The 177,554-nt window shown below is 68.9% G+C and carries 138 protein-coding genes and 17 pseudogenes; 76 read left to right on the plus strand and 79 right to left on the minus strand.

Annotation, left to right across the window (positions count from 1 at the left end; translation table 11 throughout):
• From FHX82_RS31740 to FHX82_RS31760, 5 genes are all read right to left on the minus strand, one after another.
• A partial coding sequence (locus tag FHX82_RS31740; protein ID WP_183176950.1) for a helix-turn-helix domain-containing protein occupies positions 1-452 on the minus strand: 452 nt, incomplete at its 3' end.
• 86 nt (positions 453-538) lie between these two features.
• On the minus strand, positions 539-1,585 hold the full coding sequence (locus FHX82_RS31745; protein WP_183176951.1) for an NAD(P)-dependent alcohol dehydrogenase: 1,047 nt from the start codon (positions 1,583-1,585) through the stop codon (positions 539-541).
• A 468-nt stretch (positions 1,586-2,053) separates the two neighbouring features.
• Positions 2,054-4,804, minus strand: coding sequence for a family 78 glycoside hydrolase catalytic domain (locus FHX82_RS31750; RefSeq protein WP_145936025.1), 2,751 nt, complete (start codon positions 4,802-4,804; stop codon positions 2,054-2,056).
• Positions 4,804-6,102, minus strand: coding sequence for an MFS transporter (locus FHX82_RS31755; protein ID WP_145936024.1), 1,299 nt, complete (start codon positions 6,100-6,102; stop codon positions 4,804-4,806). The genes FHX82_RS31750 and FHX82_RS31755 overlap by 1 nt, the downstream gene beginning before the upstream one ends.
• A gap of 132 nt (positions 6,103-6,234) precedes the next feature.
• Entirely contained in the window at positions 6,235-7,284 is a 1,050-nt protein-coding gene (locus tag FHX82_RS31760) for a LacI family DNA-binding transcriptional regulator (RefSeq protein ID WP_221216830.1), read from the minus strand.
• Positions 7,285-7,529: 245 nt separating this feature from the next.
• Between FHX82_RS31760 and FHX82_RS31765 the strand changes: the two genes are divergently transcribed.
• Positions 7,530-9,704, plus strand: a complete 2,175-nt coding sequence (locus FHX82_RS31765) for an alpha-L-rhamnosidase C-terminal domain-containing protein (protein ID WP_145936023.1) — start codon at positions 7,530-7,532, stop codon at positions 9,702-9,704.
• Between the two features lie 58 nt (positions 9,705-9,762).
• On the opposite strand, the gene FHX82_RS31770 is transcribed toward FHX82_RS31765, so the two are convergent.
• The 4 genes from FHX82_RS31770 to FHX82_RS31785 form a co-directional block, all read right to left on the minus strand.
• On the minus strand, positions 9,763-12,315 hold the full coding sequence (locus FHX82_RS31770; RefSeq protein ID WP_145936022.1) for a beta-glucosidase family protein: 2,553 nt from the start codon (positions 12,313-12,315) through the stop codon (positions 9,763-9,765).
• 24 nt (positions 12,316-12,339) lie between these two features.
• Complete coding sequence (locus FHX82_RS31775; protein ID WP_145936021.1) at positions 12,340-13,944, minus strand: carboxylesterase/lipase family protein; 1,605 nt, start codon at positions 13,942-13,944, stop codon at positions 12,340-12,342.
• A gap of 27 nt (positions 13,945-13,971) precedes the next feature.
• A complete protein-coding gene (locus FHX82_RS31780) occupies positions 13,972-16,662 on the minus strand; it encodes an alpha-L-rhamnosidase (protein WP_145936020.1) in 2,691 nt (896 codons plus the stop codon).
• A gap of 411 nt (positions 16,663-17,073) precedes the next feature.
• On the minus strand, positions 17,074-17,994 hold the full coding sequence (locus FHX82_RS31785) for a MurR/RpiR family transcriptional regulator (RefSeq protein WP_145936019.1): 921 nt from the start codon (positions 17,992-17,994) through the stop codon (positions 17,074-17,076).
• A gap of 79 nt (positions 17,995-18,073) precedes the next feature.
• On the opposite strand from FHX82_RS31785, the gene FHX82_RS31790 reads away from it, so the two are divergent.
• Genes FHX82_RS31790 through FHX82_RS31800 form a run of 3 tightly spaced genes read left to right on the plus strand, consistent with a single transcriptional unit; the run spans position 18,074 to position 21,086 of the window.
• Positions 18,074-19,465: an MFS transporter gene (locus tag FHX82_RS31790; RefSeq protein ID WP_145936018.1), complete on the plus strand. Its 1,392-nt coding sequence runs from the start codon at positions 18,074-18,076 to the stop codon at positions 19,463-19,465.
• Complete coding sequence (locus tag FHX82_RS31795) at positions 19,462-19,887, plus strand: GAF domain-containing protein (protein ID WP_145936017.1); 426 nt, start codon at positions 19,462-19,464, stop codon at positions 19,885-19,887. Before FHX82_RS31790 ends, FHX82_RS31795 begins: the two co-directional genes overlap by 4 nt.
• Positions 19,884-21,086, plus strand: coding sequence for a metal-dependent hydrolase family protein (locus tag FHX82_RS31800; RefSeq protein ID WP_145936016.1), 1,203 nt, complete (start codon positions 19,884-19,886; stop codon positions 21,084-21,086). The genes FHX82_RS31795 and FHX82_RS31800 overlap by 4 nt, the downstream gene beginning before the upstream one ends.
• Positions 21,087-21,318: 232 nt before the next feature.
• Here the strand turns inward: FHX82_RS31800 and FHX82_RS31805 are convergent, their stop codons facing one another.
• From FHX82_RS31805 to FHX82_RS31815, 3 genes are read right to left on the minus strand one after another with little or no spacing between them, the layout of a single operon-like run.
• Positions 21,319-22,857: a glycerol-3-phosphate dehydrogenase/oxidase gene (locus FHX82_RS31805; RefSeq protein ID WP_145936015.1), complete on the minus strand. Its 1,539-nt coding sequence runs from the start codon at positions 22,855-22,857 to the stop codon at positions 21,319-21,321.
• A gap of 23 nt (positions 22,858-22,880) precedes the next feature.
• On the minus strand, positions 22,881-24,398 hold the full coding sequence (glpK, locus tag FHX82_RS31810; RefSeq protein WP_145936014.1) for a glycerol kinase GlpK: 1,518 nt from the start codon (positions 24,396-24,398) through the stop codon (positions 22,881-22,883).
• A gap of 29 nt (positions 24,399-24,427) precedes the next feature.
• Positions 24,428-25,243, minus strand: coding sequence for an MIP/aquaporin family protein (locus tag FHX82_RS31815; protein WP_145936013.1), 816 nt, complete (start codon positions 25,241-25,243; stop codon positions 24,428-24,430).
• A gap of 203 nt (positions 25,244-25,446) precedes the next feature.
• Here FHX82_RS31815 and FHX82_RS31820 point away from each other — a divergent pair, with 203 nt between their 5' ends.
• On the plus strand, positions 25,447-26,211 hold the full coding sequence (locus FHX82_RS31820) for an IclR family transcriptional regulator (protein ID WP_145936012.1): 765 nt from the start codon (positions 25,447-25,449) through the stop codon (positions 26,209-26,211).
• Positions 26,212-26,296: 85 nt separating this feature from the next.
• On the plus strand, positions 26,297-27,811 hold the full coding sequence (gene glpK, locus FHX82_RS31825) for a glycerol kinase GlpK (RefSeq protein WP_145936011.1): 1,515 nt from the start codon (positions 26,297-26,299) through the stop codon (positions 27,809-27,811).
• Between the two features lie 208 nt (positions 27,812-28,019).
• Here glpK (FHX82_RS31825) and FHX82_RS31830 read toward each other — a convergent pair whose 3' ends face one another.
• Positions 28,020-28,904, minus strand: a complete 885-nt coding sequence (locus FHX82_RS31830) for an NADP-dependent oxidoreductase (protein WP_145936010.1) — start codon at positions 28,902-28,904, stop codon at positions 28,020-28,022.
• Between the two features lie 70 nt (positions 28,905-28,974).
• Between FHX82_RS31830 and FHX82_RS31835 the strand changes: the two genes are divergently transcribed.
• Positions 28,975-29,559 (plus strand): TetR/AcrR family transcriptional regulator, encoded by a 585-nt coding sequence (locus tag FHX82_RS31835; RefSeq protein WP_145936009.1) that lies wholly within the window; start codon positions 28,975-28,977, stop codon positions 29,557-29,559.
• A gap of 427 nt (positions 29,560-29,986) precedes the next feature.
• Here FHX82_RS31835 and ribA read toward each other — a convergent pair whose 3' ends face one another.
• Positions 29,987-30,997 (minus strand): GTP cyclohydrolase II, encoded by a 1,011-nt coding sequence (gene ribA, locus FHX82_RS31840; protein ID WP_308431621.1) that lies wholly within the window; start codon positions 30,995-30,997, stop codon positions 29,987-29,989.
• 262 nt (positions 30,998-31,259) lie between these two features.
• A complete protein-coding gene (locus FHX82_RS31845) occupies positions 31,260-31,493 on the minus strand; it encodes a hypothetical protein (RefSeq protein WP_145936007.1) in 234 nt (77 codons plus the stop codon).
• Between the two features lie 161 nt (positions 31,494-31,654).
• On the opposite strand from FHX82_RS31845, the gene FHX82_RS31850 reads away from it, so the two are divergent.
• The 4 genes from FHX82_RS31850 (at position 31,655) to FHX82_RS31865 (ending at position 35,913) form a co-directional block, all read left to right on the plus strand.
• Positions 31,655-32,554, plus strand: coding sequence for an NAD-dependent epimerase/dehydratase family protein (locus FHX82_RS31850; protein ID WP_145936006.1), 900 nt, complete (start codon positions 31,655-31,657; stop codon positions 32,552-32,554).
• Positions 32,551-33,420: an alpha/beta hydrolase fold domain-containing protein gene (locus FHX82_RS31855; RefSeq protein WP_145936005.1), complete on the plus strand. Its 870-nt coding sequence runs from the start codon at positions 32,551-32,553 to the stop codon at positions 33,418-33,420. Before FHX82_RS31850 ends, FHX82_RS31855 begins: the two co-directional genes overlap by 4 nt.
• 207 nt (positions 33,421-33,627) lie before the next feature.
• On the plus strand, positions 33,628-34,482 hold the full coding sequence (locus FHX82_RS31860) for an LLM class flavin-dependent oxidoreductase (RefSeq protein WP_145936004.1): 855 nt from the start codon (positions 33,628-33,630) through the stop codon (positions 34,480-34,482).
• A gap of 450 nt (positions 34,483-34,932) precedes the next feature.
• The gene (locus FHX82_RS31865; protein ID WP_145936003.1) at positions 34,933-35,913 is read left to right on the plus strand and encodes a helix-turn-helix transcriptional regulator; all 981 of its coding nucleotides are present in this window, start codon (positions 34,933-34,935) and stop codon (positions 35,911-35,913) included.
• A gap of 118 nt (positions 35,914-36,031) precedes the next feature.
• Here FHX82_RS31865 and FHX82_RS31870 read toward each other — a convergent pair whose 3' ends face one another.
• Positions 36,032-37,384, minus strand: a complete 1,353-nt coding sequence (locus tag FHX82_RS31870; protein WP_145936002.1) for an amidase — start codon at positions 37,382-37,384, stop codon at positions 36,032-36,034.
• A 170-nt stretch (positions 37,385-37,554) separates the two neighbouring features.
• Here FHX82_RS31870 and FHX82_RS31875 point away from each other — a divergent pair, with 170 nt between their 5' ends.
• Genes FHX82_RS31875 through FHX82_RS31895 form a run of 5 tightly spaced genes read left to right on the plus strand, consistent with a single transcriptional unit; the run spans position 37,555 to position 42,090 of the window.
• Entirely contained in the window at positions 37,555-37,791 is a 237-nt protein-coding gene (locus tag FHX82_RS31875; RefSeq protein ID WP_145936001.1) for a hypothetical protein, read from the plus strand.
• Entirely contained in the window at positions 37,791-39,323 is a 1,533-nt protein-coding gene (locus FHX82_RS31880; protein ID WP_145936000.1) for a sodium:solute symporter family protein, read from the plus strand. The genes FHX82_RS31875 and FHX82_RS31880 overlap by 1 nt, the downstream gene beginning before the upstream one ends.
• 32 nt (positions 39,324-39,355) lie before the next feature.
• Positions 39,356-40,243, plus strand: coding sequence for an alpha/beta fold hydrolase (locus FHX82_RS31885; protein ID WP_145935999.1), 888 nt, complete (start codon positions 39,356-39,358; stop codon positions 40,241-40,243).
• On the plus strand, positions 40,240-41,523 hold the full coding sequence (locus FHX82_RS31890) for a YlbE family protein (protein WP_145935998.1): 1,284 nt from the start codon (positions 40,240-40,242) through the stop codon (positions 41,521-41,523). Before FHX82_RS31885 ends, FHX82_RS31890 begins: the two co-directional genes overlap by 4 nt.
• Positions 41,524-41,565: 42 nt before the next feature.
• Positions 41,566-42,090, plus strand: coding sequence for a hypothetical protein (locus tag FHX82_RS31895; RefSeq protein WP_145935997.1), 525 nt, complete (start codon positions 41,566-41,568; stop codon positions 42,088-42,090).
• Here FHX82_RS31895 and FHX82_RS31900 read toward each other — a convergent pair.
• The 8 genes and pseudogenes from FHX82_RS31900 to FHX82_RS38195 form a co-directional block, all read right to left on the minus strand.
• Positions 42,042-42,662, minus strand: a complete 621-nt coding sequence (locus FHX82_RS31900) for a TetR/AcrR family transcriptional regulator (RefSeq protein ID WP_229881462.1) — start codon at positions 42,660-42,662, stop codon at positions 42,042-42,044. The genes FHX82_RS31895 and FHX82_RS31900 overlap by 49 nt on opposite strands.
• 59 nt (positions 42,663-42,721) lie before the next feature.
• Positions 42,722-43,687, minus strand: a complete 966-nt coding sequence (locus FHX82_RS31905; RefSeq protein ID WP_145935995.1) for an NADPH:quinone oxidoreductase family protein — start codon at positions 43,685-43,687, stop codon at positions 42,722-42,724.
• A gap of 27 nt (positions 43,688-43,714) precedes the next feature.
• Complete coding sequence (locus tag FHX82_RS31910; RefSeq protein WP_145935994.1) at positions 43,715-44,647, minus strand: MBL fold metallo-hydrolase; 933 nt, start codon at positions 44,645-44,647, stop codon at positions 43,715-43,717.
• Entirely contained in the window at positions 44,644-46,641 is a 1,998-nt protein-coding gene (locus tag FHX82_RS31915) for an acetoacetate--CoA ligase (RefSeq protein WP_145935993.1), read from the minus strand. The genes FHX82_RS31910 and FHX82_RS31915 overlap by 4 nt, the downstream gene beginning before the upstream one ends.
• 27 nt (positions 46,642-46,668) lie before the next feature.
• Positions 46,669-47,652, minus strand: a complete 984-nt coding sequence (locus tag FHX82_RS31920; RefSeq protein ID WP_145935992.1) for a cyclase family protein — start codon at positions 47,650-47,652, stop codon at positions 46,669-46,671.
• 5 nt (positions 47,653-47,657) lie between these two features.
• Positions 47,658-49,073, minus strand: coding sequence for an amidohydrolase family protein (locus FHX82_RS31925; protein ID WP_145935991.1), 1,416 nt, complete (start codon positions 49,071-49,073; stop codon positions 47,658-47,660).
• Positions 49,074-49,129: 56 nt separating this feature from the next.
• Positions 49,130-49,927, minus strand: a complete 798-nt coding sequence (locus tag FHX82_RS31930) for an SDR family NAD(P)-dependent oxidoreductase (RefSeq protein WP_145935990.1) — start codon at positions 49,925-49,927, stop codon at positions 49,130-49,132.
• Between the two features lie 75 nt (positions 49,928-50,002).
• A pseudogene (locus tag FHX82_RS38195) lies at positions 50,003-50,307 on the minus strand (transposase); the annotation flags it as partial.
• 99 nt (positions 50,308-50,406) lie between these two features.
• Here FHX82_RS38195 and FHX82_RS31940 point away from each other — a divergent pair.
• The gene (locus tag FHX82_RS31940; RefSeq protein ID WP_229881459.1) at positions 50,407-50,772 is read left to right on the plus strand and encodes a hypothetical protein; all 366 of its coding nucleotides are present in this window, start codon (positions 50,407-50,409) and stop codon (positions 50,770-50,772) included.
• 330 nt (positions 50,773-51,102) lie between these two features.
• Positions 51,103-51,208, plus strand: a pseudogene (locus FHX82_RS36665) (IS481 family transposase); the annotation flags it as partial.
• Here FHX82_RS36665 and FHX82_RS31945 read toward each other — a convergent pair.
• From FHX82_RS31945 to FHX82_RS31970, 6 genes are all read right to left on the minus strand, one after another.
• On the minus strand, positions 51,189-51,458 hold the full coding sequence (locus tag FHX82_RS31945; protein ID WP_145935989.1) for a hypothetical protein: 270 nt from the start codon (positions 51,456-51,458) through the stop codon (positions 51,189-51,191). The pseudogene FHX82_RS36665 and the gene FHX82_RS31945 sit on opposite strands and share 20 nt — an antisense overlap.
• Positions 51,459-52,008: 550 nt before the next feature.
• Positions 52,009-52,758: an HpcH/HpaI aldolase family protein gene (locus tag FHX82_RS31950; protein WP_145935988.1), complete on the minus strand. Its 750-nt coding sequence runs from the start codon at positions 52,756-52,758 to the stop codon at positions 52,009-52,011.
• Entirely contained in the window at positions 52,755-53,507 is a 753-nt protein-coding gene (locus tag FHX82_RS31955) for an SDR family NAD(P)-dependent oxidoreductase (RefSeq protein ID WP_183176952.1), read from the minus strand. The genes FHX82_RS31950 and FHX82_RS31955 overlap by 4 nt, the downstream gene beginning before the upstream one ends.
• Positions 53,504-54,799, minus strand: coding sequence for a histidinol dehydrogenase (hisD, locus tag FHX82_RS31960; RefSeq protein ID WP_145935986.1), 1,296 nt, complete (start codon positions 54,797-54,799; stop codon positions 53,504-53,506). Before hisD (FHX82_RS31960) ends, FHX82_RS31955 begins: the two co-directional genes overlap by 4 nt.
• A 10-nt stretch (positions 54,800-54,809) precedes the next feature.
• Positions 54,810-55,490: an alpha/beta fold hydrolase gene (locus FHX82_RS31965; protein WP_145935985.1), complete on the minus strand. Its 681-nt coding sequence runs from the start codon at positions 55,488-55,490 to the stop codon at positions 54,810-54,812.
• A complete protein-coding gene (locus tag FHX82_RS31970) occupies positions 55,487-56,605 on the minus strand; it encodes a cupin domain-containing protein (protein ID WP_145935984.1) in 1,119 nt (372 codons plus the stop codon). Before FHX82_RS31970 ends, FHX82_RS31965 begins: the two co-directional genes overlap by 4 nt.
• Before the next feature lie 132 nt (positions 56,606-56,737).
• Between FHX82_RS31970 and FHX82_RS31975 the strand changes: the two genes are divergently transcribed.
• Positions 56,738-57,739 carry a LacI family DNA-binding transcriptional regulator gene (locus FHX82_RS31975; RefSeq protein WP_145935983.1) on the plus strand — a complete coding sequence of 334 codons (1,002 nt, stop codon included), beginning with the start codon at positions 56,738-56,740 and terminating at the stop codon, positions 57,737-57,739.
• Here FHX82_RS31975 and FHX82_RS31980 read toward each other — a convergent pair.
• Positions 57,684-58,544, minus strand: coding sequence for a carbon-nitrogen hydrolase family protein (locus FHX82_RS31980; RefSeq protein ID WP_145935982.1), 861 nt, complete (start codon positions 58,542-58,544; stop codon positions 57,684-57,686). The two genes, FHX82_RS31975 and FHX82_RS31980, sit on opposite strands and share 56 nt — an antisense overlap.
• Positions 58,544-59,872 (minus strand): histidinol dehydrogenase, encoded by a 1,329-nt coding sequence (gene hisD / locus FHX82_RS31985; RefSeq protein ID WP_145935981.1) that lies wholly within the window; start codon positions 59,870-59,872, stop codon positions 58,544-58,546. The genes FHX82_RS31980 and hisD (FHX82_RS31985) overlap by 1 nt, the downstream gene beginning before the upstream one ends.
• Positions 59,873-59,944: 72 nt before the next feature.
• Between hisD (FHX82_RS31985) and FHX82_RS31990 the strand changes: the two genes are divergently transcribed.
• Entirely contained in the window at positions 59,945-60,895 is a 951-nt protein-coding gene (locus FHX82_RS31990; protein WP_145935980.1) for a LysR family transcriptional regulator, read from the plus strand.
• 5 nt (positions 60,896-60,900) lie between these two features.
• Here FHX82_RS31990 and FHX82_RS31995 read toward each other — a convergent pair whose 3' ends face one another.
• Positions 60,901-62,238, minus strand: coding sequence for an MFS transporter (locus tag FHX82_RS31995; RefSeq protein WP_145935979.1), 1,338 nt, complete (start codon positions 62,236-62,238; stop codon positions 60,901-60,903).
• A 176-nt stretch (positions 62,239-62,414) separates the two neighbouring features.
• Between FHX82_RS31995 and FHX82_RS32000 the strand changes: the two genes are divergently transcribed.
• From FHX82_RS32000 to FHX82_RS32015, 4 genes and pseudogenes are all read left to right on the plus strand, one after another.
• Positions 62,415-63,407, plus strand: coding sequence for a nuclear transport factor 2 family protein (locus FHX82_RS32000; RefSeq protein WP_145935978.1), 993 nt, complete (start codon positions 62,415-62,417; stop codon positions 63,405-63,407).
• A 20-nt stretch (positions 63,408-63,427) separates the two neighbouring features.
• A complete protein-coding gene (locus tag FHX82_RS32005; RefSeq protein WP_145935977.1) occupies positions 63,428-65,074 on the plus strand; it encodes an alpha-amylase family glycosyl hydrolase in 1,647 nt (548 codons plus the stop codon).
• The gene (locus FHX82_RS32010; protein WP_183176972.1) at positions 65,071-65,598 is read left to right on the plus strand and encodes a DDE-type integrase/transposase/recombinase; all 528 of its coding nucleotides are present in this window, start codon (positions 65,071-65,073) and stop codon (positions 65,596-65,598) included. Before FHX82_RS32005 ends, FHX82_RS32010 begins: the two co-directional genes overlap by 4 nt.
• A gap of 17 nt (positions 65,599-65,615) precedes the next feature.
• Positions 65,616-66,076, plus strand: a pseudogene (locus FHX82_RS32015) (DDE-type integrase/transposase/recombinase); the annotation flags it as partial.
• Between the two features lie 53 nt (positions 66,077-66,129).
• Here FHX82_RS32015 and FHX82_RS32025 read toward each other — a convergent pair.
• The 3 genes and pseudogenes from FHX82_RS32025 to FHX82_RS32035 all read right to left on the minus strand — a co-directional run.
• Positions 66,130-66,228 (minus strand): annotated as a pseudogene (locus FHX82_RS32025) (IS5/IS1182 family transposase); the annotation flags it as partial.
• Positions 66,229-66,478: 250 nt separating this feature from the next.
• Positions 66,479-66,889: a hypothetical protein gene (locus tag FHX82_RS32030; RefSeq protein ID WP_145935975.1), complete on the minus strand. Its 411-nt coding sequence runs from the start codon at positions 66,887-66,889 to the stop codon at positions 66,479-66,481.
• A gap of 15 nt (positions 66,890-66,904) precedes the next feature.
• The gene (locus FHX82_RS32035; protein WP_145935974.1) at positions 66,905-73,267 is read right to left on the minus strand and encodes an RHS repeat-associated core domain-containing protein; all 6,363 of its coding nucleotides are present in this window, start codon (positions 73,265-73,267) and stop codon (positions 66,905-66,907) included.
• Between the two features lie 621 nt (positions 73,268-73,888).
• On the opposite strand from FHX82_RS32035, the gene FHX82_RS32040 reads away from it, so the two are divergent.
• The 3 genes from FHX82_RS32040 (at position 73,889) to FHX82_RS32050 (ending at position 83,048) form a co-directional block, all read left to right on the plus strand.
• The gene (locus FHX82_RS32040) at positions 73,889-75,172 is read left to right on the plus strand and encodes a hypothetical protein (RefSeq protein WP_145935973.1); all 1,284 of its coding nucleotides are present in this window, start codon (positions 73,889-73,891) and stop codon (positions 75,170-75,172) included.
• Positions 75,173-75,654: 482 nt separating this feature from the next.
• On the plus strand, positions 75,655-81,780 hold the full coding sequence (locus FHX82_RS32045; RefSeq protein WP_183176953.1) for a LamG-like jellyroll fold domain-containing protein: 6,126 nt from the start codon (positions 75,655-75,657) through the stop codon (positions 81,778-81,780).
• Between the two features lie 443 nt (positions 81,781-82,223).
• On the plus strand, positions 82,224-83,048 hold the full coding sequence (locus FHX82_RS32050; protein WP_145938179.1) for an IS256 family transposase: 825 nt from the start codon (positions 82,224-82,226) through the stop codon (positions 83,046-83,048).
• Positions 83,049-83,191: 143 nt separating this feature from the next.
• Here FHX82_RS32050 and FHX82_RS32055 read toward each other — a convergent pair whose 3' ends face one another.
• A complete protein-coding gene (locus FHX82_RS32055) occupies positions 83,192-83,563 on the minus strand; it encodes a type 2 periplasmic-binding domain-containing protein (protein WP_229881456.1) in 372 nt (123 codons plus the stop codon).
• Between the two features lie 12 nt (positions 83,564-83,575).
• A pseudogene (locus FHX82_RS32060) lies at positions 83,576-84,542 on the minus strand (IS481 family transposase).
• 57 nt (positions 84,543-84,599) lie between these two features.
• Here FHX82_RS32060 and FHX82_RS32065 point away from each other — a divergent pair.
• Positions 84,600-84,704 (plus strand): annotated as a pseudogene (locus tag FHX82_RS32065) (IS5/IS1182 family transposase); the annotation flags it as partial.
• 332 nt (positions 84,705-85,036) lie between these two features.
• Here the strand turns inward: FHX82_RS32065 and FHX82_RS32070 are convergent.
• The gene (locus FHX82_RS32070) at positions 85,037-85,423 is read right to left on the minus strand and encodes a DUF6086 family protein (RefSeq protein ID WP_311733431.1); all 387 of its coding nucleotides are present in this window, start codon (positions 85,421-85,423) and stop codon (positions 85,037-85,039) included.
• Positions 85,423-86,067, minus strand: coding sequence for a hypothetical protein (locus FHX82_RS32075; RefSeq protein ID WP_145938181.1), 645 nt, complete (start codon positions 86,065-86,067; stop codon positions 85,423-85,425). Before FHX82_RS32075 ends, FHX82_RS32070 begins: the two co-directional genes overlap by 1 nt.
• Here FHX82_RS32075 and FHX82_RS32080 point away from each other — a divergent pair.
• The 3 genes and pseudogenes from FHX82_RS32080 to FHX82_RS32085 all read left to right on the plus strand — a co-directional run bounded on the left by FHX82_RS32080 (position 86,045) and on the right by FHX82_RS32085 (position 86,835).
• Entirely contained in the window at positions 86,045-86,302 is a 258-nt protein-coding gene (locus FHX82_RS32080; RefSeq protein ID WP_145938182.1) for a TetR-type transcription factor C-terminal domain-containing protein, read from the plus strand. The genes FHX82_RS32075 and FHX82_RS32080 overlap by 23 nt on opposite strands.
• Before the next feature lie 123 nt (positions 86,303-86,425).
• Positions 86,426-86,506: pseudogene (locus FHX82_RS37900) on the plus strand (hypothetical protein); the annotation flags it as partial.
• Between the two features lie 20 nt (positions 86,507-86,526).
• Complete coding sequence (locus FHX82_RS32085) at positions 86,527-86,835, plus strand: hypothetical protein (RefSeq protein WP_183176954.1); 309 nt, start codon at positions 86,527-86,529, stop codon at positions 86,833-86,835.
• Between the two features lie 21 nt (positions 86,836-86,856).
• On the opposite strand, the gene FHX82_RS32090 is transcribed toward FHX82_RS32085, so the two are convergent.
• Complete coding sequence (locus FHX82_RS32090) at positions 86,857-88,020, minus strand: NADH:flavin oxidoreductase/NADH oxidase (RefSeq protein ID WP_145938183.1); 1,164 nt, start codon at positions 88,018-88,020, stop codon at positions 86,857-86,859.
• Positions 88,021-88,121: 101 nt separating this feature from the next.
• Here FHX82_RS32090 and FHX82_RS32095 point away from each other — a divergent pair, with 101 nt between their 5' ends.
• Positions 88,122-88,922 carry an alpha/beta fold hydrolase gene (locus FHX82_RS32095; protein WP_145938184.1) on the plus strand — a complete coding sequence of 267 codons (801 nt, stop codon included), beginning with the start codon at positions 88,122-88,124 and terminating at the stop codon, positions 88,920-88,922.
• A gap of 4 nt (positions 88,923-88,926) precedes the next feature.
• Here the strand turns inward: FHX82_RS32095 and FHX82_RS32100 are convergent, their stop codons facing one another.
• Entirely contained in the window at positions 88,927-89,739 is an 813-nt protein-coding gene (locus FHX82_RS32100) for an IclR family transcriptional regulator (protein WP_145938185.1), read from the minus strand.
• Between the two features lie 122 nt (positions 89,740-89,861).
• On the opposite strand from FHX82_RS32100, the gene FHX82_RS32105 reads away from it, so the two are divergent.
• The 4 genes from FHX82_RS32105 to FHX82_RS32120 are packed head-to-tail and all read left to right on the plus strand — an operon-like array spanning position 89,862 to position 94,655.
• Positions 89,862-90,983, plus strand: coding sequence for a CapA family protein (locus tag FHX82_RS32105; protein ID WP_145938186.1), 1,122 nt, complete (start codon positions 89,862-89,864; stop codon positions 90,981-90,983).
• Between the two features lie 19 nt (positions 90,984-91,002).
• The gene (locus FHX82_RS32110) at positions 91,003-92,205 is read left to right on the plus strand and encodes a dipeptidase (protein ID WP_145938187.1); all 1,203 of its coding nucleotides are present in this window, start codon (positions 91,003-91,005) and stop codon (positions 92,203-92,205) included.
• On the plus strand, positions 92,202-93,356 hold the full coding sequence (locus tag FHX82_RS32115; RefSeq protein WP_145938188.1) for a M20 family metallopeptidase: 1,155 nt from the start codon (positions 92,202-92,204) through the stop codon (positions 93,354-93,356). Before FHX82_RS32110 ends, FHX82_RS32115 begins: the two co-directional genes overlap by 4 nt.
• A 12-nt stretch (positions 93,357-93,368) precedes the next feature.
• Positions 93,369-94,655: an MFS transporter gene (locus tag FHX82_RS32120; RefSeq protein ID WP_145938189.1), complete on the plus strand. Its 1,287-nt coding sequence runs from the start codon at positions 93,369-93,371 to the stop codon at positions 94,653-94,655.
• A gap of 4 nt (positions 94,656-94,659) precedes the next feature.
• Here FHX82_RS32120 and FHX82_RS32125 read toward each other — a convergent pair whose 3' ends face one another.
• Positions 94,660-95,031, minus strand: coding sequence for a zinc-binding dehydrogenase (locus FHX82_RS32125; protein WP_145938190.1), 372 nt, complete (start codon positions 95,029-95,031; stop codon positions 94,660-94,662).
• Between the two features lie 51 nt (positions 95,032-95,082).
• On the opposite strand from FHX82_RS32125, the gene FHX82_RS32130 reads away from it, so the two are divergent.
• On the plus strand, positions 95,083-95,436 hold the full coding sequence (locus tag FHX82_RS32130) for an alpha/beta hydrolase fold domain-containing protein (RefSeq protein WP_183176955.1): 354 nt from the start codon (positions 95,083-95,085) through the stop codon (positions 95,434-95,436).
• The gene (locus FHX82_RS32135; protein ID WP_183176956.1) at positions 95,346-95,918 is read left to right on the plus strand and encodes an alpha/beta hydrolase fold domain-containing protein; all 573 of its coding nucleotides are present in this window, start codon (positions 95,346-95,348) and stop codon (positions 95,916-95,918) included. Before FHX82_RS32130 ends, FHX82_RS32135 begins: the two co-directional genes overlap by 91 nt.
• Positions 95,919-96,308: 390 nt before the next feature.
• On the opposite strand, the gene FHX82_RS32140 is transcribed toward FHX82_RS32135, so the two are convergent.
• From FHX82_RS32140 to FHX82_RS32150, 3 genes are read right to left on the minus strand one after another with little or no spacing between them, the layout of a single operon-like run.
• Positions 96,309-97,526, minus strand: coding sequence for an NAD(P)/FAD-dependent oxidoreductase (locus tag FHX82_RS32140; protein WP_145938192.1), 1,218 nt, complete (start codon positions 97,524-97,526; stop codon positions 96,309-96,311).
• Positions 97,527-97,573: 47 nt separating this feature from the next.
• The gene (locus tag FHX82_RS32145; protein WP_145938193.1) at positions 97,574-97,993 is read right to left on the minus strand and encodes a hypothetical protein; all 420 of its coding nucleotides are present in this window, start codon (positions 97,991-97,993) and stop codon (positions 97,574-97,576) included.
• 38 nt (positions 97,994-98,031) lie between these two features.
• Positions 98,032-98,556: a DUF2231 domain-containing protein gene (locus FHX82_RS32150; protein WP_145938194.1), complete on the minus strand. Its 525-nt coding sequence runs from the start codon at positions 98,554-98,556 to the stop codon at positions 98,032-98,034.
• A 119-nt stretch (positions 98,557-98,675) separates the two neighbouring features.
• Between FHX82_RS32150 and FHX82_RS32155 the strand changes: the two genes are divergently transcribed.
• Complete coding sequence (locus FHX82_RS32155; protein ID WP_145938195.1) at positions 98,676-99,389, plus strand: helix-turn-helix transcriptional regulator; 714 nt, start codon at positions 98,676-98,678, stop codon at positions 99,387-99,389.
• A 226-nt stretch (positions 99,390-99,615) separates the two neighbouring features.
• Here FHX82_RS32155 and FHX82_RS37435 read toward each other — a convergent pair.
• Positions 99,616-100,036: pseudogene (locus FHX82_RS37435) on the minus strand (transposase family protein); the annotation flags it as partial.
• Positions 100,037-101,077: 1,041 nt separating this feature from the next.
• Here FHX82_RS37435 and FHX82_RS32165 point away from each other — a divergent pair.
• Positions 101,078-101,467 (plus strand): annotated as a pseudogene (locus tag FHX82_RS32165) (IS110 family transposase); the annotation flags it as partial.
• A 41-nt stretch (positions 101,468-101,508) separates the two neighbouring features.
• On the opposite strand, the gene FHX82_RS32170 reads toward FHX82_RS32165, so the two are convergent.
• The gene (locus FHX82_RS32170; protein WP_183176958.1) at positions 101,509-102,498 is read right to left on the minus strand and encodes an aldo/keto reductase; all 990 of its coding nucleotides are present in this window, start codon (positions 102,496-102,498) and stop codon (positions 101,509-101,511) included.
• A 261-nt stretch (positions 102,499-102,759) separates the two neighbouring features.
• On the opposite strand from FHX82_RS32170, the gene FHX82_RS32175 reads away from it, so the two are divergent.
• From FHX82_RS32175 to FHX82_RS32195, 5 genes and pseudogenes are all read left to right on the plus strand, one after another.
• Complete coding sequence (locus FHX82_RS32175) at positions 102,760-103,632, plus strand: sugar phosphate isomerase/epimerase family protein (RefSeq protein ID WP_145938197.1); 873 nt, start codon at positions 102,760-102,762, stop codon at positions 103,630-103,632.
• 30 nt (positions 103,633-103,662) lie between these two features.
• Positions 103,663-104,466: an alpha/beta fold hydrolase gene (locus tag FHX82_RS32180; RefSeq protein ID WP_183176959.1), complete on the plus strand. Its 804-nt coding sequence runs from the start codon at positions 103,663-103,665 to the stop codon at positions 104,464-104,466.
• A gap of 156 nt (positions 104,467-104,622) precedes the next feature.
• Positions 104,623-105,927, plus strand: a complete 1,305-nt coding sequence (locus tag FHX82_RS32185) for an MFS transporter (protein ID WP_145938199.1) — start codon at positions 104,623-104,625, stop codon at positions 105,925-105,927.
• Positions 105,928-105,953: 26 nt separating this feature from the next.
• Positions 105,954-106,922 carry a LysR family transcriptional regulator gene (locus FHX82_RS32190; RefSeq protein ID WP_145938200.1) on the plus strand — a complete coding sequence of 323 codons (969 nt, stop codon included), beginning with the start codon at positions 105,954-105,956 and terminating at the stop codon, positions 106,920-106,922.
• Between the two features lie 1,135 nt (positions 106,923-108,057).
• Positions 108,058-108,578 (plus strand): annotated as a pseudogene (locus FHX82_RS32195) (transposase family protein); the annotation flags it as partial.
• 262 nt (positions 108,579-108,840) lie between these two features.
• Here FHX82_RS32195 and FHX82_RS32200 read toward each other — a convergent pair.
• Positions 108,841-110,277, minus strand: coding sequence for an alpha/beta hydrolase (locus FHX82_RS32200; protein ID WP_145938201.1), 1,437 nt, complete (start codon positions 110,275-110,277; stop codon positions 108,841-108,843).
• A gap of 423 nt (positions 110,278-110,700) precedes the next feature.
• Between FHX82_RS32200 and FHX82_RS32205 the strand changes: the two genes are divergently transcribed.
• Positions 110,701-111,843: a sensor histidine kinase gene (locus FHX82_RS32205; protein ID WP_145938202.1), complete on the plus strand. Its 1,143-nt coding sequence runs from the start codon at positions 110,701-110,703 to the stop codon at positions 111,841-111,843.
• Positions 111,840-112,442, plus strand: a complete 603-nt coding sequence (locus tag FHX82_RS32210; protein ID WP_145938203.1) for a response regulator transcription factor — start codon at positions 111,840-111,842, stop codon at positions 112,440-112,442. The genes FHX82_RS32205 and FHX82_RS32210 overlap by 4 nt, the downstream gene beginning before the upstream one ends.
• Positions 112,443-113,217: 775 nt before the next feature.
• Here FHX82_RS32210 and FHX82_RS32215 read toward each other — a convergent pair.
• The 4 genes and pseudogenes from FHX82_RS32215 to FHX82_RS38200 form a co-directional block, all read right to left on the minus strand.
• On the minus strand, positions 113,218-115,086 hold the full coding sequence (locus FHX82_RS32215) for an ATP-dependent nuclease (protein WP_145938204.1): 1,869 nt from the start codon (positions 115,084-115,086) through the stop codon (positions 113,218-113,220).
• Positions 115,087-115,171: 85 nt separating this feature from the next.
• Positions 115,172-115,572 (minus strand): annotated as a pseudogene (locus FHX82_RS32220) (helix-turn-helix domain-containing protein); the annotation flags it as partial.
• 101 nt (positions 115,573-115,673) lie between these two features.
• A pseudogene (locus tag FHX82_RS32225) lies at positions 115,674-116,419 on the minus strand (IS256 family transposase); the annotation flags it as partial.
• Positions 116,358-116,612 carry a hypothetical protein gene (locus FHX82_RS38200; protein ID WP_446323456.1) on the minus strand — a complete coding sequence of 85 codons (255 nt, stop codon included), beginning with the start codon at positions 116,610-116,612 and terminating at the stop codon, positions 116,358-116,360. The pseudogene FHX82_RS32225 and the gene FHX82_RS38200, both read right to left, overlap by 62 nt.
• A 242-nt stretch (positions 116,613-116,854) precedes the next feature.
• Here FHX82_RS38200 and FHX82_RS32230 point away from each other — a divergent pair, with 242 nt between their 5' ends.
• Positions 116,855-118,057: an IS110 family RNA-guided transposase gene (locus FHX82_RS32230; protein WP_183176973.1), complete on the plus strand. Its 1,203-nt coding sequence runs from the start codon at positions 116,855-116,857 to the stop codon at positions 118,055-118,057.
• Between the two features lie 140 nt (positions 118,058-118,197).
• Here the strand turns inward: FHX82_RS32230 and FHX82_RS32235 are convergent, their stop codons facing one another.
• Together FHX82_RS32235 and FHX82_RS37905 are read right to left on the minus strand one after the other, a co-directional pair.
• Complete coding sequence (locus FHX82_RS32235; protein ID WP_145932853.1) at positions 118,198-118,383, minus strand: hypothetical protein; 186 nt, start codon at positions 118,381-118,383, stop codon at positions 118,198-118,200.
• 217 nt (positions 118,384-118,600) lie between these two features.
• Positions 118,601-119,776: a PucR family transcriptional regulator gene (locus FHX82_RS37905; protein WP_183176960.1), complete on the minus strand. Its 1,176-nt coding sequence runs from the start codon at positions 119,774-119,776 to the stop codon at positions 118,601-118,603.
• Positions 119,777-120,135: 359 nt separating this feature from the next.
• Between FHX82_RS37905 and FHX82_RS32250 the strand changes: the two genes are divergently transcribed.
• The 12 genes and pseudogenes from FHX82_RS32250 (at position 120,136) to FHX82_RS32300 (ending at position 131,647) form a co-directional block, all read left to right on the plus strand.
• Positions 120,136-121,398, plus strand: coding sequence for an MFS transporter (locus FHX82_RS32250; protein ID WP_183176961.1), 1,263 nt, complete (start codon positions 120,136-120,138; stop codon positions 121,396-121,398).
• Positions 121,399-121,435: 37 nt separating this feature from the next.
• Positions 121,436-121,690, plus strand: coding sequence for a nuclear transport factor 2 family protein (locus FHX82_RS32255; protein ID WP_145932850.1), 255 nt, complete (start codon positions 121,436-121,438; stop codon positions 121,688-121,690).
• Between the two features lie 9 nt (positions 121,691-121,699).
• Positions 121,700-123,229 carry a class I adenylate-forming enzyme family protein gene (locus tag FHX82_RS32260; RefSeq protein ID WP_145932849.1) on the plus strand — a complete coding sequence of 510 codons (1,530 nt, stop codon included), beginning with the start codon at positions 121,700-121,702 and terminating at the stop codon, positions 123,227-123,229.
• The gene (locus FHX82_RS32265; RefSeq protein WP_145932848.1) at positions 123,226-124,758 is read left to right on the plus strand and encodes a carboxylesterase/lipase family protein; all 1,533 of its coding nucleotides are present in this window, start codon (positions 123,226-123,228) and stop codon (positions 124,756-124,758) included. Before FHX82_RS32260 ends, FHX82_RS32265 begins: the two co-directional genes overlap by 4 nt.
• A 35-nt stretch (positions 124,759-124,793) precedes the next feature.
• Positions 124,794-124,976, plus strand: a pseudogene (locus FHX82_RS37445) (fumarylacetoacetate hydrolase family protein); the annotation flags it as partial.
• 30 nt (positions 124,977-125,006) lie between these two features.
• On the plus strand, positions 125,007-125,744 hold the full coding sequence (locus FHX82_RS32270; protein ID WP_229881051.1) for a fumarylacetoacetate hydrolase family protein: 738 nt from the start codon (positions 125,007-125,009) through the stop codon (positions 125,742-125,744).
• 25 nt (positions 125,745-125,769) lie between these two features.
• Positions 125,770-126,387, plus strand: coding sequence for a nuclear transport factor 2 family protein (locus FHX82_RS32275; protein WP_145932846.1), 618 nt, complete (start codon positions 125,770-125,772; stop codon positions 126,385-126,387).
• Between the two features lie 321 nt (positions 126,388-126,708).
• Positions 126,709-127,860 carry a serine hydrolase domain-containing protein gene (locus FHX82_RS32280; protein ID WP_145932845.1) on the plus strand — a complete coding sequence of 384 codons (1,152 nt, stop codon included), beginning with the start codon at positions 126,709-126,711 and terminating at the stop codon, positions 127,858-127,860.
• A gap of 188 nt (positions 127,861-128,048) precedes the next feature.
• A complete protein-coding gene (locus FHX82_RS32285) occupies positions 128,049-129,275 on the plus strand; it encodes a thiolase family protein (RefSeq protein WP_145932844.1) in 1,227 nt (408 codons plus the stop codon).
• Between the two features lie 8 nt (positions 129,276-129,283).
• Positions 129,284-130,840: a class I adenylate-forming enzyme family protein gene (locus tag FHX82_RS32290; protein ID WP_145932843.1), complete on the plus strand. Its 1,557-nt coding sequence runs from the start codon at positions 129,284-129,286 to the stop codon at positions 130,838-130,840.
• A gap of 4 nt (positions 130,841-130,844) precedes the next feature.
• Complete coding sequence (locus FHX82_RS32295) at positions 130,845-131,360, plus strand: MDR/zinc-dependent alcohol dehydrogenase-like family protein (protein WP_183176962.1); 516 nt, start codon at positions 130,845-130,847, stop codon at positions 131,358-131,360.
• Between the two features lie 50 nt (positions 131,361-131,410).
• Positions 131,411-131,647, plus strand: coding sequence for an antibiotic biosynthesis monooxygenase family protein (locus FHX82_RS32300; protein WP_183176963.1), 237 nt, complete (start codon positions 131,411-131,413; stop codon positions 131,645-131,647).
• Between the two features lie 16 nt (positions 131,648-131,663).
• Here FHX82_RS32300 and FHX82_RS38205 read toward each other — a convergent pair.
• The 3 genes and pseudogenes from FHX82_RS38205 to FHX82_RS32315 all read right to left on the minus strand — a co-directional run.
• Positions 131,664-131,808, minus strand: a pseudogene (locus tag FHX82_RS38205) (IS256 family transposase); the annotation flags it as partial.
• Between the two features lie 12 nt (positions 131,809-131,820).
• Positions 131,821-132,629, minus strand: a pseudogene (locus FHX82_RS32310) (IS5 family transposase).
• A 414-nt stretch (positions 132,630-133,043) separates the two neighbouring features.
• The gene (locus FHX82_RS32315) at positions 133,044-133,415 is read right to left on the minus strand and encodes a hypothetical protein (RefSeq protein WP_183176974.1); all 372 of its coding nucleotides are present in this window, start codon (positions 133,413-133,415) and stop codon (positions 133,044-133,046) included.
• A gap of 82 nt (positions 133,416-133,497) precedes the next feature.
• Here FHX82_RS32315 and FHX82_RS32320 point away from each other — a divergent pair, with 82 nt between their 5' ends.
• From FHX82_RS32320 to FHX82_RS32340, 5 genes are all read left to right on the plus strand, one after another.
• Positions 133,498-134,343 (plus strand): substrate-binding domain-containing protein, encoded by an 846-nt coding sequence (locus tag FHX82_RS32320; RefSeq protein WP_512698871.1) that lies wholly within the window; start codon positions 133,498-133,500, stop codon positions 134,341-134,343.
• A 170-nt stretch (positions 134,344-134,513) separates the two neighbouring features.
• Complete coding sequence (locus FHX82_RS32325; protein WP_229881037.1) at positions 134,514-138,281, plus strand: GH92 family glycosyl hydrolase; 3,768 nt, start codon at positions 134,514-134,516, stop codon at positions 138,279-138,281.
• 19 nt (positions 138,282-138,300) lie between these two features.
• Positions 138,301-139,404: a DUF5005 domain-containing protein gene (locus tag FHX82_RS32330; protein ID WP_145932840.1), complete on the plus strand. Its 1,104-nt coding sequence runs from the start codon at positions 138,301-138,303 to the stop codon at positions 139,402-139,404.
• Between the two features lie 13 nt (positions 139,405-139,417).
• On the plus strand, positions 139,418-143,011 hold the full coding sequence (locus tag FHX82_RS32335) for a discoidin domain-containing protein (RefSeq protein ID WP_145932839.1): 3,594 nt from the start codon (positions 139,418-139,420) through the stop codon (positions 143,009-143,011).
• Positions 143,012-143,845: 834 nt separating this feature from the next.
• The gene (locus FHX82_RS32340) at positions 143,846-144,106 is read left to right on the plus strand and encodes a hypothetical protein (RefSeq protein ID WP_145932838.1); all 261 of its coding nucleotides are present in this window, start codon (positions 143,846-143,848) and stop codon (positions 144,104-144,106) included.
• Between the two features lie 301 nt (positions 144,107-144,407).
• Here the strand turns inward: FHX82_RS32340 and FHX82_RS32345 are convergent, their stop codons facing one another.
• The 6 genes and pseudogenes from FHX82_RS32345 to FHX82_RS32370 all read right to left on the minus strand — a co-directional run.
• A complete protein-coding gene (locus tag FHX82_RS32345; RefSeq protein WP_145932837.1) occupies positions 144,408-145,712 on the minus strand; it encodes an FAD-dependent oxidoreductase in 1,305 nt (434 codons plus the stop codon).
• A gap of 284 nt (positions 145,713-145,996) precedes the next feature.
• A complete protein-coding gene (locus FHX82_RS32350; RefSeq protein WP_229881034.1) occupies positions 145,997-147,157 on the minus strand; it encodes a YncE family protein in 1,161 nt (386 codons plus the stop codon).
• Positions 147,158-147,168: 11 nt separating this feature from the next.
• Positions 147,169-147,936, minus strand: coding sequence for a polysaccharide deacetylase family protein (locus FHX82_RS32355; RefSeq protein WP_145932836.1), 768 nt, complete (start codon positions 147,934-147,936; stop codon positions 147,169-147,171).
• A 288-nt stretch (positions 147,937-148,224) separates the two neighbouring features.
• Complete coding sequence (locus FHX82_RS32360) at positions 148,225-148,395, minus strand: hypothetical protein (RefSeq protein ID WP_183176964.1); 171 nt, start codon at positions 148,393-148,395, stop codon at positions 148,225-148,227.
• A gap of 317 nt (positions 148,396-148,712) precedes the next feature.
• Positions 148,713-149,099 carry a hypothetical protein gene (locus tag FHX82_RS32365; RefSeq protein WP_183176965.1) on the minus strand — a complete coding sequence of 129 codons (387 nt, stop codon included), beginning with the start codon at positions 149,097-149,099 and terminating at the stop codon, positions 148,713-148,715.
• A gap of 168 nt (positions 149,100-149,267) precedes the next feature.
• Positions 149,268-149,412 (minus strand): annotated as a pseudogene (locus tag FHX82_RS32370) (IS256 family transposase); the annotation flags it as partial.
• Positions 149,413-149,637: 225 nt separating this feature from the next.
• On the opposite strand from FHX82_RS32370, the gene FHX82_RS32375 reads away from it, so the two are divergent.
• The 4 genes from FHX82_RS32375 (at position 149,638) to FHX82_RS32390 (ending at position 154,460) form a co-directional block, all read left to right on the plus strand.
• Positions 149,638-150,453, plus strand: a complete 816-nt coding sequence (locus FHX82_RS32375; RefSeq protein WP_145932834.1) for a DUF1345 domain-containing protein — start codon at positions 149,638-149,640, stop codon at positions 150,451-150,453.
• 52 nt (positions 150,454-150,505) lie between these two features.
• Positions 150,506-151,384, plus strand: a complete 879-nt coding sequence (locus FHX82_RS32380) for an alpha/beta hydrolase (protein WP_183176967.1) — start codon at positions 150,506-150,508, stop codon at positions 151,382-151,384.
• A complete protein-coding gene (locus tag FHX82_RS32385) occupies positions 151,381-152,748 on the plus strand; it encodes an alpha/beta hydrolase (protein WP_145932832.1) in 1,368 nt (455 codons plus the stop codon). Before FHX82_RS32380 ends, FHX82_RS32385 begins: the two co-directional genes overlap by 4 nt.
• Before the next feature lie 149 nt (positions 152,749-152,897).
• Positions 152,898-154,460 carry a N,N-dimethylformamidase beta subunit family domain-containing protein gene (locus FHX82_RS32390; protein WP_145932831.1) on the plus strand — a complete coding sequence of 521 codons (1,563 nt, stop codon included), beginning with the start codon at positions 152,898-152,900 and terminating at the stop codon, positions 154,458-154,460.
• A 7-nt stretch (positions 154,461-154,467) separates the two neighbouring features.
• Here FHX82_RS32390 and FHX82_RS32395 read toward each other — a convergent pair whose 3' ends face one another.
• Complete coding sequence (locus FHX82_RS32395) at positions 154,468-154,629, minus strand: hypothetical protein (RefSeq protein WP_183176968.1); 162 nt, start codon at positions 154,627-154,629, stop codon at positions 154,468-154,470.
• A gap of 81 nt (positions 154,630-154,710) precedes the next feature.
• Positions 154,711-154,881 carry a CRISPR-associated endonuclease Cas1 gene (locus tag FHX82_RS32400; RefSeq protein ID WP_145932830.1) on the minus strand — a complete coding sequence of 57 codons (171 nt, stop codon included), beginning with the start codon at positions 154,879-154,881 and terminating at the stop codon, positions 154,711-154,713.
• Positions 154,882-155,459: 578 nt separating this feature from the next.
• On the opposite strand from FHX82_RS32400, the gene FHX82_RS32405 reads away from it, so the two are divergent.
• Positions 155,460-157,232 carry a hypothetical protein gene (locus FHX82_RS32405; protein WP_145932829.1) on the plus strand — a complete coding sequence of 591 codons (1,773 nt, stop codon included), beginning with the start codon at positions 155,460-155,462 and terminating at the stop codon, positions 157,230-157,232.
• A gap of 344 nt (positions 157,233-157,576) precedes the next feature.
• Here FHX82_RS32405 and FHX82_RS32410 read toward each other — a convergent pair whose 3' ends face one another.
• The 5 genes from FHX82_RS32410 to FHX82_RS32430 all read right to left on the minus strand — a co-directional run bounded on the left by FHX82_RS32410 (position 157,577) and on the right by FHX82_RS32430 (position 161,417).
• Positions 157,577-158,215, minus strand: a complete 639-nt coding sequence (locus tag FHX82_RS32410) for a cupredoxin domain-containing protein (protein WP_145932828.1) — start codon at positions 158,213-158,215, stop codon at positions 157,577-157,579.
• A complete protein-coding gene (locus FHX82_RS32415) occupies positions 158,212-158,751 on the minus strand; it encodes a YceI family protein (RefSeq protein ID WP_145932827.1) in 540 nt (179 codons plus the stop codon). Before FHX82_RS32415 ends, FHX82_RS32410 begins: the two co-directional genes overlap by 4 nt.
• 81 nt (positions 158,752-158,832) lie before the next feature.
• Positions 158,833-159,798 (minus strand): cupredoxin domain-containing protein, encoded by a 966-nt coding sequence (locus FHX82_RS32420; protein WP_229881028.1) that lies wholly within the window; start codon positions 159,796-159,798, stop codon positions 158,833-158,835.
• A gap of 30 nt (positions 159,799-159,828) precedes the next feature.
• On the minus strand, positions 159,829-160,743 hold the full coding sequence (locus FHX82_RS32425) for a CopD family protein (protein WP_145932826.1): 915 nt from the start codon (positions 160,741-160,743) through the stop codon (positions 159,829-159,831).
• Complete coding sequence (locus tag FHX82_RS32430) at positions 160,743-161,417, minus strand: hypothetical protein (RefSeq protein WP_145932825.1); 675 nt, start codon at positions 161,415-161,417, stop codon at positions 160,743-160,745. The genes FHX82_RS32425 and FHX82_RS32430 overlap by 1 nt, the downstream gene beginning before the upstream one ends.
• A 412-nt stretch (positions 161,418-161,829) precedes the next feature.
• Between FHX82_RS32430 and FHX82_RS32435 the strand changes: the two genes are divergently transcribed.
• Together FHX82_RS32435 and FHX82_RS32440 are read left to right on the plus strand one after the other, a co-directional pair.
• Positions 161,830-162,366 carry a copper resistance CopC family protein gene (locus tag FHX82_RS32435; protein WP_145932824.1) on the plus strand — a complete coding sequence of 179 codons (537 nt, stop codon included), beginning with the start codon at positions 161,830-161,832 and terminating at the stop codon, positions 162,364-162,366.
• Positions 162,367-162,555: 189 nt separating this feature from the next.
• Positions 162,556-162,990 (plus strand): YceI family protein, encoded by a 435-nt coding sequence (locus FHX82_RS32440; protein WP_183176969.1) that lies wholly within the window; start codon positions 162,556-162,558, stop codon positions 162,988-162,990.
• Between the two features lie 639 nt (positions 162,991-163,629).
• On the opposite strand, the gene FHX82_RS32445 is transcribed toward FHX82_RS32440, so the two are convergent.
• A complete protein-coding gene (locus FHX82_RS32445; RefSeq protein WP_183176975.1) occupies positions 163,630-164,349 on the minus strand; it encodes a hypothetical protein in 720 nt (239 codons plus the stop codon).
• A 135-nt stretch (positions 164,350-164,484) separates the two neighbouring features.
• Between FHX82_RS32445 and FHX82_RS37450 the strand changes: the two genes are divergently transcribed.
• From FHX82_RS37450 to FHX82_RS32460, 4 genes and pseudogenes are all read left to right on the plus strand, one after another.
• On the plus strand, positions 164,485-164,880 hold the full coding sequence (locus tag FHX82_RS37450) for a site-specific integrase (RefSeq protein ID WP_229881026.1): 396 nt from the start codon (positions 164,485-164,487) through the stop codon (positions 164,878-164,880).
• A gap of 54 nt (positions 164,881-164,934) precedes the next feature.
• Positions 164,935-165,465, plus strand: a complete 531-nt coding sequence (locus tag FHX82_RS37455) for a tyrosine-type recombinase/integrase (protein ID WP_229881025.1) — start codon at positions 164,935-164,937, stop codon at positions 165,463-165,465.
• Between the two features lie 573 nt (positions 165,466-166,038).
• Positions 166,039-166,354 (plus strand): annotated as a pseudogene (locus FHX82_RS32455) (transposase); the annotation flags it as partial.
• Between the two features lie 43 nt (positions 166,355-166,397).
• Positions 166,398-167,237: a S41 family peptidase gene (locus FHX82_RS32460; RefSeq protein ID WP_145932822.1), complete on the plus strand. Its 840-nt coding sequence runs from the start codon at positions 166,398-166,400 to the stop codon at positions 167,235-167,237.
• Here FHX82_RS32460 and FHX82_RS32465 read toward each other — a convergent pair.
• The 7 genes from FHX82_RS32465 to FHX82_RS32495 form a co-directional block, all read right to left on the minus strand.
• On the minus strand, positions 167,173-168,762 hold the full coding sequence (locus FHX82_RS32465; protein WP_145932821.1) for an AMP-binding protein: 1,590 nt from the start codon (positions 168,760-168,762) through the stop codon (positions 167,173-167,175). The genes FHX82_RS32460 and FHX82_RS32465 overlap by 65 nt on opposite strands.
• Positions 168,747-169,991 carry a cytochrome P450 gene (locus tag FHX82_RS32470; protein ID WP_145932820.1) on the minus strand — a complete coding sequence of 415 codons (1,245 nt, stop codon included), beginning with the start codon at positions 169,989-169,991 and terminating at the stop codon, positions 168,747-168,749. Before FHX82_RS32470 ends, FHX82_RS32465 begins: the two co-directional genes overlap by 16 nt.
• On the minus strand, positions 169,988-170,584 hold the full coding sequence (locus FHX82_RS32475; protein WP_145932819.1) for a GNAT family N-acetyltransferase: 597 nt from the start codon (positions 170,582-170,584) through the stop codon (positions 169,988-169,990). The genes FHX82_RS32470 and FHX82_RS32475 overlap by 4 nt, the downstream gene beginning before the upstream one ends.
• Positions 170,581-172,443 carry an ABC transporter ATP-binding protein gene (locus tag FHX82_RS32480; RefSeq protein WP_145932818.1) on the minus strand — a complete coding sequence of 621 codons (1,863 nt, stop codon included), beginning with the start codon at positions 172,441-172,443 and terminating at the stop codon, positions 170,581-170,583. The genes FHX82_RS32475 and FHX82_RS32480 overlap by 4 nt, the downstream gene beginning before the upstream one ends.
• Complete coding sequence (locus FHX82_RS32485; protein ID WP_183176970.1) at positions 172,440-175,508, minus strand: lantibiotic dehydratase; 3,069 nt, start codon at positions 175,506-175,508, stop codon at positions 172,440-172,442. The genes FHX82_RS32480 and FHX82_RS32485 overlap by 4 nt, the downstream gene beginning before the upstream one ends.
• A complete protein-coding gene (locus tag FHX82_RS32490; RefSeq protein WP_145932816.1) occupies positions 175,496-176,695 on the minus strand; it encodes a lanthionine synthetase LanC family protein in 1,200 nt (399 codons plus the stop codon). The genes FHX82_RS32485 and FHX82_RS32490 overlap by 13 nt, the downstream gene beginning before the upstream one ends.
• A partial coding sequence (locus tag FHX82_RS32495) for a protein-L-isoaspartate O-methyltransferase family protein (RefSeq protein ID WP_183176971.1) occupies positions 176,692-177,554 on the minus strand: 863 nt, incomplete at its 5' end. The genes FHX82_RS32495 and FHX82_RS32490, both read right to left, overlap by 4 nt.

The raw sequence follows: 177,554 nt of genomic DNA on the forward strand, positions 1-177,554 counted from the left end.
TCGGTGTCGAAGTGCGGCGCGTACAGGGCCCGGCCGAGGAGGTTGGCCGCCACCAGATCCTGGTTGGCGTTGTGCACGATCGCCGGCACCGCCATGTTGTCCAGCACCCGCTGCACCGAGGTGCGCACCCGCTGGGGCACCGGCTCCCTCCGGGGCGCGCGGGAGGCGGCGGGCGCGGTGCGCGCCAGGTCGAACAGGTACTCGCGCTCGACGTCGTTGAGCAACAGCGCCCGGGCGATGGCGTTGAGCACGCTCTCCGACGCGCCACGGATGTTGCCGCGCTCCAGCCGCGTGTAGTAATCGAGGCTGACCCCGGCCAGCAGAGCCACCTCTTCACGGCGCAAACCCGGGACGCGCCGCTCCTCGCCGAGATCGGGAAGACCCACCTGCCGCGGGGTGACGTTCGCGCGGCGGGAGACCAGGAACTCCCGCACCTCGTCCTTCGTGCTCATGAACCCACGTTAAGTCCCGTCCGGCACCGGGTGGGGGGTTGGGTCAGAACCCCCCCCACCCGGTGGCAGGACACGCCCGGCTAGCGTCAGGCGGCGAGTGTGGTGGTGTCGATCACGAACCGGTACCGCACGTCCGAAGCCAGAACCCGGTCCCACGCCTGGTTGATCTGGTCCGCGGCGATGATCTCGACCTCGGGGGCGATGCCGTGCCCGGCGCAGTAGTCGAGCATCTCCTGCGTCTCGGCGATACCCCCGATCATCGAACCGGCGTAGGAGCGCCGTCCGCCGATCAACGACATCACGTGCAGGTCCAGCGGCTCGCCCGGGGCACCGACATTGACCAGGGCACCGTCCACGGCCAGCAGCCCGAGGAACGCGTCCACGTCGATCGGCGCGCTGACGGTGTTGAGGATCAGGTCGAACCGCCCGGCCAGGGCCTGGAACGTCTCGGGGTCGCTGGTCGCGTGGTAGTGGTCGGCGCCGAGCCGCAGCCCGTCCTCGCGCTTGCCCAGCGTCCGGGACAGCACGGTCACCTCGGCTCCCATGGCGTGGGCGAACTTCACGGCCAGATGGCCCAGCCCGCCCATCCCCACGATCGCGACCTTCCGCCCCGGGCCGGCACCCCAGCGCTTGAGCGGCGAATAGGTGGTGATGCCCGCACACAGCAGCGGGGCGGCCTTCTCGAACGGGATCGCGTCGGGAATGCGCAGCACGAAGTCCTCGTCGACGACGACCCCGGTGGAGTAGCCGCCCTGGGTGACCGTGCCGTCCCGGTCGGTCCCCGCGTAGGTGGCGATCATGCCCTCGACGCAGTACTGCTCGTCCCCGGCCTGGCAGTGGGCACACTTACCGCAGGAGCCGACCATGCAGCCCACGCCCACCCGGTCGCCCGCCCGGTAACGGGTCACCTCCGAGCCGACCTCGGCGACCACACCGGCGATCTCGTGCCCCACCGTCAGCGGATACGGCTGCGGCCCCCAGTCGCCACGGACGGTGTGGATATCGGAATGGCAGACACCGGCCCACCGGATGTCGATGCGCACATCCTTCGGGCCGACCTCACGCCGCTCGACCGTCCCCGGCACCAGCGGCTCGGTGGCGGAACGCGCGACATAGGCGTGCACAGAAGTCATGGGATTTCGGATTCCTTCACAGATGGGATGATCTTTCAGCGCGACGCGGGCACAACCCAGCCCCGGCAACACCCAGTCAACCCGTCCTCCCATCCGCGCGGGAGGTTCTCCCAAGCCCCCTCACGTGCACGGAAGCGCCGGTAACGTCGCCACCGGTATCGGCACAGTCAGAAATTCCCGGGGGCAGGTGGCCGAGTCGCAGGTCGATCCCCGGTGACGAGGATGCGCGCCATGTCCCGCTCCCGCCGTCCACAACGGACACTTTCAGGGCGCCTTCCTGCACGCACTGGCGGAATGATCCGGGGTGCAGCTCCATCAAGGTGCTGCTGACGGCGTAGCCGGGACGTCGTGCCGACCGCGGCGGGCACCGGGACCGTCCACGGGCATTCGTGGCGTTCGGGAGGAGCACTGAACACCACATCGGGTGCGTTTCCTCGCCACGGCGAAGGAGCCCGCGGCGCCCGGCCCCTACCCGGGGAGCGCGGCCAGCGCCTTTTCGATGGCCTCCACGATCTCGAGCGGCGTGTGGCTCAACGGATCCCGCAGCCGGCGGCCGGGCGTCCACCGGGTGGAGCGGCGGAAGGCGGCGGCCCGGCCGGGATCGATCGAGCTGATCGCTCCCAGGACGGCCCGGTACGCCTCGACGTCGTCGACGATCGTGGCGAGGTCGCTGTCGAGCCCCAGCCCGGTCCGCGTGCGACGCGGGCGCGGGTGGCTCTCGGTCCAGGTGTGGGTTCCGCTGCCCACTTCGTGTTCGGCGCCGGACGGCAGACGGACGCACGCCCTGGTGTTGGGTGGGACCTCGATCTCGAAGCGAACCAGGTCGTTCGAGCGGCACCACCCGGCCGACGCCCGCCCGTACGGGGTGTCGTGCCACGCGAAAGCGTCGTCGAGCGTGTCGAGCAGGGTGGGGGCGACCCGAATGCGCCGGTAGCCGGGTTCCGCGGGTGCGAGACCGGCCACGCACCGGTGCAGCCAGTCCGCGACCGCACCGAGCGCGTAGTGGTTGAACGACGTCATCTGACCGGGGTTGATCGTGCCGTCTTCCAGCATCGAGTCCCAGCGCTCCCAGATGGTGGTGGCGCCCATCCTCACCGGATACAGCCACGACGGGCACTCGGTCTGGAGCAACAGCCGCGACGCCGCGTCCACGTGCCCGGTCGCCGTGAGCGCGTCACAGATGATCGGCGTGCCGACGAAGCCAGTGGCGATGTGGTACCCGTAGGCCCGGACGAGGTGCCGCAGCCGCTCCCCCATCGCGGCTTTCCGTTCGCCGTCGACGAGGCCGAAGACGATCGCGAGGGCGTAGGCCGTCGGTGCGTCCGACATCATCCGGCCCGAGGGCGTGACGTAGGTCCGGCGGAACTCCTCGGCGATCCTCGCCGCGAGGTCGCCGTACCGGCGGGCATCTTCGTCGCGACCCAGTATCCGGGCGGCCTGCGCGGTGAGGTCGGCCGAGCGGTGGAAGTAGGCCGTCGCCACCAGTCCGGCGTCGGTCTTGGCCTGGCCGGGCTGGTCCGGCGGGGCGTCCGGGTCGAGCCAGTCGCCGAACTGGACACCGCTCTCCCACAGCAACTTGCCGTCCGTGCGGTCCGTGACGGTGTCCACCCAGGCCGCCATGGCTTCGAAACAGGTCGCGATGGCGTCGTGATCGCCGAAGCGCTCCCGAAGGACGGTGGGCACGACGGTGATCACGTCACCCCAGGCCGCGACCGGCTCCAGTTGCCCGGGCACCTGCGGGATGACGGCGGGCACCGTCATCGGGACGACGCCCTTCGCCGCTCGCTGCTCGAGCATGACGTCCTCAAGCCACGAGCGCAGGAACGCGTCGCAGTCGTAGAGGAACGACGCGGTCGGGGCGAAGACCTGGAGGTCGCCGGTCCAGCCGAGACGCTCGTCGCGCTGAGGACAGTCGGTCGGGATCGACAGGAAGTTCCCGCGCATCCCCCACACCACGTTGTCGTGGAACTGCTGCAGCAGCGGGTGCGAGGTGGTGAACCCGCCGGTGCGCCGCATGTCCGTGTGGACGACCGCGGCCGAGACCGCGGCGGGCGAGAGCTCGCCTGGCCAGTTCTCGACTTCGACGTACCGGAAGCCGTGGAACGTCCAGCGGGGCTCCCAGGTCTCCTCGCCCTCGCCGCGGAGGGTGTACCGGTCGGTGGCCGCGGCGTTGCGCAGTGGCCGGGTGCCGAGCTCCCCGCGCTCCAGCACTTCGGCGTGCCGCAGGGTGACGGTGTGCCCGCGCGGCCCCGAGACGGTGAGCCTCACCCACCCGACGAGGTTCTGCCCGAAGTCGAGCACCGTCTTGCCCGACGGCGTGGTGAGCACCTCGGCCACTTCGCGGCGCTCGATCACGCGCACCGGCGGGCCTGACCGGGGTTCCGGCCGCACGTCCGGGACCTCCACCAGCACGACCGGGCGCCAGTCGTCGCCGCTCCGCCGCGCGTCGTAGGTCTCGCCCTGATAGATGCTTGCCGCGACGACCGGGCCCGGGGACCACTGCCAATCCTCGCCGGTGACGACCGTGGTGCTGGTGCCGTCCTCGTATTCGATCACCAGCTGCGCCGCCGCGGCGGGATTGCCTTCGTAGAAGCGTCGTGCCGCGTCGCGGAACCCGAAGTCCTCGGTGTACCAACCACCGGCGAGCTCGATCCCGATCGTGTTGGTTCCCTGACGCAGGTGCGCGGTCACGTCGTTGACGTCGTACAGCAGCCGCCACTGGTAGCTCGTCCACCCCGGCTTCAGTACCGCGTCGTCGACCGCCGAGCCGTTGAGGCGGACGTCGTAGGCGCCGAACGCCGTCGCGTAGAGGAAGGCCCGCCGGACACCGCCGTGCACGTCGAAGGTGGCGCGCAGCAGATGCGGTTCGTCCGAACCGGACCCGACGAACCGCGCGCGCCACTCGCCCGATTCGAGGAACCCCGCCGTCACCTCGGCCGGTTCACTCCACGGCGAAACCGACCCGTCGACGCCCTCGACCCGCACCCGGACCGCGACGGTTTCCCGTGGCCGCAACGGAGCGAACGGCCACTCGACGAAGACCGACTCGTCCCCGTCGAGCGACGCGGTCACCCTCGCCTCCGCGGTGACGAGCTCGATCTCCGCCCTCGCCTGAAGCCAGTTCTCCGTCCGCGACAACGTTTTCCACGTCAGCCGCGGAGCCGGGGTGGCGGTGAAGGGCTCGCCGGAGCCGATGCGGACGACGGGGCCGGTCGTCATCACAGAGCCTCCTTGGTGGTGAGGTCGGTGGTCCGGTCAGCCGACTGCGGTGCGGTGCTGCGCCGGCGGCGGAGGATCACCGCGCCCACGCCGCCCGACAGCACGGCGAACGCGGCCAGCAGGAAGTACAGACCACTCGGGCTCCACCCGATCAGCGCGGGCGTGACGAGCGCGAAGCCGGCCGCGATGAAGCGGGCGATGGCGATGGTGAAGCCCTGCACCGTCGCGCGGGCGTTGACCGGGAACGACTCCTGCGTCCAGATCTTGTACAGCGCCTCACCGATGAACGGGAAAGCGACGTTGTAGAGGACCAGGGCGGCGATCATCGCCGGCAGCACGACGCCGCCGGTGACGGCGATGAGCAGCTGACAGGCGACGAAGACGACCACGCCGAAGGCGAAGAACCGGCTGCGCCACTTCGTGTCCGCGATGCGGGTGAACACGATCGTGCCGACCAGCCCGATCAGGGTGGTCCCGAACGACAGGCCGGTGGCCACCGTCTGCGTCGTACCACCGACCGTGACGAGGAAGTAGGTCTTGAAGGACCCGAAGGTGTTCGCCACGAGGGTGAAGAACAGGTAGAACAGCGCCGTCAGGGCGATCAGGACCAGCGACGTCCGGTCGCGGAGCAGGCCGGCCAGCGGTACGGCCTTGGCGGGGTCGACGCCCGCCGTCGCGTGCCGGGCCCGCGCCTCCTCCTCGAGCCGCTGGAAGGGCGGGTAGAAGGCGCGGAACACGAAGGTCGCGACCGCCAGCACCGCGAGCAGGCCGAAGATCAAGCTGATGCCGGGACCGCCCAGCCCGGAGACCGCGAACCCCAGCAGGGTCGCCACCACCACCCCGATCGTCCACATCACGTGGGTGAAGGCGACGAGCCGTCCCTGAGTGCCCTCTGGCGCACGCTCGGAGAGCACCGCCAGCGAGGTCGGCAGGTCGGCACCGGCGGCGATGCCCAGCACGATCACCCCGGCCACCAGCACGGACGCGTTCGGAGCCAGCGCGATGGCCGCCGCCGCGGCCGCGTAGAGCAGGATCGTCAGCGAGAACATGCGGCCCCGGCCGACCAGGTCGGCCAGCCGTCCACCGGCCAGCGAGCCAACGGCGATGAACAGCGTCAAGGCCGAGCCCAGCACCCCCACGGTCCAGACGTCCAGGTCGAACGCCTTCTTCCACAGGGCCAGGCCCAGCCCGACGGAGATGATCGCGCCCGAGTCGAGGAACGAGGCCATGCCCGCGGCGACCGCGAGCGTCCAATGCCGGGCGTCCAGCCCGGTAGGCGGCTTGGCGGTGTCGGCCATGAGGTCTCCTTCTTCGTCGAAGCAGTGTGCCGCTCAGTGGTAATACGTTTTACCTCTGGGCGTAGGCATCACATCACATGGCCTCCCGCCACTGTCAAGACCGAGGAGGCGCGAGAGGTAAAACGATTTAAGTCAGGGTTGAACCGTCGAGGCCCGCACGACCAGCTCGGGGGAGAACTCCAGCTGCGGCCGGGGCAGGTCAACCCCGTCGGCCGAGCCGAGGGCGTCGATTTCGGCGAAGAGCAGGTCGGCCACCGCGGTCCCCAGCTCCGCGTGAGGCGTCCGGATGGTCGTGAGCGGCACGATCGTGGACCGGGCGAACTCGATGTCGTCGTAGCCGACCACCGCGATGTCGGCCGGCACGCTGACGACCTCCGAGGACACGAAAGCCTGGACGACGCCGATGGCCAGCAGGTCGTTGGCGCAGAACAACGCGTCGGGGCGCTCGGCTGCCGGCCGTCGCGCGATCGCGTCCGCGCAGGCCATGCCGGCCTCCACCGAACGCTCCGGCACGGGGATGATTTCCAGGGTGACGCCGGGCGCCGAGCGCACCGCCGACAGCGCACCGTTCAGCCGGTCGGCCACCTGCTTCAGCTCCAGCGAGGAGGAGACGAACCCGATGCGCTTGCGTCCCTGCTCGATCAGATGGGTCGCCGCGAGCTTCCCGCCGGCCACGTGGTCGATCGACACCGACGCCTGCTCGGGCGATTCGGCGCGGCGGGCGCTGAGCACGCTCGCGATGCCGAAGGACCGCATCCGGGCCAGCTCGGCCTCCACGTTGCCGACCGGCGCGATGATGACCCCGCTGACCAGCTGCTTGGCGAACAGTTGCAGGTAGCTGCGCTCACGCTGCTCGGAGCCGGTGTCGTTGGCCATCAGCATGTACATGCCCTCCGCCGACACCCGCTGTTCGATCGCCGCGGCGATCTCGGGCGTGGTCGCTCCGGCGAGTTCGAAGGCGATGTAGCCGATCACCGGGCTGACGCCGGTCCGGAGGGTGCGGGCGGCGTCGTTCGGCATGAACCCGAGTGCGTCGACCGCCTGCTGGATTCGTTGCCTCGTCGCATCGGAGAGCTTGCGCGGCTTGTGGAAGTAGTTGGACACCGAAGCGGGCGAGACCCTGGCCAGCTCGGCGACGTCGCGAATCGTGACCCTGTTCAGCCGACCGTTCCTCTCCCGCACGCCGTACCCCGCCGCCCATGTTAGTGCAGACGCGGGAACCGCGATTCCGCCGCTGACCAGGGCTGACTCCGGGGCTCGCGGCCGGTATCGGACAAATGCTTGCCCAGCTCGCCATCGCGTCCGCAAGATGCCCTTCTGGCCGGGTCCCCCAGCCGCCCCACAGACCCTCCACTCGAAGAGGAGAGGAAGGCACTTGAATTGAAACGTTTACCTTCAGGAGAGCGAGCCGTCTGGCGACCGTCGGAGTGCTCGCTGTCCTCACTCCCGTTCTCGCCACCACCCCGGTTCAGGCAGCTCAAGGGCTGAACACCGCGGCCTGGAAGTCCTATGTGCTCGGGCCGTCGACCTCCGACGTCCACGCGGTACGAGCCAAGGGACGGGGCGACGTCAAGCATCCCCAGACCCTGGTGAGTTCCCACGGGCCGGCGACGACGCTCACGACCGTGGCGGGCGGGACGCCCGCTTCGGCGTTGCTGGACTTCGGCAAGGAGGTCGGTGGCACGCCCTACCTCGACCTCACCCGGATCAGCGGCGCGCCCACACTCACCCTGGTCACCGCCGAAGCCCGCCAGTACATCCGCACCCCGGCCGCGACGACCGTCCCGTCCGCGGTGCCCGCCGGTACGACACAGATCCCGCTGGCCTCCACGGCAAACCTCGAAACCGGCAACACGATCACCTTCACCCCTACCGGGGGAACTCCGGTCACGAGCACCATCACGGGTTTCGACACCACTGCCCGGACCGTGACGGTCAAGCCCGCGCTGACCGCGAACCTCCCGGCGGGCACGGCCGTCACGACGTCACCGGGCGCGCCGAGCTCGGACGAGTCCCGCGGTCTCGCCGGTGTCGGCGGCCCGGACACCTTCCAGCCCACCGCGCCCGGCCGGCTGACCGGCGGTTTCCACGGCGGCTTCCGGTTCGCGCTGCTCACCCTCTCCACCCCCGGCAGCGTCAGCCTCACCTCGCTGGGCGTGGACTTCCAGGCGTTCCGCGCGACGCCGGCCGACTACCGAGGCTGGTTCCTCTCCAGCGACGACCAGCTCAACCGGATGTGGTACTCCGGCGCCTACACACTGCAGATGGACCTCAAGGCACCCGGGCTCAACGGCCTGCCCGACGCGCGGATCTACGACGGCGCCAAACGCGACCGCAGCATCTGGACCGGTGACCTGCTCGTCCAGATCCCCACCCTGCTCACCAGCCTCGGCGACGCCGGTGCGCCCTACGTGAAATCGTCGCTCGACACGCTGCTGGCGACCCAGCGGGCCGACGGCGCCTTCCCCGGCTCCCCGGACTTCGCCAAACGCACCAACCCAGCGGGCTCGCCGCTCTTCTACTCCGACAACTACTCCGGCTACGGGCTGCGCGCCTTCGTCGACTACTACCGCTACACCGGCGACAAGGCCTACATCACGGCAGCGCTTCCCGCACTGCGCAAGGAACTCGCCTACAACGACAGCTTCCTCAACGCCGACCATCTGGTCGTGTCGAACGACCGCGACTACTGGCAGGCGACCCAGACCGGCGAAGTCACCAAGTACAGCATCGACTACTACCTCGTCCTGCGGGAGATGTCCTGGCTGGAGCGCACGGCCGGTTCCCCGGCGCTGGCCGATGGCAACGACGCCAAGGCCGACGCCATCAAGACCGCGGTGATGAGCAAGCTGTGGAACCCGACGCTCGGCGCGTACGGGCAAAGCAGCGCCAAGCCCGATGTCGTCGTCGAGGACGCCAACGCCCTGGCGCTCCAGTACGGGTTCGTCCCCGCCGGGCAGGAAGCGAGGGTCCTCGCCGCGCTGAAGACGCTCTGGACCCCGTACGGCGCCATCATGGGCCCTGGCCTGCAGGACCCGACCGGGCACACGATCGAACCGTTCGGCAACGGCATGGAGACGGCCGGCCGGTTCGCGACCGGCGACACCGCCGGGGCGCTGGATCTCCTGCGGCGCACCTGGGGTCCCATGGTGGACAAGCAGAACCCGCTCTACACGGGCGCGTTCTGGGAGTTCAAGAACAGCACCGGCGGCGTCAACCGCGCCACGGCCAGCCTCGCGCACGGCTGGGCCGCGTCACCATCCGTCCAGCTGACCGAACAGCTGCTCGGGGTCAAGCCGGTCGGTGCCGGCTACCAGACCTGGAGCATCGCGCCGAACCCCGGCACGGTGCGCTCGGCCGCCGGAGCCGTCCCGACCGCCTACGGGACCATCAGGACACAGTGGACCAACGATCGCGGGCGTTTCACACTCACCGTGCAGGCGCCCGCGAACACCTCGGGCACCATCACGGTCCCCGTCGGCCGCGGCTCGGTGGTCATGATCAACGGCCGTGACGCCGGTCCCGGGGCGAAGTCGGCCGGCAGTTCCGTGACGCTGAACGTCTCGGGCGGCACCTACGAGATCACCGTTTCCCAGCACTGACCGGTCCCCTGCGAGAAAGCGGCGCCGAGGGAACTCCTCGGCGCCGCTCTCGTCCGGGTCACGACAACGTGATACGACCCCGCAGCGGAAGGTCGGCCGACGAAGTCCCCACACCGACGGTGTAGTCCCCCGGCACGACCGTCCACCCGGTACTCGAGTTCAGCCAGACCGCGAGCTCGTCCCGGGGCACGTCGAGAGTCACCGTCGTACGCTGCCCGGGGTTGAGGGTCACCTTCGAGAAGGCCTTCAGCTGCTGAGCCGGTTCCTGCGCCGCGTCCGGCGCGGCGACGTAGAGCTGGACGACCTCCGAACCGGCCCGGCGTCCGGTGTTCGTGACCGACACCGAAGCCCGCAGCCCGCCTGGTGCCGGGGACACGCGCAGGTCGTCGAGCCGGAAGGTCGTGTACGACAACCCGAACCCGAACGGGAACAGCGGCTTCTCCCCCGACTGCTGGTACCAGCGGTAGCCCACCGCCAAGCCCTCGTCATAGAAGACATGGACCCCGTCACCCGGGAACTCGACACCCGTCTTGGCCGGACCTTGTTGGTCGGTCGCCGGGAACGTCTCGGGCAGCCGGCCGCCCGGCTCCGCGTCCCCGAACAGCATCGCCGCCACCGCGTTTCCCTGCTCCTGCCCCGCATACCAGTTCGCGATGACGCCCTTCACACTCCCCAGCCACGGCATCAGCACCGCACCCGAGGTGTTCAGCACGACCACCGTCCGAGGGCTCGCCGCGGCGACCGCAGCGACGAGTTCGTTCTGGTCGGCCGGCAGCGCGAGCGTCGAGCGGTCCATACCCTCGCTGGTGACGTCGGAAAGAACCACCACGGCCACCTCCGCCGCACGGGCGGCGGCCGCCGCCTCCTGGTGCAGCTGGTCGTACCCGGCCTGGGATCCGAGCACCAGGGAGGTGCGCGGGGCACGCCCGCCGACCGGCGCGGCCGCGACGTACGTCAGCTCGATGGCGTGGTCGCCCGCGGTCAGGGTCACGAACGCGTTCTGGACGGACTCGCGGCCCGGCAGGTAGGTCAGCACGACCTTGCCGTCGATGCTCAACGTCGTCAGCCCGCCGGCGGTGAGGCTGAACCGGTAGCGCCCGGCGGTGTCAGCGTGGAACGTTCCGGTGTACCGCGCCGACCACCCGTCCGTCTGGCTCGTCACGGGCGCCGGTGCCGCCGTGACGTTCAGGTTCGGGACCGTCTCGGTGCCCAGCGGGTCACCGGTCAGGTCCGTCGACGCGTAGTACGTGGCGGTCAGCCCGGGGCCGAACGCCGAGGCGGGGACAACCGGCAACGCGCCGATCCCGAGCGTCCCGCGCGCGTACGTCACCGGGATCGCCCCGGCCCGGGCCCGGATCCCGGCCAGCGGGGTCACGACCGGGCCGTTCGAGGTGACGCTGCCGGAGCCGCCGCCGTGGGTTTGGGCGCCCGCGTCGGCGGCGCCGCCGATGACCGCGATGCCGCGCGGCCGCGCGAACGGCAGGACACCGTCGTTCTTGAGCAGCACGCTGCCCTCGACGCCGATCCGGCGCGCCAGGTCGAGATGCGCCGGCGTGGAGACCACGGTGTCGACGACGGTTTCCGGATCGGGCAGCGGGTGGTCGAACAACCCGACGCGGATCATCGGCGTGAGCACCTGGGTGACCATGGTGTCGAGCTGGGCCTGGCTGACGCTGCCGTTCCCCACCGCCGCCTTGGGCGCGTCGCCGAGGTACGTGCCGCCGGGCATCTCGGTGTCCGAACCCGCCTTGGCGGTCTGGACGGTGCTGTGGGTCCCGCCCCAGTCCGACATGACCCAGCCGTCGTAGCCCCACGCGTCGCGCAGCGTGTCCTGCACGTTGACCCGGTTCTCCTGCGCCCAGGTCCCGTTGACCTTGTTGTAGGAGGTCATGACGGCCCCGGTCTGGCCCTGCTGGACCGCGGCGCGGAAGCCCGGGAAGTAGATCTCCTGCAAGGCGCGCTCGGACACGACGACATCGATCGAGTTGCGCAGGGTCTCCTGGTTGTTGGCCGCGAAGTGCTTCACCGTCGAGATCACGTGGTTGGACTGGATGCCGCGGATCGTCGCGGCCGCGAGCCGGCCGTTCAGGAACGGGTCTTCCGTGTAGGTCTCGAACGAGCGGCCCCAGTGCGGCACCCGGAGGATGTTGATGCACGGCGCCAGGGCGACGTTGTGCCCTTTGGCGGCCTGCTCGGCGCCGTAGGCCTTGCCGTAGTCCTCCGCCGTGCCCGGGTTCCACGTCGCGGCCAGCGCTTTGGAGTCCGGCCATTGGGTGACTCCCGTGGACCCGTTTCCGACCCCGCTGGGTCCGTCGGCCAGCCGGAGCGCCGGAATACCGAGGCGGGTGTTGGCGGGGATGTGGCCGGTGAAGCCTCTGGTGGCGGGAATGCCGTGGCAGTAGGCGATCTTTTCGTCGAGCGTCATCCGGGACACCAGCTGCCGGGCCCGCTTGACGGCGGCCTGCGCTTCAGCGGACGCCACGGGCACCGCGCGAAGCGAGCCACCAGGCGGCGCGGCCTCCGCCAGGCCGGTGGGCGTCACGGCCACGACGCCCGCCGCGGCCACGCCCGCTCCTGTGAACTGCAACATCGACCGACGGGTGACATCCATCTGCACACTCCTTCGTGTGTGGGATCAGGCGTGGGTCTTCCAGAACAGCCGTTCGGCCCGGTCCGGATCGTCGACGATCTTGCAGTCGGCGTCGAGCCACATCGTGGACCGGTTCTTTGGCGTATAAGCAGGCCAGGCTGGTGCGTCCGTCGCAATCGGACGGTCATGGTGAGCGAAGCCCGCCCACAGCGCGCTCATGTGCCGTGCGGTCGCCGCCTGTCCTGGCGGGCCCTCGGTGATGTTGGCGAATTTCAGGGGGATGTCCGACGCGTGCGGTGAGCCGATGGGGAAATCGGTGCCGGGCACCAGGGTCGGGTTCTTGTAGGCGAGCTGGTACATGAACACCGGGGCCGCGTGCTGTGCCGCTTTGGCCTCCGCGATCTTGATCGAGTCACGCCAGATGGGCGAGGTGGTGATCGCGAAGTAGAGCTGCGCCGGCGTGGCGTCGGGCCGCGACTTGTGGAAGGTGTCGATGATCTCGTCCAGCTCGGCGCCCTGGTACGTTGTGCTCAGCTCCCGGCGCAGGCCGGCCTCGTCGATGCGGAAGATGTCCGGCGGCCCGGAAAGACTGAAGAACACCATCTCGTCGCGGCAGGTGCCACACATCAGCGGTTTGGCCGCCGAGAAGGGCGCGGCGCCGTGGGCGAACGGGTGCCGCGGGATGACGTGGCCGTCGACGAAAGCACCGAAACCGGGAAGCGGGCCGGGATCGCCCCAGGGTGCGACGCCGTTCGCGGCCTCGGACTGCTGGATTTCGAGCAGTCTTGTAGCCGGAATCTCGTGCAGCCGGGGAATGTCCGATGTGGTCATTCCCAGCAGCTCCAGCGTGCGCCTCGCCCGGGCGGTGGCGCCTTCGCGGGTGGGGAAGCGCAGCGGCGCGGCGCTCTCGATCGAAGCCTTGCGGAACAGCGGCACGGCGGCCGGCATGGTGTAGACGGCCGCGGTCTTGGCGCCGCCACCGCTCTCACCCCAGACCATGATGTTGTCGGGGTCTCCCCCGAAGTTCTCGATGTTCTCCCTGGTCCAGCGCAGCGCCGCGAGGATGTCCAGCATCCCCTGGTTGGCGGCGTAATCCCGGCCGGCGAGGTCGCCGAGGAACAGGTAGCCGAGCAGGCCGAGCCGATGGTTGGACTCGACCACCACCACGTCGTAGAGCTGCGCCAGATGGGTGCCGTCCTGCCCGGTGGCGGAGCCGGAGCCGATCATGTAACCACCGCCGTGGTTGTAGAACATCACCGGCCGCCGCCCGCGGTCGGCGGCCGGGGTCCAGATGTTGAGGTAGAGGCAGTCTTCGGAGGGGGCCGGCATCCGGCCGTTGCCGTTCGGGCCCATCTCGTTGCCCGCCACCTGGAACGCCGGGTTCGGAAAGCTCACCGCGTCGCGCACGCCGTGCCAGCTTCGGGGCGGCTTCGGGGCCTTGAACCGTAGTTCGCCGAGCGGCGGCGTGGCGTAGGGCACGCCGAGGAACTTCACGATGCCGTCCTCCCGCCTCCCCCGCACCCTGCCGTAGCGGGTCGCCGCCTCGGTTGTCCTCGTCGAGGCGAGTGCCGGGACGGGCATGCTCATCCCGGCGATCACGGACAACGATCCGCCGATCATCGTTCTGCGGGTAATCCTCGAACTCTCCATTCGGACCTCCTCTTTGAGGCGTGGCGATCAGATCGAGGTCGTGAAGGTGTACTGGCCGGCGCCGACGGTGTGCGCGGCCGAGCTGCCGGGGAGGTGCACGGTCGCGGTCGCGCCGGGCGGCACGGTGACCTCCAACTGGAACCGGTGCGCGGACTTCGTCCAGCTGCTGCTGACCGTCCCGAACGGAGTGCGGTAGCTGCCTGCCGCGTGGGTCAGGTCGCCGACGAGCGCCGGAGCGATCTCCAGAGCGCGGTAGCCGACCGAGCCCGGAGCCTGCCGGATTCCGGCGACGCCGCCGACGAACCACGCGTCGACCTCACCGAGGAAGTGGTGGTTCTGTGAGCCGCCGCCGTCGAGGCTTTCCGACAACGTGGTGTGACCGCTGGCGATCAGGTAGCCGTAGCCCGGTGAGGTCGGGTTGACGACCATGTCGTAGAGGACGTCGTTGCGGTTCCCCGCTTGCAGGGCCCGGAAGAGCGGGCCGAGCGCGACCGAGCCGGTGGTGATGTGGTTGCCCGCCTTGCGCACCGACGCGACGAGCCGGTCGAGCACCGCGGCGCGGTCGGCGGGCGCGACCAGACCCGCGTCCAGAGCCATCGCGTTGGATGCTTCGCTGTCGCTGCCGTAGAAGACACCGGTCGCGTCGACGTGCCGGAAGCGGGCGGTGAACTCGGCGGCGAGCTGTCCGGCCAGAGCCGTGTACTTGGTCTGGTCGGCGGTCTTGCGCAGAACCTGAGCGATGCTCGCCATGTCGTGGGCGGCGGTGTAGTAGCCGGCGGTGATGGCCAGCTGCATCGGCGTGGTGTTGTCGGTCGCGGACCAGTCGCCCAGGCCGGGGATGTCGCCGTTGTTGGCGGCCTTGTTCGCGGCCTCGTAGTCCAGCCAGGCCACCATGTTGTCGTAGTACGTCGCCATGGTGCGGGTGTCGCCGTAGGTCTGGTAGAGCTGCCACGGGATGCGGACGATCGCGCCGCCCCAGTTGACCTCGTCGAGGAACTCGATGGTGCCCTGCGGGTACTGCAGCTTGGTGGGAAGGACGCGGTGGAACTCCGGGGCGATGTTGGCGATCAGTCCCGGTGATTCGTCGCCCGGCTGCCGTTGCGCGGTGGCCATGTTGCGCACGAGCTGCGGCTGGAAGGCCGACATGTCGTAGTCGGTGAGCAGCGCGTCGATGTTGTGCAGGTTGTCGCCGGTGTACGGGCCTTTTTCCCGGTCCGGGCAGTCGGTCAGGACCGACATCATGTTGCTCTGGATCGACCGCTCGGTGATGGCGTGGATCTGGTTGAGCAGGTCGCTGGACGAGGTGAACTCACTCGCGCTCGGGTTCGCCGCGTGGATGACGTCCATGGTCACCGTGTCCTTGGCCGGCGCGGTACGCAGACCACTCACCTGCAGATACCGGTAGCCGCTGTAGGTGAACTGCGGATGCCACTTCTCGACGCCGTGCCCGGAAAGGGTGTAGCGGTAGGCGATCTGGCTGCCGGGTTTCGCACCTGTGCTGCTGATGTCCAGCGTGCCGTCGGCGGCGAGCTTCTCGGCGGGGATCATGGTGACGGTGTCGCCGGCCTGCCCGGCGACCGACAGGCTGGGCCAGCCGGAGCGGTTCGCACCGAAGTCGAGGATGTAGGAGCCGTCGGCGAGCTTGCGGATGTCCGTGGGCCGCACGGTTTCCGCGACAGTGACCGGCGGGCGCGGGTTCGCGCGCAGCGGCGTCGTGTCCCGTGGCGTGGTGGTCTGGGACAGCTTGACGACGCTTGCCTGCTGCCAGTCCGTACCGTTTCCGCGGCGGGCGTCGTATTCCTCACCACTCCACCACGACGAGAACGTCGTCGGCCCCAGCGCGGTGCGCCACGTGCCATCACTCGAAACGACGTCGCGGCGCCCATCCTGGTAGGTGACTTCGAGCTGGGCGATGACCTTGGGCTCGCCGTACACCGTGTACTGCTCCAGGGTGTTGCCGAAGAAGTACCGGCCCGGCGTCTTCACCCGCTGGTAGGTGCCGCTGCCCGTCTCCAGGCCGATCGTGTTCGTCCCCGGCCGCAGCGCCCGAGTCAGGTCGTAGGTGCGGTAGTCGACCTCGGCGGAGTACGTGGTCTGCCCCGGTTCGAGGACCGCGTCCCCCACGGGACGTCCGTTCAGCGTAGCGGCGTACATCCCGAGCCCGGTCGTATAGAGGCGCGCCTGCTTGACCGGCCCGCGCACGGAGAACGCCTTGCCGAACACCGGCAGCGGCGTCTCCTTGCCGTCCGGCTGCGTGTAGTCGTACGACGGGTTCTCGATCCAGCGGGCCGACCAGTCGGCCGCGGACAGCAGCCCCATCTCCCAGCTCGACTGCGCGCTCCACGGCGAGACGCGCCCGGCGGCGTCCCAGATCCGGACCTGCCACCGGACGTGGTCGCGGGCGTGCAGGGCGGGGCCGCCGTAGGCGATGTTCGAGGTGTCGGCCGAGCGGACCTTCCCACTGTCCCAGAGCTCACGCGGCCGGGACGGGGTGTCGAGGGTCGCGCGGACCTCATAGGCGGCTTGCCCCGGCGCCGGCGGAAGCCAGCTCAGCAGCGGCTTGGCCGCGTCGATCCCGATCGGCTCGACGAGGTTCTCCGTCCGCAGCGCGGTCGGCTGCCCGAGGTGGCCGCCGCCCGGTGCGGCGGTGGCCGCCGGCCCGGACACGGCCAGCAGCACCGCGGTCAAGAGGGTGAGCAGGGGGCGCCGGTGGTTCATCGGCTGTCCTTTCGGCACGACAAGGGGTCACGCGTTCGAGCTCGGAGCCGACGCTGATGTTCCACAGCGACGGTTGGCAGGAGGGGCGATTGAAACGATTTATAAGTGCCAGATCTCAACGCGCACAGCAGCTCCTGAAAAGGTCTGCGGGGAAGCAGCCCCGATTCGGTAATGAATCGTTTTACCTCGCGTTGAGGCTACGAGGGTTCTCCCTGACGAACAAGAGGTTGTCCGACTCCGGACACGCCGGCTCCGCCACTCGGGCCGCCCCCGCCGTACCACCCACGCCGAGCCACCGTCGGGACGACAGGATGGGAACCTGTGCCCCCTTGCTCCCCACATCGGACTGAATGATTTTCGCCAGCAAGGCCGGGACGGCAGGCTGCTGCCCGAGATCGCGGAGGCGTTCCGTCATTGAGGGGACGGCTTGCCGCCCGGCCGCCGGTGCAGCAGGTCGAACCGGGACCACATGGCCTCCGCGGCTTCGATCGACCTGCCGGTCCTGGCGGGGTCCACCGCCGCCAGCTGTGCCACGATCGCCTGGGCCAGCGCGATCCCACCGGTCAGCGACGGGAAGAACGTCACGCCCTCGGCGGGCACGATCAGCACCCGCTCCGCCGCCTCCGCCAGCGCTGGGCTCGCCGCGTCCGTGATCGCGAAGACCCGGGCGCCCCGGTCGTGTGCCTCGTTCGCCGCCAGCACCGTGCTCTCGTACAACCGCCAGAAGCTGATCGCCACGAAGGCGTCGTCGGCGGTCAGCTTCGCCGTGGCGTTCGCCAGTTCGGCGTCGCCCGCCGTGATCGCGTGCACGTCGTACCCGGCGAGCCGCGCGTTGTGGGCGAAGGCGATGCCCACCGCGGCGTAACTGCCGTCCGCGATCACCACCGTGCGCCTCGCGGCGGCGATCGCCTCCGCGACCTCGCGGATCTCCGCCTCGTCGAACCGACGGTTCAGCAGCGCGAGCCCGTCGAGGTCCCGGCGCAGCGCGGCCGACGCGGGTGAGCCGACGCCGTGGTGCTCCTCGGCGACCTCGGGCGCACTCAGCGACGACAGGTACCGCGCACGCAGTTCCTGTTGCAGCGCGGGCCATCCCGCGAACCCGAGTGCCTGCGCGGTCCTGGTCACCGTCGCGACGTTGACCCCCGCGAGCCGGGCCAGGTCCGCCGTGGAGCCGAACGACGCCTCACGCGGACGCGAGACCAGCACCTCCACCACCGCGGCCGACTTCGGGCGCAGCCCGCGCCCGGGCACGCGCGCGCGTAGCCACTCCTCGAACCCGTCGAGGTTCCTCCTGTCCGCCACCCGCGCACCGTATCCCACTGTTACAAGCATGCAAAGCGTATTGCAGTTTCGCGAATCTGCAGGATACGTTGTCGGAACTCCTGGTGGTCCCCTTCCGGAAGGCGTTGGGATGACGCTCCTGGCACGACTCGACCGGCTGCCGCTGGCCCGGCCGCACTACCTCCTGCTGCTCGTCGGCGGGCTCGGGTACACGTTCGACGGCATGGACTCCGCCGTCGTCGCGTTCCTGCTGCCCGGCGTGAAGTCGGTGTGGCAGCTCAGCAACGGCGAGCTGGGGTTGATCGGCTCCGCGACCCCGTTCGGCTTCCTCTTCGGCGCGATCGCGGCCGGCCTGCTCGGCGACCGCGTCGGCCGCAAGAAGGTCATGATGTACGCGCTGGCGTTCTACGCGGTGTTCTCCGTGATCGCCGCGTTCTCCCCGAACTACGAGATCTTCCTGGTCTCCCGCGTGCTCGCCGGTGCGGGTGCCGGCGCGGAGAGCGCGATCATCGCCCCGTTCCTGTCGGAGTTCGTGCCCGCGAAACGCCGTGGCTGGTTCGTCGGCGCGCTCGCGGGGTTCTTCTCGTTCGGGTTCGTCGCCGCCGCGGTCATCGGCCGGTTCGTCGTGTCGGCCGTGCCCGAGGGCTGGCGCGTGGCACAGGTGATCACCGCGCTGCCGATCGTGCTCCTGCTGTGGTGGCGCCGTTCCCTGCCGGAATCGCCGCGGTTCCTGCTCGCGCAGGGCCGTACCGCCGAGGCAGAACAGGTGGTCGCGCGGTTGGAGCGGGCCGTCGAAAAAGCCACGAAGGCACCGTTACCGCCCGTGCCGGAGGCCGCGGTCCAGCCGATGACCGAGACCCCGAAGGTCAACCTGCTCACCGCGCTGAAGTTCCTCTGGAGCCCGGCGATGGCCCGGCGCACGGCGGTGATCTGGGCCGTCTGGTTCGTCATCACCTTTTCGTACTACGGCTTCTTCTCGTGGATTCCGACCCTGCTCGTGGAACGCGGGATCACGGTGACGAAGAGCTTCGAGTTCTCGATCATCATTTACGTCGCACAGGTGCCGGGCTACTTCTCCGCCGCATGGCTGTCCGAGCGCCTCGACCGCAAGCACACGATCGCGCTGTATCTCACCGGCTCGGCGGTAAGCGCTTTCTGGCTGAGCCAGATGAACGCGCCGTGGTCGATCACGCTCGCCGGTGCGGTGCTGTCGTTCTTCCTCAACGGCACCTACGCCGGGGTGTACTCGTACACCCCGGAGGTGTTCCCGACGTGGATCCGCGCCACCGGGACCGGGTTGTCGAGTGCGTTCGGCCGAGTCGGCAGCATCCTCGCGCCGACGATCATCGGCGTGTTCGCCGCGAGCCTCGGGTTCGGCGGCGTGTTCGGCCTCACCACCGCGGTACTGGTGCTGGGCGTGTTGTGCGTGGTGGTCTTCGGGTTGTCCACCGCGGGCCGCTCGCTGGAGGAACTGACCGAGTCCGGCGCACCCGTCGCCGTCACGAAGGAGCTGAACAAGTGACCGAACTGTCCACTGTGGAGGAAAAGGTGCGGGCCGAGATCGGTGCGCGGCTGTTCACCGTGCTGGCCTGGGTTCCCGAGCGGCGCACCATGCGCCGGGTTCACACGAGCCACCCCGAGCAGTACCCGGTCGGCGGGGAGAAAAGCGTCGAGATCACCGGTGGCTGGCTGGAGCGGTGCATCGTCCGGCAGGAGCCGTTCTTCGGGCCGGACCTGGCGTCGGTGCGCGAGGTGTTCGCCGACCACGAGCTGATCGACTCGCTCGGCTGCGGCGCGGTGATCAACGTGCCGGTGGTCGACGGGGGCGAGACGTTGGGCGCGCTCGCCATCCTCGACGCGGAGGGCGCCTACGACGAGGCGTCCGTCGAAGCAGCGGTGAAACTCGCGCCGTTGGCTGTGGCCGCCCTGCGGGAGCTGCGATGAACCTGCTGCTGCGCAACGCATTGTTGCTCGACCCGGAGACCGGCGAGTACACCGAGGGCGACCTGCGGTGCGCCGACGGCCGGATCGTCGAGACCGGCCGGGGGCTCACCGCGGACGTCCGCACCGAGGACCTGCGTGGCGCCGTCGTGCTGCCCGGCCTGATCGACGCACACGTGCACGTCACGGCGTCCACCGCGGATCTCGGCTCGCTGCCGTCGACCGCACCGTCCTATGTGGCCCTGCAGAGCGCGCGGACGATGAACGGGATGCTGTCCCGCGGGTTCACCACGGTGCGGGACGCGTCGGGCGCGGACTACGGTCTCGCCGACGCACAGGCCGAAGGGCTGTTCCGCGGGCCGCGGCTGTTGTTCTGCGGGCGGGCGCTGAGCCAGACCGGCGGGCACGGCGACAACCGGAGCCGCGGCACCCACCGGCACGACGACCACCCGTGCTGCGCCGGCCTCGGCCGCATCGCCGACGGGGTGGACGCCGTGCGGGCCGCCGCGCGGGACGAGCTGCGCAAGGGCGCGCACCACATCAAGGTCATGGCTTCGGGTGGCGTCGCGTCGCCGACCGACCGCATCGACTCCACGCAGTACTCGGCGGAGGAGATGCGTGCGGTGGTGGAGGAGGCGGAGGCGGCGAACCGGTACGTCGCCGCGCACGCCTACACCGCACGGGCCGTGAACCGCGCGCTGGAGCTGGGTGTCCGTTCGATCGAGCACGGGAACCTGCTGGACGACCGCAGCGTGGAGCTGTTCCGCGAGCACGACGCGTTCCTCGTGCCCACGCTCGTGACCTATTGGGCGCTCAAGGAGGAGGGGCGCGAGTTCGGGCTGCCGGAGGCGAGCTGGCGGAAGGTGGACGAGGTGCTCGGCGCCGGGCTGGCGGCGCTGGAGCGAGCCGCGCGTGGCGGCGTGAAACTGGTGTACGGCACGGATCTGCTCGGCGGGATGCACCGGCACCAGAACACGGAGTTCCGTCTGCGTGCGGAGGTCCAGACCCCGCTGGAGGTGCTCCGCTCCGCGACGACGGTGGCGGCGGAGCTGGTGAACCTGAGCGGCGAGATCGGCACCCTGCGCCCCGGCGCACACGCCGACCTGCTCGTCGTCGAGGGCGATCCGCTGGCGGACATCGGCGTCCTCGCCGACCCACAGCACATCCGGCATGTCGTGCAGGGCGGGGAAGTCGTGGGGTGACCCGCCACGGCGGGATGCTCGTGCTCGCCGGCTGGTGCCTGACACAGGCCGGGTTCGCCGCGACGACGATGGGGTTGCGGGCACTGCTCGCCGAAGCGATCTCGACCAGGGTCGGCGTGCCGGCGGTGGTCGCACTCGGCACCGACACCGCGGTGGTCCTGGTACTGCGCGACCAGGTACGCACCGAACGGATCCGGATCGTGCGACGCGAGGCCGAACTACTACCCGGGCTTCAGACCAGCGCGCCCTGGAGGAGTTCCGCGACCCGTCGTCGGATCTCGGGGGTGTCCAGGCCCCGCACGGTCAGCGTGGTGCGGCGGCGCAGGACGTCGTCGGGCTCGCACGCCCATTCCCGCTCGATCGCGTACACCACCTGGGCCCAGATGTCGGGTCCGCCGGGGTGCACTCGTTCGAGCAGGGCGGGGTTTTCGAGCCCGAGCGCCAGCAGTTCGTGGCTCACCGAGCCGTAGTGCCGCGCCAGGTGGGCGGCCACGTCCCCCGGCAGCTCCGGTGCGGCACGCAGCAGCACGTGTTCCACCGCCTCGGGGCTCGCCGCACCGGGCAGCGGCGCGTTGACCGGGCCGGGCGCGGCCTGGGGCAGCCGTGTGCGCAGGTGCGCGAGCACCTTCCGGCCGATGTCGCGGAACGTGGTCCACTTGCCGCCCGCGATGCTGATCATGCCGCCGCGCCCGACGCTGACCACGGTCTCGCGCTTGGCGTGCTGGGTGTCGCCCTCGCCGCCGGGCAGCACGCGCAGTCCCGCGAAGGAGTACACGATGTCGGACCGGCGCAGGTGCTCCTCCCCGATCGACAGCCCGGCCTCGCCGAGGATCTGGTCCACGTCGGCGTCCGTCGGACGGACATCGGCCGGGTCGCCCCGGTACTCCTCGTCCGTGGTGCCCAGCAGCAGCTGCCCCTCCCACGGGATCGCGAAGGACACCCGGCCCCCGTCGAGCGGGGTCGTGACCGCGGCGTCCCACGTGCCGTGCCGCCGCAGCACCAGGTGCGTGCCCTTGGACAGCCGCATGCTCGGCCGTGCCGCCGGGTCCTCCAGCCGCCGCAGGTGGTCGACCCACGGCCCGGCGGCGTTGACGACCACCTCGGCGTCGATTCCGAACTCGTTGCCGGACAACGTGTTCCGAACGTCCACACCGGACACCCGGCCCCCCGTGGTGCGCAGGCCGAGCACCTCGGCGTGGTTGAGCAGCACGGCACCGGACTCCGCGGCGGCCCGCGCCGTGGTGACCGCGAGCCGGGCGTCGTTCATCTGGTGGTCGTGGTAGATCCCGCACGCCGTCAGCGCGCCGGCACGCAGGCCCGACACGTACTGCTGCGCCCGCCCGGGAGAGATGACGTGCCCGATGCCGTCGGCGAACCCGGACAACGCCGTGTAGGCGAGCATCCCGGCGCCGATCGTCACCGGCCCGTGCGGGCCACCGCGGCGCAGTGCCACGAGGAACGGCAACGGGCGCACGTGGTGCGGGGCCACCGTGGTGCCGAGCGCACGGCGTTCACGGTGGTTCTCCCGCACCAGCTTGACGTTGCCCATCGCCAGGTACCGCAGGCCGCCGTGCACGAGCTTCGACGACGCGCTGGAGGTGGCCGAGGCGAAGTCGCCCTTCTCGACCACCGCCACGCGCAGCCCGGCCCTGGCGGCTTCCCAGGCGGTGGCCAGTCCGACGATGCCGCCACCGATCACCAGCACGTCGAACCGGCCGGTGGTCAGCAGCTCCGTGGTCCGGGCCCGGTGCCCGGCAAGGGATTCGTGCACGTGTCCTACTTCCTTCGCTTCCGTCAGTCCGCGTCGATCCAGCCGACCGTGCGGGAAACCGCCTTCTTCCAGCCCGCGTAGCCCTCAGCCCGCTGCTCGTCGCTCCACGTGGGCTCCCAGCGGCGGTCCTCCTGCCAGTTCTGCTCCAGCTCGTCCGTGGAGCCCCAGAAACCGACCGACAAACCGGCGGCGTAGGCGGCGCCGAGCGCGGTGGTCTCGGCGACCACCGGCCGCGACACCGGCACGCCCAGGATGTCCGCCTGCAGCTGCATGCACAGCTGGTTCGCGGTCACCCCACCGTCCACCCGCAGCACCTCCAGCTCGACGCCGGAGTCCGCGGTCATCGCCTCGACCACGTCGCGGCTCTGGTAGCAGATCGCCTCCAGCGTCGCGCGGGCCACATGGGCGTTGGTGCTGTAACGGGACAGGCCCAGCAGCGCGCCGCGAGCGTCGGAACGCCAGTACGGCGCGAACAGGCCCGAGAACGCCGGGACGAAGTAGACGCCACCGTTGTCGCCGACCTGGCTCGCCAGCGCTTCGCTCTGCGCGGCACCGCTGATGATGCCCAGCTGGTCGCGCAGCCACTGCACGGCCGAGCCGGTGACGGCGATCGAGCCTTCCAGCGCGTAGACCGGCTTCTCCTCACCGAACTGGTAGGCCACCGTGGTGAGCAGCCCGTGCTGCGAGCGCACCAGCTCGTGGCCGGTGTTGAGCAGCAGGAAGTTGCCGGTGCCGTAGGTGTTCTTGGCCTCGCCGGGCCGGAAGCACAGCTGGCCGACGGTCGCCGCCTGCTGGTCGCCGAGCACCCCCGCCAGCTTCACCTCGCCGCCGAACGGCCCGTTCGCGCGGGTCACGCCGTGCAGCTCGGGGTTACCGGACGGAAGGATGAACGGCAGCATCTGGCGCGGGATGCCGAAGAAGGACAGCAGCTCGTCGTCCCAGTCCCACGTCTCCAGGTTCATCAGCATCGTGCGGCTGGCGTTGGTGGGATCGGTGATGTGCACCCCGCCGTCGACGCCGCCGGTGAGGTGCCACAGCAGCCAGGTGTCCATCGTGCCGAAGATCGCGTCGCCCGCCTCGGCCGCGGCCCGCACGCCGTCGACGTTCTCCAGGATCCACTGCAGCTTGCCCGCCGAGAAGTACGTCGCGGGCGGCAGGCCCGCCTTCTGCCGGATCACGTCCCCGCGGCCGTCCGCGTCGAGCGCGGCGGCGATGCGGTCGGTGCGCGTGTCCTGCCAGACGATCGCGTTGGTGTAGGGCCGGCCGGTGTGCCGGTTCCACACCACGGTCGTCTCGCGCTGGTTGGTGATGCCGACCGCCGCGAGGTCGCTCGCCCGCAGGTTCCCCTTGGTGAGCGCGCTTTCGACGACCGCGCGGGTGCGTTCCCAGATCTCGGTCGGGTTGTGCTCGACCCAGCCGGGCCGCGGCAGGATCTGGTCGTGCTCCAGCTGGTGCCGCACGATCTCATTGCCCCCGTGGTCGAAGACCATGAACCGGGTGCTGGTCGTGCCCTGGTCGATCGCGCCGACGAACTCGCCCATTGTCGTCACCTTCCTGTTCAGGCCGTGTTTCAGGCGTTGGCCTCGACGGGGATCCGCCCGGGCTCGCCCGCCCCGGCGGTGGGGAGGAACCGGCCGACGAGCAGCCGGTAGAGACCGACGCCGACGACGCCGCCGATCAGGGGGCCGACGATCGGCACCCAGAAGTAGAGATCGCCGTACTGGTCGTGCCACGCGCCGTGGTAACCGGTGAGGAAGGACGCGAGGCGAGGGCCGAAGTCACGGGCGGGGTTGATCGCGTACCCGGCGTCGGTGCCCCACGCCATGCCGATGCCCACGACGACGGCGCCGACGACGATCGGCGAGGCCCACTGCGGCGGCACGAGGTTGCGCACGTCGGTGATCGCGGCGATGAGGAACAGCAGGATCGCGGTGCCGATGATCTGGTCGCGCAGCGCGCCGAGGTCGCTCACGGGCAGTGTGCCGTTGCCCGGCAGGGTCGAGAACACGCCCTGGGTCTTGATGGTGTGCCCCGGGTCGGCGGCCGACAGGACCTCGCCGTAGTTCCACCGCACCAACAGGGCCGCGACGAACGCGCCCGCGGTCTGGGCGAGCACGTACGGGGCCACCTTGCGCCAGGAGAAGTCGCGGAACACCGCCAGCGCCACCGTCACCGCGGGGTTGAGATGCCCGCCGCTGATGCGGGCCGAGACGAACACGCCGAGCACCACGCCGAGGCCCCAGGCCCACGCGATGCTGTCGTGACCGCCGATGCCCGCGGCCGCGACCTGCGCGACCACGCCGACACCGAACAGGATCAGGATCATGGTGCCGGCGAACTCCGCCAGCACCTCGCCGGCGAGCCCGCCGGCCTTGAGACGCTCCATTGCCACCTCCGAACCCAGTCCCGCCACGCCACCGGGGCGGGTGCCGGGGACGTTAAGAAGCGATCGGGAGGGCGACAACGGGCGTCGTTCGACATCGTCGAACGCTCGGTCCCGCTCGCGCAAGCCACGCCGGGCCGGACGGCTGCTCGGGGCTCGGAAGAGACGGTCGGCATTGTCGAACGGCAAGGGCTAAGGTTCGCCTCGTGCCGGGCCCCATCCAGTCCATCGAACGCGCCGCCGCGATCCTGCGGCTGCTCGCGCGCGGGTCCGGGCGGCTCGGGCTCGCCGACATCGCCGCCGGCCTCGGGCTCGCGAAGGGCACGGCACACGGGCTGCTGCGCACCCTGCAGGGCGTGGGCTTCGTGCACCAGGATCCCGTGTCCGGCAAGTATTCGCTCGGCGACGCGTTGTCGCACCTCGGTCCCGGCTACCTCGACGCCAACGACCTCCGCTCGCGCGCGAGCAACTGGGCCGACGCGCTGGCCGCCCGCAGCGGGGAAGCCGTGCGGCTCGGCGTGCCGGGCGAGGGCAGCGTGCTGGTGGTGCACCACGTGTTCCGGCCGGACGACACGCAGCAGTCGCTCGACGTCGGCAGTTCCCAGCCGCTGCACGCGACCGCGCTCGGCAAGGTCCTGCTCGCCTTCGACGCCGACCTCGCCCGGACCGTGCTGTCCGGTGCGCCCGAGCCCTACACCCGCCGCACCCTCACGGCCGGCCCGGCACTGGCGGCCGCGCTGGCGCGGATCCGCGAGGCGGACTGGGCGGCGGAGGTGGAGGAGTTCGTGCCCGGTGAAGCCGGCGTCGCCGCGCCGGTCCGCTCGTTCGGCGGGCTCGTCGTCGGCGCCATCGGCATCACCGGCGCGGTCGACCGGCTCTGCGACACCCGCGGCCGCCCGCGCCCCGTGCTCGTGCGTAGCGTCCTGGACGCGGCACTCGCGGTGAGCCGCGATCTGGAGACAGAGCGTTAGCGGAAGCCGGTGACCGGTGTCCACCACGCCGGGAACGGTGTCCCCACCGTTAACCTCTGGTCATGAACCGGCCGGAGGTCCGCTGATGCCCGCGCACCACGTGATGGCGATCGACCAGGGCACGACGTCCACCCGCTGCCTGGTGTTCGACCAGCGGGCCCGGCTCGTCGCCGTCGTGCAGCGCGAGCACCGGCAGCACTTCCCGCGGCCCGGCTGGGTCGAGCACGACGCCACCGAGATCTGGCGCAACGTCGACCGGATCGTGCCGCAGGCGTTGCGGGAGGCCGGGATCGACGCGGGCCAGGTGGCGGGGCTCGGCATCGCCAACCAGCGGGAAACCACCGTGTTGTGGGACCGGCACACGGGTGTTCCCGTCGGCCACGCCGTGGTGTGGCAGGACACCCGCACCGAGGACCTCGTCCGCGCGCTGTCGGCGCTGCCCGGTGCCGAGCGGGTCCGGGAACGCAGCGGGCTGCCGCTCGCGACGTACTTCTCCGCACCCAAGGTCCGCTGGCTGCTCGATCACACCCCGGGCCTGCGCGAGCGCGCCGAACGCGGCGACGTGCTGTTCGGCACCATGGAGAGCTGGCTGATCTGGAACCTGACCGGCGGTGCCGACGGCGGCAGCCACGTCACCGACGTCACCAACGCCAGCCGCACCCTGCTGATGAACCTGTCCACATTGGACTGGGATGACGACCTGCTGGCGTTCTTCGGCGTCCCGCGCGCGATGCTGCCGGAGATCCAGCCATCGGCGCGGGAGCACGGCGTCACCCGCCGGGTCGTGCCCGGGCTGCGGATCGCCGCGGCGCTCGGCGACCAGCAGGCGGCGTTGTTCGGCCAGACGTGCTTCGACGCGGGCGAGGCCAAGTGCACCTACGGCACGGGCAGCTTCCTGCTCATGAACACCGGCACGGAACCGGTGTCCTCGCGGCACGGACTGCTGACCACGGTCGCGTTCCAGCTCGACGCCGAGCCCGCGCACTACGCGCTGGAAGGCTCGATCGCGGTCACCGGCTCGCTCGTGCAGTGGTTCCGCGACGCGCTGGGGCTCATCCGCACGGCGCCGGAGATCGAAACCCTCGCCAGGACGGTGGACGACAACGGCGGCTGCTACATCGTGCCCGCCTTCGCGGGGTTGTTCGCCCCGCACTGGCGCAGCGAGGCACGGGGCATCGTCGTCGGGCTGACCTCCTACGTGACGAAGGGCCATCTCGCCCGCGCGGTGCTGGAGGCGACGGCGTGGCAGACCCGTGAGGTCGTCGAGGCCATGAACGCCGATTCCGGGCTGACGGCGAAGGCGCTCAAAGTGGACGGTGGGATGACGCCGGACCACCTGCTGATGCAGCTCATCGCGGACGTGCTGGACGTGCCGGTGATGCGCCCGATGCTCGCCGAGACGGTGTCCGTCGGCGCCGCCTACGCCGCGGGGCTGGCCGTCGGGCTGTGGCCGGACCTGCGGGGGCTGCGCCGCAACTGGCACCGCGCGGCGCAGTGGCTGCCGCAGATGCCCGCCGCCCGCCGCGACGCGGAGTACGCGAACTGGCGGCACGCCGTGCGGCTGAGCATCGACTGGGGCAACCGGGCCACGCGCGGCTGAAGCCCGCGCACCGCTCACCCACCCGCTCGGCGAGCTGGGTCGCTGACGGGCCGGCCGTTGATGTTCGGCCCGCGAGCGGCCGGTCGCACGGCCAGGCGGGCGCGCCGGTGTTCAGCGATCGGCGGGTGCCGTACCTGCACGCGGTACGCGCGCCCCTGCCGGAGATCCCGCTCGTGCCCGGCGGCGGCGTCACGCTGTTCGTCTGAGCTCAGACGATGATCACCCGGCGACCGCGCGTGTGACCGGCCTGGCTGTCGACGTGCGCGGCCGCGGCGTCGGCGAGCGCGTACGACTTCTCGACGGGGATGTGCAGCTTTCCCTGTGAGATGAGACGGGCCGCGTCGGCGAGCGCGTCCGGCACGCTCCCGGCGACGCCGGAAAACCGGACCCCGGCGTCCTCGGCACCGCGGTCGGCGGTGGTGAGCACCTTCCCCGCGTCCCCGGTCAGCTCGACGAGCTCGCGCAGCACGCCCGAACCGGCCAGGTCGAGCGCCGCGTCGACGTGGCCGAGCTGCCGCACGCGCTCGACCCAGCCCTCGCCGTAGGTCGTGGCGAGGGCACCCAGGCCACGCAGGTAGTCCTGGTTCGCGGCACCGGCCGTGCCGATCACGGTGATCCCGCGCTCGCGGGCGATCTGCAGCACCGCCGATCCGACACCGCCGGACGCGCCGTTGACCAGCAGCGTCTGCCCGCTCTCCACGCCAACCTCACGCAGGATGCGCAGCGCGGTCTCCACCACCGAGGGGTATCCGGCGGCCTCTTCGAACGTCAGCCCCCCGGGCATGCGGGCCCACGCCGTCAGCACGGCGAACTCCGCGTACGTGCTCGAACCTTCACCGAACACGGCGTCGCCGACCGCGATCCCGTCGACGCCGTCGCCGACCTCGTCCACGACTCCGGCGGCGTCCAGCCCGATCCCGGCGGGCAGCTCCATCGGCTGGAACTGGCCCTCACGGATCCTCCAGTCGACGGGGTTCACACCGGCCGCCCGCACGGCGATGCGTACCTGACCGGGACCCGCGTGGGGCTCCTCCACCTCCACCAGCCGCAGCACCTCGGGACCGCCGAACTCGGCGAAGCTCACTCTCTTCATGCCCTCGACCATAGCACTAACAGTTAGTGTTTTAAAACGATTAGGGTTTCGTAGTTGGTAGCATCAACTCATGACCGCCCCGCCCGGACGCCGCGAGCGCAAGAAGGCCGCGACCCGCCAGAAGATCGCCGACACCGCACTGCGGCTCTTCCTGGAACGCGGGTACGACGAGGTGGGCATCCGCGAGGTGGCCGCCGAAGCCGACGTGGCCGTCACCACGGTCTTCTCGCACTTCGCCTCGAAAGAGGCCCTGGTGTTCGAGCGGAACGAGGACTTCGAGCAACGCCTCGCGCGGGCGGTCACGGACCGGGCCCCACACGAACCACTCATCCCGGCACTGCGCCGCGAGATCCTGGTGATGGTGCGGCACTGCGCGACGGGCGACGCCGCCCCGATCTGGCGCATGGTGGACGAATCCCCCACGCTGCGGCAGTACGAGGAGTCGATGCGGTTGCGGCACGCGAACTCGCTGGCCGCGGCCATCGCCACCGAGCTGGAGCTGGCACAGCCCACGACGTTCTGCCGGACGATCGCGAGGTTCGTGGTCGATTCCCACTCGCTCGCCCGCGAGGCGCCGGATCCGGAGGCCGCGGTGGACGAGATCTTCCGGATGATCGAGGCGGCCTGGAAGGCGGGCGGGCCCGCACACACGTGAAGGATCCGCCCTCCGCTGTCAGGCGCCGTACGGGTCCGCAGGCGGCGCTGATCTCCGCGTGCGAGGACTGCCCGGAGCGGGCCAGCTGGCCGAGCACCTGCCTCGCCCAGATGACCGGCAGGTGCGCGGCGGCCAGCCACAGAACCTCCTCCTGCGACTCGGCTGGCCGCTTATTCCACCGAATCACCGCACCCATAACTCACACCCTGCACTGGTCAACTCGGCGACGAGCCAGGGACTGTCAGCGATCGCCGTAGTGCATGGCGAGCGTGTTCAACGCGTGCGAAATGACCCTGTCGAGGTACCGCGCGGGCGATCCGGGCGACGAGTTCCGGTGGCCGGCTGGGTGACGCACGCGAGGATTCACGGATCACGCTCGGCCGCCACCAGACGGTCGCATTTCACCTCCAGTTCGCGGCTCCCTCCGTCACATCGCGCGCTGCTGAGAGGGACGCAGGTGCCCCATCCGCTCCTGCTTGGTCCGCAAGTAGCGCAGATTGCACGGGTTCTCGGCGAAAGGCACCGCGACCCGCTCGACTACCTCGAGGCCGTGATCGTGGAGCCCGCGGAACTTGGCGGGGTTGTTCGTGATCAGCCGAAGCCGGCGGATGCCGAGGTCGGCCAGGATCTGCGCGCCGGTGTCGTAGCCGCGCGAGTCGACGGGCAGGCCTTGCACGAGGTTCGCCTCGACCGTGTCGAGCCCCTTCTCCTGCAACGCATAGGCACGGATCTTGTGCGCCAGCCCGATGCCGCGCCCCTCGTGTCCTCGCAAGTAGACGATCGCACCGCAGCCTTCGTCGGAAACCGCCCGGAGAGCGTGCTCCAGCTGCGCACCACAGTCGCACCGCAGCGAGCCGATGAGGTCGCCAGTCAGGCATTCGCTGTGGACCCGGACGAGCGCTCCCGCCGCCGACCGTCCCGCGGCCGCGACGTCACCCCGCACGATGGCAAGGTGTTCGGCGCCGTCCAGCGTGGAACGGTATGCCACGGCCCGAAAATCACCGAACACCGTGGGAAGGGCCGCCGTCGCGACCCGCTCGACCAAACGCTCGGTGACGCGGCGGAAACGGACGAGATCCGCGATGGCCAAGATCGGCAGCCCGTGCTCCTCGGCGAAAGCCCGCAACTGCGCTCCGCGCGACATCGAACCGTCCGGTGCCACGATCTCGCCGATCACTGCGGCGGGAACCCGACCGGTCAGCTTCATCAGGTCGATCGCCGCCTCCGTGTGTCCCGCCCGGGCGAGCACCCCGCCGTCCCGCGCCTGCAGCGGGAAAATGTGCCCGGGCCGGCGAAGATCCGCCGGCCGAGTCGCCGGGTCGGCCAGCGCGCGCACCGTCCGTGCCCGGTCCGCCGCGGAGACGCCCGTTCCGCTGTCGACGTGATCGGTGGTGACGGTGAACGCCGTCGCGTGTGATTCACTGTTGTCACCGACCATCTGCGGCAGGCGCAGTTGTGCCGCTCGTTCCGCGGTGATCGGGATCGAACTTCTCGGGGGTCGGATCGTACGGATAGCTGAAAATCTCGAAAAGCCACGACTTGACCACGTGCTGCTCCGTCCACTTTGACATTCGCATTGCTGTTGCGCGCATCGCGGTGCTGAACCGGATGAGGTGCTTGTCACGTTAAGGCGGAGCGGTCCGGCGCGGCGAGCCACTAGCCGCACAGGTCTGGCCATTTTTCGCACCGGCTCGTGCCGGTCAGGCGACCAGCGCCCGCAATTCCTCACGGATCGCCGTGAACGTGTCCAGGTTCCGCTCAACCGGGCTGATCGCGAGACTCAGGGTCCTGCGCCGGTCGAGCACCAACCGCACGAGGCTGTCGATGTCGCGCGCCGGTGCACCACGGAAGCCGTGGAGCAGAGGGGCTACCCGGAGGCGGTGGATGGCCTCGCGCACCAGCTCAGAAGTGAGCGGTGGGATGAGCAGCCCCACGCTCATCTCGAGCCCGCCGTCGAGGCACGGCTCGACCAGGAGCCCGCCCGCACTTCGGCCTCGTCGCCGATGCCCCACGCTCGCTTCCGCTTGACATTGACACTGATGTAAGAGTTTAGCGTGATGATTCGAGAGCGAAATCGCTGAGGAACGGAATCATCATGAAGGTCTTCATCACCGGCGGGACGGGCTATCTCGGTACCGTCCTCGTCGAGCACCTCGTCACGGCCGGACACGACGTGGCAGCCCTTGCCCGCTCGGACGCCAGCGCCGCCCGCCTGCACGAGGCGGGTGCCACACCTGTGGCCGGGTCGCTCAGCGACACCGCCGTCCTCACCGGCGCCGCGGCCACCGCCGATGCCGTCATTCACGCGGCGGTCGACTACACGATGACCGACCAATCGACGGCCAGGGAGCTGGCCGCGGTCACGGCGCTGGTCGACGGCGCCGCGTCCGGGACTGCCCGCAAGCCGTTCGTCTTCACCAGCACCGGGCTGGTCTACGGGTTCGAGGAGGACCAGGACAGGTCGGAAGATGCTGTTCTGCCGCAGGTCAGCGCACAGCCGGTGAAGGTCGCCGCGGAACGCATCGTCCGCGGCGAGGCGGGCATCCGCGGCATCGTGTTCCGCGCCGGGCTGATCTTCGGCCGCGGTGGCTCCGCGGTGCTGGGCGGACTGATCCAGTCCGCCCAGCACACCGGCACATCAAGCTACGTCGGAGACGGGCAGAACGCATGGACCCCCGTCCACGTCGACGACCTCGCCGAGGTGTACGTCGCGGCGCTCGAACACCCGGTCGCCGGCATCTACAACGCTGTCGGCGCCGTGCCGTTCACGTTCCGGGCACTCGCCGAAGCGATCGCAGACCTGACCGGGACGCCGGTGGCATCCGTACCGCTCGAAGTCGCGGAACAGAACTTCGGACCCGCCGCCCGCATCCTGACGACCACGAGCCGCCTCGATGCCTCCAAAGCCCGCGACACCTTCGGCTGGAGTCCCACGCCGCGATCACTGATCGACGATGTCCGTTCCGGCTCCTACACCAACGCCGCCGCGAAATGAGTCCGAGCCTGCAGAGCCGACTGCTCGCCGGCGCCATGACGCTCATGCGTGCTCGAGAGCAGTTCAACCCGAAGAAATTCACCAAGGAGCCGAGCACGGCGGCCCAGTATTCGCCGCCGCCGTCCGTCGAGAAGAGGGTAACCATAACGCGGAGCACGTTCCGCGACTGGCCGGTATTCACGCTCGCGCCGGAGACGCCCTCCGGGAAGCAAGCCCTGTACCTGCATGGCGGGGCGTGGGCAGCGGAGATCCAGGCCGGGCACTGGAACCTCATCGCCGACCTCGTCGTCCGCACCTCGCGGACCTTCGTCGTACCGATCTTCCCCCTCGTTCCAGCGGTCACCCACCGGGACATCACTCCGGTTCTGACGGACCTGTGGGGGGCGATCGCAGGAGAGGTGCCGACGGCACTCGTCGGCGACTCGGCGGGAGCGACAATGGCCCTGAACCTGCTTGTCGCCCTCCCCGAGGGCGCCCCCGCGCCGGATGTGACAGTGCTGCTGTCCCCGACGTTCGATCTCACGTTCGCGAATCCAGAAAGCGCCCGCATCGCCCCCCGCGATCCGCTGCTGAAGCTCGACTACATCCGCGCTCTCGCCGCCAGCTATGCGGGCCCCGACGGGCCCGACAGCGAACTGGTCAGCCCCGTTCACGCCCGGGTCGACCACCTCGGCGCGATCACTGTCTTCACCGGCACCAGGGACCTCCTGAACCCGGATGCTCACCGCTACGCCGACCTCGCCCGAGACGCCCCCGGCACGCAGGTGACCATTGAAGAGACCGCCGATATGGTGCACGACTGGATGTTGATGCCGATCCCCGAAGCGAAAACGACCCGTGCCCACATCGCCCGCCTCCTGCGATAGACAGCAGCCGGGCGAGGCACAGCCGGCGCCACTGCAGGGCATTCGGCGACCGGTGCCGGTGGACCTGCGGGACGGCAGGCGAGCCCTCAGCCGAGATCTGGAAACCGTGAAGCAGCCTGACCGCCGGCAGGGCCCTGCCGGTGTCCTGCAGAGGAAGCAGCATCGCCCCGTTTCGCGCATGGCGATACCCACGTCGGAAGGACATCCATGAAGATCGGTATCACGCTGCCCAACCTGACGGGCGAAACACGGGAGATCCCCCGCTGGGCGGCCGCGGCCGAAGAGGCCGGTTTTGCCACGTTGGGCACGGCGGGCCGCTTCGCCTACCCGGCGGTCAGCGACACCGTGTCACTTGCCGCGGCCGCCGCGGTGACGGAGCGGATCGAGTTGGTCAGCCACATCCTGATCGCCCCGAGTTGGCCGGCGGCCCTGCTGGCCAAGGAAGTCGCCGGGATCGACGCGGTGTCGGGCGGACGGCTGACGCTCGGCATCGGAGTGGGAGTCCGCCCGGACGACTTCGTGGTGCCCGGGCATGGGGTGGACGGGCGTGGCAAGCGCCTGGACGCCGATCTTCACCTCTACCGCAGTGTCTGGCGCGGTGAACCGGTCGCGCACGGCGAGAACCCGGCGGTACCCGCTGGGACCCGCCAGATTCCGCTGCTGTTCGGCGCACAGAGCGAGCCGGCACTGCGGCGGGCCGCGCGCGAAGGCGAAGGCGTCATAGGTCCGACGGTTCCGGCCGCGATGGTGGGCTCCGTGTTCGACGCAGCCCGCGCTGCGTGGTCCGCCGCGGGACGAACCAGTCCGCCACGGCTCGTGGGACTTGCTTACTTCGGGTTCGGTGACGTCGAACAGTCACGCGCGGCGGTGCGCGACTACTACTCCTCCCACACCCTCACGGCACCCGTCGCGGACATGGTCGCGGACAGCGTGTCAGTCGGAGCGACAGAGGTCCGGAAGACGGTCCAGGTGTTCCAGGACATGGGAGCGGACGATCTCGTCTTCCTGCCGACCGAGGGTGGCATCGACGCCCTGGCCCGACTGGCCGGCGCTGTGCTGTAACCTCGCCCCGTCGCGCGGTAGCGGTCCTGATCGCGCCATATCTCAGGCAGGGACGCGACAGCTGCCCGTGCGGCGCGGCGCGGGCCTTGGCCGGTCGGCCTCGAAGGGCGATGACCGCGACGCGTAAAGACGCGCCTGACCCGGCCGAACCCGAGCATTGCGGAGCCGGATGCTGCCCGGATCCTGAGGCCGCCGACGCACACCCCAGCAGCTACTGGAAGCGGATCGACAAGCACTGGGGCGAACGCCGGACGGGCCTCGCCGCTTTCATGCGGAGGCGCCGCGGCGTCGCCCCCCGATCAGCAGGCTGACCAACGTCTCTGGAGATCACAACCAGAACAGCGCGACGTCACTCCAGACGTGCACCCCTCAGATCGTCTAGCATTCGGGCTCAATCACATGTGATGTGACCCCGAGGTGCGAGATGCGGATCGAAGCGGTACTTCCGCCATGGCCACGAACGTTCCTCCTGATTCCGTCGAGGCCGATCTGGTACGTGAGCGAGCGGTGACGGCGATGCAGGTGCTGCGTGAACTCATCCCCTGGGAGGGGTACGCCCTCTCAGCCTGGGACGCCGTGTCAGGAACCCACCGCCACGTCACACTGGCGAGCGAGGGTTACTCCACGCGGGTCCAGGCCCACATGAACGACGCCTTCGTCCAGGAGAATCCCGGTTTTCAGCTCTTGCACACCCGCGTACCCCACGCGCTGAGGTGGTCCGACCTCGCCCGTGATTGGCAGGTCGAGTTCTCCAAGACCTTCTCCGCGGAAGCGGTCCTGATCCCGGCGGGATTCAAAGAGGGCGCGACGATGTGCCTGCGGCTCCCGGACGGTCGCTACACCGGAGCGCTGCACATCAGCTGGGCACGTCCGCACGACGCCAGCGACGAGGCACGACGCACGATCGAGGGCTTCCGGCCACTACTCGCGCAGGCGTGTGACCTGCTGAGCGCGCTCCCGGCCGAGCAGCAGGTGGGTCCCGACGCCCACGCAGTGGTCATCTCCCCCACGGGGACCGTCTCGCAGATGCCCGGGCGATCGGCCGGACCGGTTCTCCTGGAGCACATGCCCAACCGTGTGCTCCACGACCTGGCTATGCGTGGCTCGGTTCGCCGGCGCTATCTGTGGGCAGGCCCGAAGGGGAGCTGTCACCGTATCGAAGTCATCCCGTGCCGCGGTCAGGCCACCCTGATCAGCGAGGAACAGATCCCGTGGCCCTTCGACCTCAGCCCCCGGGAGGCCCAGATCCTGCACCTGGTGGCACAAGGATTCTCCAATCCGCGGATCGCCGGGGAGCTCTTCATCAGTCCGCGCACGGTCTCCACCCATGTCGAGCACCTGCTCGACAAGCTCGCATGCGAGTCGCGAGCGCGGCTCGCGGCGATCGCGGCCGGCGCCGACCTTGTTCTCCTCAACGCCACGGACGCCTGAGGGTCTTCACGGACCGCCCAGCTGTGCACCTCGGACATCCTGTTCGACTTCTGACGGAATGACGAACCAGTCGCCGGCGACCACCCCGTAGAAATCGCGGTGAGAATCGCGCCAACCGTCAGCTCATCGCGGCAGCGGTCCGGAGCAGGGTCGCCTCCGAGCCGGGCGGCCCGACCAGTTGGAGCCCTATCGGCAGCCCGTCAGCATGACCGACCGGTACCGACATGGCTGGGAGCCCGAGAACGCTCCACGGGCTCGTCAGCGACAGAAGGGCCGCGCGGATGTCGACGGGGTGGCCATCGATCTTTCCGGCACGCGCACCCACAACCGGCGCGGGCATCGGCGTCGTCGGCAAGGCCAGGAAGTCGTAAGTGTCGAAGAGGTCGCTCACGACCGCCCGGACACGCTCACGAACGGCCAGAGCCGCCGACCACGATGTGACGGTGACGGTGGCGCCGGCGAGCAGGCGATCGCGGACCTCGGCGTCGTACAACTCGGGGTTCGACTCGAGCCGATCACGATGTACGGCGAAGGCCTCGCGTCCCTGGATGACCGCATAGGCCGACCGGAGCTGTTCTGCCTCGGGCAGGACCACCTCGCCAGTGACAAGGCCATCCACGCGGCCCCGGACGGCGCCGACGACCTCCTGCGACGTCGGGTGCAGCAGCCCGGGCAGCACCCAGCCGAGACGTGGCGCCGGGGCGTCGGCGCGCGGTGCATTGGTCGAGTGTGCCGTGCTGAGCGCGGCCCAGAGCACCGCCGCGTCCTCGGCGCTGCGCGCCATGACGCCCACTGTGTCGAGTGAGGCCGAAAGGGGTAGCACACCCTTGGTGCTGAGAGCGCCGTAGGTCGGCCTCAGTCCCACGATGCCGCATAAGGCAGCGGGGATGCGTGCTGATCCACCCGTGTCCGTGCCGAGCGCCAGCGGGACGATGCCTGCCGCGATCGCCGCGGCCGATCCGCTGCTCGAGCCCCCGGCCATGTGGTCAACGGCATGGGGATTGCGCGTGGGGCCGCTGGCGGCACGGTCTCCGGTCGGACCGTTGGCGAACTCGTGGGTGGCGGTCTTGCCCACGATGACAGCACCGGCATCTCGAAGACGGCGAACGCACGCAGCGTCGGTGGATGCGAGGTGGTCGCGACGGTGGCGGGACCCGGCCGTGGTCGGGAGACCGCGCACGTCAATCATGTCCTTGACCGCAACCGGCACGCCATGGAGAGGCCCTCGGACCAATCCGCTCGCGAGCTCACGGTCGGCCTGGCGTGCCGCGTCGCGTGCCCCGCGTTCGTCCAACGTGACGAAGGCGTTCACGCGGGGCTCCCACCGTGCGGCGGCGCTCAAGGACTCCTCGACCAGTTCGATCGACGACACCCGCCGGGCGCGCAGGTCGGAGCCGAGCTGTCGCAGGTCGAGCTCAGCGAAACGCCCCGCGCCAGTGGCGAGGGATTCGGCTCCAGTGGTGGACGACACGGGACTCCTTCGTGACCGGGCGGCATCGCGACTCTAGCGAGCCCGGAGAGCCAGGCCGAGGCCTCAAACCCCGAATACGTCAGCTGACCGATGCCCCTCGATCGAGCCCATTCCTACGCTCGAAGTCTCGACACCAGGAATTCACGCCCTGGTCGACCAAGTGAGGTTTCATGGAACGCAGGAAGGACGAACAGCGGCGTCCGGGCACAGTGCTGTTCGGCGCCTTGTTCGCGCTGGTCTACGCGGTCGCACTGGCGCCGCCGGTGTACATCACGCTCTCCCGGCAACATGGGATGTTGCTCTCAATCCCAGCGTCGGTCTGGTACATGCTCCTGGTCTCCGCGGCCGCGATCGCCGTGACCTACGGGCTCTGGCTGCTCGAGCGCCGGCGGGGGGTGCTGGACTGATGATCATCACCTTCGGCTCCCTGGCGCTGTTCTTTGCCGTCGTCGTCGGTGTACTGCACACCACCAAGCGACGGCGCGCCGCCGCCGCATCCTTCAGCGACTACGCAGTAGGGGAGCGCTCTTTCTCCAGTTGGTTCGTGTCGATGGCCTACACCAACTCGTGGTGGCCCGGATCGACGTTCACCGCAGTTTTCGGCCTGATGGTGGCCAGCGGTCTGGTCGGTCTGTACTTCCTGGTCTACTCCGTCCTCGGCGTCCTGGCGATGTACTTCATCGCACGCCCGGTCTGGAAGTGGGGCAAGCAGTTCGACCTGCGTACCCAGGCGGATCTGCTGGCTCTGCGCTACAACAGTCCCGCGCTCAAGCTCGTGGCCAGCGCTGTCAGCGTCGTCGCGCTCCTCCCGTGGCTCATCCTGGGTCTGATCGCCATGGGCGCCGTCATCCAGTGGGCGTCGCTGGGACACCTCTCGGTCGCCGACTCGATCCTGATCGGCATCCTCGTTCTCGTCGTCCGCCAGTTCTGGACCGTGCAGATGGGCATGCGCGGACTGATCGTGACCGACATGGTCCAGGGGATCGTGGCCTATCTGGGCTCGGCCGTCCTCTGCCTGGGTCTGCTCTTCTTCTACTTCCACGGTCTTTCGAACCTCAACCGCCTGAGCGAGAGCCAGCTCAGCCTGCCCGGCTTCGGATCCGAGAACGGCGGCTTCTACTACTTCGGCATCGTCGCGGCCGGCATCATCGGCAGCTTGTGCTGGCCCATGATCTTCACCCGTATCTACACCGCGGCCAGCGTGCAGGAAGTCAAGAAGGGATCCCTGCAGACCATGGTCATCGGCTTCGGGTTCTTCGTGCTACTCGTCGCAGTTGCGCTATGCGCGGCACCCCTTCCCTTCGCTGCGAAGGAGCCCGTTTCGGCGTTCTTCGCGGTCTCGCAGGATGCCGGCGGCACGTGGCTGCTCGCGTGCTCATTGGTCGTCGTCTTCGCGGCCGGCATGGGCTTCGTCGACGGCGTCACCCAGGCCATCGGCACCCAGGTCGCCAACGACATCGTCGGGGTCATCCGCCCGCTGCGTGACAAGCAGGAGCTCTACCTGGCCAAGGCCGCCATGGGAGTGAGCGCGATCATCGCCGCCGTCATCGCCTACCGGATCTACGACTCCCCCAACCTGGCAGGCGTCACGCAGCTGGCCTACCAAGCGATCATCCAACTGGCCGTTCCGATCTTCGGCGGACTCGTGTGGCGCCGCGGCACCAAGGCAGGAGCGATCACAGGACTCTTGACAGGCGCCTTGGTGGCGCTCGTGCTGACGGTGCCCTACATGAACGCCGGTGGTGCCGTTCCCTGGCTGAGCGGCCTCGGTTCCGGACTGGTGGGCCTGGTCGCCAACCTGGCTGTGTTCGTCGCCGTCAGCATCGCCCGCCCGGACGACGCCCCAGAGCGTCACCGGGTCGACCAGCTCTTCCGAGCGGCGCGATCACGTACCGCGTCTCCGGGACCTGTCACCAGCCCGCTCCCCGACCCCGCCTGAGCCCTGACCCCGCACAACAGGAGACACGACGCATGAGCACCATCGAGCACACCATCGACGTCCCGCACCTCGGGGGTTCGGTGATCGGTGCGACCTTCGGCAGGCCTTACGATCCTGAACTGCCCACGCTGGTCATGATCAACTCTTACACCACCTCCGCCGACCTGTACCGGCCGCAGTTCGCGGACCCGGCGCTGAACGGGGTGGTGAATCTCCTCGCCCTCGAGCCATTCGGGCACGGCCGCACCCGAGCGGGGTACGAGCACTTCACCTACTGGGACAGCGCGACCGCCAACCTCCAGGCGCTCGCCGCCCTGGGCATCAGCGAGGCATTCGTGCTGGGGACCTCCCAGGGCGGCTGGATCGCCGTCCGCATGGCATTGATGGCGCCCCAGGTCGTCAAAGGGCTGATCCCGCTGGGCACGTCGCTCGACACCGAGAGCCAGCGCACCCGCGACCTCGGTTGCTGGGACGGTCCGGGGTTCTGCACACCCTTCATCGACGCATTCGCCGATTCGGTCGATTCTGATTGGGTGGTGCCGGACCAGTTCGTGGACGACACCTTCGACGCGGCACTCGGCGGTCTGACCCACGACGAGCGCAAATTCTGGCTCACGACATATCGGAGGAATTACGCCGGAGACGCCGGCCGGCACCGCCTTCGCCTGTGCACGATCAACCTGCGCGATCGCGACGGTCTCCACGGCCGGTTGGATGAGGTGCGACCGCCGGTGCTGTGGCTGCACGGCACCGCCGACCAGGTCTACTCGATCGCCAACGCCGAAGAGGAGATCAAACTCCTCACGCGCTCGGCCGACGCCCACCTCGAGGTGATCGACGGCGGCCACCACTTCCTGAGTGCTTCGAAGCCTGATCAGGTGAATGCGGCCGCCGCCAAGTTCATCGCGAGGTGGGCATGACGAGCGCACACGTCGCCGGCCAGGCCCCGAGGACCGACCGCGAGGGAGCCAACGAGCCGGCGGTCGCGGCCATGCTGGCTGTCGACCCGATCCTGGTCGATGTCGCCCCCGCGCTCGAAGCCCTGCCGGGCATGACGCCGCACACGATCCTCGTCTCGGGAGCGCCGCTGGAGTGGGGGCAGTACACCGGTGGTCAGCGTCGGGCGGTCCTCGGAGCGGCCGTGTTCGAGGGGCTCGCCGACTCGCTTGCGGAGGCCGACGCCTTGCTGCACGAGGGGAAGATCATCGTCCGGCCCTGCCATGACTACGGCTGCGTCGGCTCCGTCACGGGCGTCACCTCGGCCTCCATGCCGGTGTGGGTTGTGGAGGATCCGGTCACCGGCGGTCGCGGGCACTGCCTGCTCTACGAGGGCAGCGAGCGTCAACGCCTGACCTACGGAGTCTGGAACGACGCAGTGCAGCGACGCCTGACCTGGTTGCGAGAGGTCTTGGCTCCGCAACTGTCGGCAGGTCTGCGGCATGTCGGTGGGCTGCGGCTGAGCCCCATCATCCGCCGCGCTCTGGGCATGGGGGATGACCTGCACAGCCGCAACACCGCCGCTACCGCCGTCCTGTATCAACAGTTGAGCGGACCGGTCCTCGACGCCAACGGGCTCGGCGCTGCTACCCGTGAGGTTCTCGACTTCCTTCGTCAGAACGACTTGTTCTTCCTCCACGTCGCCATGGCGACGGGCAAGTGCATCGCTGATCGCGCAGCAGGGATGGTGGGGAGCACCATCGTGACTGCCATGACGCTCAACGAGCGGCAGTTCGCGATTCGCACCGCCGGCACCGGACGACGCTGGTTCCGGGCGCCGATTCCCCCGCTACGGGCGAAGTTGTTCGACGGCCTCAGGCCCGAGGACACGGCGTTCATGGGCGGCGAAAGTCTCATTACCGAGACGGTCGGCCTGGGCGGCATGGCTGCAGCCGCGGCCTTCTCCCTCCAGGACTACAGCGGCGGTTCGGTCGATCACATGGTGCAGACGACGAACGCGATGTACGACATCACGCACGCCGAACATCCGACATGGAAGATTCCGTACCTAGCCTTCCGAGGCGTCCCGTTCGGGATCGACGCGGCACAGGTAGCCGCGTCCGGCATCACGCCGAGCATTCACATGGGCGCAGCACTCCGCGAGGGTGGTCACGCTGGCGCGGGGCTCCTGATCGCGCCGGTCGAACCGTTCCAGGACGCGGTCAAAGCATTGCGCGAAACGGGACTCGGTCGAAGACCGTGATCTCGGACGCTGCCGGCGAGGTGCGAGTCGAGGTTCCGCGGGATGAGCAAGGACCAGATCGTCGCGGCCATCTGCGAGCAGGCGACCCACATGCTGCCCGCCGAGCTGACGGCCGAGTCCGCGCACGACTTCCTCCAGCACATCCGCACCCTGGCGCGCGAGGAGGACCACGCCCGGCTGGTCGCCCAGATCTACGCCGAGGCCGCCGTCTCCCCCGCCCTCGCGGCCCTGGTCCAGCGCCAGCTCGAGGACCTGCGCCAGGCGGTCGCCGCGCTTCTGCCGCATCGCAAATCCGCCGACGCGGAACGGGTCGCCGAAGTGTTCGTGGCCCTCTGCCACGCCTACACCCAGCAACTCGCCGTCCGCGGCGATCCCGACCCGGCCCCCTACACCGCGGCGCTGATGGCGATCATCGAGTGTGACGAAGGGGCCGCGGGCCACCGAGGTTTCCGAAAAACGCCGGCGTGCCCCACACCCGCCTCGCGGTGCGGTGTGGCGGCAACCGGTGCACAGCGAATTCAGGGCAGCATGGCGAGCCAGATGCCGCTGCACACGTCGCTGACGTGAGAAAGGCTCGCCTCGGTGTCGCTTTGCACGGAGGCTCGATAGAAATTGCGCTCGGTCATCCAGCAGAGCGCGGAGGCCACCTCGTGCGCTGAAGACGGACCGTCGTCCGGCAGCCCTGCTCGGCGGAGAACGTCGCTCATCACCGCGATGTATCGATCCACAGTGTCGTTCCACATGACCCCGATGTCCGGGATGACGGCGCCCAGCTCGACAGCGGCCCGCATGACTCTGCCATGCCTGCGCCAGGATCCCTCGACACCGCGCATGGCTCGGAGGATGCTCTCGCGCGGATCCGATGTCGTGCCGGCAGCGGTGGATTCCGCGTCCTCGGCGAGCTCGCCGACTGTTCGACGCACGAGCGCTGTCAGCACGTCCTGTTTGGAGGCGAAGTAGAAGTACAAAGCGTTGCGGGTGATTCCCGCGCCGCGCGCGATCGACTCCACCGTCATGCCCTCGAGCGTCTCGGTCTCGAGCTGTGCCTCGGCGGCGTCGAGGATCGCTTGCTCCCGCAGGTCACCTTTGCGAGGCGTTACGCGGCGCCGTCGGCGGGTGGATGAATCTGCGCTCGTCACGCGATCCATCCTAGTGGTCACCGCGTCCGTGCCCGTTCATCAATGCGGCGATCCGGCGATCACCGCACCTCCAGCACGATCTTGCCGAGAGCACCGCGGCGGTCGAGGGTGCGCAGGGCCTCGGCAGCGTCAGAGAGCGGGAAGCGGTGCCCCAGGGCCGGCGAGAATGCGCCGGACTCCAGATGCGGCCGGATCTCCGCCCACTGTTCGGCGAGGTAGGCGGGTCTGGGGAGCCAGTAGGCTCCCCACCCGACTCCGACGGCCGACACGTTGTTGAGCAGCAGCCGGTTGAGGCGGACGGTCGGGATCTCGCCTCCGGTGAAGCCGATGACGAGGAGCCTGCCCTCGGCGCGCAGGCTGCGAAGGGAGTCGGTGACGCGGTCGCCGCCGACCGGGTCGACCACGAGGTCGACGCCCGCGCCGCCGGTGATGTCGGCGACGGCCGCCCGGAAGTCGCCGGCGTCGACCGCGTGGTGAGCGCCGGCGCGCAGGGCGAGTTCACGCTTGTCGTCGCTGGACGCCACGGCGATGACGGTGGCCCCGTACGCCCCGGCGACCTGGATGGCGGCGGTACCGATGCCGCCGGCGGCTCCGTGGACGAGCACCGATTCCCCGGCCTGCAGCCGGCCGCGGCGCAGAAGGCCGAAATGCATGGTGAGGTAGTTCATGGGAATGCCCGCGGCGGCGGCGAAGGACACGTTCGCGGGCAGCGGGAAGACGGCGTGGGCGGGAACGGCCACCTGCTCGGCCCAGCCGCCGTAGACGCTGACCCCGGCCACGCGGTCTCCGGTGTGGAAACCCGACTCCGCTGGAGCGGAGTGGACCACGCCGGCGACCTCGGAGCCGGGGACGAACGGGTAATTCGGCTTCATCTGGTACTGCCCGCGGCTGAGCAGCAGGTCAGGGTAGGTGACGCCGGCCGCGTGCACGTCGATGACGACGTCCGCGCCCGGATCGGGAGCCGGCACCTCGGTCAGTACGGCCGCGCCGGGCCCGTCGGGGGAAGCGATCCTGATCGCGTACAAGGCGTTCCCTTCAAGCTGGTGAGTGGGTCAGACCACGGTGCGCATCGGCCGGCCGCGCCACGTCACGGCGTCAGCGAGCGCCGTCACGACATCGACCTCGCCGGCGCCGCGGTCGGCATAGGCCCGGTGCAGGTTCGGCACGAGCCGTTCATTGTCGGCCCAGCCGGAGAAGCGGCCCAGGTCGGCGGCCACGGCGACCTCCAGGGGCTCTTTGCCGTTCTGGATGCCTTCTGCCGCGAGCGCCTGGATCAGGCGGTAGTACTCCTCGTGGTCGGCCAGCACGCGGTCGAGATCGGGTCCGCTGATGACCGGTCCGTGGCCGGGGACGATCTGCGTCGCGCCGAACCCGGTGAGCCACTCGAGCGACCGGAGGGCGCCGTCGACGCTCCCCATGAACACCAGTGGGGTGAGCCCGTTGAACAGGAGGTCGCCGGTGAACAGGACGCCTTCGTCGGGGATCCACGCGACCCCGTCTCCGGTGGTGTGAGCCGGATATCCGGGGTGCCGGAGCTCGACACGCAGGTTGCCGGCGTCGAGAGTGAGGTCGTCGGTGAATTCGACCTCGGGAACGCGGCGGGTGACCTCGCCCCAGTTCGGCACGGGCTCCCACAACGGGGGGCACCCGTCGATGACCGGATCCGTGCGCAGGTAGTCGCACATCGCACGCTGCCCGATCAGCATCGTGTCCGCAGGCAGGAGCGAGTTGCCGTACGTGTGGTCGCCGTGGGCGTGCGTGTTGAACGCCCATCGGATCGGGGTTCCCACGTTGTCGCCCACGGCAGCCAGGAACGCCCGGGTCCGGGTCGCGGTGGCGCACGTGTCGACGATGCACAGGCCGCGCTCGCCGGCGACCGCTCCCGCGTTGTTGACCCACCAGGTCCCGTCCGCCTGGATCCAGGCCCACACCCGGTCGGTGAGCCGGACGAGTTCCGCTCCGCTGACATCGTGGTCGGCGTTCACTGCGCTACCTCCGTGCGGCGTGCCGCGGCGATGGCCGCGTAGTGGTCGATGAGGGACGGGTCGTCGAGGCTGCCCGCGCTGGCGACGTGCTCCGGCGCGGCGCCTTGGAAGAGCCTCTTGACCGGGACCTCGATCCGCTTCCCCGTGCGGGTACGCGGGATGCCGGGGACCGCGAGGATCTCGTCCGGGACGTGCCGGCGGCTGGCGCTGTCCGCGATCACCCGGCTGATCGTCTCGCGCAGCTCGTCGTCCAGTTCGGCGCCGTCCGCCAGCTGCACGAACAACGGCATCCAGTACTTTCCGTCGTCCAGTTCCACGCCGATCATCATCGAGTCGGCGATCTGCGGGATCCGGGTGAGCGCGGCGTACACGTCGGCGGTGCCCATGCGAACGCCGCCCCGGTTGAGGGTGGAGTCCGAGCGCCCGGACACGATCGCCGTGCCTCGTTCGGTGATTTCGACCCAGTCGCCGTGTCGCCAGACGCCCGGGTACGTGGAGAAGTACGCGTCCCGGTAACGACTGCCGTCAGGGTCGTTCCAGAAGTACAACGGCATGGTCGGCATGGGTGCGGTGATGACGAGCTCACCGTCCCGGCCCACCACGGGTTTGCCGTCGTCGTCGAAGGACGCCACGGCGACCCCGAGCATGGGGCCGGACAGTTCGCCTGCCCACACGGGAAGCAGGGGGCTTCCGCCGAAAAACCCGCTGGCGACGTCGGTGCCTCCGGTGGAGGACACCAGCTGGGGATGCCGGCCGACGGCGTCGTAGACCCACTTCGCGGTCGCGGCCGGCAGCGGGGATCCGGTCGAGCCGATGAAGCGCACCCGGGACAGGTCGTACTCGCGGCCCGGCTCAAGCCCTCGCGCCGCGCAGCTGGTGAGGTAGCCCGCGCTGGTTCCGAGGTGGGTGAGGCCCCACTGCGCGGCATGAGCCCATTGCACGTCGAGATCCGGATAGGTCGGGCTCCCGTCGTAGACGACTGCCGTGGCGCCGGTCAGCATCGAGGAGACGACCACGTTCCACATCATCCAGGAGGTCGAGGTGTACCAGTAGAAGACGTCGCCGGGCCTGAGGTCGTTCTGCAGGACGAGCATCTTGTACTGCTCGAGCAGCATGCCGCCGTGGCCGTGCACGATGCCCTTCGGAATGCCCGTGGTGCCGGAGGAGAACAGGATCCACAGTGGATGGTCGAACGGGAGGGAGACGCAGGAAAGCGGCTCGTTGCCGCCGATGACGTCGTGCCACCTGTGCAACGCGACCCCGTCCCGGACGTCGGGGGCCGGGTGAGATTCCCCGCGGCCGACCCAGATGCACGCCCGCACGGTGGGGAGCTCGCCCAGGACCTGCAGCGCGGCCGCGGTCCGGTCGTGGAGCTTTCCGCCGAAGTGGTAGCCGTCCGCCGCGATCAGGACCTTCGGTTCGGTCTGCGCGAGGCGGTCCAGGACGCTTCGCACGCCGAACTCGGGCGCACACATCGTCCACACCGCTCCGATCGAGGCCGTAGCGAGGAACGCGATGACCGCGTGCTCGGTGTTGGGCAGGTAAGCCGCGACCCGGTCCCCCTCACCCACGCCCATCCGGCGCAGCGAGGCGGCAAGTGCGCCGACCTGGCGTCGAAGGTCGGCGCCGGTGAGCTCGACGACCGCGCCGGATTCGGTGCGCGCGACCAAGGCCGGTTGGTCGTCGTCGTGGGCCGCCAGGATGCGTTCGGCGAAGTTCACCCGGACGGCGGGGAACCAGACAGCACCCGGCATCGCCGCGTCCACCAGCGCATCCTCCGGTGCGACGCCCCTCGCTACGTCGAAGTACTCGGCGACGTCGGCCCAGAACGCAGCCAGGTTGTCCACCGACCACTGCCACAGTTCGGCGTAAGAGCCGAACGAGACGCCATGCCGCCGGCCGAGCCAGGCTGCGAACTCGGCGAGACGGCTTCCCGCACCACCATCGGGGGGCGACCACAGCAGCTCAGCCGACGCCGTGGAGTCGTGCGTCATCTCTTTCCCTTCCTCGTCCATCCTCTGTCACTTGATCGCCACCGCGCTGACCGGAGCTCCGGCGGCGCCGGTCAGCGGCAAAGGCGATGCGACGAACATGAACTCGTAGACGCCGTCGGCGGCGCAGTCCGCCGCGAGCGCGTCGAGATCGAACATCTCGCCGAACGCGATTCCGGTGTGCACCAGCGAGACCACGTGAAGCGGCTGGTAGACCCCGATTTCGTTCGGCCGTACCTCCACGCCCCAGGTGTCGGCCGCGATCGCGGCGACACCCTGCCGGTGCAGCCAGGGTGCGGTGTGCAGGGACAGCCCCGGCGCCGGTCCGCCGGCGTAGTCGCCCCAGCGGCCACGCCGCTCGCCGAGGAAACCCGTGCGGAGCACCAGCGCGTCGCCCGGCTGGACTGCCAGGGAGTGGGCGGCGAGGAACTCCTCGAGGTGGGCGACGGACACCGCGTATCCGGGCTCCAGTGCGGCGCCACCGCGCAGTTGGGGCAGGTCCACGAGAACGCCGCGCGTGACGATTCGCCCGGCGTAGTTCTCGATGCCGTTGGATCGGCTGCCGGCGGAGGTGGACTCCGCCGCGGATCGCCCGTTGTACATCTTGCCGTCCCAGAAGATGTGCGACAGCGAGTCCCACTGGGTCCCGGCCTGGTTCGCCATGATGACGATGTCGTCGGAATAGCCGAACCCCTTCGACGTACCCCCTCCGGGGAGGAAGTCCTGAGTGCCCGCAAGGTAATCCAGGCCCGTCGCCGTGGTCACCAGCTGCGGGTTGGACCGCAGGGAGCCGTCTTGCGGGCCGGTGTTGTCGTAGGGCATCGTGAGCGACACCGTCCGTCCCGCCTTCACCAGAGCGGCCGCGCGACAGATCGCGTCCGCGTCGATGAGGTTGACCGCACCGATCTCGTCGTCCTCGCCCCACCGCCCCCAGTTGGTGCACTGCTCGATGTAGCTGCGCAGCAGTTCGAGGTCCTCGGCCGGCGCGGGACCCGCGCTCGCGAAGTCGCCCATGCCGGTCAGCCCGCCAGGTTGGCGAGCGCCAGCGCGGTCGTTTCGTCGAAGCCCTCGGCCGGAGTCGCGGGGAACGGCCCCCCAGCGGACCGAATCCGTTCGAGCACCCGGCTCGCGGACTCGTCGGCTTCGGCGAGAAGCTTGGGGAGGTCGTGACCGACCAGCACCCCGTCTCGCTTGACGAAGTTGCCGGCGACCAGGACGTGGCGGACGTCGGACGGCGTGGTCTGGAAGATCACCGTGCCGGGCGCGTCGACGACGGGATGCTGCCCGATGCCAGGACCACCCACGACCATCAGGTCGGCTTGTTTGCCGACCGTGATGCTGCCGACGACATCGCCGAGGCCGCAGGCTTCGGCACCGTTGACGGTCGACCACTCGAGCGCCTGCAGCGCCGTGGTGGTGACTCGTTCCACGTCCTTGCCTGCGAGGTTCAGGTGCTCGGTGTCGGCCCACCGCTTGAAGGCGATACCCAGGCGGGCCTGGCTTGCCAGGTCGCCCGAGTTCAGCGACACGACATCGCACGACAGCGTCGGCTTGACGCCGAACTCCTCGCACTTCGCGAACACCGGGCGCCCCATGCCCATGTTGAGCTCGGTCTCGACGGAGATGGACACTTTCGCTCCCGCGTCGGCCAGCTGACGCCACTGGTCGTCGGTGAGTGCGTTGCAGTGAATGTGCACCTGGTCGGGGCCGAGCAAACCGGCACGGGCGATCTCGTCGAAACCCGAGGGCATCTGCCAGACGCAGGCCATGTGGGTGGCGATGAGGGCGTCGTGGGCGCGGGCCAGCTCGATCTCGGTGCGCGTGTTCGAGAACGGCACGAGGCCGAGTTCGTTGAGCGCGACACCGAGCGTGACCAGACCGTCGCCGCTGAAGTAGGTGCCGGCGATACGCTCGAAGTCCCTCACCCGTGCGGCGTGATCGGCGAAGTGCGGCGGCGCGTAGGGGCTGCTCTCGAAGAAGCCGTAGCAGAACTTGGCACGGACACCCGACTCCCGCAGCCCGGTCACCGCTGCGTCGGAGTGCTCGGGGGTGTTGTTGCAGTGGGAGAAGTCCAGGACGGTGGTGACTCCGGCGTTCAGCGCCTCGAGCGCGCCGAGCTTGTTGCCCAGGTGCACGTCCTCAGGAGTGTAGGACGGAGAGACGGCGAGGCGGATGCCGTAGAAGTAGTCGGCCAGCGTCCAGTCGGCGCAGATCGCGCGCATCTGGGTCTGCCAGGTGTGACGGTGGGTGTCCACCATGCCCGGCGCCAGCACGTGGCCCCGGATGTCGACGATGTCGGCGTCCTCGACGTCGAGGTGGGGGGCGACGGCCGCGATGACGCCGTCTTCGATGAGGACGTCGCCTTCGGGAAGGACACCGGTCGCGGGGTCCATGGTGATGATCTGCGCTCCGCGCAGCACAATTCGAGTGGTCATGGTCTTCCGAATCCGTTCTGGCTGGGTGGACCCCGGGACGAAGGCCGGGGTGGAGGTCAGACGAGGATGAGGCCACCGTCGAGCGTGAGACCTTGCCCGGTCATGCCGCCCGCGGCCGGCGAAGCCAGGTAGCCGATGAGCTGTGCGACCTCATCGGGCTGAAGCAGCCGGCCGAGGGGAACCCGGCTCAGCAGGCCGGGGATGACCGCACTCTCCGGCACGCCCAGCTGCGTTGCCCAGAGCGGGACAGCCTGCTGGACCATTTCGGTGTCGACGAAGCCCGGGCACACGGCGTTCACGGTGATTCCGGTGCCCGCGGTCTCCAGGGCCAGGCACCGGGTCAGGCCGAGGAGCGCGTGCTTGGTGGCGTTGTAGGGGCTCTGCAGCTTGCTGCCGTACTTGGCAGCCGTGGACGCGACGTTGATGACGCGGCCCCAGCCCTGGTCGCGCATGTGGGGAAGCACCGCACGGGCGAGACGGACGGCGCCGAGGACGTTGACCTCGTAGAGCCGCCGCCAGTCGTCGTCGGAGAGGTCCTCGAACCGTCCTACGGCACTCTGTCCGGTGGCGTAGACGAGCACGTCGACCGGGCCAAGTCCTTCGGTCACCTCATCGAGTACCCGCTGGGCGGAGTCCGGGTCGGTGACATCCGCGGCGACAACGTGCGCCTCGGCTCCCGTCGCGCGCACCTGGTCGGCGACGCCGTGCAGGCTCGCCGCGGTCCGGGCCGAGACCGCGACCCGTGCACCGCGCGCGGCGAGAGCCGTCGCAGCCGACGCACCGATGCCACGACTCGCACCGACGACGAGGGCGCATCGGCCGCTGAGATCGGCGACGGGGGTGGGGGCACTCATACGCGAGTCCTTTCACGTGACGACGGTGTCACAGCGACGACAATGCTAGACGCAACGTCGAGCAATGTCTACGTACTATCGTTTTTTTTGGACTCGACGTCGACTAGCGAGTGCAGGGCGAGCCGGCCCGAGGGTGCCGGGACGGCAGGTGCGAGTCGGCCGTCGAAGGCGATCTCGAAAGCGTTGAGTGCGAGTTTCGGCGGGGCTGCGCCGGCCGAGGCGTTTGCGAGGCCGGTTGTTGAGTTCGGCAGCCACGAGCTCGAGGTAGTCGGGGTGGTAGCCGGACAGGTCGGTGAACTTCGGAAAGTACTGGCGGAGAAGGCCGTTGGTGTTTTCGTTCGTGCTGCGCTGCCAGGCGAGTGCGGGTCGCGGAAATAGATGTCCAGCTTCGGCGGGACGTACTCGAACCACCTGCGGGCGGTAGCCGCCGTCGGTCACATCCTCGGCTTCGACACGGTCGGGGTGGTGAGCCGGACGTCGTGGCAGCGCTGGCCGAGCACTTCGGCACCTGCTACGTCATGCCGGAGGGCGGCAGCAACGCTCTCGGCGTGCGCGGCTGCGCCGAACTGCCGACGGAGATTGAGGCGAACCTCGACGTCATCTGTTGCGCCTGCGGTACGGGTGCGACGCCGGCCGGGATCGCCGACGGACTGACCGGCACCCGGCGGGCACTGGGTTTCGCCGTCCTCAAGGGCGGTCGGTTCCTGGATGATGAGGTGCGGCGGCTCCAGCGCGAAGCCTTTGGCCGCGCGACCAGCAACTGGGCGATGGATGACGGCTTTCACTTCGGCGGCTACGCCAAGCGCACGCCATCACACTCGACTGGGTGTACGAGGCCAAGATGATGTACGGCCTGTTCAACCGCATCGCCTCCGGTGCGTTCGCAGCCGGAACAATCATCGTGGCGGTCTTGAGCTGAGCTGTTAATGCTTGAGATCACAAGTGTGAAACCAGCATCGCGCTCGCGGCGCGGATGCCTCGCGGATCTGCCACCTGAGGCGTAGAGCGTCCGCGAACGGTTGACAACGCTCTGGGGAAAGATACTGAAATCAAGCCTTCCGGGCGGCCTATCCCCTTGGGTACGCAATCTTTTCGGCCGATCGGCGGCGCGGCGGTACCCCGGTCCCGCGTGACCGTCGCGAGGTGCCACACGACCAACCGCCCCGCTGCCGGCCGTCTGGAACGTGCACTACAACTACCATCGACCACACACCGCCGCTGGAGAACAGCCACCCGCCTCCCGACTCCAGCGTCACCAACATCATGGCCACATACAGCTAGCCGATCGAGCACCAGGCCGGGCGTGATCGATCGTCATGACGACGATCGCCGTGGGCAGCGAAAGCTTCACTGCTCGCTCCTGCGGGGACAACTTCCCTTCCGGGTCGACCTGCTTGTGAAACCGATCCACAGCCGCCTTGCGCGCCGCCGCGGTGCGGGCAGCCCGGTCTTGGGTGTTCGCCCACGACACATGCGCGGCGATCTGCGCGCGCAGCCGACGCTGCTCAGGTGTCAACTCATTCGAAACCATGCTTCGAGCACAGCACAACGGTGTCACCCCGCACCCACTGTCACGCTCACACCGCGGCAACTCCGTCCGAGCAGAGGACGCGCCGTGCGGGGGCCCAATGCTCCGAACAGGACACCCGCACAGCACATGGTTCACCAGCGCTCGCCACCCAACAGGGGCACGCCGTCAGACGCGATCCCCGAGCCGCATGCTGCGGAAGAACTGCTGCACCGACTTGGACTCTGGATAGTTCCCCGCCAGCAACGACCGATCCCACTCCTGCACATACGACCGCCACACCGGCGCCGAGGGCCGCGGTAGACCCCCTTCAGTCAAACCGGAAGAACAGTCACGAGACCACGAAAAAGCGGGCCCTCACAGCTCTGAGCTGCGAGAACCCGCTTCGCCGTCGGGACGACAGGGTTTGAACCGGAGGCCCGCGACGAACGTGGCCAGTCCTCTCGCCAATTCCACCGGGGCACGTTCTGCGGCATGAGCGGAGTAGGTAACCGCGCGTCCGTCCCGATAGCCGAGCAGCAACCGGGGCCGACAAGCTGGCGCGCACGGACGTTCACGAATCCACTCGTGCCGCTGCCAGGGCGCGCAGGGTGTGGAGCAGGACGTGCGTCAGGTTGTAGATCACCGCGCCCGGGGGTGCGGTCTTGGCCTGTTCCGCGCTTCCCACGATGCTCACCATCGGCTTGCGCGCCCGCTCCGCGGCTCGCGCGACGCGCTGCGTCGCTTCTGCCACAAGGGGTTCGGCCGCGCCGCCGGTCAGGCCCATCGCCACCGAAAGGTCGGCGGGGCCCACGAGGACCGCGTCGACCCCGGGCACCGACAGGATTTCGGGTACCGCGGTGCACCCTGCCGGTGTCTCGATCATCGGCACGACGATCGTGGTCTCCTCGGCCTTTTCCAGGTGCTCGGTGATGCTGTGCGCGCCGAACCGGCCGGCCCTGCTGTAGGTCGCGAAGCCCCGCTCGCCCAGTGGCGGGTAGTGCGCTGCCGCGACCACCGCCCGGGCCTGGGCAGCGGTGTCGACATGCGGCGCGATCACCCCGTCCGCGCCGAGGTCGAGCACTCGCAGCACGAGCGCTGGCTCGGCCGCGCCGACTCGCACCAACACGCCGAGGCCGTGGGCCTGTGCCGCCACCACGTGCTGCTGCAACGGAACCAGGTCGGCGGGCCCGTGTTCGCAGTCGAACACCACGAAGTCGAGTCCCGCCACCCCGGCCATCTCGACGAGCGTCTCCGATGGCAGCCGCAAAAGCCCGCCGAGCAGTCGTTCCCCGGACCGCAGGCGCTGCTTCAGCGTGGTCATCGCGCCACCATCCCCGCGGACAGGTCGATGTCGGCCGCGCACAGCCCCGGCATCCGCAGCATCGCGAGGACCGCCGCCGCCACTTCCGGTTCCGTGACCATCCGGCCCAGTGCCGCCCGCCCCACGAACGCCCGCTCCGCCTCGGTGCGGCTCACCCCCGTGCGCTCGGCCTCCAGCCGGAAATTGCGGTCCATCCGCGGCCCCTCGACCGGCCCCGGCGACAGTGAGTTGACCGACACCCCGAGCGGCCCGACCTCCCCCGCCAGCGTCGCCGTCAGGCCGATGACCGCCATCTTCGACGCGCAGTACGGCGTGCGCCGCAGCAGCGGTCGCTTCCCGCTCACCGACGCGATGTTGATGACGTCGCCCGCCCCGCGCGCGACCATCGCCGGGAGGAACGCGCGGCACACCAGGTACATCCCGCGGACGTTGACGGCGAAGACGTCGTCCCACTCCTGCGGCTCGACCTCGACCAGCGGCTTGACCGGTCCCGCGACCCCGGCGTTGTTGACCAGCACCGAGATCTCTTCGTCCGCCAGCTCGCCGGCCAGCGCGGCGACCGAGGCGGGATCGGCGACGTCGCACACGGCGGCCCGGCCCGGGCCCGGCAACCGGGCCACCGTCTCGTCCAGACTGGACTGCCGCCGCCCGGTCACCACCACCCGCACGCCCTCGCGCGACAACGCCACGGCGATCGCCCGGCCCAGACCGTTGCCGCCGCCCGTGACCAGCGCTGTCCGCCCCCTCATGCCGGGTTCCACGACAGCTCACCGCGGCGGAACTCCGCCGCCCGCACGTCGCCGGAGCGCGCGTGGCCCTCGAACAGCTCCACCCGCGCCGCGCGCCCGCACACCTCGCCGAGCCGCACGCTGGACTCGCTGCTCGTCACCTCCTGGTAGGTGACCGTCTTGAGGTACTTGCCGACCCAGAGCCCGCCGGTGTAGCGGGCGGCGCCGCGCGTGGGCAGGACGTGGTTGGTGCCGATCACCTTGTCCCCGTAGGACACGCACGTGCCCGGCCCGAGGAACAGTGCCCCGTAGTCGCGCATCTTGTCCAGCGCCTGCCGTGGCTGCTCGGTGAGGACCTGGACGTGCTCGAACGCGTAGGTGTCGGCCAGCGCGAACGCCTCGTCGAGGGAATCGACCACGTGGACCTCGCCGTGGTCGCACCACGCCGGCTCGGCGAAGTCGCGGGTGGGCATGCCGGGCAGCAACGCCTCGACGTGGTCGAGCACCTCCCTGGCGACGTCCTCCGAGGTCGTGATCAGCACCGCCGGGGAATCCGGCCCGTGCTCGGCCTGCGACAACAGGTCCACGGCGACGACGAACGGGTCTGCCGTGTGGTCGGCCACGATCAGCACCTCGGTCGGCCCGGCGAACAGGTCGATCCCCACCTCGCCGAACAGCTGCCGCTTGGCCTCGGCGACGTAGGCGTTGCCCGGTCCGGCGATCAGGTCGACCCGCCCCACGGTCTCCGTGCCGACGGCCAGCGCGGCCACCGCCTGCACCCCGCCCAGCAGGTAGATCTCGTCGGCGCCGGCGAGGTGCATGGCGGCGACGGTGGCCTCGGGGACCTCACCGCGGATCGGCGGCGTGCAGGCGGCCACCCTGGGTACCCCGGCGACCTTCGCGGTCACGATCGTCATGTGCGCCGACGCGGTGAGCGGGTACCGGCCACCGGGGACGTATGCGCCCGCAGCGGATACCGGCACGTGCTTTTGTCCCAAATGGACACCCGGCAGGGTCTCCACCTCGAACTCGTGCAACGAATCCCGCTGGTGCCGGGCGAAGGTGCGCACCTGGTCCTGCACGAACCGGATGTCGTCGAGCACCTGTGCGGGAACCCTGGCAACGATCTCCTCGACCTGTTCGGCGGAGAGGCGGAACGACTCGGGTGACCACGAGTCGAACTTCGCCGAGTAGTCGCGGACCGCGGCGTCACCGCGTTCCCGGATGTCGGCGATGATCGCGCGGACACGGTCGGCGACGCCGGCCCGCCCGGCCCGCTCGGCGGGGACGGCGGATTTCAGGACCTTGGGCATGGGATCTCCTTCATCGGATGAAACGCAACCAGTCGCGCAGCACCTCGGCCGCGGCGGCGGGTTCCTCGAGCGTCAGCAGGTGCCCGGATTTCGGGAGCACCCGCAGGGTGGGGTTGGCCGCCTGCGCGGCGATGGCGTGGTGGAACGACGGCGGGCACAACACGTCCCGTGCGCCGCACAGCACCAGGACCGGGCAGGACAGCCCTGCGATCGCGGGGTGGAAATCGCGCCGGGTGGCCTGGGCAGCGAGCTGCGCGCGGAACGTGTCCGGCCCGATCCGCCGCGCCATGACCAGAAAACGCTGGTACAAAGCCGGATCCGGATCGGCGAACATGGTCGGCAGGATCCGCCCGGCAGCTTCCTCGAAGCCACCCTCCGCGGTGAGCCGGTCCAGCTCCGCCCAGCCGGCCAGCTGCTCCGAAGACGGCGCGCCGGCATTGGTCGACACCGCGCAGAACCCGGCCAGCCGCTCGGGTGTCCGCCGGGCGACCTCGAACCCGGCGATGGCGCCGAGACTGACTCCGACGAGCACGAACGGTCCGTCCACAGCGGACAGGATCTGCTCGGCCATGCCGCCGATCGAGGGCGCGGTGATCTCGGCGTGCACCACCGGCCCCGGCACGTCGACACCGCTCCAGAGGCCCGCGTCGCACAGCATCCCGGGCACCAGCACCACCGGCGGTGACGTCATCGCGCGCGGGGCAGCAGGTGGTACGGCGCGAGATAGCCGTTGTGGTCCAGGCCGACACCGGCGTCGGCGGCCGCCTTGACGACCTCCTCATCCCACTCCAGCCGGACGCGCCCGTCACCGCCGTTGACGACGAGCAGGGTCGCCGTCTCACCGGACACGTTGCGGACGCTGCGCCACGCACCGCGCGGCACGGACAGCATGTCCCACGGGCCGAGGCGCACGCTGACCTCGTCGTGCCGGTTGAGCGTGACCTCCCATTCGCCGTCCTTCACCATGAGGACCTGCGTCTCGTCGTGGCGGTGGAGCAGCAGGCCCTCTCCCGGCTCAGCGCGCAGCCACGCGACGTTGTGCCCGTGCGGGTTGTAGATGCGCGGTTCCTGGTCGCGGTCCTCGGTCATGCCGAAGCCGATCACCGTGGCCAGCTCGGCGCGTCCGCCCGGCAGCACGCTCCCCAGCAGCGCGCGGGCGGACCATCGCAGATCGCCGGTGGCAGCCACCCGCCGCCGCAGCTTCGCCACGTCGTAGGAGGGCAGGGCCGCGATGTCGGCGGGGGCCATCGGCTGGACCAGCTCGGCCGGGTCGGGAACCTCGTCGCCCGCGACGGTGTCGATGAGCCGGTTGTCCGCGCCGAGGTACAGGCCGTGGCCCTCGGCCTCCCGCAACACGGACGGGCCCCAGATGATCCCGCCGGTGTCGTCGTGCCCGAGCACCGTGAACAGCCAGCCGTCGTCGGGGCCAACGTTCGTGAAGCCCCGGAAGATCCACGTCGGGATCGAGGCGATGTCGCCCTCGCGCAGCACCAGCTCGCCCTCGTCGCCGTCCGCACCCCACCGCAGCAGGAACTCGCCGCGGAAGCACAGGAACACCTCGGCCGTGAAGTGCAGATGCAGATTGTTCGTGATGCCGTGCGGCATCGCCGCGGCGCCGATGCTGAACCCGTGGGGCTCGCGCAGGTTCACCACCTGGTCCGGGTTCTGCGTCACCCCCGGGCCGATCATCGAGTAGTTCTCCTTGCGGTCCGATCCCGGTGTCCGGCAGTCGATGAACGCCTGGTTGCAGGACACGAAATCGGTGCGGCGGATCGTGCGGCGGCGCAGCTCCTCGTCGGTGACCATGGCACCCCTTCGCTGAAATCGGTTGTACATACGTATGCATACCATCACTGCGCACACCCGTGTGTCAAGGACGACCGACTGCGGTTTCCGCTAGGATGCGTATGCACGAGCCACGCGCCGGAAGGGCAGCCGATGACGATCACGAGCCATGACGTGGCCCGGCTCGCCGGGGTGTCCCAGCCGACCGTCTCCCGGGCGCTGCGCGGGGACCACCGGGTTTCGGAGGCCACCCGCGCGCGGGTGCGCGCGGCGGCCGAGGCGCTCGGCTACGTGCCCAGCGAAGCGGGCCGGAGCCTCTCGACGCGCTCGACGCGCCGCATCGGAGTGGTCGTCACCGACCTGACCAACCCGTTCTACCCACACCTGATCGGCCCGCTGCACGACGAACTCGAACAGCACGGCTACCGGATGATGCTGTTCACCGAGCGCAGCGAGACGGCGCTGGAGACCGAGCGCCTGCTCGACCGCTCGATCGACGGCGTCGTGCTCACCACCGCGGTGATCGGGTCTCCCCTGCCCGCCGAGCTCACCCGCCGCGGCCTGCCGTTCGTCTTCCTCAACCGGGAGACGGGCAACGACAAGGCCGACGCGGCGGTGGTCGACAACGAGGCCGGCGGCCGGCTCGTCGCCGAGGAACTCGTGCGCCTCGGCCACACCGATGTCGCCCTGATCGGCGGTCCCGCGGACACCACCACGGGGCGCGACCGGGAGCTGGGATTCCGGGTCGGGCTGTCCGAGGCCGGGGTCGGGCTGCCCCGGCACCGGGTGCGCCGCGGGCCGTTCGACCAGGGCACCGGCTACCAGGGACTGCTCGACATGCTGGCGGAGGGACCGTGTCCCACCGCGGTCTTCTGCGGCAACGACGTGATCGCGATCGGTGTGCTGAACGCGGCGCGGCGGCGGGGTCTGTCGGTGCCCGGCGACCTGACCGTCATCGGGTTCGACGACCTGCCGATGGCCTCCTGGGAGACCTTCGACCTCACCACCGTTCGCCACGACCTCGACGGGATGGCGCAGGCCGCGGCGGACCTGCTGGTCGAACGCCTGTCCGGGAAGGCGCCGGACACCCCGCGCCGGGTCACGTTCGCTCCGGCACTGGTACCGAGGGGGACGCACGCCACCTCGACGCGGTGAGCGCGCCGCCGTACAGCGGCAACGGGATCGGTTCGTCGTCCTCGCGCAGCTGCTCCCACGGCTTCGTGACGCCAAAGCTGCCGTGGCGGCGCACGGCGGTCACCACGTCCAGGTCGATCACGGCCGTGAGCACCTCCTCGGTGCCGCCGGGCAGCTCGGCCAGGACCTGCCCTTCGGGTCCGGTCAGCACGGAGTGGCCGACGCCGGTCGGACCTGCCGCGTTGACGCTCGCGACGAACACCTGGTTGACGATCGCGTTGGCACGGGCCAGGACGACCTCCTGAGCGCGGTCGGCGGTGTCGGTCCGGACCACGTTGAGCACGAGCTCGGCCCCGAGCCAGGCCAGGTGCCGGGTGGTCTCGGGGAACCACGCGTCGTAGCAGACGGACAGCCCGACGCGGCCCACGCCCGGGATGGGGAACACCACGAACTCGCGGCCCGGCCGGAACGGTTCGTGGGGCCGCCACGGGAAGACCTTGCGGTAGGACGCGGCCAGTTCCCCCTCCGGTGAATACACGACGGCCGTGTCGTAGACGTGGCCGTCGTCGCCGAGCTCGGCGACACTGCCCGGGCACAGCCACAACCCCAGGTCCCCGGCGAGTTCGGCGAAGTACCGGTGACGGGGGCCGTCGGTGAGCGGTTCCGCGCTGTCCACATCGGACTCCGCGGTCAGGTGCAGCTCCGGGTAGGCCAGCAGCCGGGTCCCCGGGAACCGGTGCACCGTCGCGCTGGCGTGCGCGGCGAACCCCGCCAAGTCGCGTCCGGCGGAAACCTGGGCGAGCGCCAGGGTGAGCGGCCGTCCCATCACACCTCCTGCGGGGCTAGCCGCCGCGTGCGCAGGACGGCCGTCGCGCGGTGGGCGGCCATGCCCTCCGAAGCCGAGATGACCTCGACGGCGTCGGCCAGAACGGGCGTGGCCTCGCGGGCGACCCGCTGGTAGGTCAGCGGCCGGAGGAACCGCGACACGGACAGCCCGGCGCTGTGCCGCGCGCCGCCGGCGGTGGGCAGCACGTGGTTGGTCCCGGCCATGCCCTTGTCGGAGTAGGCGACGGTGCTCCACGCGCCGAGGAACAGCGATCCGTAGGCGGTGAGGTGCTCGTGGTACCAGTCGTCGTCGGCGGTCTGGATCTCCAGGTGTTCGGGGGCGAGGTCGTCCATCAGCGCCGCCGCGGTCTCGCGGTCGGCCGCCACCGTGATCGAGCCGTGGTCGCGCCACGCGGGGCCGGCGATCGACGCGGTGGCCAGGGTCGCGAGCTGTCGGTCGGCCTCCGCGGCGACCGCGGTCGCCAGCTCGGCGCTCGTCGTGATCAGCGCCGCGGGCGAGTCCGGGCCGTGCTCGGCCTGACCGAGCAGGTCGGCCGCGACGAGTTCGGGGTCGGCGGTCTCGTCGGCGATGACGGCGACCTCGGAGGGCCCCGCGAGCAGGTCGATCGCGACCGTGCCGAAGAGCTGGCGCTTGGCCTCCGCCACGAACGCGTTGCCCGCGCCGACCAGCATGTCCACCGGTGCGTCGCCGACCAGGCCGTAGGCCATCGCCGCGAGCGCCTGCACCCCGCCGAGCAGGAAGACCCGGTCCACTCCGGACACGTACGCGGCGTACAGCACGGCGGGGTTGGGACCGCCGTCCGGCTGCGGCGGCGTGCACGCGACGACCGACGGGACCCCGGCCGCCTTGGCGACGTTGACGGTCATGAAAGCGCTTGCGGTCAGCGGGAAACGGCCCGCGGGCAGGTAGGCGCCGACGCGCTGCACCGGCACGTAGCGGTACCCGGCGACCACGCCGGGTTCGAGCTCGACCTCCAGGTCCTTCAGCGCGGCGCGGGACGCCTCCGCGAAGGCCCTGGTGCGGGCGGCACCGAGCTCGATCGCCTCGCGCAGGTCGTCCGGCAGCGACGACCCGCTGCGGCGCATCTCCTCGCGCGAGATCTCCAGCGGCCTGCCGTCGTACCCGTCGAGCTCGGCGGCGTAGCGGGTCACGGCCGCGAGCCCGTCGGCGCGGATCTGCCCGAGCATGCGGGTCACCGTCTCGATGACCCCGGGATCGCGCTGGGCCGGCGCTCCCCCGGCCGCGGGTGCCTTGACGGCCGTGAACCGGCCGGCGAATCGACGCTGGGTGGCTTCGGTGAAGTACATGCCCCGAAAACTAATTCCGCTCCTGCCACGGGACAACCTTGTCTTGCATTGAGCAACCTATAGCATTTCCTTGTGACTCTGACGCAGTTGCGAGCGCTCGTGGCGGCCGCCGAACTCGGTTCCTTCACCGCCGCCGGGAACGCGCTCGGGTACAGCCAGGCGGCCATCTCGGAACTGGTGCGCCGCCTGGAGGAGGAATGCGGCCTGCAGCTGTTCCACCGGGGCGGGCGGCGGCTCACGCTGACCGTCGCCGGGACCCAGCTGCTGCCGCATGCGCAGCAGACCGTCAGCGCGGCGCAGAACGCCGAGGACACGGTCAAGGCGGTGCGCGGGCTGACCGGCGGGGTGGCGTCGTTCGGCCTGTTCCGCAACGCGGACTTCTACCTGCTCGCCGAGCTGGGTGAACGCTTCGCCACCGCGCACCCGGACGTGCGCGTCCGCCTGGTCGGGGTCAACGCCGCGCTCGTCGCCGAAGCCGTCGCGGCCGGGGACCTGGAGGCGGGCATAGTCGTCCTCCCGGTCACCCCCACCGGACTGGAGACCACCCCGCTCGCGCGCGACGAAGTCCTCTACGTGTCAGCGGATCCGGCGCACGTGGCCGCACCGGTGGACATCGAAACGCTGGCCGCGCGGCGGCTCGTCCTCTACGACGCGCACGTGGGGTGGGCGGACCCGGACCGGTTGCAGCTGGCCGAGCGGGCCCAGCACGCCGGGGTGCGACTCGACCCGTTCATCGAGGTCGAGCAGGCCCAGGCCGCGCTGCACCTGGTGGCCCGCGGGCTGGGTGACACGTTCCTGTCCCGCGCGGTGGCGCAGCGGCTCCTCCGCACGGAGGGCCTGCGCCTGCACACCACGACCTTCGACCCGCCGCTGCACAACACGTTCGCGCTCGTGCGGCGGCAGCACACCCGGCTCTCCCCCGCCACCGCGGAGCTCGCGCGGCTCGCCGTGGACCTGTTGCTGCGCAACACGATGCTCGAACACCGGCGGCCCCTGCCCGTGCAGGAGCCGCCGGTGCCGTGAAGCGGTCAGCGGGCGAACTTGTCCGCGGACAGGTCGCTGCGGTAGGTCTCCTTCATGAACACCGTGATCACCACCAGTGCCAGCACCGCGGCCACCGCGAGGTAGACCCACACGGCGTAGATCGTGCCGAACGACGACACCAGCAGGGTCGCGATGAACGGCGTGATGCCCATGAAGATCGAGAACGAGCTGTTGTAGGCGATCGAGCTGGCGCTGAACCGCGTGCGGGTGGCGAACAGCTCGGCCGCGCAAACCGTGACGATGCCGGTGAGGAAGAACTCCGGGATGATGTAGATCAGCTGACTGACCACCGCTCCGGCGAAGGTGGCCGACTGTCCCACCCAGAACGCCAGCGGCACCAGGACGATGCAGCACAGCGCGCCGGTGATCAGCATCGGCTTGCGCCCGATGCGGTCGGAGATCGCACCGGCGAGCGGCACCAGCGGGATCAGCACGGCGACCGAGATCATGTTGGACAGCCAGGCCGCCGACTTCGGCAGGCCGAGGGTGTCGGACAGGTACTCCGGGTAGAAGGTGACCCAGGTGTAGGACAGGATCGCGAGCATGATCGAGGCGCCGCAGAACACCAGGATCGGCCGCCACTGCGACTTCAGCGCCTCGCGGAACGGGGCCGCGACCACGTCCGTCCCCTGCTCGGTCGCGGCGAGGAACTCCGGCGACTCGGAGATCCGGCTCCGCAGCCACATCGCGATCAGGCTCATCGGCAGCACGGCCAGGAACGGGATCCGCCAGCCCCAGCTGTGCAGTGCGGCGTCGCTGAGCACGGCGCTCATCAGCGCGGCCACCCCGGCACCGGCGAGGATGCCGAAGAAGCAGCTGTTGGACGCGAACGAGGTGTAGTACGCGCGGCGGCGCGGTTCCGCCCACTCGACCACGAACGCGACCGCGCCGACGTACTCACCGCCCGCGACCATCCCCTGCACGACCCGCAGCACCAGCAGCAGCAGCGGCGCGGCCAGGCCGATCTGACTGTAGGGAGGCAGGACGCCGATCGCGGCCGTGGACACGCCCATGAACACGACCGTCCACAGCAGCACGCGCTTGCGGCCGAACCGGTCTCCCCACCGGCCGAGGACACTGCCGCCGAGCGGCCGGACGAGGCACGCGATCGCGATCACCGCGTAGGCGCTCAGCACGCTGGCGGTGTGGTCGCTCGCCGGAAAGAACGACGAGGCGAGGACGGGTGCCATGTAGCCGTACAACCCGTAGTCGAACTGCTCGACGAAGTTGCCGATGCTGCCTGCGACGATCGCGCGGCGGATCACCCTTCGACGTCCGGCCGCATCTGCGGGCGCGGCTGTGGTCGGCGCGACGGTGGACATGACACCTCCATTGTGCCACGACGGCGCGAGCCGTCTGCATACGTATGGAAAGCAACATAGGTCGGCGCTCACTCACGGGTCAAGACGCAGATCACAGCGAGGCGAGCGGTCTTGCCGCCCAGAATGCATACGGATACAGTGCGAGGATCCTGCCCGTGTCCCGAAAGGTCAGCCACATGCCACTCGATCCGGTCGCCTACCAGCCCTACGAGGACCCGGACGACTTCATCCGCGAAGTGACCGACCGGATCTGGGTCCAGCGCGACATCTCCTACATCACCGACAACTACGAACCGGACTCGATTGTCCACGGTGGTCTCGGGACCGTCGTCGGGAGAGACGGTGTCATCGAAGGCAGCCTGATGCGGATCGCCCAGGTGCCGCAGCACGTGGGCCAGGCCGAGGACGTCGTCTGGGAGGCCCGCGGGGACGACGCCTTCCTCAGCTCGCACCTCGTCTTCTCCAGCGACACCCACATCGTGGGCGGCGTGCCGACGCCGATCCGCAAGCGCACCATCGCCAACTGCCTCTACCGGCGGGGACGGATGGTCGAGGAGTGGGTCGTGCGCGACGACCTCGCCGACTGCCTGCAGCTCGGCCTCGACCCCGCCGAGGTCGCGCGCGGCCTGCGGTTCCGGGGCTACGAAGGCTCGATGACCCGGCCTGCACCCGCCGATGTCCTGGCCGCGGGCGACAGCGGGCCGCGCCCGGACGACCACCGGCCCGAGTGCGAGATGGTGCTGGAGTTCATCGAGGAGGTGTGGAACGCGCGGCGCCTGCACAAGGTCACCGACTACATGCACCGCGACCTGTTCCTGCACACCATCGGCGACCGCACGGTGCTGCGGCCCGACGGCTACCAGCGGGACCTGCTCACCCAGGTCGCGCCGTTCCCGGACGCGCGGTTCGAGGTGCGCGACGTCCAGACCCACCACGCCGAACGCTACGCCGGGCTGCGCGTCGCGGTGCTGTGGGTCATGAAGGGCTCCTACCGCGGCGTCCCCGAATTCGGTCCCCTCACCGGAGGGCAGGTCGACCTGATCGGGGTGTCGCAGTTCCTCGTCCAGAACGGGCGGATCGTCCGGGAGGTCCGGGTGTACGACCAGATCGCGCTGCGGGCCCAGATCAACAGCCACGAGAGCTCGTTCGCCGACACCAACATCTACTGACCCGCCGGAGGAGAACGATCATGGTGTTGTCGAGGCGGTCCTTCGTGCTCGGCACCGGCGCGGCGCTCGCAGGCGCGGCGCTGTTGCCGGCCACCCCGGCGTCGGCCGCGTCCCGCTCGTCGTCCTGGCTGGCCGACGCCGTGCTCTACCAGGTCTACCCGCAGAGCTTCGCCGACACCGGCGGCGACGGCATCGGAGACCTGGCAGGCATCATCGACCACCTCGACCACCTGCGGTGGCTCGGGGTGGACACGGTGTGGGTGAACCCGGTCTTCCCGTCGCCGTTCACCGACGCCGGCTACGACATCTCCGACTACGTGAGCGTCCACCCGCGCTACGGCGACGAGGAGGACGTCTCGCGGCTGGTGGAGGCCGCCCGGCGCCGGGGCATCCGCGTGCTGTTCGACCTCGTCGCGGGTCACACGTCCGACCAGCACCGGTGGTTCCTGAACTCGCTGCGCGACCCCGCCGACGACCGCTACATCTGGGCCACGCCGGACCAGCTGCCCGCCGGCGGGCCGCTGCCCGAGCAGTTCGTCGCCTCGCCGGGACCGCGCCCCGGCGCGTTCCGGATGAACTACTACGCCACGCAACCCGCCATCAACTACGGCTACGCGCGCCAGAACGCGGACGAACCGTGGCGCGAGCCCGTCGACGCCGACGGGCCGCGCGCGAACCGCGCCGCGATTCGGTCCATTGTGGACCACTGGTTGCGGCTGGGGATTTCCGGCTTCCGGTGTGACATGGCCGCGACGCTGGTCAAGGACGACCCGGGCTGGGTGGAGACCGGCAAGCTGTGGGGTGAGCTGCGGTCCTGGATGGACCGTCGCCATCCCGGCACCGTCCTCATTTCGGAGTGGGGCGACCCGGCGACCTCGGTGCCTGCCGGGTTCGACGGCGACTTCTACCTGCCCGTCAACGGTCCCGGCGACGGCGCGCCGTGGCGCTCGTTGTGGCGCGACGACCCGTACTTCGACGCGTCCGGCACCGGCACCGCGAAGACCTTCGTCGACGCGTGGACCGCCGCGACAAAGGCCATCGGCAGCGGCGGGCACACGATCATGCCGATCGCCAACCACGACAGCGCGACGCGGCTCAACAACGGGATCCGCACGCCCGAACAGTTCCCGGCGGCGTGGACATTCCTGCTGACGTGGCCGACCGTGCCCACGATCTACTACGGGGAGGAGATCGGCATGCGCGCGGTCGAGGGCCTGCCCGACGTCGAAGGCAGCGCCGGGCGGCAGAACAACCGCACGCCGATGCAGTGGAACTCCGGTCCCAACGCGGGGTTCTCCTCCGCGCCCGCGGAGGAGCTCTACATCCCGCTCGACCCCGACCCGGCCCGGCCGACGGTCGAGCAGCAGCTCGGCGATCCGGACTCACTGCTGCATTTCGTCCGCCGCCTCCTCGCCCTGCGCAAGCGCCATCCGGAACTCGGCACGCGGACAGCCGTACAGGTCTTCGACGACGGCTACCCGCTGACCTACCTGCGCGGCGACCGTTTCCTCGTCACGGTCAACCCCCGCCGGGACACGGCAACGACGTCCGTACCGGATGCCAGGCTCCGCCACGCACGGATGGCCGAGGGCAGGGGTGTCCGAATCGAGGGCGCGACGGTCACCGTCGAGGGCTTTGGTTACGCCGTGCTCGATCTGGGGCGCTGAACACAGCCGCAGGGCGTCGGCGGCCCGGCGAACCAGCGACCTCCCGGCTCGGCACCAGCCCCTTCCGGTACTGGGCCTCCGTTCCAGTCGCCTATTCCCGCCGCATCGCCGGCTGGTCCATCAACAATCACATGCGCACCGAACTGGTGATCGACGCACTCGGCATGGCCACCCTACGTCGCACACCCGAATCCGGCAACACTATCCTGCATTCCGACCACGGATCGCAATTCACCGCCTGGGCGTTCGGGCAACGACTCCGCGCCGCCGGAATCCTGCCCTCCATGGGCAGCGTCGGTGACTGTTACGACAATTCCATGATGGAATCCTTCTGGGGAGCACTCCAACTCGAAGTACTCGACACAAAAATATGGAAGACCCGCGATAAACTTGTTACCGCGATCTTCGAATGGATAGGATGCTGGTACAATCGGGAACGCCGACACTCCCGCGTCGGAATGCTCAGCCCGGCCGAGTTTGAAGTCCGCAACCCCGAGCGACCGACACCAAACGACGAGCGCTGACGCCACACCCCACGTGTCCGACGAACTGGGCCAACCTCAATCTGCGTGCGGTCAAGGACTGCTACTCCAACAAGATCGTCGGATACTCCATCGCCTCGCACATGCGGGCCTCACTTGCCGTCTCGGCGCTGCGCAACGCGATCGCGTTGCGCGACCCGAGCGGTGCCGTGGTCCACTCCGATCGCGACCCTCAGTTCCGGTCGGCCGCCTACCGGCACCTGTTGCGCGGCCACGGGCTGGCCGGGTCGATGGGGCGGGTCGGTGCCTGTGTGGTGATAACGCCGCGGTGGAGTCGTTCTTTTCGTTGCTGTAGAAGAATGTTCTCGATATCCAGCGGTGGCGCACCCGGGAGGAACTCCGGTTAGCGATCGTGTCCTGGATCGAGACGAAGTACCACCGCAAACGTCGGCAACGCGCCCCGGGCAAGCTCACCCCGGTCGAGTTTGAGACCATCTACACAACCGCACCAACGGCCTGAGAAACAGTCAGCTCCAGTGTCAACCGAAGTCTGGGCAGACCCCACGGTGCCGTCCCCCCACCCTGCGGCCGCGACTTGAACTCAGGAATCAGCGACTCGACCAACGCCCACAACTCATCCGGCACCAACCGCAATGACAATCGATCAACCACGACTCAAGATCATCGCAGAAGATCAGTCGATCGCCACGTAACACACTCTCTAAAGCGACGTTTGAAGCGTTCAGGTACGCATCGATTCGCCTTGCATCCCAGAAACAAACCGGCTGGCCCCCAGCGGAATGCTGGTCCGGAAAGACCCGTCGAGAGGTCCCTTTCGATCACGAATACTCAGCTATCGGTCGGCCGTGAACGTCATGACGTCCGGCGCTGCTGAACCTTCGAACCATGTTGTGATGAGTAGCTACCCGTGGCGGATGTCTTTCGAGCCGCGACGCTCGGCCCACACGCCTTGTTCCTGCCGAAGATAGGGAGGAATGCACCATTTCGGCCGACTAAACCATGTCACTGTGAGTTGCAGGAAAACACCCACGGCGGTAACGCCTACCAAAGATATCGCTGCAAGCAGGATTGGGCCGTTCATTCGCGCTGTTCCAAAGAGCAACATTGGTACGCTGACCGCGAGTGCTGTCACTCCTAATGTAAATGGAAGCCAACCCCGTAGAAGGCCACGGCAAACATCATTGCCGAATGGAATTACGAGCATCTGTTTTATTACTCGCTCAAAGTACTCACGACTACGCCACAGGCGATAACTGCGCCAGCAGCAGAACAGTGCGGCCGACTCGAGGTACACTAAGATCAGAATAGTCACTATCACGAGCGTATCCTACCAGTGGAAGATGCGCCGGACCGCTGAGACGCCGGCGTTTAGCACGTTATTTACGCCCACGCCGACGGCTGCCCCGACCAGGGCGCCGACACCTGCGCCGATGATGGTGCCAACTCCTGGCGCTATTGCAGTTCCGATGGTCGCCCCCAGGGATAGGCCGGCCAACGTGGAGGTATACGAGACGGCCGTGTTCAATACGGCCTCGCCGACGCCGATGGCCACCGCTTTACCTGGAGATTCACCATCATCGAGTGCGCTGTCAATATCACCCCAAGCTGATAACGCCGCGCCTACGCCCAGCAAGAACCTCCCGCCCCACTTAACCTCGCCGCTCCGCCCTAGTCTTCCCAGGTTTTTCAGAAGTGGGTTGTTGCGGAGGGCATTCATAGTTCTTGCGCCATCCGAACTGCCCGCTCGAAGCGCGTTTGAAGCCTTGGTGGTTTGTTGCCCTACGGCTTCGATCGCCCCGTTGACTGCGCCTGCCGCTGCGGCAGCCAGATTTCCGTCGGTGCACCCGTTCTTTAGTGGAATGTCGTTGTTTCCGCAGACTAGAGAGCTATCGGTGGGGGCCGCTGAGAGTAGCTCTTTCATTAGCTCTTGCCAGTTATAGTTGAGCGTCGTGATGTCATCGTCCGGCTGAGGCGCCCTCCCAGTGGTGGTGGGGCGAGACCCTTGCCTCGGCTTATCCGCAGCGGGCTCTTGGGGGGCGCCTCCAGAGTTGCCGGACCAGGATCCTCCGTAGTAGTCGTTGCGGCATTGGACGTCGGGGCAGTCGGGGTTTACCAGAGGCTCTAGACCTGTGGGATCGCTTTGTGTGGTGGGGTTGTTGGCGGCGTAGTCGTAGCCGCCCATTTGGGTGGGTGAGGCTGCCTCGAACACCGGGTCGGCGGAGAGGAAGCGCCCGGTAACGGCGTCGTATTCGCGAGCACCGAGGTTCTCGAGGTTGGTGATTGTGTCGGGAGTGCCGTCGACGAACCCCTTGTTCCCGGCGGGCCAAGTGGTTGGTGTGGCGCCTCGAGTTTGGCCGAAGGGAAGGTACTGACGGCGGGTGACGGCGTAGGTGTCGGAGTCGATCGCGAGCAGGTCGGTGCTCTGCCGGTCGGGTATCAGGTATTGCGGCGTGCCTGAATTACCGTTGGGCAGCGACGACCGCGCGGCGACGATTTGTCCGCCGATGGAGTAAAAGCGGGTAGCGGTGAGAACGTTGGTGGTGGTGTTCAGCACGATCTGTTCGTCGCCCGCGAAGAGGGTGGTTTGGCCCGGGTCGCGGCGCACGATCGGGTTACCATCGGCGTCATAGACGTAGCTGGTCATGCCGTTGGTAGTGGCGTCGGTCGCGAGCTTGCCCTGGTCGGTCCAGGTCAGGGTTTGGTTGCCGGTAGCTCCTCCACTGATCGAGGTTGTGTCGCCGGAGGCGTCGTAGGTGTAGCTACCGATGTTCGCTCCGGCTTGGGGGCCAGTCGCGGTGGTCGAGGTGAGCGTGTGTGGTTGGTCCGTGGAGGATCCGGCCGCGGGGTAGTTGTAGGTCGTGGTGGTGTCGTTGGAGGTGGTGCCGGTGACGTCGTGATCGGTTTGGGTGAGCCGGTCGCCGGCGGCGTCGTAGGTCCAAGACTGCCAGTACGGGGTCGGGCCACCGACGCTGGGCGAGTTGCCGGGCGTCGGTGTCGCCGAGCAGCCGTCAATGCCGGTCCAGGCCTGGCTGAGGCGCTGGGCGTAGTCGTAGGTAAAGCATTGCGTGTCGGTGGTGGCGCCACCGTTCTGAGCGTCGGTGACCGAGGTGACCAGGCCTGCTCCTGGTGAGACGGGCCCATTCGAGTAACTGTAGGTGGTGTCGTCGACTGCCGTTGATTGGTGGGAGTCGGTGGCGGTGGCCTCAGTTAATTTTTGTGTTTGCTGGTCGTATTTGAGGGTGAGCCAGACGTTCCCGGCGGTGGCCGGAAAGGTGTACTGCAGGGGTTTGCCGTAGTGGTCGTAGCCGACGGCGCTGACGTAGATGCTGGCGATATCGCCGGTGGAGCTCAGCGATACCGGTTCGCCGAATTCGTCGGATCCCACTTCGGTGGCTTCTTGTCCGAGACCGCCGACTGCGGCGTCGTTTTCGCCGTTGAGGCGGCCGGTGAAGCTGTAGCCGTAGTAGGTGGTGACGCCGCCGGCGGGGAGTAGGGCGGCATCGGTTCCGGTGAGGGTGGTGGTGACTCCGATCGGCTCGGCGAAACTGGTGTAGCCGATGACGGTCTGGGTGTAGGTGTCGCCGCCGGAGAACGCGGTGGTGGTGTCGGGGTAGCCGACGGCTTGGCTGTCGTAACCCCAGGTGGCGATCATCGTCGAGCTGGATTTCGCCGCGCCACCGGTGGAGTTGTAGGTGTCGGTTTTGCGCCCGTCGTTGTCGTAGTCAATGGTGACCTGTTTACCTCGACCGTCGGTCGTGGTTTTCAACAATCCAGCTGCATCGTAGGTATTTGCTGTTGTTCCTGTGTCGGGGTCGACGGCCCGGGTTTGGTTACCGGGCAGGTCATAACCGTAGCTCCAGGTGTTGCCGGCCGGATCGGTAACGGCGGCTTGCTTGTTCGCCGGCGTGTAGGAGTATTGGGTGGCGGAGTAGTCCGAAGCGGGATCGTGGATCGGGTCCGTGGGGACATCGGCGTGGTACTGGTATAGGTCGGTGGTGTTACCTCGAGCGTCGGTGAAGGTGGTTGTGGCAGTCCCACCCGCTGGGGGCACGGTGGTGGTCCAGTTGCCGCCGTAGGTGTAGGTGGTTTGCCAGGTGGAGTTGCCATTGGAGTAGGCGATGTCGGCTGTTTTGCGTCCGGCGGCGTCGTAGGAGTAGGCGGTGGCGGAGGGTACTTTGCCTGCCTGGGCTTGCACGTAGGTGGGTGCGACGGGGTTGCTGTCGAGGTAGGGGTCGGTGCTCGCTGATTTCCAGCCGTCGGTGTTGTAGGTGGTGTCGGTTATGGTGCGTTCGTTGTCGGGGGTTTGAGTTTGGGTTTCTCGTTCGCGCAGGAGTGCGTCGTAAAAGGTTTCGCTGACCCGATAGGTGACGTCGTCGTTTTCGGTGTAGGTGTCGACAATCGATGGTGCACTGTCGGACACGGTGTAGGTGTACTTCAGGCTTGGTGCACCACTGGTGGCCGAGTTGCCCGGCTTGTACACGGCCGTGAGCCGACCGAGGGCGTCGTACTGCTCCGTGGTCACGTATTGGGCGGGGTCGACGATGCGGGTGGGGAGCTCGCGCAACGCGTCGTAGGTGGTCTTGGTGGTGTGTCCGAGCGGGTCGGTCACGTTGACCCCGGTAGGTTCGGCTCCGGTTGTCGGGATGTAAACGGTGGCGGTTTTGTGGTTGTCCGCGTTGGTCGATGTCAGGGTGCGCCCGTATTGGTCGTAGGTTGCGCTGGTGGTGGCATAGGTCCAGGCAGCGGTGGAGCCGGTTCCGGTGCTCGAGATCGCGTCCTGGGTCTGGGTTGCATCGCCTTTGGTGGGCGGGGTGTTCCAGGCTTGGCTGTCGTAGGAGGTCTTCTTGTCTGAGACCGCATTCTGTGGGTAGGTGGGGGTGGTCGTGCAGGGGATGGATACGGTGAGCACTTCGGAGGGCTTGTTGAGGATCCAGGCGGTGGTGTTGTCCGCGTAGGTTGTGCTGCTACATAGGTGTTGACTGGCGATCGAGACGTCGCCGAGGTCGTTCGTGCGGGTGACGCGACCATAGGCATCGTGGGTGTAGTCGGTCTCGGTTTCCCTCGTGGTGCCACTGGCCAGGGGGGTGTACACGCGCTTGTCGGTATTGCCGACGAGGAACGCTTGCAACGCGGGCAGACCGCTGCCCATGGCGTGGGTGGCGGTGGCGATGGAGGTCCAGGGACTGGTGATCATGTCGGAGACGATGTTTGCCACCGCCGAGTCTCCGTTATAGACGACGGTTTCGTAGGTCATACCCGTGAACTGGTCCGAGTCCACTGAAGCGGGATCACCGTGGACGTCCTGCACGGCGGCGGACCGGGTTCCGTTGTTCGGCAGTGTGTCGCCGTTCATGCCGCGGAAGTAGGCGTAGTAGGTGTTGGTGACCGGGTCCGGCGCGGTGCCGGTGGACACGGTCATGCCGGAGAACCCGCGCCACTGGTCCCAGGTTCGTTGATTGACCGGGGTGGTCGGGGTGAGTGGCGAGTCGTTGTAGTGCCAGGCGGCCACGCCGGCCGGAGTGTAACGGGTTTCGATGTCGTCGTTTGAGCCGCCGGTGGGGTCGTGCTCGGTGACGGAGTCGACGATGTATTTGTTGAACCAATCCAGTGTTGGGGTGGTTGCCCCGGCCGGGGTCCAGTAGTCGGGGAAGCACAGCATGCCGTTGGCGGATGGTTCGGCGGGCACGTTTGCCGGGGTGCAGGCGGGTGTGGACCCGAATGCGAGCGTGTAGTCGACTGTGATGGTTTCGCCGGTTTCGGTGGTGATGGTCTGGATCCGGTTGCGGGTGATCCACGGGAGCCCGCTGCTGAGGTTTACTCGGTTGTTCTCGGCGACGGGGCTGAAGCTGACGGGCGGTAGCGTGATTGGCGTAGTCGATCCTCCGCCCGTCGTGTCCTGTCCGGTCTGTCGGATGGTGTTGAGCCAGAGGGCGGGCTTGGTGTTCGGGTCGCTGACGGGTGGCAGCGAGTGCGTGAGTGCCCAGGAATCGACGAGCGTTTCGGTAGTGCCGACCAGGGCGTAGGTTTGGATCGAGCCCAGGGCGTTCTCGGTCCAGAACGAGGGACTTTGTGCCGAACACGACGCGCCGGACGCGCAGTTGAGGTCGAAGGGCACGTCGGGCCAGCTTGAGGAGTTCGCGGTCGTCTCGGATGATGCCGCACAGCCACTGGTCGTGTTGCAACGGCCGGTGACGTTGAAGACGACCTTAGCGGCGGGGGAGGTAGTGTATACCGCGCCAGCTTGTTGTCCGTACTGGATCGAGGTCAGGTAACCACCGCGGGTGTAGCCGGATGCGGCGGTTGCGGTGGTCCCGAGATCCGCGGCGTAGAAGTTGTTTTCCTTGTTGTAGAAATAGGACACGACGTCGGAGTGAGGGTCGACGACGTAGTCGAGGTTCCACCTGTAGGCCAGCTGACAGAAGGACTGCGCGAAGCTGGTGTTGTAGCAGCCGGCCGGTTCGTCGGCTGATGATGAGGTGGAGTAGACCGGTTCGGTCCACACGGAATTCGTCTGCGCGTTGCCTGTGACGTACCCAGGAAGCTGGTTGAGACCGAAGTAGTACTGGGTGCCGTCCGAAGCGGTAACGATGAAGTACTCGCCACCCTGAGAGCCGTTTACTCCACCCGTTTTGTACTCAACGCGTTCGTTCGAGTCGTTCTGTGGGTGATACCTGCCCGTGGTGTCATCCTTGACCAGCGTGGTGGTCTTTCCGGCGAGCGACAACGTCACAACATTGTTGGCGGTCCAGCAGTTGTCCCACGTCTGGGTTGACCCGGTCGGGTTCTGATGGCAGGTCTGGTAAGACCGTTCGATATAGCCGGGGCTGTAGTCCCAGCCGTCACCGAGCCAGGACGCCTGGTTGTTCGTCGACGAAGTCAGACCGTCGACGACTTGGGAATCGTACGACAGTGCGACCTGCGGTTTCAGGCCACCAGGCACGTCCGGCACGCTGATGGGGTACGACCAGGTGAATGCGTCCGCAGAACCTCCGGCCTGCCAGGATCCGGAGGGCTTCAGCGAGGTCGCCGTGAAGTTGCCGCCGCTGCCGGAGGGCGAGGAGGTTGCGGCCACCAATACATTTGCCGCGCTCGCGGACTTTGGGAAGGCCGCGGTGCTCGTGCCTGGCAAAGCGACATCTGCGGCGACTGTTCCATCGTGCGTGTCGGTGGTAGAGGCGAGGGAAGTCTGGGTGCGGCAGGCGGGCACTGCGGGGGTAGTCAACGCACAGGCGGGCAAGGTGACAAGGTGTAGCCGGGATGCCCAGTCTCCGCCGAACGCGTCAGCGAACTGCGAGTAGCCGAGCGTCAGACGAACCGTCCCGGTGTCAGGTGCCTGGTCGGTCCGGTCGACCGACAGGATGAGCCCGTTGACGCCGGCTGCGGTTGCGGCGTCGCGCGGAGCCGCCGCTACGTGGGCGCTGGCCGGTGTCGCAGTCGGCGTTTTCGCGTGTGGGCCAGCCGTGCCCGGTTTCGGGACAACGGGTGCGAGCCACACCGGTAACGTACCGGCTCTTACCGCGCCTGCTCCGGCTGCCGCTGGAGCAGGCGCGGCATGGCCTGCGGCGGATAGGCTGACATCTGCGTTGCCGGTGGGCCAAGTTACGGGCGCGGCTTTCCACTGGGGGACCGGCTTCGGCTGCTGGTAATGGCTGACCACCGGCGCCACGGGCGTCGTCTTGTCCTTGGCCACGGACGGAGCGGAGACGTTGGGTTTGCCCGCCTGTGGTGTGGCGTCTGCTTGGGGCGCGAGGGCTGCGGTGAGGCCGGCGAGGAGAGCGAAGATGGCCAAGAAATGGCCGGCGGAGAAACGGTGTCTCCGCCGGCCGGCAAATCCAGCATGCTGGGTTCTGATTCTGATTCTGGTTCTGGACACACGTCTGCCCGCAGCGAACATCGAACCGCCCCTTTCGCCCAGGGGGTCACGAGTGGAATCCCCCAGTCAGAGAACATCCGCAACCGGCCGAAAGACGCAGGGCGGTCAGTAGAAGACAGTAAACATCAACAACCCCACACCACAGCATCCATTAGAGTGACACCAAACCGCTCCAGTATGCCGAACAGACCAGAGCAGACGACTAAACAGCGCAATGATAAGCGGCGACTGATGCCCGCTTTACAATCATTTTTCACTATGACCTTTTTGTCGTGACTTCCTTTGCTTTCCATCCGGGCGTGTGTCGAATACTCTCGCCAAGCCACGCGTCCTACGTGGACGGTCGCGTCGGCGGATTCCCCCGGTAGTGCTGTCGAGGCCGGGGACGGGCACCGGCAATGTGGTCACCGGCCGATCGAGGGTGTGGGGAGTGCAATCGTGACAACCAGGCTTTTTCCGTCGCGCAGAACTGCCGTCGGTTTCCTGCTCGTGATGGCTCTGACCGTCGGTTTCCTAGGTGCAGCAAGGGCACCGCAAGCGGCGGCGACGGGGGCCGGGTCGGCTTACGTGCCGGTGACTCCGGCGCGACTGCTGGACACGCGCACCGCCGGCCCTGGTGGTTCCGACCTACCGCTCGGAGAAGGCGCCACACTCTCGCTGCAGGTGGCCGGACGGGACGGGTTGCCGTCCGATCCCAGTCAGCTCACCTCAGTGGTCCTGAACGTCACGATCGTGAATCCCACGGCTAGCAGCTTCCTGACACTGTACCCGGACGGCTCCACCCGCCCGATCACCACGAACCTGAACTTCACGGCGGGACAGACCACAGCGAACATGGCGATCGTCCCTGTGTCGACCGCGAACGGCACCGTCGCGGTCTACAACAAGAACGGGACGACCGACCTTCTCGTCGATGTGGCCGGCTACTACACCCCGGCCGCCGCCGGGGCGAGCACCTACGACACAGTCGCTTCCACGAGGATCCTGGACACCCGGAACGGCACAGGCGAAACCAACGGCACACCCGCTCCGGTTGGTGTGGGCGCCACCCTCCCGGTGACGGTCGAAGGCGTCGCGGGAGTACCGACCACGGGGGTTACCGCTGTGGTGCTGAACCTCACCTCGGCCGGCTCCACCCTGGGCAGTTTCCTGACGGCCTATCCCGACGGCACGACCCGGCCGAGCACCTCGAGTCTGGACTTCGCCGCGGGCGAGACGGCCGCCAACCTCGTGATCGTTCCCTTGCCCGCCAACACTACCCAGATCGACATCTACAATCGCAACGGCACGACCGACGTGGTCGCCGACCTGTTCGGGTACTACACATCCGGCACGGGCGCTACCTTTGTGCCAGTGTCACCGACCAGGATGCTGGACACGCGAACCGCGGGTACGGGTGGCATCGACGCGCCACTCAGCGCGAACACCCCGCTGAAACTACAGATCACGGGCGTCGACGGAGTTCCGGCGGATTCGTCCTCGGTCACCGTGACCGCAGTCGTTTTGCACCTGACCGTTGTCAACCCCACCGACGCCAGCTTCCTGACCGCGTATCCCGACGGCACCGGCCGGCCCATTACGTCGAACCTCAACTTCTCCTCCGGTCAACTCATCTCCAATCTCGTGATCGCCTCCGTCGGCCCGGATGGCGCGGTCGACGTGGTCAACAAATTCGGCACCACTGACCTGGTAGTCGATATATCCGGCTATTACAGCTCTTGAGCGTTTGCGCATGAACCGTCGGCCGGAATGTTCAGATTCGGGTTGTTTGGGCGGTTTGGTGTCACTCTAATGGATGCTGTGGTGTGGGGTTGTTGATGTTTACTGTCTTCTACTGACCGCCCTGCGTCTTTCGGCCGGTTGCGGATGTTCTCTGACTGGGGGATTCCACTCGTGACCCCCTGGGCGAAAGGGGCGGTTCGATGTTCGCTGCGGGCAGACGTGTGTCCAGAACCAGAATCAGAACCCAGCATGCTGGATTTGCCGGCCGGCGGAGACACCGTTTCTCCGCCGGCCATTTCTTGGCCATCTTCGCTCTCCTCGCCGGCCTCACCGCAGCCCTCGCGCCCCAAGCAGACGCCACACCGCTAAACCCGAGCGGAACCGGCCGGCTCGAAGCATCGGGGCAGCCGGCGCCTGCCCCAGCAACACCGTCGACCAGCCCCAACCCGTCGGCGACCGCCAGCCCCGCACAGGAAACGGCGATGGACGCTGCAGCCGCGACGGCTCGCTCGTCGGGGAAGAGCACGCCGGTGGATGCCCTGACCACGGAAACCCAGCAAGTCACCGCTGACGCCAAGGGCGGGTTCACACTCACCGAGAACCTCGGTCCGGTCCGCACCCGCCAGCAAGGGAAATGGGTTCCGCTCGACCTGACCTTGCACCCCAACGGCAACGGGACATTCTCGCCGACCGCCACCGCCTATGGAACCGTGACCTTCTCGGGCGGCGGCACGACGCCCTTGGCAACCACGACCTCCGGCGGCACAACCTTCTCCGTGTCCTGGCCTTCACCGTTACCCTCGCCTACCGTTCGTGGTGACCAAGCTACCTACCCGGCGGTCTACCCCGGCGTGGATCTGGTGGTGAACGCGAACGCGGCGGGCGGGTTCTCCGATGTCCTGGTCGTACATGACGCCGCAGCAGCGAAGAATCCGGCGCTCGCCCATCTCACGCTGCCGGTGGACGTCAGAGGTGGCCGCCTCGCTTCCACGACCGCAGGTGGACTCAGGCTCACGCCCCAAAACCCCGGTCGCAGCCTGATCGGTGAAACACCGGCCGTCTGGGACTCCAATCAAGCGCTGCCGTCCGCACCGGTGGCGCCCAATGCGAAGCCGTCCACTCCGGTTGCCGCGGACCCGTCCGACGTGCATCACGCGGGTCTTGTCGCCCACACCTCGCCAATGCCGATTCGACTGACCACGTCCGAGGTCGGACTGACTCCCGACCCGAAGGTCCTTAACGGGCCCAACACCGTATACCCGGTCTACATCGATCCCTCGGTGCAGTGGCAGGACACGGCCGGCGCCGGCCTGGGTTATGCCGAAGTCAAGCAAGGCGGGGTGTGTCACGGCACCTCGTTCTACAACGGCGCCAGCACCGACGGTGAGCCTATGGGCGTCGGCTACAACGGCTGGCCCTCGACTCCGCTGTGCATCGGTATCGAACGGACGTATTACCAGTGGCAACTGCCGACCGGCCTGCTCGCCGGCGCGGTCATCAACCAAGCCACAGTCACCACCGCGAAGGAATACTCTTCGTCCTGCGTAACCACAAGGGACTATCTGCACCTGGCCGGGGCGCTGCCGACCGTGAACGGAGCCCCCTACGTGTCCTGGGACAATCAGCAAGGCCCCGGTCCGGTCGTCGGGTTCGTGGACTTCGGGCCCGCCTTCAACCCGGACTATTGCTCGACTGCCCCACGCGCGGTATACGGCGGCTTCGACGTGACGGGCTGGATCGATCCCCGCTGGCCGACTGCCACGTTTTCGCTCACTGGAGACGAATCCCTCAACCGCGACAATTTCGCCCGCTTCGCCCCGAGCGTCGACAGCGTCAACATTATTCAACCTGCGCTGGACATCAAATTCAATCGCCCGCCCAACACGCCGTTACCGGTCAAGGCTTTCTCCGGTTCGAACAACGTCGGCTGCAACACCAATCCCACTGGGCCGTACCCCTACATGGGCAAGACGATGGTGAACAACGCCCCAGCGCTGGTTGCCAACATCAGCGACCCGGACAACAACGTGGTGCAGGCCAAGTTCCAGTACTGGGTCTCCGGCAGTTCCACCATGAACACTGCCAGCTCGCCGGATCTATCGTCGGGCAGCAACGCGATGGTGTCACTGAGTCAATCCTTTGTTTCCGGCTTGTCGAATGGGCAGGTCGTCAATTGGAACGTGTCCACCTTCGACGGCCAATTATGGAGCCCGTGGTCCGCGACCTGCCATTTCACGGCGGAACCGACCGCGCCTACGGAACCGGCGATCGCGTCAGCCGACGGGACGTACCAAAGCACAGAAGCCGGCCAGACTGCGGCTACCACACCTCCGGCCGACCGGTGGTTGCTCAACGACGGCAACGCTTCACCTACCGCCGCGGACACAGCCAAGACCAATCCGTCCACACTCACCGGTAATGCCGTGGCCTGGTCACAAGATCCGACCGAGGGCGAGGTGTTGGCTTTTGGCGACGAGACGGGGTATGCGGTGACGAAGACCTCGGCCGTGAACACCGCCGCCTCGTTCTCGGTGTCTGCGTGGGTAAAGCTGACCAGCACCCGCGCCTACTACACCGCCGTCGGTCAGGGTGGCACGAACATGGGCGGGTTCTACCTGCAATACAACAAGAATCTGAATGCGTGGGCGTTCGTGCTCCCTGGCAGTGACTCGACCTCCGCCCCGCAGTTCATCGCGCACGACACCAAAGCACCGACATTGGGTGCCTGGACGAATCTGGTGGGCACCTTCGACGCCACATCCCGGACGGTGAGTCTCTACGTCAACGGCGTGCTCGTCGGCACGGCCACTGGCGCCACGCCGTGGAGCGCCACAGGACCGTTGACCATCGGGGGAGTCCAGCTCACCGGGGGCGCGGCGAACAACTTATTCAACGGCTCGATCAGCGACGTACAAGTCTACTCCACCGCATTGCCCGCCAGTGATGCCGCCGTGATCAAGACTCCGATCCGAACGTTCACCGGCAGTGCGCAGGCCGGCACTCCGGGCACGTTCACGCTGTCCACGCCCAGCTCGAACGCAACCGAGATCGTTTATGGCGTTGATCAGGCTCCGTCCACCAGCAGCCCGCCCGCTTCCCAGATCGCGTCCAACTTCACCGGGGGGACCGCCGCCGTGCCGGCCGGACGCTGGAAACTCGCCGACGGCACCGGCACGACTGCCACCGACACCGGCGGCGCGCACAACGCGACCTTGTCCGCGACCGGCGCGAGCTGGGTGCAAGACGCCAGCCGCAACAGCCAGGTGCTGGCGTTGAACGGCTCGGCCGGCGACGCTGCCACCGCAGGCCCGGTGATCACCACCAACGCCTCCTACTCCGTCTCGGCCTGGGTCAAGCTGGCCGATACCAACAACTACTACACAGCGTTGAGCCAGGCCGGTCGTAACGTAGGCGGGTTCTACCTGCAATACAACAAGAACCTCAACGCGTGGGCGATCGTCGTCCCGGCATCCGACTCCACCAGCGCGAGCCAGTTCATCGTGCACGCCAGTGCCGCTCCCACGGTCAACAAGTGGACCAATCTGGCGGCCACCGTGGACGGCAGCAATGGCACGATCACCCTCTACATCAACGGTGTCGCTGCCGGGACCGTCACCGACACCTCGCTGTGGAACGCCACCGGGCCGCTCACCATCGGCGCGGTCACCCCGACCGGTGCGGCGGCCGGGAACTTCTTCGCCGGCGACATCGCCGACGTCCAGGTTTACGGCCGCGCCCTGACCGCGACCGAAGTCGCCGGCATGTACGCGACCGTCACAGTGACGCTCACACCGCACGCGCCTGGCCCACACACCCTCTACGCCTACGCCGAAGACGCCGCCGGCGACATCTCCGGGTTCAGCACCAACGCCTACCACTTCCAGGCCATCGGAGATCCCGCCGACACCACAACCTGCATCAGCTGGTCGACATGCCTGGGCTCCAGGTACGGCAACGCCGCAGCGCACACGGGCACCACCAGCACGGGCGCAGGGGCGGACGGAACCAACAGCATCTCCTCCGCCGATCTGCAGGCCGCTGGATGGTCTCCGAACGGCACGATCACCGTCGACGGAGCCACGTTCGCTCTGCCGAACTTCGGCAACGGCTCGGACAATATCCTGTCCGCCAACCAAACCCTTAGCACGCCGTTCGGTCCGGGCCCGCTCACGCAGGCCGGCACCACCTCACTGGTGTTCCTAGCGACGTCCACGGCCGACACGACGCCGAACCCAGGCGGATCGGGCCGGTGCCCCTCGTCAGCGAGCTCATCCGCCCCCTTTGTCCCCAGTGGCACAGCCGAGGCAGGCACCTACATGTTCAGCGGCACTAACCCCGCGGAACTGTGCGTGCCCACCGGTACCATCAGCTACAGCACCGGCACCCCCCAGACCTTCGCCCTCAGCGTCCCGGACTGGCTCAACGGGCCGCAGTCACTGGCGGCTGTCACGCTCCCGCATCTGAATACACCGACCGGTCAGGACAGTAGCAAGCACCCGAAGATCTACGCGGTATCCGTCCCTCTCAAACCGGGCGCGACCGCGCCGGTGAACATCACATCGATCACCCTGCCCGACGTGTCGAGCCACGCCGACGCGGGCAGCCAGGCCCTGCACATCTTCGGCATGGCCCTGCGCAACACCACCACAGCCAATGCCCCGTCCGGCCAGACCTGGACCGCCGGCTGGGCCAGCCCGACCGAAGGCAACTACAACTTCAACGGCGCAGCGATCAACAACCAGACCTATCGCATAGCCCTGAAACCGACCCTGTCCGGCGACAGCGTGCGCATTAAACTCGACAACGCCCTGGGCACCAGCCCACTGAACATCGGGTCCGCCACTATCGCCCTCGCCGCCACCCCCGGCGTCCCCACCGCCACCCCAGTCGCCGGCACCACAACCACCCTCACGTTCAGTGGTAACCCCACCACGACCATCCCCGAAGGGGGGATGGTCTACTCCGACCCTGTCACCGGACTCCACGTCACTGCCGGCCAGTACGTCCTGGTCTCCTTCTGGCTCAACAACCCCACGACCATCCCCTACCTACCCGAACACACCTGGTCCGACACCGCCTGGGAATACACCGCCCCCGCCAGCACCACCAGCCACGCCGCCGACACCAGCGGCAGCGCCTTCACCGGCACCAACGGGGCATTCAGCAACCTGGTTACCGGTCTGGACATCGCTACCTCCGGCACACCCACGCAGGCCGTGCTCGGTGACAACCTCATCGACCCGACCCAGCCCAACGCAAATGCCAACATCCAAGTGGATTTGGCCGCCAACCTGAGCACGGCAGAGCCCACAGCGCCTGCCGCGTACGGCAGCATCGGCGAAGGCATCGAAGCCAACCAAATCACCGTGGACAACCCGGAAACCTTCAACGGCGGAGCCGTCGGCGGCCCCTCGGCCCTGTCTCGCATCGACCGCGACATCCTCGACCAACCCGGCATCACCACCGTCATCCTCAACGAAGGACTCGAGGACGTCCTGCACAATCCGGGGCCACAAGGCGCCAGCACCATCAAAGCCGCCTACGAACAGCTCATCGCCTACCTCAGCGCCTATCACATCAAGGTCATCGCGGTCACGCTCACGCCCTGCGCGGGCTATACCGGAGGGGGCGCGAACGACCCCTGTACGACCGGAACCGGCGGTGTCGACGATGCCCGTAAAACGGTCAACAGTTCCATTCGGAACCGTGATAACGGGCTTATCAGCTTCGTCATTGACGCCGACCAGGTAATCGGGCAGGCAGTGAACGACCCCGACTCTGATCCCGTTCCACTCAACCCCGATGCCACCACCACGGACAAAGCCAACCTCACCCCGGCCGGATACGCTGCACTCACCTCTGCCTACATGGGCCCGCAACACACATGGGCGCTCGACGACGCCCGCATAGGCGGCACCGACACCGATGCCGCCGACAGTATCGCCGGTACCAAAACTCCCTACATGGCCAACAACGATCTCACCGTCACCTCACAAGACGCCAACCTGTCCGCATCGGGCGCGACCTGGATCACCGACTCCACTGGCAGGAACGCGCTCGGCCTTGACGGAGCGGGCGACGCCATCACCAGCGGGCCGGTGGTGGACACGACCCACAGCTTCACTATCTCGGTCTGGGCCTACCTGACTGGCAGCGCCCTACCCGCTTCCGACACCGACATCGTCTCCCAAGACGGCACCAACACCAGCGCCGCCACACTCCAATACGTCGCCGCCGACGGGAAATGGGCATTCACCATGTCCACCGGCGACGCTCCCGGCTCCACCCAGCTACGCGCACTTTCCCAGTTCGCCCCGACCCTCAACACCTGGACCCACCTCGTCGGCATCTACAACGGCAACACTCACACCCTCGCCCTTTACGTCAACGCCGCCGCCAACGGCACGACCACTTGGCCCGCCGGCACCAATCCGTGGGCACCAACGGGCCCCCTCACCATCGGCGCCGACACCCAAACAACCGACACCGGTCAAACAGCAAACCACTACTTCACCGGAAACCTCAGTGACATCCAGACCTGGAACTACGCACTCAGCCCAGACCAGACCAACGCCCTGTACCAACAAATCCAACAACTACAGCAATGACCCCGCTGGCAAAGACAGGGCGCAGTTCAGGACGAGCTGATGTGGGACTGCGCAACTTCCGGCGTAGCCCCCGATCACAGAAGTGCACCTGATGACCGACATGATGTCTGACGTGGGTGACGCTGAGAACTCGAAACCCGAGACCGGTCCGGACGACCGACTCGTCGAGCAGTTGGTCAACCGCGCCGAGGTCGGCGGGCAGTTGAGCGGTGGGGGCCTGGGTGCGATCCTCACCCCAATGCGAAACCACGAAACGACGCTGAGCCCCTTGCAATGCCGGACACCGTCGAGCAGTTGTATCCGCTGCTTGCCGGTCTCTCGACTCCCGCTGAAGCGCTGTACGTATCGGAGGGTGTGTCAGAACAAGTGTGTAAGCCGTGGCCCTGACAGGGTGGCGGGGAGGTGATCTCCCCGCCGTCCGGAAGGGCACGATGACGTGACCGATGCAGGAACAACGACGACAAGGAACACGCTACGGCTCGGGCAACTCTCGTGACGGCCGGACGTCCAAGACCGTGCTGACCGACATCGGCCCGGTCGACATCACCGTCCCACGTGATCGCAACGGCACCTTCGAGCCGGCGATCGTGCGTAAGCGCCAGCGCCGTCTGGACGGGCTCAACGACGCGATCATCTCGCTGTATGCCCGCGGGATGACCGTGCGCGATATCCAGGCCCACCTCACCGACATCTACGGGGTCGAGGTTTCACCCGACCTGATCTCCAAGGTCACCGGCGCGGTCACCGACTGGGCCAATCGGCCGTTCGGTTCGAGCTGGGCCGTCCTGTTCGTCGACGCGCTCTGGGTCAAGATCCGCGACGGTCAGGTGTCCAATCGGCCGGTCTATGTGGTCGTGGGGGTCGACTTCGACGGCGCCAAACACGTCCTGGGCATGTGGATCGGCAAAGACGGCGAGGGCCCCAAATATTGGATGAACGTGCTGGCGGAGCTGAAAACCCGCGGCGTGACTGAGGTGTGTTTCGTCTGCTGCGACGGCCTGTCTGGGCTACCCGAGGCCATCACCACCGTCTGGCCCGCCGCGATCGTGCAGACCTGCATCGTGCACCTGATCCGGGCCTCGATGTGCTACTCCTCGAAGAAACAGATTGCCCAGGTCACCGCCGGGTTGCGGCCGATCTACCAGGCACTGACGCTGGACGCCGCGGCCGAGGCGCTGGATGAGCTGGAGTCGGGCGAGATTGGCCGCCGCTACCCGGCAACCCCGCGTGCAACCGCGGCGCCTTCCCATCCGAGCGAGCAGCCCTGAAAACGCTCTACCTCACGATCCGTACGACGACACGACCCGACGGAGCCATCGGCATCACCCGCTCCAACGGCTGGAAAGCTACCCTCAACGCATTCGCCATCCAGTTCGGCGACCGCATCAACATCGACAAGTAGGCCACGGCCCTACACAGTTGATCTGACAGTCCCGCGACCCGCGTCAGGAGGTCGCGCAGGTAGCGGTGTTCGGGGTCGTGCTCGTACGTCGGATGCCACCAGCACGTGGGCCTCGATGCCGAGCATCCGCATCTGCCGCGCGGCCGGGGTCGATGCAGTCGGCCCGTGGTAGGTGACGACCCACGGCATCGCGCGGAGCTGGTCGACCGTGAGCCTGGCGCCGATCCCGGGGTTGCCCGCAGCGGCGACCAGGCAGACCCGCTCATCACGGTAGAGGTCCTGGTGCGGGAGCCCGTCGACGAACGCGTGCGGCAGGACGAGCAGGTCGATGCCGATCAGTGCGTGCGCCGCGTTGTCGAAGGCCCGCAGCAGGGCCGGCACCGGGAACCTGTGCTACTGACGCTGGCCGGTGACAGGCTGGGCTTGGGACTTCTGTAGCAGCCTCTCATACGGGGTTTGTCCGCCGAGGCCGCCGTGGGGGCGGTGGTAGTTGCAGTAGTCCTCCCATTCTTTGAGCTTTGTCGTTGAACACCCCGGCGTCGTCGATGACCACGCCGTCGAGGAGCCGGTAGAACTCTTCGGCGTCGATGCGATGAGAGCGCTCGACTTTGCCGTTGGGCCGCGGTGTGGCGGGGCGGATGTAGGTGTGGCCGATGCCCTTGTCGAGCACGTGCCAGTGAAACGCGGTCTGGAACTCGGCGCCGTTGTCAGTCTGGATCTTCTCGACCTGGAAGGGCAGCCGGGACAGGATGTAGTCCAGGAACTGGATCGCGGTCTTCTGGTCCGAGCGGGGGTAGATCCGCAGCACCCGCAGGCGGGTGCAGTCGTCGATGGCGGTGTGCTGGTAGTAGCGTTTGCGCCGGGTAATTCCGGTGGTGATGGGTTCGATGAACTTGACATCGATCTGGACGTGGTGGCCGGGGCGTTGCTTCTCGTAGCGCTTCCAGCGCTGCTGATGTCGCTTGTAGCGCTGCGAGGCCGGCAGCCGGTTCATGCCCAGTCGCTTGAGGATCCGCCACACACCCGACTGGCTGATGGCGACGTTGTGGTAACGCTGCAGGTACATCGCGATCTTCAGCGGGCCGAAGTGGTAGTGCTGGCGCAGGTGGATGATCTTGCCGACCACCTCCGGATGGGTCACGTTCGGGCTGTGCATCGGGGCACTCGAGCGGTTCTTGAGTCCCTCCAGCCCGTGTTCCTCGTAACGGCGTTTCCAGCGGTAGAAGATGCTGCGGCTGATGCCGTAGTAGCGGCAGGTCGCCGCCACATTGCCGCTGACCTCCTTGGCGCGCCGTAACACGGCCAGACGCCGATTCGCGCGCCTGACCAGGTCCTTCTCACTCCACACACGCTCAGCCATAGGACCTCCCTTGCTCAGGAGCCCAGACTGTCGACAACCTCCGTCAGTAGCACACACCTGAAGTGCTGGAAAATTCTCCGCGACTACCGTCGCGCTGCCAGCACACTGGCCGACACCGTCTCCGGAATCGCTCACCTCCACAACATCACAATCACCGGCTGACAACCCCAACAGGGACAACCCCAAGACCAGTTACGAGACATCCCCTTGCCGGTGATCTTCCTGAGTGGCGGAAAACGGCGGTTCGGTGTCTCCGCCGCTGGTGCCGTGGCCGGCTTGCCTCGGAGAGACGTCATCGCCACCCGCAGCGCGCATCGCCAACTGTGTCACTCCCGCGGCGGCGGCCGTGGCACCGTCGGCGATCAACGTGGACTCATACCCATCATTCCGGTCTCTTCGGTCGTTACATGCGGCTACAAAGAACCCGCACCAGCCAAAGAGTCACCAGCCGAGTTCCCGACAGTCGACACGAGTGAACGCCCGGGGGTCGTCCGTCAGCGCACCATTGTTCGCGCCAACTCGCGGCCGGCTTCAACCAGTTCGACCTCCACCGGAGTCACCGCTTCCACTTCGACACCGGCGCGAAACAGCATCGCGATACTGATCTCAAGGAAACCACGGGCGATACGGAGGTAACCACCATTTCGGACTACAGCACTGTCCAGCGCCGCCCGGATGAACGAGGCCAAACCCTCCGGATCGACGTAGTGGTCGTCCGGAGTCCCACCTGGACTCTGTTCGACGATCCAGCTGTCCGGATCCGGGAAATCGGGATTCTGCGCGAAGATGAGCCGAGCCATGCCAACATAGGTCCGCCCAGTCTTGTTTCCCGGGTTCCACAGATTTCCTCGCACACCCCGCAAGGAAAACGACACACTCACTACTCGAACTCCAATCTCAGATCAATACCGGGATTGTACTGCTTCCCTTCTTCAAAGGCTTCTTCGATTGCCGCTCGCAGTTCAGGTTGCACCCCGGGTGTCGTCATCCGGTAGATGATCGGCGCATCTCTGTACTCAGCCAACTCCGGAGCGATCTCCCGAGCCTCGATATACTTCCAGATCTTGTTCGTTACGTTGTCCGCGGACCAGCCGACAGGGTCGGGAGCAGTTGTGGCCGACTTCCGTTCCACGAGAGCGCCGTTCTCGACCAGGTCGATATCGGTGATCTCCTTACCGGTACCGGGGTCGTGAACAGGGATTTCCTCCTGTCCCTCGACGCTCCCGGGGTGCTTCGCGAGTTTAGCGACGTCGTCGGCGGCGCCTTCGAGGCCGTCCATGGTCATGGCCAGGCCGCCGAGCAGTGCGCTGATACCCGCGGCCGCTTCGGGGCCGCCGGTGAAGGCGCATGCGATGAGTCCGCCCAGACCGCCGATCACTCCACCAGGGATGGCTCCGATGCCGAGTTCCGGAGCCCCTGCCGCGGCCCCGATCGCGACGCCGCCAGCGATCTCCTCGCCGCAGGCGGCGAGCCCGGACGCCGTTTGGGCGGCACCGGCCAGTGTGAGCGAACAACTCTGGGCCACACCAGAACAAGTCCTCGCGATCGCCCTGCAAGCCATCACCCACGAGTTCCAGGCCCTGCTCGACGAATCCCTTGCCGCACAGCGGGAGCCGCCACCGATCGACACCCACGTCGCGGCGAACCTGGTGCTGTCCATGCTGACGACGGTCTACCGGTGGCACGAACCCGGCGGCCCGGTCACCCCGGAACAGCTCACCGAGCAGATCGCCCTGCTGCTCAAGGGACTGCTCCCCTGACGGGTCCCTGGACCTGGCCGCCATCTCGAACGACGGCTGGCGCCACGGCGACGACTACCTGACCCTCAACGTCTGGGCTCCCACGCGCCCCGCCGACCGCGCCTCCTTCACCGCTCCGGCGCGGTGACCGTCGCGATCAACTGCCGCTTCGGCGTCGAGGGGTTCCTGCCCATCGACGGGGCGCCGACCAACCTCGGCCTCCGGGACATGATCGCGGCCATGCGGTGGGTCCAGCGCAACATCGGCCGGTTCGGCGGCTCAACCCAGGGCTGCGCGGGGGCACGGTCTGGTGCGCCGCGCTCACCGACCTCGCCTTCCGGTTCCCCGCCCGCCAGTTCGCCGAAGCCCACCAGATCCGCAGCCACGTCTACGACTTCGACTGGGCCTCGCCCGCGCTGGGCGGGAGCCTGGGCATCACGCGCGGCGTCGGCATCGCGTTCACCTTCGACAACCTCGCCACCATCACCGGGCCCAAGCGGGTCGGCGACGAGGTGCCCCCGCAGGAGACCGCGACGGGTTCTTCACCGCGATGAAGCAGCGTTGTCCGGACCGCGTCAACCCCTGGGCGATCCGGCTCGGCGCCCTGCGGCTGTCCGAAAACTGAGTCCCTCCGTGGACGGGGCGAAGCCCGGGAAGCTGTCCTCGCGCTTGCTCAGCCAGTACGAAATGCGAGTGGGCGCCTGGGCGTAGGGATCGGACACGCCCAGTTTGCGCGCCGCGTCCAAGGGCCAGTTCGGGTTGTAGAGCAGCTCCCGCCCCAGCGCGACCAGGTCCGCCTGCCCGTTCTCGACGATGGACTGGGCCTGCGTGGCGTGGACGATGTGCCCGACCGCCATCGTCGGAAGTCCGGTCCGGGTGCGGATCTGCTCCGCGTACGGCACCTGGTAGCCGTAATCCGGCGTCACACCTGGCGAAGGCCGCCCGACGATCCCTCCCGAACTGCAGTCGACGACGTCGACTCCGCGGATCCCGAGCTCCCGCACCAGTTCCACGGTCTGGTCGATGCTCCACTCGACGTCCACGCACGAAAGGCGGACGAACAACGCCTTGCGGTCCGGCCAGACGTTCCGGACGCGGTCGACGATCTCGACGAGGAAGCGGAAGCGGTTCTCCGTGGAGCCGCCGTAACGGTCCGCCCGCCGGTTCGCCAGCGGCGAGAGGAAACTGTGGATCAGGTAGCCGTGGGCCGCCTGCAGTTCGAGGACTTCGTAACCGGCTTCGTCGGCGCGCCGGGCGGCGTTCGCGAACGCCGCCACGGTGTCTTCGATGTCGGCGGGCGTCATTTCGACGGGAGTGGCGAACCCGTCGGGGCCGAGGGGAATCGCGCTGGGCGCGAGCACCGGCCACCCGGCGGACGGCGGCGGGGTGCGCGCGTCCCAGGGCGGGTTCCGGCGTCCCTTGCGCCCGGCGTGGATGAGCTGGATGCCCGGCACGGCGCCGCCGGCCCTGACGACGTCCACGAGCCGCGCGTGCAGCGGGACCACGCTGTCGTCCCAGATGCCGAGGTCGCCCACGGTTCCCCGGCCCCGCCGGTCCACCGTCGTCCCCTCCACCACGACCAGCCCGGCACCCCCTTCGGCGAGCCGTCCGTAATGGACGGTGTGCGTCGGCGTCGGTTTCCCGTCCTTTCCGGCGTACTGCCACATCGGCGACACGACGACCCGGTTCGGCAACCGGACGCCGCGGATTTCGATCGGACTGAAGAGGGTTGCCGGCATCCCGCCACTCCTTCGATGGGCGATTGACACACCCGGTCAGCGTGTCTACCGTCATGCTACTCATCGATACGTCGTACCGCATAGTGGCACGAGGAGCAGACATGACGACGACTGGCCGGGTTGTGGAGAACCGCGAGGTCCAGCGGCCGCACGAGACGTCCATCCGGTACTCGATCAGCGGACCACCCGAGGGGCCTGCCGTCGTCCTGATCCACGGCTGGGCGTGCCACCGCGGGGACTTCGACGCGCTGACCGGGTTCCTGCCCGGCGGGTACCGCGTGATCGCCGTCGATCTCGCCGAGCACGGCGAATCCCGTTCGTCGCGCGAGAACTGGACGATCGAGGAGTTCGCCCGCGACGTCGTCTCGGTGCTCGACGCCGAATCGGTGACCGACTGCGTCGTCGCCGGGCATTCGCTCGGCGGTGCGGTGGCGGTCGAAACCGCCCGGCTGCGCCCCGGCGCGGTCCGGCACGTCATCGCCCTCGACGCCCTGCACTACCTCTTCCTGTTCGGCGCCCTGGACGAGGAGCAGGCCGAAGGGCTGCTGCAGCCGCTGCGGACGGATTTCGCCGGGCTCGTGCGCAGCATGGTGGAGGCGGGCTCGCCGCCGGACACCGATCCGGCACTGAAGGAAGCGCACTTCGGGAAGATGGTGGCGGTGCGCCAGCCCGCGGGCACCCGGGCGTTCGAGGGCCTCGTCGCCTGGGACATGGACGAGGCGCTGAGCGCTGTGCGGCAGCCGATCACCGTGTTCGGCGTACGGGACCTGGTCACCCGGGAAGCCCTCGACCACCTCTCGGGCCGCGCCGAGGTGGTGCTCGTCGACCTGGGCAGCCACCACTTCCCCGTGGAGTCGCCGGAGGCGACGGCCGGGCTGATCGCCGGTGTCCTGAACGCCTAGCCGGTCAGCTGGACGAGATCAGCCGGCTGATCTCGTCCGCGGCCGCGACGACCAGTCGCGCGAGCTCCCGCTCCCGTGAGGGGTCGTACCGCATCTCCGGGATGCTCAACGTGACCGCCGCGATGGGCCGCCCCGCCGAGTTGGTGATCGCCGCGCCGAGGGACGCCACCTGCGGGCGGTACCACGACGACATGTTCAGGGCGTAGCCGCGCTCGGCGGTCCGGGCGATCTCGTGGCGCATCTCGTCGGGCGCGAGCAGCGGCGCGCCCTCGAACTCGCGGGGCTCGGCCCGCAGGATCTCCTCGACCTCGGCCGGTTCGAGCCGCGCGAGGACCGCCACTCCCCCGGAGCTCGCGCCGAGCGGCACGCGCGTGCCGATCTCCATGAAGACGCGGACGAGCTGCTTGCCGTCCTCCCGCGCGACGATCAGGTACTCCTCGCCGTCGCGCAGGCCGAGGAGGACCGTCTCGCTCGTCTCGGCGGCCAGCTCCTGGATGACCGGCTTCGCCAGTTCGCGCAGGTCCTGCTCGCCCGCGCTGCGCAGGCCCAGCACGAGCGCCTTCATCGTGAGGCCCCACCGCGCGTGCTCCCGGTCCACGATCCGGAGCCAGTGGGCCTGCTTGAGGGTGACCAGGCACCGCTGCACGGAGCTCTTCGGAATGCCCGTGACCCGGGACAGTTCCGAGACGCCGATCGGCTGGCGCACAGCGACCTCTTCGAAGACGCGAAGCGTGCTCAGCACGCTGTTCATCGACCGGATGCTGCCGGCGGGCCTGTCCGCACCCGCCAGGTCGCCGCCCTCTTCCGCTGTGCCCATGGGGCCACGACCGTACCACCAGACGCTGGCTGTACCTCATCCCGGCACGGTCGTGCTTTACATCGGAATAAACTTCGGACTACTCTGCGGCACAGCGTGCCACATCACGGAACGGAGTACGCATGGATCTGACTGTCGTGGGCGACGTCGTCGTTTCGGGGTGGCCACGCCGTCCCGAAACCGCTCCTTCGGGCCCCGGCGCTTCGGCCTTCGGACTCCTGCGGGGCGGGGACCTGACGATCGGAAACCTCGAAGTGCCGCTCACCGGGCGCGGGCAGCGCGCGGAGAAGCTCGTCGCCATGCGGGCCCCGGCTTCGGGGGCCGCGGAACTGGCCGCCTTCGGGTTCGACCTGGTGTCCCTGGCGATGAACCACGCGATGGACTACGGCGCCGACGGGATGCGCGACACCGTCCGGGCGCTGGACGCCGCGGGGATCGGGCACGCGGGCTTCGGCGAGACGCGTGCCGAGGCGACGCGGGCCCGGGTGGTCTCGGCCGGCGGGGAAAGCCTGGCGTTCTTCAGCTTCTGCTGCGCGCTGCCGCTGGGGTTCAACGCGACCGCGGACCGCGCCGGCATCGCCCCCATCCGGGTGCGCCAGCAGTTCGAGTACGACAGCGGCTTCCTGGACGAAACCCCGGGCACGCCGCCCTTCGTGCATTCCACCGCCCACGAGCCGGACGTCCGGGTGGCGGAAGAACTGGTGCGGGAAGCCAAGCGACACCAGGATTTCGTCGTCATCGCGCTGCACTGGGGCGTCCCGCACTGCTACCTGCCGGCGGCGCAGGGCCCGCTGGCCCAGTACCAGCAGCCGCTGGCCCGGCGCCTGGTCGAGGCGGGTGCGGACCTCGTGATCGGGCACCACCCCCACTGCCTGCACCCCGTGGAGTTCCACCGCGACGGGCTGATCCTGTACTCGACGGGCAACTTCGTCTTCGACTGGTGCGACGGCTGGAACGCGGAGTCGATGGTGCCGAAGGAGGACGCCCACCCGTGGGCGCCCTACCGGCCGGCCCTGGTGCAGGGCCCGTGGTTCGAAAGCGCCGTGTTCCGCATCGGCCTGGGCGGCGCGCACGGGCCCACCCTCCGCCTCGACCCGATCGAGCTCGATGCCGACAGCCAGCCGATCCTCCCGCGGCCCGAGGTCGCCGCGTCGATCCTCGCGCGGGTCGCGAAGGCGTCCAGGGACCTGGATCCGTCCATTGTGGTCGATGCGGACGGCACCGTGCGGCCTGGCCGGCGCTGAGCGAAAGGAGCAGTTCCCGATGTACCACCCCGCTGCCGCGAAACCCGCGGACTACGAGTCCTTCCCCTACCTCCGCCGTGGCACCGACTTCCCCGCCGTCGAGCTGTCCGATCCGAGCGCCCGCCGGAGCCGCTTCACCGCGGAGGCGGACGAGGACCGGATCGAGCGCCTGCTCGCCGAGAACGTGACGATCAGTTTCCACGACCACCCGCAGCTGCTGCCCGCCGACGTGGCGGACATGCCCGCCTTCCTGCGCTCCAAGCACGAGTTCACCGCCTTCACCGAGCTGCGCCGCTCCGGGCTGACCGCGGTCTTCGACAACTGGTTCGGCGTCATCGGCAGCACGCGCCGCGCGGGCTGGAAGTGGGACGACCTGATCACGACGCTGGGCCTGCGGCTCGCGGACCTCGCCCACCAGGACGGCGCCGTCGTCGCCCGCACCGTGCGGGACATCCTCGACGCGAAGCGCGACGGCCACGTCGCGTTCGTGCTGGGCACCGAGTCCGCGGGAATGATCGAGAACGACCTTGACCGCATCGACGTCCTTTATGGACTGGGCATCCGGCAGATGGGGCTGGTCTACGCGGAGACGAACACGCTCGGCAGCGGGCAGAAGGAGCAGCACGACGGCGGCCTGACCGCCTTCGGCCGGCGTGCGGTCGAGCGCATGAACGCCGTGGGCATGCTCATCGACGTCTCCCACGCGAGCGACCGCACGTCCCTGGACGCCATCGAGGCCTCGGTCAAGCCCGTCGCGATCACGCACGCCGGCGCGCGGGCGGTCTGGCCGATCACGCGAATGAAACCCGACGACGTGCTCAGGGCCTGCGCGGAGCGGGGCGGCGTGCTGGGCATCGAAGCGGCCCCGCACACCACCGTGTCCTACGACCACCGTGCGCAGTCGATCGAGTCGGTGATGGACCACTTCACCTACGCCGTCGAGCTGATGGGCATCGAGCACGTCGCGTTCGGCCCGGACACGCTCTACGGCGACCACGCCTCCTTCCAGAAGGCCATCGGCGACGTGATCGGCTCCTCCCGCGTGTTCGACGCGGGCGACCTGGAGTGGGAGCGGGTCAGCCACGTCGACGGGCTCGAGAACCCCACCGAGAACTTCCGCAACATCGCCGGCTGGCTCGTCGAGCACGGGTACCGCGACGACGAGATCGCCGCCGTGCTCGGCGGCAACATCCTGCGACTGCTGAACGAGGTGTGGCGATGACCGGCATCAGGGACCGCATCGAAGGCGAGTTCGCCGCGAACCTCGACCGCGTCCTCACGCTGTCGCCCGCCATCAACGCCGACCCGGAGCCGGCGTTCGAGGAGCACCGGACGTCGGCGGCCATCGTCGACGTTCTCGCGCGGCACGGGTTCTCGGTCGAGCATCCGGTCGCGGACCTGTCCACGGCGTTCGTGGCCACGGCGGGTTCCGGTGACCTGGTCTTCGGCATCTGCGCCGAGATGGACGCGCTGCCCGGCATCGGGCACGGCTGCGGGCACAACGCGATCGCCGCGGCGGCCGTGGGAGCGGCACTGGCGCTGGCGCCGTTCGCCGCCGAGCTCGGGCTGACGCTCAAGGTCTTCGGCACGCCGGCGGAGGAACGGGGTACCGGCAAGGAGATCATGGTCCAGCGCGGCGTCTTCGCCGGGACGCACGCGGCGATGATGGTGCACCCGTCGCTGAAGGACGTCGTCAACCCGCAGTTCCGGGCCTCGCGGTCCTGGCGCGTCGACTACACCGGCCGCGGTGGCCACGCGTCGCGCCCGTGGAACGCGCTCAACGCCGCCGATGCCGTGGTGGTCGCGCAGACCGCCCTCGGGCTGTTGCGGCAGCAGCTGCGCGACGGCGTGCGGGTCCACTGCGTCGTGCAGGGAGCCGGAACCGCGGTCAACGTCATCCCCGACCGCGCCACCGCCGAGTGCATGATCCGCTGCGACACCCTCGACGAGGTCGACGAGGTGTGGGAGCGGGTCCGGAAGTGCTTCGAGGCCGGTGCGGTCGCGGCCGGAACCGGCGTGGACTTCACGACCCAGCCCTCGCTGTACCGCGAGTTCCGGCACGACCCGGACCTGGCCTCGCTGTTCCAGGACAACGCGGAGAGCCTGGGCCGCACGTTCCCCGACTACCCGGACAAGCTCTTCGGCTCCACCGACATGGGCAACGTCTCCCAGATCCTGCCCGCGCTCCACCCGATGCTGTCCTTCGACCTTCCGCCGGAGGACGGGAACCACACCGCCGCCTTCGCCACCGCGGCCGGGGGCGGGGAAGGCGACCGGTTCGTGCGCGACGGTGGCCTCGCGATGGCGCTCACGATCGCGGACGTGGCGCGGTCCGGACCGGTCCGCGCCCGGCTGACGGCTTCCGGGAACTGAGAGGGAACGACCATGGACGACACCCGGACCAGCACGGCCCAGGGGAACGACGTCGAACGGGGCAGCCGCCGGGCGATCCTCGCCGGGAGCGTCGGCAACGCCGTCGAGTTCATCGACTGGGCGGTGTACACGACGTTCTCGTCCGTCTTCGCGCACCACTTCTTCCCGCCGGGCAACGACAGCGCCGCGCTGCTGTCCACTTTGGCCATCTTCGCCGTCGGGTTCGTCGTCCGGCCCGTCGGCGCCGCGGTCATGGGCGCCTACGCGGACCGGCACGGCCGCAAGAAGGGCCTCGTGCTCACCATCGGCCTGATGGCGGCGGCGACGTTCGTCATCGGCGTCTCGCCGTCCTACGCCCAGGTCGGGCTCGCGGCGCCGGTCATCCTCGTGGTGGCCCGCATCGCACAGGGGTTCGCCGCGGGAGGCGAGTTCGGCTCGGCGTCGGCGTTCCTCGTGGAGTCCGCGGGCCCCGGGCGGCGCGCGTTCGCGGGCTCGTGGCAGCAGGTTTCGGTGGGCGTCGGCATCCTCATCGCCTCGGGCACGGGGGCGCTCGTCACGTCGGCGCTGCCGCGGCAGGCGGTCGACAGCTGGGGCTGGCGCCTGGCGTTCGTGGTGGCCTCACTGTTCGGGCTCGCCGGACTGTGGCTGCGCCGCTCGGTGAAGGAAACGGCTTCGTTCCGCCACGCTCGCAGTCAGCGCAACGTGCTGGGCACAATGCTCCGCAAGCACCCGAAGGCAGCGCTGCGCGTGTTCGGGCTGAACATCGCCGGGGTCGTGCTCTACAACATGTGGCTGACATACCTGCCCACCTACGCGACCGTGGCCACGCACATCCCGCTCAGCCGGGCGCTGCTCGCCAACGTCATCGGGCTCGTCGTCTTCGTGGTCCTCCTGCCGTTCGCCGGGCTGCTGTCCGACCGGATCGGCCGCAAGCCCACGCTGACGGCGTTCGCGGGCGGGTTCCTGGTGCTGTCGTGGCCCGCCTTCCGGCTCCTCGACGGCGGTTTCCTGCCGTTGCTGGCCGTGCAGGTCACCGGGCTGGTCCTGCTGCTGGGCTACTCGGCCAACGTCGCGGCGATCATGGCGGAGCAGTTCCCGCCGGAGGTCCGCGCGACCGGCATCGGCCTGCCCTACGCCCTGTCGGTCGCCGTGTTCGGCGGCACCGTCCCGTACCTGACGACGTGGCTGACCACCAGCGGGCGCGGGGGGTGGGTGTGGTTGTACTGCGCGATCGCGGCCGCGATCGGCCTGGTCATCTACCTGACCATGCCGGAGACGAAGGACAGGCGGATCGGCTGACGGCTCAGCCGATCGACAGCACCACCTTGCCGAATCGGTCCGGGCTGACCAGACGCTCCTGGGCGGCCGCCGCTTCGGCCAGGGGGAACACCGAGTCGACGACCGGGCGCACCGTGCCCGCGGCGAGCAGGGCCAGCACCTCGGGAACCTCGCGCAGGTTTCCGGTGTGCGCGCCGCGGAAGTCGATTTCGTGGCGGTACAGGCTGTACAGGTCGATCTCGGCGCGCGGGCCCGGGTGCGAGCCCATGCCGATCAGCCTGCCGCCGGGGCGCAGCGAGCGGATGGACTCCTGGACCGGTCGCGCCGCCCGCCGAGTTGTGGACGAGGTCGGCGCCCCGCCCTGCCGCCAGGCGATGGCTGGATCTTTGAACGGCATCGGCACTCCGGGGCTGTTCCGTTGCCCGCGTTGGTCGCACGCTCGTTCCAGGTGCTCTTTCCGGTCCTCGGCCGGCTCCTGCTCGAATCGCCGAAGCTGCAGTTCGCGACCAAACCCGTCGCCGCACCGGAACGGATCACCATCCCGACCCGGCACGGCACCATTCCCGCGTTGCTGCACTCACCGGTGCCCGAGGACATCGTCGCCCGGTACCTGGCCAGCGAAGTGGGTTGCTACGTCGTCCTTCCCGACTACGACGTCAGCCCGCAGGTCCGGTTCCCCGTGGCCGAACAGGAGTGCTACGGCGCCTACCGGTGGCTCCTCGACCGAGCCCGGGACAGGGGGGCTGGGACCGGAACCGGATCTCGATCGGCGGAGCCAGCGCGAGCGCGAAGCTCGCGTTGAGCGTGCTCGTCCTGGCCCTGCGGAACGGGACGCCCACGCCGGTGGCGGCCAGCCTTGAGTACGGGGCGGCGGACTTCTCCCTGCCCGACGAAAGCCGCACCTCCCCGCGGAAGGTGCCCATCATCGGCCCTTGGCTGCTGAGGATGATCCGCGAGACCTACCTCGTCGGTGCCGACCTGACCGATCCGGTCGTGTCCCCTGCCAAGTACCCGGCACCGGGCGACTTCCCGTCGTTGCTCGTCCTCACCGGCGGCCTCGACACCCTGCGCCACGACATGCGCGCGTTCGCCGAGAACGCCCGCGCGCACGGCGCGCGGGTCACCCACCACGAGTTCCCCGGCGCCGACCACGCCTTCACCCACTACAAGCCCCTCGCCACAGCGCGTACGGCGATCGAGATGATCGCCGACCACCTCCGCACCGCCTACGACACCGGCGCCGGTGGGGGAACCGGACGTGAACCCGGCACGGAAGCCCCGTGATCTCGACCCCTCACTCGCGGGCCGTGTCCTCGGCCTGGTAGACCACCACCGTCCTCAAAGGACAGAGGACTCCCGGTCACCCCGGCTGGATGTACTCGAACACCGCGCCGACGCCGTGACGGGCGATCATGCGGACGCCGAAGGGCGCGCTGCGGTTGTTCACCCAGAGCCTGGCCCTCGAACTCGCCGCGGAAGGCATCCGGGGTCAACGGAGTCGCACCGTCCTGTATGGACACCTCGCTGGTGCGGCAGTGCCGGGAGGGTCGGCAAGCTCACCGGCCGTCCGCTTCTGCGGTCGGGATCGCGTCAGCTGCTCCTCGGCGGGCTGGCCGTGGTGGTCACGTTCGGCATCGGCGGGCTCGTCGGCGCCCCGGCGGCCTGACCCGGCTTCTAGGCCGGTGTGCCCGTCCGGTCGGTTCCGGCCTCCGGCAGCGGTACGGACGGGTCGGCCAGCCGGTCGACGTCGACCGTGGTGCCGGAGCGGATGAGGGCTTTGATCGGGTCTGTGACGTCCCAGACGTTGACGTTCATGCCCGCGACGACTTTGCCGTCCTTGAGCCAGAAGGCGATGAACTCGCGGGCTTCGACGTCGCCGCGGAAGACGACGCGGTCGTAGCCCTCGTTGTGGCCGAGGTACTCCATCCCGAGGTCGTACTGGTCGGTGTAGAAGTACGGCAGCTCGTCGTAGACCTCGTCCGTGCCGAGCATCCCGGCGGCCGCGACGGCCGGCTGTTTCAGCGCGTTCGCCCAGTGCTCCACCCGGATCGGGTGGCGCAGGAACGGGTGGTCGGCGTTGGCGACGTCGCCGGCGGCGAAGATGTCCGGGTCGCTGGTGCGCAGGTGGGCATCGACACGGATCCCGTTGTCCACGAGCAACCCGGCGGCTTCGGCCAGCGCCGTGTTCGGAACCGCGCCGATGCCGACGAGGACGGCGTCGGCGTCGAGGCGCGTACCATCGGCGAGTTTCACGTGCGTCGCGCTCGCTTCCGCCACTTTCACCCCGAGCCGGAGGTCGACGCCGTGTGCGGTGTGCAGGTCCGCGAACACCCGGGCGGCTTCCGGTCCGAGGGCGGGCAGCAGCGGCAGCTCGAGGGCCTCCAGCACGGTGACCTCCAGGCCGGCCTGGCGCGCCGCCGCGGCCACCTCAAGACCGATCCACCCGGCACCGACCACGGCGAGCCGCGACCCGCTCTCCAGAACCTGCCGCAGCCGCTCGGTGTCGCCGAAACGACGCAGCTGCAACGTGCCCTGCGCGCCCGGCAGCGCGCGGGGTTCGGCACCGGTGGCCAGCAGGAGCTTGGCGTAGCCGACGCGGCTGCCGTCGCCGAGCACGACCTCGTGGGCCGCGCGGTCCACGCCCGCCACCTGGGTGCCGAGCCGCAGGTCGACGTCGTGGTCGGCGTACCAGCTTTGGGGGTGGACGAACGCGCTCTCGCGCTCGGCTTTGCCGGTGAGGATGTCCTTGGACAGCGGGGGCCGCTCGTAGGGGCGGTGGTGCTCGTCGCCGAGCAGGATGAGCTGCCCGTCGAAGCCTTTCTTCCGCAACGCCTCGGCGGCTTTCGCGCCGGCCAGGCCGGCTCCGATGATCACGAACGTCGGCGATACCACTGGTGAGCTCCTCGAAGGTTTCGGGTGGGGTGCGGATCGGGCGGAAGTCAGCTGCCGATGCCCAGGGCGGCGAGCAGGACGAGCACGACGGTGGCGACGGCGACCAGTCCGTGCGCGCCGACCACGGCGACCGGGAAGTGCTGCTCGGGGGCCGCGTCTGCGCTCGCCGCGGTCGCGGTGCGGGTGCGGTAGCCGGGGATCCACCGGGCCAGCATGGTGAAGCCCAGCAAGGCGACCGGTACGAGCAGGATGAACGCGATCCACGCGAGCGTCGTGCCGCCGGCGATCAGGTAGATGATCCACAGGACCAGTCCGACCGCGGCGAGGGCGAAGTGCCCGAAGATCAGTCCCGGGGAGAACCGGCTGCGTTCGGGCTTGCGGGTGCCGCCCTTGGCGACCCAGGTGCCCAGCATGACGAAACCGCCGACGGCGGTGACCAGCCAAGCGATCAGCGCGGCGATGTCCATGAAAACTCTCCTCGATGTGGTGGTGGGAACGGAATGGTTCAGGCGGCGTGACGGGTCGCGTAGCCCTCGGCCTGGGTGGATTCGGCGGCGACACGGACGCCGTAGTGGTAGGCCAGCTTGCCGCCGAGGTAGCCGGACGCGGCGAGCGCGACGAGTGCGGCCGCTGACAGCACCAGCGGGCCGATCCCGACCGGACCGGCTCCGGCCGAGGCCGCGCGGCGCCAGAAGAAGCCGACGACGTAGGCCGCGGTGACCACGAGGTTGAGGCTCATGTGCGTCAGCCCGGTGCGGAACGCCGGCGTGCCGGTGGGGATGGCCAGCAGGTCGAGGGTGCCGATCAGAGCCGCGGCGAGCGCGCCGATCACCCCGATCGCGATGAGCCACACCGAGCCCCGCGCCAGGAAACCGGGGTCGCCGACGATCCGCGAACCGATGTCGAACACCAGGCTGGAGACCCAGGCACCGATGGGAACGGTGACCAGGATCGGGTGGAAGGGGTGCCCGTACGGGCCGGCCAGCGCGGCGCTCACCGGCTGCTTCGCCTGTTCGAGTTCGTGCGTCATGGTGGACCACTCCTTTTCGCCAGCGAAGTTTGGTCTTATTACCGGTGGCGGTCAAGTGGAGCAGGTAAGCGGTACCCGTTTGGAGTTACATCCACGGATGTTGGTGTTAGCCTGCTGCCATGGACCAGGAGCCGATCAGCGCGCTCGCCGCGCTGGACGATCCGCTGCGGCGCGGGATGTACAGCCACATCCGCCAGACCCGGCACCCGGTCACCCGCGACGAGGCCGCCGAAGCGGTCGGGATCTCCCGCAAGCTGGCCGCGTTCCACCTCGACAAGCTGGTCGATGCCGGATTGCTGCGGACGCGCTACGAGTTCGTCGGCGGGATCCGCAAGGTCGGACGCGCCCCCAAGGTCTACGAGCCGTCCGACCTCGAAGTGCAGGTGAGCATCCCGCCGCGCCAGCACGACGTCCTCGCCGAAATCCTGCTGGACGCCGTCCTCGACGAAGGCGACGGTGAGACCGCACGCGACTCGGCACTGCGCGCCGCCCGCCGCCACGGCGAGACGCTCGGCGCAGCGGAACGCGGCGCGGTCCGGCCCGGACGCCTCGGCACCGAGCGCGCCCTGACCCTCACCTCCGCGATCGTCGAACGCCACGGCTTCGAACCGGACCGGGAAACCCCGGCGTGCCTGCGGCTACGCAACTGCCCGTTCCATCCACTGGCCGCCAAGGCTCCCGACCTCGTGTGCGGCATCAACCTGGCCTTCCTCAGCGGTGTGCTCAACGGTATCCAGGCCCCCACCGTCGAAGCCGTCCTCGATCCTCGTGCCGGCGAATGCTGCGTGGAACTCCGCTCCGCCACGCCCAGTGATGACTCGGCTTCTGCGTAAGGCAGTCGAGGCCGGCGGAACGGATTTCCCAAGCTGAGCTGGTCGACCGTCGCCTACCGGGCCGCGCTCTCAGCCACGAGTTCTGCGCGGGTCTGGACCGCGAGCCGGCACCCGGCAGGCAGGACAACGCAGATGGGTCAGAACTCGATGTCCAGCGCCACGACCTGTCCCGGAACCAGAGGCTGGAGCTCGCCGTGGCTGTGGGATGGGCAGTAGGGTTCGCCGCGTGCTCGGTGATGTCGGTCAACCACGTCACGTTCGGCGCGGGAGCGGTGAAGTCGCGGCGGATGAGGTCGTCGTGCACCGGCGGCCCCGCCGGACGGGAGCGGCCTTTCTTTGTGGTGTGCAGTGAGAAGATCTTTTGCCTGGAGCAGATCCGCCACACCCGGTTCTCCGAGGCGGTGAACCCGCGACGGGCGAGTTCGTCAGCGATGAACCGTATCGGTCGGCCGGGTCGTCGGCGTGGATCTCGAGGGCGGCGTTGATCAGGGGTGCGTCGTCCCAGTCCCGCTGAGAGAATGGGGCGGCGCGCCACTGGTAGTAGGCCTGCCGGGAGATGCCAGGTGGGCCGCGGCCTTGCGCAGGACCTCGTTCTCCTGCTCCAGCAGCCGGTTGCGCTTGCGCAACTCCCGCAGCTCAGCGGACTCCTCCCGGGTCACGCCGGGCCGGATGCCGTCCTTGATGTCGGCGGCGGGGCAGACCCGGAACCTGCATGGCTGCCTCGGGTCGACCGCACAACTCAGGCCTGTTCGAGTAGGGCCACAAACGACAACATCCCGATCGGTAGCCCCTCGACCTGACGAACCGCAGGTCAGAGATGCTGCAGGGGCCCCTCACTGCCAGTAAGGTGCATTGAGCGCTGTACTAGCCCGCAACGGCCTGGACACGGTGGAGCGCTGTGCACGAATGAGGGGGTCGGCTGCGTTTGGGCACAAGCGACTGCTCGCCTACGGCGGCTCGGCACAGGCTCGGCGTAATAGTGGGCAGAGGATTATTCATCGAGGGGCGTTGGGCCGCGGCGACAGTCTCTGCATTTGCGGGCTTGAGAGGCTGCGGCGGACGCGAACGGCCAGCGGCACCTCCCGGGCCACTGATTCCTTTCCATTGCGATCCGCCCGATGTGCATCAAAGTACTTGCGCTGGAAAGACCATATTTTGACAGGCCGACCTCGATTGAGCGCACTCAGCCTGTCAGCGCGCTGGCGCGGGCGACGGACGAACGCGTTGTGATGCCCCTTACGGGGTGTTCTTCTTGCGCCTCGCTCTGGCTTGGCGCTGCGCAAGGCCAGAGCGAGGAAGTAGGCCTTGCGGGCGGAGTCGGCACGCAAGGCCCGCTCCTCGGGCGGCAGGGTTCCGTCCGGGTCGACCTGTTTGTGGAACCGGTCCTCTGCTGCCTTGCGGGCCGCCGCGGTGCGGGCCGTGCGGTCGTCGGTGTTCGCCTACGAGGCGTGAGCGGCGATCTGCGCACGGAGCCGGCGCTGCTCGGGAGTTAACTCGTCAGAGGCCATGGGTCGAGCACAGCACAGCGGTGTCACCGGCCCATGCGCTGACCTGCGGAAACAGAGAATTTGGTGCTCAGGGTGGGTACGTTGAGCTCAACTCAAGCAGTTTGAGCCCATCTGCGGAACAGTCACCGCTCCAGTTTCGCTCCGGCTCCTTCGCCCCAGGTCCGCCGCTTCTGACCCGTGCTGCAGCAACGCAAATCTGTTGCCGAGCAGGTGGAGGGAATACTTGATGCACACCCTCTTGCCGGGGTCCTGACCTCGATGCCCGGCATCGGAGTCAGGACCGCAGCCCGCATCCTGCTCGAGATCGGCGACGCTTCCAACTTCGCCTCCTCGGGACATCTCGTGGCTTACGCCGGCATCGCCCCGGTCACCCGCAGCTCCGCCACCAGCATCAAGGGCGAGCATCCTGCCCGCACCGGCAACCGCCAGCTCAAACGCGCCTTCTTCCTCGCCGCGTTCGCCGCCCTCATCTGCCTCGCCCGACGCCGCTGCGACGTCCTCTGCGCCATGCTCCGCAACCGAACCCACGACCGACACCCCGAGCCAGCTCCCACGACGGCAGTCGCGTGACAAACCCGTAGGGGCACCCCCGGGGTGCGCGGAACCGTGAGTCATGAAGTCCTTTTCTGGGAGTTCGATGGCGTGAGGCCCGCCGCTTCCAGGTCGGCCCAGAAGTCGTCCGGAATGGGCCGGCCGGCGATCGCGATATTCCTTCGAACTTCGGCCGCCGATCGGTTACCGACGACGACCGCGGCGACGGCCGGGTGACGGACCGGGTAGGTCAGCGCCGCGGCGGCGAGGTCGACATCGTGCACCCGGCACAAGTCCACGATGCGGGCTACCCGATTTTGGACTTCTGGCGTCGGTTTGCCGTAGTCGTAGGTCGCGTCGGGGTCTCCTGTGGCCAATATCCCCGTGTTGAATGGTGAGGCGATCACCACCGAGTGGCCGGACTCGAGACAGTAAGGCAGCAACTCGTGTAGTGGTTCGTGGTTGAGCAAGGTGTAGGACCCCGCCATGATGAATCCGTCAACCGCCGCGTTTCGGGCGATCGACAGACACACGTCCGGTTGCCGCGAAGACACCCCTATCGCCCGGATCATGCCCTCGTCCCGGAGCTGCGCGAGCGTGGGCAGACATTCGTCGAGCACGAGAGCGAGAACGTCGTCGAACTGGTCGCCGTGCATCTCCCGGTCGACGTCGTGGGCATACACGATGTCGACGCGGTCCGTTCCCAGGCGTTCGAGGCTGCGGGACACGGACTCCCGTGTCGCTGAAGCGGAGAAGTCGAACTGGCGAGCGGAGTGCAGATCCACCGCCTCCGGCCGGTTGGGCAGTCGCCCGACCTTGGTCGATATGACCAGTTCGTTCCGCTCGTGACGGCGGACGAAGCGTCCGAGCCGCCGCTCGCTCTCCCCGCTCAGATACAGCGGGGCCGTGTCGAAATCCCGTACTCCGTGTTGCCAGGCCGCCTCGAGCATTTCATCGAAGGCGCGCTCGCCGTCCCGGTTCGACTGGGTGCCGGCCCCGACCCCGAGCCAGCCTAGGGTGACGCTCGTCCGCCCGAAAGAGGTCCGGGCTTGTGTGCCGATCACTGTCACGCTCCACCTCGAAAAGTTGTCCGGTTCGGCTGCTGCGGCCCGCGATGGCCGTGTCGCCAGTGTCGGCTGCCGCAGCCTGGTTCCCCTGCGTGATACGTCATCCGGGCATCGCCGACATGTACGGGATATCGCCATGCCCACTCGCCCCTGGCGATCGATACCGCTGAGGTCTCAGAACAGTCCGATCGGTATATCACCACACTCCAGCGACGAAGCCTCGACGAATCTGGTCTCCAGCAACGTCGCACGGAAGGACGCCGAATGCGCTACGGATATGCCACGGTCGGGCTGCCCACGCTCGACCCCGCGGAGGCCATTGCCGCGGCAGCGGAGGCCGGATATGCGGGCCTCGAATGGAAGGTCGGCGAGGCACCGCACGCGATCGGCAGCAGCGCCGAGACCTTCCTGGTCGGAAACCGCACCACGTTATCCCTGGATCCCGCGGACGGCAGGCGGGTCGCTCGGCTGAGCGCAGCCGCGGGACTCTCGGTGATCGGTCTCAGCCCCTATGTGCGCAGCGGCGACTTGTCTGGTTTGGACAAGGTGCTGGCCGTCGCAGAAGCTTCGGGAGCGCCGCAGATCCGGCTGCAGGGCCCTCGGTTCGAGCCGGGTGGTCCGGACTACCACGAGCTTTCCGCCCATTTCCTCGCCTTTCTCACCGACGCCGCCGAACACGCCATCCGGGCCGGCGTGCGGCTCGTCGTCGAGATCCATCAGCACACCTTGTTTCCCAGTGCGTCGCTGGCACAACGGCTGGTCTCGCAGTTCGACCCCACCAGGGTCGGCGTCATCTACGACGTGGGGAACATGGTGTTCGAGGGCTACGAAGACTATCGGATCGGTACCGCCTTGCTCGGGCCGTATCTGCACCACGTCCACCTGAAGAACGCCGTCTTCCGGCCAGTGGACGGCAGGGGTCCAGTGCGGGTGCACCGTCCAAGGTGGAGCCCTCTGGATGACGGCGTGGTCGACGTGCCGGGGGTGCTCGCGTATCTGGACGAGATCGGGTACGAGGGCTGGGTGTCGCTGGAGGATCTCAGTACCGTGCGCGATCCAGTGGAAACGCTGCGCTACAACGCGAGCGTGCTGTCTGCTTGCGGGGCACCGGGTTGGTCCGTGCCAGTGGCCGGCTGACAACGGAGGACCAAGATGAAAACCCGATCTGTGACGGTCGCCGACGGAGTCGACTTGTTCTGCACCGACAGCGGAGACAGTGCCGGCGCTGGGGCGCGCCCCGTCGTGCTCGTGCACGGCTGGCTCTGCGACTCCGACGACTGGATCCACCTGATTCCCCTGCTCACGCCTCATACCCGGGTCATCACCGTCGACCTGCGCGGCCACGGACGGTCGACCATCGCTCCCTCGGGTTACGGCCCGGCGGTCTTCGCCGACGACGTCGCCACGGTCATGCGCGCGCTCGGCGTCTCGAACGCCGTGGTCGCCGGACATTCGGCTGGGGCGGAGGTGGGAGTGCTCGTCGGCGACCGCCATCCGGATCTGGTGGCCGGCCTGGTCGCCATCGATCCGGTATACGCGCTCCCGCCGGAGCGCCGCGCGGGGTTCGAGGCGCGTGCGAAGAAATTATCCGAACCCGGGGCGGCCGCGCTCGCGGCGGCCCATTTCGCCTTGATCGAAGGGCCGCACACGCCAGCCTACCTCCGGGAATGGCACCAACGAAGGCCGTTCGCGATCGCGCCGCACGTCATGGTGGAAACCTCCCGGGCCTTCGCACTGGGGCCTGACAGCATCCGGCTGCGTCCTGGGGCCGACGTCGTACTCCTCCGCAGGAGGGTGCCGGTGTTCGCCGTCTATCGGGACGCGGCACAGGCCGCGCTCGACCAGGCTCTGAGCCCGCACCCGGCCAGCGAAATCCACACCTGGCCCGACGCCGGGCATTGGCTGCACCAGGAAGATCCGGTCCGCTTCCACCGGGAGCTCTGCCGCTGGCTGGCACGACTCGATCGCTGAACACCGAGAGGACTCAGGTATCGCATCGGTCCGATCGGCATATGGCGAGCCGCCAGGCCGATCCGCTTGATCGATAGTCGGAACACACCGCGAGCACCAACCCGCAGACACCGAATCTCCCGATCGCACGCCCACAGTCCGGACAAGGAGGTCCACATGGACACTACGGAATCCACCACGAGCACCACGCCCCAACCGGCGGAGACAACGTTACCCAGGCCATCCGGCTACCGCTGGATGATCCTGTTCCTGTGCTGGCTGGCCTTCACCGTCATCTACGTCAACCGCACCGCCTGGTCGGTGGTGGCCGTCAGCGCCTCGCACTCGCTCCGGCTGTCCGTCGCCGAACTCGGGATCTTCGCCACGGCGATGTCCATCGGCTACGTCGTCACGAACATTCCCGGCGGTGTCGTCGCCGATCTGATCGGCGGCCGCACCGCCGTCGGAATCTCGCTGGTCGCCGCCGGCATCCTCACTTTCGTGTTCGGCACCGTCACCAACCTCGCCCTGGGCGTCGTAGTCCAGGTCCTCATCGGCCTCGTCAGCGGCGCCGACGTGGCCTCCTTCACCAAGCTCCTCAGCCGCTGGTTCCCGCTGCGGGAACGCGGCACAGCCTTTGGCCTCTACATCACCTCGACAGCGGTCGGGGGTGTGCTCGCCAACGCCACCATTCCCAGCCTCATGGCCAAACTGAGCTGGAACGGCGTCTACTTCGTACTCGGCCTGCTGTCCGTCGCGACCGGCATCCTTTGTTGGACGTTTCTGCGGAACGAACCACCCCGCGAGGTCGCGCCCATGCCGGAACCGGCCAAGTCACGGGGCAGCCGGCCGAGTGTGGCCATGATACTGAAAAACCGCAACCTCATCTCGCTTTCCGCCGCCGGCTTTGGCATGCAGTGGGGCACACTCGGCTTCCTGGCCTGGGGCAACTCACTGATGGTCAAGGCATTCGGGCTGCCAACCGGGAAGGCGGCCCTCGTCATGGTCGTGGTCAGCACCACCGCGATCGGCATCAAACCCCTGGTGGGCTTCCTGTCCGACCGTGTCCGCGGCACCCGCAAGACCCATCTCATGGTCCTCAGCGGCTACTTCGTCCTGATCCTCATCGTATTCGGGCTTCTTCACAGCTACACCGCGATGCTCGCCTTCGCACCACTTCTCGGCGTCGGCGTCTACGGCTACACCGTCCTCACGAACTCGACCGTTCCCCAATACGCCGACCCGCGTCACGTCGGGAGCGCGTTCGGATTCGCCAACACGTCGTGGCAACTGGGCGGCGTGTTCGCGCCCATCGCCGTCGGCGCGGTCTTCGGTGCCACGGGATCACTCCTGCTCGCTCTCAGCGTGCTGGCGATCGGCCCGCTGCTCGGCGTCATCCTCCTTCTGCCGATCCGGGAAAAGCCCGAACCGGTGGCGGATGGACATGGCTTCGCCGGGAGCGGGAATCACGCCATAGAATGATCGGGCGGCGGAGTTAAGGAGCGAAGGTGGAACTGCGGCATCTGACCTACTTTCTCGCTCTAGCCGAACACCGGCACTTCGGCCGGGCCGCAGCCGCCGTCGGGATCAAGCAGCCGCCGTTCTCCCAGCAGATCAAGCAACTCGAGCAGGAGCTGGGTGTGGAGCTGGTGGAACGGTTGCCGGGCGGATCCGAGCTGACCGAGGCGGGCCGCACTTTCGCCGAGCACGCACGTGCGGTTCACGCCGCTGTGGAGCGCGCTCGTGCGGAAACCCTCCGTGCGGCGCGCGGAGAGCTGGGCCGGATCGAGATCGCCGCCCTGGCTTCCTCATTCACCAAAATTCTGCCTCGCATCCTGCGCGTGCTGCGCACCCGCAGGCCGGATCTCGTTGTCCACCCGGTCGAGTATTCCCGCACGGCTGCCGGGGTGCGTGCGGTGCTGGAGGGCACCGCTGACATCGCCTTCGGGCGTCCTCCGCTCTCCAACGGCCGGGAGACCGGCAAGCTGCTGGCACTGCCCCTGATGACCGAGCGGACGATGCTGGTGCTGCCCCGAGGACATCCACTGGACAACGAGCCGGCCGTCCACATCTCGGCGCTGGTCCACCAGCAGTTCGTCCTGACGCCGCTGGAGGAACGCTTCCCGCGCTACCTCCACCTTGCTTGCGCCGCCGCCGGCTTCGAGCCGGCGATCGCGGGCACCGTGCAGGGGATCCACACAGTGGTGGGAATGGTGGCATCCGGGCTGGGCATCGCCGTCGCTCCCGAAAGCGCGGTCGTGCCCGGACGTCTCGACGTCGTCTTCCGGCCGATTGCGCCGACCGTCCCAGCCCCTCCGTTGAGCCTGGTCTGGCGTGCGGACGACTCGCGTGCCTCCACCGCGGCCTTCTGGCAACTGGTCCAGGAAGTGCTCGAAATCGAGGCGACACCGGTTTCCGAACAGGAATTCGACCGCCGCTACCTCACCGCACTCCGAGAACGGCAGGGAGCCGGCTGAAGCCCTCGCCAGGAGGATCGAGCTCAGCGATGGCTCCGCTCACCCATGACCTTACACAGGCAGCAGGGCACCCAGACGAGCGACAGCGGCGGCATGATCCCGAGGCGGTACGAATTGACGTTTGCGGGCTTGTTCAGCAGATACTGGTGGCTCGTATCGGCTATCCGGAGCGATGGGGCGCCATAGCGCTGGAATCGTTCCACATCATCGCCCACCATCGCCGCCGGCGAGGCGTGGGCCCAGCGGCCGGCGGAGGCTGCTTGCCGAACAACGTCTTCAGCTGTGGCAACGACACCATCGCCTCTGGCCCGCTACGAATGGGCAAGATGCAGCCATGACAGCAGCACGGCGTGCCAGAGCTGGATGCTGGATCACGACCGACCGCCACTGCGCCGGACATGGTGACGAACGGCGGAAGCGAGAGCTGACCACCGCTGTTGACGAGTTCGACCCAACTATCGGTGGCTCCGTGCCGGCGTCGGCGAGTCCCGTACCGAACCTCTGAAGTTGCCAGGGCCGGGTCGTTTCTGGTGCCCTCGTTCCTCATCACCCTGCTCGAGGCTTTCCTCGAGACCCACGAGCATCCGCACGTGTTCGTCACCGCCGAACACCAGTTGCTGCGGCGCTCGAACTTCTCGCGAAGGGCGATGCGCCCCGCCGCCTCGCCTCCGAAGTCGAAGCCCGCATCCTCGACACACTCCAGCAGTGCTGGCTCGACGCCCTCGCCAACCTCCACGGCGCGGTCACACCCAAGCCACTCCTGCTAGCCGCCCGACCCACCGCAAGGGGCCCGCCTTCTCGTGCTCCATCCACGACCGCCTCGCCGACCGCCGGAACCGGCGGAAACTGGCCCCTGCGGCATCCAGCCACCCCGAACCGCCCCAACGCCGCTACGGCGACGACAGCCGCCCGCAACGGCGCCGTGCTGCTCTCAGCCGACGCGAACCAAACCGGGTTCAGGCAGCTTCAGGACAGTCGCCAGCGGTTCCTGGAGGAGCCGGTCTGAACGCGACCCCATAAGCCCTGGTGTCAAAACTTTCCGTGATCGGCTCCTGATTCGCTCCCGCTCACCCCTGTTGATCATGAAAACGGGCCTCACCCCGAGACACACCACGAGCACGAAAAGCCCGCTGACCTGGGGCTTCCACCCAGAGCCAATGGGCTTCTCCTATCGACCTGGCGTAGTCGCCGATTCACGTCCAGCATCGTCCGCATCCACCGCAAGCAACTCGGCTCGGTATGGCGCAAGCTCGACCCCGGACAACAAGCCCTGGCGGTGCTGGTCTACCTGCTACGTCAACGAGACCGTGGAACTGCTGGCCGCGCGGGCTCCGAAGCTGCGCACGGCCAAGCGCGACGGCCTGGCCTACGTGATCATCGACGGCACGCTGATCCCGATCGATCGCGTCGCCGCCGACCGGCCCTTCTCGCCGGACGGCACGGTCCTGTGGGTCTCCGGTGCCCTGCCCGGCAGCACTCACGACACCGCTGCCGCCCGGATCTGGCAGATTCCCGCCGCGCTGCGCGATGCCGGGCTCATCGCGCTGGGCGACAAGGACTACCACGGTCCTGCGCAAGCTCCGCTGCTGTCCCCGACGCGCCGGGCAACTCGCCAAGGCTATCCACGTCCTACAGAACTACGAGATCACCGCAGGGCGAAAAAGGCGAGCCCGAGCCGCCGCCGAGGCGATCGCGCGCTCCACCACCGCGATCATCGTCACCAATGTCGTCATCGCGGTGCCCACCGAGGTTTGCTGCCGGGGAGCACTGCCGCCTCCAGCGCAGCAATCTTCGCGCTCGCGCACGGGATCGAACCTGTGTTGTCGTGCGAAGGTGGCCAACCGGTGAGCGGACGGTCGCGGACGCTCGATGCGCCCGCGCCGCCCTGTTTCATCTCATCTGCTCACCGAGTTCTCCCTCAGAAACCGTCGCCAGACTGAGCTGCACACCGCACGTCGTGCGCGGGCCGGTCCCCGGTCACGAGAAAGTTCGTCACCGCCGTGTTGCCGCACTGGTTGGGCCCCAGGTATACGCCGTGGCCGCCTTGGTCGACGGTCACCATCCTGGCACGCTCGCCGAACGCCGAGCGCAGCTCGAGGGCGTTCACCAACGGCGTTCCCGGGTCGCGTTCGTTCTGCACCATCAGCACGTTGGCCGGACCGCGACCGGTGATCCGCACTGGCGGCTCCTTCGGGGGCGCCCAATAGGCGCACGCCGAGATGTTCGCCGTGGCCGCGCCGAGCAGCGGGTACCGGATGCGGTCGACTGCCACGTTCACCTGGTACGTCCCCACCGAACGCGGCCACGCCGAGTCTCCGCAGATGACCGCGAACCGGGACGCGAAGGTGTTCTCGATCGAGCCTGTCTCGGTCGGCACCTGAGGCGCGCGCCCTTGGTCGAGGGCCTGCCAGTCCTCGCCCAGTCGAGTCAGGTCCGTCGTGTACAGACCGCTGAACGTCAAGCTGCGGAAGATCGAGCCTGTCACGTCCGCCACCGGGGCACGGTCCAGGCGCGCCGCCAGCTCGTGGAACTTGGCCGTCACCTCGGCCGGCGTGCGGCCGAGGCCGTACTCCGGATGCGCCGCGGCGAACTTCGCGAAGTCCGGGAAGCGGTCTTCCATGCCCCGGGCGAAGGCGCGCATCGCCGTGATGTCGTAACCGCCCGGGCCGAGATTGCTGTCCAGCACGATGCGGTCGCTGCGGTCAGGGAACATCGTCGTGTACACCGCGCCCAGGTATGTGCCGTAGGACGCACCGAGGTAGGACACCGTGGGTTCACCGAGCGCCGCTCGGATGCGGTCCATGTCCCGCGCGGTGTTGGCCGTGGTGACATACGGCAGCATCGGACCGGTGGCGGCATCCCGGCACTGCTGTGCCTCGGTTTTCGCGATCTTCGCCTGCTTGACGACGTCAGCCGGGCCATCGGCGTAGGGCAGGTTGCCGATCGCCAGCTGCGCCGGGGTCAGGTCGCACGTCACCGGCGTGCTGCGACCGACGCCCCGCGGATCGAAACCGATGACGTCGTAGGCGTCCAGTACGCTCTGCGGCAGGTTCACGTACTTCAGCACCTGCGGGTAGTCCAGACCTTCACCGCCAGGACCGCCGGGGTTCGTGAACAGCACGCCCCGCCGCTTCTCCGGGTGTTTGCTCGGCAGGCGCGACACGGCGATGTCGATGGTCCGTCCGCCAGGGTCGCCGTAGTCCAGTGGCACCTTCATCGTCGTGCACTGGATGTCGGGGACGGGGAAGGCGCCTGCAGGACACGGCCCCCAGGCGAGGCTGGTCGCAGCGGACGCAGGGGACAACCCCGTCACGCCGAACACAGCGGCGGCGGCGGCGAGCAGGATCTTGCGCATCGGTATTCCTTTCTCGGTGCGCCGCCGGACAGCGGCGCGGTTCCTAGCGGAAGAGCCGCTTGGCCAGCGCGACGGCGATGACGAACCCAGCCAGCGTCGGGCCGAACAGGCCCAGCGAATCGGTGAGCGGCTCGCGGCCGGAGAGCTACCCGACCTTGGTGGTGGCCTTGCGGGTCAGGTCGACGACGCCGAGCACGCGCCCGACGTCGGCGGCGCGGTCGCGCGGGTCCTTCCCGAACACGCGCACAGCGCCGCGGGGAAGCCGCCGTAGGTGAGGGTGAGGCGGTCGACGTCGATGACGGGTGTCGTGGACATGCTCCGATTCCAGCGGGATCGGCGCGAGCCCGGCAGTGTGGCGACGTCACCCCGATGCATGACGCAGTGTCACTGGTGCGCCGCGCCGAGGTCGATACGCTCGGCCCCGTGGAGGTACCGACGATCGCGCGCAGGAGCTCCTGGACCGGCGGGGCGGTCCAGCAACGGCTGCGCCGGCTCAACCTGATCACCACGGTCCCGCCGCTCGCGATCGTCGGCGTGCTGCTCCTGCTGACCGCCCGGACCTGGTGGCACGTCGTCATCCAGGTGATCGGGCTGGTCGCCGCGCTGGCGACCGCCGAACGCTGGACGGCTGGGGACTACCTGCGCGTCGCGCGGCCCAGCTTCGCCGTCACCGCGGTCGTCTGGCTGGCCGGGTCGTTGACCGACGACCCGGCAACGTTCTTCGGCCTGTCGGCGGTGGGATCGTTCCTCGTCCCGCCGCTGCCGCGCCGGCGGCTCGCGGCGCTGGCCGGGTTCACCGCGCTGGTCGCCGTCCTGGGCGCGGCGAACGTGCTGGTGCACGACGACCGCGTCGGGCCCCGGCTGATCCAGTACGCCGCCGTCCCCGCGGTCGCAGTGCTGCTGGCGACCGGGTTCATGTTCGCCAGCCAGCGGTTCTTCGACCTGATCGCCGAGCTGGAGCAGTCGCGCGAGCGGGAGGCTGAGCTGGCCGTGACGCGGGAACGGGTGCGCTTCGCCGGCGACCTGCACGACATCCAGGGGCACACGCTGCACGTGGTGAAGCTGAAAACCGCCCTCGCCGAGAAGCTGCTGGACAGCGACCTCGACCGGGCGCGCGCGGAGCTGGCGGAGGTGCGCAGCCTGGTCGGCGACACGATCGTCCAGACCAAGGAGCTCGCTCACGCGCAGCGGCGGCTGAACCTCTCGGCCGAGCTGGAGAACGCGAAGAACCTGTTCGAAGCGGCGGGCATCCACGTGCACGTCGAGCGGGAGTCCGAAGTGGACGCGCGGGCGGGCGAGCTGCTCGGCCAGGTCCTGCGCGAGACGACGACCAACATCCTGCGTCACGCCGAGGCCCGCCAGGTGCGGATCACGCTGTCGCGGTCCGGTATCGAGATCGTCAACGACGGCGCGGCCGAGGACGGCGAGCCCGAGCTGAGCGGGCTTTCGGCGTTGCGCCACCGCTTGGCCGAGCACGGCGGCGAGCTACGGGTGTCGCGTACGGACGGCCGCTTCCGGACGGCGGCGGCGTTCCCGGCGTGGCGGACGGGGAAGGGCGGCCGATGACCACCGTGGTGCTCGCTGACGACGAAGCCCTGTTGCGCAAGGCACTGGCGGCGCTGCTGCCGCTCGAGGGCGAGATCACCGTGCTCGCCGAGGCCGAGGACGGCGAGCAGGCGGTGGCCGCCACGCTGCAGCACCGTCCGGATGTGCTCGTCATCGATCTGGAAATGCCCACTGTGGACGGTCTTGGCGCGGTGGCCGACATCCGGCGCGCACGGCCGGAGCAGGTGATCCTGATGCTGACCCGGCACGCCCGGCCCGGCGTGCTGCGGAAGGCGCTGAAGCTGGGCGTGCAGGGGTTCGTGAGCAAGGCGGCGGAGCCGGCGCACATCACGTCGGTGATCCGGACCCTGCACGCGGGCAAGCGCTGGATCGACCCGGACGTCTCGGCGCTGGCGGTGGTGGACGACTGTCCGCTGACCGACCGCGAGATCGACGTCCTGCGCGCGACGCGGGAGGGGTTTTCGGTGGCGGAGATCGCGGGCCGGCTGCACCTGGCCGAGGGCACGGTCCGCAACTACCTGTCCAACGCGATGCAGAAGACCCAGACCCGCACCCGCCACGAAGCGGCCCGCTACGCCCGCGAACACGACTGGCTCTAGTGAGCTTTTTTCGCCCTGCGGTGATCTCGTAGTTCTGTAGGACGTGGATAGCCTTGGCGTCGCCGCCCTGACAACCCACCATAAGGGCCCGCCCCCGAAGGGAACGGCGGGCCCTTGTCATGCCCCACCACAACCGCCTCGCCGACCGCCCAAACCGGCCCCTGCGGCACCCAGACACCCCAGGACTGTTGCCAGCGGTTCCTGGAGGAGCCGATCCGAAGGCGACCCCAGAAGCCCTGGGGTCAAAACTTTCCATAATCGGCTCCTGATTCGCTCCTACCCGTCCTTGTTGATCATGAAACCGAGACACACCCTCGAACGCGAAAAAGCCCGCTGACCTGGGCTTCCACCCAGAGCCAACGGGCTCTTCAGACCGTCGGGACGACAGGATTTGAACCTGCGACCCCTTGACCCCCGTGTCGCCCGGCCAATGCGCTGACCTGGGGAAACAGAGAAATCAGTGCTCGCGATAGGTACGCTGGAGTCGACTCAGCACGTTCAGCCCATCTGCGGACCAGTCACCGCTCCAGTTTCGCTCCGGCTCCTTCGCCCCAAGCTCGCCGATTCCGACCCCCTCACCGCCAGTGAGGTTCGGACCACTCCCCTACCTGCTGAAACCGAGAAATCGCAGGTAAAACGGCGACGTTCAGTGCAGTTCGCTGCCGTTGAACGTCGTGGTGCGCGCCGCCGTGCCCCAGGGGTACCGCCAACAGCTCAACGAACCGGTCGGCGGCATCCGTGTGGCTGCGGTCGGCGTGACTGATGACTCGGGAACCTACAGGAGGCCGTTGATCCGATTGAACAGGTGCTGGAAGCGTTCGCGGGTGGATTCGTCGATCGAGTCAAGGAGGGTGCCTGGGGATCGCATGAGGTGGTTCGCGGGCTGGTAGTGGTCGAAACGACCGCCGTGCGCGGCTTCGACCTGCTTGATGATCCGGCCGCCGCCGTTGAGCATCGACTTGGTGAACTTGCCGACCTTCGCCGCGCCGAGCAGCTTCAGGTACCACCCGACGTCAAACAGATCTTCGATGTCAGCCTCGCCGGTGCCGGTGATCTCGGTCAGGTAGATGAGTCGACGGTCGTCTAGCAGGCCTCGACTGGCGAGCTGGGCGATTCGCTGGTTTCCACCAGCGGCGACGTCCATCAGGACCGCGACATCGAGATCGCTACCGCCGAGCAGTGAGACGAACGCCGGTACTTTATCCAGCCCGCCGACTGGGGTGATGGTCCAGCGTGGGTCGAGCGGGGTGCCGCCCGCGCGACGGATCACGTCGCTCATGACGGTCAGGTAGACGACGTCGGAGGGGCCTTCGACCAGCAGTTGGTGCGGACCGATCACCAACGTCTGGGTCATGTCGACACCGAGCGCGCCGAGCAGCGGGAAGACGGTTTCGGGGCGTGCTTTCCAGATGTCCTGGCTGATCTTGGTCCCGTCGTTGTTGATGTCTTCCACGGTCCGGCAGCGCTCGAGCTTGGTCGGCTGGATCATGAACAGCGAGTGGGTGCTGTAGATGACTTGGTGGTGCGGGGCGAGCTGCTCATCGATGTAGCGCAGCAGGTCGGCCTGGGCTTTGGCGTGCAGGTTCAGGCCCGGCTCGTCGAGCAGGATGATCCGGCGCTCAGGGTTGCCGGTGTACTCGGAGAAGGCGGCCAGGAACGAGAAGAACCAGATGAAGCCCTTCGACCTACCGGCCATACCGAGGGTGACCCGGTGTTTGCCGTTCTTGATCCGGATGTGGAGCCACGGCTCGGTGTACTGCGGGGCCTGCGGCGTCGGTTTCGGCTTGAATTCGATGTCGAGCTCAACGGACAGGTCCGGGTTCTGTGTCCAGTACTCAAAGAGCTGGTCGGTCAGCTCGTTCGCCGCAGCCTCGAGCGCGGCCTTGCGGCTTTCGTAAGAGTCCTCGGTGAACTCGTCAGACTCGACGCCGGCCAGCCGCAGCAACGACAGGGCGGTGCGCTCCTCCGCGTCGAGCTCGTCCTCGGCCACCTTCTGCAGCCGCTCGATCGACACGCTGCCAGGGAGCACGTTGTACTCGTCGAAGTACTGAAACTTCGGCAGCCGCCGGTGTAAGACGTTCCTGATCTCTGCGTCGAGGTCGCGCTCGTCCAGCTCGGCGGCCAACTGCACCGCGGCCTCGGCGCCTTCATCCGCGCGCAGCGCGGCGACGAGCTGAGCGACGGTGGTAGGGACGCCGTAGCGGCTGACGTCGAGGCCCGCCTTCGTAACGAGGTGCCGTGCGGCACCCAGGCCATTGGTGGTCCGCGAGTCCTCGTACCAGGTCGAGTTGTTGTTGTACTTGCGCTTGACATACAGCTTGTCGGACGTGAGCGCGTCGGGACCGAACTGCTCGGTGACGGCGTCAATGTCGGCCTGTTCCAGCTGGAATGTGACCTTGACCGGCTCGGCCTTGGAGATGGTGGCCTTATCCCGGGCCCGGAAGCGGCGCGGGTAGTCCCGCAGCTCGTCGAAGTCGGTCGGGTGGCCACTGGGTAGGGGGTTGAGGCGGTAGAGCGCTTCGAGTCCAGCTGTTTTGCCGGACTCGTTCTTTCCGACCAGGGCAGTGACGTCTCCGTTGATCGCGAACTCGGTGGAGTCCGTGATGCTCTTGAACTTGGTGATGTGGGCGGACAGCAGGCGCACCGACGTGTTCTCCCTCTCTAGCTTATAGATGGTGACGATGGCTGCCCCGACCAGCGGTGCATGACTTTACGCCATCGGCGGGCGGGCGCTGCGCATCTAGGTGGACGTGTCCGGGTCTCGAGTCGGCGGCGCCGGCCGCGCCGGCGCGTGGTGGCTGTCTTTGCCGTGGATCCGCCAGCCGCCGCCCGACGGTCCGCACCGAGATGGTGATGCCCTCGGCGATCAGCTCGGTGGTGATCCGGCTGGCGGAGTACTTCCGTCGCCGGCGTACCTGCTCGATCCGAGCCACGACCTCGGCGGGGCGTAGCGGTGGGCTGGTGGTGCGGGACACTCGGATGGTCGAGCAGGTCGGTCTCGCCGTGGCGGCGCCAGCGGTTGACCCACTTCGATGCGCATTGGCGGGGAGATGCCCATCTCGGCGGCGACGCGGGCGATGGGGCAAGTCTGGCAACGCGCGACGAGCCGGCGACGGCCCCCGACCGACAACGGAGCGTTACGAAAGACCCGTCCCTCGTCTCAGGCTCCGTCAGCCGACACCAACGTCATGACCGGGTCTATCTCACGAACGGTGTTTCTGGCGTCGTTGATCAGTAGGTTTCGGCGGTCGGCCAGCGATCACCGAAGGTGATGGCGAACGCGTTGATCACGGGTTTCCAGCGCATTGTCCATCGGGCGCGTCCTGTCCCGCTCGGATCCAGGCTGCGGGTCACAAGATACAGGCATTTCAACGCTGCCTGTTCGGTGGGGAAATGGCCGCGTGCCCGCACGGCACGGCGGTAGCGGGCATTCAGCAACTCGATCGCGTTGGTGGAACAGATCATGCGACGAATCTCGACGTCGTAGTCGAGGAAGGGAATGAACTCCTCCCACGCGTTTCGCCACAACCTGATCAGTGCCGGATACTTGCGTCCCCATTTCTCCGCAAGTTCAGCGTCGGGACTGGCTGAGGTGTAGATCAGTCTTACATCACGCTTGAGTGCGTCCAGTGCTGCCGCGCGACGAGCCGGAACGTATTGCGAACAAGGTGGACAATGCAGGTGTGGACCAGCGTGCTCGGCCAGACGTTCGAGACAACCTCGGGGAGCCCTTCCAGACCGTCGCAGACGAGGAAGAACACGTCGGTGACGCCGCGGTTCTTCAACTCGACCAGCACACTCATCCAGAACTTCGCCCCCTCGCCACCGGCACCCATCCACAGACCCAGCACGTCCTTATGGCCGTCCACAGTGACTCCGATCGCGCCGTAGACGGGCCCGTTGGCGACCTGCCCGTCACGCACCTTGACCACGATCGCGTCGATGAACACGGCGGCGTACACCGAGTCGATTCTTCTCATGTCCGAGATGCTCGGTCATCTCCTCGTTCAGCGCCGTTTCCAGCACCTTCTTGTTGAACAGCTTCAACAGCCCATCAGGACCGGTCAGCTCCAGCCCACGGGCCTTCGCCTCGGCCACCATCCCCGCCGCAGCGGCCTGCTCCGGCGACCGTTGCCGCGCCGGCTTCTTCCCACTCTTACCGGGATCCATAGGGTCAGATGTCATCCTTACCGTGATCGGTAGGTGTCCCGGAGCAGCCCATATGCTCTCCGGCACCCAGGGTGCCGGGTATGGCTTTGATGTCACCGCCGCCGATGGCCTTGAGTGATTGGCCGCCCGGCACCCCGCGACGACTCGACCGCTCATTGGGATGCGCGACGTGGATCGCTGTGTAAGGACGCGACGGCGAGGTCGTCTGTTGGGCCGTGACCGCGACATCATTCGAGCTGGAGGTGACCGTGCCCGAACTGTGGGCCGGAATCGACGCAGGCAAATCACATCACCATTGCGTCGTGCTGGACGCCGACGGGAAACGACGGCTGTCCCGGCGAGTCGCCAACGACGAGACGGCGCTGCTGGAACTCATCGCCAACGTCGCCGAACTCGCCGGCGACGACGCCACAACCTGGGCGATCGATCTCAACAGCGGAGGCGCAGCGCTGCTGCTGGCACTGCTGGTCAACCACGATCAGCGCCTGCTCTACATTCCCGGCCGCACCGTCTACCACGCGGCAGCCAGTTACCGCGGAGACGGCAAGACCGATGCCAAGGACGCCGCGATCATCGCCGACCAGGCCCGCATGCGCCGCGACTTGCAACCGTTGAGGCCAGGCGATGACATCAGTGTCGACCTGCGGATCCTGACCGCTCGCCGCACCGACCTGATCTGCGACCGCACCCGAACGATCAACCGGCTGCGAACGCAACTGCTCGAATACTTCCCCGCTCTTGAGCGAGCTTTCGATTACAGCGCCAGCAAAGCCGCGCTCACTTTGCTGACCGGCTATCAAACGCCCGAAGCGCTGCGGCGGATCGGGCACTCCCGACTGGAAACGTGGCTACGCAACAGGAAAGTCCGCAACGCTGCGGCCGTCGCGGCAACCGCGATCGAGGCTGCGGCAGCACAACACACGACGTTGCCCGGCCAACGGCTCGCTGCTGATATGGTCATCAGGCTGGCGAAGGCGGTGATCGCTCTCAACGAGGAAATCGCCGAGATCGACACCCTGATCGAGAGTCGGTTCCGCCAGCACCGACACGCCGAGATCATCTTGAGCCTGCCCGGATTCGGCCCATTGCTCGGTGCCGAGTTCCTTGCCTCAACCGGCGGCGACATGACCCCGTTCGGCACCGCCAACCGTCTCGCGGGCGTCGCCGGGCTCGCGCCCGCACCCCACGATTCTGGACGCATCAGCGGCAACCTGCGCCGACCACGACGCTACGACCGGCGTCTGCTGCGCGCCTTCTACCTCTCGGCACTGGCCAGCATCCGCTGGTGCGCCGCGTCGAAAGCCTACTACGACCGCAAGAGAGCCGAAGGGAAACGGCACACCCAAGCCGTCATCGCGCTCGCGCGCCGACGACTCAACGTGCTCTGGGCCATGCTGCGTGACAACACGCAATACCACGCCGAACCCGCGCCACTTACCGCTTGACAACATCATTGGGAATCACTCACAGTGCCCATCCCCGCCGAACCTCAGCCCGGCGTGTCGGGCCAGAAACACCGATCTTGAAGCAGTCCCAAGATCCCGGGGGTTCGGCGTAGGGAGGATACGGCGGGGCCGCCATCCGCCTACTCTGCGTTTGCCTCGGCGGACAACTTGACTGCTCTGGTGCAAGCTTGGTCAACGACTCCGGCCCAGCACTGATCGGCGACGGCCTGCAAGTCGATCGCCGCGTGGCGGCGGGTGTCTCCGTGTTCTTCGAGCAAGTCGCGGGAGCGCGCGACCGCGATCGGGTCGTAGTCGGCGTAGACCACGCGGGCACCCTAGGCTTGACTTCGTCGGCGACCTCGTGTGCGTGCCGCATCGTCGGCAAGCCCGATCCGTTCTCGATGGACTGGGGCGATGCCCTTCCCGATGCGATACCGGACCATGCGGTGCAGGAATACCCGGTTGGCCTTGGCGATCTGTCGCAGTTCGGGAGATTCGCCGAGGACGGCGTCGCCGAAGTCGCGATCGACGGTCCACGACGCCTCACCCTCGCGGATCTTTTGATCCGGCTTCCCACGACCACCGTTGCAGAGCCCACCACGCTTCGAACGCGACCGCGTCGAGGCTCAGGTCGCGCCCAGTCATCGTCTCGAACTTGCGAAGCCGGTAGCGCAGCGTGTTCGGGTGCACGCAGAGTCGCGTCGCGGCGTCGCGCACGTTGCGGTTCGCCGCGAGATAGGCCCTGACCGATTCCCGCAGCTGCTTGCCTCCGTCTGTTTCGGACTCCGTGGGCGCTATGTAGCGCTCCACCAGCAACGCACCGACGTCGTCGGCTGATGCCACGGCCAGCCGAAGAGACAGCCTCTCCGCTGTCAACAAACCCGACATACCAAAAGCCAGCCCCACGTCGAGGACCTGGCTGGCGCACCGGAAGGAGATCGGGAGGTCGGCGAGATCGACGGCCGGACCGACAGCCACCGCCAGCCGCTCGGGAATCACGGGCGGAGTCGCGACGACACCGGCGACGTCCCCCTCGAAGATGCCGATCAAGGAGGGCGCACGGCGAGTCGTCCTGGCCACGAGTTCGGTCATGGTGCGCAGCCCCTGCTCCGCGGTGGCCCGGGCGCGCAAGGTGACGTAGGAGATGCCGACCGGAAGTCCGTATGTAGCGCACAGGGCGTGGTGATTTGGCCCGGTGGCACCGGTGAGCAGGGCGTGGAGGAAGTTGAACCGCTGCCGCTCGTCATGGCGAGCGAGGTTGAGTTCCTCGTCGCGATGCACCGCGGCCAGCCGCAACGTCACGACATCCGTCACTTCCCACAGTGCATTCACACCACGCAGAGTCTCGCCGCTGTCCAACCCGAACTCCACGGCCCACCGCGTGAAGTAGGTGCGCAAGATGCTGATGGACAGTCGGTAGGCGTGCAGCGCGTTCTCGATCGGCACTCCCGAGCGGACACGCTCGCGGACGATCCAGGCCTCCTCGATCATGTCGTCCTCGCCCGGTCCCCTGCCCTCACGCAAAGCCCTGGCGACGCGCGCGTGGTTGCGCAGAGCCGACTGCACGAGTGACTCGTGGGGGACCAGCCGGTAGTCCGCGATCCTGCGATGGACAGCGTCCGCTGTTTCCGCTGCGATAGCCGCGGCGTGGTCGGACATCGTGTGCAGCACCCGCTCCAAGACGGGGTTCAGCAAGGCCGTGTTGTCTGGGTCCTGCACTCGATGCGCCTCTCCTGCCGGTCGTGTGCCGAGGGCAGCCTCAGGGGGCGACTGTGGATACGACTTGGTCGCGACGCCCAATCGAAGACGAATTCTAGCACTCAACAGGCGGTTCATCGTTTGGCGTTTGTTCGCGCGGACAATTCGGCGGGCTGACTGTTTGGCCGACGGGCCGTTGTCGTCGCCCCCCTGCCGAGAGCAGAGTGACAGCCATCGCGCCGTACCCGGAGCAATCCGGGGAGTCTGCGGCACATCCAGTCGAACCGCCCACATCGTGGTGGACAGGAGGCATCGTCGTGGACGCTTCTTCGCCATCGACCCCACCAGCCGTTCTCAGCACGGCGACTCACAACCGGGCGGTGCAGCGACGGGCGACCGTCGGTGCAGTCGCCGGCAACTTCGTCGAGTGGTACGACTTCTTCGTCTACGGCTCACTCGCCGCAGTGATCGGACCGCTCTTCTTCCCCGCCGCGGATCCTACGACCTCGCTGCTCACGGCCTTCGCCGTCTACGGCGCCGCGTTCGTCGCCCGCCCGATCGGCGCGCTGGTGTTCGGCAACCTCGGCGACCGCATCGGCCGCCGAATCACCCTGTCCGCGGTGATCCTGGTGATGTCGGGGGCCTCGTTCCTGATCGGACTGCTGCCGACCTACGCCGCTGCCGGACCCCTCGCCGCGGTCCTGCTGGTCGCGCTTCGCCTCATTCAGGGCTTCTCCGCCGGCGGTGAATTCGGTGGGGCCGCCTCATTCGTCGTCGAGTACGCGCCACCGAACCGGCGTGGCCTCTACGGATCCTGGATCACCGTGGGCTTCGGCGCCGGCCTGGCCTTCGGAGCGATCGTCGGGGCCGCGGTCTCGTCGATCTTGAGCCCGGAGCAGATGTCGAGCTGGGGCTGGCGGATCCCATTCCTGGTGGCGCTGCCCCTCGGTTTCATCGGGCTCTACCTGCGCCTCCGGCTGGAGGAGACGCCCCACTTCGAGGCGGTGAAGTCCGAGCGGAAGGACGTGCGGACCCCGATCCTGTTCGTGATCCGCACGTATCCGAGGGAGATCGTCGTGGGGCTCGGCGTGCTGGTCGCGTCGTCCCTGCCCACCTACATCTTCTATGTCTACGTGCCGTCCTACCTCGCGGTCACCAAGACCACCACACTGCGCGAGGCTCTGACGCTCACCGTGATCAGCCTGCTGGTCTATGTGGCGTTGCTGCCGATCATGGGCAGGCTGTCCGACTCCGTCGGACGCAGGCCGATGCTCATCGGCGGTGCGACCGCCCAGATCGTCGTCGGCTACCCATGCTTCTGGTTGCTCAACCAGCACAGCTTCGGGCTGGCGCTGACCGCGTTCGTGCTGTTCGCCGTGGCCGCGGCACCGCTGAACTCCCAGCTGGCCGTGTTCTCCTCCGAGATGTTTCCGACCGTCGTGCGTTACGGCGGCGTCTCGATCATCTACACCTTCGCCAACATGGTCTTCGGCGGCGGCACCCCGTTGTTGATGACGTGGCTGACCGCCGCCACCCGCAACCCGATCGTGCCGGGTTACTTCATCGTGGGCGCGGGCGTCATCTCCCTGCTGTCGGCCCTGGCGCTGCGAGAGACCTACCGCAAGCCTCTCGCCGACGCCTGACCCACGCGAATCCCCCTGATCCATAAGGAGGCCCTCGATGACGACTGTCGATTCCACGACAGTGTCAACACAGCAGTCGAGCACCGTCGTGCGCAAGCTCGACGTTCTGGCGGCCAAGGAGTCGCTCCGGGATGTGCTCCATCGCTACGCCCGTGGCGCCGACCGAGCCGACATCGAGCTGTTCAAGTCCTGCTGCCACCCCGACGCGACTGACTGCCACTGGTCCTCCAACGGCAACGCGCACGAGTTCGCCGGCCGGGTCGCTGCCCGCGAGCGCAACCGGAACCGGTAGGAGCGCGCTGTGACGATACTGCCTTTCGGCGACCGCGGGCTCGGCGCCGTCCTGCTCGACCAGGCCGAACGAACTCCCGACGCCCCTTTCCTGCTGTTCGAGAGCGACGGCTCAACAACGACCTACACCTACGCCGAGACGGTCGCGCTCGCCCGCCGGGGGCAGTCCGTGCTCGCCGGGGCCGGCGTCCGGGGTGGTGAACGCTTCGCGATCGCCACCCGCAACCGCCCCGAGTTCTTCGCCTGCTGGTTCGGGGCTGCGTTGAGCGGTTCGGTCATCGTTCCGGTGAATCCGGGTAGCACCCCCGACGAGCTGGACTTCGTCCTGGGACATGCGGACTGCCGGATGGTCGTCCTGGAACAGGACGCCGACGATCTCGCGGAGACTGCGACTCTCGCGGGTGTCCCGATCATCCGCACCGGCGCCGACTTCGACGGACGCTCCGGCGACGAGGTCACCGCTGAGCCTGTCGACCCGCGGAACCCACTGTCGATCATGTACACGTCAGGGAGCACCAGCCGCCCGAAGGGAGTGGTCGTCACTCACGCCAACTACCTGCACGCCGGCACGGTGATCGCCGAAAACCTGCGGATGCGGCCCGCGGACCGATGGCTCGTGGTGCTGCCCGTCTTCCACGCCAACGCCCAGTACTACTCGGTGATGTCGAGCCTGGTCACCGGAGCCTCAGCCGCGGTGATGGAAAGGTTCTCGGCGTCTCGCTGGGCGGCGCAGGCGCGCCGCCACAAAGCGACCCTGGGCAGCCTCTTCGCCGCACCCATGCGCATGATCCTCTCTCAGCCCCGAGACCCGGCCGACGCGGACAACGATCTGCGCGAGGTGTGTTTCGCGCAGAATCTCACTCCCGACGAGCTCAAGGAGTTCGAGGAGCGCTACGCGACTGGGCTGCTGCAGATGTACGGGATGACCGAGACCATCGCGCCTCCGACAATGAATCCGCTCGACCGGCGCAGGGACAACGCGACGATAGGGGCGCCGCTGAGCGGGAGCCGCTTGCGCGTGGTGACCGGAGACGGTGTCGACGCCGCTGTGGGCGAGGTGGGCGAGTTGCTCGTCGGCGGCGAGCCGGGAATCACGCTGATGGCGGGCTACCACGACAACCCCGAGGCCACGAAAGCGATGATCCGCGACGGCTGGCTGCATACCGGTGACATCGTGCGTGTGGAACAGCACGGGTTCCTCCGGTTCCACGACCGCGCGCGAGACGTGATCAAGCGTGGCGGGGAGGTCGTCGCCGCCGCCGAGGTGGAACGGGTGGTCGAGACGCATCCCGCCGTCGCCGAGTCCGCGGCCGTCGGCATTCCGGACGACATGCTCGACGAAGCGTTCAAGGTGGTCGTAGCCTTACGACCGGGACATGCGGTCACCGAGGCCGAGCTGCTCGAGCACTGCCGAACACATCTCGCGTCGTTCAAGGTGCCCTCGGTCGTGGAGTTCGTCGACGCGCTGCCCCGCACGTCGGTCGGGAAGGTCCGCAAGGGCCTGCTCCGCGCCAATGTCCTGACGGAGCCGCAATCATGACGGCCCTCGGCGCGAGCGTCCTCACGACCGGTTCCGGGAAGCTGACGGGACTCCTCGAACCGGACGGAAGCCATCTGTTCGACGCGATACCGTACGCCGCCCCACCGGTCGGCAAGCTGAGGTTCGCACCGCCCGCGCCCCCACTGCCCTGGTCCGGCGTCCGGCCGGTCTCAGGACCGGGGCCGGCGGCGCCCCAGCGGCAGACGTTCGCGGTCGTCGGCGAGGTCTACCGCTCCAGGCTGCCGCAAAGCGAGGACTGTCTCACCCTGTCGGTGCGGACTCCCTCCCCCGGCCGGTCCGGGCTGCCGGTGTTCGTGTGGATCCACGGTGGCGGGTTCGCCCTCGGGTCCGGCGGCGACCCCCTCTACCGCGGTGGTGGGCTGAGCCGGCACGGCCTGGTCGAGGTCAACGTCAACTACCGGCTCGGGGCGCTCGGATTCGCCGCGTTGGCCGAGCCCTCCGCGGCAGGCTCGGCCAACGCCGCTCTGCTCGATGTCATCGCATCCCTGCGTTGGGTGCGTGAGGAGATCACCGCCTTCGGCGGAGACCCCGACAACGTCACCCTGGCCGGTCACTCGGCGGGAGCGATGATCGTGGCGTGCCTGCTCGCCTCGCCGCATGCGCGCGGCCTGGTGCACAGGGCGGTCATCGCCTCCCCGGGTGCGCCCTACGCGGTGTCGTGGGACTCCGCGGTGGAGGTGACCCGTCGGATGGCCGACGGGCTCGGGATTCCCCGCGACTCGCCCGGGGCGCTTCGCGCGGTCCCCCTGAGCAGCCTGCTGGACGCGCAGACCCAGCTCAGCGACGAGGCCTTTGCGGGCTCCATGCGAGAGTTCTTCGGCGGAGCGTCCATGGCTTTCAACCCGGTTATCGACGGCGACGTGCTCCCGGAAGATCCGCTCAGTGCGCTCGCCCAGGGCGCCGCCGCGGAGATACCGCTGCTGGTGGGCAACACACGCGACGAAGCCGTTCTGCACCTCGAGACGGCGATCGCAGCGGCTGCACACGATCCTGCCCTGGCCCGAGGGTTGCTCGCTGGCGTTCTGGAGCGCTTCGGGCCGCTCGGCCCCGCCATCGAGTCGACCTACCGTCGGCTTTACCCGCAGGCGCCGAACGAACGGCTCGCCGCCGCCGTCCTGGGCGATGCGGCGCTGCGCTACCCGGCGTTCGCGCTTGCCCGCGCGGCGGCGGACCATTCCCCCGTCTTCTGCTACCGCTTTGACCAGCCCACGATCCGCGACGGTCGACCGATCGGCGCGGTGCACGGGGCCGAGCTGCCGTACCTGTTCGACACCGGCGACACAGAGGCGGGCCAGCACCTGGCCGGCGAGGTCGACGCCGCCCTCGCCGAGCAGATGCGGGCGACATGGGCCGCATTCGCCGCGAACGGACGACCCCGGCCACCCAAGGGCGAGTGGCCGCGCCACAGCGCCCGACAGCCGCAGACGCTGGCCATATCCACCAGCGGCTTCTCACCTGTGACCGAACCGCCGGAGCCACTCGCCGGGCTCTGGCTCGGCGCGGCCTGACGGGCCGCACCCGATTCCCACGACCGGAGGTACACATGCGCTGGGCCACATTCGCGACAGAGACCGGAGAACGAGTCGGCGCCGTCGACGGCGGCACAATCCACGCCCTGCCGCCTGGCGAGACCCTGCTCGACCATCTGCGACAGGGGACACTGCCCGCCACTCTGGACGAGGCCGCAGGCCGAAGCACCGACACCGTCGCGCTGAATGACGTGCGGCTCCTCGCCCCGATCCCTCGCCCTCCGTCGATGCGGGACTCCCTGTGCTACCTGCAGCACATGCGCAACGCCATGGCGGCACGGGGCGTCACCGAGGACCTACCCGACATCTGGTACGACATCCCCGCGTTCTACTTCGCCGGACCCGCCAGCGTCGTCGGCCCCTACGAGGACGTGACCATCGCCCCGGGGAGCACCTGGTTCGACTTCGAGCTGGAGATCGCCGCCGTGATCGGCGGCACCGGCCGCGACCTCGCACCCCACCAGGCCCAGGAGCTGATCGCCGGGTACACGCTCTACTGCGACTGGAGCGCCCGCGACCTGCAGGCACTCGACCGCGGGCTCGGCATCGGACAGGCCAAGGGCAAAGACGCGGGCACCACCCTCGGCCCCTTTCTGGTGACCCCGGACGAGCTGCCCGACCACGCCTTCGATTCGCCTTTCGACATCGAGGTGAGGGCCTCGGTCAACGGCGTACTGGTGGGCAGCGGCACCACCGGAAAGATGGACTGGACCTACGGCGAGGTGCTGTCCTACGCCTCCCGCGGCATCCCCCTCGAGCCGGGCGACGTGATCGCGACCGGCACGATCCCGACCTGCACCTTGATCGAACACTTCAACGCGCTCGAACCCGACGCGCCCACGTTTCCTGGCTGGCTCGCCCCCGGTGACGTCGTCGAACTGACCGCCGCGGGGATCGGGACCACTAGACAGCGGGTCGTCGCAGGCGTCGATCCCTGGCCACTCGCCCCGCGCCCCCGAGCCTGACCCACACCGAAAGGAGAAACAGCACATGACCGACATCGAGGGACGCCTCGCCGCACTCGAGGCAGAGGTCACCGAGCTCCGCGACCGGGAGTCGATCCGAGACGTACTGCACCGCTACTGCCGGGGCGTGGACCGACTCGACACCGAGATCATGAAATCCTGCTACCACGAGGACGCCTACGACACCCACTGGTTCGCCAACGGCCCGGCCCACCCGTTCAGCGACTGGGTCATCGCCGAAGTCCTGCCGCATGCCCGCACCACGGTGCACTCCATCGCGAACCCGATCATCGAGCTGAAGGGCTCGCGAGCCTTCGTCGAGAGCCACGTGCACGTGCTCCACGAGATCGTCGAGCCCGGCGTCGAGCCTGAGAAGGAGGTCATCCACCAGCTCACTGAGTGCCGCTATCTCGATCTGTTCGAGAAGCGCGACGGCGAATGGAAAATCTTCTATCGGCACGTCGTCCGGGACAACCTGCAGAACTTCCGAGTGCCCGCCGACGACCCGGGACGGGTGCCCGAAGCCCTCGGCCGACGCGACAAGAGCGACCCCGTCTACGCCGGTTTCGACCTCCTCTCCCGGCGGCCCGACGACGTGAGAGTCAACTTCTTCGAGCCCTGGCTTGCCGGATCGTCCGACTGAGCGAGTACGGGCACACGTCTCTGGTAGAGGCGACTTAGACCAACTCGTCCAGCGAGTGGTCGGACCGGAACGTGTCTCGAGACGACCGCCGAGCCGTCTCCTTCGAAGCCCAAGGAGACGGCTCGGAGCCATGCACGGAGGCTAATTCACCGGCCGGTTGGCCCGCTCGACGGAGCTGTCGCGTCAGGGAGAAGCCGTGCTCTATGACCGACCCATCGGCTGGCCCACCGGCGTCACTGTCGTGCGCGGACCGTATACCGCCGTTCCGACGATCCCCGCCGCACCCGCGCAAGCCCAGCTCGACCATTGGAAGGACCTGCCATGAGCACCAAGGAACGCATTGACGCTCTCCTCGCCGCCGCCGTCAAGGACGGCGTCGCTCCGGGCGTGGTCGCGGTCGCGGCGACCGCCGACGAGGTCATCTACCGGGGGGCCGTCGGCACCGGCGGAAACGGTCCGCTCAGCCCCGACTCGGTGGTGTACATCGCGTCGATGACCAAGCTGCTTACCGCCATCGCGGCCCTGCAGCAGGTCGAGAAGGGCACGCTTACGCTCGACGCCCCGATCGCGACCGTGCTCCCCGAGCTCACCGAACTGCAGGTCCTGGAGGGCTACGACGCGGACGGCGCGGAGATCGCGCGCCCGGCGAAGTCCCAACCCACGCTGCGCCAGCTGCTCACGCACACCGGCGGCTTCGCCTACAACTTCTGGAACGAACGGATCGACCGCTACACCCGTGAGCATGATGTACCGACCATCGTCGCCAGCCGCGAGCTGACTCTGTTTAACCCGCTGGTCGCCGATCCCGGCACCGAATGGAACTACGGCCACCACCTGGAGTGGGTCGGCAAGGCTGTGGAGCGCGTTAGCGGGCTGAACCTTGAGGACTACCTCCGGCAGAACGTCTTCGGGCCGTTGCAGCTGACCGGATCCGGCTTCGTGCTTGGCGAGCGCCGCGAGCGACTCGCCTCAATGAACGTCCGCACCGAGGACGGGGGCACCACGCCAATCGATCTCGTGATCGACCAGGAGCCCGAGTTCTACATGGGCGGCGGCGGTCTCTACAGCACCCCGGAGGACTACCTGACCGTCCTGCGCATGCTGTTGAACGGCGGCACCCTCGGCGGAGTCACGATCCTGTCGCAGAAGACGATCGAGGAGGCCCGAGACAACCACATCGGCGAGCTGACGGTCGGCCGGCTGGTGACGACCGATCCCGCCTCGACCTTTGATGTGGAGTTCCTCCCCGGCACCACCAAGAAGTGGAGCCTGCTTGGGATGTACAACGTCGAAGACACCCCCGGCGGCCGTTCGGCGGGCAGCCTCTTCTGGGCGGGCCTGTCGAACACCTTCTTCTGGGTGGACTGGACCCGGGGTCACGCCGGCGCGCTGTTCACCCAGATGCTGCCGTTCGCCGATCCCCGCATCCTCGCCGTATTCGACGAGTTCGAGGACGCCGTGCGCGAGCTCTAAGACTGCCATCCTGGTGCGGTGTCTCGTGGAGGCCTACGAGACACCCCACCATCGTTTGGAATTCGGCCCCGGCCATGGCGCTGATCGGGTGCCTGGTCTACCTGACCCTGCCGAAGACGGGCCCACGAGCCGCTGCGCTGAGCCGCCCGGACACGCACCACCGCGAGAGAACGAGAGAGGTGACCATGATGAGCACCCCAGTCTGGATCGCAGGCGTCGGTATGACGCCCTTCGGGATCCACAAGAACAAGTCAGTCAACGACCTGGCCCGCTGGGCCATCGAGGACGCGGCGCGCGACGCCGGTGCCGCCCTGAGCGATGTCGACGCCGCGTTCTTCGGCTCAGCGACCCAGGGCTTCCTTCAGGGCCAGGCCATGATCGGCGGAGAGCTCGCCCTGCGAGAGGCCGGCCTGCAGGGGATCCCGGTGTTCAACGTCGAGAACGCCTGCGCCACCGGTGCTAGCGCCTTCGCCCTGGCAGTCAACCACATCCGCGCCGAAGCCGGCGACATCGCGCTCGTCGTCGGCGTCGAGAAGATGCACATCGACAATCCCGACCGATCGATGGCCGTGTTCGACACCGCCTACGACGTCTCCGATCCCGAGGCCCTGGCACGCACGCTCAAGGAGCTCGGCGGCGACCTCGACGAGCCCGACCTCGGCCGCCGCTCGATCTTCATGGACATCTACGCGGCCATGGCCCGCAACCACATGCGCCTCTACGGAACAACTCCCGAGCAGATCGCCGCCGTCTCGGCCAAGAACCACGCGCACGCCGTCGGCAACCCGCGGGCGCACTACCGCAAGCTGATGACCGTCGAGCAGGTGCTGGGCGCGCGCAAGCTCTCCCACCCCCTGACGGTCCCGATGTGCGCCCCACTGACCGACGGTGCCGCTGCGGTCGTGCTTTGCAACAAGGCGGGGCTGCGCCGCCTCGGCGCCGAGAGGCCGGTCCGAGTGCTCGCCGCCGTCGTCGGTACGGGCACCGACCGTGACATCACCACGTTCGAGGGGCACCTGAGCGGGCGGGTGTCCACCCGCGCGTACGCGGCAGCCGGGCTGGGGCCCTCCGATGTCGACGTCGCTGAAGTGCACGACGCCACTGCCTTCGCCGAAGTGCTTCAAACCGAGCAGCTGGGCCTGATACCTCCCGGCGAGGGCGGCCCGGCCGCCGCGCGCGGCGAGACGACGCTCGGCGGCCGGATCCCGATCAACCCCTCCGGCGGCCTGGAGTCCAAGGGCCACCCCATCGGCGCGAGCGGCCTCGGGCAGATCTTCGAGCTGACCGAGCAGCTGCGCGGCAGCGCGACCGACCGTCAGGTGGACGGCGCACGTGTCGCCCTCGCCGAGAACGGCGGCGGGTTCCATCGCGGCGAGGAGGCGGTCACATCGGTCGTCATCCTTGGAAAGGACTGAGACCCTCCATGGCCATCATCGACTTCTTCGACCGCGGGCGGCTACTCAACCCGCACGGGATCGCCTACCGCAGCGTCGGCAGCGTGTGGACCTTCGACGAGGCGTACGCCCTGTCCTGCCGTATCGCACACTCGCTGCACCGCACCGGCGTGCGCACCGAGACCAAGGTCGCCGTCCTCTCCCCCAACGACCCGCTGGCCTGGATCTGCGTACTGGGTATCTGGCGGGCGGGCGCGACCTGGGTGCCGCTCAACCCGAGCCACCCGGTCGAAGACAACGTCGTTCTCCTAGACCGCCTCGACGTCGAGGTCATCATCTACGCCCCTGCACTGACCGAGCAGGTGGCGCAGCTGCGGCCCCGGCTGCCCGACGTGACCACCTGGGTTGCCCTCGGCGAGGGCACCGAGGACCCGGTACTCGCCGACTGGACGGCGGGGATGCCCGAGACGACTCCCGAGATCACCTACGACATGGACGACGTCGTCGCAATCGCGCCGACGGGCGGTACCACCGGCACGCCTAAGGGTGTGATGAACACCCACCGCAGCTTCTCCACCATGGTGGCGCACCAGCTGATGGCGCTGACCTACCCGGCCGACGCCCCTGTCGTGAACCTGGCCGCCGCCCCGATGACCCACACCGCGGGACTGTTCAGCCTGCAGGCCAGCTCCCGCGGCGGGACGGTCGTGGTGATCCCCGGAGCCAACGCCGACGCCGTCCTCGATGCTATCGAGGAGCACGGGGTCACCGAGCTGTTCCTGCCGCCCACCGTGATCTACCGGATCCTCGAGCGCCTCGAGCACCGCTTCGCGGACACCGGGTCGCTGCGCTACCTGATGTATGCGGCGGCCCCGATGTCGGTGGACAAGCTGCGCCTGGGCATCGAGCGGCTGGGCCCGGTCTTCGTCGAGTGTTACGGCCAGATGGAGGCGCCGGCGGCGATCAGCTTTCTGCGCCCTGACGAGCACTTCGTGGACGGCACCATCGCACCGGCATCCCGACTGTCGTCGTGCGGACGCCCATACCCGCTGATCACCGTGGCAATCAAGGACCCCGCGACCGGCGAGGACATCGGCCGGGGCCGGACCGGGGAGGTCTGCGTCCGCGGCGACCTGCTTATGAAGGGCTACTACAAGGACCCCGAGCGGACCGCCGAGACCATCGTCGACGGCTGGCTGCACACTGGCGACCTCGGCTTGCTCGACGAGCAGGGCTTCCTGCGCCTGACCGACCGCAGACGAGATCTGATCATCTCGGGCGGCTTCAACGTCTACCCGGGCGAGGTGGAGCAGGTGCTGTGGGGGCACCCGGCCGTCCGCGACTGCGCGGTGGTTGGCGCCCCGCACGAAGACTGGGGTGAGATGGTCACCGCGGTGGTGGAGCTCAACAACGGCATGACCGTCGACGAGGCCGAGCTGATCGCCCTCTGTCGCGCCCAGCTGGGCCCCGTCCGCACGCCCAAGCAGGTCTTCTTCGTCGACCACCTCCCTCGCAGCGCCAACGGCAAGGTACTGAAAAAGGACGTCCCCGCGGCCTTCTGGGCGAACCACGGCACGAGGATCTGACAACTTGAACGAGCTCACCGACAAGATCGCTGCCGTGATCCTGGTCAACGGTGCCAGTGTCGGCGTCGGATCCGCCGCCGTCCAGTTCGCCGTCGAGCGAGGCACCACCGTCATCGGTGTCGCTGGACCGTCCAACCAGAACTATCTGGTCTCGCTCGGCGCCATCCCCGCCACCTACGGTCCCGGCCACGTGGAGCGAGTCCGCGCGCGGGCTCGTACCGGCATCGACGCCACCGTGGATATCGCCGGCTCCGGGGTGATCCCCGAACTCGTTGCCCTGACCGGCGATCCGTGCCGAGTCGTGTCCATTGCCGACTTAAGCGCCCCCGAGCACGGCGCACGCGTGTCCACCGGCTTCGGACGACAAAACCCGCGCCCTCCACGAAGGCGCGCGCCTGGCCGAGGCCGGGCGGCTCACCCTGCCCGTCACACGAACCTTCCCCTGACGCAGACGGCAGCCGCCCACGTCGTGAACGCGACCGGCCACGTCCGTGGCCGCATCGTCATCACCGTGCCCTGAACGCCAGAAAAGGCCGACAATGCCCATCACGCTCATCAACCGCTTCTCCCGTGCCGCCGGACAAGGAGAAGGAGTTCATCAAGACCTGGCACGGTACTATCGACCACATCACCACCGCGCCCGGCTTCATCCAGGCCCGCCTGCGCCGCAACACCGGCCTCAACGACACCACTTCCCTGTACGTCAATGTGGCCCTGTGGGAGGACGTCGAGTCCTATCGTGCCGCTTTTCGTGACTTCACCCCGGGCAGGGCAACGCATCCCGGATCTGTCAAACAAGCGGTGTAACTCGGGTTTGAAGGAACTACTTGCGCCCAGCAGCCAGGCGGCCGTCGAAGGCGATCTTCGAACGCGTTCAACGCGGGCTTCCATCGCATCGTCCACCGTTTGCGACCTGTGCCGGTCGGGTCCAGGCTCCTGATCGCCATGTAGACGCATGTCAGCGCGGCTTAGAGCGCGTCTCATTTGGCGATTTTCTTGTAGCAGGTGATGGTTGCGCCGAGGGTGAGGAAGGCGAGGTAGTGGCTGGGTTTGCTTTCGTAGCGGATGGCGAGTCGGTAGTAGCCGGTCAGCCAGGCGATCGTTCTCTCGATGACCCATCGGTGTCGGCCGAGTTTCTCGCCTGATTCGATGCCTTTGCGGGCGATGCGCGGGATGATCCGGCGCTGGCGGAGCCAGTCGCGCAGGGCGGGGATGTCGTATGCCTTGTCGGCGTGGAGCTTGGCCGGTTTCCGTCGTCGTGGTCCCCGGCGGGAGCGGATGGCGGGGATCGCGTTGACCAGGGGTTTGAGTGCGTGGCTGTCGTGGGTGTTGGCCGCGGAGACGGCGATACTCAGGGGCAGGCCGGTCCGGTCGGACAGGGCGTGGATCTTCGAGCCGGGTTTGCCGCGATCAACCGGGTTCGGTCCGGTCAGCCCGCCCCTTTTTTGGCCCTGATGGAGGCTCCGTCGAGGACCGCGCGGGACCAGTCGATGAGGCCCTGGCTGCCGAGTTCGTCCAGCACCGCGTGGTATATCTGTCGCCACAGTCCGGCCTCGGTCCATTCGGCGAAGGTCCGATGTGCCGTGGGAACGGTCACCCCGAACGACGGTGGCAGGTGCCGCCAGGCGCAGCCGCTGGTCAACACGAACACGATCGCCGTGAATACCGCCCGCGGATCCGTACGGGAGCGCCCACCACCCTGCGGACGCTACTTCGCCGACGGAATCAAGGGCTCCACCAACGCCCACAACTCGTCGGGCACCAACCGTTGCGACAGCGAGTCAATCACGACACAAGATCATCCCAGCATCACCGACAAGATCCAAACGAGACACGCTCTAAACACCATCCAGTCAAGCGGGCCTGACTTCCTTCTCTCGCCACACCAATGTTAGTCGGTCGCGATCCGAGTCGTCATCGTCCCTGCCCCATTCGGTACACGGCCGTCGCCGTTTCATTCACACCGTCGACTCCGCTGAGGTTGAACTGCTGAGCCACGACGAACCGCCGCACAGCGAAGAGCTGCGGCGCAGGAATCGGGGCCACGACCTCCGGCGGCATGCCCCACCCCTTGGGCGGGTGGACCGCGGCCGCCGCACCGCAGGAAGCCATCTCCGCCACCGGCTACCAGACGCCTGACGCGCTGCGACGGATCGGGTAGGTTCGGCTCGAAACGTGGCTGCGCAACCGGAAAGTCCGCAACTCAGCTGCTGTCGCCGCAATCGCGATCGGGGCCGGCGCAGCGCAACACGCGGCCTTGCCCGGCCAACGGCTCGCTGCCGTCATGGTCATCCGGCTGGCCGGCGCGGTGATCGCTCTCAACAAGGAAATCGCCGAGATCGACACCGTTTTCGAGAACCGGTTCCGCCAGCAGCGATACGCGGAGATCATCCTGAGCCTGCCCGCTCCTCGGTGCGGAATCACCGCGCCGGTCGTTGCGGTACCGTCCGACGATGGCCGACGCGCCGAAGGAGACCGGCCGCCGGGGTCCCGCACCCACCGGGCGGCCGACGATGCGCGACGTCGCGACGGCGGCGGCGGTCAGCGTGAAGACCGTCTCCAGGGTCGTGCACAACTACCCTTTCATCAGCGACGACGTCCGCAGACGAGTCCAAGCCGAAATCCGCCGTCTCGGATTCCGGCCCAACGGGTATGCCGTGGGCTTGCGCCGGACCGACCGGACCGGCGGCGGTATCGGGGTCCTCGCCGCGGACCTCGCCGACCCCTTCTACGCGGCGATGATCAGCGCCATCGAAGAAGTCAGCACCGCGCGGTCGTTCACCACGCTCGTGGCCGGTTCGGGTGAGGATCCCGCCCGTGAACGCGCGCTGCTGACCTCGTTCGTCGAACGCCGGCTCGATGGGCTCGTGGTCGTCTCAGCCGACCACGAGCACGAGCACCTGCGCCCCTACCTCGACATCGGGACCCGAATCGTCTTCGCCGACCGGCCACCGCGACGGCTGCCAGTGGACTGCGTCCTGGCCGGGCACGCGGACGGAGCCGCGCAGGCGGTGCGGCACCTGCTCGGGCAGGGGCACACCGCCATCGCCTACGTGGGTCACTCCCCCGCGGTCCACACAGCGGCCGAACGCCTGCGAGGCTTTCGCGCCGAACTGGGTGCGGCCGGACTCGAGCCGCACGCCGTCCGCACCGACGCGACCGACTCGGCCGCGGCGTTCCGGGTGACCGCCGAACTGCTCGCCGCCGGCACCGCCCCTACCGCGATCTTCGCCGACAACCCCCGGCTCGTCGGCGGGGTGGCCCGGGCCATCGCGACATCCCGCGCGCCGAGGACGGCGTTGGTCGCCTTCGACGACTCCGAACTGGCCGAGGTCCTCGGCGTCACCGTGGTCGCCCAGGACGTCCGGGAGCTGGGCGGCGAGGCCGCGCGGCTGTTGTTCGCCCGCCTCGACGGCGAACGGTCACGCCCGCGGCAACTGGTCCTGCCGACCACGCTCATCCCCCGCGGCTCAGGAGAAGGTCTCGGCGTAGCCCTGCGCTGACCGGCTCTTCCCAGCCGGTCCGGCAGGCCTTCCTGATTTCTCGTTGGCCGGGTTTCTGTCCTGCTCGGAACGTTGACAACGCTGACAAGCGCATCTGACACTGACTGTCGATGCCAACGTTGTCACCCCAGCGGGCCGACTCGCCGGGCCGATCCACCGAGGAGCCCGCCGTGGCCGTTGCCCGCCACCGCCTGCTGGCCGTCACCGCGGCGGCCACGATCGTCTCGAGCATGCTCGCCCCGACACCGGCCGACGCGGCCGAGTCGTCCTTCCGGACGTCGTTCGAGACCGGAGATCCCGCGTTGTCCTGGGAAAGCACTCCCGAACCGGGCGCGCACGACGTGGTCGCGGGCGCGTCGCTGCCCGCGGCAGCCGACCCGGCAGCGGCGACGGGCGACGGGACCACGCCCGCAGCCGCGGTCGACCACGACCCCGCCACCGGCTGGCAGGTGCCCGCCACCCGGGGCACCCTGACCTTGGCGCTGAAGGCCACGACTGCCGTCGTCACTTACACCCTGACCTCGGCCCGGGACAACCCGGCAAGCGACCCGCGGACCTGGAGCCTGCAAGGCTCGGCCGACGGGACGCACTGGCAGGCCGTCGACGACCGGCGCGACCAGGACTTCAGCCAACGGGGCCAGACCCGGGTCTTCGCCGTCGCGCACCCGGGCGCGTACCGCCACTACCGGCTCGACGTTTCGGCCAACCACGGCGACACCAGCCTCCAGCTCGCCGAAATCGCTTTGGGCGGCGCAGGCGGCACTCCCGGGATGACCGCGGAACTCGGCGACGGTCCCGCGGCCGGCCCGACCGTCAAACCGCACCAGGGCTTCAGCGGCACGCATTCCCTGCATTACGAGGGCTGGCAAACCGGCGCCGGCGGGACCGTCACCGACCGGCTCTACGACGTCCAGGTGCCGGTGCGACGCACCACGCGACTGTCGTACGTCATCTTCCCCGAGTTCACCGGAAACGACACCACCTACCCGAGTACCTACGCCGCCGTGGACCTCCAGTTCACCGACGGCTCGAAGCTCAGCGGCCTGCCGTTCACCGACCAGAACGGCGTCCGGCTCACCGCGCAGGCACAGGGTGCGGCGAAAACCCTCCACACCGGACAGTGGAACCAGGTGACCGCCGACCTCGGCGCCTTCGCGGCAGGCAAGACCGTCGCGCGGATCCAGCTCACCTGGGCCGGACCGGGCGACCGCGCGCACTTCGCCGGCTGGATCGACGACCTCGCCATCGAGGACGGTCCGCCCGGGTCGTGCGCCGACCGGCACGTCACCGAGTGCGCCGTGACCACCCGCGGCACCAACTCCTCCGGCGATTACTCGCGCGGCGCCACCATCCCGGCCACCGCGCTACCGCACGGCTTCAACTTCTGGACGCCGATGACCGACGCGTCCTCCACCGGCACGCTCTACCAGTACTCCCGCGACAACACCCCGGCCGGACGGCCCGCCCTGCAAGCATTTGCGGTCAGCCACGAGCCCAGCCCGTGGGTCGGCGACCACCAGACGTTCCAGGTCATGCCGTCCACTTCGGACATCCCGGCGAACGCCGACCGCGCGGGGCGGGCCCTCACCTTCGATCACAGCGCCGAGTCGGCTCGCCCCGACCGCTACGGCGTCACCTTCGACAACGGCCTCAGCACCGAGGTGACCCCCACCGACCACGCCGCCGTCTTCCGGTTCCGCTTCCCCGCCGGCGGCGACAGCCTGATCTTCGACAACGTCGACGGCCGCTCGGGCGTCACCGTCGACCGCGCGGCCGGGGTGGTCACCGGGTTCTCCGACGTCAGCGGCTTCTGGGGCGCGCCGCGGATGTTCGTCTACGCGACCTTCGACCACCCGATGACCGCATCCGGGCCGCTGACCGGAGGCGGCGGTGCCGCGGCCTACGCGGGCTTCGGACTCGGCGCCGATCGAACCTTGACCATGCGGATCGCGACGTCGTTCCTCAGCGTCGAGCAGGCCAAGCACAACCTCGAGCTGGAGGTCGGCACCCGCGGCTTCGACCAGGTCCGCGCCGATGCCCAGCGGACCTGGGACAAGCAGCTCGGCGTGATCACCGTCGACGGTGCGACCGAGGATCAGCTGACCACGCTCTACTCGAGCCTCTACCGGCTCAACCTCTACCCGAACGAGCTGGCCGAGAACACCGGCAGCGCCCAGCGCCCCGACTACCGCTACGCCAGCCCCTACTCCCCCAGCGCCGGCCAGAACACGCCGACAACCACCGGGTCTTCCGTGAAGCAGGGCCGCCCGTACGCCAACGAGGGTTTCTGGGACACCTACCGCAGCGCGTGGTCGCTGAACTCGCTGCTCTACCCGAGCCTGACCGGGCAGATGATCGACGGGTTCGTGCAGCAGTACCGCGACGGTGGCTGGCTCGGCCAGTGGACCGCGCCCGGCTACCTCGGCTTCAGCGGCACCAGCTCCGACGTCGCGATCGCCGACGCCTACCTGCGCGGCGTCACGAACTTCGATGTCGCCTCGGCCTACGAAGCCGCGGTGAAGGACGCGATGGTGCCCTCGGCCGGCCTCACTGGCCGACCGGACGTCCAGCACACGACATTTCTCGGTTACACACCGGCCGAAACGGGCTCGAGCGCGTCGGTGTCGCTGGAGGACTGGATCGCCGACTACGGCATCGCGCAGATGTCGCTCAAGCTCTACGACACCGCGAAACCGAACGACCCGAAGCGCGACGAATACCTGACCAACTACCACTACTTCCTCGACCGCTCCGCCGGCTACGCCAAGATCTTCGAACCCGGCACCGGGTTCTTCCAGCCGAAGAACACCACGGGCGAGTGGGCCCACGCACCCGGGACGTACAACCCGCTCGACTGGAACGCCGGCGACTACACCGAAGGCGACGGCTGGACGTACGCGTTCTCCGTGCCACAGGACGGCGACGGCCTCGCCGGCCTCTATGGCGGCCGCGCCGGGCTGGCCCGCAAGCTCGACCAGTTCTTCGCGACACCCGAGACCGCACAGTACGGCGGGGGCTGGGGCGGCCCGTACCACGAGATGTTCGAAGCCCGCGACGACCAGTTCGGTCAGTGGGCCTACAACGACCAGCCCTCGATGCACGTTCCGTACATGTACGACTACGTCGGGCAGCCGTCGAAGACCGCCGGCCTCGTCCGGTCGATGCTGGCGCGGTCGTTCACCGGCAGCGGGATCGGGCAGGGCTACCCCGGCGACGAGGACAACGGCTCGATGTCGGCGTTCTACGTCATGAACGCCCTCGGTTTCTACCCGCTGCAGAGCGGCTCGCCGACCTTCGCGGTCGGCTCGCCGCTCTACGACAGGGCGACCCTGCACCTGGAGAACGGCCGCACGCTCACCATCACCGCGTTCGGCAACTCCGCACGCAACGTCTACGTGCAGGCGATGTTCGTCAACGGCCGCCCGACGAGCCACACCTGGGTCGACCACGACGACCTCGCGCGCGGCGGGCGGATCGACTTCGTGATGGGCCCGCGGCCGTCGCTCTGGGGCACCGGGCCCCAGGACGCTCCCCCGTCCGCGAACGCCGATCCGCAGACGGACTTCGCCGCGCCGGGCACCACGACGACCGCCGCGGTCGTGGACAACACGTCCGCCACCGTGGCGGACCTGCCCGCGACCGGCGGGAGCGTCGGCTTCACACTCCCGGCGGCGCACCAGGTCGAGCAGTACACCGTCACCGCCGGAAGCGCCGAGGGGGCCGACCCCGCGTCGTGGACGCTGTCCGGCTCGACGGACGGTATCCAGTGGACCGTGCTCGACCGGCGTCAGGACCAGAAGTTCGCCTGGCGTAACGAAACCCGCGTGTTCACGCCGTCGAAGAGCGGCGCCTACCGGTACTACCGGCTCGACCTCGCCGCCGCGCCGGGCGCCGCGAAGACGTCCGTCGCCGAACTCGAACTGCTCGGGCACCGCTGACCACGGAAAGGACCGGCTCATGCTCCCTCGCCGCACTCTTGCGCTGTGCGCCGCCGTCACCACCACACTCGCCCTCGCCGCACCGGCCGCCGCAGCCGACCGTCCACTGAGGATCGTCGGCGCCCGTGCCGACACCGCGCTCACCCAGCGCTGGCAGGACTTCGGCCGCCGCCCCGGCGTCGGCTGGGCCGCGGCCGACGGCACCTACTCGACGCCGCTGCCCTCTGGACTGGTCGCGTGGCTGTTCAACGACACCTTCTTCGGGCCGGTGCGCGCCGACGACAGCCTGCCCGAGTCGGCACCGTTCACGCACAACTCCGCCGTGCTGTCCACACCGGACGCCAAACACCTGCTGACGACCATCGCCCCCGGCCTGCCGAAGCACCCGCAGTCGCTCGTCGGGCCCACGCCGCAGAGCCCGGGCACCCCCAACGACCACTGGTACTGGAACGGCGACGGCATCGTCGACGGCGGCGAGCTGCAGGTGATCGAGTTCGAGCAGGCGCCGACCGACGACCCGCCGCCGTTCAACTTCGCCTGGACGCGCACGAAACTGGCAACCCTCGACCCGTTCACGTTCCGGCTGGAGAAGCTCACCGACCTGCCCTCGGCCGGCGGCGTCCAGTGGGGCACCGAGCTGATGCGCGACGGCGCGTGGACCTACATCTACGGCGTCGAAGGCGACGGCTTCACGAAGTACCTACACCTCGCCCGCGCCCCACTCGGGCGGCTCGCCGGGCCCTGGCAGTTCCGCACCACGAACGGCTGGTCCGCCGACCCCGCGACGTCGGCGCGGTTGCTCGGCAACGTCGGCAGCTCCTTCGGCGTCACGCCGGTCGGCGGCGAATACCTGCTCACGACGTTCGACTCGGGCCTGACCGACACCATCCACGCCTACCACGCGAGCAGCCCGGTGGGTCCGTTCACCGGCGGCGAGACGGTGTACACCGCACCAGAGGCCGGAAACGGCCGCTACACCTACAACGTCGCCGCGCACCCGGAGATCAGCCCGCCCGGGCATCTCGTCATCTCCTACAACACCAACAGCGAAAACCTCGCCGACCTCTACGCGAACATCGACAACAACCGCCCCCGGTTCGTCGACCTCCAGCTCTCCCGATAAGGAGTTCCGCCTCGTGAGCGACGTTTCCCGCCGCCGGTTCCTCCAGTCCAACGCCGTCCTGCTCGCAGGGCTGGGCCTCCCGGCCGCGCTGCCCGAACCCGCCGGCGCACAGGAGACGGCGACCGACCTCGCGCGCTACCGGCCGGTGTCGGTGTCGTCGACCGCGTACGCACCGACGCCGGCCTGGTTCGCCGTCGACGGGCTGGCCGAGACCGGCGTCCGCGGCTCCGGCTGGCGCGCCGGCGGAGGCGACCCGCAGTGGCTCGCCGTCGACCTGCAGGCGCCGTGCACCGTCGAGTCCGTGGTGCTGGTGTTCGAGGCGACCGCCACCGACCCGGCGTTCGTCCCGGCGCCGGGCATCAATCCGTTCCTCGACACCACCGGGTGGGAGGTGCTCTCCAGCAGCGCGGTCGCGTTCGGACTGGACGTCTCCACCGACGGCCGCGCGTGGCGGACCGTGCACGAGGCCACCGGCAGCCCGGGCGGCCGCGTGGCGGTCACCCTGGACCAGCCCGTCACCGCGCGGTGGGTGCGGCTCACCGCGAAGCAGCAGGCGAACGCGAACCCGCTCGGTGTCAACGCCTTCGAGGTCTACGGCCGCGCCGCCCACCCGCGCCCGCCCGCCACCGGGTGGACCGACTGGGGAAACCACCCCCGCGCTGCGCCCGCGCTGGTCACCGCGGACGACGGCACCGTCGCACTGGAATCGGGCTGGGCGCTGACCATGGACTCGCGCGTGACCGCCGACGGTCCCGCGCTCGCCCGCGCCGGTGTCGACACCTCGACGTGGCTGCCCGCGACCGTACCCGGCACCGTGCACACCTCGCTGGTCGAGCAGGGCAAGCTGCCCGAGCCGACGGCCGGGTTCGGTAACATGCGCGCGCCGGAAGCGCTGTCGCGGCACAGCTGGTGGTACCGCCGCGAGTTCACGCTCCCCCACGGGTTCGACGCGAGCCGCCGCGTCTGGCTGGAGTTCGACGGCATCGACCACCACGCGGAGGTCTGGGTCGACGGGACGCGCGCCGGCTCGCTGACCCACCCGGTGGCGCGGGCCGCCTTCGACGTCACCGCGGCCCTGCGCGGGCACGGCGAGCACGCGCTGGCCGTGCGGATCGACCCGATGCCGCACCCGGGCAACCCCGGCGACAAGGGCCCGGACGGCGTGTCGACGCTGAACTCCAACGCCGAGCAGAAGGACCTCCCGGGCTACATCTCGATCAGCGGCTGGGACTGGATGCCGGGCGTCCGGGACCGCGGCGCGGGCATCTGGAACCACGTCCGGCTGCGCTCGACCGGTGACGTCGTGCTCGGTGAACCCCGCGTCGACACCAGGCTGCCGAACCTCCCCGACACCTCGGTCGCCGAGGTGACGGTGGTCGTCCCGGTGCGCAACGCCTCGGCGGTGGCCTGCGCGGTCACCGTCACCGGTGAGCTGGCGGGCGCACGGGTCAGCCGCCGCGTCGACCTCGCGGGCGGCGCTTCGGCCGACGTCACGTTCAGCCCGGCGACCGACCCGGCGCTGCGGCTGCGCCGGCCGGAACTGTGGTGGCCCAACGGTTACGGCGAGGCGAAGCTGCACCCGCTGGTCACGACGGCCGTCGTCGACGGCCGCGTCAGCGACCGCCGCACGGTACGCACGGGCCTGCGGCAGTTCGGCTACACCGCGACCCAGCCGATCGTCGTCGACCCGGCCACCGGCCACTCCCCGCCGCAGACGGTCGAGTTCGACCGGACCACCGCGCGGTACGTGCGGATCCAGGGCGGGAAGCGCGCGACGGGGTACGGGATCTCACTGTGGACCCTGTCCGTTGTGGACGGTACTGGTCCCGACCTGGCACAGGGAAAGACCGCGACCGCGTCGTCGGAGGACAACGGGAACGACACCGCGCCCAACGCCGTCGACGGGCGCGACGACACACGCTGGTCGTCGGGGTACTCCGACAACCAGTGGATCCAGGTCGACCTCGGCGCGCAGACGGCTTTCGACCGCGTCGTACTCACCTGGGAGACCGCGTACGCGCTGACGTTCACCGTGCAGGTGTCCGACGACGGCAGCGCGTGGCGCGACGTCAAGCAGGTCAGCAACGCCGGCACCCCGCTGCAGATCAGCGTCAACGGTGTGCGCGTGTTCGCCAAGGGCGGCAACTGGGGCTTCGACGAGCTGCTGCGCCGCGTGCTCCCGCACCGCATGGCCGACACCGTCGCACTGCACCGCGACATGAACTTCACGATGATCCGCAACTGGGTCGGCTCCAGCAACCGGGAAGAGTTCTTCGCCGCCTGCGACGAAAACGGGATCCTGGTGTGGAACGACTTCTGGGCGGGAGACGCGATCTTCCCGCCCGACAACGACGTTTTCCTGACCATCGCCGCGGACACCGTTGTGCGTTACCGGCACCACCCGTCGATCGCGGTGTGGTGCGCCACCAACGAAAGCGACCCGCCCGCGGCCATGGACGCCGGGCTGCGCGCCCTGCTCGCGCGGGCGCAGCCCGAGCTGTGGTACCAGGGCAACTCGGCGGGCGGCGTCGTCACCGGGCACGGGCCGTACTCCTGGATCGACCCGGTCCGCTACTTCGACGGCGACACGTACTCGATCGGCAGCTACGGCTTCCACACCGAGATCGGCCTGCCGACCGTGCCGGTCGCGGAAAGCATGCGGAGCCTCGCGGACGACCAGCCGGCCTGGCCGATCGGGACGGTGTGGTTCCACCACGACTGGTGCACCCGCGGCGGTCAGGACCCCGACACCTACCGCGCCGCGATCGAGGACCGCTTCGGCACGGCGACCTCGCTCGAGGACTTCTGCGCCAAGGCGCAACTGGTCAACTACGAAAGCATGCGCGCCATCTTCGAGGCCTACAACGCGGCCCTGTGGGACGACGCGTCCGGCGTCCTGCTGTGGATGTCGCACCCGGCCCACCACAGCACGGTCTGGCAGACCTACGACTACGACCTCGACACCAACGGCAGCTTCCACGGCGCCCGTAAGGGCTGCGAACCCCTGCACATCCAGGCCCGCCTCTCGGACTGGCAGGTGCACGCGGTCAACCAGACCGCGCACGCCCTCGACGGCGCCACGGTGCACGCGGAGCTGACCGACCTGCGCGGCCGTTCCCTCGGCGTCCCGATGAGCACCCCGGTGTCGGTGCCCGCCTCATCGGTCGCGGCGGCGTTCACCGTGCCCTTCGGCACGGCCCTGCCCGCCCTTCACCTGCTGCGCCTGCGGCTCGTCGCCCACGACGGCACCGAACTTTCCCGCAACGTCTACTGGCGCTACCGGACACCGGCCGACGCCCGGGAACTGACCCGGACGGCCACCGACATCACCCTGCACGCCAGCCCGGTGCACCACGACGGCGACCGCGACGAGGCCGTGGTGACGGTGCGGAACACCGGCCGCGTGGTCACCGCGGGCCTGCGCGTCTCGGCCGTCGACGGGGCGAGCGGCCGGCGGGTGCTGCCGCTGCGCTCCAGCGACAACTACCTGTGGCTGCTCCCCGGCGAAACGACCGCGGTGACGGTCTCCTGGCCCCGCCGCGCCCTTTCGTCCGGACGGCCGCGCTTCGTGGTGGAGGGGCTCAACGTCCCGCGTCGTACGACCTGAAGGGCGGCGGAATCCGCCGGCGCGAGGAGGTGAACACCCCGGGCAGGGCGAGGACCCGGACCGGGGCGTCCACGAGCACGATTTCCCGCCGCCGCCCCTGAAGAGCGGGAGCGGGGTCAGGTGTCGCAGCCGCGAGGCCGGCGCAGGCAAATCGAGTTCCAGTTCCTGACCAACAGCCGCCACACCCTCTACGGACTGCTCGACGCCTGCCAGGTCCCCGAACACCTGGGCCTGCGCGTGCCGGGCAGCCTCGACAAACTCGACAAATGGGAAGACATCTGGGCCGCAACCGCCTCCCAGGCCACCGGTATCACCTACACCGACGACGACCTGCTCTGGCTACGCGAGCACGCCGGCTCCTACGTCGTGGAAACCACCGAAGCCGGACGCTTCCACCTACCGGCTCTACCACCAAGCCATCGCCAAGGTTCTGGAGACCCGGGTACCCCGCACGCCAGAGGGCCACCGCGACTGGAACCGTGCCGATCGCTACACCCTGCGCCACCTCGCCACCCACGCAAGCCAGCTCGACGCCCTGATCACCGACGCCGACTAGCTCGTGCACGCAGACCCCGACAAGCCTCTACCCGCGCTGCACCAGACCAACCCAGAGACCGCGCCCTCGCCGCCGCCGTGTATCGCGGCTCCGCGGTTCTCCGCCGCCACCTCCCGGCACCACGACGCCGCCAAGTTCTCGCCACCGACGCAGCCCGCTTCCAGGCATCCCGACTCCAACACGACCTGTCCGTCCTGCTTACGTGGCAACCACGCTGGGCGACCGGACGGCAGACCGACCACACACTCCACATCACTTTCGCGGGCCACACCGGCGAGGTGGACGTCGTGACGTGCGACATCGTCGACGACCGGCCGGTCACGGTCACCGCCAGCAGGGACGACACGGCGCGGACGGGGGATCTGGCCACCGGCAACGACTTCACCGTCTTCGACATTCGAGATATCGGTTGCCTAGCAACGGGGCCTGGTGGTGACCTGATCATCTCGACCGCATGGGATTTGGTCGTCCTCGATCGTTGCGCCGAACGTCGATCCCGATGGGGCAGCAGCCGAGGCCGATGCACTTTCGACTACTGATCGTCGAGCGAGTCTCGCTGCCTGATGTCTCGCATGCGGGAACAGAAGTCAGCTGTTGGGGTCACTGTGGCTGGGTACAGCTTCGTCACGCGTAGCGCGGCTAAGAGACCGACCCGCAGGTCGGTCCGGCCGAGGGGCAAGGGAGTCGGAGAGATCGGCATCGTCGGAGTGACCGCGGCCATCACCAACACCGTCTTCAACGCCCGGGGATCCGGGTCAGGGACCTCCCCGCCCTACCGGACCGGATGTCGGCGGCACTCAATGCGGTCCCCCGCAGGGTGTCCTGAGCGCCGTCGTGCTCTCACCGCTGAGCCGCGGCGCCCTGCCTCAGCACGTGCCACAGCACTCTGGGACGCGCGAGTGAGCTCGGCGGGTCGAGCAATCCCATGACCCGGGCGAACTGCGCCCCGACCACGTCGTCGCGAGTGGCGGCGGTGATCACCCTGTTCAGGACCGCCGCCTGCAGCCGGGCGGCGCCGGTGCGCGATGGCGCCGACCGGCGGGCGCCCAGCTGCCACGGGCCCGCCACGAGACGGGCCGCGGCGGAGAAGAACCGCCGGGACAGGTCGTGCCGTCCGCGGGCGAGGCACTGTCGCAGCGCGACCGCCTCCATCGCCGCGATGGTCATGCCCTGGCCGTTCACCGGGTTGAGGCTGCACAGGGCGTCGCCCGTCACGAGCAGGCCGTCCGGGAAACGGTGCAGCCGCTCGTAGCGCCGCCATACCGCGGCAGGGAACCGGTAGGACGCGATCGCCTCGAGCGGCTCGGCTGCCAGTACCGAACGGACCAGGTCGGGCGGGGCCGCGGTGGCGACGAAGTCGGCGAAGCCGCGTTCGTCCGTCGGCGGTCTGTTGCCGGGCCCGTACCCGGTGAGGGTCAGCACGTGCCGGCCACCCTCGACGGCGAGCAGCACCATGCTCCGCGGAATGCTGTTGATGTCGCCGCCGACCAGACGCCCGGCTCTTTCGGCGCCCTCCGGGGTCAGCCGGATCATCCGGCTCGCGTACGCCACGTCGAGACTCACCCGGTCTTCTTCCGGCTGCTGGTATCCGAGTTCTCGCAGCCAGGCGGGAGTGCGCCCGCTCCGGCCCATCGCGTCGACGACGAGGTCGGCCGGGAGGGTTTCTTCGCCGCCGGGCTCGTGCCGGACGATCCGCACGCCGGTGACCCGGGCTTCGTCGAACGCGAGACCGGCGATGTCGGTGTCCGTCAGGAGGCGCACCCCGTCGCCGCCGAGCAACCGTCGGCGCAGGTGGGCTTCGTAACGCGGGTAGGCCGCCTGAACGGCCTCCGCGCCGATCGGCACCTGGGGCAGTTCCCTTCCGGCGAGGTAGAAGCGGTACCCCGTGAGCACGTCGGCCACCACGGCACCGTCCGTGGCCAGCTCGCGCAGGATGCCGGGGAAGATCTCTTCCATGGCCAGTGCACCGCCCGGCAACAGGTTGTGCGCGTGCCTTCCGTGCGACGTCCCGCGCCGGTGCTGGTCCGGCGCGGGGGCCGGGTCGCGATCGATCACCGTGACCTGCCGGTAGAACCCGGTCAGCGCGCCGGCCGTGACCAGGCCGGCGAATCCTCCGCCGAGCACGACGGCGTGTCCCTGTCGCATTGCTGTTTCTCCTCCTCGGACCGCTCTCGAGGTGGATACTCTACGGATCTTCGACGGCGAGCCACGCACTGTCAGTGCGTGGCTGGTGTCCGGCAGGGAAGAGATTCCGGAGATCGCCTGTGCGCACTGACAGAATGAGACGTGGACAGCCGCACCCGGAATCGAGCCGGACTGGCGAGTTTCTGCGCCGCCGCCGCTAGTCGGCGGTGGTGGCGGTGACGACACCGGCGACACTCCCGAACCGGTCCACCACTACTCACGAGTCCCGCACGCCGGGCTCGTGCTCAGCGGGTGATCCCCGTGTGCCCCAGGGAGTAGCGGCCCGGCTGGGGCCAGACGCACAGCCCGTGTGGTTCGTTTCCGACCGGGATCTTGCGGATGAGCGAGCCGTCCTTCGTGGAGATCACGTAGACGGCCCGGTCGTAGCGGCCGGAGAGCCACAGCTGGTTGCCGTCGGCGGTCACGTTGCCCATGTCCGGGCTGCCGCCGCCGGGCAGGCGCCACTTGGTGACGGCCGCCCCGGTGTAGGCGTCGAGCACGCTGACGCTGCCCTCGTGCCGGTTCGTGACGTAGAGCTGTTTCGCGTCCCGGGACAGGTAGAGGCCGTGCGCGCCCATGCCGGTCGCGATGAACCGCAGCACCTTGGTGGCCGCGCCGTCGAGCACCCACACGCCGTTGGCGTCGGAGTCGGCGATGTAGTACACCGAGCCGTCCGGAGCGAGCTTGATGTCCTGCGGCCCCATGTGGGTGTGTCGCTGGGGCATCGGGATCTCGCGCAGCACCTTGTGCGACGCGACGTCGACCACCACGACCGCACCCGCGAACTCGCAGGTGAACACCGCGGTGCGCCCGTCCGCGGAGAAGTCGGCGTGGTCGATCCCGGCGCAGCCGGGAACCGCCGTCACGTCACGCTGCCGCCAGGTGTGCGGGTCGTACCAAACCAGTTCGCGCCGGGCCTCCGCGACGGAGATCGCGTACGCGCCATCCGGTGTGAAGTACATGTTGTAGGGGTCGCTGACCGGGATCGGTTTGCCCGGTAGGCCGGTGCGCGGATCGAACGGCAGCAGGTGGTCACCCTTGTCGTCGGTCGCGTACAGGGTGTTCATGTCGTAGGCCGGCACGACGTGCTGGATCTCCTTGCCCGCCGGGTACTTGCCGACCACCGCGAAGGTGGCGGGGTCGATCACCCAGACGTCGCCGGAGCGGTCGTGCGGCACGTACACCAGCGGCCGCGCCGCCTTCGCGGCGGCCGAGAGCATGTTCGCGCCGGAGTCCGCATCGACGTTGTGCGCGTCGGCGACCGGCGGCATACCAGGCAGGCCGGCGGCGGACGCGGGGCTCGCCGGACGCGCCGACGGCGGAGGTGCCGAGGCCGGTGGTGACGCCGTGCAGGCCACGAGCAGCACGCCCGCCAGCACGACCGGCAGCAGACCACGGTTGATCAAGGCGCACTCCTTCACGCGAAGAGCTGGGTCGCGGTGACCGGCCGCAAGCCGCGCTCAGCGAGGTCGGCCAGCACGCCGGGCAACGCGGTCACCGTCGCGGGATGCCCGAGGTGCATGCTGACCACGCTGCCCGCCCGTGCCGCGGCCACCGCGCGCCGGATGCGGTCCGGCGCCGGATCCGTCCAGTCCAGCGAATCCACGTCGTAGGACAACACGCGCTCGTAACCCGCTTTGCCCGCTTCGGCGAGCTCGGTGTCGGTCGCGTACTGGCCTTGCGATTGGCGGAAGAAGGTCCCCGGGCCGCCGGTGAGCCTGGCCAGCTCGTCGCGGCAGCGCTCGATCTCGGTCAGCATCGGGTTCACCGGCATCCGCGCCAGGTCCCCGTGGCTCCACGTGTGGTTGCCGATCTCGTGGCCGCCGTCGCGCACCATCCGGATGCCGTCCGGGGTGCTCGCCAGCCAGGTACCCACCGCGAGGACGGTGACCCGCGCGTCGTGCTGGGCCAGGACGTCGAGCACCCGCCGGGTGATCGAGAGGTCTCCGGCACCGTGGAAGGTGAGCGCCACCTCCGGACGACCGGACTCGGAGCGGACGAGCTGCTGGGCGGGACCAGACGGCCGCGGCGCGGTCGTGGTCGCGCTGGTCGCGCTGGTCGTGGCGCTCGGCGGTGGGACGGGCGCCGCCGATGGCGATTGCCGCGGGGCCGCCTGGCAGCCCGCGAGCGCGGCCCCGAGCCCGAGCCCGAGCGCGCCACGCCGCGCGATTTCCCGTCGCACCATCTGCCTCCTCAGCCGGGAATGGCGCACATCCTGTCACGACCGTCCGGGAGTTTCACGGCGACGCCAAGGTTGTGCCCGAAAAGTATGGTCGTGACCGAAAAGTCGCGTCGCTACTCGTCACCACCGATATCCACAAAGGACACAGCAGCCGAGCGTGCTCGCCGGTCAGGAAGCGCAGGCCGACGTCGAGACCGGTGGTGTCGACGCTGCTGGCGCTTCTGCCGGTCGCTCGTTGAGCAGTAGAACTCGTCGAAGTTCCGGAGAATGTTGCGGGCCAGGCCGAGGGCTTCATGCGGCGCGAGCCCGGTCGGCCATCTCGGCCGCCCGCAGAACGTTGTGAATGGCGTTGACCTGGAGAAAGCAGTCAGGCACCCGCTCGAACTGGTTGTAGGGTTCGCGAATGCGGCGGGCCTGAGCGGCTACTGCGGTCACGTACCGATCGGCGAACTGCACAGCCACGTTGGCGCAGCCACTGCGGCGGCCACGGTCGCGAGACGGCGGGCTGGTCGGAACTGCCGGTGACCGTGATCGCGGAGTTGCCGTTGGTCGTGGTCTCGTTGCCGACCACGGTGACGTGTTGCGGTCTCCGGCACGAAGGCGATCAACCCGGCGATCAGCTCAGGTCGGCGGGCAGGTGAGGCTCACCGGCGAGCCCGCCCAACAGGTGCTGACCGGAGTGTTCGGAGAACGTTCGTTCACGCCCCCCACCGAGACGAAGACCGGTCAGAGCTGACACGCCCAGGACGTCAACGGAGCAATCATCCAGATGAAGGTCGTTACGCAGCAGGTTCGGCGAGCTGATCGAGGGCTGTGCCCGGCTCGGTGAGTGTCAGCGACGCGTCAACCACGTTCATCCGTCGCGTGGGCGCCGCTCCGCGCTGGTGCCGGCGGATGCCTCGCAGACGGCCTTGCCAGCAGTACGTTCCCGCCACGGTGGCGAGCCCGCCGGCCGCGATCGCGGCCGGGAGCAGCCCCTGTTCGAGCACCAGCGTTTCTGCCACGTCAGCCGCGAAGATGACCACCACTATGGCGATCGTCCAGGCGCGGCCGGACGGGTACTGCCAGGTCACTATGCCCACATTCACGCCGCTGACGCGGGCCAGGGTGTAGTGGGCCAGGAGGAACACCACGATGGCGAGCAGGCTGCCTCCGATGCCGGGCACCGATGAGGTAATGGGATCCGATCGGCATCGCGAAGGCCACGGCCCACCCGAAGGCCATCACCGCGAAGTACCACCACGGTGTCTTCAGGCGGCTTGCCAGCCGCGGAAGGTCGTTACGCAGCAGGTTCGGCGAGCTGATCAGGGCCGGTGCCCGGCTCGGGCCGTGCGGTACAACACCGGTACCACCTCAGTGATCTTCGGTGTCTTACGCCCATGGCGGCAGGATCGCCCAGGAGAAGCGCCGCCGCTGCCCGGTCTCGGGATCGATGCGCTTGTCGTTGACCCGCGGCGGGGTCACCTCGACAGTGCCTGTGCTCGTCGCTTGCCGGTGACCGTGCCGGTCACGGAACTCCCCCTCGGCGACAACCACCGGCGATCAGCGAGGAATCGGGGGCGCGCAGTGGTCAACTGCTCAACCGGGACGATCCGGCCACGCGAAACACGCCCGGTCCGCACCGCCCCCATCGAGGCCGTTTCTCTCAGCATCCTCACAGCGACCGTGGTGGACGGTGCGGTCGGCGGCGTACGAGAGGATGAGATGGCAGCTGACAGCGACACGCGGCGGGAGTCCGGCGCCCCGGCGCAGCCGGACCACCTGGACCGGCTGCGCGCCGTCCGCGCGGAACTACTCCACCTCGAGGAACTGCTCTGCCGCGGCGAACACCCCGTCTCGCACGCGATCGGCGACACCGCCCACCGGGTGCCCGCCTGGCTGCGCGTCACGAGGGGTGAACAGCGATGGGCCGTGACATTGGCGATCGCACTGGCGGTGACGCTGCAACTGGTGTTGCCGGACCGGCTGGCGTTCCGGCCACACTGGCTGCTGCCCGGCCTCGAGATCGGGCTGGTGGTGACGCTCATCGGCCTCAACCCGGTCCGGATCTCCCGCGACCACCCGTGGCTGCGGCCGCTGTCGGTTTCGCTGATCGCCTTGATCAGCGTGGCCAATGCCTGGTCGGCGGCCCTGCTCGTGGTGGACCTGCTGGCGGCGCGCGCCGGTGAGGAACCCGCGCCGCTGCTGGGCAGTGGCGGCGCGATCTGGCTGCCCAACGTGATCGCGTTCGCCCTGTGGTACTGGGAATGCGACCGCGGCGGGCCCGTCTCCCGCGCGCAGGGCAGGCGGCCGCGGGCGGACTTCCGTTTCCCCCAGATGGAAGACCCCGGCGGGCACTTCGAGTGGGAACCGCACTTCCTGGACTACTTCTACCTGTCGTTCACCAACGCCACCGCGTTCAGCCCCACCGACGTCATGCCGATGTCCCGCTGGGCGAAGATGGTGATGCTCGGCCAATCCGCGATCTCACTCGTGACCCTCGCCGTCGTCATCTCCCGCGCGGTCAGCCTGTTCAAATGACCACCCCACGCGTCTCCGTATGAAACCAACCGTCGTTTGCACCGTCCTGGCGATGATCGCCGCCCTCGTCACGGCGTGCGGCAACCATGCCGATCGCGCCAGCGAGAGCGAAGAGGCGACACCGACGACACCGTTGGCCGGCACCGTGTCGACGACAAGCATTCCGGCCGCCTCGTCCGGGTTCGCGGCCCGCGACGCGCACCTGTACCTGCCGCCCGGGTACCGCCCCGGGCAGCAACAGCGGTTACCGGTCCTGATCATGCTCGCCGGTGTGCCGGGTGACACCGGCGACTGGTTCACCAACGCCGATCTGCAGCCCGAACTGGACGCCTTCGCCACCCAGCACGGAGGGCGCGCGCCCATCGTGGTCGCGCCGGACGACACGGGCACCGGCGACGAGGACCTGCTGTGCATGGACAGCCCCAAAGCCAAGCTGGACACCTACCTCAGCCAGGACGTGCCCCAGTGGATCACCCAGCACCTCGCCGCCGACCCGGACACCCACCACTGGGCGGTCGGCGGTCTGTCCTACGGCGGCACCTGCGCCTACGAGCTCGCGGTACGCCACCCCGCGCTGTTTCCCACCTTCCTCGACTTCTCCGGTGAGAAACACCCGATGCACGACACCGTCGCCAGCGCGGTCGACGACGTCTTCGACGGCGACAGCGCCGCCTACCGCCGCCAGGATCCGCTGGCGATTCTCGCCACCAGGACCTTCCCCGGCTCGGCCGGGGTGATCGCCGTCGGCGACGACGACGAGCCCTACACCTCCGAACAGCAGATCGTGCTCGAAGCCTGCCGCCGCGCCGGAATGCAGGTCGAGTGGCGGGAACTGCCCGGCGGTCACGACTGGAGCCTGTGGGCCGAGTTCTTCCGGCAAGCCCTGCCCTGGCTGGCCCAGCGCTTGAGCCTGGACCGACCGGCCCGATGAAGCTCGCAGTCCCGGGTGACCCGACCATCCCGGCTGACGTCGCGCGGCACGTCCGCGAGCTCGGCCCACTGGAGTCGCCCCTGATCTGGGCCACGTTCACCGCCGCGGCTGCCGTGCTCGTGATCGCCGGGGCTCGCTTCCGGCATCGCAAACGCGTGCGCCGCCGCGCGGTCGTCGCCGCGCTGTGCTGCGTGCTGCTCGCCTCCGTCACCGCGCTCAACAGCTACGTCGGATACGTCCGCACCGTCACCGATCTCGCCCGCCTGCTCGAACACGGCGGTGGGCCGGTCCGGGCCCTCGGGCTGGCGCTCGACGATGACAAGGACCGGACCCCTGAGGACGACCCCCACCGCAAAGGCGGCCGGGGCGTGGACGTCCCCGTCGGGCCGGACTCCGTCACCGTCGAGCAGGTGGACCTCCCGGACCCGCCCGACGCCATCCCCTCGGGGAGGACCTACGTCCTCCTGCCCCCGGGCTACAGCGACCCGGCCAACAGCGACCTCCGCTACCCCGTCGTCTACCTCGTCCACGGCTACCCCTACGGAGGCCCGGAAGACTGGCTGCGCCCGGGTGACGCGCCCACGACCCTGCACCTGCTCTACCACGACCGGGCGCTCACACCCATGATCGTCGTCAGCGTCGACCTCACCGCCGGACAACCCAGCCGCGACTGGGAGGGCCTCGACGTGCCCGGCGGGCCACAACTGGAGACCTACCTCACGCACACCGTCGTCACCCAGATCGACCAGCGCTACCGCACCATCCCCGACCGCGCCCACCGCGCCCTCGGCGGCATGTCCGGCGGCGCCTTCGCCGCGCTCAACACCGGCCTGCACCACACCGGCCAGTTCAGCGTGCTCCTGCTCACCCTGCCCTACGACGAACTCGGCGACGACGCCGACCTGCTCGGCGGCGACCCACGGCTGATCGCCGCCAACACCCCCCGCGACTACCTGGCCACACTCACCTTCGCCGGCCCGGTCGCCGTCCTGCTCACCGCAGGCACAGGCGCCCCCACGGACGTCGCCACCGCCCAGCGGATCGCCGCCGCCCTCCACGCGCGCGGGCAGACCGCGGTCGTGCACGTCGAGCACGGCTACAACCACACCTGGCACACGGCCCGCGCGACCCTGCCCTACCTGCTGACGTTCGCCGACCAGGCGTTCCCCCACAGCGGCACGCCCCCGCCACCTTCGACCTCGGCAGGGCGCCGCGGTGGCGGCTCCGCGCTCGGCGGGCTGCCGACGACGCCCCATGTGTGTGTACGCGAGAGAGCAGCGGCCGTTCCGGCTCCGTACCGGCCGGCCGTGTACTCGATCAACTCGACCTCGCGGGCACACCAGTCCAGTCCGGAGACCTCGTAGCGGTCGACGAGGACGGGATCATCGTCGCCCCGTCGAGTCACCAGCCGCATGGCTCTCCAACGGGAGACGGGCACGACCGAACCCCGTTCGCGGTCTACTGCGGCCTGGCCGGCCTCGCCGGCCTGCTCTGGCTGACCCTAAGGTGAGGCATGGGCACGGGACTGCGGAATCTCGCTGGCGGCGCGGTGGTCGCGGCCGCACTGGTCGCGGCCGCCTGCACGGGTGGCGGAGCGCCCGCGCCGAGCAGCCCCGCGCCGGCTCCGCCGTCGACCCGCGCGACCGGGCCCGAGGCCGGCACGCCGGGCTGGGAGCTCACCCACCCCGGGCCCGAGCACGCGATCGAGGGGTTCGCCGACCACACCTCCGTGGCACCCGGTCAGGACGTCCGCCTTTTCGTGAACACGACGGCCGTGCGGTTCACGGTGACGGCCTACCGGATGGGCGCCTACACCGGTTCCGACGCGAAACAGGTGTGGCAGTCGGCTCCCCAGCCGGGCCGGAAGCAGCCGCAGCCGGAGGTACAGGCACCGACCAGCACCGTCACCGCACCCTGGCAGCCGTCGCTGACCGTGCCGACCCGGGACTGGCAGCCCGGCGACTACCTGTTCCGGCTGGACGGGGACAACGGAGCCCAGCAGTTCGTGCCGCTCACCGTGCGCACTCCCTCGAACGCGGGAAAGATCATCATCGTCAACGCGGTGACGACCTGGCAGGCCTACAACCAGTGGGGCGGCTACAGCCTCTACAGCTCGCCCAACGGTTCGAAGGCCGCCCGGTCGCGGGCGGTCTCGTTCGACCGGCCGTACCAGGCGAAGGACATGCAGGGGGCGGGGGACTTCCTGTACTTCGAGCTGCCGCTGCTGCTCTTCGCCGAACGGGCCGGGCTGCCGCTGGGCTACGCCACCGACGTGGACCTGCACGCCGACCCGCACCTGGCCGACGGTGCCGCGGCGATCGTGACCCTGGGCCACGACGAGTACTGGTCCACCGCAATGCGTCGCAACACCACCGCCGCTCGCGACCACGGCGTCAACCTGGCCTTCCTCGGCGGTAACGAGATCTACCGGCACATCCGGTTCCAGCCCACCGCGCTGGGCCCCGACCGGCTGGAGGTCGACTTCAAGTCCTTCACCGACGACCCCGACCACGTGACGGATCCGCTCGAGGCGACCCCGGAATGGCGTTCACCACCGTTCCCGCGCCCGGAAAGCGTGCTGCTGGGCGATTTCTACCACTGCAACCCGGTGCACGCCGACCTGCGGGCCGTGGACGACACGAACTGGCTGCTCACCGGTATCGTCCAGAACGGACAGCAACTGCCCGGTCTGGTCGGCAACGAGTACGAGCGCGTCGACCTGTCGGTGCCCACGCCACGGCCGATCGAGGTGCTGTTCCACTCACCGCTGACCTGCGGCGGCCGAGCCGACTTCGCCGACACCAGCTACTACACGACGCCCAGCGGTGCTGCCGTGTTCGCCGCCGGCACGCAGTACTGGATCTGCGCGCTGGGTCCCGGCTGCGAAGCCGACCACGACGACAAAAACGCCGGCAAGGCCATCAGCGACATCACGCTGCGGCTCCTGCGCGCCTACGCCGCCGGGCCCGCCGGGCGAGCCCACCCGGCCACGGACAACCTCGCCGCACTCGGCGTGCCGGGCGCGAATCCGAACCCGGTCCCCTCGGTGCCCCCCGACAACTCCACGACACGGTGAGACTCGTTCAGTCGTGCGATTTCGCAGCGGACGGCCACGGACGCGAGCGCGGCGGCTGCCATCGCACGGCGAGATCGTCCAGGTTCTGGATGTCCTGGTCGAAATACGCGCGGTAGGACACATCGCGCGTGTCGCCGCCCTGTTCGTCGCCCCCGATCACGCTGACCACGGTGCCGTTCCCGGTCGCCGGTCGGGCTCGGTGAGCCAGGGCCCGCCCGGGAAGGGCGCCTCGGGTAACCTGCAGCGTGCGTCACTCGTAGACGTCGATGAGGACTTCCTGGCCCGCGCGGGTGAGCAGGATCCCATGGCGCTCATTGTCGCGGCGTCCGTGGTCGAGGCCGAGGCCACAGCGGCGGAACCCATTGAGCACGAACTGGTCGACCACCAAGGGATGGAATTCCTCCGCCAGATCCAGCGCCAGGCCGAAGTAGTCGAGCCGCGGTGTCCGCGCTGTGCAGGTCCAGCTGGTCGATGTACGGGCTGACGAGACCGCTGACGTGACTGTCTAGAATGGACACGCTCTGGTGCAGGTCCGTCACGCCGGAGTGGTCGAGCGAGCCCAGGCTGTGGTCCGCGGCGGGCAGGTGCGCGCCGACGCTGTCGGCGGTGTGGGGCAGCGAGCTGACGACGTCACCCGACGCACACAGACCTCCCGCAGATCAGGAACACGAGTCGAGTGGACTCGGCGAACGGCACTGTAACCGTTCCACGCCTGCGATGGCAGCGAGGGCAACAACCTGGGGCGGGCACTTTTCGTTTCGCTTGGTCGGAAAATCTCTGACGGAGGTGGATTGTGCGGATCGGTAGGCTTTGTCGTCGCGGTCGGCAAGCGTGCCTAGTTGTCGCGTCGACGGTTCTTCCTCTTCTGTCCGTTTCGCCGGTAGTTGCTTTGTCACGCTGCTCCGGTTGGTGCTGGCGGTCGCGTTGGCTGCCGGTGGAATCGAGGCGGTGACTCCTTCACCTGCCCGGGCTGCGGCGCCGGTCGATCACCATGTCGATGTGCGGACGTTGCCGCTGCTGCCCGCTGGGAGGGCGGTGGATCCGGCGTCGGCTCCGGCGAAACCGGCGGGCGACTTCGCTCCGCTGGCGACGCGCAGCGGGCAGGGCGGGGGTGATTCGCGGTTCCGGGCTGGGCAGTCGCGGCTGGTGGCGGGGTCGCAGGCGCAGTACAGCGAGGACTACGTCAATCCCGACGGGACTCGAACGCGGAAGTTGTCGAACGAACCGCTGAACGTGCAGGACACCCAGGGCGCCTGCCACCCGGTCGACCCGTCCGTCTCGGTGGATCCGGGCAGCAAGCGCGCCAAGACCGGATGGCATCCGCTGGCCCCGAGTTTCGCCGCGACGGCGAATGATCCGGCACTGGTGTCGGTCGCGGTGGGGCAGGATCAGGCGAGCCTCGCGCTGCAGGGCGCGAGCGCCGCGGCGGCGAAGACCACCACATCCACGGTCACCTACCCGGGTGCGCTGCCCGGCACCGACCTGACCTACACCACCTCGGCCGGCGCGGTGAAGGAAGCTCTCACCTTGGCGAGTGCCCCTGCCCAGGGTCGGTGGACCTTCACGCTCGCCACGCACGGTCTGACTCCGGTGCTGGCCCAAGGCGGCTCGATTCAGCTGCAGAACGCGGGAAAGCAGACCGAGGTCGTGATTCCGGCGCCGGAGGTGTGGGACTCGGCCGGGAACAACGGCCAATCCGCCCCGGCCCAGACCGGCGGCAGCTACACCCTCACCCCGGCCGGGCAGGGCTGGACTGTGACGGTGGCCGTGGACGACGCGTGGCTGCACGACCCGAAGCGTGTCTACCCGGTCACGGCGGACCCGACGCTGACCTACAGTCCGTCCACGCAGAACTGGTACAAGTCCGACGGCGCCTCCGGCACCGACACCGTCGTGAAGGTCGGCAACTCCCAAGCCGGTACCAACGGCGGCGACACCTACCTGCGCACCATCACCCAGTTCCCACTGTCCACTCTGGCCGGAAAGAACGTGGTCGGTTCCCGGGTGGACGTGAACTGGGAGAACTCGGCCCCGCAGTCGCACACCAGCTACAACATCGACCTCTACCACGCCACAGGACAGTCGTTCAACCAGACACCCGGCGCGGAGTACCTCGCCCACGGCGTCATCGGGGACTTCGGCTCCCTGCAAGGAATCCCGGCCACAACCACCGGAACACCGGACGGATTGACGAACTTCCTGCGCGGGGTGGTGTCGTCGAGCAACTGGGGTGCGCTGTTCGGGTTCGTCGGGCAGGAAACCGCAGGGAAGTACACCTACAAACGCGTCACGGCCTCGCTGCTGGTGGACTACGGCTCGGCACCGACCTCGCCGAGCATCAGCGCCCCGGCGGATCAATCGGTGCTGACCAGCACCACCCCGACGTTGACGGTCAACCCCGCTACCGACGCCGACGGCGAAGCGATCACCTACTGCTTCACGATCGCCACGCGCATCGGTGACCACGGGCCCGCACCGACCGACACGATGGGCCCGGTGACGGTGAACCTGGCCAACGGCAACGCCAGTTTGTCGACCTCGTCGTTGTCCTACCACACCGTGGATGGTAGTCAGGCGTTGTCGTTCACCTACAACTCCCAGGCCACCGACGAACACGGCCTGACCGCCTCTTACCTGGTCACGATCTGGTGGGCATGCGGACAGCACGATACCTCCGTAGTGCTTGCGTCCAAGACCACGCCGAGGCCGACCGAAAACGTGAGCACGCCGGGCAAGAGGTCCGCGACGCAGTCGCCGTGGACCGGCAGGTGAGCAAGCAGAAACACCCCGGGCCACCGCGACTGACGCACCCGACACGATCACCATTTTGGCACCTACGCGCAGAATCCCCAGCTTGGTCGGCGAAGCCCCGTTACCTTCTTCGTGGCTACTGATCAAGGAGTGACCGCTGGCCAACCGCCGAGACCTAGTGATCACCAACGCCAGAAGCACCGATCACGAGACAGTCCCCGGAGCCGCCCCCGCCCCAGTCCATCGCGGACGGATCATTGTGGTCCACATGACGTTTCCGCCAATGTCACATAGCGGAGTAGTCTCGGCGAAGGTTCGTATCGCTCGCGTCGGCTGACTGGACCGATGTGTCGTGACGGCGGGCGCTAGGTTTCACGGCGGGAGCCGACCAGCAGGAGGCAGAGCACGGCGACCGCGGCGGCGACGCCGGCGACGATGAGCTTCGGGTCGAAGGTGGTCGTGGTGGTGGGTGCAGCGCTGGCCGCGACCACGTTGCCGCCTGTGCTCGGTGGGGCCGATTCCTCGGTCGGCACGACGGCGGCGGGCATGGACGTCGCGATGGCCGGTTGCTGGCGCGCAACCGGTTGTTGTTGCGCTGCTGAGGATCGCGCGGCGGTAGCCTGCTTCTGTTGTGCGGTGGCCTTCGGAGCGCTGGCCACCGCGGGGGCACTCGCCACCGCCGGGAGCACGGTCAGAGTGGCTCGCATGTCCGGGTGGATCGAGCAGTAGTAGGAGTAGCTGCCCGCGGTGGTGAAGGTATAACTGAAACTCTGCCCGGTGGACAGCATCGGGCTTTTGATCGCGACCGGTGCACTGGTGGTGGTCACGTCGTGCGGGGCCTGGTCGTGGTTGGTCCACGTCACGGTGTCCCCGACGTGCACGGTCAACGTGGACGGGGAGAAGGCGTAGCTCTGCATCATCACCGCTTGGGTGGCGGCCTGCGCCGGTGGCGCGAGCGCGAAGGCACCGAACATCGCCAGCAGCGCCGCCAGCACCAGCCTCATCGGGTGAACTCCGCGGCCAGCTCCACGTGTATCGGCCGTTCGGCGATCACCTGCGCCGCCCAATAGCCGGTTTCCAGTGGCCGTCGCGGTGGTGGCAGTACTCCGCGTACCCACAGCACGACCGCGAGCTCGTCCACGTGGGCCAGTTCGCCGCGGAGCCGTAGATCGCGCACCACGTCGAGCACCTCCAGTTTGCCGGTCACCTCGACCGACCAGTCCTCGGTCACCGACATGTCCGTGCTGTGGAAGCGGAGTGCGGGATAGTCCGCCGCGCATAGTGCTCCTTCGCTGGTGAGTGTGCGCGCGAGCCCGAAAACATTGGTGCGCAGGGAACGGGCGTCAAGATCGAGGGACAGGCCCGGGTGTTCGCCGAGCACGAGATGCCCGCGGGTGCAGGCGAGGCGGCCGCGCAGCACCGGCTGGCGCAGCAGGTGGATGGTGGGTTCGAGCACGAACCGGGACGGGTCGGCCTGGTACCGGCCGGGCAGCGGCAGTTTCTCGAACGGCTCGACGGCGAGCTCCGCGGTCGCGTCCATCGGGAACCTCCTCGGGATGGGAGATGGCCCGGCCGACCGTTCCTCGGCCGGGCCACCGCGTTGGCCGGAACTACCGTTGCGTCAGCAGGTCGCCTGGTTCATCAGCGGGGTGAGCACCTGCTCCAGCCAGACCGTGTGGGTCTTGATGTACTGGTCCAGGTTCAGCGCGTCGGTGACCTGCTGACCCAGCGAGGTCTCCAGGTGCGCGGACTTCACGTGGTTCAGGATCGGCGTGAGCGTGTCGGTGACCAGCTTGTCCGCCGAACCGTCCAGCACCGGTTGCAACACTTGTTCCAGCCACACCGTGTGCGTCTTGATGTACTGGTCGAGGTTGAGGATGTCAGCCACCTGCTGTCCGGGCGAGGTCTCCAGATGCGCGGACTTGACGTGGGCGAAGATCGGCTGCAGCACGCTGGTGGGGATGCATTCGGTGGTGCCGCCGCTGGTGGTCGAGGGCATCGACATCGACGAAGACGCCGAACCGGAGCCAGAGCTGGATGGCATCGACATCGACGTCGTCGGCTCCGAACTACCGGTCGGCGTGCTCGTCGTCGGCAGGCTCGACCCGCCACCGCTACCACTGCCGGTGACCGTCACCGTGGCCTTCATGTCCGGGTGCACGGCGCAGTAGTAGGAGTACGTGCCGGCCTGGGTGAAGGTGTAGGTGTAGGTCTGACCCTGCGCCAGGTTCGGCGACGCGAACTTGACCGGGCCATCGCTCACCGTCACCGTATGCGGCGCGGTGTCTTCGTTGGTCCAGGTCACGGTGTCACCGACGGCAATGCTCAGCGCCGCCGGCGAGTACGCGTAGTTCTTGATCTCCACCTGCACGGTCCGCGCCGTCTCGGCTTTTTCCATGCTGTCATAGAGCGCGACGCCGATCGGGTTGTCCCGCACCACCTGCGGCAGCGCCGCCTGCTCGGTGCCGGTGCCCGAGCTCATGCTGGCGAAGCTGAACAGCACGCCCGCCAGCGCCACCACGGCCACGCCGAGCAGTAGGACAGACTTGCGTGAGCGCCTCGGCTCGGTCGGGGATTCGGTGTCCACTATGGGTATTTCCTTTCCTCGGGGGAACGGTCAGCGGCCAGGGCTGGCCGTGACGAGCAGGCTCGCCGCGACGAGCACGACGATGACGAGCACCGTTTCGGCGGCGACGGAATAGACGAAAGGACGGACGGTTCCGTGCTGGCCGCGCAGGACGACGGCGAAGTCGAGCCGCCGGTTCACCCAGCTGCGGCTGCCCTGCGCGATCAGCAGCACCACCAGCAGCACCGCGATCTTGACCAGCAGGGTGTGCCCGTAGTCGGTGTCGAAGAGCTTCGCCACCGAGCCGAGCGTCTGCCAGGTCAGCACCACCCCGGCGGCGACGATGAGCAGCACCGAACCCATGGCCAGCCTGGAGTAGCGCGGCAGCACCGTCGCCAGCTCATCGGCCCGGCGCCGGGACAGGACACCGAACAGCAGCATCGCCAGCCCACCGAGCCACGCGCAGATGCCCAGAACGTGCAGGAAATCCGCGATCTGCGCGAGCAGCGGGCGCGCGCTTTCCGAGGCGTGCCCGGTCATTCCGGTGGTGCGCACCAGGCCGAACCCGATCGCGGCGAGCCCGGTGCGCCAGGACATCGAGCCCGCGGCGGACCGGCCGCGCTGCAACAGTTGCGCGAGCACCACCCCGCCGAGCAGCCAGAGCAGCGTCCTGGCGAACCAGATCTGTCCGAAGTGGACGTCGAGCACCTGTGAGATCAAATCCCAGTCCAGGAAGTCGCTTGGCGGCCGCTGAGCTATCCAGGCACCTTCGAGACCGACCGCCGCCACAGTACCGAGGAAACCGAGCACCCACCCGACGACCACGATCTTCCGGGCCCCACTTTGATCCGCGCCGCCCTTCCACAGGCAGGCAAGGAACAGCAGCCCGCCGAGGAACAGTGTCATGCCGAAGTAGTCGACCGCGCGGACGGCGATGTAGAGCGCCTTCGCCGGCGTGAGGTCCATCAGCCACCGACCTTCGGGGGCGCCAGCGCCGGCAGGGCGGCCGTGAGCGGGGCCGTCGGGTCGGTCCCGGTAGCGGTGGCGGCGGTGGTCGGGGCGCAGTAGCCCGTCACCGCGTACAGCAGCGTGTTCAACGTGCCGGGGCTGCTTCCGTCCGGGCTCTGCGTCAGGCCGAGCGTGCCGGTCAGTGTGCCGACCACCGGCAACTCGCCTACTAGGGTGTTCGCGGTGTCGGCGAGTTGTTGCCCCGCCCCGGGCAGACAAGCCACCGGCAGCGTGGGGACCGTCGGGTCGGTGGGCGTGACCGGGGTGGCGGGATCGGCCGGCCCGACCGGGGAGGTGGAGACCGGGCCCGGCTCGGTCGACGCGGTCACCACCGGCACCGTCGCGGTGTCGCCGCCGGTCACCGGCTCACCGGCCGAGACCGGGATGTCGGCGGGGATGGCCGCGGGCAACTCGGTGCCGGGCATGGTCATCGCCGGTACCGAAGCCTGCGGCAACTGTCCATCCGGGACGGAGGTGCCCGGGCTCGCCGCAGCCGGAGCACCCGCCGCCTGCGCGTTCGTGGTCGACGTTTTCAGCCCGAGTCCGGACGCGAACCCGACGATCACCACCACGCCACCGACCAGCAGGGCCGCGACGAGATGTTCACGACGTACCGAGAGTTCCACTGCCACCAGTCACTTCCTCGAATTCCGTGAAGCTGGGAAGAAATTCGCCCGGCAGTAGCCCGTTAGGTCTACGCCTGCCAACGGGGGACGATCAGACCAGTCGCCATGTTTCCGGCGTTTACCGTTTCGTGAAGCAGCGGTAAATTGGCGCACCCCCTCGACCCGAGGCCGCGGTGAGCACCAGGCTCACGTCACCCGTACGAGTGACGAATCTGTCCGGTGTGGACCGTCGATCCGCGCGATCCCGGTCGCCGATCGGGCCGCTGGCGTTCCGGCGGTGAGCACCTGTTCATTCGTTCTTTACAGCCGACCGCTTGCCTGGCTCGTACGCCGCACTAGAGTCCGAACGACCGGGGACGACTGGGAGTTCCCCATTTCGGGACGGAAGAAAACGTTGTCGCGTAACCGAAATCTGCTGATGAGGGGCTCAGTCCTCACCTTCACGCTGGCCGTTCTGCTGGTCGCCGGAATGCGGGCGGCCGACGCCCACGACGTCCTGGAGTCCAGCAACCCACCCGCCGGCGGTCAACTCTCCACCGCACCGTCCACGGTGGAGCTAAGTTTCAACGCACCCGTGGAGCCCGGCTTCAACGAACTCGTTGTGACCGGACCCGACAAGACGTCACACTGGGAGGCCGGGCCCGCCACCGTTGCCGCGGAGACAATCTCCGCACCGCTGCGCCCGCTCGGCCCCGCCGGCGACTACACCGTGACCTACCACATCGTCTCCGAGGACGGCCATCCCGTCTCCGGGTCCTACACCTTCCACCTGACCGTCGCCGGAGACGGCACCCCAGCCCCCGCCACCCAAGCCCAGGCCAATCCCGCGGCAGCAGGACAGCCCGCGGTCGCCGACGCCACACCCGACGCCACCGTCCCGGTGTGGGTCTGGATCGCCGCCGCGATCGTGCTACTCGGCGCCGGTGCCCTGGTCGCACGGCGAATCGCCCGGTGAGCACAACGTCGGCGCGGCCGGCGAACAGCACGTTATCAATTTCGATCGCCCGAAGTCGGTGCCGAGGCCCTTATGGACATTCCTGCACAGTCCTGGCGCGACCGTGTCGTGGGTGAGTCCAGTACCGTGGGTACCGGCCACTACCAACTCGCCGTAGTCCGGTGCCTGATCACCATAACGCTCAGGGGTGTGCGCCGGGCCCTGCTCTGGGCCCGTATCGACGGCGGCACCGGCACCGCCGTGCTTGATGATCAGGTGATCCGGCAGATCGAGCTGCTGCTGGATGTCGACTCGCTGCATACTGGCGTTCCGTTCCTGGCGCGGTGGCTGTGCGGCACGGAGCGGCTCGATGCGGCTCACCATCCCCATATCCGCATCGACGCCGTGTCGTCCTCGTGCTCCTGGGCCGACACCGTTGTGCTCGACGGCACGTTCGAGATCCGCGGGCGGCGACACCAACTGCACCTCGACGGAGAACTGACCCGGTTCGGCGACCGGGCCGTGGCGTGGCTGAACTGCGACCTACCCCATCAGGCCAGGCACTCCCGCCCGCGACACTGGCCGACGCGTCACAGGCTGCGCATCCAGCTCATTGCCGAGCTCATCCGTCCGCCGCCGCGGTGATCTTGGCCAGTGCCCAGCCGTTCGGTTTACGGAACAATCGCACTTGCCGCGTTGATCCGCAACCGGCGCTACATCCTGCCCTCTCTCGCGGCGAGGCCGGTCCCCGCGACGATTCAGCGCGCAGGTAGAACACGAAGAACCCGAGCAGCACGAACCCCAGCAACAACGGGACCCGGCCGCGGGAATGACAAACGCGCCCACTGACGCGATCGTGAGAAACCCCGGCTCCGCCCGGTACGCCCAGCCCAGCGCCAGCTCCCGCGCTGTCTTTCCGGTGAGCTTCTTCGCGATGCCCAACCCAACCAGCACCACCATCGCCGGCCCGGTGCGGAACGCCGTTTTGCTGCCCGCCGAGGTCCTCGACGGATTCGCCCGCTGCGCGCTCAACGAGGTCGCCGTGCAAGACGCCCGGCCCGGGCAGGCCCAGCTTCTCGTCGGATCGGCACGGATCCGGCCAACCAGCGTCCTCGGCAGTGGGCGTGGCAGTCGACATCGAGGACATCAGCTACTACGGCCATGACGCGTCGGCCTGGCTGCGGGTATCGCCTGACGGCCGCCCGTCACGGCGCGGTTGGCCGGCGACGCGCTGCCGAACCCGTGGCCCGACCTGAAAGCCACCGTCGCGGGCACCTGCCTCGCCTACCCCCTCGAGACCTGACCCGCCTGCCGAAATTCGCCCACCGGCCGGCCAGCGGGCCGTCGCAGGCGAAGCCGCGTCGGTGCCTCGGCTGGGCCATCGTGGTCCGTCAACGGTCCAGGCTCCAGCCGGTTGCGGACGCACGGTGGCAGGTTGTCGGCACGTCGATCATCCTGATCTCGAGCAAGGTCAACCGGTGGGCCCTGCTCGGTCTGGTCGCCGCCCAGTTCGCACTCCCCGCCCAGACCGCCCGCGACGTCCTGACGGCAATCTAAGCCGCGATAGCCCTCGCGGCACTCGTCCGCAACCGCCGGTACATCCTGGCAACACTTCTGGCGCCGTTCCGCCGTGCACGCGACGACGATCGCGGCGGCGACGAGCACGAAACCCGCGGCCGGCCGGCCACCGCCGCGACGGCCCAGTGACCACAGCGGCAAAGACGATGGACGACGTTCGTCAACGCACCCGTGCGTGGTGAGCAGTTGAGCCGGGTTCAGCGTCGCCACATCCGGTTTCTCGGCAAGCATCTTCGGTTCGCGCGGGCGGATATCGAGGCCATCGCCGAGATGAGCGCTATTCCGGCTTGAGTTTTGACGAACACGGAGCGTCCATAAGTTCGTCAATAACATGTAGCACCCATAACGGCGGGATTGAGAAATGGCCTTCGTGGAGAAGACCGGGAAGAATGCATGGCGGGTACGGTACTGGAGGGACGACGGCACCCACGGCTCCCTCACCGGTTTCACCGACGAAACCACCGCACCGAACAAAGCCCAAGAGATCGACGCCGACCAGCGGCGAGGGAAGTTCGTCGATCCGGACGCCGGCAAGGTCCTGGTCAGCGAGTGGGCGGTGTCATGGTTCGACTCGATCGACGTCGCACCCACTACCCTGGGCCCATCACGAACAACCACATCCTGCCGCGCTGGGGCACCACCGGCCTCAACGCCATCTCCAACCTGCAAGTCCGCTCGTGGGCCAAGAAACTCCGCGGACAGGGCTACGCGACCTCAACCGTAGCGACGATCGTGAAGATCCTGACCATGATGCTCGCCGACGCCGCCGACGAAGAACTCCTCCCGGCCAACCCGATCCGGCCCCACCGCCGAGGCCGCCGCCAGCACCAACGGCGACACGAACAACTCTGGGCCACACCAGACCAAGTCGTCGCGATCGCCCTGCAAGCCATCGCCCTCGCCGGGCTCTGGGCCGGAATCCTGATCAGCACCGCCGCCTGGACCGGCGCCCGCTGAGGCGACCTCGCCGGACTCCAGCGCATCAACACCCACCTCGACGACGGCGTCCTCGTGATCGACCCCGACATCGGCGCCCTGCACGAAATCAACGGCCACTTCGAATTAGGGCCACCGAAAACCGCCGCCTCTGCCCGCACTATCAGCCTGCCCCCCTTCCTGATCCAACTTCTGGCCGCCTATCTGGACACACACCAGCACCCGCACGTGTTCGTCACCGCCGAACAGCAACTGCTGCGTCGCTCCAACTTCGCCCGCCGCGCGATGCGCCCCGCCGCCGACGGGAACCTCGACACCGTGCGGCCACGCGTCCGGGTGCAGCCGATCGTGCCCGGACTGCACTTCCACGGCCTGCGCCACGGCCACAAAACCTGGATGATCGCCGACGGCATCCCCGAGGTCGGCCAAGCACGCCGCCTCGGCCACGGCATCCCCAACGAGATCCGCGAGATCTACTCCCATGTCTCGCCCGAGGTCGAAGCCCGCCTGCTCGACGCCCTGCAGCAACGCTGGATCAACGCCCTCGCCACGGTGCGTGCGAGCGAGGGCCCCGCCATCCCGCCGCCTCTGCTGCTCGCCGCCTGACACCCCACCACCACGGCGCCGTCAGCAGTCCGCAACCGCGCCGAACCGTCCTCAACCGACAGCAACCGAAACCGGTTTAGGCAGGTTCGCCGCCGTTGACGGCAGTTGCCAGAGGAGTGAAACCCGCGGCGGCAACGAGACACACCGCGAACACGAAAAAGCCCGCTGACCTGGGCTTTCACCCCAAGCCAACGGGCTCTTCAGACCGTCGGGACGACAGGATTTGAACCTGCGACCCCTCGACCCCCAGTGTCGCCCGCCGAATACCCTGACCTGGCGAAACAGAGAAATCAGTGTTCACGACCGGTACGTTGGGCTCACCTGAAGCACGTTCAGGTTATCTGCGGAACAGTTACTGCTCCAGTTTCGCTCCGGCTCCTTCGCGCCAAGCTCGCCGCTTCTGACGCCCTCACTGCCAGCGAGATTCAGACACGTCTTCTACCTGCACAAACGGAGAAACCGCAGGAAAAACGGTGTCGTTCAGCGCAGTTCGCTGCCGTTGAACGTCGTGTGTGCAAAATCAGCCCACCGCATGGCGACCACTGCGTTGCCGCCGTCGGCGTGGGGACGCAACACCTCCAGAGCAACAGTTTCCGCTACGCGGGCCGCCAGCACTGGGACGCGATCGCGAAGGCCCTCAAACCCGTCTGCACCGCCCCACCGAGGCGGCCGCCCGGGAGCGGTTCACCGAGTTCGCCGAGACCTGGGCCCTCCATACCCGGCCATTGTCAAGTTGTGGGACCACGCGTGGGCCGAGTTCGTGCCGTTCCTGGCGTTCGACCCCGAGATCCGGCGGGTGATCTGCTCGACCAACGCGATCGAGATCGTCAACGCCCGCACCCGCCGCGCCATGAAGGCCCGCGGACACTTCCCCAACGAGCAAGCCGCGCAGCCGGGGCCGCACGCGGCGAGCGCGCGGGCAGAATGGCGGAGTGGACTCGTTCGACGCCGCCGTCGAGGCGCTGCGGCTTCTGCGGCATGAGGCCTACTACAGCGACCGCGTGGACTGGCCGGTCGTGGAACGCCAGGTGCTGAACCGGGCGAAGGCCGGCGCTCCGCTCGCACACGCGCTCCGATCGGCGTTCCTGGGGCTCGGCGACCGGCACAGCCACCTGCGCGTGCCCCGCGACCGGGCGTCGGCGGCGCCGGTGCTGCCGGAGGGACACGCTCTGCGCGGAAACCTCGGATACCTGCGTCTCCCGCCGATCTCGGTCGGCGATCAGGAAGACGGCAGGACCTACGTGCGCACGGCCTGGGAAGCCCAGCGGTGCCTCATCGGGGCCGTTGGGTGGGTCCTCGACCTGCGCGGCAACAACGGCGGCACGATCCATCCCATGCTCGCCGCCGCAGGCCCGCTGCTCGGTCCGGACACGTTCCTGTCCTACCGCCGCCGAAACGGGTGGGGCGCCCGGTTCACCTACCGGCCGGGCGTGTTGCTCGCGTCCGGCAGACCCGTTCTGGAGGTGCCCGGGCCACCGCCCGACGCGAGCGGCAGTCCCGTGGTCGTGCTGCAGGACCAGCGGACGGCCAGCGCCGGCGAGGGGGTGGCCATCGCGTTCCGCGGCCGGGAGGCGACCCGCAGCTTCGGCACCCCCACCGCCGGTGCTCCGACCGGCACCCTCGCCCATCCGCTCCCCGACGGCTCGACACTGGTCGTCGCCGTGGCAGTGGCTGTGGACCGCCTCAACCGGGAATACGCCGACGCGCTCACTCCGGACGGGCAGAGCGCGCAGCCATTGCACCGGGCCATCGCCTGGCTCGCGGATCGGTGACGGGCGACCTGCGGCAGGCTCTCTTGTCGACCTTGCCCAGCGCCGTCAAGGGCAGCCGGTCGACGAAGTCCACGAACGCCGGTTCGTACAGCGCACCGAGCCGCTCCCGCACGAGCAGCCTCAGCCGGCGAGCCAGATCCGGGTCCTCTGCCGCGACCACGAACGCCCGGATCACCTCGCCGAGCCGGTCGTCCGGGTATCCGACCACCGCGGCCTGCCGGACCCTGGGATGTGCCAGGAGCACGTCTTCGACGAGCCGGGAGTACACAGTGGTCGCGTGCCGCCCCGTGATCACCACGTCCTTGATCCGGTCGACGACGTGGAGGAATCCGTCGTGGTCGAGGAAACCGACGTCCCCGGTGCGGAACCAGCCGTCGGGTGAAGCCGGTTCGACGCCGGCCGCGTTCCAGTACCCCCACATGACCATCGGGCCCCGCACCCGGATCTCACCCGGCTTCCCCGCGGGCTGCTCGTGGCCGCCGTCGTCGCAGATCCGCACGTTCACAAAGGGGAGCGGCCGTCCGCACGACGACAGCCGACCGGGAATCGCCGGATCGTGCCCGGCCGGTCCCAGCGCGGCGACCATGCCCGTCTCGACCGAGCCGTAGATCTGTTGCAGCACCGGCCCCAACAGGTTCAGGGCCTGTTCGAGCCGCGCCGTGGCCGTGCACGAGCCGCCGTAGGTCACGCAGCGCAGCGTGCTCAGGTCGGTGTGCGCCGACGCGGGGTGGTCGAGCAGTTCGTACAGCAGCGGCGGCATCAGGAACGTGGAGTTGATCCGGTTCCGTTCGATCGCCGCCAGCACCGAGTCCGCGGTGAACTCCGGCATCGTCACGACCGTTCCTCCGCGCAGCAACGCGAGCAGGATGCCGAGCTGACCGCTCGCGTGCCCGACCGGCAGGCACGCGAGGTGCCGGTGCGCGTTGCCCCGCGACATGGCGGCCATCCGCCGGACGGTCTCGTAGAAGCCGTGTCCGTGCAGCACGAGCTTCGGCCGTCCGGTCGTGCCGCCGGTGTAGAACACCGTGCGCACGTCACCCGCCTCGCCGACCGCATCGGACGGCAGCTCCGGTGCCCGCGCAGCCGCCTCGAGCAGATCGGGGTGCGTGGACTCCCCCAGGGTCAGGACGTGCGCTCGGGGCAGGTGAGCGCACAGGGACGCGCCGCGCGCGGCGAACCGCTCGGTGTCGTACACGAACGCGGAAACACCGGCCAGCCGCAGGAAGGCTGCCTGCTCGGCAGCCGCCACGCCCGTCGACAGCCAGACCGCGCGCGCACCGAGCAGGTGCAGTGCGAACTGCAGCAGCGTGGTCTCCGGCCGGTTCCCCGCGAGCACCGCGACCCCGTCGCCCCGACCGACACCGTGTGCGTGCAGCGCCGAAGCCAGCCGTACGACCAACGCACGGGCCTGCTCGAAGGTCATCGAGCCGGCCGGGCCGCGGAACGCCTCCGCCTCGCCCAGCTCGGCGAACCGGCCGAGCAGCAGGCGGACGTAGCTCGGCCGCCCGTTCACCGGGGTGCGCACGGCAACCGCTTGATCCCGTTGATGAAGCTCGACACCAGCCGTTCGGGCGTCCCTGTCGCGTGCACCTCGGGCAGGGTGCGCAGGAGCTTCCCGAACAGGGCGGTCATCTCGGTCCTGGCCAGGTGGGCACCGAGGCAGAAGTGCGGCCCCGGTCCGCCGAACGCCACGTGCGGGTTGGGCCTGCGAGCCACGTCGAACTCGTCCGGCCGGAAGAAGACCGCCTCGTCGCGGTTGGCCGACCGGTAGTACAGCCGCACGCGCTCACCTGCCCGAAGGGTCCGCCCCCGCAGCTTGTGGTCTCGGGTGAGCTGCCGCGCCATGTAGTTGACCGGGGAGGCGCACCGCACGACCTCCTCGACGGCCGTGGCCCCGTACTGATCGAAGTCGCGCTGGAGCAGTACCCGCTGCCCGGGGTTGTTCGTGAGCAGCACCAGCCCTCCCGAGATGGCGTGGCGGGTCGTCTCGTTGCCCGCGACGAGCAGGAGGATGAAGAAGGACCCGATCTCGGCGGCCGTGAGCCGGTCGCCGTCGCGGCCGGGACCGGTGAGCAGGGAGATGAGGTCGTCACCGGGCTGTCGTCGCCGGTGGGCGGCGAGGTCCTGCGCGAGCGCGTGCAGGTCGCGCACCGCCCCGAGCAGGACTCCGGCCGCTTGTCCGGGATCCGGGACGTAGTCCGGGTCCACGCCGGACAGAGCGGTGTTCGACCGCTCCAGCACGAAAGGCCGGTGCCGCTCGGGCACACCGACCAGCTCGCAGATCACCTCGAGCGGCATCGGCGCGGCCACGTGCGCCACGAAGTCGCAGGGCCCGGCGGCGGCCAGCTCTGCCACCAGCCGCTCCGCGGTGGTGGAGATGTAGGACCTCAGGCGAGCGACCAGTTTCGGCGTGAACGCGCGGGACACCACCGTGCGGAGGCGTGCGTGCCGCGGGTCGTCCATGTTGATCATCGAACCGAAGTACTCGGCGAAGCCGGCCGGCGTGCGCGGGGTGGCGCCTTCCCCGGCGGAGGAGAAGACCTCGGGATGCCGGCTTGCTTCGACGACATCGGAGTGCCGGACCAGTGCGTAGAAGGTGTTCTCCGTCCCACCGGGTCGCGGCATCTCCCGGTAGCCGGCCGGGTGGGCCAGTGCCCGCAACCGCCGGAACGCCGCGTCCCGCTCGGCCACGGGACGACGCCAGAAGGCGAGGTCGGACAGGTCGGTCCCCGCGGCGATGCCCGCCCCGGTCACCGCTGCCCCACCTTCTCCCGCAGCCGGAAGAAGTTCCCCCGGTCGACGACGAGGAGGAACACGTCCCAGTACCGGCCGCCGAAGTACTCGTGCTCCCGCAGCACGCCCTCGATCTCCGCGTAGCCCCGGTCCAACAGCGCCCGGTACTGGGCGAAGCTGTACTCGATGGACCGCAGGTACAGCTTCCGCAGGGGCAGCACCGCGAACAGGTAGTCGGCGAACAGCACCGCCGCGTTGACCCCCACGCCGCTGCCCGCGTGCCTCGCGTCGATCACGACGCCCAGGTGCGTGTGCCCATTGCTGTAGTTGATGTCGTAGGCGACGAGGTAGCCGAACGGCTCGCCGGTGGTGACGTCTTCCGCGATGTAGGGGATGATGTTGGGCCGGTTGAGGTTGGTCCGCACCGTCTCGAGCGTGGGAGTGCGGCCGCGGAAGATCCAGCGGTAGGAGATCTCGTCGTCGCCGAACAGCTGCCACAGGAACGGCACGTCGTCGTTCCCGGCGGGCCGGATGCGGGTCGCGCTGTTCTGCCGGCGTAGCGGTGTCAGATCGGGCGTTTCGGTTTGCGGTGGCGCCGAAAAGAGCGAGGTCATGCGGGCTTCCTTTCTCGCGGGACGAGCGGGTCGGCGTCGATCCGCCGCTGGGTCCTGAACAGCGCTGCGTAGTAGCCGTCGCGCGCGGTCAGCTCGTCGTGCCGGCCGCGCTCCACGAACCGGCCGTCACGCAGGACGAGGATTTCGTCGGCCTTCATCACGGTGGACAGGCGGTGAGCGACGACGACGAGCACCCGGCCGGGCTTCGCCGCCAGCAGGTCGCGCTGGATCCGCTCGTCCATCACGGCGTCGAGGTGGGACGTCGCCTCGTCCAGTACCACGACGTCGGCACCGCAGAGGAGCGCGCGGGCGAGTGAAATCCGCTGCTTCTGGCCGCCGGAAAGGCGGAAGCCCCGCTCACCGACGATGGTCCGGTAGCCCTGCGGCAGCTCGGCTATGGTCTCGTCGATCCCCGCCGCGGCGCACGCGCGGGCCACCTCGTCCGCCGAGGCGTCCGGGCGCCCGTGCCGGATGTTGTCCACAATGGACCCGCTGAACAGGAACGCCTCCTGGCTGACCAGACCGACACGGCCGCGGACGAGCACTGGGGGGAGGTCGGCGAGATCAGCACCGAAGAGGCGTACCGTCCCGCCGATGGGCCGGAACAGCCCCGCCAGCAGGTATCCGATGCTGGTCTTGCCCGCACCCGACTCGCCGACGATCGCGATGCGGTCGCCGGGCCGGGCGCGAAGGCTCACGTCGCGCAGGATCCACGGCGTGCAGCCGCCGGTGATCACCGGCAGCAGGTCGCCGTCGCCGTCCCCGGGACGCACCTCCGGATACCGGAACCACACCCGGTCGAGCTCGACGACGGCCCGTTCGTCCGCGCGCTCCCGCGTGCCGGGCGCCGGTCCGGCTCCCGGCACGGTTTCCGGCGTCTCGAAGTACGCCTTCAGCCTGCCCAGCGCCACGGCCGAGCCCAGGATCTGCATCCGGGTCCGGGCCAGCCGGGTAACGGGCTGGTAGCTCTGGCCCGCGTACTGGGCCAGAGCTACCAGGGTGCCCAGCTGGAGCTGTCCCTGGATCGCCTGCCTGCCGCCGAGGTACAGCACCGCGAGGATGCCCAGCCCGCTGCTGATCGCGAGGATCCCGTAGTAGGCCCGGCTGAGCACGGCCGCCCTGATCCCGTACCGCCACACGGCGTGGGATCGGCGGCCGAACGCGGCGGCCTCCCGCGCCGGCTCGCCGGAGGTCCGGATGAACAACGCTCCCCCGGCGTTGAGCCGCTCCACCACGAACGAGGTCAGCTGCGCGTTCGCGCCGAGCTGCCGTCGGGACTGTTCGGCGATCCGCGGCGCGAACCAGCGGTCCGCCAGCACCACGAACGGCATCACCGCGAGCACGACCAGCGAGATGACCGGGCTCAGCCACAGCATGATCCCCAGGGTCACGGCGAACCCGATCACCGACGCGCCGGCCGAGCCACTGCTCTGCAGGATGCGCTGCGCGGTGCGGATGTCGACGGTGAGCCTGCTGGCCAGGCTCCCGCTGCGGCTGTGCACGAAGAACGCGAAGGGCAGGCGCAGCGTCTTGGCGAAGAACCGCTCGCGCAGCGCTAGCCCGAGCCCCTCGGTGATTCGCGACTGCAGCCACTGGTCCGCGACGCCGGCGACGGCCAGCAGGAGGTAGACCAGCGCGCCGAGCCCCACGACCAGCGCGAGGTCCCGGAAGTCGCGCCCGGGCAGCACACTGTCCAGCAGCATGCGCACCAGCAACGGCGGCACGGCCCCGAGCAGTCCCAGCGCGACACCGGACAGCTGCTTGCCGACGAACCGCCAGCGGTCTGTTGTGGACAAGACCGACCAGGCGAAGCGGAATGCCTGGTACTGCGTGAAAGAGCCCTCGCCGGAAGCCGTCATCGGCTTTCTTCCCGCACCGGCTGCCGGGTCGTCCGCAGCGTCCGGTCGTGGGCACGCCGCAGCGTCGAGTAGGTGACGACCTCCCAGAAAGTGGGCTTGTGCACGAACAGCCGGTTCGCGTGCATGTGCAGCAGGCTGGAGACGACGGCCGACAACACCTCGGGTGCGAGCAGCGTCCGCAGCCGCTCGGTGACGGGTGTGATCCGGCGCGCCCACTCGTCCACGGCGGGGTCGGCAGCCGGGACGAGCCGGGCCCGGTCGAACCGGCCCGCCTCGACTGGGGCGCTGTCCGCTCCGTGCCGGGCCGCACGCGCCTTCTCCAGCCCCGACACCAGCCGCCGCCGCTCCTCGAGCGGGAACCCGGCACCCTCCAGCAGGCGGTCCATCGCGGCCACGGCAGTACCGAGCCTGCTCATTTCGCCGACGCGGTTGAGCCCGACTGCGAGGTCGCTGTCTGCGGCGAAAACGTGTTCCGCCAGGACGAGCCCCCGTGGACCGCCGTAGCGGTCGCTCTCCGGCCGGTACTCGTCCACGACCGACCGGTCCCAGTAGCGGTCGAGCTCGTCGAGGGTCCGCCACAGCTCGGGCAGGAACTCGCCCCACAGCTCGCGGGGCCGGCCCCGGAACCGCAACCGCAGGTGGTGGTCGGGATCGGCGTAGCGAACGAAGAACCACCGGCGCACCACGCCAGCCTCCCGCGCGGACCCGATCAGCGGGGCGGCCGCCGCGAGCAGGTCGTCGAGCCGCTCCGGGCGGCCGTAGAGCTTGACCGAGGCCCAGGGCGAACCGGGACCGTACCGCGGCAGGGGCCCGTGGGGGACCCTGCCGCGGACGGACCGGACCGCCCGGTGTTTCCGCGGTGCGGCCGGGGCCGAGGGCCGGTGGAACGGCAGGACCAGTTCCGCGGCGCGCAGGTCCGGTGCCGACGTCTGCCAGCCGTCCGGTTGGGGCCAGGGCTCCTGCACCACGACGCGGGATTCGCCCTTGCCCAGCTCCCGCCGCAGGATCTGGAGCCCTCGCGCGGAGGCGGTGTCGACCAGCAGCTGGTTCTCCCCCGCGCCGGCGGCGAGGAAGCGCGGCAGCTCCGAGGCCCCGGTTCCGCAGCGGCACCGCGCTTCGAGGGCGTCCACCGTCTCCGGGCCGAGGCTCCACTGCCGCGGGGCCAGGACGACGTCGCCGGCCGTGATCCGCGGCAGCACCGGCAGACGCGACCAGGAGCGCCACGACCAGTGCCGTGGCTGGGTGGCCTGACCGGACAGCAGCGTGAGGAAGGTCGCCATCGGGTAGGTGCAGCGGTGGGGCACCACCGCGGACGCCACGCTGGGCAGCACCCGGCGGCCCAGGCGTTCGCTGAAGACGCGGATCTCCCCGTCGGCCACCCGGATCACGAGGTCGTCGACGGGCAGGGACACGAGCGGACGGCCGAACACGTCACTGCCGCGGGCCGGCGGGCCGAAGTCGACGACGACCTGGCGCAGCGGCGGCCGCTGCGCGATGTTGTGCGAGCGGCCAAGGCAGGGGCACCGGATCTCGACGCGGACCAGGTCCCCTTCGCCGGACTCCTCGGCGGCGACAAACCGGCGCAGCACCTCGAGGAGGTCGTCGCTGAGGGACCCGAACCGGCCGATCAGCTGCAACCCCGCGCTGAAGTTGCGGAGGTGGAACGGCTGCGGGCTGTCGCGCACGGGTGCCGATCTGACGAACGCGACGAACGCCGGCGGCAGCTGGGCGGACGCCTCCTTCAGCTCCGCCTTCGAAAGCAACGGCAGGACGTCGACCTCCGGCCCGCGCTCGAGCAGTCCCAGCGTTTCGACCGTCCTGGTCCAGGCGGGCGGGTCCTCGGCGGTCCTCGGTTTGCCAGGGCTCGTCGCGGCCGTGACGTCGAAACCGCTGCCGGGCAGGAAGAGCTCGGCCAGGCGCACCGTGTGCGAGTCGCTGTAACGATCGGTGTACCAGCGGGTCACTGCGCCCAGCACCATGCTCGTCGCCACCGGGTTGATGGCCGCGAGCGCGCTGCACGCGGTGAGGACGGCGTTCTCGGCCGGAAGCCGGTCCGGTACCGGAGCGGCGAGGACGGCGTCCACGTGCAGATCGGGCGGGCCGTGCAGCTTCGCCAGTGCGGCGCGCAGCTCCCGGTAGCGGTGTGGCTCGACCGGCCGGTCGGCCGGGGTGCGGGCGAGCAGGTCCTCGACCTCGGACAGCTCTCCCGCCACCGTCCGCCACCCGGCCCACGTCGCGTCGCCGCGTGCCGCCAGGTCCCGGACGGTGTCCCGCAGCACCTGCCACGGAGCCGGCGCGGTCTCGACCTCCGCCAGCTCCGTCACCAGCACTCCGTGCCGGATCATGTCCAGCACGAAGCGCGCGGCGCTTTCGGGTGCGCAGCCGGCTTCGGCAGCTACGAGCGCGACCACCTCGCGAGCGGGGCGGAACGAACCACACTGGGCGAGCACCGACCGCATGAGCGGCACGTGCCGCGTCACAGCCAGGCCGCTGCCCGAGTTCTCGTCGCGGCGGAGCACGATCAGCTCGCGCTGCCGCGAGTACACCGAGCGGCTGGCTGCCACGCACAAATCGAGCAGCGCGTCGTCCTCGGCGGCGAGTTCGCCGCACAGCGCGGCGCACCACGACGCGCTCGGCCGGATCACCCGCCGGATCACCCCGAGCCCCGCCGTCCGTGGCTCTCCACCGGCACCCACGACGCCGACTCCGGCGAAGACCCCGAGCGGGGTCGGCCGGTACCGGCACCGCAGACCGTACCGGTGGAGCGCGTCCAGGAACCGTTTCGCCTTCGCCGGGCTGGCGGTCCCGCCGAGGAACCGGTCGACCTCGGCGCTCAGCGCCGGTGAGGCGACCTCGATCGCCTCGCGCACCAGCGGGTCGTCCAGCACCACGGCCACGGCCTGCCGGTCGTCGCGATCGCAGGCGGCCAGGAGCCGGTCGGCGAGACCGGGATCGATCAGCGACAGCCGCGCGACCACGGCCGATGCGACGTGGTGACGGCCGCCCGGCACCGCCGCCCGGCGCCGCAGCGGAGTAACCGAGGAGGGATCTGTCAGGAGAGGCATAGCACCATGTCCCATCGAGGTTCGCTGTCGCTCAGCGCGGCGTGCAGGGTGAGCGCGACTCCGGCCGCGCCCCGCAGGAAACCGGCGCCGAGTTCCGGTCCGCCCGGGCGGACCACGCCGAGCAGTGCCCGCGCGAGGTCCGCGAAGCGCTGCTGCCGGGTCGTGTTGTAGAGCCGGCAGGCCAGGAGCAGGAGGCCGGCGACTCCGTGGCAGATGCCGGGTTCCATCCGCGGCTCCTCGGCCAGCCCTCTTTCCAGCGCCCGGGCGGCGATCCCGGGCCACTCGCCGGAGGCGAGCCCTGCCGAGACCGCGGCGAGTGCCAGGGCACTCGCAGCGCCGCAGTCGCCGTAGCACCACGCCTGGTTGGTGCCGTACTGCACCCCGCGCTCCCCGGTGAAGGTCGGGAACCGCGGCCGGCCGGGAGCCGGCGCGGGCAACGCGGCTCGCGAGCGAGCCAGGTGACCGGCGGCCGCACGGAACCGCCTGCGCTCGGCCTCGAAGCGCGCGAGGCAGGCCGCCGCGCCGGGAATGCCGTGCGCAACCCCCCAGTCGTGGTAGAACTCGCCCGCCACGTGGGGAGGACGGCGCCGGTACCCCGACCGCGGGGTCCGCCAGGTTCCGGGCGCGTCCTGGTTCGCGGCCAGCCAGGAGGCCGCGGCCTCGGCCAGGCTCGGGTCCCCGCAGGTCCGGGCGAGCAGCCGCCCGAGCACCAGGACTCCCGTCGTTCCGAAGACGAGATCGAAGTGCGACGGCGCATCCGGCTCCATGCTCGCGGCCATGCGGCTCGCGGCGGCGGTGACGCCGGGAACCGTCCGTGGTGCGCAGTCCGCGAGTGTCCACAGTAGACCTGAGTGGCCGGTCAGCAACGAGACGTGGTACTCCGGCGAACGCTCGAGGAAGCGCCAGAGCGCGACGATGCTCGCCTCCCGGACCTCCGCCGCCCGGCCGCCGTCCGCGCCCATCGGTGCGGCCGTGACCGTGTCCGCCAGGACCGCAATTCCCGCCAGACCGCCGCTGAGCGCCACCTCCCCGAGCCGCCGACTGTCCTCCGGCCTGCCGAGTAATTCTTCGGCGTGCCCCAGGGCTTCGGCGACGAGCGAGCGGTAGAGACCGAGCGCGCCGGGCCACTCACGCGTGGCGCCGACCGGAAGCCAAGTTCCTCCAGCCGTCGCGCCTTCCGTACTCATCGGCCCTCGGCCAGCTCGACGACCTGCTCCGCCGGACCCCGCCGAAAACGCCAGGAATGCCCGTCGCCACGCGGACCACCCGGCGGGCCCAGCCGCAGCCGGTACTGGCCGAGCGCGGGGCGGCCGCAGGAGTGCCAGTGCTCGACTGCCTTCCGCAGCCGGTCCGCCGCCGAGTGCGCGGTGCCACCGACGTAGAGGCTGGTGCCGCACAGCAGTGCCGCTCCTTCCGTGGCAGGGAGTCCGAGCCCCGCGACCAGCTTGCGACCGAGGCTGCCGCCGCTGAGCCGGACCGCCCTGGCGTCCGGCACGTCGAGACCGGCGAAGAAGAACAGATCGGCGAGCCGGTCCGGCTCGACACCGAGGTCCTCCTCGGCAACGGCCTCAGCCGCGGGCAGCCGGACCGCTTCATACGGGGGAACATCGCCGCCCAGTCCGGCACCCGTCGCGCCCATGAAGTTGGCCGGCCCGGCGAGGCGGCCTGTCCACGATCCTCGCCGCGGCTCGGGCACCAGCTCGGTCAAGGGGTAGGTCGCGCCGTGGGAGAGCGGAACGAGTGCACGGCCTCCACCGCTGAGTTGGTCCCACCAGGTACCGGGCACGACGCGGCAACCCGCCGTCGCGACGAGCCGGTCGTACGGCGCCCCGGGGAGGTGGCCGTCGGCGCCGTCACCGCCGACCACGTCGACGGTCGTGAACCCCAGTGCGCCGAGCCGTTCCGCGGCGGTGGCAGCGAGCTCGGAGTCCGTCTCGATCGTGACGACGTGCCCGCTCGCACCTGCCAGCCGGGCCAGCAACGCCGCGTTGTACCCGGTGCCGGTACCGATCTCCAGCACCCGCATGCCTTCCTCTACGGCGAGCG

It is taken from the genome of Amycolatopsis bartoniae (assembly GCF_014191255.1).
In the GTDB taxonomy this organism is placed as follows: Bacteria; Actinomycetota; Actinomycetes; order Mycobacteriales; family Pseudonocardiaceae; genus Amycolatopsis_E; species Amycolatopsis_E bartoniae.

What these genes read in the sequence shown, in the direction of transcription:
- FHX82_RS31745 (WP_183176951.1), bottom strand. Translation starts at nt 1,585, where the DNA reads ATGACTTCTGTGCACGCCTATGTCGCGCGTTCCGCCACCGAGCCGCTG.
- FHX82_RS31750 (WP_145936025.1), bottom strand. Translation starts at nt 4,804, where the DNA reads ATGACGACCGGCCCCGTCGTCCGCATCGGCTCCGGCGAGCCCTTCACC.
- FHX82_RS31755 (WP_145936024.1), bottom strand. Translation starts at nt 6,102, where the DNA reads ATGGCCGACACCGCCAAGCCGCCTACCGGGCTGGACGCCCGGCATTGG.
- FHX82_RS31770 (WP_145936022.1), bottom strand. Translation starts at nt 12,315, where the DNA reads ATGGATGTCACCCGTCGGTCGATGTTGCAGTTCACAGGAGCGGGCGTG.
- FHX82_RS31775 (WP_145936021.1), bottom strand. Translation starts at nt 13,944, where the DNA reads ATGGAGAGTTCGAGGATTACCCGCAGAACGATGATCGGCGGATCGTTG.
- FHX82_RS31780 (WP_145936020.1), bottom strand. Translation starts at nt 16,662, where the DNA reads ATGAACCACCGGCGCCCCCTGCTCACCCTCTTGACCGCGGTGCTGCTG.
- FHX82_RS31785 (WP_145936019.1), bottom strand. Translation starts at nt 17,994, where the DNA reads ATGCTTGTAACAGTGGGATACGGTGCGCGGGTGGCGGACAGGAGGAAC.
- FHX82_RS31790 (WP_145936018.1), top strand. Translation starts at nt 18,074, where the DNA reads ATGACGCTCCTGGCACGACTCGACCGGCTGCCGCTGGCCCGGCCGCAC.
- FHX82_RS31800 (WP_145936016.1), top strand. Translation starts at nt 19,884, where the DNA reads ATGAACCTGCTGCTGCGCAACGCATTGTTGCTCGACCCGGAGACCGGC.
- glpK (WP_145936014.1), bottom strand. Translation starts at nt 24,398, where the DNA reads ATGGGCGAGTTCGTCGGCGCGATCGACCAGGGCACGACCAGCACCCGG.
- FHX82_RS31815 (WP_145936013.1), bottom strand. Translation starts at nt 25,243, where the DNA reads ATGGAGCGTCTCAAGGCCGGCGGGCTCGCCGGCGAGGTGCTGGCGGAG.
- glpK (WP_145936011.1), top strand. Translation starts at nt 26,297, where the DNA reads ATGCCCGCGCACCACGTGATGGCGATCGACCAGGGCACGACGTCCACC.
- FHX82_RS31830 (WP_145936010.1), bottom strand. Translation starts at nt 28,904, where the DNA reads ATGAAGAGAGTGAGCTTCGCCGAGTTCGGCGGTCCCGAGGTGCTGCGG.
- FHX82_RS31835 (WP_145936009.1), top strand. Translation starts at nt 28,975, where the DNA reads ATGACCGCCCCGCCCGGACGCCGCGAGCGCAAGAAGGCCGCGACCCGC.
- ribA (WP_308431621.1), bottom strand. Translation starts at nt 30,997, where the DNA reads ATGGTCGGTGACAACAGTGAATCACACGCGACGGCGTTCACCGTCACC.
- FHX82_RS31850 (WP_145936006.1), top strand. Translation starts at nt 31,655, where the DNA reads ATGAAGGTCTTCATCACCGGCGGGACGGGCTATCTCGGTACCGTCCTC.
- FHX82_RS31855 (WP_145936005.1), top strand. Translation starts at nt 32,551, where the DNA reads ATGAGTCCGAGCCTGCAGAGCCGACTGCTCGCCGGCGCCATGACGCTC.
- FHX82_RS31860 (WP_145936004.1), top strand. Translation starts at nt 33,628, where the DNA reads ATGAAGATCGGTATCACGCTGCCCAACCTGACGGGCGAAACACGGGAG.
- FHX82_RS31865 (WP_145936003.1), top strand. Translation starts at nt 34,933, where the DNA reads ATGGCCACGAACGTTCCTCCTGATTCCGTCGAGGCCGATCTGGTACGT.
- FHX82_RS31875 (WP_145936001.1), top strand. Translation starts at nt 37,555, where the DNA reads ATGGAACGCAGGAAGGACGAACAGCGGCGTCCGGGCACAGTGCTGTTC.
- FHX82_RS31880 (WP_145936000.1), top strand. Translation starts at nt 37,791, where the DNA reads ATGATCATCACCTTCGGCTCCCTGGCGCTGTTCTTTGCCGTCGTCGTC.
- FHX82_RS31885 (WP_145935999.1), top strand. Translation starts at nt 39,356, where the DNA reads ATGAGCACCATCGAGCACACCATCGACGTCCCGCACCTCGGGGGTTCG.
- FHX82_RS31890 (WP_145935998.1), top strand. Translation starts at nt 40,240, where the DNA reads ATGACGAGCGCACACGTCGCCGGCCAGGCCCCGAGGACCGACCGCGAG.
- FHX82_RS31895 (WP_145935997.1), top strand. Translation starts at nt 41,566, where the DNA reads ATGAGCAAGGACCAGATCGTCGCGGCCATCTGCGAGCAGGCGACCCAC.
- FHX82_RS31915 (WP_145935993.1), bottom strand. Translation starts at nt 46,641, where the DNA reads ATGACGCACGACTCCACGGCGTCGGCTGAGCTGCTGTGGTCGCCCCCC.
- FHX82_RS31920 (WP_145935992.1), bottom strand. Translation starts at nt 47,652, where the DNA reads ATGGGCGACTTCGCGAGCGCGGGTCCCGCGCCGGCCGAGGACCTCGAA.
- FHX82_RS31925 (WP_145935991.1), bottom strand. Translation starts at nt 49,073, where the DNA reads ATGACCACTCGAATTGTGCTGCGCGGAGCGCAGATCATCACCATGGAC.
- FHX82_RS31930 (WP_145935990.1), bottom strand. Translation starts at nt 49,927, where the DNA reads ATGAGTGCCCCCACCCCCGTCGCCGATCTCAGCGGCCGATGCGCCCTC.
- FHX82_RS31945 (WP_145935989.1), bottom strand. Translation starts at nt 51,458, where the DNA reads ATGGTTTCGAATGAGTTGACACCTGAGCAGCGTCGGCTGCGCGCGCAG.
- FHX82_RS31950 (WP_145935988.1), bottom strand. Translation starts at nt 52,758, where the DNA reads ATGACCACGCTGAAGCAGCGCCTGCGGTCCGGGGAACGACTGCTCGGC.
- FHX82_RS31955 (WP_183176952.1), bottom strand. Translation starts at nt 53,507, where the DNA reads ATGAGGGGGCGGACAGCGCTGGTCACGGGCGGCGGCAACGGTCTGGGC.
- hisD (WP_145935986.1), bottom strand. Translation starts at nt 54,799, where the DNA reads ATGCCCAAGGTCCTGAAATCCGCCGTCCCCGCCGAGCGGGCCGGGCGG.
- FHX82_RS31965 (WP_145935985.1), bottom strand. Translation starts at nt 55,490, where the DNA reads ATGACGTCACCGCCGGTGGTGCTGGTGCCCGGGATGCTGTGCGACGCG.
- FHX82_RS31970 (WP_145935984.1), bottom strand. Translation starts at nt 56,605, where the DNA reads ATGGTCACCGACGAGGAGCTGCGCCGCCGCACGATCCGCCGCACCGAT.
- FHX82_RS31975 (WP_145935983.1), top strand. Translation starts at nt 56,738, where the DNA reads ATGACGATCACGAGCCATGACGTGGCCCGGCTCGCCGGGGTGTCCCAG.
- FHX82_RS31980 (WP_145935982.1), bottom strand. Translation starts at nt 58,544, where the DNA reads ATGGGACGGCCGCTCACCCTGGCGCTCGCCCAGGTTTCCGCCGGACGC.
- hisD (WP_145935981.1), bottom strand. Translation starts at nt 59,872, where the DNA reads ATGTACTTCACCGAAGCCACCCAGCGTCGATTCGCCGGCCGGTTCACG.
- FHX82_RS31995 (WP_145935979.1), bottom strand. Translation starts at nt 62,238, where the DNA reads ATGTCCACCGTCGCGCCGACCACAGCCGCGCCCGCAGATGCGGCCGGA.
- FHX82_RS32000 (WP_145935978.1), top strand. Translation starts at nt 62,415, where the DNA reads ATGCCACTCGATCCGGTCGCCTACCAGCCCTACGAGGACCCGGACGAC.
- FHX82_RS32005 (WP_145935977.1), top strand. Translation starts at nt 63,428, where the DNA reads ATGGTGTTGTCGAGGCGGTCCTTCGTGCTCGGCACCGGCGCGGCGCTC.
- FHX82_RS32045 (WP_183176953.1), top strand. Translation starts at nt 75,655, where the DNA reads ATGGACGCTGCAGCCGCGACGGCTCGCTCGTCGGGGAAGAGCACGCCG.
- FHX82_RS32050 (WP_145938179.1), top strand. Translation starts at nt 82,224, where the DNA reads ATGCAGGAACAACGACGACAAGGAACACGCTACGGCTCGGGCAACTCT.
- FHX82_RS32090 (WP_145938183.1), bottom strand. Translation starts at nt 88,020, where the DNA reads ATGCCGGCAACCCTCTTCAGTCCGATCGAAATCCGCGGCGTCCGGTTG.
- FHX82_RS32095 (WP_145938184.1), top strand. Translation starts at nt 88,122, where the DNA reads ATGACGACGACTGGCCGGGTTGTGGAGAACCGCGAGGTCCAGCGGCCG.
- FHX82_RS32100 (WP_145938185.1), bottom strand. Translation starts at nt 89,739, where the DNA reads ATGGGCACAGCGGAAGAGGGCGGCGACCTGGCGGGTGCGGACAGGCCC.
- FHX82_RS32105 (WP_145938186.1), top strand. Translation starts at nt 89,862, where the DNA reads ATGGATCTGACTGTCGTGGGCGACGTCGTCGTTTCGGGGTGGCCACGC.
- FHX82_RS32110 (WP_145938187.1), top strand. Translation starts at nt 91,003, where the DNA reads ATGTACCACCCCGCTGCCGCGAAACCCGCGGACTACGAGTCCTTCCCC.
- FHX82_RS32115 (WP_145938188.1), top strand. Translation starts at nt 92,202, where the DNA reads ATGACCGGCATCAGGGACCGCATCGAAGGCGAGTTCGCCGCGAACCTC.
- FHX82_RS32120 (WP_145938189.1), top strand. Translation starts at nt 93,369, where the DNA reads ATGGACGACACCCGGACCAGCACGGCCCAGGGGAACGACGTCGAACGG.
- FHX82_RS32125 (WP_145938190.1), bottom strand. Translation starts at nt 95,031, where the DNA reads ATGCCGTTCAAAGATCCAGCCATCGCCTGGCGGCAGGGCGGGGCGCCG.
- FHX82_RS32145 (WP_145938193.1), bottom strand. Translation starts at nt 97,993, where the DNA reads ATGGACATCGCCGCGCTGATCGCTTGGCTGGTCACCGCCGTCGGCGGT.
- FHX82_RS32150 (WP_145938194.1), bottom strand. Translation starts at nt 98,556, where the DNA reads ATGACGCACGAACTCGAACAGGCGAAGCAGCCGGTGAGCGCCGCGCTG.
- FHX82_RS32155 (WP_145938195.1), top strand. Translation starts at nt 98,676, where the DNA reads ATGGACCAGGAGCCGATCAGCGCGCTCGCCGCGCTGGACGATCCGCTG.
- FHX82_RS32175 (WP_145938197.1), top strand. Translation starts at nt 102,760, where the DNA reads ATGCGCTACGGATATGCCACGGTCGGGCTGCCCACGCTCGACCCCGCG.
- FHX82_RS32185 (WP_145938199.1), top strand. Translation starts at nt 104,623, where the DNA reads ATGGACACTACGGAATCCACCACGAGCACCACGCCCCAACCGGCGGAG.
- FHX82_RS32200 (WP_145938201.1), bottom strand. Translation starts at nt 110,277, where the DNA reads ATGCGCAAGATCCTGCTCGCCGCCGCCGCCGCTGTGTTCGGCGTGACG.
- FHX82_RS32210 (WP_145938203.1), top strand. Translation starts at nt 111,840, where the DNA reads ATGACCACCGTGGTGCTCGCTGACGACGAAGCCCTGTTGCGCAAGGCA.
- FHX82_RS38200 (WP_446323456.1), bottom strand. Translation starts at nt 116,612, where the DNA reads ATGGATCCCGGTAAGAGTGGGAAGAAGCCGGCGCGGCAACGGTCGCCG.
- FHX82_RS32255 (WP_145932850.1), top strand. Translation starts at nt 121,436, where the DNA reads ATGACGACTGTCGATTCCACGACAGTGTCAACACAGCAGTCGAGCACC.
- FHX82_RS32265 (WP_145932848.1), top strand. Translation starts at nt 123,226, where the DNA reads ATGACGGCCCTCGGCGCGAGCGTCCTCACGACCGGTTCCGGGAAGCTG.
- FHX82_RS32270 (WP_229881051.1), top strand. Translation starts at nt 125,007, where the DNA reads ATGCGGGACTCCCTGTGCTACCTGCAGCACATGCGCAACGCCATGGCG.
- FHX82_RS32275 (WP_145932846.1), top strand. Translation starts at nt 125,770, where the DNA reads ATGACCGACATCGAGGGACGCCTCGCCGCACTCGAGGCAGAGGTCACC.
- FHX82_RS32280 (WP_145932845.1), top strand. Translation starts at nt 126,709, where the DNA reads ATGAGCACCAAGGAACGCATTGACGCTCTCCTCGCCGCCGCCGTCAAG.
- FHX82_RS32285 (WP_145932844.1), top strand. Translation starts at nt 128,049, where the DNA reads ATGAGCACCCCAGTCTGGATCGCAGGCGTCGGTATGACGCCCTTCGGG.
- FHX82_RS32290 (WP_145932843.1), top strand. Translation starts at nt 129,284, where the DNA reads ATGGCCATCATCGACTTCTTCGACCGCGGGCGGCTACTCAACCCGCAC.
- FHX82_RS32330 (WP_145932840.1), top strand. Translation starts at nt 138,301, where the DNA reads ATGCTCCCTCGCCGCACTCTTGCGCTGTGCGCCGCCGTCACCACCACA.
- FHX82_RS32345 (WP_145932837.1), bottom strand. Translation starts at nt 145,712, where the DNA reads ATGCGACAGGGACACGCCGTCGTGCTCGGCGGAGGATTCGCCGGCCTG.
- FHX82_RS32355 (WP_145932836.1), bottom strand. Translation starts at nt 147,936, where the DNA reads ATGGTGCGACGGGAAATCGCGCGGCGTGGCGCGCTCGGGCTCGGGCTC.
- FHX82_RS32375 (WP_145932834.1), top strand. Translation starts at nt 149,638, where the DNA reads ATGGCAGCTGACAGCGACACGCGGCGGGAGTCCGGCGCCCCGGCGCAG.
- FHX82_RS32380 (WP_183176967.1), top strand. Translation starts at nt 150,506, where the DNA reads ATGATCGCCGCCCTCGTCACGGCGTGCGGCAACCATGCCGATCGCGCC.
- FHX82_RS32385 (WP_145932832.1), top strand. Translation starts at nt 151,381, where the DNA reads ATGAAGCTCGCAGTCCCGGGTGACCCGACCATCCCGGCTGACGTCGCG.
- FHX82_RS32390 (WP_145932831.1), top strand. Translation starts at nt 152,898, where the DNA reads ATGGGCACGGGACTGCGGAATCTCGCTGGCGGCGCGGTGGTCGCGGCC.
- FHX82_RS32410 (WP_145932828.1), bottom strand. Translation starts at nt 158,215, where the DNA reads ATGAGGCTGGTGCTGGCGGCGCTGCTGGCGATGTTCGGTGCCTTCGCG.
- FHX82_RS32415 (WP_145932827.1), bottom strand. Translation starts at nt 158,751, where the DNA reads ATGGACGCGACCGCGGAGCTCGCCGTCGAGCCGTTCGAGAAACTGCCG.
- FHX82_RS32425 (WP_145932826.1), bottom strand. Translation starts at nt 160,743, where the DNA reads ATGGACCTCACGCCGGCGAAGGCGCTCTACATCGCCGTCCGCGCGGTC.
- FHX82_RS32435 (WP_145932824.1), top strand. Translation starts at nt 161,830, where the DNA reads ATGAGGGGCTCAGTCCTCACCTTCACGCTGGCCGTTCTGCTGGTCGCC.
- FHX82_RS37450 (WP_229881026.1), top strand. Translation starts at nt 164,485, where the DNA reads ATGGTTCGACTCGATCGACGTCGCACCCACTACCCTGGGCCCATCACG.
- FHX82_RS32475 (WP_145932819.1), bottom strand. Translation starts at nt 170,584, where the DNA reads ATGACCTCGCTCTTTTCGGCGCCACCGCAAACCGAAACGCCCGATCTG.
- FHX82_RS32480 (WP_145932818.1), bottom strand. Translation starts at nt 172,443, where the DNA reads ATGACGGCTTCCGGCGAGGGCTCTTTCACGCAGTACCAGGCATTCCGC.
- FHX82_RS32485 (WP_183176970.1), bottom strand. Translation starts at nt 175,508, where the DNA reads ATGCCTCTCCTGACAGATCCCTCCTCGGTTACTCCGCTGCGGCGCCGG.
- FHX82_RS32490 (WP_145932816.1), bottom strand. Translation starts at nt 176,695, where the DNA reads ATGAGTACGGAAGGCGCGACGGCTGGAGGAACTTGGCTTCCGGTCGGC.